Annotated in this window: 182 protein-coding genes and 22 pseudogenes (2 of these 204 cut by a window edge); 101 read left to right on the top strand and 103 right to left on the bottom strand. The window is 59.4% G+C overall.

The features are described 5' to 3' along the window. The 4 genes and pseudogenes from AB8B31_RS26565 to AB8B31_RS26550 all read left to right on the top strand — a co-directional run. A protein-coding gene (locus AB8B31_RS26565; RefSeq protein ID WP_027686797.1) for a GlxA family transcriptional regulator crosses the window boundary here: on the top strand, positions 1 to 445 show its 3' end. The gene continues 581 nt to the left of window position 1, outside the view; only the last 445 of its 1,026 coding nucleotides appear in the window; the start codon falls outside the window, past its left edge; the stop codon is at positions 443 to 445. A gap of 332 nt (positions 446 to 777) precedes the next feature. Next, the gene (rpsU, locus tag AB8B31_RS26560; RefSeq protein ID WP_018517427.1) at positions 778 to 1,017 is read left to right on the top strand and encodes a 30S ribosomal protein S21; all 240 of its coding nucleotides are present in this window, start codon (positions 778 to 780) and stop codon (positions 1,015 to 1,017) included. 132 nt (positions 1,018 to 1,149) lie between these two features. Then, a pseudogene (locus AB8B31_RS26555) lies at positions 1,150 to 1,365 on the top strand (AAA family ATPase); the annotation flags it as partial. A gap of 127 nt (positions 1,366 to 1,492) precedes the next feature. Beyond that, positions 1,493 to 1,636 (top strand): hypothetical protein, encoded by a 144-nt coding sequence (locus AB8B31_RS26550; RefSeq protein WP_165504952.1) that lies wholly within the window; start codon positions 1,493 to 1,495, stop codon positions 1,634 to 1,636. Positions 1,637 to 1,917: 281 nt separating this feature from the next. Here AB8B31_RS26550 and AB8B31_RS26545 read toward each other — a convergent pair whose 3' ends face one another. Beyond that, positions 1,918 to 2,310, bottom strand: coding sequence for a limonene-1,2-epoxide hydrolase family protein (locus AB8B31_RS26545; protein WP_131591463.1), 393 nt, complete (start codon positions 2,308 to 2,310; stop codon positions 1,918 to 1,920). 112 nt (positions 2,311 to 2,422) lie between these two features. Between AB8B31_RS26545 and AB8B31_RS26540 the strand changes: the two genes are divergently transcribed. From AB8B31_RS26540 to AB8B31_RS26505, 8 genes are all read left to right on the top strand, one after another. Beyond that, on the top strand, positions 2,423 to 3,337 hold the full coding sequence (locus tag AB8B31_RS26540) for a LysR family transcriptional regulator (protein ID WP_131591464.1): 915 nt from the start codon (positions 2,423 to 2,425) through the stop codon (positions 3,335 to 3,337). A gap of 413 nt (positions 3,338 to 3,750) precedes the next feature. Then, the gene (locus AB8B31_RS26535; RefSeq protein ID WP_131591465.1) at positions 3,751 to 5,100 is read left to right on the top strand and encodes an NfeD family protein; all 1,350 of its coding nucleotides are present in this window, start codon (positions 3,751 to 3,753) and stop codon (positions 5,098 to 5,100) included. Between the two features lie 28 nt (positions 5,101 to 5,128). Further along, positions 5,129 to 5,893 (top strand): slipin family protein, encoded by a 765-nt coding sequence (locus AB8B31_RS26530; protein ID WP_131591466.1) that lies wholly within the window; start codon positions 5,129 to 5,131, stop codon positions 5,891 to 5,893. Between the two features lie 209 nt (positions 5,894 to 6,102). After that, a complete protein-coding gene (locus tag AB8B31_RS26525; protein ID WP_027686802.1) occupies positions 6,103 to 6,369 on the top strand; it encodes a type II toxin-antitoxin system ParD family antitoxin in 267 nt (88 codons plus the stop codon). Then, a complete protein-coding gene (locus AB8B31_RS26520) occupies positions 6,366 to 6,662 on the top strand; it encodes a type II toxin-antitoxin system RelE/ParE family toxin (RefSeq protein WP_131591467.1) in 297 nt (98 codons plus the stop codon). Before AB8B31_RS26525 ends, AB8B31_RS26520 begins: the two co-directional genes overlap by 4 nt. 588 nt (positions 6,663 to 7,250) lie before the next feature. Next, on the top strand, positions 7,251 to 7,826 hold the full coding sequence (locus tag AB8B31_RS26515; protein WP_131591468.1) for a dihydrofolate reductase family protein: 576 nt from the start codon (positions 7,251 to 7,253) through the stop codon (positions 7,824 to 7,826). A 248-nt stretch (positions 7,827 to 8,074) separates the two neighbouring features. Then, a complete protein-coding gene (locus AB8B31_RS26510) occupies positions 8,075 to 8,353 on the top strand; it encodes a type II toxin-antitoxin system ParD family antitoxin (protein ID WP_131591469.1) in 279 nt (92 codons plus the stop codon). Positions 8,354 to 8,355: 2 nt separating this feature from the next. Beyond that, a complete protein-coding gene (locus AB8B31_RS26505) occupies positions 8,356 to 8,649 on the top strand; it encodes a type II toxin-antitoxin system RelE/ParE family toxin (RefSeq protein ID WP_131591470.1) in 294 nt (97 codons plus the stop codon). Between the two features lie 86 nt (positions 8,650 to 8,735). Here the strand turns inward: AB8B31_RS26505 and AB8B31_RS26500 are convergent, their stop codons facing one another. The 5 genes from AB8B31_RS26500 to AB8B31_RS26480 all read right to left on the bottom strand — a co-directional run bounded on the left by AB8B31_RS26500 (position 8,736) and on the right by AB8B31_RS26480 (position 12,452). Then, positions 8,736 to 9,737: an IS30 family transposase gene (locus tag AB8B31_RS26500; RefSeq protein WP_112903108.1), complete on the bottom strand. Its 1,002-nt coding sequence runs from the start codon at positions 9,735 to 9,737 to the stop codon at positions 8,736 to 8,738. A 267-nt stretch (positions 9,738 to 10,004) separates the two neighbouring features. Then, positions 10,005 to 10,304, bottom strand: a complete 300-nt coding sequence (locus tag AB8B31_RS26495) for a putative quinol monooxygenase (protein ID WP_131591287.1) — start codon at positions 10,302 to 10,304, stop codon at positions 10,005 to 10,007. 63 nt (positions 10,305 to 10,367) lie between these two features. Continuing rightward, positions 10,368 to 10,964, bottom strand: coding sequence for an isochorismatase family cysteine hydrolase (locus AB8B31_RS26490; protein ID WP_131591286.1), 597 nt, complete (start codon positions 10,962 to 10,964; stop codon positions 10,368 to 10,370). A gap of 25 nt (positions 10,965 to 10,989) precedes the next feature. Beyond that, positions 10,990 to 11,664: a glutathione S-transferase family protein gene (locus AB8B31_RS26485; RefSeq protein WP_131591285.1), complete on the bottom strand. Its 675-nt coding sequence runs from the start codon at positions 11,662 to 11,664 to the stop codon at positions 10,990 to 10,992. A gap of 29 nt (positions 11,665 to 11,693) precedes the next feature. Next, positions 11,694 to 12,452, bottom strand: coding sequence for an SDR family NAD(P)-dependent oxidoreductase (locus tag AB8B31_RS26480; RefSeq protein WP_131591284.1), 759 nt, complete (start codon positions 12,450 to 12,452; stop codon positions 11,694 to 11,696). 172 nt (positions 12,453 to 12,624) lie between these two features. Here AB8B31_RS26480 and AB8B31_RS26475 point away from each other — a divergent pair, with 172 nt between their 5' ends. Then, a complete protein-coding gene (locus tag AB8B31_RS26475) occupies positions 12,625 to 13,524 on the top strand; it encodes an AraC family transcriptional regulator (protein WP_131591283.1) in 900 nt (299 codons plus the stop codon). 487 nt (positions 13,525 to 14,011) lie between these two features. Here AB8B31_RS26475 and AB8B31_RS26470 read toward each other — a convergent pair. Then, positions 14,012 to 14,833: pseudogene (locus tag AB8B31_RS26470) on the bottom strand (OB-fold nucleic acid binding domain-containing protein); the annotation flags it as partial. A gap of 80 nt (positions 14,834 to 14,913) precedes the next feature. On the opposite strand from AB8B31_RS26470, the pseudogene AB8B31_RS26465 reads away from it, so the two are divergent. Together AB8B31_RS26465 and dnaE2 are read left to right on the top strand one after the other, a co-directional pair. Continuing rightward, a pseudogene (locus tag AB8B31_RS26465) lies at positions 14,914 to 15,165 on the top strand (damage-inducible mutagenesis protein); the annotation flags it as partial. Further along, positions 15,101 to 15,784 (top strand): annotated as a pseudogene (gene dnaE2, locus AB8B31_RS26460) (error-prone DNA polymerase); the annotation flags it as partial. The pseudogenes AB8B31_RS26465 and dnaE2, both read left to right, overlap by 65 nt. An 11-nt stretch (positions 15,785 to 15,795) precedes the next feature. Here the strand turns inward: dnaE2 and AB8B31_RS26455 are convergent. The 5 genes from AB8B31_RS26455 to AB8B31_RS26435 all read right to left on the bottom strand — a co-directional run bounded on the left by AB8B31_RS26455 (position 15,796) and on the right by AB8B31_RS26435 (position 22,546). Continuing rightward, on the bottom strand, positions 15,796 to 17,592 hold the full coding sequence (locus AB8B31_RS26455; protein WP_131591282.1) for an ABC transporter ATP-binding protein: 1,797 nt from the start codon (positions 17,590 to 17,592) through the stop codon (positions 15,796 to 15,798). Between the two features lie 8 nt (positions 17,593 to 17,600). Then, positions 17,601 to 18,290, bottom strand: coding sequence for a lasso peptide biosynthesis B2 protein (locus AB8B31_RS26450; RefSeq protein ID WP_131591281.1), 690 nt, complete (start codon positions 18,288 to 18,290; stop codon positions 17,601 to 17,603). A gap of 12 nt (positions 18,291 to 18,302) precedes the next feature. After that, a complete protein-coding gene (locus tag AB8B31_RS26445; RefSeq protein WP_131703374.1) occupies positions 18,303 to 19,868 on the bottom strand; it encodes an asparagine synthase-related protein in 1,566 nt (521 codons plus the stop codon). Between the two features lie 843 nt (positions 19,869 to 20,711). Further along, positions 20,712 to 21,449: an IS5 family transposase gene (locus AB8B31_RS26440; RefSeq protein ID WP_425375705.1), complete on the bottom strand. Its 738-nt coding sequence runs from the start codon at positions 21,447 to 21,449 to the stop codon at positions 20,712 to 20,714. A gap of 41 nt (positions 21,450 to 21,490) precedes the next feature. Then, positions 21,491 to 22,546 carry a Fic family protein gene (locus tag AB8B31_RS26435; protein WP_112907696.1) on the bottom strand — a complete coding sequence of 352 codons (1,056 nt, stop codon included), beginning with the start codon at positions 22,544 to 22,546 and terminating at the stop codon, positions 21,491 to 21,493. A gap of 163 nt (positions 22,547 to 22,709) precedes the next feature. Between AB8B31_RS26435 and AB8B31_RS26430 the strand changes: the two are divergent. Both AB8B31_RS26430 and AB8B31_RS26425 read left to right on the top strand, forming a co-directional pair. Continuing rightward, positions 22,710 to 23,588 (top strand): annotated as a pseudogene (locus tag AB8B31_RS26430) (IS5 family transposase); the annotation flags it as partial. Between the two features lie 101 nt (positions 23,589 to 23,689). After that, positions 23,690 to 23,935, top strand: a complete 246-nt coding sequence (locus AB8B31_RS26425) for a hypothetical protein (protein WP_131591278.1) — start codon at positions 23,690 to 23,692, stop codon at positions 23,933 to 23,935. A gap of 12 nt (positions 23,936 to 23,947) precedes the next feature. On the opposite strand, the gene AB8B31_RS26420 is transcribed toward AB8B31_RS26425, so the two are convergent. From AB8B31_RS26420 to AB8B31_RS26405, 4 genes are all read right to left on the bottom strand, one after another. After that, entirely contained in the window at positions 23,948 to 24,226 is a 279-nt protein-coding gene (locus tag AB8B31_RS26420) for a hypothetical protein (protein WP_131591277.1), read from the bottom strand. A gap of 9 nt (positions 24,227 to 24,235) precedes the next feature. Next, positions 24,236 to 24,535: a DUF982 domain-containing protein gene (locus AB8B31_RS26415; protein ID WP_131591276.1), complete on the bottom strand. Its 300-nt coding sequence runs from the start codon at positions 24,533 to 24,535 to the stop codon at positions 24,236 to 24,238. Between the two features lie 75 nt (positions 24,536 to 24,610). Next, a complete protein-coding gene (locus AB8B31_RS26410) occupies positions 24,611 to 25,075 on the bottom strand; it encodes an Hsp20 family protein (RefSeq protein WP_131591275.1) in 465 nt (154 codons plus the stop codon). Between the two features lie 309 nt (positions 25,076 to 25,384). After that, positions 25,385 to 26,278 (bottom strand): SDR family oxidoreductase, encoded by an 894-nt coding sequence (locus AB8B31_RS26405; protein WP_131591274.1) that lies wholly within the window; start codon positions 26,276 to 26,278, stop codon positions 25,385 to 25,387. A gap of 145 nt (positions 26,279 to 26,423) precedes the next feature. On the opposite strand from AB8B31_RS26405, the gene AB8B31_RS26400 reads away from it, so the two are divergent. Next, the gene (locus AB8B31_RS26400; RefSeq protein WP_131591273.1) at positions 26,424 to 26,744 is read left to right on the top strand and encodes a plasmid stabilization protein; all 321 of its coding nucleotides are present in this window, start codon (positions 26,424 to 26,426) and stop codon (positions 26,742 to 26,744) included. A 58-nt stretch (positions 26,745 to 26,802) separates the two neighbouring features. Then, positions 26,803 to 27,201: a PPC domain-containing DNA-binding protein gene (locus AB8B31_RS26395; RefSeq protein ID WP_131703344.1), complete on the top strand. Its 399-nt coding sequence runs from the start codon at positions 26,803 to 26,805 to the stop codon at positions 27,199 to 27,201. A 28-nt stretch (positions 27,202 to 27,229) separates the two neighbouring features. On the opposite strand, the gene AB8B31_RS26390 is transcribed toward AB8B31_RS26395, so the two are convergent. Then, entirely contained in the window at positions 27,230 to 28,303 is a 1,074-nt protein-coding gene (locus AB8B31_RS26390; protein WP_131591272.1) for a PAS domain S-box protein, read from the bottom strand. 278 nt (positions 28,304 to 28,581) lie between these two features. Then, entirely contained in the window at positions 28,582 to 29,481 is a 900-nt protein-coding gene (locus tag AB8B31_RS26385) for a LysR family transcriptional regulator (RefSeq protein WP_131591271.1), read from the bottom strand. Between the two features lie 120 nt (positions 29,482 to 29,601). Here AB8B31_RS26385 and AB8B31_RS26380 point away from each other — a divergent pair, with 120 nt between their 5' ends. The 6 genes from AB8B31_RS26380 to AB8B31_RS26355 all read left to right on the top strand — a co-directional run bounded on the left by AB8B31_RS26380 (position 29,602) and on the right by AB8B31_RS26355 (position 35,897). Then, positions 29,602 to 30,534, top strand: a complete 933-nt coding sequence (locus AB8B31_RS26380) for a VOC family protein (protein ID WP_131591270.1) — start codon at positions 29,602 to 29,604, stop codon at positions 30,532 to 30,534. 95 nt (positions 30,535 to 30,629) lie between these two features. After that, positions 30,630 to 31,319 carry a hydrolase gene (locus AB8B31_RS26375; protein WP_018517690.1) on the top strand — a complete coding sequence of 230 codons (690 nt, stop codon included), beginning with the start codon at positions 30,630 to 30,632 and terminating at the stop codon, positions 31,317 to 31,319. Between the two features lie 67 nt (positions 31,320 to 31,386). Beyond that, positions 31,387 to 31,677 carry a XapX domain-containing protein gene (locus AB8B31_RS26370; RefSeq protein ID WP_112908192.1) on the top strand — a complete coding sequence of 97 codons (291 nt, stop codon included), beginning with the start codon at positions 31,387 to 31,389 and terminating at the stop codon, positions 31,675 to 31,677. Further along, entirely contained in the window at positions 31,677 to 33,659 is a 1,983-nt protein-coding gene (locus AB8B31_RS26365; RefSeq protein ID WP_130654120.1) for an amidohydrolase, read from the top strand. Before AB8B31_RS26370 ends, AB8B31_RS26365 begins: the two co-directional genes overlap by 1 nt. 199 nt (positions 33,660 to 33,858) lie before the next feature. Then, on the top strand, positions 33,859 to 34,302 hold the full coding sequence (locus AB8B31_RS26360; RefSeq protein ID WP_113543135.1) for a DoxX family protein: 444 nt from the start codon (positions 33,859 to 33,861) through the stop codon (positions 34,300 to 34,302). Continuing rightward, on the top strand, positions 34,299 to 35,897 hold the full coding sequence (locus tag AB8B31_RS26355) for an MFS transporter (RefSeq protein ID WP_222319179.1): 1,599 nt from the start codon (positions 34,299 to 34,301) through the stop codon (positions 35,895 to 35,897). Before AB8B31_RS26360 ends, AB8B31_RS26355 begins: the two co-directional genes overlap by 4 nt. Before the next feature lie 25 nt (positions 35,898 to 35,922). Here the strand turns inward: AB8B31_RS26355 and AB8B31_RS26350 are convergent, their stop codons facing one another. Beyond that, complete coding sequence (locus tag AB8B31_RS26350; protein WP_439007573.1) at positions 35,923 to 36,081, bottom strand: hypothetical protein; 159 nt, start codon at positions 36,079 to 36,081, stop codon at positions 35,923 to 35,925. Positions 36,082 to 36,109: 28 nt separating this feature from the next. On the opposite strand from AB8B31_RS26350, the gene AB8B31_RS26345 reads away from it, so the two are divergent. Beyond that, a complete protein-coding gene (locus AB8B31_RS26345) occupies positions 36,110 to 36,946 on the top strand; it encodes an alpha/beta fold hydrolase (RefSeq protein ID WP_245504015.1) in 837 nt (278 codons plus the stop codon). A gap of 132 nt (positions 36,947 to 37,078) precedes the next feature. Here AB8B31_RS26345 and AB8B31_RS26340 read toward each other — a convergent pair whose 3' ends face one another. Next, on the bottom strand, positions 37,079 to 37,972 hold the full coding sequence (locus tag AB8B31_RS26340; RefSeq protein ID WP_131591290.1) for a helix-turn-helix transcriptional regulator: 894 nt from the start codon (positions 37,970 to 37,972) through the stop codon (positions 37,079 to 37,081). A 302-nt stretch (positions 37,973 to 38,274) separates the two neighbouring features. On the opposite strand from AB8B31_RS26340, the gene AB8B31_RS26335 reads away from it, so the two are divergent. Continuing rightward, on the top strand, positions 38,275 to 39,108 hold the full coding sequence (locus AB8B31_RS26335) for a helix-turn-helix domain-containing protein (RefSeq protein ID WP_131591289.1): 834 nt from the start codon (positions 38,275 to 38,277) through the stop codon (positions 39,106 to 39,108). Between the two features lie 98 nt (positions 39,109 to 39,206). Here the strand turns inward: AB8B31_RS26335 and AB8B31_RS26330 are convergent. Together AB8B31_RS26330 and AB8B31_RS26325 are read right to left on the bottom strand one after the other, a co-directional pair. Beyond that, positions 39,207 to 39,499: pseudogene (locus AB8B31_RS26330) on the bottom strand (type II toxin-antitoxin system RelE/ParE family toxin). Beyond that, the gene (locus AB8B31_RS26325) at positions 39,496 to 39,738 is read right to left on the bottom strand and encodes a type II toxin-antitoxin system ParD family antitoxin (RefSeq protein ID WP_028739446.1); all 243 of its coding nucleotides are present in this window, start codon (positions 39,736 to 39,738) and stop codon (positions 39,496 to 39,498) included. Before AB8B31_RS26325 ends, AB8B31_RS26330 begins: the two are co-directional and overlap by 4 nt. A gap of 101 nt (positions 39,739 to 39,839) precedes the next feature. Between AB8B31_RS26325 and AB8B31_RS26320 the strand changes: the two are divergent. After that, positions 39,840 to 40,601, top strand: a pseudogene (locus AB8B31_RS26320) (Tn3 family transposase); the annotation flags it as partial. 54 nt (positions 40,602 to 40,655) lie between these two features. Here AB8B31_RS26320 and AB8B31_RS26315 read toward each other — a convergent pair. The 5 genes and pseudogenes from AB8B31_RS26315 to AB8B31_RS26295 all read right to left on the bottom strand — a co-directional run. Beyond that, positions 40,656 to 40,754 (bottom strand): annotated as a pseudogene (locus tag AB8B31_RS26315) (IS5/IS1182 family transposase); the annotation flags it as partial. Positions 40,755 to 40,832: 78 nt separating this feature from the next. Beyond that, positions 40,833 to 41,033, bottom strand: coding sequence for a hypothetical protein (locus tag AB8B31_RS26310; protein ID WP_018444696.1), 201 nt, complete (start codon positions 41,031 to 41,033; stop codon positions 40,833 to 40,835). A 569-nt stretch (positions 41,034 to 41,602) separates the two neighbouring features. Beyond that, positions 41,603 to 42,286: pseudogene (locus tag AB8B31_RS26305) on the bottom strand (IS6 family transposase). 460 nt (positions 42,287 to 42,746) lie between these two features. After that, the gene (locus AB8B31_RS26300) at positions 42,747 to 43,445 is read right to left on the bottom strand and encodes a ribonuclease activity regulator RraA (protein ID WP_131591266.1); all 699 of its coding nucleotides are present in this window, start codon (positions 43,443 to 43,445) and stop codon (positions 42,747 to 42,749) included. A 37-nt stretch (positions 43,446 to 43,482) separates the two neighbouring features. Beyond that, positions 43,483 to 43,980, bottom strand: a pseudogene (locus AB8B31_RS26295) (SDR family oxidoreductase); the annotation flags it as partial. Positions 43,981 to 44,250: 270 nt separating this feature from the next. On the opposite strand from AB8B31_RS26295, the gene AB8B31_RS26290 reads away from it, so the two are divergent. Next, the gene (locus tag AB8B31_RS26290) at positions 44,251 to 44,631 is read left to right on the top strand and encodes a response regulator (RefSeq protein ID WP_131591265.1); all 381 of its coding nucleotides are present in this window, start codon (positions 44,251 to 44,253) and stop codon (positions 44,629 to 44,631) included. Between the two features lie 49 nt (positions 44,632 to 44,680). Here AB8B31_RS26290 and AB8B31_RS26285 read toward each other — a convergent pair whose 3' ends face one another. The 4 genes from AB8B31_RS26285 to AB8B31_RS26270 all read right to left on the bottom strand — a co-directional run bounded on the left by AB8B31_RS26285 (position 44,681) and on the right by AB8B31_RS26270 (position 53,827). Further along, positions 44,681 to 48,049, bottom strand: a complete 3,369-nt coding sequence (locus AB8B31_RS26285; RefSeq protein ID WP_131591264.1) for an AAA family ATPase — start codon at positions 48,047 to 48,049, stop codon at positions 44,681 to 44,683. Between the two features lie 327 nt (positions 48,050 to 48,376). Next, entirely contained in the window at positions 48,377 to 51,640 is a 3,264-nt protein-coding gene (locus AB8B31_RS26280; RefSeq protein ID WP_018517660.1) for an error-prone DNA polymerase, read from the bottom strand. Next, complete coding sequence (locus tag AB8B31_RS26275; RefSeq protein WP_131591263.1) at positions 51,637 to 53,148, bottom strand: Y-family DNA polymerase; 1,512 nt, start codon at positions 53,146 to 53,148, stop codon at positions 51,637 to 51,639. The genes AB8B31_RS26280 and AB8B31_RS26275 overlap by 4 nt, the downstream gene beginning before the upstream one ends. Then, positions 53,069 to 53,827 (bottom strand): ImuA family protein, encoded by a 759-nt coding sequence (locus tag AB8B31_RS26270; RefSeq protein WP_130719551.1) that lies wholly within the window; start codon positions 53,825 to 53,827, stop codon positions 53,069 to 53,071. Before AB8B31_RS26270 ends, AB8B31_RS26275 begins: the two co-directional genes overlap by 80 nt. A gap of 173 nt (positions 53,828 to 54,000) precedes the next feature. Between AB8B31_RS26270 and AB8B31_RS26265 the strand changes: the two genes are divergently transcribed. From AB8B31_RS26265 to dut, 3 genes are all read left to right on the top strand, one after another. Then, entirely contained in the window at positions 54,001 to 54,264 is a 264-nt protein-coding gene (locus tag AB8B31_RS26265; RefSeq protein WP_131703345.1) for a hypothetical protein, read from the top strand. Beyond that, on the top strand, positions 54,265 to 55,359 hold the full coding sequence (gene dinB / locus AB8B31_RS26260; RefSeq protein ID WP_018517656.1) for a DNA polymerase IV: 1,095 nt from the start codon (positions 54,265 to 54,267) through the stop codon (positions 55,357 to 55,359). Positions 55,360 to 55,420: 61 nt separating this feature from the next. Then, positions 55,421 to 56,236 (top strand): dUTP diphosphatase, encoded by an 816-nt coding sequence (gene dut / locus AB8B31_RS26255; protein WP_245504017.1) that lies wholly within the window; start codon positions 55,421 to 55,423, stop codon positions 56,234 to 56,236. Here dut and AB8B31_RS26250 read toward each other — a convergent pair. After that, positions 56,164 to 56,535 carry a COG4315 family predicted lipoprotein gene (locus AB8B31_RS26250; protein ID WP_131703342.1) on the bottom strand — a complete coding sequence of 124 codons (372 nt, stop codon included), beginning with the start codon at positions 56,533 to 56,535 and terminating at the stop codon, positions 56,164 to 56,166. The two genes, dut and AB8B31_RS26250, sit on opposite strands and share 73 nt — an antisense overlap. 285 nt (positions 56,536 to 56,820) lie before the next feature. Then, positions 56,821 to 57,294, bottom strand: a complete 474-nt coding sequence (locus tag AB8B31_RS26245) for a thermonuclease family protein (RefSeq protein WP_018517652.1) — start codon at positions 57,292 to 57,294, stop codon at positions 56,821 to 56,823. Between AB8B31_RS26245 and AB8B31_RS26240 the strand changes: the two genes are divergently transcribed. The 6 genes from AB8B31_RS26240 to AB8B31_RS26215 all read left to right on the top strand — a co-directional run bounded on the left by AB8B31_RS26240 (position 57,285) and on the right by AB8B31_RS26215 (position 62,865). Beyond that, positions 57,285 to 57,731: a hypothetical protein gene (locus tag AB8B31_RS26240; protein ID WP_162769133.1), complete on the top strand. Its 447-nt coding sequence runs from the start codon at positions 57,285 to 57,287 to the stop codon at positions 57,729 to 57,731. The two genes, AB8B31_RS26245 and AB8B31_RS26240, sit on opposite strands and share 10 nt — an antisense overlap. Positions 57,732 to 57,856: 125 nt before the next feature. Then, positions 57,857 to 58,759 (top strand): LysR family transcriptional regulator, encoded by a 903-nt coding sequence (locus tag AB8B31_RS26235; protein WP_131591261.1) that lies wholly within the window; start codon positions 57,857 to 57,859, stop codon positions 58,757 to 58,759. Between the two features lie 118 nt (positions 58,760 to 58,877). Further along, the gene (locus AB8B31_RS26230) at positions 58,878 to 59,774 is read left to right on the top strand and encodes an NAD-dependent epimerase/dehydratase family protein (RefSeq protein ID WP_018517650.1); all 897 of its coding nucleotides are present in this window, start codon (positions 58,878 to 58,880) and stop codon (positions 59,772 to 59,774) included. 54 nt (positions 59,775 to 59,828) lie between these two features. After that, the gene (locus AB8B31_RS26225; protein WP_439007572.1) at positions 59,829 to 60,797 is read left to right on the top strand and encodes an aldo/keto reductase; all 969 of its coding nucleotides are present in this window, start codon (positions 59,829 to 59,831) and stop codon (positions 60,795 to 60,797) included. A gap of 121 nt (positions 60,798 to 60,918) precedes the next feature. Further along, positions 60,919 to 61,743, top strand: a complete 825-nt coding sequence (locus tag AB8B31_RS26220) for an aldo/keto reductase (RefSeq protein ID WP_026242449.1) — start codon at positions 60,919 to 60,921, stop codon at positions 61,741 to 61,743. A 90-nt stretch (positions 61,744 to 61,833) separates the two neighbouring features. Continuing rightward, the gene (locus tag AB8B31_RS26215) at positions 61,834 to 62,865 is read left to right on the top strand and encodes an aldo/keto reductase (RefSeq protein ID WP_104891208.1); all 1,032 of its coding nucleotides are present in this window, start codon (positions 61,834 to 61,836) and stop codon (positions 62,863 to 62,865) included. Between the two features lie 254 nt (positions 62,866 to 63,119). On the opposite strand, the gene AB8B31_RS26210 is transcribed toward AB8B31_RS26215, so the two are convergent. From AB8B31_RS26210 to AB8B31_RS26200, 3 genes and pseudogenes are all read right to left on the bottom strand, one after another. Further along, the gene (locus tag AB8B31_RS26210; RefSeq protein WP_018517751.1) at positions 63,120 to 63,437 is read right to left on the bottom strand and encodes a hypothetical protein; all 318 of its coding nucleotides are present in this window, start codon (positions 63,435 to 63,437) and stop codon (positions 63,120 to 63,122) included. A gap of 4 nt (positions 63,438 to 63,441) precedes the next feature. Further along, positions 63,442 to 63,741, bottom strand: a complete 300-nt coding sequence (locus AB8B31_RS26205) for a DUF982 domain-containing protein (protein WP_018517752.1) — start codon at positions 63,739 to 63,741, stop codon at positions 63,442 to 63,444. Between the two features lie 74 nt (positions 63,742 to 63,815). Beyond that, a pseudogene (locus AB8B31_RS26200) lies at positions 63,816 to 64,206 on the bottom strand (Hsp20 family protein). Positions 64,207 to 64,358: 152 nt separating this feature from the next. On the opposite strand from AB8B31_RS26200, the gene AB8B31_RS26195 reads away from it, so the two are divergent. After that, positions 64,359 to 64,526, top strand: coding sequence for a DUF3606 domain-containing protein (locus AB8B31_RS26195; protein ID WP_080646164.1), 168 nt, complete (start codon positions 64,359 to 64,361; stop codon positions 64,524 to 64,526). Positions 64,527 to 64,710: 184 nt separating this feature from the next. Here the strand turns inward: AB8B31_RS26195 and AB8B31_RS26190 are convergent, their stop codons facing one another. The 5 genes from AB8B31_RS26190 to AB8B31_RS26170 form a co-directional block, all read right to left on the bottom strand. Further along, complete coding sequence (locus AB8B31_RS26190) at positions 64,711 to 65,700, bottom strand: DUF3618 domain-containing protein (RefSeq protein ID WP_131703341.1); 990 nt, start codon at positions 65,698 to 65,700, stop codon at positions 64,711 to 64,713. After that, complete coding sequence (locus tag AB8B31_RS26185) at positions 65,700 to 66,116, bottom strand: phage holin family protein (RefSeq protein ID WP_018517755.1); 417 nt, start codon at positions 66,114 to 66,116, stop codon at positions 65,700 to 65,702. Before AB8B31_RS26185 ends, AB8B31_RS26190 begins: the two co-directional genes overlap by 1 nt. Continuing rightward, positions 66,109 to 66,678, bottom strand: a complete 570-nt coding sequence (locus AB8B31_RS26180; protein ID WP_018517756.1) for a hypothetical protein — start codon at positions 66,676 to 66,678, stop codon at positions 66,109 to 66,111. Before AB8B31_RS26180 ends, AB8B31_RS26185 begins: the two co-directional genes overlap by 8 nt. A 930-nt stretch (positions 66,679 to 67,608) precedes the next feature. Then, positions 67,609 to 68,142, bottom strand: a complete 534-nt coding sequence (locus AB8B31_RS26175; RefSeq protein ID WP_018517758.1) for a hypothetical protein — start codon at positions 68,140 to 68,142, stop codon at positions 67,609 to 67,611. A gap of 86 nt (positions 68,143 to 68,228) precedes the next feature. After that, on the bottom strand, positions 68,229 to 69,095 hold the full coding sequence (locus tag AB8B31_RS26170; protein ID WP_131591259.1) for an MBL fold metallo-hydrolase: 867 nt from the start codon (positions 69,093 to 69,095) through the stop codon (positions 68,229 to 68,231). Between the two features lie 180 nt (positions 69,096 to 69,275). On the opposite strand from AB8B31_RS26170, the gene AB8B31_RS26165 reads away from it, so the two are divergent. Together AB8B31_RS26165 and AB8B31_RS26160 are read left to right on the top strand one after the other, a co-directional pair. Beyond that, complete coding sequence (locus AB8B31_RS26165; protein ID WP_245504018.1) at positions 69,276 to 69,815, top strand: ABC transporter substrate-binding protein; 540 nt, start codon at positions 69,276 to 69,278, stop codon at positions 69,813 to 69,815. Between the two features lie 149 nt (positions 69,816 to 69,964). Further along, positions 69,965 to 70,240: a WGR domain-containing protein gene (locus AB8B31_RS26160; RefSeq protein ID WP_245275464.1), complete on the top strand. Its 276-nt coding sequence runs from the start codon at positions 69,965 to 69,967 to the stop codon at positions 70,238 to 70,240. 18 nt (positions 70,241 to 70,258) lie between these two features. Here AB8B31_RS26160 and AB8B31_RS26155 read toward each other — a convergent pair whose 3' ends face one another. Beyond that, positions 70,259 to 70,849, bottom strand: coding sequence for an RES family NAD+ phosphorylase (locus tag AB8B31_RS26155; protein WP_245509786.1), 591 nt, complete (start codon positions 70,847 to 70,849; stop codon positions 70,259 to 70,261). Positions 70,850 to 70,853: 4 nt separating this feature from the next. After that, positions 70,854 to 71,570: an antitoxin Xre/MbcA/ParS-like domain-containing protein gene (locus tag AB8B31_RS26150; protein ID WP_018517762.1), complete on the bottom strand. Its 717-nt coding sequence runs from the start codon at positions 71,568 to 71,570 to the stop codon at positions 70,854 to 70,856. Positions 71,571 to 71,752: 182 nt separating this feature from the next. On the opposite strand from AB8B31_RS26150, the gene AB8B31_RS26145 reads away from it, so the two are divergent. After that, positions 71,753 to 72,736 carry an IS5 family transposase gene (locus AB8B31_RS26145; protein ID WP_131591256.1) on the top strand — a complete coding sequence of 328 codons (984 nt, stop codon included), beginning with the start codon at positions 71,753 to 71,755 and terminating at the stop codon, positions 72,734 to 72,736. Between the two features lie 271 nt (positions 72,737 to 73,007). On the opposite strand, the gene AB8B31_RS26140 is transcribed toward AB8B31_RS26145, so the two are convergent. From AB8B31_RS26140 to AB8B31_RS26095, 10 genes and pseudogenes are all read right to left on the bottom strand, one after another. Next, complete coding sequence (locus AB8B31_RS26140) at positions 73,008 to 73,301, bottom strand: type II toxin-antitoxin system RelE/ParE family toxin (protein WP_131702445.1); 294 nt, start codon at positions 73,299 to 73,301, stop codon at positions 73,008 to 73,010. Further along, positions 73,298 to 73,606 carry a type II toxin-antitoxin system RelB/DinJ family antitoxin gene (locus AB8B31_RS26135; RefSeq protein WP_062578764.1) on the bottom strand — a complete coding sequence of 103 codons (309 nt, stop codon included), beginning with the start codon at positions 73,604 to 73,606 and terminating at the stop codon, positions 73,298 to 73,300. The genes AB8B31_RS26140 and AB8B31_RS26135 overlap by 4 nt, the downstream gene beginning before the upstream one ends. 430 nt (positions 73,607 to 74,036) lie before the next feature. Beyond that, positions 74,037 to 74,378, bottom strand: a complete 342-nt coding sequence (locus AB8B31_RS26130) for a hypothetical protein (protein ID WP_155256961.1) — start codon at positions 74,376 to 74,378, stop codon at positions 74,037 to 74,039. Between the two features lie 135 nt (positions 74,379 to 74,513). Next, positions 74,514 to 75,038: pseudogene (locus AB8B31_RS26125) on the bottom strand (molecular chaperone HtpG); the annotation flags it as partial. Between the two features lie 165 nt (positions 75,039 to 75,203). Then, complete coding sequence (locus AB8B31_RS26120; protein ID WP_105008782.1) at positions 75,204 to 76,184, bottom strand: MBL fold metallo-hydrolase; 981 nt, start codon at positions 76,182 to 76,184, stop codon at positions 75,204 to 75,206. Positions 76,185 to 76,501: 317 nt separating this feature from the next. Next, entirely contained in the window at positions 76,502 to 77,545 is a 1,044-nt protein-coding gene (locus AB8B31_RS26115) for a LysR family transcriptional regulator (RefSeq protein ID WP_245457572.1), read from the bottom strand. A 75-nt stretch (positions 77,546 to 77,620) separates the two neighbouring features. After that, positions 77,621 to 79,990, bottom strand: coding sequence for a hypothetical protein (locus tag AB8B31_RS26110; protein WP_131702444.1), 2,370 nt, complete (start codon positions 79,988 to 79,990; stop codon positions 77,621 to 77,623). A 12-nt stretch (positions 79,991 to 80,002) separates the two neighbouring features. Then, on the bottom strand, positions 80,003 to 80,773 hold the full coding sequence (locus AB8B31_RS26105; protein WP_105008780.1) for an ABC transporter permease: 771 nt from the start codon (positions 80,771 to 80,773) through the stop codon (positions 80,003 to 80,005). Between the two features lie 10 nt (positions 80,774 to 80,783). Further along, positions 80,784 to 81,779: an ABC transporter substrate-binding protein gene (locus tag AB8B31_RS26100; RefSeq protein WP_027690879.1), complete on the bottom strand. Its 996-nt coding sequence runs from the start codon at positions 81,777 to 81,779 to the stop codon at positions 80,784 to 80,786. 12 nt (positions 81,780 to 81,791) lie between these two features. After that, positions 81,792 to 82,547, bottom strand: a complete 756-nt coding sequence (locus AB8B31_RS26095; protein WP_196236932.1) for an ABC transporter ATP-binding protein — start codon at positions 82,545 to 82,547, stop codon at positions 81,792 to 81,794. Between the two features lie 216 nt (positions 82,548 to 82,763). Here AB8B31_RS26095 and AB8B31_RS26090 point away from each other — a divergent pair, with 216 nt between their 5' ends. The 7 genes from AB8B31_RS26090 to AB8B31_RS26060 all read left to right on the top strand — a co-directional run bounded on the left by AB8B31_RS26090 (position 82,764) and on the right by AB8B31_RS26060 (position 90,006). After that, positions 82,764 to 83,486: a GntR family transcriptional regulator gene (locus tag AB8B31_RS26090; RefSeq protein ID WP_115156488.1), complete on the top strand. Its 723-nt coding sequence runs from the start codon at positions 82,764 to 82,766 to the stop codon at positions 83,484 to 83,486. Between the two features lie 195 nt (positions 83,487 to 83,681). Beyond that, positions 83,682 to 84,860: an acyl-CoA dehydrogenase family protein gene (locus AB8B31_RS26085; RefSeq protein ID WP_105008778.1), complete on the top strand. Its 1,179-nt coding sequence runs from the start codon at positions 83,682 to 83,684 to the stop codon at positions 84,858 to 84,860. A gap of 11 nt (positions 84,861 to 84,871) precedes the next feature. Beyond that, positions 84,872 to 86,227: an LLM class flavin-dependent oxidoreductase gene (locus AB8B31_RS26080; protein WP_105008777.1), complete on the top strand. Its 1,356-nt coding sequence runs from the start codon at positions 84,872 to 84,874 to the stop codon at positions 86,225 to 86,227. 10 nt (positions 86,228 to 86,237) lie between these two features. After that, positions 86,238 to 86,579 (top strand): DUF3088 domain-containing protein, encoded by a 342-nt coding sequence (locus AB8B31_RS26075; protein ID WP_131702443.1) that lies wholly within the window; start codon positions 86,238 to 86,240, stop codon positions 86,577 to 86,579. Between the two features lie 13 nt (positions 86,580 to 86,592). After that, a complete protein-coding gene (locus AB8B31_RS26070; protein ID WP_105008775.1) occupies positions 86,593 to 87,813 on the top strand; it encodes an acyl-CoA dehydrogenase family protein in 1,221 nt (406 codons plus the stop codon). Next, positions 87,810 to 89,135: an LLM class flavin-dependent oxidoreductase gene (locus tag AB8B31_RS26065; protein ID WP_105008774.1), complete on the top strand. Its 1,326-nt coding sequence runs from the start codon at positions 87,810 to 87,812 to the stop codon at positions 89,133 to 89,135. Before AB8B31_RS26070 ends, AB8B31_RS26065 begins: the two co-directional genes overlap by 4 nt. 22 nt (positions 89,136 to 89,157) lie before the next feature. Further along, the gene (locus AB8B31_RS26060) at positions 89,158 to 90,006 is read left to right on the top strand and encodes an NADPH-dependent oxidoreductase (RefSeq protein WP_105009191.1); all 849 of its coding nucleotides are present in this window, start codon (positions 89,158 to 89,160) and stop codon (positions 90,004 to 90,006) included. Between the two features lie 31 nt (positions 90,007 to 90,037). Here the strand turns inward: AB8B31_RS26060 and AB8B31_RS26055 are convergent, their stop codons facing one another. Next, a complete protein-coding gene (locus AB8B31_RS26055) occupies positions 90,038 to 91,048 on the bottom strand; it encodes a LysR substrate-binding domain-containing protein (protein WP_105008773.1) in 1,011 nt (336 codons plus the stop codon). A 299-nt stretch (positions 91,049 to 91,347) separates the two neighbouring features. Between AB8B31_RS26055 and AB8B31_RS26050 the strand changes: the two genes are divergently transcribed. Both AB8B31_RS26050 and AB8B31_RS26045 read left to right on the top strand, forming a co-directional pair. After that, complete coding sequence (locus tag AB8B31_RS26050; RefSeq protein WP_105008772.1) at positions 91,348 to 92,955, top strand: ABC transporter substrate-binding protein; 1,608 nt, start codon at positions 91,348 to 91,350, stop codon at positions 92,953 to 92,955. Between the two features lie 20 nt (positions 92,956 to 92,975). Beyond that, positions 92,976 to 94,595, top strand: a complete 1,620-nt coding sequence (locus AB8B31_RS26045; RefSeq protein WP_130719482.1) for an ABC transporter substrate-binding protein — start codon at positions 92,976 to 92,978, stop codon at positions 94,593 to 94,595. Positions 94,596 to 94,686: 91 nt separating this feature from the next. On the opposite strand, the gene AB8B31_RS26040 is transcribed toward AB8B31_RS26045, so the two are convergent. The 8 genes from AB8B31_RS26040 to AB8B31_RS26005 all read right to left on the bottom strand — a co-directional run bounded on the left by AB8B31_RS26040 (position 94,687) and on the right by AB8B31_RS26005 (position 103,590). Then, positions 94,687 to 96,099, bottom strand: a complete 1,413-nt coding sequence (locus tag AB8B31_RS26040) for an FAD/NAD(P)-binding protein (protein WP_105008770.1) — start codon at positions 96,097 to 96,099, stop codon at positions 94,687 to 94,689. A gap of 76 nt (positions 96,100 to 96,175) precedes the next feature. After that, positions 96,176 to 97,267 (bottom strand): LLM class flavin-dependent oxidoreductase, encoded by a 1,092-nt coding sequence (locus tag AB8B31_RS26035; protein WP_105008769.1) that lies wholly within the window; start codon positions 97,265 to 97,267, stop codon positions 96,176 to 96,178. A gap of 29 nt (positions 97,268 to 97,296) precedes the next feature. After that, positions 97,297 to 98,544 carry an acyl-CoA dehydrogenase family protein gene (locus tag AB8B31_RS26030; protein ID WP_105008768.1) on the bottom strand — a complete coding sequence of 416 codons (1,248 nt, stop codon included), beginning with the start codon at positions 98,542 to 98,544 and terminating at the stop codon, positions 97,297 to 97,299. Positions 98,545 to 98,617: 73 nt separating this feature from the next. Next, positions 98,618 to 99,676: an aldo/keto reductase gene (locus AB8B31_RS26025; RefSeq protein ID WP_105008767.1), complete on the bottom strand. Its 1,059-nt coding sequence runs from the start codon at positions 99,674 to 99,676 to the stop codon at positions 98,618 to 98,620. 12 nt (positions 99,677 to 99,688) lie between these two features. Continuing rightward, on the bottom strand, positions 99,689 to 100,624 hold the full coding sequence (locus AB8B31_RS26020; protein ID WP_105008766.1) for an ABC transporter ATP-binding protein: 936 nt from the start codon (positions 100,622 to 100,624) through the stop codon (positions 99,689 to 99,691). Continuing rightward, positions 100,602 to 101,597 carry an ABC transporter ATP-binding protein gene (locus AB8B31_RS26015; protein WP_105008765.1) on the bottom strand — a complete coding sequence of 332 codons (996 nt, stop codon included), beginning with the start codon at positions 101,595 to 101,597 and terminating at the stop codon, positions 100,602 to 100,604. Before AB8B31_RS26015 ends, AB8B31_RS26020 begins: the two co-directional genes overlap by 23 nt. Next, complete coding sequence (locus tag AB8B31_RS26010) at positions 101,597 to 102,604, bottom strand: ABC transporter permease (protein ID WP_105008764.1); 1,008 nt, start codon at positions 102,602 to 102,604, stop codon at positions 101,597 to 101,599. Before AB8B31_RS26010 ends, AB8B31_RS26015 begins: the two co-directional genes overlap by 1 nt. Next, positions 102,601 to 103,590 carry an ABC transporter permease gene (locus AB8B31_RS26005; RefSeq protein ID WP_115156489.1) on the bottom strand — a complete coding sequence of 330 codons (990 nt, stop codon included), beginning with the start codon at positions 103,588 to 103,590 and terminating at the stop codon, positions 102,601 to 102,603. Before AB8B31_RS26005 ends, AB8B31_RS26010 begins: the two co-directional genes overlap by 4 nt. A 280-nt stretch (positions 103,591 to 103,870) precedes the next feature. Between AB8B31_RS26005 and AB8B31_RS26000 the strand changes: the two genes are divergently transcribed. From AB8B31_RS26000 to AB8B31_RS25985, 4 genes are read left to right on the top strand one after another with little or no spacing between them, the layout of a single operon-like run. Then, positions 103,871 to 105,475, top strand: coding sequence for an ABC transporter substrate-binding protein (locus AB8B31_RS26000; protein ID WP_027690859.1), 1,605 nt, complete (start codon positions 103,871 to 103,873; stop codon positions 105,473 to 105,475). 32 nt (positions 105,476 to 105,507) lie between these two features. Then, positions 105,508 to 106,686, top strand: coding sequence for an LLM class flavin-dependent oxidoreductase (locus AB8B31_RS25995; RefSeq protein WP_027690858.1), 1,179 nt, complete (start codon positions 105,508 to 105,510; stop codon positions 106,684 to 106,686). A gap of 11 nt (positions 106,687 to 106,697) precedes the next feature. Beyond that, complete coding sequence (locus AB8B31_RS25990) at positions 106,698 to 107,735, top strand: ABC transporter substrate-binding protein (protein WP_115156490.1); 1,038 nt, start codon at positions 106,698 to 106,700, stop codon at positions 107,733 to 107,735. A 20-nt stretch (positions 107,736 to 107,755) separates the two neighbouring features. Beyond that, positions 107,756 to 108,916, top strand: a complete 1,161-nt coding sequence (locus tag AB8B31_RS25985) for an acyl-CoA dehydrogenase family protein (RefSeq protein ID WP_105008761.1) — start codon at positions 107,756 to 107,758, stop codon at positions 108,914 to 108,916. 95 nt (positions 108,917 to 109,011) lie between these two features. On the opposite strand, the gene AB8B31_RS25980 is transcribed toward AB8B31_RS25985, so the two are convergent. The 4 genes from AB8B31_RS25980 to AB8B31_RS25965 all read right to left on the bottom strand — a co-directional run bounded on the left by AB8B31_RS25980 (position 109,012) and on the right by AB8B31_RS25965 (position 114,268). Beyond that, positions 109,012 to 110,103 (bottom strand): rhodanese-like domain-containing protein, encoded by a 1,092-nt coding sequence (locus AB8B31_RS25980; RefSeq protein WP_115156491.1) that lies wholly within the window; start codon positions 110,101 to 110,103, stop codon positions 109,012 to 109,014. Between the two features lie 105 nt (positions 110,104 to 110,208). After that, positions 110,209 to 111,813 (bottom strand): ABC transporter substrate-binding protein, encoded by a 1,605-nt coding sequence (locus AB8B31_RS25975; protein WP_131702442.1) that lies wholly within the window; start codon positions 111,811 to 111,813, stop codon positions 110,209 to 110,211. A 188-nt stretch (positions 111,814 to 112,001) separates the two neighbouring features. Further along, entirely contained in the window at positions 112,002 to 112,937 is a 936-nt protein-coding gene (locus AB8B31_RS25970; protein ID WP_131606479.1) for an amidohydrolase family protein, read from the bottom strand. Next, positions 112,934 to 114,268, bottom strand: a complete 1,335-nt coding sequence (locus AB8B31_RS25965; RefSeq protein ID WP_131606477.1) for an NtaA/DmoA family FMN-dependent monooxygenase — start codon at positions 114,266 to 114,268, stop codon at positions 112,934 to 112,936. Before AB8B31_RS25965 ends, AB8B31_RS25970 begins: the two co-directional genes overlap by 4 nt. Before the next feature lie 408 nt (positions 114,269 to 114,676). On the opposite strand from AB8B31_RS25965, the gene AB8B31_RS25960 reads away from it, so the two are divergent. The 7 genes from AB8B31_RS25960 to AB8B31_RS25930 all read left to right on the top strand — a co-directional run bounded on the left by AB8B31_RS25960 (position 114,677) and on the right by AB8B31_RS25930 (position 119,449). Then, on the top strand, positions 114,677 to 114,874 hold the full coding sequence (locus AB8B31_RS25960; protein WP_131606475.1) for a hypothetical protein: 198 nt from the start codon (positions 114,677 to 114,679) through the stop codon (positions 114,872 to 114,874). A gap of 13 nt (positions 114,875 to 114,887) precedes the next feature. After that, on the top strand, positions 114,888 to 115,079 hold the full coding sequence (locus AB8B31_RS25955) for a hypothetical protein (RefSeq protein ID WP_027687159.1): 192 nt from the start codon (positions 114,888 to 114,890) through the stop codon (positions 115,077 to 115,079). 275 nt (positions 115,080 to 115,354) lie between these two features. Continuing rightward, positions 115,355 to 116,071, top strand: a complete 717-nt coding sequence (locus tag AB8B31_RS25950) for a hypothetical protein (protein ID WP_131606497.1) — start codon at positions 115,355 to 115,357, stop codon at positions 116,069 to 116,071. 173 nt (positions 116,072 to 116,244) lie between these two features. Beyond that, positions 116,245 to 116,367 (top strand): hypothetical protein, encoded by a 123-nt coding sequence (locus AB8B31_RS25945; protein WP_281040556.1) that lies wholly within the window; start codon positions 116,245 to 116,247, stop codon positions 116,365 to 116,367. A gap of 6 nt (positions 116,368 to 116,373) precedes the next feature. Continuing rightward, positions 116,374 to 116,925 carry an OsmC family protein gene (locus AB8B31_RS25940; RefSeq protein WP_131606473.1) on the top strand — a complete coding sequence of 184 codons (552 nt, stop codon included), beginning with the start codon at positions 116,374 to 116,376 and terminating at the stop codon, positions 116,923 to 116,925. Between the two features lie 244 nt (positions 116,926 to 117,169). Further along, positions 117,170 to 118,198 carry an NADP-dependent oxidoreductase gene (locus AB8B31_RS25935; protein ID WP_439007591.1) on the top strand — a complete coding sequence of 343 codons (1,029 nt, stop codon included), beginning with the start codon at positions 117,170 to 117,172 and terminating at the stop codon, positions 118,196 to 118,198. A 219-nt stretch (positions 118,199 to 118,417) separates the two neighbouring features. Further along, a complete protein-coding gene (locus tag AB8B31_RS25930) occupies positions 118,418 to 119,449 on the top strand; it encodes an isopenicillin N synthase family dioxygenase (protein ID WP_168326246.1) in 1,032 nt (343 codons plus the stop codon). 192 nt (positions 119,450 to 119,641) lie between these two features. Here the strand turns inward: AB8B31_RS25930 and AB8B31_RS25925 are convergent, their stop codons facing one another. The 6 genes from AB8B31_RS25925 to AB8B31_RS25900 form a co-directional block, all read right to left on the bottom strand. Continuing rightward, a complete protein-coding gene (locus AB8B31_RS25925; protein WP_439007571.1) occupies positions 119,642 to 121,369 on the bottom strand; it encodes a dipeptide ABC transporter ATP-binding protein in 1,728 nt (575 codons plus the stop codon). Continuing rightward, the gene (locus AB8B31_RS25920) at positions 121,366 to 122,244 is read right to left on the bottom strand and encodes an ABC transporter permease (protein ID WP_115156501.1); all 879 of its coding nucleotides are present in this window, start codon (positions 122,242 to 122,244) and stop codon (positions 121,366 to 121,368) included. The genes AB8B31_RS25925 and AB8B31_RS25920 overlap by 4 nt, the downstream gene beginning before the upstream one ends. Further along, entirely contained in the window at positions 122,241 to 123,170 is a 930-nt protein-coding gene (locus tag AB8B31_RS25915) for an ABC transporter permease (RefSeq protein WP_246796850.1), read from the bottom strand. The genes AB8B31_RS25920 and AB8B31_RS25915 overlap by 4 nt, the downstream gene beginning before the upstream one ends. Position 123,171: 1 nt before the next feature. Next, positions 123,172 to 124,812: an ABC transporter substrate-binding protein gene (locus tag AB8B31_RS25910; RefSeq protein ID WP_168326249.1), complete on the bottom strand. Its 1,641-nt coding sequence runs from the start codon at positions 124,810 to 124,812 to the stop codon at positions 123,172 to 123,174. Between the two features lie 333 nt (positions 124,813 to 125,145). Then, positions 125,146 to 126,459 (bottom strand): LLM class flavin-dependent oxidoreductase, encoded by a 1,314-nt coding sequence (locus tag AB8B31_RS25905; RefSeq protein ID WP_168326250.1) that lies wholly within the window; start codon positions 126,457 to 126,459, stop codon positions 125,146 to 125,148. Between the two features lie 17 nt (positions 126,460 to 126,476). Next, positions 126,477 to 126,938: a hypothetical protein gene (locus AB8B31_RS25900; protein WP_246796860.1), complete on the bottom strand. Its 462-nt coding sequence runs from the start codon at positions 126,936 to 126,938 to the stop codon at positions 126,477 to 126,479. A gap of 143 nt (positions 126,939 to 127,081) precedes the next feature. Between AB8B31_RS25900 and AB8B31_RS25895 the strand changes: the two genes are divergently transcribed. After that, positions 127,082 to 127,462, top strand: coding sequence for a hypothetical protein (locus AB8B31_RS25895; RefSeq protein ID WP_376767663.1), 381 nt, complete (start codon positions 127,082 to 127,084; stop codon positions 127,460 to 127,462). A 40-nt stretch (positions 127,463 to 127,502) separates the two neighbouring features. On the opposite strand, the gene AB8B31_RS25890 is transcribed toward AB8B31_RS25895, so the two are convergent. Continuing rightward, positions 127,503 to 128,129 carry a GNAT family N-acetyltransferase gene (locus tag AB8B31_RS25890; RefSeq protein ID WP_115156588.1) on the bottom strand — a complete coding sequence of 209 codons (627 nt, stop codon included), beginning with the start codon at positions 128,127 to 128,129 and terminating at the stop codon, positions 127,503 to 127,505. Positions 128,130 to 128,357: 228 nt separating this feature from the next. Between AB8B31_RS25890 and AB8B31_RS25885 the strand changes: the two genes are divergently transcribed. From AB8B31_RS25885 to AB8B31_RS25855, 7 genes are all read left to right on the top strand, one after another. Continuing rightward, positions 128,358 to 129,359, top strand: a complete 1,002-nt coding sequence (locus AB8B31_RS25885; protein ID WP_168326251.1) for an LLM class flavin-dependent oxidoreductase — start codon at positions 128,358 to 128,360, stop codon at positions 129,357 to 129,359. Positions 129,360 to 129,389: 30 nt separating this feature from the next. Beyond that, complete coding sequence (locus AB8B31_RS25880) at positions 129,390 to 131,027, top strand: ABC transporter substrate-binding protein (protein WP_168326252.1); 1,638 nt, start codon at positions 129,390 to 129,392, stop codon at positions 131,025 to 131,027. Between the two features lie 41 nt (positions 131,028 to 131,068). Next, positions 131,069 to 132,691: an ABC transporter substrate-binding protein gene (locus AB8B31_RS25875; protein WP_439007570.1), complete on the top strand. Its 1,623-nt coding sequence runs from the start codon at positions 131,069 to 131,071 to the stop codon at positions 132,689 to 132,691. 62 nt (positions 132,692 to 132,753) lie between these two features. After that, the gene (locus AB8B31_RS25870) at positions 132,754 to 133,770 is read left to right on the top strand and encodes an ABC transporter permease (protein ID WP_168326254.1); all 1,017 of its coding nucleotides are present in this window, start codon (positions 132,754 to 132,756) and stop codon (positions 133,768 to 133,770) included. Further along, positions 133,767 to 134,639 (top strand): ABC transporter permease, encoded by an 873-nt coding sequence (locus AB8B31_RS25865; protein WP_168326255.1) that lies wholly within the window; start codon positions 133,767 to 133,769, stop codon positions 134,637 to 134,639. Before AB8B31_RS25870 ends, AB8B31_RS25865 begins: the two co-directional genes overlap by 4 nt. Next, positions 134,636 to 136,300: a dipeptide ABC transporter ATP-binding protein gene (locus AB8B31_RS25860; RefSeq protein ID WP_205933490.1), complete on the top strand. Its 1,665-nt coding sequence runs from the start codon at positions 134,636 to 134,638 to the stop codon at positions 136,298 to 136,300. Before AB8B31_RS25865 ends, AB8B31_RS25860 begins: the two co-directional genes overlap by 4 nt. 68 nt (positions 136,301 to 136,368) lie before the next feature. Further along, positions 136,369 to 137,691 carry an NtaA/DmoA family FMN-dependent monooxygenase gene (locus tag AB8B31_RS25855; protein WP_439007569.1) on the top strand — a complete coding sequence of 441 codons (1,323 nt, stop codon included), beginning with the start codon at positions 136,369 to 136,371 and terminating at the stop codon, positions 137,689 to 137,691. Positions 137,692 to 137,922: 231 nt separating this feature from the next. On the opposite strand, the gene AB8B31_RS25850 is transcribed toward AB8B31_RS25855, so the two are convergent. From AB8B31_RS25850 to AB8B31_RS25830, 5 genes and pseudogenes are all read right to left on the bottom strand, one after another. After that, on the bottom strand, positions 137,923 to 138,726 hold the full coding sequence (locus tag AB8B31_RS25850; RefSeq protein ID WP_131606495.1) for a sulfite exporter TauE/SafE family protein: 804 nt from the start codon (positions 138,724 to 138,726) through the stop codon (positions 137,923 to 137,925). A gap of 397 nt (positions 138,727 to 139,123) precedes the next feature. Then, positions 139,124 to 139,507 (bottom strand): VOC family protein, encoded by a 384-nt coding sequence (locus AB8B31_RS25845; RefSeq protein WP_115156592.1) that lies wholly within the window; start codon positions 139,505 to 139,507, stop codon positions 139,124 to 139,126. Between the two features lie 17 nt (positions 139,508 to 139,524). After that, positions 139,525 to 140,322 carry a sulfurtransferase gene (locus AB8B31_RS25840; RefSeq protein ID WP_168326257.1) on the bottom strand — a complete coding sequence of 266 codons (798 nt, stop codon included), beginning with the start codon at positions 140,320 to 140,322 and terminating at the stop codon, positions 139,525 to 139,527. 12 nt (positions 140,323 to 140,334) lie between these two features. Then, a pseudogene (chrA, locus tag AB8B31_RS25835) lies at positions 140,335 to 141,524 on the bottom strand (chromate efflux transporter). A gap of 559 nt (positions 141,525 to 142,083) precedes the next feature. Next, positions 142,084 to 142,857, bottom strand: coding sequence for an SDR family oxidoreductase (locus AB8B31_RS25830; RefSeq protein WP_105008739.1), 774 nt, complete (start codon positions 142,855 to 142,857; stop codon positions 142,084 to 142,086). A gap of 90 nt (positions 142,858 to 142,947) precedes the next feature. Here AB8B31_RS25830 and AB8B31_RS25825 point away from each other — a divergent pair, with 90 nt between their 5' ends. Next, entirely contained in the window at positions 142,948 to 143,589 is a 642-nt protein-coding gene (locus AB8B31_RS25825; RefSeq protein ID WP_131703743.1) for a TetR/AcrR family transcriptional regulator, read from the top strand. Between the two features lie 264 nt (positions 143,590 to 143,853). Here the strand turns inward: AB8B31_RS25825 and AB8B31_RS25820 are convergent, their stop codons facing one another. Further along, positions 143,854 to 144,441, bottom strand: a complete 588-nt coding sequence (locus tag AB8B31_RS25820; protein WP_168326259.1) for a TetR/AcrR family transcriptional regulator — start codon at positions 144,439 to 144,441, stop codon at positions 143,854 to 143,856. A 77-nt stretch (positions 144,442 to 144,518) separates the two neighbouring features. Here AB8B31_RS25820 and AB8B31_RS25815 point away from each other — a divergent pair, with 77 nt between their 5' ends. Next, positions 144,519 to 144,899 (top strand): SDR family oxidoreductase, encoded by a 381-nt coding sequence (locus AB8B31_RS25815; protein WP_376767665.1) that lies wholly within the window; start codon positions 144,519 to 144,521, stop codon positions 144,897 to 144,899. A 107-nt stretch (positions 144,900 to 145,006) separates the two neighbouring features. On the opposite strand, the pseudogene AB8B31_RS25810 reads toward AB8B31_RS25815, so the two are convergent. The 14 genes and pseudogenes from AB8B31_RS25810 to AB8B31_RS25745 form a co-directional block, all read right to left on the bottom strand. Then, positions 145,007 to 145,084 (bottom strand): annotated as a pseudogene (locus AB8B31_RS25810) (NADP oxidoreductase); the annotation flags it as partial. A gap of 399 nt (positions 145,085 to 145,483) precedes the next feature. Next, positions 145,484 to 146,665: a Fic family protein gene (locus tag AB8B31_RS25805; protein ID WP_130767184.1), complete on the bottom strand. Its 1,182-nt coding sequence runs from the start codon at positions 146,663 to 146,665 to the stop codon at positions 145,484 to 145,486. 237 nt (positions 146,666 to 146,902) lie between these two features. Continuing rightward, on the bottom strand, positions 146,903 to 147,994 hold the full coding sequence (locus AB8B31_RS25800; protein ID WP_439007568.1) for an ABC transporter ATP-binding protein: 1,092 nt from the start codon (positions 147,992 to 147,994) through the stop codon (positions 146,903 to 146,905). 117 nt (positions 147,995 to 148,111) lie between these two features. Then, complete coding sequence (locus AB8B31_RS25795; protein ID WP_439007567.1) at positions 148,112 to 149,566, bottom strand: extracellular solute-binding protein; 1,455 nt, start codon at positions 149,564 to 149,566, stop codon at positions 148,112 to 148,114. A gap of 44 nt (positions 149,567 to 149,610) precedes the next feature. Beyond that, the gene (locus tag AB8B31_RS25790) at positions 149,611 to 150,639 is read right to left on the bottom strand and encodes a carbohydrate ABC transporter permease (RefSeq protein ID WP_439007566.1); all 1,029 of its coding nucleotides are present in this window, start codon (positions 150,637 to 150,639) and stop codon (positions 149,611 to 149,613) included. Continuing rightward, positions 150,636 to 151,511 (bottom strand): carbohydrate ABC transporter permease, encoded by an 876-nt coding sequence (locus tag AB8B31_RS25785; protein ID WP_439007565.1) that lies wholly within the window; start codon positions 151,509 to 151,511, stop codon positions 150,636 to 150,638. The genes AB8B31_RS25790 and AB8B31_RS25785 overlap by 4 nt, the downstream gene beginning before the upstream one ends. Continuing rightward, positions 151,508 to 151,675 (bottom strand): annotated as a pseudogene (locus AB8B31_RS25780) (PfkB family carbohydrate kinase); the annotation flags it as partial. The gene AB8B31_RS25785 and the pseudogene AB8B31_RS25780, both read right to left, overlap by 4 nt. A gap of 42 nt (positions 151,676 to 151,717) precedes the next feature. Then, entirely contained in the window at positions 151,718 to 152,173 is a 456-nt protein-coding gene (locus tag AB8B31_RS25775; protein ID WP_439007564.1) for an RbsD/FucU family protein, read from the bottom strand. 158 nt (positions 152,174 to 152,331) lie between these two features. Beyond that, a pseudogene (locus tag AB8B31_RS25770) lies at positions 152,332 to 152,406 on the bottom strand (transaldolase family protein); the annotation flags it as partial. A gap of 10 nt (positions 152,407 to 152,416) precedes the next feature. Then, positions 152,417 to 153,475: an ABC transporter permease gene (locus AB8B31_RS25765; RefSeq protein WP_020048067.1), complete on the bottom strand. Its 1,059-nt coding sequence runs from the start codon at positions 153,473 to 153,475 to the stop codon at positions 152,417 to 152,419. Positions 153,476 to 153,488: 13 nt separating this feature from the next. Beyond that, positions 153,489 to 154,478, bottom strand: a complete 990-nt coding sequence (locus AB8B31_RS25760) for an ABC transporter permease (RefSeq protein WP_020048066.1) — start codon at positions 154,476 to 154,478, stop codon at positions 153,489 to 153,491. Then, positions 154,471 to 155,955, bottom strand: a complete 1,485-nt coding sequence (locus tag AB8B31_RS25755; RefSeq protein ID WP_131631578.1) for a sugar ABC transporter ATP-binding protein — start codon at positions 155,953 to 155,955, stop codon at positions 154,471 to 154,473. The genes AB8B31_RS25760 and AB8B31_RS25755 overlap by 8 nt, the downstream gene beginning before the upstream one ends. 82 nt (positions 155,956 to 156,037) lie before the next feature. Then, the gene (locus tag AB8B31_RS25750; protein ID WP_011654711.1) at positions 156,038 to 157,036 is read right to left on the bottom strand and encodes a substrate-binding domain-containing protein; all 999 of its coding nucleotides are present in this window, start codon (positions 157,034 to 157,036) and stop codon (positions 156,038 to 156,040) included. Positions 157,037 to 157,114: 78 nt separating this feature from the next. Then, positions 157,115 to 157,960, bottom strand: coding sequence for a sugar phosphate isomerase/epimerase family protein (locus tag AB8B31_RS25745; protein ID WP_011654710.1), 846 nt, complete (start codon positions 157,958 to 157,960; stop codon positions 157,115 to 157,117). Positions 157,961 to 158,284: 324 nt separating this feature from the next. Between AB8B31_RS25745 and AB8B31_RS25740 the strand changes: the two genes are divergently transcribed. The 6 genes from AB8B31_RS25740 (at position 158,285) to AB8B31_RS25715 (ending at position 164,066) form a co-directional block, all read left to right on the top strand. Next, positions 158,285 to 160,750 (top strand): alpha-ketoacid dehydrogenase subunit alpha/beta, encoded by a 2,466-nt coding sequence (locus AB8B31_RS25740; RefSeq protein WP_018517314.1) that lies wholly within the window; start codon positions 158,285 to 158,287, stop codon positions 160,748 to 160,750. Between the two features lie 29 nt (positions 160,751 to 160,779). Next, positions 160,780 to 161,016: a lipoyl domain-containing protein gene (locus AB8B31_RS25735; RefSeq protein WP_011654708.1), complete on the top strand. Its 237-nt coding sequence runs from the start codon at positions 160,780 to 160,782 to the stop codon at positions 161,014 to 161,016. Beyond that, a complete protein-coding gene (locus AB8B31_RS25730; RefSeq protein WP_011654707.1) occupies positions 161,013 to 161,807 on the top strand; it encodes an alpha/beta fold hydrolase in 795 nt (264 codons plus the stop codon). The genes AB8B31_RS25735 and AB8B31_RS25730 overlap by 4 nt, the downstream gene beginning before the upstream one ends. 4 nt (positions 161,808 to 161,811) lie before the next feature. Continuing rightward, positions 161,812 to 162,768 carry a carbohydrate kinase family protein gene (locus AB8B31_RS25725; protein ID WP_439007563.1) on the top strand — a complete coding sequence of 319 codons (957 nt, stop codon included), beginning with the start codon at positions 161,812 to 161,814 and terminating at the stop codon, positions 162,766 to 162,768. A 181-nt stretch (positions 162,769 to 162,949) separates the two neighbouring features. Then, on the top strand, positions 162,950 to 163,933 hold the full coding sequence (locus AB8B31_RS25720; RefSeq protein WP_011654705.1) for a sugar-binding transcriptional regulator: 984 nt from the start codon (positions 162,950 to 162,952) through the stop codon (positions 163,931 to 163,933). After that, complete coding sequence (locus AB8B31_RS25715) at positions 163,926 to 164,066, top strand: hypothetical protein (RefSeq protein WP_439007562.1); 141 nt, start codon at positions 163,926 to 163,928, stop codon at positions 164,064 to 164,066. Before AB8B31_RS25720 ends, AB8B31_RS25715 begins: the two co-directional genes overlap by 8 nt. A gap of 520 nt (positions 164,067 to 164,586) precedes the next feature. On the opposite strand, the gene AB8B31_RS25710 is transcribed toward AB8B31_RS25715, so the two are convergent. The 3 genes from AB8B31_RS25710 to AB8B31_RS25700 all read right to left on the bottom strand — a co-directional run bounded on the left by AB8B31_RS25710 (position 164,587) and on the right by AB8B31_RS25700 (position 167,045). Next, complete coding sequence (locus AB8B31_RS25710) at positions 164,587 to 165,573, bottom strand: molybdopterin-dependent oxidoreductase (RefSeq protein WP_018517311.1); 987 nt, start codon at positions 165,571 to 165,573, stop codon at positions 164,587 to 164,589. A gap of 4 nt (positions 165,574 to 165,577) precedes the next feature. Further along, complete coding sequence (locus tag AB8B31_RS25705) at positions 165,578 to 166,597, bottom strand: carbon-nitrogen hydrolase family protein (protein ID WP_439007561.1); 1,020 nt, start codon at positions 166,595 to 166,597, stop codon at positions 165,578 to 165,580. A 64-nt stretch (positions 166,598 to 166,661) separates the two neighbouring features. Next, a complete protein-coding gene (locus AB8B31_RS25700) occupies positions 166,662 to 167,045 on the bottom strand; it encodes a RidA family protein (protein WP_439007590.1) in 384 nt (127 codons plus the stop codon). 179 nt (positions 167,046 to 167,224) lie between these two features. On the opposite strand from AB8B31_RS25700, the gene AB8B31_RS25695 reads away from it, so the two are divergent. The 12 genes and pseudogenes from AB8B31_RS25695 (at position 167,225) to AB8B31_RS25640 (ending at position 178,965) form a co-directional block, all read left to right on the top strand. Next, entirely contained in the window at positions 167,225 to 168,145 is a 921-nt protein-coding gene (locus AB8B31_RS25695) for a LysR family transcriptional regulator (RefSeq protein ID WP_018517308.1), read from the top strand. A 162-nt stretch (positions 168,146 to 168,307) separates the two neighbouring features. Continuing rightward, the gene (locus tag AB8B31_RS25690; RefSeq protein WP_011654699.1) at positions 168,308 to 169,513 is read left to right on the top strand and encodes an aminotransferase class V-fold PLP-dependent enzyme; all 1,206 of its coding nucleotides are present in this window, start codon (positions 168,308 to 168,310) and stop codon (positions 169,511 to 169,513) included. A 1,174-nt stretch (positions 169,514 to 170,687) separates the two neighbouring features. Then, a complete protein-coding gene (locus AB8B31_RS25685) occupies positions 170,688 to 171,749 on the top strand; it encodes a homoserine dehydrogenase (protein ID WP_011654697.1) in 1,062 nt (353 codons plus the stop codon). Continuing rightward, a complete protein-coding gene (locus AB8B31_RS25680; protein ID WP_032984729.1) occupies positions 171,746 to 173,164 on the top strand; it encodes an aldehyde dehydrogenase family protein in 1,419 nt (472 codons plus the stop codon). The genes AB8B31_RS25685 and AB8B31_RS25680 overlap by 4 nt, the downstream gene beginning before the upstream one ends. A gap of 45 nt (positions 173,165 to 173,209) precedes the next feature. After that, positions 173,210 to 173,362: pseudogene (locus AB8B31_RS25675) on the top strand (dihydrodipicolinate synthase family protein); the annotation flags it as partial. 6 nt (positions 173,363 to 173,368) lie between these two features. Then, a pseudogene (locus AB8B31_RS25670) lies at positions 173,369 to 174,262 on the top strand (lyase family protein); the annotation flags it as partial. Then, positions 174,246 to 175,052 carry a homoserine kinase gene (locus AB8B31_RS25665; protein WP_011654694.1) on the top strand — a complete coding sequence of 269 codons (807 nt, stop codon included), beginning with the start codon at positions 174,246 to 174,248 and terminating at the stop codon, positions 175,050 to 175,052. The pseudogene AB8B31_RS25670 and the gene AB8B31_RS25665, both read left to right, overlap by 17 nt. Then, complete coding sequence (locus AB8B31_RS25660) at positions 175,049 to 175,540, top strand: Lrp/AsnC family transcriptional regulator (RefSeq protein ID WP_439007560.1); 492 nt, start codon at positions 175,049 to 175,051, stop codon at positions 175,538 to 175,540. Before AB8B31_RS25665 ends, AB8B31_RS25660 begins: the two co-directional genes overlap by 4 nt. 487 nt (positions 175,541 to 176,027) lie before the next feature. Further along, a pseudogene (locus AB8B31_RS25655) lies at positions 176,028 to 176,245 on the top strand (IS110 family transposase); the annotation flags it as partial. Between the two features lie 433 nt (positions 176,246 to 176,678). Then, positions 176,679 to 177,620 carry an amino acid ABC transporter permease gene (locus tag AB8B31_RS25650; RefSeq protein ID WP_011654690.1) on the top strand — a complete coding sequence of 314 codons (942 nt, stop codon included), beginning with the start codon at positions 176,679 to 176,681 and terminating at the stop codon, positions 177,618 to 177,620. Next, complete coding sequence (locus tag AB8B31_RS25645) at positions 177,617 to 178,420, top strand: amino acid ABC transporter ATP-binding protein (RefSeq protein ID WP_011654689.1); 804 nt, start codon at positions 177,617 to 177,619, stop codon at positions 178,418 to 178,420. The genes AB8B31_RS25650 and AB8B31_RS25645 overlap by 4 nt, the downstream gene beginning before the upstream one ends. A 77-nt stretch (positions 178,421 to 178,497) precedes the next feature. Beyond that, entirely contained in the window at positions 178,498 to 178,965 is a 468-nt protein-coding gene (locus AB8B31_RS25640; RefSeq protein WP_026264766.1) for a RidA family protein, read from the top strand. A gap of 64 nt (positions 178,966 to 179,029) precedes the next feature. Here AB8B31_RS25640 and AB8B31_RS25635 read toward each other — a convergent pair whose 3' ends face one another. Further along, the gene (locus tag AB8B31_RS25635; protein WP_011654687.1) at positions 179,030 to 179,983 is read right to left on the bottom strand and encodes a LysR family transcriptional regulator; all 954 of its coding nucleotides are present in this window, start codon (positions 179,981 to 179,983) and stop codon (positions 179,030 to 179,032) included. Positions 179,984 to 180,148: 165 nt separating this feature from the next. Here AB8B31_RS25635 and AB8B31_RS25630 point away from each other — a divergent pair, with 165 nt between their 5' ends. Together AB8B31_RS25630 and AB8B31_RS25625 are read left to right on the top strand one after the other, a co-directional pair. Then, positions 180,149 to 180,988: an ABC transporter substrate-binding protein gene (locus AB8B31_RS25630; protein ID WP_011654686.1), complete on the top strand. Its 840-nt coding sequence runs from the start codon at positions 180,149 to 180,151 to the stop codon at positions 180,986 to 180,988. Positions 180,989 to 181,113: 125 nt separating this feature from the next. Further along, the gene (locus AB8B31_RS25625; protein ID WP_439007559.1) at positions 181,114 to 182,301 is read left to right on the top strand and encodes an aminotransferase class V-fold PLP-dependent enzyme; all 1,188 of its coding nucleotides are present in this window, start codon (positions 181,114 to 181,116) and stop codon (positions 182,299 to 182,301) included. A 114-nt stretch (positions 182,302 to 182,415) separates the two neighbouring features. On the opposite strand, the pseudogene AB8B31_RS25620 reads toward AB8B31_RS25625, so the two are convergent. The 3 genes and pseudogenes from AB8B31_RS25620 to AB8B31_RS25610 form a co-directional block, all read right to left on the bottom strand. Then, positions 182,416 to 183,138 (bottom strand): annotated as a pseudogene (locus tag AB8B31_RS25620) (PHP domain-containing protein); the annotation flags it as partial. Then, positions 183,135 to 184,646 (bottom strand): Y-family DNA polymerase, encoded by a 1,512-nt coding sequence (locus tag AB8B31_RS25615; RefSeq protein ID WP_439007558.1) that lies wholly within the window; start codon positions 184,644 to 184,646, stop codon positions 183,135 to 183,137. The gene AB8B31_RS25615 and the pseudogene AB8B31_RS25620, both read right to left, overlap by 4 nt. After that, positions 184,567 to 185,319 carry an ImuA family protein gene (locus AB8B31_RS25610; protein WP_439007557.1) on the bottom strand — a complete coding sequence of 251 codons (753 nt, stop codon included), beginning with the start codon at positions 185,317 to 185,319 and terminating at the stop codon, positions 184,567 to 184,569. Before AB8B31_RS25610 ends, AB8B31_RS25615 begins: the two co-directional genes overlap by 80 nt. A gap of 282 nt (positions 185,320 to 185,601) precedes the next feature. On the opposite strand from AB8B31_RS25610, the gene ligD reads away from it, so the two are divergent. The 9 genes and pseudogenes from ligD to AB8B31_RS25565 all read left to right on the top strand — a co-directional run bounded on the left by ligD (position 185,602) and on the right by AB8B31_RS25565 (position 223,011). After that, complete coding sequence (gene ligD / locus AB8B31_RS25605; protein WP_439007556.1) at positions 185,602 to 186,666, top strand: non-homologous end-joining DNA ligase; 1,065 nt, start codon at positions 185,602 to 185,604, stop codon at positions 186,664 to 186,666. Positions 186,667 to 186,729: 63 nt separating this feature from the next. Then, a pseudogene (locus AB8B31_RS25600) lies at positions 186,730 to 187,008 on the top strand (SOS response-associated peptidase); the annotation flags it as partial. Positions 187,009 to 187,511: 503 nt separating this feature from the next. Then, positions 187,512 to 187,709, top strand: a pseudogene (locus AB8B31_RS25595) (LEPR-XLL domain-containing protein); the annotation flags it as partial. A gap of 93 nt (positions 187,710 to 187,802) precedes the next feature. Next, positions 187,803 to 215,825: an Ig-like domain-containing protein gene (locus AB8B31_RS25590; RefSeq protein WP_439007589.1), complete on the top strand. Its 28,023-nt coding sequence runs from the start codon at positions 187,803 to 187,805 to the stop codon at positions 215,823 to 215,825. Then, positions 215,822 to 216,007 (top strand): DUF3467 domain-containing protein, encoded by a 186-nt coding sequence (locus AB8B31_RS25585; protein WP_439007555.1) that lies wholly within the window; start codon positions 215,822 to 215,824, stop codon positions 216,005 to 216,007. The genes AB8B31_RS25590 and AB8B31_RS25585 overlap by 4 nt, the downstream gene beginning before the upstream one ends. Continuing rightward, entirely contained in the window at positions 215,991 to 216,914 is a 924-nt protein-coding gene (locus tag AB8B31_RS25580) for an efflux RND transporter periplasmic adaptor subunit (RefSeq protein ID WP_439007554.1), read from the top strand. Before AB8B31_RS25585 ends, AB8B31_RS25580 begins: the two co-directional genes overlap by 17 nt. 71 nt (positions 216,915 to 216,985) lie before the next feature. Beyond that, positions 216,986 to 218,872 (top strand): HlyD family efflux transporter periplasmic adaptor subunit, encoded by a 1,887-nt coding sequence (locus AB8B31_RS25575; RefSeq protein WP_439007553.1) that lies wholly within the window; start codon positions 216,986 to 216,988, stop codon positions 218,870 to 218,872. A gap of 16 nt (positions 218,873 to 218,888) precedes the next feature. After that, positions 218,889 to 221,033 (top strand): PqqD family peptide modification chaperone, encoded by a 2,145-nt coding sequence (locus AB8B31_RS25570; protein WP_439007552.1) that lies wholly within the window; start codon positions 218,889 to 218,891, stop codon positions 221,031 to 221,033. Then, a complete protein-coding gene (locus AB8B31_RS25565; protein ID WP_439007551.1) occupies positions 221,026 to 223,011 on the top strand; it encodes a DEAD/DEAH box helicase in 1,986 nt (661 codons plus the stop codon). Before AB8B31_RS25570 ends, AB8B31_RS25565 begins: the two co-directional genes overlap by 8 nt. 313 nt (positions 223,012 to 223,324) lie before the next feature. Here AB8B31_RS25565 and AB8B31_RS25560 read toward each other — a convergent pair whose 3' ends face one another. The 3 genes from AB8B31_RS25560 to AB8B31_RS25550 form a co-directional block, all read right to left on the bottom strand. Beyond that, on the bottom strand, positions 223,325 to 225,649 hold the full coding sequence (locus AB8B31_RS25560) for a DUF262 domain-containing protein (RefSeq protein WP_439007550.1): 2,325 nt from the start codon (positions 225,647 to 225,649) through the stop codon (positions 223,325 to 223,327). Continuing rightward, positions 225,646 to 227,358: a DUF262 domain-containing protein gene (locus AB8B31_RS25555; RefSeq protein ID WP_439007549.1), complete on the bottom strand. Its 1,713-nt coding sequence runs from the start codon at positions 227,356 to 227,358 to the stop codon at positions 225,646 to 225,648. The genes AB8B31_RS25560 and AB8B31_RS25555 overlap by 4 nt, the downstream gene beginning before the upstream one ends. 519 nt (positions 227,359 to 227,877) lie before the next feature. Further along, positions 227,878 to 230,686: the 3' portion of a DUF499 domain-containing protein gene (locus AB8B31_RS25550; RefSeq protein ID WP_439007548.1), read on the bottom strand. It continues 500 nt past the right edge of the window; only the last 2,809 of its 3,309 coding nucleotides appear in the window; its start codon lies off the right edge, out of view — the gene reads right to left on this strand; it ends in the stop codon at positions 227,878 to 227,880.

The raw sequence follows: 230,686 nt of genomic DNA, 5'->3' as shown, positions 1-230,686 counted from the left end.
CGGACAATCGCAGTTCAGCGCCCATCTCGTCGGCCAGATGTCGGAAACGACGCTGATCCAAAAGGCGCAGGAATATGTGCTGGCAAACCTCGGCGCTTCGCTCGCTGTAGATGATCTGGCGCAGAAAATCGGCATGAGCAAACGCAATTTCGCCCGGGTGTTCCGCCGCGAGCTCGGCATGACGCCAGCGGATTTCGTCACGGCGGCGCGAACCGACGCTGCCCGCCGTCTGCTGGAGGATACCGCCCAGCCGCTGCAGAAGATCGCCGCCATGTGCGGCTTTAGCGACGTCAATGCGATGCGCCGCGCCTTTGCGCGAACGATCGGAGTGAGCCCTAACCACTATCGTGGCCGCTTTCAACGTTCCGCGCCTGCCGGTATCGAACGATCCAAGTATATGGTTTATGAGACCCGCCAGCCGCGCCGACAGGAGCTGCGATTGTAATGGACGTTCATGCCCTGATCCCCGAAAACTGAAGGGGGACTCAGGTCAGAGGAAAATCCCGGCGGATTCGGTTGTGATCTTGCATCCGAAACTTACGCAACGAGACCAATCACCGTTGGCGTTTCTCATGCGCAGCGGCCTGACAAAACCTAGCTCTTGAGAGGATATGAACTTCTGACCCGCCAATCGCGCGCAGAGCTTACTCTAGCCATTTGCGACCGTGCTCTTGAAAGCGGTTGCGACAGAGAATCTAGACAAACTGTCTTGCAAGGCTTGATCATCAATGTGCATAGATCTAATGAGGCGCGCGTCAGTGACCTTGGGAGTTTAGAATGCAAGTTATGGTACGTGACAATAACGTTGAGCAAGCGCTCCGTTTTTTGAAAAAGAAGTTGCAGCGCGAGGGCGTTTTCCGGGAGGCCAGACTTCGGGAGCGTTTTGAAAAACCCTCCGAAAAACGTGCTCGTGAAAAAGCCGAGGGTATCAGGCGTGTCCGCAAGCTGGCTCGCAAAAAACTTGAGCGGGAAAGCGGTATCTCGGTCCCCAAGAAGGCGAGAGCTTTCGCTCGCTAGCAGGGATCGGGCGACGAATTTTTCGTCTGTCGACGATAGGACTTTCTCGTGCCCGAGATGTCCTTTTCCTGAAGGCCATACGGGGTGTCCGACGACAAGCGGATAGCTTCGAGATCCGCGTTGGCAGCGAGCATGTCAGCAAATGATTCCACCGCAATTGTCCTGATCGTCGGGCCTCGCCGGGCGGGCAAAACCACGCTCGTGCGAAAGATGGATGATGAGAGCCACCGCTACATCACGCTGGACGACCAGACGGTCCTCGCCGCTGCGCAGTCCGATCCCGCCGGATTCGTCCGCGGTCTTGACCGGGCGATCATCGACGAAATCCAGCGCGCGCCCGAGCTGTTGCGTAACCGCTGTTCCGGCCCCACGTTGCCCTCGCCGTCCTAATCTGTGATCTTCTTTCCATGGACGAGCAATGGAAGTTTCTCCATGGAGACTACATCGGAGCTTCTCACAACCAGGAAGTCTGGACGTGAGCTTCAACGTAAGCGGCATCGGTTTAACGGCGCTGCGTAGCGTCGCACCTACAGCCGGGCTGTTTCTTGCGCAGAGCGCGAAAGTGTTTCCCTTTGTGAGGTCTTTTTCCCGAAGGATCGCGGCGAACATCTCGGGCTGATAGTCAATGATCAGCAGAGCCACCTGGTCGTGATTCCAAACGGCGTTTTGCGGAGACGCCTTCTGTGATTTGGAAACGCCCTTCGCGGCCGAAGTCGCTGCTGCCAGTTGCGGCAGGCCGCAAACGGCGACTCCAGCGGCCATCAGCGTTAGCACATCACGGCGAGCTATATCGGAGGGGTCATTCGTGTTCTCCTAGCGATGCGCGAGGGCGCACGGCCGCGCCCCGGGGCTGGAAAGGCCCGGCGGAGGGTGATGTGTTTATGGACTTGGCTCTGCTGCTTAGAGTTTGATCTGCGACAGCTGCCGGTCGAAATCACCTGCGTCGAAATAATCGCGCCACACGGTAATCTTCCCGTCAACCACCGTGATGGTCCCCATGACGGGGAGCGTAATGGTACCACCACTCTGGTGACGAAAGATGTCAACACGTTCGTTCAGGACGACGTTGCCGTCTGCCGCGATCGCTTTCACCTGCCAATCCAAGGTGAATGCGGTACCGATGCCGAACTCCTTGTGGAACTTCGCGACGGCGTCAGCGCCGACGATATTAGGGAGCGGGACGTTGTCGTAGACAACGTCGGAAGCGAGCATTGCCAAGGCCTCGTCGACGCGGTTGGCATTCCAGTGGCCGAAAAACGTCTCGGCGATCTCAATTGGTGTAGAGTCTGGCATTGATGTCTCCATTGCTTTCGGCGCTGCTGTTCATTTCGAATAAGCATCAAGAGGTCGCTTGAGAAGCCGATGAAACTCGATATGTTTTATCGGACTTTCCGATGGGGCTGGTATGAAAGACGTTTCGCTTGAGCGCCTAAGGGCATTTGTCGCCGTAGCGGAGCAGGGAGGCCTTTCAGCGGCCGGACGCTTCCTCGGCAAGGCGCAGTCGGCGGTCAGCGAGGCCGTCATAGCCACGGAGTCGCAACTTGGTTATGCCCTATTCCGGAAGAATGGTAGGCGCACCGAACTGACTGAACATGGCAGGGCATTGTTGCCGGACGCTAAGGCTGCGCTCGATGCAGCCGATGCGTTCAGAGCCAAGGCGGCGAACTTTCAGGGTCACATAGAAGCGGAACTTGCGTTCGCGGTGGATGTGATGCTGCCAACATCGAGACTGACAGCCGTCATAGACAGGTTCAGGCGGGAATTTCCCCATACCACTCTCTCGGTATATTCGGAGTCGCTCGGATCGACATTGCAAACCGTCTGGGACAGCCAGGCTTCGTTTGCGGTCATTGGCACCTTGCCCGACGCGCCCTCCGAATTCGTGACGACACCGCTTTGCGACATACCCATGTGTCTCGTCGTCGGAAGTAGCCATCCTCTTTCAATGGAACGAGAACCGATCACGCATTCGGCGTTAACTCAGCACAACCAGCTTATAATATCAGACAAGACTTCTCGATCAACTGGGCTATCTTTCGGGGTGTTTTCGCAGAAGGTCTGGCGGGTGGCCGACCTGGGCTCGAAACAGGAATTCCTGCGTGCTGGCCTCGGGTGGGGGTTGATGCCAGTCCATCTCGTCGAAGAGGATTTGAAGACAGGACGCCTCCGGAGACCTCGGACCGAAGTTGAGAATTCACCGGATGGGTGGAAGCCAATACCCCTGTCAATTGCTTTTAAGCGATCACGGCCGCCCGGGCAGGGTGGGAGGTGGATGATCGACAATCTCATAAGCGAGTTGGCGTTACCTATAACTGATTGACAAAACGCGAAAGCCCGAAGAACGAAATGGGAGATTGCCCTGTCACCTGCCAAATAGGCCGGCGCGACGGAGGCCGGGCCACCAAGGTCATGGCTGAGGATATGGAAGCGTTCAACACCTTCGGCGTCCATCGGTTCAATCATGTCCTGCGCCATCGTGCTCGGCTCTAACGGCCGAGCGGCTTTTTTTCGCTATCGGCGAACCCTCGGAGGTCCGAGACCTGCTCTGTCGCAGCGCTCGAACTGATCACATGCGGATGGGATTGTGCTGCGGGGGGCGCTTGCAATGTTTCTAGCCGCGCTTGACTGGCGCAGAGAAAAGACTTGTCTCTTACCGTTTCGCAGTTCTGCCATATATTTCAGAATATGAGAGTCCGGCGGACGATTGTGTGGCGTTTGGAGCTTTGGCGGTGGATGCCGTCAATCCTTGCTTTGCTGCTGACGTTCTTCTCGGCTTTGGGCCTGGCGACGCCCGCATCTGAAGCTGAGCGTGTCGCCATAGTCCTGAAGATGAACGGGGCGATTGGCCCGGCGACGGCCGACTATGTAAGACGCGGCCTTCAACGGGCCAATGAACGTGGCGCCAGCCTGGTTGTCCTGCAGATCGACACGCCCGGCGGTCTCGACACGTCGATGCGCGACATCATTCGTGCGATCCTTGCCTCCTCGATACCGGTCGCGAGTTTCGTTGCACCCAGCGGAGCACGAGCCGCCAGCGCCGGCACCTATATTCTTTACGCAAGCCATATCGCGGCAATGGCACCAGGCACCAATCTGGGTGCGGCGACGCCGATCGCACTTGGCGGCCGACCATCCGATGGTGACCGAAACGACAGCCCTGATACGACCGGCAAGCAGCGGCAAGTGCCGCGCGATGCCGGCGAGGCAAAGGCGATCAACGATGCGGTGGCCTATATCCGCGGTCTTGCGGAACTGCGTAATCGCAACGCCGACTGGGCGGAGCGCGCCGTGCGCGAGGCCGCGAGCCTTTCCTCCGCCGCAGCTCTGCGTGAGAAGGTCATAGATTTCTCGGCGGCCGATATAAACGATCTCCTCGCACAGGCGCAGGGCCGGGTCGTGCGGGTAGGTCAAACGGATGTCCGGCTCGAAACATCGGGTCTCATCGTCCAGGAACTTGAACCAGACTGGCGAACCCGCCTGCTTTCGGTGATCACCGATCCGAACATCGCGCTGATCTTGATGATGGTCGGTATCTACGGCCTGATCTTTGAGTTTCTGACGCCCGGGACGCTGGTGCCGGGAACGATCGGCGGCATCTGCCTGCTGCTTGGTCTCTATGCTTTGGCCTTGCTGCCGGTGAGTTTTGCGGGCCTCGGGCTGATTATTCTCGGCGTGGGTCTGACGGTGGCCGAGGCGCATTCGCCGTCCTTCGGCGCGCTCGGCGTCGGCGGCGGCATCGCACTGGTGCTCGGCGCTACCATCTTGTTCGACACGGACATACCCGGGCTTAAGGTTTCCTGGTCGGTGCTTGGCGCAATCGCCGTCGCCTGCCTCGCTCTTAGCCTTGTCATTGCCCGTCTCGCCTTCATCTCGCGCCGGCACGATGTCGTCACCGGCGGCGAGCAGATGATCGGAATTTCAGGCAGGGTCGACAGCTGGACGGGCATCTCGGGCTTCGTCATCGCTCATGGCGAACGCTGGAAGGCCATTTCAACTGAGCCGCTCGCCACCGGCGACCGTGTGAAAGTGACCGGCCGGGATGGGTTGACGCTCGAAGTGGTCCGCAGTTCGCAGGAGGCCTGACGGCCTTCAGAATGCAGGAGAAAAAGTCATGGGCATGTTTGCAGATCTCGCCTTCTATCTTGTGATCATCTTTATTCTGCTCGTCGTCGTCGCATCTGCGATCAAGATCCTGCGCGAATACGAACGCGGCGTGGTTTTCACGCTTGGCCGTTTCACCGGTGTCAAGGGGCCTGGCTTGATCCTGCTCATCCCCTATGTCCAGCAGATGATGCGGGTCGACCTGCGCACGCGGGTGCTCGACGTGCCCGGCCAGGATGTCATTTCGCATGACAATGTTTCGGTCCGCGTCAGCGCGGTGATCTATTTCAGGGTCGTCGATCCCGAGAGATCGACGATCCAGGTCGAAGACTTCATGATGGCGACGAGCCAGCTCGCCCAGACGACACTGCGCTCGGTGCTCGGCAAACATGACCTCGACGAGATGCTGGCGGAACGCGACAAGCTCAACATCGACATTCAGGAAATCCTCGACGCCCAGACCGATGCCTGGGGCATCAAGGTCGCCAATGTGGAGATCAAACATGTCGACATCAACGAATCGATGATCCGCGCAATTGCCCGGCAGGCGGAAGCCGAGCGCGAGCGGCGCGCCAAGATCATCAATGCCGAAGGCGAACAGCAGGCTGCAGCCAAACTGCTTGAAGCAGCCGAAATCCTCGCCAGGAAACCCGAGGCCATGCAACTTCGTTATTTGAGTACATTGAACGTCATCGCCGGCGAAAAGACCTCGACGATCATATTTCCTTTTCCGATGGAGTTCGGCAATTTGATGCCGCCCAAACCCGACCGATGACGACGCCTGCATTGTTTTTGCGGATGGAGCGATGGTCCTGCGGTCAAGGTGCTTCAGCCAGATTGCTGAGGTAGCAATGGCCGGCGCGGACAGCAGGAGAGAGAGAGAGAGAGAGAGAGAGAGAGAGAGAGAGAGAGAGAGAACGATCACGCTTGATAATAGTTGATAAACGACATATCTTGTCTCCATCAAAACCGATGGAGAGCAGAATGATTAGTGCCGATCTGGGAAAGCAGCTCGAAACCTATATCCAGCAACTTGTCGACACAGGTCGCTATGGCTCGAAAAGCGAAGTCCTCCGCGAAGGTGTTCGACTGGTTCAGGACCGGGAGACCCGGCTTGCCGCACTGGATGCTTCCATCATGCGCGGCATTGCCGATGCCGAGGCGGGCCGGACCAAGCCAGCGAGCGATGTCTTCGACCGGCTCGAGGCAAAGTACAGTGTGATGGCTGATCAGGCCGAAAAATCGGCATGATCCTTGAATTTTCCGACGAGGCGGAGAACGATCTTGAGCAGATTGCCGATTGCATCGCATGGGACAATCCACGCCGCGCCCTTTCATTCGTCCGGGAGCTCCGCAGCAATTGCGAAGACCTCGTCGACAGCCCCAACGGTTTCGCCCTCGTTCCCCGCTACGAGCACCATGGTATCCGCCGACGCGTTCATGGCAACTATCTGATCTTCTACCGCGTCGAGAACGCGAAGGTGATCATCGTCCATATCCTGCACGGCGCCACGGACTATGGCGCAATCCTGTTCGGCGAATAATTTAATGGGTAGATCCGGGGCGACCTCGCGCACTAAAGCCGAGCTAAGCGGCTACCCTCGTCTCAGTGTCATCGCGCGGATCAGCCATTCCACAGTCATGCAGTTGATGAGATAGGAACCGGCCCGCCTGCACCTTTGAAGGTTTCATGGTACGACGCCGACGCATATCGCTGGCTAATCGACGCGCCGGCCGATTATGGACCCAAGAAGACGCTCTACAGCCGGTACTTGCGATGGGCCAAAGGCGTGGGGGGACACCGCTGCGGTTCTTTTAACTGTTCGCATCACCTCGCAGGACCATCCGCTGATCTCGGACGAAGGTGCGCCCTATGTCGGATTACCTCTTCGACGATCCGACCCTAGCAGCGACCGGCTTCCCGGTCGCAAACGGCGAAGTCGATGGCCCCGTCCGCTCCGCCGCTCTTAGCCTCGACCCGCAGCATCCGGATCAACACCGTAAGCCCGAAATGGCCGAGGAGTTCGGACGCATCAAAAGGCCGCGACGAGTTATTCGTTGCTCCAGATGTAGATTTGACCGACACTCATACGTCTTGAAGGCGTAACCTCAACCGGTCACGGAGAACGCACATGACCAAGGTCGCTTTCAATATCAGCATGTCGCTCGACGGCTTTATTACCGCAGGAAGCCAGACCAGGGAGGAACCGCTCGGCAAGAACGGCGAATTTCTTCACGGATGGTTCTTCAACGGCGGTGCAGAGGGCGATGCATATGTGCAGCGCCTCACCAGCAATGTTGGCGCCGTGATCTGCGGGCGCAAATGCTATGACGACTCGATCCCATACTGGGACGAGAACGGGCCGACGGGGCCGTTAAAGCTGCCGCTTTTCGTCGTCACCCACCGGCCTTTACTCGCCTCGCACAGCACTGGAATCTATCACGCGGCTGGTTCAATTCCCGACGCGGTGAAGCAGGCGAAGTCGGCGGCCGGAGGCAAGGATGTGAGCCTCATGGGTGGAGCCGACGTCTTTCGCCAAGCACTGGCCGGCGGGCTTGTCGACGAAATCGAGTTGCATATCGTGCCGGTGCTCTTTGGTGCTGGGACTCGGCTGTTCGACACGATGCCCAATCAGATCACGCTTGAGCCCACCAGCATGCTCGACACGCCGCTCGCTCGGCATATCGCCTATCGCATTGTGAAGTAAGCGAACGCAACCAGCCATGTCTGATTACTAAAGCATTTGAAACAGATAGGTCTTGTAACAGCAAGGTCGTCGGTTCAAATCCCACGCCTTGAATAGATTCGAACCTACGACCACTGGTTGGCGACTGGGACGGAATGGATAATCAATCGGCTCCCGGCGTTGTGTGCTGCTTCGAATGAAATGGTCATGACTTGCGTACGGTACGCTAATCGCATACCATTCAGCAGTAAAATCGGAGGCTGGAAACTATGGCGACGGTCGAGAAAATTACGATTGCACTGACATCCGAAATGGCGGGCTTTGTGCGAAGCGCGGTCGATGCTGGCGAATATGCATCGACGAGTGAAGCCATCCGTGATGCCGTCCGCGAATGGAAGGAGCGACGAGATTTGCTCGGCTACACCGTCGAGGATCTGCGAGCGCTCGTACAGGAGGGCATCGAAAGCGGCCCAAGCTCCCGCACGACAATGGCAGAGGTAAAAGCTGCAGCGCTCGAGCGATTAAAATCTGCACGACACGAACGCTAACCATGCTTCCAATTATCCGAACCAATCGTGCGGACGAGGACCTGATCGAGATATGGTCCTACATAGCCATTGACAACATATCTGCGGCTGACCGTGTTCTTGACGCGATTGAAGCACGCTGGGACAATCTCGCCCGACACCCCTACTCGGGGGTTGCGCGCGACGATATCGCGCCAGGCATTCGGCATCTCGTTTCAGGTGAGTATCTGACTCTTTATCGGCTCAGTGGCAGGGCCATTGAAATCGTCCGCGTCCTGCACGGGCGCAGAAAGATTTCCTCCAAAGTGATTATATAACGGCGGGCTCGCGGTACCCCTCATATAAGATCTCGGATTGGAGAAGCTAACCCAAGTGCATCATGCCTGTTTTGCAGGATAGGGGATCACCTATCTTCGTGCAAATGCGCCATAAACACCTCGGTCGGCGTCTTGTATCCGAGGCATTTGCGCGGTTGATCGTTGATATGGCGCGTGAGGTGGAGAAGGTCGCTTTGCGACACAATTGCCAGATCTGCCGTGCCTGGCAGGAAGCGTCGAATGCGCTTGTTGGTGTTCTCGACTGTTCCTTTTTGCCAAGGCGCACTTGGGTCGCAAAACCAGCTGCAGGCACCGATCCCTTCTTCCAAAGCCCTGAACCCGGCAAACTCGGTCCCGCGATCAAATGTGAAGCTTTGACGCGCGAACGCCGGTAAAGGAGAAAACGCTCTGATGATCTTGTCCATGATTGGGCGCGAGTGCCGGCTCGGATTCTTGATGAGAACGGTATAGCGGCTCTTGCGCTCCACAAGGGAAGTGACATTGGCATGGCCAAGTGGACGTTCGAAGATGAGGAGGTCGCCCTCCCAATGCCCAAACTGCGATCTATCACCAATAAAATCAGGCCGTTGGGATATGTGGTGAGTGGCTGGAAACGCACCGTCGCGGGGCTTCCTGGAGCGCAATGGACGACGTTTGCGGCGCGCTTCGGGCAGATGGCGATAGAGGCCTAGCCCATACTCTTCCTTGCTGTAGATGAAGCGATAGATTGTCTCTTTGCAGACGCGAACAAGACTGAGCCCCTCCGACAACAGGCGCCCGGCGATCTGCTCTGGAGACCAGCGTGCCTCCAACTGGTTGATGATCTCCGTGCGTAAATTCGGGTGGCGCCGCAGCTTTCTCAGCCGGCGTCGCCGCTCCTTGGAGATATCGTGAGCAACCGTGCTGTAGTAGCCGTCGTAGTCCGGCAGTTCGCGATCACAAAACGTATTGCGCTTGATCTCGCGGTAAATCGTCGAGCGGTGACGGCCAAGCTGACGGGCCATCTCGTTGACTGGAACTTTTGCCGCCACCAGCTGATGTAGGCGTCGGCGATCGGCAAGGGTGATCTGCGTATAGCATCGAGACATGCCAAAATCTCCAAAGTGAAGCCATTGAAATTACTGGCATGTCGCACTTGGAAATAGAATGTACCGATTGCATGCGTTTTCAGGCGTAAGCATATTTATGGAACTCTTAAGTTAAGGTTACCTTCGTTCTATGCGAGAAATAGTCGTCCAAGTATTGGGCAACCACGCCCAGATGTAAGCGACGGTTCGGCAAACTCAACCGATGCGACTTTCGGGTAAGTCAGCTATGGGCTCGCCTCGGTAAAAGAGGCCCGGCCAACGCACCGGTCAGAGGCGGTGCGCGATGACCTCGAACACCTGCATGGCGGGCGGCCCGGCCAGAAAGGGCGCGGTCAGCGGTCGATTGGCCGCCATGTGCGGCGATGCGCGGTGCGCCTGAAGCGAGGCATCATCCTCGTAGATTTCAACGAGCGTGTAGCTGTCAGACAGAGTGGTCGACTTGAACAGTTCGTACAGGCGGCTGCCCGGTTCGTTGGCCTGTACCGCAGCCGCCTGAACGGCGAAGGCACGTTCGAATGCTGCACCGCTGTCAGGCGTGACTGCGAGTTCGACCATCAATCCAATCATCGTAGTGCCTCCGAAGCTTTGATAAACCAAGGCCCGACCCTGAAAGGGCCGGGCGGTGGTAGTTCACTCGTGCGACACGAATTCCTGCGTGGTGATAGCGTTGGCGTAGAAGGGTGCGATCTCCGCCACGAAGTCGTCCTTTTGCTTGCGGGTATAGCCGGCCGACGCGTCGTAGATGACGTTGGTGTGGTAGCCGAGGTCGTGGGCATTGCGCATCGAAGACTCGACGCACTGGCGCAGCGAAAAGCCCGACAGGTAGATCTCATTGATGCGGTTGTTGCGCAGGTAACCGTCGAGCGTGGTTCCGACGAAGACGCTGCTGCCGCCGGCGCGCTCGCGAACGACATGCTCGCCTTCCGCCGGCTCGAAGCCGGGGAAGAAATCGGCCTGCTCGCCCAGGAACGCGCCATGGTCGCGCGTCATCTTACGCAGGCCGTACTTGGCCTCGCCCAGCACCTTGAAGGTCGGCTCGAACTTCAGCGAGGCGTGGATCACGTGCAGGCCGCGACGGCGGGCCTCTTCGAGGATGATCTTCGAATTGGCGATCGCGGTGTCGACCTGCTCCCGGTCCTGAAACACCGGATAAATGCCGCCGGTCGGGGAGAGCCAGTCGTTGACATATTCGATCAGGATCAGCGCGCTATTGGATGGGTCGGTCATGGTATACTCCTTGGAATTCTGGTTGTTAAGCCGCGATCATCGCGCCTTGCTGGTGCAGGTGGTCGCGAAACAGGTCGGGATAGGTGTCGATCACGGCGTTCTTGACGCTGGGTCGCTCGGCAAGTGCCGCGCGCCACCCCGTGACACGTGGCAGGCCAGCGAAGATCGGGTCCGCCACTACCGGATCAATGATCCCGAAATAGCGGAACAGCGGTGCGTAGACCGCATCGACCAGACCAAAGTCCGGCCCGGCGAAATACGGGCCGTCGCCCAGTTCCGCTTCGATCTTGCTCAGCCGATCACGGAAGGCGGCCCGCTTGGCGTCGGCGGTCGCCATGTCCTTGGCGTGGAGGAACTGCCAGCCCTCCGTAAAGGTCTGGGTGGCGAACTCGATCCAGGCGCGATGCCGTGCACGCAGCAATGCATCGTCGGGGTACATCGCCGCGCCACCCTGCGTCTCGTTCAGATATTCGCAGATGACCACGCTTTCGAAGAGGATCGCCTCCTCACCGTTCAGCTGGCGCACCTTCAGCACCGGCACCTTGCCGGTCGGCGACAGGGCCAGAAACCAGTCAGGCTTGGCCGATAGTTCGACGTTGACCCGGTCGAACGCCACCCCCTTTTCGAGGAGGACGATCGCGGCACGCTGAACGAATGGGCACAGCGGGTGGCTGACGAGAGTGAGGCTTTGCTCGGTCATGACGGTGTCTCGATGTGCTGGAATGGAGATCAGAGCGACTGGCCGCCCGACACGTCAAACGTCGTGCCGTTGGCCCAACCGAGATCATCGGACAGGATTGCGGCGACCGCGCCACCGATGTCGTCGGGCTGGCCGACGCGGCCGAGCGCGATATTACCGGCAACAAAGTCGTTGATTTGCTTGTCGTCGCGCACCCGGCCGCCGGCGAAGTCGGTGGCGATGGCGCCCGGCGCGATCGCGTTGACGCGGATCTGGCGTGCGCCCAGTTCGACCGCCATGAACTTGGTCAGCGTCTGCATCGCCGCCTTGGCGGCGCCGTAGAGGCCGTAGCCTGCCATCGTCGTGCGAACAAAACCCGAGGACACGTTGAGGATGCGCCCGCCGTCGACGATCAGCGGCAGCAGCTTCTGGGTCAGAAACAGCGGCCCGCGCAGGTGCATGTCGACCATCTGGTCGAACTGCTCCTCGCTCGCCTCGGCAACCATTGCGTAGAGGCCCTCGCCGCCGTTGTTGACCAGATAATCGAACCGGTCGGTCCCAAAGGTCGTCCTAAGCGTGTCGGTGACAGCCTGCGCGAAGCAGGAAAAGCTTGCCGTATCGGTGATGTCGAGCGCCAGCATCGCCGCCGTTCCGCCCAGGGCTTCGATCTCGTCGACCAGCGTCTGGGCTTCTGCGGCGCTGTTTCGGTAGGTACCGATGACGCCCACACCACGCTTGGCGAGATGCAGCGCCATGCTGCGACCGAGGCCGCGGCTGGCACCAGTAATGAGTGCGATCTTCTGAGACATGGCTACATTCCTTGTGATTCTGATTATCGGATGGCACGCCGCTGGGGCGCCGCATTCGCTGCCAGTCAAATAGGCGATTGGTGAGTCCGACGCCCCGCCTAATGCTCTCAATTGCTTGCCTAATTGTCTCAAGCGCTTTGCAGATGGGAGAAATAATGTCATACTCCTTGGCATGACCGACAACCTACAGCCGCATCGCGATATCGCGCTCCGCCACGGGCGGACCGGAATGACCCTGACGCCGATCCCGCGCCTGGAAATCGGCGTAGGACAAACGACCTCGGGAACGTCACCGTGTCTCTACCGCTCGATGATCTGCTTCATTCTGCAGGGATCGAAAGAGGTGGCCATCCACGACGACCTCCTGCGCTACGACGCGTCTCAATATCTGGTCAGCGCACTCGATCTGCCTTTGAGCGGCCAGATCCATGACGCTGACGACGGCAGTCCTTATGTGGCGATTTCGTTAGTCCTTGATCCGGCACTTCTGGCCGAGGTCGCATCGACGATGCCGGCGGTGCGCGACGCGGACGCACCAGGCAGCGGCATCGCGATCAATCCGATGACTCCGCCGCTGCGCGACACGCTGCTGCGACTGCTGGCGTTGCTCGACACGCCTGCGGACATCCCGGCGCTCGCGCCGATGGCCGAACGCGAATTGCTTTATCGTCTCCTGCAAGGTCCGCAGGGGCGACTGTTGCGTCACATCGCCCGCCCAGAAGGCGCGATCGGCGGCATCCGCCGCGCGGTCGAATGGATCCGCGACCGCGGTAATACGCGGCTGCGGATCGAGGCTCTGTGCGAAGCTGCTGGCATGAGCCGTGCGAGCCTGCATCGCCACTTTCTCGCGCTAACTGGATTGAGCCCGATCCAGTATCAGAAGCAGATACGCCTTCAGGAGGCGCGCCAGTTGCTGCTCGCCGGCGACCATAGTGCCTCCGACGTCGCCTATGCGGTCGGCTATGAAAGCGCCTCTCAGTTCAGCCGCGAATATCTGCGGCAATTCGGGGCTCCGCCCGTCCGCGACGTTCGCCGGCTTAGGCAGTCGATCAGCGACCATACGATCAGTTAGATGGCTTCGTTGTTATTGAGCACAGGCTGTCGAGCGAATTTGGCGTTGTTCGCGCCATGGCTAGCTCAAACTGAGGTTGTAACAGTCGGGCGCAATACCCTCCGCAACGCGCAATACGCGAAGGTGAGATCGATAAGTCGCGCAAGAGTATGCAGGCGCATCTGGCCTGGGGACGTGCATTCACCCTCGATCCCAACGGGCGAATGGGAGGGGACTGGCAGCGATTAACGGTCGCTGCAGGCTGATCCTAAAACTGGCGAAGGCTGTAGATTGTGTCGTCCGCGAGAGGAAAGCTTGGACTGATCGGAGGAACGCGCTTCTGGCCGCCATCTTCATAACCGGGGCTAGAATTGTATTTCATGCAGGTTCTCCTAAGATGCCAAGCACCGTCAGTTCCTATTTCAGACACCGCGAATGTTAAACCGAACTAACGTGCGTACAAGAAAAGCTGCCAACTGCTGACTTTGATAAGAGCACGTTTCACGGGTCACAGAAAGCGACAGGACGAATTCGGCTTGACCGCCGGCGCCCGATCTCGCGAATCCGAACTTCCCGGCGACCCATGGGAAAACTCGTCGCCACGACCCGTCGGCAGTTTGAACTCCCCGTCACGATCCGCCAAGGCGGATAGGTCGCCCGACAGATCGAACAGTTGCTGGGCGATGAGGTGCACGACCTCCCCTTCCCACTGGATCCGGCCATTGATCGCCATCATGCTCGATCCGAGAACAACGTGCCGGCGCCGCTCGAAGAGCTTCGGCCAGACGACGACGTTCGCCGGACCAGTCTCGTCCTCGATCGTTAGAAACATCACGCCTTTTGCCGATCCGGGCATTTGACGGACAAGAACGAGGCCCGCGATCATCAACCAACGGCCATCTCCGGCCGACATGGCCTCTCCGCAGGTGACGATGCTTCGAGCGGCGAGGTCCTTGCGCAGGAAGGCGATCGGGTGCTCTCGCAGGGTCAGACCGGTATGGCTGTAGTCCTGGATGACGTTGTGCCCATCTGTCATCTGCTGGAGTGCGACGTCAGGCTCCTGCTGCTCGGCGATCGTCTTCATTTGGCGCTCGGCCGCAGCAGCAAAGAGTGGCAGCGGCTCATCGCGCAAAGCTTTGATCGCCCACAGCGCGTCTCGTCGCTGAAGTTCGAGCGATGGCAGGAAAGCATCGGCCTCCGCGAGTTCGACCAACGATGCTGCCGGAACGCTCGCGCGCCGCCACATGTCATCGACGCTATCGAAGAGCTGATCGGCACGGGCGGCCACGATGCGTGCCGCATCGACTGCGGCCAGTCCACGCACAAGTCGGCGGGAACATATAGAGAACATCCGCATTTTGATCGACATGATGTCGGCCGCCAACACGACCTTGAAGGGAGCCGTGAACGATGACTGCTGCCCGCGAACGGGTGATTTCCGACCTGCGCGAGCGCATCGCCTCGGTGGAGGGCGTGTCCGCCAGAAAGGCTGGCTGTCTTTCCTTCGGCGTGCCGGAAATCGATGCGGTCCTGCCAGGAGGTGGCCTTGCCTACGGCGCCCTGCATGAATTTGCCGGCGGCGGGGCGAGTACGGTGGATGGTGCAGCGGCAGCACTTTTTGCGGCGGGGATCGCAGACCGACCGGGCTGCCTATTCCCGGCTGACCCGTCTTATCACGCTCGGCAAGTCGCGCGGCGGCAAGAACAACTGCATCCTTCACTGGGACGACGTCATCGCCTATGCCGAAGGCATGATCGGCATCCTGGTGCCGGATCTGCCGGATGACGCCTGTGGGATCCAGCTGCGCAAGATGGCCGAGGTGTTTGGCGATCACGCCTATGTGTCGCTCTGTCTTCGTCGTCGCCAAAACGATCAGCTGCGGCTGCACGAGATTTCCAATCTTGCGGCCCGGTTCAAGGTGAAAACGGTCGTCACCAATGACGTCCTTTTCCATGAACCAGGCCGCCGGCAGTTGCAGGACATTGTCACCTGCATTCGCACCCGCACGACGATCGACGAGGTCGGCTTCGAGCGCGAGCGCCATGCCGATCGCTATCTGAAGCCACCGGAAGAAATGGAGCGCCTGTTTCCGCGCTACCGCGAGGCGCTAGCACGAACGGTGGAGATCGTCGCGAGAGCCAAGTTTTCGCTTGAGGAGCTCACCTATCAATATCCGGAGGAGGCGATCGTGCCGGGCAAGGACGCCCAGGCCTCGCTTGAGCATTATATCTGGCAATGCATTCCCGACCGCTATCCGGAAGGCCTGCCACCAGACGTTCTGCCGGCGCCTGATCAATAAGCAGCTTGATCCGCGGGACTTTGTCTCGCACCGCTTGATCGGATCGTGTCAGGGTCAAACTCTGAAGCGGTAGGCGCGGACTTTGTCAAATTGCCTTTTCCATCGAAAACGAAGATCTCATCGGCCACCTCGAAAACAGCTTCACGGTGGCTGGCGGCAATCACGGTCGGCACATAGGCCCGTATCGCAGCGATTATTTCGTGCTCGCTCTGTAGGTCGAGCGCGGAAGTCGGCTCATCCAGGACGATAATCTGCGGTCGTCTAAGGAGCGCTCGACCGATTGCGATTCTCTGACGCTGCCCCCCCGACAGTTCCTTCCCTTGCGTGCCAACGACCATATCCAGAATTGGCCCGGCGCTCACGTCTCTCAGCTCATCGAGTTTCAAGCGCGCAACCACGTCCTTCAGGTCGTGCTCACTAATCGACGCGCCGGCACCATAGGACAAATTCTCACGAAGAGTTCCGGAGAAAACCAGAGGATTTTGGGGCACGACGGCGACGTGTTCCAGGACCTTTTGAGAGCCGATCCGGGCAACGTCTAGGCCATTGAATTGGATTTGGCCTCCAGATGGCCGGATCAAGCCCAGCAGCGCATTCAGCAAGGTTGTTTTTCCGGAACCCGACGCGCCCGAGATTGCGTAGAACCTATCTGCACGGAACTCGAACGAAGCATCCTGAAGAATAACGCGGTCCTGTTGCCTGATATCAAGGTATTCACCCGCGAATCCTCGTGACAAACCATTGGCTTTCACATCCTCCTCCAAGAGGTCGGCGCTCTCCTTCGGCATGTCGAGATAACGGAACCCGCGGTCCAGAGCGATGTAACTGCGTTCGAGCTGGAGCAGCGACCCGACGATCATTGTGAACGGCCCGGTAATCTGGACGACATATCCGACGACCAATACATAGTCACCGACATTGCTCAAACTCGATTGCGTATAATAAACGGTGTAAAGCGTGAATATCAGCAGCACGGCGCCTACACAAACTGACTGGAACGCCAATAACCAGCCCATCTGCCTGTTGGAATTAATGATTGTGTCGACATTGTTTTTCTGAAGGATATTCAGCGAGTCGCGTTCTCGATCGTAGGCGTTGTTGATCTTGATGTCGTACAGTGCGTTCAACCGCTCGCTGAGATATCTTGAGATCGCGTTTTGCGCTTCGTACATGTTCGAGTGGATCGATCTCGTCTTCTTGGCGACCCAATAGGAGATCCAGAACAGCACGGCCATCGCCGCCGTAAATGTGGTCGCGAACAGTAAATCCATTACACCCCAAAGGATGCAGAATACGAAGGCCACCTGGAAGAGCACAGGAAGCAAAACCCAAAATATTGAATGGCTTATGAGGCTGAAACTGCTCTCGCTGCTCTTGATATCTGCTAGAACCCTTCCGCTATCGAGCGTAATCTGCTGTTCGTGCGGGAGTTGAACAATGTGCTGATAGATGCCGCGGTTGATTGCGGCATCGCATCGAGCCAGAACCGCTGCGGATAGCGTCCCCTTAAGAAACTCAAAGACTTTGGTGCTAGTCCAAACGACAGCATAAGCGCCGGCGGCAAGGAATACGAGGTAGGCGCCTCTTTCCTGCGGCGGCAGGCTCATAAGATTGATTGTCCATCGGAGCAGGTATGGAACAGCCATCCCGGCCGCGCTTAAGGCCAACGAGAACAAGGACACCAGGCCGAAATGTAACGGAAATCCATTGTACTCTTTTTTGACCAGGGTCAGAGCGCGCTGATAAGGTATCAGCCAATCGTTCTTGAATGTCTTAAGCAATCTGTTCATGTTCAACCTTATATGGCTAAAAGTGTTGGCATCCGGTGCGGAAGCGAAGGATCGTCGCCGATCACTTGACCCCCAACTTCAATCCACGCATGCGCCAGGAAGTCGTATCGCTGAACGCCGATCTTGAAATCGACGTTTACACGGGCGGAGAGCAGATACATTGATGCCGCCAGCGACGCTTCCAAGCATTGGTGTCTGAACGGAAGACACCTTGCGCAGAGGGCGACCATATCTGCGGCGATCTTGGCTTTTTCGATAGCATGGGCAGTCTGTACAACGTCTCTGGAAAGGGCGGTCTTTTTGAGCTGGCGCAGCTTCTGTAGAGCGCCGTGCAGGCCGTGCCTCTTCAGCATCCAATAGCTGCGAGCGATCGCGAATGCTATTGCCGGAAACGCCCTCAGTTCACGCTGGTCGCTTCGAAACCGCGAAGTGGACCTCCATTCATAGTTGTCGATGCCGAAATCGGCGCTGCTAACCGTCGATACGAATTGGTGGCCGCCGGTTCTTGCGTGAAGAAGCCCGCGGTTCAGAAACATCGCGGCGCCATCCGGATCGGATTCGCAATCGGCAAGTATCAGCGACAGCCGCTCGCTCCACTCCCTGTCCAAAACGACGTACCGGTCTCGCACCTCGTCCAGCAGTATGTACTCGTCGACCAGCAGCAGGTGATGTACGTGCTCTGCAAAACCAAATTGCATCCGGATGCCCAACTATTTATAGATTGAGAGCGCGAGGAGCTCTGCCGATATAATTCTCAAAAGCGCGCTGCTAAATCCGCCCACGCCGAGCGAACTTGTATCGATCATGTTAAGTATGGCCTGCTCTTCTAGGAAACCGGATCTGGCGAGAACTCCGTTCAGTATTAGATCGGCGATCCATTTTCTTTTGAGTTTTAGCGAACGTTGGAACGCGCTGGTTATTTGACCTTTGTCGCTTCTCAGGATCGCGGTGTCGTTGTATCTGCGAAGAAGCGACTCACGAAATGGAAGCCTCGTGTGTTTTTCGTTGAATAGCTCATGGACTGGAAAGCGAGAGCACGCCGCCAGAAATCTGCCCTCGGTGAAGGGGTGTCGAACACGAACACCATGTTGAGGCGTGATCGACAGAGAGTTTTCGTAAACGGCCCTGCGGATTGTCCGGATATGTTGTTCCTTGGCGGGTATCCGCTTGTTGCGGGAGCTTGTTTCTCCGCGTCCGATCGAAGAGATCATCTGGAGATCACGTTTGAAGGGCAACGGGTACCCGTTTGAATATTGCCTTCTCGCAACTGATCGGAAGAGGCTACCCAATATCTGCGGGAAACTTATCGAATATAGCCTCGAATATTCCCTGGCTTTCCTAAGCGCATATGCGATCCCATTTTGACCAAAAGCGTCAATGAGGACAGAGGATGGCAATGGGTCGAAGAACAGGTGATCTCCACCATGCCCGTTCAGGACGCAGATATCTTTCGCAGATGTTTTTTCCTTCAGGAGGTCGAACTTGTAATTTTGGAATTCCGCAAACGCCATGCTGGTCGACACACGCGGCGGTAATTCGACAGCGTTTGGAACGCTGAGCAAGAGACTGGGGTCTACCGTGATGACTTCCTGGCGAATGCCCAAGCGGCTGCATAGGTTTTGCGAATAATGCAGGTCCTGATGCGCGCTTCCATTTGGGTCATACCACGTGACAGCGAGAATGTTTTTGGGGTTCTTCACCGCCCTTGCGGCAAGTAAAATCGCGGTGGAGTCGGTGCCTCCGGAAAGCTGAACGATAGGCTGCTCTATATTGCGGATCAGGCTCTCAACGGTTGCCTCGAATGTTTCGGCGATATCGTCTCGCTGTTCAACGTCATCCGAAAAAGCATCTGCGGAATAGATAAGGCGGATATTGCCTCCGTCCGGATGTATCTCGACCGTCGAGCCGGCAGGCAAAGTGCTAACGTTTTCCAGCAGCGTTCCGAATTCGTACTCCACGACGCCTAAGCAATCTTTGAGCAGAGAATCGGCGCTGATTCCGGGCCTATGACGCGCCATGACGTCCGACAGAGAACTGTATATCGAGATACCGCCCTCATCGCTGTGGATGTACACCCTGGCATCGGAGCCGAAAGCATTCGTTATTACTATACGCTGATCGGTTACCCCTATGGACGCGCCGGTACTCTCGCCTTGGATATCAGCGGTATTAAATGCTAACGCGTCATCCTTTTTCGTGAAGGACAGCTTCTGCACTTGAAGCCGCCCGTCTCCGGCGCATATCCGCAGCGGCCCCATAAAACGTGATCTGTACATTGGCAGGAATCTCGTAGCGGATCGCCGTGGCGATGTAATTTCCGCCTGTATTCGGCGGTGTCCTAGTCCAGATGATGGACTTTCCGCTCACGCTAGAAGACCGGATGAGCGGAAAGCTACTTGCGTTACTAAGGAAGCAAATCAGAATCTAGGTCACCAGGTATTCGGGCACCATGGTACGAAGTAACCTTCGCCGCACCAATCGTCGTCCCCGGGGCCGGTAAGATCTCTGTAGACAGCATAGCTTCCTTCAACAATGGCGCCGCCGCCTTGCCCATTCGTGAAGCGTGACGCCGGCAGTTCCAGTATTTCCTGATTTAAACGTCTGGTAGATTGAATCGACATTTTCGTTCCTTGGACATCCGTGAACAATCGATGAGGCGAGCGACGAACTCCGGCCTCGGTGGTGGCAAACTGTGTCCGGCAGTTGCATTTTTATTGGTATTAAACCTGAATAAAATAATCAAGTTAATTTTATCCTCTCGCCATGAATTTTCGATCCGAAGTGACGCGCTCATCGACTACATGTTGACGCCGCGGGATGGCCGTGTTGCAGCGATCAGCTTTTTGACGTGATAGCCCTACCCTTTGGATTTTTCATGCAACGCGACTGAACTCGGGATGGCCAAGTTCAGTCATCCGGTTGAGAACTCGGACGCCGATTTTTGCTTCGGTCTTCTGATTGTCGAGGTTCCTGGCTTTGAGTTTCGGCCCAATGACCGTCTTCCATCGGCCCATTCTCGATTTCGGCGATATGCCGGTCGCGAACCGTCGGATTGAGCGCTGATTGAGAACTGGCAACGGCGGTCTTGGGAGGCGGTACGATCTCACCAAGGCGTGTCGTCAGAAGATCACGGGTCGCCGCGCCATCATAGGCGCCATCGGCGATAAACTTGCCGACCGGACCATCACAATCTGGCCCAGAAGATCTGACAGGGCTGTGGGATCACCGACATCGTCTGTGGTCAGATCGGAGCAGACAATCTCTCCGCTTACAAGATCGAGACCAAGGTGCAGTTTGCGCCATCTTTTGCGTTTCACCTTGATCTTGTGCTTGTTTTCCAGCCATTCGCCTTCACCAAAGACCTTCAGACCGGTGCTGTCCACCACCAGATGAACCGGCCTCCAGCAGGCCGTTCGCCGCCGCACTGGCGGCAAAGCCAGTCCCTTGCTCCGGCGCGACAGGGTGGAGAAATCCGGCACGGTAATTTCAACTCCCATCAGCGCCGCGATACTGCGCATCAGGCCTTGGGTTTGACGCAAAGGCAATTCGTAAACAACACGCACGGTCAGGCACATCGTAATCGCCAGGTCCGAGTATTTCGGCTGGCCGCCACGAGACGTCCGGCGCTGGGCCGACCATTGAGAAAGCGCCTCATCGCTCACCCAGACAGTCAAATCACCACGCTGGCGAAGGCTTTCATTATAAGCCGCCCAGTTCGTGACCTTAAACTTCTGCTTGGCTATCTTGTGCCTGCGGTCTTCATTGAACTTATGCGGCATCCAAATATCCTGGGACCAAAAACGGTCGCCTGGTATCAGATCCGCGCCGATCCACGCAACACGGCCCAGTTGGGCCATGGCTCCGATCCCGGCGCATCGGCGGACCAATCACTCCGGCTTCAAGTTAGGCCGTACCAGGTCCCGCGACCCGCTCCATGAAGGGTCAGATGCCCCTGCTCGGTCAACACCCGAAGATGATCCTTGACGGTGTTGCGGCTTGCGCCTGTGGCCTTGGCCGCGTCCATCACCGTAACGCGCCCGCGCTCACGCGCAAGTTCGAGGATCGAGACCGACAACTCCGGCAGGTCGCCCAGCAGGATACGTTCACGCTCGATCTTGCGCTCGAGTCGCTGCTTCTGGCGCTGCAGGCTCCGGAGGAAAAACTCGATCCACGGGTTCCAGTCCTGTTGATCTGTCCGGATCGTGCCCTGCGTTCGGCGAAGCGCGAGGTAATAGGCTTCCTTGTTCTGCTCGACAACGCTTTCGAGAGAGCTGTATGGCACGTAGGTATAACCCGCCCGAAGGAGCAGCAAAGTGGTCAAGGCTCGCGACAGGCGGCCATTGCCATCCTGGAAAGGATGGATTTCCAGAAAGACCACCACGAAGACAGCGACGATGAGCAGAGGGTGGAACGTCCCATCCTTCTCCTGGGCCTGTTGCCAGGACACCAGTTCCGACATCCGGCCTGGCGTATCAAAGGGGGATGCTGTCGCGAAGACGACGCCCAGGCTTCGTCCATCTTCGTCGAAGGCTTCGACGTTGTTGGCAAGGGTTTTCCAGTTTCCCCTGTGTCGCTCATCCTTAGTCGAGTGAGCGAGTAGATCGCGATGGAGTTGGCGGATGTGATTTTCGTCAAGCGGGATCGCGTCGAAGGCGGAGAAGATCGTTTCCATTACCTCGGCATAGCCTGCGACCTCCTGTTCGTCTCGGCTGGTGAACGAGCCGATACGGAGGTTCGAGAGCAGTCTTTCGACTTCTCGGTCGCTCAGTTTTGCGCCTTCGATACGGGTCGAAGAACCGATGCTTTCGATCGTCGCGACCCGGCGCAAGCTGGAGAGCCGATCTGGCGCGATACGACCGAGCGCTCGCCATGCGCCTTTGAATTCGTCGATCTCGGCGATCAACGACAGGATCTCAGGCGTGATACGCAATTTCGCGAGATCAAGGGCCGTCATCCATTATCCCATCCGTTTCCATCCGAATGGGATATGACATACTAGGCTCCATTTTTCCATCCATTTTCACCCAATAAGGAAGAACGGCGGAGAAAAGTCAGAGCGGGAGAGGCCCCGCTCGGTGGCGGGGCCTTCGCCGGATCTCAATCCCGGTTGGGGCGAGACGCCGGAAGCACTTATCGGTTGGGCCGCCCCACGTCGCAAGACGAGAGGGGGCCAGCCGCGTTACTCTGATCTGGCGATCGAAACCACTTTGATGCTGTGCATGGTATTCGGGTTGCGTTTGCGCCAGAGCGAAGGGCTTCTGAGTTCGGTGCTCGACATGATGGGATTGGGTTTGCCAGTGCCCGATCACACCACGCTGAGCCGACGGGCCAGAACTTGGAAGCCATCGGCCAGAAGCAACGACCAGCAGCATGTGGCGGATGGCCCCGTTCACGTTCTGGTCGACAGCACTGGACTGCAGATCTATGGCGCCGGCCAATGGCTGGAAGAAAAACATGGTGCAAAGTCCCGACGTGGCTGGCGAAAGCTGCACCTGGCTGTTGATGCCGACAGTGGCGAGATCATTGCACATAGTCTGACAAATCAGGAAGTCGGCGATGCCTCGCAGCTGGAGCCGTTACTGGATCAGATCGACGAAGAGATCGACCAGTTCACTGCCGATGGAGCTTATGATGGCACTCCCACCTATGACGCTGTCCTACTTCACAGCCCAGGCGCAAGGGTCGTCATTCCACCGCGCTCGAACGCTGTTAAACGGCCCAACGCCCAAGCATGCTGCCAGAGAGACGACCACATCGCCTCCATGCAGATAGATGGCCGGCTGACATGGCAGACATCCACCGGCTATGGCAAACGAGCTTTGGTTGAAACCGCGATGGGTCGATACAAGGGCGTCATCGGTCCGCGGCTACGTGCTCGTTCATTCCGTGCGCAGCAGACAGAAGCTACGATCGGCGTCACCATTCTTAACCGAATGCTTGCCTGTGGACGCCCGAAATCCGTTCGCTGCGAGACATCGGCGCCCGCAACGAAATAAGCGACCTATCAAAGACTAAATTCCGCATATTTGCCGATCCCCGCACCAACGCTCAAGCGCAGGCGTTTAGGGCCAGATAGACGTCCGGCGGAATGTTCGAAATGATCGCTTCGCTCTTGCCTGGAGCGAACGGGGTGGACCGGTGGTTTCCGAACCGGAAGCTGATGGTTTCGGTATGTCGCTCATGCAAGGTGAAATCAGTTACCGGCTTGGAGGCGTTGCGCCGAAAACAAAACAGCCTGCCGCGGGGGAGATGCGGCGAGCGCTTGGCACGATTACTTCGATGGGCAGCGTTCCTCGAACAGGCGATCAAGCGGCTCGCCAAATCGTCGAAGCAGGCCGCTTGAACGCGCGGTTCGTTAGATACCATAGCGCCGATCGAGTTCTTTCAGCGCGGACTGTACCTCATCGATCGAAATCGGCTCTGGCATTCCCGGCACCTGCCGGAGAGCCGGCATCGAATCGATAGCGTAAAAGTCGGAGGCCCAGGCCGCGAGGATCGTTCGCTTATCATCGACGGAAAGAGCCGGCGCTCTCACCACATCGATTGGCCGCCGAAGCTGCATACCCTGAAGTAAAACCGCCGGTCCCATCGCCATCGCGTTCCTGGCCGCCTGCTGCAACATGTCGTGCGTCATCTGACCACCTCACTGTACGTGTGGATCCCGGTCACGCCGCAGGCGTGAGACCGCGATCATATTGGTTTCCGGCGCCAGCAGATCGTGTTTCTCGGCGAAGGCCGCAAACAGGCCACACGCGGTTTCTACATCAATCTCGCCACGCAGTGCCGCACTGCAGGCCTTCAGCGCAATCGCATGCGCGCTGTCCCTGAGTGACGTCGGACACTCGGAAAGATGCCGGTAGGCATCCATGACGCTGCGAACCTCCGCTAGGTAGCCAAGGCCGACGAGAATGGAAACAGGCCGTCTAAACATATCGGGTTTCATCGCTCTCTCCTTCCCAACCCGGAATGTTGATGGGCGCCGTAGCCACGGCGCCCCTGTTCTGCGGTCAATGCGGGGTCAAGCCGCCTTCTGCGATTCGATCTGCGCGGGAGCGACTGCCCCAGCGCTCTGGATGGAGATCTTGCGCGGCTTCAACGCCTCCGGGATCTCACGCACCAAATCGATCGACAGGAGACCGTTGCTCAAGTCAGCTCCGTTCACCCTGACATGATCGGCGAGTTCGAACCGGTGCTCGAACGGCCGGCCGGCAATGCCGCGATGCAGGTAGCCGTCAGTGGCCGCTTCCTGCTTCTTGCCGGTGACCGTCAGTAGATTGGATTGGAAGGTAATGTCGAGTTCGTCCAGGGTGAAGCCCGCCACCGCGATCGAAATCCGGTAGCTGTCGTCACCGGTCTTGACGATGTCATAGGGCGGCCAGTCGCTGATCGACCGGGCGCGCTGGGCGTTTTCCAGAAGATTGAAAACCCGGTCGAAGCCAACGCTCGAACGATAGAGAGGTGCATAGTCGTAAGATGTTGCCATAGCCATATCCTCCTTGAAGCAACATGGGTACGGAAGCGCCGAAGACGGCGCTCCCAGCAAGGCCAGCCCTTCATTGAGCGGCTGGCGGCAATCGATTTGGTTTTTGAGAATTTCGGATTCAAGAGCTGCGGCAGAAAAAAATTGCTCGTTTTCGGCTTCTGCCACCCGCTCAAACCATTTCATAAACGGCCGCATTATCCTGAACTTCGGGCAAGCCTTTGTAGAAGGCGTGACGCAGAGCCGTCGTCGGTCCAGCCCCGGAGGCAATCAGCGTCGCCTGGACGATGACAACCTGTGAAGACGGTCCGCTCAAGCGACGCCCTTGCCGCCGGTGACACCATAGACCTCGCCGTTGATGAAGCTTGCTTCTGGCGATGCAAGCAGGACGAATACGGGAGCCAGCTCGACCGGCTGGCCGGGCCGGCCGAAGTCGCTATCCTTGCCGAAGTTCTTCACCTTCTCGTCTGGCTGCCCGCCACTCGGCTGGAGAACCGTCCAGACCGGTCCGGGTGCGACGACATTGGCGCGAATGCCACGCTCAATCAGCTGCTTGGCAAGGGCCTTCGTATAGGCGACGATGCCGGCCTTTGTCGTGGCATAGTCGAGCAAGATCGGCGATGGCTGATAAGCCTGGATTGAAGCGGTCGTTATCACCGCGGATCCCGGCGGCATATGAGGAACGGCGGCTTGTGCGATCCAGTGTAGCGCATAGAGATTGGTCTTCATCGTCTTGTCAAAATCCTCCGTCGACAGATCTTCGATCTTCTCGCGGTACTGCTGACGACCGGCATTGATGACGAGGATATCGAGACCGCCAAGACCGGAGACCGCCTTGTCGACCAGTTGCCTGCACCATGGCTCCTCCTTGATGTCGCCGGGTAGGGCGACGGCTTTGCGGCCCTCGGCTTCGATAAGTCCGATCACTTCCTTTGCATCTACCTCTTCATCCGGAAGATAGGCGATGGCGACATCGGCGCCCTCGCGCGCGAAAGCGATTGCCGCGGCACGGCCGATGCCCGAATCTCCGCCGGTGACGAGTGCCTTCCGGCCAGTGAGCTTCCCCGACCCGCGATAGCTCTCCTCGCCGTGATCCGGCGTGGGATCCATCTTGCGGGCGAGGCCAGGCGCCTGTTGCGGTTGGTTTGGGAAAGGCGGTGCTGGATAAATCGTGCGAGGATCGTTCAAGGAGGTCTTGTCGCTCATAATGACACCTAAGGTTTTTCGGAATTGCATGGCGAATGCATGTCCGCGAACGTCCGTTTCATCCCTTTGTTCCTATGAAGCCGTCGGCTCGGAACAAACTTTTTGCGTTGTCGTTCGTCCTGATTATCAACGAGGAGGAAATGTCATGCCCCGTGGTGACAAGTCCAAGTACACCGACAAGCAGGAACGCAAGGCAGACCACATCGCCGAAAGCTACGAAGACCGTGGCGTATCAGAGAAGGAAGCCGAGCGCCGAGCCTGGGCGACCGTCAATAAGGATGATGGCGGCGGCAAGAAGGCCGGCGGTTCCGGGCAAGGCAAGCATACCGGTCATCCGGCCGCCCACAAAGGCGGCGAGAAAGGCGGCAAGGCGGCAGCGTCACGATCGGCCGCAGACCGTTCGGCTTCGGCAAAGAAGGCGGCCGCGACGCGGAAGCGGAAAGCCGAGCATAGCGCCCATCATTGATCGGTTGGGTCCCGTGACGGAGCAGAAACGCTACATCCCAACACCTGACGGATTTCTGATGGTCTTGAGACAAGGAGACGACGTGCTTGCTCGCCTGGAAACGCTGATGGTCGATGAAGACATACCTTCGGCCATGCTTTCTGGCTTCGGGTTCGCTGGCCAAATCACCTTCGGCTTCTTCGATTTCGAAGCCCGCGAATACAAGCCGAAGAGCTACGAAAACCTTGAGGTGACCAACTTGACGGGCTCGCTTGCCTGGAAGGACGGAAAACCGCTGCCGCATCTGCACGCAACCGCCGGCAGCGCTTCCTTCGAAGCGGTCGGCGGTCACCTGTTGGCGCTCGAGGTCGGTCGCGGTTCGATGGAGCTCCATGTGATGATCCTGAGAGATCGGCTCGAACGGACCACCGACGCGTCGATTGGCGCCAACATCCTGCAACTCGAACCGGCCGGTTGAGACACGAGACTGGCTGCCCTGCCTCGTTTTAGTCGCCGATGGCGCCGCGGGGGACGAACAGTCGGATCGAGAGTCCGTTCGGCATCCAGTCGCGCGCGATATCGACCCCGAGACTCTGACTTATTATCTGCTCAAGCCGGCTTCCAAAACCGATCGAACGTGGCTCCAATGCAGCCTGCGGAGGACCGCTGCTCTCAAGCCAGACGATCTCCAGGATCTCACCCTTCATCGTCGCTGCTATCTCCAGCTTCCCCTCTTCAATGGACAGCGCACCATATTTCGCGGCATTGGTTGCGAATTCATGGAAGAGCAGCGCGAAGTTTGTAATTTTGGTGCCGCTGATGTCGATGTCATCTCCGATCAGTTGCCAACGATTGGCACCGTCCCGCTCATAAGGCGCGAGGATATTTGACAGAAGCTGAAAGAGGGTGGTCTCCGGAGCGCCGGTCGCGGTCTCACCGTTTAAACTCGGCAATGTCATCTCATGCGCCCGCGAGAGGGCCATCAACCTGTCCTTCATTCCCGCGGCTAGATCAGCAGTCGTCTTTGCCGTCCTTCCTGCAAGGGTGATGATGCTGCCGGTAATGGCAAACAGGTTTTTTACCCGGTGATGCATCTCGCGCAGCAGAAGTTCCTGACGCTCGGCGGCGCGCTTACGCTCTGATATGTCGCGGGCAATTTTCGATGCGCCGATGATCTTTCCGTTGCCGTCCCGAATAGGCGAGATGGTGAGAGAAATGTCGATCAGGCTACCATCTTTACGTCGTCGTATCGTCTCGAAGTGATCAACGCGCTCGCCGGCCTGAATGCGGGCGAGAATGGCAGGCTCCTCGTTCAGGCGATCGGGTGGAATGACGATCGTGATCGGGTTGCCGATAGCCTCGTCTGCCGTATAACCGAAAAGACGCTCAGCGCCCTTGTTCCAGGTCGTGATGACTCCGCTGAGGCTCTTGCTGACGATCGCATCGTCGGAGGATTCGACAATCGCCGCAAGAAAAGCTGCAGCATTATGTCCGTGCTGCGCAGCTTCTATGTCCGCCTCCAGCTGTCGTAAACGGAGCTGGGCCTGGTCCTCGTGCTGCTGGTTATCGGAAATCGACATTTACGCCCGTCAATCAATGCATTTTTCAAGAAATCGAGACGGCCGAGGCCGCTAATGCACCGCCGACCATATTCGCTAAACACGACCAACAACAGTCAGAATGATATTATGGGTCGCAAATCCGTATGACGCCTTCCGAACGCGAGATCGCTGGCGAAAATGCCTTCGCCTTGAAAGGATTCGAACTTGCGGCCCCTTGGTGGACAATAGAGCCAGTTGAAAAGCCAAGCCCGTCGGGTGCAGCAATATCCCTTTCGAAAACCTTTTAAAAACTCAGTTCATTCAATTACCGATATAAACGCCGGGATCTGTTGCTCGAAGAACTTCGAGAACGAGGCGATACGGGGCGGCAGCACCTGATACGGGGGGTAATACAGGGTCAACCATAAGTCTGGCGGCGCCCAGTCCCGCAGGACGTGGACGAGCCGTCCGGTCCTGAGGTGCTCGGCCACATGGAACTTGGGCAGCATGGCGACCCCGACGCCGTCGGCCGCCATCCTCGCCAACACCTCTCCGCTATTGGCGCTGAATGCCCGGCCCGCAGAAATCGTGGCGCTACCACTGCCGTCCGACAGCGTCCAGGTCTCCCGCTTGCTGTCACCGCTATAGGCCAGGCAATCGTCTGGAATGAGCTCGTTCGGATGCTTCATGTCGGAAAACCGGCTGCCTGGCGCTGCGACGAGGATACGGCGCACGACGCTGATCTTGCGCCAGATCGTGAACTTGTCCGAGGGTGCCGCGGAAATGCGGATTGCCAGATCATAGTCGTCATCGATGATGTCAACGAGTCCATCCGCAAGCGAGATCTCGAAGCTGATCTTCGGGTAGCGTTCCTTGAAGGCCGAGAGGATGGGCGGCAGGACCTGCTGGCCGAACCAGGTCGGCGCGCTGATTCGCAGGCGGCCATGATCGGCCTTGTGGGTATTCATCATGTCCTTGCGCGCGTTGTCCAACGCCTGCACCGCCGGCTGTATCTGGGCGGCGAAGATCGCGCCGTCGGTCGTCAGCGACACCTGGCGCGTGGTCCGCACGAAGAGTTGCACGCCCAGGTCTTCTTCCAGGGCCGCGATCGCCCGCGTGACGGCTGCCGGGGTCATGTCGAGCTCGCGTGCGACCTGCGCGAAGTTCCGTTTCTCGGCGGCCAGCAGAAAGGTTCGAAGCAGCTTGTAGTCGTTCATTGATTATTTCACCTGAGGCAATTCACTGACAATTATTATTGCAATTCCGACCGGTGATCAACGGGCGTAGGTTTTCAATCACACCAGACAAACCAACGCAGCCGCGGAAGGGCGAGCATTATGATCAAGGATATCAAGGGACTGCATCACATCACGTCGATGGCATCGGATGCCCGGCAGAACAACGCGTTCTTCACGGACACGCTTGGCCTGCGCCGCGTCAAGAAGACCGTGAATTTCGACGACCCCAACGTCTACCACCTCTATTACGGTGATGAGGCCGGCACCCCCGGCTCCGTCATGACCTACTTCCCTTTTCCCGACGTAATGCGCGGCCGCCCAGGCGTTGGCGAAGTCAGCGAAACACAGTTCGCAGTGCCTAAGGGCTCACTCTCCTTCTGGCAGGATCGCCTGTCGGCAAAAGGAGCCGTCAACCTGCTTACCGACACTGCCTTCGGCGCTGCCCGCCTCCTGTTCAACGGGCCGGACGGCGAAGGGTTTGCCCTTGTCGAAACGGAAAATGATGGCCGCAAGGCCTGGACTGGTGCCGGCATCGACGAAAGCGTTGGCATCCGCGGCTTCACCGGTGCTAAGTTCCGCCTGCATGACACCGCTGCCACGTCCGAACTGCTTGGGTTCATGGGCTACCAGCGCGCCGAAACGGATGGTGCCGTCACCCGCTTCATCATCCCCGGCGGCAATGGTGCGGATACAATCGACCTCGAGGTCCTTCCGAAAACACCTTTCGCAAGGCAGGGCGCAGGTTCGGTGCACCACATCGCTTTCGCCGTCGAGAACCGCGCAAAGCAGCTCGAAGTCCGCAAGGCCCTGATGGACACGGGTTACCAGGTAACACCTGTCATCGACCGTGATTATTTCTGGGCCATCTACTTCCGGACACCCGGCGGCGTCCTGTTCGAAATCGCCACGAACGAACCCGGTTTCGACCGCGATGAAGATACGGCGCACCTTGGCGAGGTTTTGAAGCTGCCGGCACGGTACGAGCCTTATCGTGACCAGATCGAGGCCGGGCTGGCACCGCTCGCCGCCTGACGTCGCTTTCCAACAATACGGCGGCATAACTTTCAAGACGTGCCGCCTTCCCTGCCCCATTACCTACCTTCAACTCAGTCAAAGGAAGATACGAGATGTCCAGCAAGCTTCAGGTCCTCACCCCGCAGAATAGTCAGATCATCTTCATCGACCAGCAGCCGCAGATGGCTTTCGGCGTTCAGTCGATCGACCGCCAGGTCTTGAAGAACAATGTCGTCGGTCTTGCCAAGGCCGCCAGGATTTTCAACATCCCGACCACAATCACCACCGTCGAGACCGACAGCTTCTCGGGCAACACGTTTCCGGAACTGCTCGCCGTCGTTCCCGAAAACGACATCCTTGAGCGCACATCGATGAACTCATGGGACGACCAGAACGTCCGCGACGCACTTGCCAAGCAGGCTGCCGATGGCCGCAAGAAGATTGTCGTCGCCGGCCTCTGGACCGAGGTCTGCAACACCACCTTCGCGCTCTCCTGCATGAACGATACCGACTACGAAATCTACATGGTTGCGGATGCTTCCGGCGGCACCTCCGTCGATGCGCACAAATATGCGATGGACCGCATGGTGCAGGCTGGCGTCGTTCCGGTCACCTGGCAGCAGGTCCTGCTCGAATGGCAGCGCGACTGGGCCCGCAAGGAAACCTACGACGCGGTCACGTCGCTGGTGAAGGAGCATTCCGGCGCTTACGGCATGGGCATCGATTATGCTGTTACGCATGTCCACGGTGGAGCCGAACGCGTCAAGCATGGCAAGCGGATCGGCCCGAACCCTGCCAAGTAAACCGTCAATCACTCCGGCCGGCTGCGTCCTGCCGGAGTGATTTTCTTTCACCACGCGAGGTTCCCCTATGAAACTCTATCTTCTTTCACTTGGTGCCGGCCTGCTGGTGGGCGTGATCTACAGCCTGCTCAATGTTCGCTCGCCTGCCCCGCCTGTCGTCGCGCTCATCGGGCTGCTCGGCATCCTTGTCGGCGAGCAGCTCGTGCCGCTGGCAAAGAGCATTTGGGCTCGCGAACCTGCCGCCGTCTCCTGGCTTCATCAGGTCAAGCCGCACATGTTCGGTCACCTTCCGAAGGGCGGGAAAAACGTGGTGGCGGTGAACCCACCCCATGTAGATTCAACATCGGGGAAAAGCTGATGACGACGCGCCGCACATTCCTGGGCGCAGCATCGAGCCTCGCCTTTTCAAACTTGTTTTCACCGGCCAATGCCGCCGATCCCAACAAGACCGGAGCCGCTTCCATGTACGCAGACATCGTTCTTCACAATGGATTGATCACGACGCTTGATCGCGCGAATCCGAACGCCACCGCAATCGCCGTCAAGGACGGCCTATTCATGGACGTGGGCACCGACCGGGACGTCATGGTGCTTGCCGGACCCGATACGAAGATCGTCGACCTCAAGGGCAAGCGTGTATTGCCTGGTCTGATCGACAACCACACGCACGTCGTGCGCGGTGGCCTGAACTTCAACATGGAGCTTCGCTGGGACGGCGTGCGGTCGCTCGCCGATGCGATGGACATGCTGAAACGACAGGTGGCGATCACGCCTGCTCCGCAATGGGTGCGTGTCGTCGGAGGCTTCAGCGAACACCAGTTCGCGGAAAAACGCCTGCCGACGATCGACGAGATCAATGCTATTGCACCGGATACGCCTGTCTTTCTGCTGCATCTCTATGACCGCGCACTGCTCAACGGTGCTGCCCTTCGTGCCGTCGGCTATACCAAGGACACGCCGAACCCTCCAGGCGGCGAGATTACCCGCGACGCCAACGGCAATCCGACGGGCCTTTTGCTTGCCAAGCCGAATGCGGGCATTCTCTATTCGACTTTGTCGAAAGGGCCCAAGCTTCCGTTCGAATATCAAGTCAATTCCACCCGCCACTTCATGAGGGAACTGAACCGGCTGGGCATCACCGGCGTTATCGATGCCGGCGGCGGTTTCCAGAATTACCCGGACGACTATGCGGTGATCCAGAAGCTCTCGGACGAGGACCAGCTTACAGTCCGTCTGGCCTACAATCTCTTCACGCAGAAGCCGAAGGAAGAGAAGCAGGATTTCCTTAACTGGACGCAGTCGGTCAAATACAAGCAGGGCAACGATTATTTCCGTCACAACGGCGCCGGCGAGATGCTGGTGTTTTCCGCCGCGGACTTCGAAGATTTTCGCCAGCCCCGCCCGGACATGCCGCCGGAAATGGAAGGAGAACTGGAGGACGTCGTTCGAGTCCTCGCTGAAAACCGCTGGCCCTGGCGGCTTCACGCCACCTATGACGAAACGATCAGCCGCTCGCTCGATGTGTTCGAGAAGGTCAACAAGGACATCCCGCTCGAGGGCCTGAACTGGTTCTTCGACCATGCAGAGACGATTTCCGATCGCTCGATCGACCGTATCGCAGCGCTCGGTGGCGGCATCGCCACGCAGCACCGCATGGCCTATCAGGGCGAATATTTCGTCGAGCGATACGGCCACGGCGTTGCAGAGGCGACACCGCCGATCAGGCGCATGCTCGATAAGGGCATCAACGTCTCCGCCGGTACCGATGCGACGCGCGTCGCCTCCTATAACCCCTGGGTCTCGCTGTCCTGGATGGTGACCGGCAAGACCGTCGGCGGCATGCAGCTCTATCCCCGCGCCAATTGCCTCGACCGTGAAACGGCGCTGCGCATGTGGACCGAGAAGGTCACTTGGTTCTCTAACGAGGAAGGCAAGAAGGGCCGCATCGAGAAGGGCCAGTTCGCCGATCTCGTCGTGCCGGATAGGGACTTCTTCACCTGCCCAGAGGATGAGATCTCGTTTCTGTCCTCGCAGTTGACCATGGTCGGCGGCAAGATCGTCTTCGGTGCGGGCGATTTCAAGTCACTCGACGAGAACGACGTGCCTCCCGCGATGCCGGACTGGTCTCCCGTGCGCACGTTCGGCGGCTACGCGGCATGGGGCGAACCGCAGGGCGCAGGCATGAACTCCTTGCGCCGTACCGCGATCTCGACGTGCGGTTGCGCCAGTTCCTGCAATGTCCATGGTCACGACCACGCCGGCGCCTGGACATCGAAGCTACCAATTGCCGATCTCAAGGGCTTCTTCGGCGCGCTTGGTTGTGCCTGCTGGGCCGTTTGACGCCGCACGGTATCGCGCCCGCATTGAGTGGGCAGCGGCCTCCGCTGCCCAATTTGCTCTATCAGATCGTTTATTGCGAAAAGCGCAATTAAATCGAAATAATTGATGCAATTGTTGGCGATAATCTTTCTGGCCAATATCGCTCCACCAACGGCAAACAAAGCCGCTTGTTTTGATCGACAACATGACAGGAGCAGACATGATTGATCATTTTTCGTCCAGCCGTCACCGGGGCTCTCCTCTTGCGCGGATCATCACTGCACCAGCGACACGGTTCGTCGCACTCCTCGCTCTCTGCGCGGCCTATATCCAGGGGCCGCTCACCAAGCTCTTCGATTTCCAGGGCGCAATCGCTGAAATGAACCATTTCGGTCTGTATCCGGCGGCATTCTTCGCGGTCGCCGTTATCACCTTCGAATTAGCGGCTTCGGCCATGGTGGTATCGGGGATCCTTCGCTGGGCAGGTGCGCTGGCGCTCGCCGGGTTCACACTCTTTGCTACCCTTATCGCCCTTCGTTTCTGGGAGCTGCCCCCGGGCATGGACCGCATGATGGCAACCAATGCCTTCTTCGAACATCTCGGGCTCGCTGGCGCTTTCATCATTGTCGCGACAATTGATCTGACCAAGGGAGCTGGCAAATGAGCACTACCAAATCCTCCGGGGGCAGCTTTGCTCCCCTTGCCCAGCCCGTCTTTGCAGTTCTTTGGGCTGCAACCGTCCTCGGAAATACCGGCAGCTTTATGCGCGATGTCGCCAGTTCCTGGCTGATGACCGATCTATCGGCGTCGCCGGCGGCCGTCGCGCTGGTGCAGGCGGCCGGAACCCTGCCGATCTTCCTCCTGGCGATACCTGCAGGCGTGCTCACCGATATTCTCGATCGCCGCAAATTCCTGATCGCCGTGCAGATCTTGCTCGCGTCGGTCAGCGTAAGCCTCATGATCCTGGCAAATACCGGCATGCTTTCGGTCAGTGCGCTGATCGGCCTGACCTTCCTTGGCGGCATCGGCGCCGCGTTGATGGGGCCGACCTGGCAGGCGATCGTGCCCGAACTGGTGAAGAGAGAAGACGTCAAGAGCGCCGTCGCGCTCAACTCGCTCGGCATCAATATCGCCCGGTCGATTGGGCCGGCTGCCGGCGGCCTGATCCTTGCTGCCTTCGGCGCGGGCGTCACCTATGGCGCGGATGTTGCGAGCTATTTCGTCGTCATCGCGGCGCTCGTCTGGTGGCCGCGGGCAAAGAACGCGAATGATGCGTTGGCGGAAGGCTTCTTCGGCGCGTTCCGTGCAGGCCTGCGCTACACCCGCGCCAGCAAGCCCTTGCATGTCGTACTTTTGCGCGCGGCGATCTTCTTTGCCTTCGCCAGTGCCATCTGGGCACTCCTGCCGCTCGTCGCCCGAGAATTGCTCGGCGGTGACGCAGGCTTCTACGGTATCCTGCTTGGCGCCGTTGGCGCCGGCGCGATCGGCGGCGCATTGCTCATGCCTAAACTGCGCGAACGTTTTAATGCCGATGGCCTGCTGCTCGGTGCCGCTGTTATCACAGCACTCGTCATGGGCGCTTTGTCGCTCGCGCCGCCGAAATGGGTCGCCATCATTGTTCTGCTCTTTCTCGGAGGCGCTTGGATCACTGCCCTGACCACATTGAATGGCGCAGCGCAGGCCGTGCTCCCGAACTGGGTCCGCGGTCGCGGACTGGCGGTCTATCTCACCGTCTTCAATGGTGCGATGACGGCAGGTAGCCTTGGCTGGGGTGCCGTTGGTGAAGCTGCTGGGGTGCCGGGAGCGCTGCTGATCGGCGCGGTGGGACTGCTCGTTGCAGGCTTCATCATGCATCGTTTAAAGCTGCCGGCCGGCGACGCGGATATGGTGCCGTCCAATCACTGGCCAGAACCCTTGGTCGCCGAGCCTGTCGCCCACGACCGCGGACCTGTTCTGATCCTCATCGAATACCATGTCGAAAAACATCATCGCACAGCCTTCCTGCATGCGCTGGATGAGATGTCCCACGAGCGGCGCCGGGACGGCGCCTACGGATGGGGGGTGACGGAAGACTCCGCCGATCCGCAAAAGATCGTCGAATGGTTCATGGTCGAATCCTGGGCAGAGCATCTTCGCCAGCACAAGCGGGTTTCAAATGCCGATGCTGATCTGCAAGGCCAGGTCCTCGCCTATCACTCAGGAACGGACAAGCCGGTCGTCCGGCATTTCCTCACAATCAACCGGCCGGGGGCCGCCTAGCAACGCGGGAGAGCGGCATCCCCCACTACCTTCGAATCATAGCCATCAAAGGATCACGGTACGCGACAATGACCGAGAATTTCCCTTCCATCACCCGCCGCAGCGCATTGCTTTCCGGCGCTGCCACCGCAGCCGCCATGGCACTCCCCACATCTTTCGGGTTTGCTGCCAACATTTCTTCCACCCCCACCTCAATCAAAGGAGACAATAGAATGGGCTACATCACCACCAAGGACGGCGTCGAAATCTTCTACAAGGATTGGGGTCCGAAGGATGCCCAGCCGATCGTCTTTCACCATGGCTGGCCGCTCTCGTCGGACGATTGGGACGCACAGATGCTGTTCTTTCTGTCGAAGGGTTACCGCGTTGTCGCCCACGACCGTCGTGGTCACGGTCGTTCGGCACAGGTTTCCGACGGACACGATATGGACCACTACGCTGCCGACGCCTTTGCTGTCGTCGAAGCGCTTGATCTGAAGAATGCCGTTCATATCGGCCATTCGACCGGCGGCGGAGAAGTTGCCCGCTACGTTGCAAAATATGGCCAGCCCGCTGGCCGCGTTGCCAAGGCCGTTCTGGTTTCCGCCGTCCCGCCGCTGATGCTCAAGACCGAGACAAATCCGGGCGGCTTGCCAATGGAAGTGTTCGATGGCATCCGCCAGGGCGTAGCTGAGAACCGCGCGCAGCTCTTCGTCGATTTTCCCACTGGTCCGTTCTATGGTTTCAACCGCCCTGACGCCAAGGTCTATCCGGGCGTTATCCAGAATTGGTGGCGGCAGGGCATGATGGGCAGTGCCAAGGCCCATTACGACGGGATCAAGGCCTTCTCCGAGACCGATCAGACGGAAGACCTGAAGGCAATCACTGTTCCGACGCTCGTTATGCACGGCGACGACGACCAGGTCGTGCCGATCGACAATGCCGGCAAGCTTTCCGTCAAACTGGTGCAGAACAGCACCCTGAAGGTCTATCAGGGTTATCCGCATGGCATGCTGACAACCCACGCCGATGTCCTGAACGCCGACCTCTTGGCATTTGTCCAGGCTTAATTGGACTGTCCGGGTGAGGCCGTTTCGGCCGCACCCGGATCCGGCCACACAAGCTCGACCAATATGGCCATCGCCGTGAGTTTTCTGTTCTGAAGCTTAGCTCAAGAGCAGTGCTGCGCGATTGTGTATCCGTCAGTGTCGGTTGCGCAAGCGCCAAGCCGCAGGAGGCACTCCCTCGGCCCTCGTGAAGGTTGCGACGAATTCATTTTCGTCAGGAAAGCCGCACTCTGCAGCGATCCGGGCAATAGTTTCACCGGTTCTGCTCAGTTGCGATTGGGCTCTGCTCATTCGATATGACGCGATCCATTCCGAAACTGACTGCCCGGTCGTGCTCAAAAATCCGGAACAGAGCTCATCGACTGAAAACCCGCACGCTTCGGCGATCTTATCGACCGGTGTGCCGCCTGATAGGTTCGCAGCTATGTACGCCTTGATGCGCTTTTCCTGCAGCAGAGACAGTTGACCGGTGCCCGAAAGGTGCTGGATGGGGGACCGCCCATAACGATGCGTAAGATGGGCGCTTAGCGCTAATCCGATATGAGGAAGCAGTGTGTCCCTGACTTCGTCCGGCATGTCGAACATCGGTATCAGTGCAGCGCCGATATTGCGGACCACCTGATCGTCAATCCCGCGGCAGGTTATGAGGTCATCAATACGCGGCTCGCCTGCTTCCTCAGCGAGCTCGATAAAAAGCGCGCTTGGGATATGAAACGCGAGTGCTTCGAAGCGGCCACGAACGGAAATTGCGGCGCCGTTCCTCAGACTGATAAGACACATAGAACCTCTGGAATAGGCCTTCAGAGGTGTCCGTGCACCGTCCGGGCGGACGTCACAATGATCAACGTCGACGAGATAAAGCATGACCAGAAAGGCGTCATCAGCCGGCAGGAGGATTGTATGTTCGCCATTGTCATAGGAGTGCTCGAGATGGACGACAGCGAGCTTTGCCTCGTAAAGAGGCCTGATTGCCAGCGCCCTTGCAGCACTAATCCCAAAACACGCCGCAATTCTCTCACTGACGGTCAACGCTTCACTCACATGTGTCTCGATCATCCTGGCTGGGGACTGTATAGCCGTCCCGACGAGATGCTGCGCTTCAAAGTTTCCTACACAGGTTTCAAACGGCAATATTGAACAAAAGGATCCTCGCGGGGCCGATTTAACAAATTGTCGTGTGGCAACTTAGCGTGGGAAAGCTACCAAGCCGGCATGTCCCGTGTTCGAGTGTCTAAAAATGAAAGAAGTGCGTCGTGGTCCAAGTTCTCCCCCTCCGCCACCAATCTTCCACTGGAAACTCGGCCGACGGGTTCGGGTGCTCGTTGAAGCAGTTGTCGATCAACCAAAGCCTATTTGGTTCAGACATCGATATCTTTCGGAAGGCGACAGTCAACACTAAACTCGATCAGGTTATGACACCGGCAAGCGATCGAGGTTTCGTCGTGGGGGTTTCCTCGCTCGGTGGCCACACGCGGCGCATCTTCCACGAACATCGTGCGAAAGCTCACGACTTTACCGAGAATTCGATCTATATTCGCGATCTCTCGGACGCCTACAAGGCGGATCTCGGCGGTCCTTTCGATTTCGTGCTGTTTGAAATTTCACCAGCGTCCCTCGGCAAGATTGCCGATGATGCTGAAATGCCCGGCGTGACGTCGCTGTCAGTTGAAACCGCATCAAAAGATATTGTGCTTGCCAATCTCGCTCGGGCGCTGATCCCGGCACTCGAAAAGCCAGACGAGGCCAATGCACTATTCGTCGAACAAATGACGACGGCCATCGGAACCTACCTGGTCCAGCGTTATGGCGGCCGGCCAACGGTAGCCTCTGATAGGTCGGGTAGCCTTTCGCGGACGCATGAGGATCTGGCGAAAAGTCTGCTTCTTGAGAACCTCGACGGCAACGTGTCAATTTCCGAAGTCGCGCAGATGTGCAATCTGTCGCGCGGCTATTTCATTCGCGCTTTTCGTGAGACGACCGGTATGACGCCCTATCAATGGGTTCTTCGTGAGCGAATAGACCGCGCCCGCAACCTCCTACGGACCTCAAAGACTCCGCTCGCCGAAGTGGCCATCGCCTGCGGCTTCGCGGACCAAAGCCATTTCACGCGCGTCTTTGCAGGTATCGTCGGCACCACGCCTGGCAATTGGCGGCGCAACACCTGATCCAGACGAATCCTCTTGGAAGATTCGTTCGAACCGGAAGCTCTTGACCCGATTCGAACCTGAGACACACCAAATCCCACAGCTCCATCCGAGGTGCGCTAAATTGATTCACTTGCCCAATCTTCATGCGCGTGGCGAATTCGTATTACAAAAATTGTCTCATCATCTTCGATCCGATAAACGATTAGATGCGCTTTGAAGGGATGAATTCTAACGGGCGGATCAATCTCATCCCGTTCGCGCCGATGCGTGGATTGACAGCTATCAGATCAAATAATGCGAAAAGTTCATTGTGGTATCGCTTTGCCTGGCCTGCCCCGAACATACGGACACCTTGCTCGGCGATCGCAATAATGTCCTCTTCCGCTTCGGCAGAAAGCTTAAAACTCATGACTTGCTGGCACGAGCCATCGCTTCAGCAAAGAGTTCATCCTTTGATCGGATGCCGACACCACTTTGGAGCCCGGCCTCGACGAAGCTTTGCATGGCGGCGATCTTATCGTTTCGCGTCTGGTCGCGTCGGATCAGGTCGCGCACGTAGTCGCTAGCATTCGAATATCGCCCGGTCCTGGCCTGGGCCTCCACCCAATCCTTCATCGGGCCTGGAAGAGATACGTTCATCGTGGCCATTGATAACCTCCACTTGAAGGCAACTTAGCCGATTTTGGCAAAGTTTGTCAAAAGCTCGAACGCTCCGATGAGATGCGGAACAGTTCATCTCGATAGCATCATTCGATCAGGACACGGTGCTCGACATCCAGGAACACTTTACTGACACGGGCGGTGCGAGTGATCACATCTTCGGGCTGTTCGCCCTGATCGGCAAGCGGTTCGCACCACGACTGCGCAATCTCAAAGATCGGAAGTTCCACACGTTCGAGAAGGGCGATGCATATCCGGCCCTGTCGAACCACATCGGGGCGCCGATCAACACCACTCTCATTCTCGACCATTGGGACGATCTGCTCCATCTCGCGGCGTCGATCACGACGCGGTCCGTGGTGCCGTCTACGATCGTGAAGAAGCTGTCCGCATCTCCAAAACAAAGCCATCTCGCAAGGGCGCTGCGAGAACTCGGCCGTATCGAGCGGTCGCTCTTCATGATCGAATGGTACTCAAGTCCGGCATTGCGGCGACGTTGCCAGGCGGGCCTCAACAAGGGCGAGGCCGCGCATAAGCTGAAGCGCGCTGTCTTTTTCCATGAGCGAGGAGAAATCCGTGACCGGTCGTTCGAAAGCCAGGCGTTCCGCGCCTCGGGGCTCAATCTCGTCGTCAGTGCGATCGTACATTGGAATACGGTCTATCTTGATCGCGCGGTTACAAAGCTAAAACGAGCGGGCCGAGGCGTTCCAGATACTCTGTTGAAACACATCTCGCCACTGAGTTGGGAACATATCAACCTGACAGGCATCTACACCTGGGATGCGGAACACCAGATGCACAACGGATTTCGGTCGCTCCGCCTTCCGGCTGGGCTGCGGCGCGCCGCATAGGTTCCCGGTCCGTTCGCCCTATCGTACGATTTCGCACCGCTCTTGTTCCGACCCCCGGTTGTTCGTGCGCGGGCCGCATTTGCCCTTCGTGCCGCCCGGCAAACAATCCTTGATCCGTTCCCACTGGCCATCCCGAAGCGCATCACAATCCACGGCCGATCTCCAAAAGTCAGCCTTGAATCTGATTTGCGCCTCCGGCGGAATCCCAAATCGTTAAATCGTCACCACGACCTAATTCGGTCGAAGCCTTTTGGTCGCAATCATCATGACGAGATCTTCGGAGGCATCTGCGAGCGCCAGTGCCAATTCCGCAGCCGACCATCCACGTTTCTGCAAACTGACGAGCATTTCCACCATCGCGACTTCGACTTCTCGTCTGCAGCTCGAAATCGGCTTCAATTCGATATGTTTCTCATCACATGCCGTGGTCATCGTAGCCTCCGCTCTGCCATATGAAAGGCAGCGTTAACAATTTCGACAATGGGTGGATATGGTAGGGGTTGCATGCAAGCCTCGAGCCATTACACATCGACACAGATTGCCTCGGCTGCGCGCAACCCCTCGCGCGCCATTATTTGCCGATGTCCGGCATCAGGAGCGTCTCGCATGAATCTGCACAATAGGTGGTGGAATTCTTCCCGGCGCCTGAGGGATGCACGCGGGATGAGTCCTGTTGCAAGCCAACGCTTGCGCAAAGCGCGCAAGAACAATCCTCCGATGGTTCACGACCTATCCTCCTATTTTTGCTTGTTTTGTTTTGAACATAAGTTGCCGGCGCCTCGAAACTACATTGCACCGGCAGCTGCGTATTTTGGAAGTTCCGAACTTCCTTCGGAATTAACCACTACTCATTTAGATATATGAACAGGACGCAATTGTCGTTATCGCCGCATCCTGAAAATTATCAATCCGTCCATTTATGCTCGCCAGGGAATATGATAGGTAGCGGTTTTGTCGCAAACTTTTTAAAAGGCCGCAGAAGCGGCCATCGCTGGACACAGTTATGCAGCGAGTGCGGCGAATTGCTGAAATGCCGATTGGCCACTGGTTGAAAATTGGCGCTTGCGGATCATGTGAGCCACCTCGATACCATCCAGTGTTGCTGACGCAGACTGAAAGGATTTGAACCCCTTCATGGGGCGGGTCAGCTTCTTGATAAACCGGTGGTCCTGCTCAATCGTGTTGTTGAGGTATTTGACCTGCCGGATCTCGATCAGCCAGAACCATCCATACAACAGCAGCCGCTAGTTGATGTTTTGCAATCCTGCCAGGTTCGCGCCGCTCTTGTCGATGACGACCTTTTCGGGCCAGCCATTGTTCTTAATCGTGCGGGCGAAGAACGCGCTGGCCGCGGCCTCATCGCGGTGCTCAGACAGCATGAAATCAAGGGTTTTGCCGAATTTGTCGACAGCCCGATAGAAATAGGTCCACTTGCCTTTGACCTGGATATAGGTCTCCTCCATCCGCCAGGAGCTGCTGGTTGCGGATTTGCGCCGCTGGGCCTGGCAGGCAATCAGGGGCGAGTATTTCACGACCCATCTGTTCAGCGTCGCGTGGTCAACGGTAACGCCGCGCTCGGCCATAATCTCTTCCAGATCACGATAGGAGACCGCATATCTCACGTAGAAAAATACCGCGTATAAAATCACGTCTTTCGGGTAATGACTGCCTTTGAAATCGACCATGATCGTGAAACTCAATCTGCCTGCTCATCTCAACCCCGGATCTACGCCTACAATACTGGTTGCAAACCCGGTGAAAAGTTTTGCGACAGAACCTTCAAAAGGAGCTTGAGAACGCTTCCTGCTTCGACCCCCGTCGAAATCGACTCCGGGGAGCCCCACGTTCTTTTGAACCGTACGACCGCTGTCTGACAAGCAACAGACGACTGCAGTCGGATAGACGTTTTCACCGTATGCAACATATCGCATGGTTAGAACCCTCCCCTGAACGCGGTGCCAGTTTCGGCGTCGGTGGCCCAACAAAGCGGCATCTCCGACGCGTAGCAAAAGGAGAGCCAGGAAGGCCGCGCAGATAAACACGATTTCCATTCTTCGACTTTCCTTACGTGTTCAGAGACGCCACGGTTGGGGCGCGAACCTTGGCGTCTCCAGGGATCCGAAATGGGTTACCGGGCCCTCATCATTAGGCGTTGCTCTTCTTCCACTCTTCGTAGCGCGCCTTGTTTTCGGCATTCGCGGGGTATAGCCCCGGCAACGCCGCACCCTTGTTGACTTCCTGCATAATCCAGCCTTCGAGACGCTCCTGCTCGGTAGCGGCGTCGAGAATGTCGTCGATCATAGCAGCCGGGATGACAACGGCACCGTCGTTGTCGATGACGATGACGTCGTTAGGGAACACGGCTACGCCGCCGCAGCCAACGGGCTGGTCCCAGTCGACGAACGTCAGGCCAGCCACGGACGGAGGAGCGGCCGCGCCGGAACACCAAACAGGAAGGTTCGTACCGAGTACGCCGTCGAGATCGCGTACCACGCCGTCCGTAACGAGCGCCGCTACGTTCCGCTTAGCCATACGCGCGCAGAGGATGTCGCCGAAAATGCCGGCGTCCTTGATGCCCATGGCGTCGACAACCGCGATGCATCCTTCCGGCATCGCTTCGATAGCGGCGCGGGTGGACTTCGGGGAAGACCAGGATTCCGGGGTAGCTAGGTCTTCGCGGGCCGGGACAAAGCGAAGAGTGAACGCACGGCCGACGATGCGACCCTGACCCGGCTTGATGGGCATGGCTCCACGCATCCAGACATTGCGCAAGCCCTTCTTTAAAAGGATGGTCGTGAGCGTAGCGGTGGTGACTGTCGCGAGGGTGGATTTGATTTTCTGCATCGGTTGCCATTGGCATTACCTCTCGTTTTTTTCGTTATCAGATACTGGCAATCATGCCGCCGTCGATGCGGACGATACTTCCGGTGATGAAAGAGGCGCGGTCGCTTGCCAGGAAGGCTACCGTGTCTCCGTATTCTTTCGGCTTGCCGTAGCGTCCCACCGGGATGGTCGCGGTGCTTTCGGCAGCAACGTCCTCGACTGAACGTCCTTCCCGCTTCGCCTTCTGCTCATCGAGGAAGGTGATCCGTGGAGTTGCTATGCGGCCTGGCAATACGATATTGGCCGTAATGCCTGCGCCGCCGACTTCCTTAGCCAGCGTCTTTGACCAGCAGACGAGCGTGCTGCGCAACGCATTGGAAAGCCCAAGGTTCGGGATCGGCGACACGACCCCCGACGATGTCGACGTGATGACGCGCCCCCAGCCCGATGACTTCATTCCGGGGAGAACGCGATCCGTCAGCGCGATTACCGAGAGGACCATGGACTGGAAGAATTTCGACCACTGCTCAGGTGCCTGACCCGAAACCGGGGTCGGCGAGGACGTCGACCGCGACGAAGCGAATGAGCGCTTCATCCTCCACTACCGGGACTGCCTTCTGCATGGAGCCGCCTCTCCTACCTCTGTAACGGACATGATTCAGCGACAACGAAAGTCAACGACGGATAGATAAGAAAATGCTAAATAAAGCAGTGGATACCCACGAAGTTTTGATTGACGGCCACTCCGAACGGACTTTCGGACTTCAGTCGGAAGTGACAGGCACGGGCGTTTTCGATACTCTTGCGCTGCCCCAGAAGGAGAAATATGCCTACGATCCTCATCCTTGAAGACGAACCTTTCATCGCGCTCGATATCGAAACGGTTCTGGAGGGATGTGGCCAGCGCAGCTTCGTAACGCTCTCGACCGGTTCGGGCGCCGTTTCCTGGCTGAAGGAAAACTCGCCGTCCGCCGCAATCGTCGACCCTCGCCTCTCGGACGGCGTCTGCACTGCCGTCGCGCGGCATCTCGTCGATTACGACATCCCGTTCATTGTCTATTCGGGCGAGACCGAATCCGTTTCCGAGCTGGAACCCGCGTTCGCAGAAGGTCAACTTCTGATGAAGCCGGCCTCGCCTGAGCAGCTTGTGGAAGCCGTCGAGACGGCCTTGTATGGATGCGACCCTCGGCGTAAGTCCGGGACATAACGACACGTTATCTCTGGACGCTGGAACGTGAAGGCCGGTCAGCAAGTGTTCAGGTGCTCAATTTACTACCTCCGCAGCTCTCAACGACCGCTCGAGCATCCTGAAGTTCGAGCGTCCCGTGCCCGTTAGAGGGACAGCCGAGGAGCGGGATGAGCAGCTCGCAGGCCTGTGCTCTAAGACCCTGTGCTCGCCAAAGCCGGGCCAAACTCACCGCCGAGCGCAGTTCCCACATCTTCGCATCCTGCATGCGAGCGACGTCGAGCGCACGGCGGAAGCACGCCTCGATTTCGGCAGGATCGCACTCTGAGCTCGATGATATGAGTTCGCCCTTGAGCCGATGCAGCTCCGCCTCGCACCAGCGGTTGCCAGTGCGTGCGACAATGGTAAGCGCCTCGTCAATCAAGGTGCTACCCTCGGCAAAACGATCAGCCTTTCCGTGCGCCTCCGCGAGTAAGCCCATCGCCCAAGGCGCCGTCATTCCTGATCCGATCGCCTGCATCCCAGCCAACCCGTCTCGCAGCCGCTCGATGCCTTCCGCGATCAGGCCCCGCTCCGCCAGCACCCACCCCTGCAGGAAGACTCCCTGAGTGTGCCAGAATGGAAATTCGTGTTCGGCCGCGAACGCCAACGCCAACTCCGCCGCCTCTTGCGCCTTGGCGATGTCGCGTCGATGCACCTGCAAAATCGCCGCCCATGTCAGTACATATGCACGGCTGAACAAATGCCTGAGGCTCGCGGTCATGGCGAGCGCCTCGTCCATCAGCTCCAGCGCCCGGTCATCGTGGCCGAGATACCACAGCGCCATGCCGCCACGGCACAGGCAGATCGGTCCTCCATCCTGTCCATAGAGCGCTAGATGGGCCTGGTGCTGGGCGATGTCGTATTGGCTGATCCCGTGCTCGAAGTGCTTCCATGCCGAGGCGAATTCGCCACGCCAGGAGCAGGTAATGCCCAAAGCATAGGACGCTTCCACCACGAGCACAGGATCCGAGATCTGCTGCGCTAACCTCAGAAGCCGTTCGCCAAGGTCCCGCGCCGCGGAAAGCTCGGACCGCACCGCATGATGAATCGTGAGACCCAGGAGCACCGGGAACAGCCTGGGCGTTTCCTGGATCCGCTCCGCCAGGTTGAGAGCACGGCTGTAGACACGCTCGACCTCCGGGTGGCCATAGCCCTTTGCGGCGGTAAGAACTCGTCCCATGGTGATCAACAACGTCAGCTCAAGCTCGAGTTGCTCCGGATTCTCGGGCATCTGCGCGAGCAGGTCGAGTGCCTTGGCCAAATGGCCGACGGCCTCGGTATTCGCCGCCCGCTCGTTTGCGTGTTCGGCGGCCCGATGCCAGAACACGACGGCTTGCGGCAGCTCTCCTGCCTCCGTCAGATGATAGGCCAGGAGCTCCGGCTGAGCGGACACGACATGTGGGGCGAGTTCTTCGAAGACCTGCGCAATACGGTGATGTAGTTCCCGGCGGCGACTCTTGAGGAGCGACTGATATGCAGTATCTCGGACGAGCGCGTGCTTGAAGCTGTAGACCGCGTTAGGGGGGCTTCCGCGCCGAAAAACTAGCTCAGTAGCAACCAGTTGATCAAGGCTTCTTTGCAGCTCATGCTCATCGAGCACTGCTAACGCGGCAATCAGCTCATAGGAGAACTCGCGCCCAATGCAGGCGCCGATCTGGGCCACCACCTTGGCCCTACCGAGGCGGTCGAGGCGGGCCATCAGCGAGTCGTATAGCGTTATCGGGATCGCCATCGGCGGCATATGTGCAGCCAGTCCAAACTGATCGCCGGCCACTCCCAAGAGACCAGATTCGAGCATGGTTTTGGTCAACTCCTCAAGGTACAGCGGTACGCCATCGGTGTTGGCCAGGATGTAATCGAGCACTCCGGCAGGCAGTGCCTTTCCGCCGGTCAGCCGTTCGACCAGCGATTGCGCGTGCACCCGGTCGAGGCGATTCAGGACCACCTTTGTCACGTGCGGGTAACTACGCCAAGGCGGGACGAACTCGGGCCTGTGGGTAATGACCAGCAGCACCGGGAGCTGCCGGATGTGGTTCACGAACAAGCCGAACAACTCAAGGCTACTCGCGTCCAGCCAATGAGCATCCTCAAGCACCAGGAGCACCGGCTGCTTCGCAGCCAATCTGCCAAGCTGGGCGATGAGCACGTCGAAGGTTCGCTTCTTACGCTGTCGGGGCGCGAGATCCAGTATTGGACAGCGGCCAGGGCCTGGAATTCCGAGAAGCTCGGCCAACAATGGGAGCGCTTCGCTCACCTCACCCACCTGTTCCGCGATCAGCGCCTGGAGTTTGGCGAGCTTCAAGACCGATGAATCCTCGCGTTCAAATCCTGCTTCCTGTTCGAGCGGGCCAATCACCGGACGAAGCGCGCTGTTGATGTGGTATGGCGAGGCGAAGTAACGGCGCAACCCGTGTGGTTCTCGAAGGAGACGCTCGCGAAGGGCCAGGGCGAGACGCGACTTGCCGATTCCGGCCTCACCTTCGAGCAGGACGACCTGACCTTCCTTGGCCTTGGCCTTAGTCCAGCGATCGACCAACAATGCGAGTTCCGGGTCACGGCCGACCAAGGGCAGCACGGTCGCGTGACCGGCCTCGAAACGGTCGTCGCTACGCACTTCGCCGAGCACCCGAAACGCTTCAATCGCCCCGGAAAAACCTTTGATCGGCCGCAGTCCGATGCTTTCCAGCTTGAACTGGCCCCGCAGCAGTGCGCGCGTTGCTTCAGCAATGACCACTGTGCCGGATCCGGCCAACTCCAGTAGACGGGCCGCCAGGTTCGGCGTTTCACCTACAACGCTGCATTCCTCGGCCTCGCCGGTGCCGATGATGTCACCCACCACGACTAGGCCGGTGGCGATTCCGATCCGAACAGCCAGGTGCTCGCCTGCCGCATCCAGCCGGTCGACGGCCTCAATGACCGCGAGGCCGGCCCTCACGGCCCGCTCGGCATCTTCCTCGTGGGCCTGGGGATAGCCGAAGTATACGAGGACGCCGTCGCCCATATACTTGGCAACAAAACCGTCGTACCGGCCGACGATCTCGGTGGCGCAAGCACGGTATGCAACGATCGACTGCCGTAGGTCTTCTGGATCGAGGCGAGCTGAGAGTGCTGTCGATCCAACGAGATCGCAAAACATCACCGTAAGCTGTCGCCGTTCCGCCTCGCTGCGGATCGGTGACACGGAGGGACGTAGTGCCGCCGTGAGCGGCGGCGACTGCTGAGCCAGAGTCGCGGCCGCCCTGAGAAAACGCTTGCGGTCACCAAGGGACAGTCCGAGCTCCTTGAGGTCGGCATCGGTGAGATCGTCGACGACATCGAGATCGATGCCGTTCTTCACGAAGGCTTGGCGATACCGCTTAAGCCTGATGCTGGCGAGCCAGTCTCCGATGTCGGACATGATCTAGGATCCTCTGACATGGTCGAATTCGGATTGCTCCTGAGACGCTTTCCCACCGGGCCGAGGATATCCAGCTTACACCTATCGCCCTGAGCAGTCACCCACGGCTGGCACGTGGAACGGCTGCAATGCGTCAAAGGCGGCCGACGCAACCGGTTCGCACGAGGAACATCCGCGTTGCTATGAACGCGGATGTTGGAGGAAAAGCATCGCTTGGGATGCAAGCCCGCGCTGAGCGCCGGATAACGCTTACTTCGCTATTGGGCGCACAGTTGCCATTTAAAAGCCGTGCTCGGTTGAGCGGTAGGCCGCAAGTGGTACATTCCTTTAATGGAAGTTCCGGCTCTTCACCTTGAGCTGATCAATATGAAGATCTGGAATGAAGATGTCCCTCGGCTTTGCGGCGGCCACGCTGTCCCGCGAATCCGGCGTTCCGGGCGAGCCGTGCACGAACTCGTCTCCCCTGCCGGTCGGCAGCCGGAACTCGGCGTCGCGGTCGGCCAGCCCGGATAGATCGCCGGACAGATCGAATACCTGCTGGGCCACGAGATGGACGACGTCGCCTTCACGCTGAATTCTCCCATTGATGGCTATCATCGATGCCCCGAGGACGACGCGACGGCGCTGCTCGAAGAGCTTGGGCCAGACAACGACGTTAGCCGGACCGGTCTCGTCCTCGATCGTCATGAAGATGACGCCCTTGGCGCTGCCAGGTCTCTGCCGGACGAGAACAAGGCCGGCGGTCATCAACCAGCGACCATCGCGCGCGTTCATAGCTTGCGCGCAGGTGACGATCCGGCGCTCCGTCAGGGCCTTCCGAAGGAATGCGACAGGATGATCGCGTAGCGTCAGCCCGATATGACTGTAGTCCTGGACCACGTTGTGCCCCTCGGTCATTTGACGGAGAGCGACCTCGGGTTCCTGTTGCTCGGCGACCGCCCTCGCCTCACGTTCTGAGGCGGCTGCAAAGAGCGGAAGCGGTTCGTCACGCAGGCCCTTGATCGCCCACAAGGCGTCGCGTCGCTGAAGTCCCAGCGACGGCAGGAAGGCGTCGGCCTCGGCGAGCTCGACCAGAGAAGCCGCCGGAACCCCGGACCGTCGCCACATGTCATCGATGCTTTCGAACGGCTGATCCATGCGAGCAGCCACGACACGCGCGGTATCGGCGGCGGCAAGGCCGCGCACCATGCGCATCCCGAGGCGGACTGCGTGACTGTCAGCATTGCCGATGCGCTCAAGCGTGCAGTCCCACCGGGAATTGTTGATGCAGACGGGTCGAATCTCAACCCCGTGGTTCCGGGCGCAGCCGACAATTTGGGCCGGCGCGTAAAATCCCATCGGCTGCGAGTTCAGCAGCGCCGCGCAGAAGACGTCAGGGTGGTGGCATTTCACATAGTTGGAGGCATAGGCGATCAAGGCGAACGACGCCGCATGGGATTCCGGGAATCCATAGCTGCCGAATCCTTCGAGCTGGCTGAAGGTCTTCTCGGCAAACTCGGCCGTGTAGCCGTTCCTGATCATGCCTGAGACGAGCTTGTCCTTGAAGCGCGAGACGCCGCCAGTGAACTTGAAGGTCGCCATCGATTTTCGAAGCTGGTCGGCTTCGCCGCCGGTGAACCCGGCGCAGACCATCGCGACCTTCATGGCAGACTCCTGGAAGAGCGGAACGCCGAGAGTCTTGCCGAGAACGGCTTCGAGCTCCGGCGTCGGATAGACGACCGGCTCCTTGCCCTCCCGGCGACGGAGATAAGGATGCACCATATCGCCCTGGATCGGACCAGGTCGCACGATTGCGACCTGTATGACCAAATCATAAAATGTCCGTGGCTTGAGCCGGGGCAGCATCGCCATTTGTGCTCGGGACTCGATCTGGAACGTCCCCAAAGTGTCTGCATTCCGGATCATTGCATACGTCGGCGGGTCCTCCTGAGGGATCTTCGCGAGATCAAGGTGCTCGTCCTTGTGTTCTCGGATGAGAGCGAAGGTCTTCGCCATGCAGGTCAGCATGCCGAGCGCCAGAATGTCGACCTTCATGAATTTGAGCGCCTCGACATCGTCCTTGTCCCACTCAATCACTTGCCGGTCGACCATTGCGGCGGGTTCGATCGGGACGAGATCGTCGAGGCGGTCGTGCGTCAGGACGAAGCCGCCTGGATGCTGTCCCAGATGCCGAGGAGCGCCCATGAGCTGCTGTGCAAGCTTGAGGGTCAACGCCAGACGGCGGTCTTCCGGGTTCAAGCCCTGATCGCGAAGACTGCGGTCGCTGACCAGCTCTTCCGACCACGCCCACATGCCCGAGGACAAGGCTTTAATGAGGTCCTCGGGCAAGCCGAGCGCCTTGCCGACGTCTCGGATGGCGCCCTTGGCCCTGTAGCGTGTGACGGTGGAGCAGAGTGCGGCCTTGTCCTTCCCGTAGGTCTTGTAGATCCATTGGATGACCTCCTCGCGGCGTTCGTGCTCGAAATCAACGTCGATGTCCGGCGGCTCGTCGCGCTCCTGGGAGACGAAGCGTTCGAACAGGAGATCGTTGGTCGAAGGGTCGATGCTGGTAATGCCAAGGATATAGCAGACGGCCGAATTCGCCGCCGACCCCCGCCCCTGGCAGAGGATGCCTTGCGACCGGGCAAAGCGGACGATCGAAAAAACAGTCAGGAAGTATGGGGCGTATTTCATCGTCCGGATGAGATCGAGTTCGTGACGGACGATTTTGAGAACCTCCGGCGGCAAGCCTTCCGGATAGCGGTTGGGCACGCATTCCCAGACATAGTGCTCGAGGGATTCCTGTGGGGTCTTGTCTGGGAGGATCGCCTCCTCGGGATACTGGTAGGTCAGTTCCTCCAGGGAGAACCTGCATCGCTCGACGATCTCCATCGTCCGGGCCAGCGCCTCGGGGTAGCGTGGAAACAGTCTCTCCATCTCTTCCGGCGGTTTGAGGAACCGGTCGGCATGACGCTCGCGCTCGAAACCGACGGTGTCGATGATCGTGTTGTGACGGATGCAGGTGACGACGTCCTGAAGCTGCCGTCTGCCCGGTTCGTGGAACAGGACGTCATTGGTGACAACCGTCTTCACACGGTGCTTGACGGCCATGTTCGACAACGCGTGAAGCCTTACCTGGTCGTTCGGACGACGCCGGAGACAGAGCGAGACGTATGCCCCATCTGCGAAGACCTCGGCCATCTTGCGAAGTTGGATGGCGCAGACATCGTCTGGGAGGTCGGGCACGAGGATACCGAGGAGCCCTTCGGAATAGAGGGCGACGTCCTCGAGGTTCAGGATGCAGTTCGCCTTGCCGCCCCTGCCCTTGCCGAGCGTCAGCAAGCGGGTCAGGCGCGAATATGCGGCGCGATCCGTGGGATAGACGAGGATCGACATGCCGTCCTGCAGATCGAGTCGACAGCCCACGACGAGGCGGACGCCCGTCGCGCGGGATGCTTCCAGCGCTCTGACGATGCCTGCCAGAGAGTTTCGGTCGACCACGCCGAGAGCTTCGATGCCGAGTTCCCTGGCGGTCGCGAAGAGCTCGTCGGCCGAGGACGCGCCACGAAGGAAGCTAAAGTGCGTCGTGACCTGGAGCTCGGCGTATCTCATCCGAATATCCCGTGCATGAACCATTTATGGGAGCCCGTTTCGGGATCGATGCCGTCGCCGGAGCGAAAGATCCAATATCGTTCGCCGATCTCGTTTTCGACGACGAAGTAGTCGCGCACCGCCTCGAATTCGCTGTCGCGCATCCACCATTCGCCGAAGACGCGTTCCGGCCCATCCGCACGCTTCACCCGATGGCGCTTGCCGCGCCACGTGATGCTGGCAGGCGGATGATCCGGCAGCAGAGCTATCGCCTCGATCGGATCCGGACGCGCAAACAGCCGCACAGGCCGCCGCCAATGGTGGACCCAACCCTCCGTCACTTCCTCGCCGACGGCGGCGATCCGCTGGACGCTACGCTCCGGAACGTCGGATGCGACTGGCGCGACCCGGAAGACGCGCTGGCCTCGATTGCCGAAGACGTCGATCAGCGGGGTGATGTCGGCGTCCTCGTCGTCGATAAGAGATGAGGTCTTCTGCTTCTCCTCGAGCGGTTCCGACATCACCGCGACGAGGGTCAGCTTTTCGATTCCGAACCCCGGTTCGATCTTTTCCGTCCGGTCACGGAACAGTTTCGTCAGCCAGGCGACATCTCGCACGGGCTTGGCGGTTCCCGCTCTGATCGCTTGGCGAGTACCGTCGACCTTCTCGACGATGAGATCGGTCCGACGGACGCCAAGACCCCTCCGCTGGAGTTCGGCGACGAGTTGAACAACCAGCCGTCCGACGTACTTGTTGATCGTCTCCGGCGCACCGATCGGTTCGGCGAACGCCCGGCTGACCTCGACGAGTTCCGGGCTACGGATGGGATCTATTGGTTCGAAGACGCGACCGAACATCTGGTCGAGACGGCGACCCACTTCCGGTCCGAAGCGAAGCGCCAAGGGAGCGCGCGGCGTTGCCGAAAGCTCCCCTATTGTCCGAAAGCCTAGCGTGCGCAGATCACTCACGATCTTCTCGGGCAGCCGAAGCAGCGAGATCGGAAGGCGCTCGACGGCCCGGATAGTCTCCCCACTCGGGACGATGACGGTTTCCCGGTTGATGGCACGGGCGCATGCGTGGGCGGCACCCCACGTGTCCGCTATGGCGACCCGTGTTGTCAGGCCCTTGGCGCGGAAGCGGTTGGCGATGCTCGTCAACATGCGCTCCTCGCCACCCTGTAGATGGTCCGCGCCCTCCGTATCCATGACGATGCCATTCGGCGGGTCGATGGCGACGATCGGCGAATACTGGCTCAACGCCCACATGGTGATGCGCTCGAGCGCCGCTGCATCGGCGGCGGGATCGGCGTCGATCATACGGAGACCCTGGAAGAGCGCCTGCGCCTTGGCGGCCGGAATGCCCACATGGAGGCCGACCTTCCTGGCCGCGGCGTCGGCGGCCGACACCCAGCGCTTGGAGCCGCTCTTCGAAATGACGGCGATCGCCTCCTCAACCGGAATGACGGGATCGGCCCGCCTGATCCTGTCCGTAGGGAGATCGGGAAAAAAAATCGATACGACCCTCGGCATCGCAGGCCCCCACTTCGAACTCAGCGCATTCGCCCGCTTTCACCCTCATCAGCTCCAGAAGCCACCTCGCCCGCCCGACGCCCGGAACTGGCAGCTCCTCGCTGGGGATGACGCTCACCCTCCAGCGCGTGGTCGACGCCGTCGGCTGGCCGAAGTCGCTGGCTTCGGTCTGCCGTCTCCATCGCCGCACCACGAGCGCCATCGTGCCGGTTTTCTCGGCTGCGAGTTGCAGCCGCCGGGACGCCGCCATCGGCAGCCGGACGATCTCGCCGATCACCGCCCCGAGGCCGCCGTATGAAAGGCCCTCCTCCATATTGGCAAGGACGTCTTCCTCCTTGTCGGACTCGACAAAGACGACCCGGTTCGGATGAAGACCCGCCTGCGCCAGGGCCGGGAAGAACAAGTCGGGACGTGTCAGGCACCAGACGACCTTGCCTTTGGTGCGAGCGGCTATCCCGGCCACGAACAGGGCGGCCGCCGCCCCGTCGACGGTGCCGGTCCCGCCGCCGGCGCACTCGTGCAGCGCCCCATAGGCCAATCCACCACCCGGAAGCCGCTCGTCGATCTGCGCTACACCGAAAGGCAAAACGCCACGGTTGCGCCGACGGGCGCTTTCCAGGTGCGCGATCTGCTCGCGCAGGCCGTCGAGGACGGCGTTTGGGGCGGCGGCTGAGTTCATGATCTCCTTCGACGGCAACCCGTTTTCAGCTTGAGAAACAGTAATATGTTCTGTATTTGTTCTTATAGAGTAAATGAGTCAATGCGCATGTGACCCGCTGAAGTTGAGCACGGGTGCAAGGCAGAAAAATCGCCAGCGGATTCAATCGGATGGTGGGAAAGGAATATTTTCGGATGCGCCGAATGCGGGTTGTGGACGATGCGCCCCCTAGACTGAAAGATCATAAAGTCCCGGTGGTCGAACTCATCTGCCGGGTCTGCGATCGCCATTGTGCACATGAGCGCAAACTGTTGGTGAAAGCGTTTGGCGCAAGCGTCACCTTCGCGGAAATCCGCCGGCGCATGGCCATGGGCTGCGAGCGGATGCAGACGCCCCACGGTGACAAGTGTGGGGCGCACTTCCCATGTTTGAGTCATGGTCTCGCTGATGGAGGCTAGATGATAACAGGCGAAGACAACCGCGAACGGCCGCGCAAGATTGTGCATGTCGACATGGACGCCTTCTACGCATCGGTCGAGCAGCGCGACAATCCGGAGCTGCGTGGCCTGCCGGTTGCCGTCGGCAGTCCTGCTGCCCGCGGCGTGGTGGCGGCCGCCAGTTATGAGGCCAGAAGGTTCGGCGTCCATTCCGCCATGCCCTCGGTGACTGCGCAGCGGAAATGCCCGGACCTCATCTTCGTCAAGCCACGCTTCGACGTCTACAAAGCCGTGTCGTTGCAGATCCGAACGATCTTCGCCGAATACACGCCGATGATCGAGCCGTTGTCGCTTGACGAGGCTTATCTGGACGTCACCGAAAACCTCAAAGGGATGGAGATTGCCACCGAGATCGCGGAGGAGATCCGCGCCAGGATCAAGGCGGCGACAGGACTGACCGCATCCGCCGGTATTTCCTACAACAAGTTCCTCGCAAAGATGGCATCCGACCAGAACAAGCCGGATGGCCAGTTCGTCATCACGCCGAAGAATGGTCCGGCCTTCGTCGAGCGCCTGCCCATCAAGAAGTTTCATGGCGTCGGACCGGCGACGGCCGAGAAGATGCATCGGCTCGGGATCGAAACGGGAGCAGACCTGAAGGAGAAAACACTCGACTTCCTCGTCGAACATTTCGGGAAGTCAGGACCCTATTTCTACGGGATTGCTCGCGGAATCGACGATCGTCAGGTCAAGCCGGACCGAGTGCGGAAATCAGTCGGCGCCGAAGACACATTCGCTGAGGACATCCATTCCTACGAACCCGCGCGCGAAGGGCTTCAGCCGCTGGTCGAGAAAGTCTGGGGATACTGCGAGGCCAATGAGATCGGCGCCAAGACGGTGACGCTCAAGGTCAAATATGCCGACTTCAGCCAAATCACCCGCAGCAAGACCGCTCCGGGACCCCTGTCGGCGATCACTGATCTCGAGGAGTTGGTCGACCTGCTTCTCATGCCGCTCTTCCCGCCGCAAAAAGGGGTCCGTCTGCTCGGCGTGTCGCTGTCTTCGTTGGAACGGCGGAGGCTTGAATCGACGCCGCAGTTGCGGCTGGCACTTTAGTTAGACACTTGCCGAATTTTTCCTGTCGGTGCCCATCGTGGCATAATTGTCGAGCCCATTGATGTGCGGTGACTTCCGACCGGAGAAGAGCACACCGGATAGGTCCCGTGTCAAAGTTCTGCTGTTGACCGATCGAGCCAGACTTCCAGAGTATCAGACCTCTGGGCCAGCCGGGGCGGACGTCTTCGCTGCCTTCGATGGCCCCGCCATCGAGCTGGCGCCAGGAACCCGCGAGGTCAGCACAACCGGGATCGCGCTCGAGTTGCCTTTGGGCGGGGAAGCTCAGATCCGATCTCGCTCGGGGTTGCCGGCGGAACATGGAATCATAGTCCTGAACTCACCCGGCCCGATCGACAGCGACTACCGGGGCGAGCTCAAGGTGATCCTATTCAACACTTCCAACGCGCCCTTCAGCGGTTCCGGTGACCGCATTGCTCAGTTGGTCATTGCCCCTTTCGTGCAGGCGGAGTTTCAATCTTTGCCGGAGATTTCGGAGGCACCTCGCGGAGGCAGGGGCCTCGGCAGCACGGGGATTATGATATCGCTTTCGATGGCACCAATGATCGCTTTCGGTACATTGCGGTCATTGAAATACGGATCGCGCAGTCAGCCACCAATCGCCAGGCGGATTTTAATGAGACGCTTGCAATCGTTGTTGCACAATTCAGTCGATCACATGATTGCCAGCGGTCATCGGACAGGCCGGGTTTGTCGGCGAAGCCACAGAGAGATAGGTCGTTCCAGAAGTTGGTCTTGGGTTTCAGGGCGATCCAACGACCGCCCATTCGAACCGTCCCCGGTGAGCTATTTGGCCACGTGCCACACTCCTCCAACGCCATCGCCGTTGGCTTCACCGGCTTTCTTATCCTCGACATAAGTGTAAAGCGGCTTAACCTCATAGGCCCACATCTCTTTGCCATCCGCAGCTTTGACTAGAGACCATTCGCCTTCCGCCTTGGCCTTGGCTCCAGCGTGGAACGCCGGCCACTTCTTCAGGCAATCGCTATCGCAGTTGGATTTGCCTTTCGTATCTTTGTCGAAGGTGTAAAGCACCATGCCTTTTTCAGTGCCCAGGACCTTGCCCATTTTCGTCTCGACCATCTTGGCCGGCTCGGCCGCAAAAGCAGACCCGGTTAAAGCAGTTAACGCACCTATCGCGATCAATATCGTTCTCATGATTTTTCTCCCATTCGGCAGTGCCGGCGGAATGCCAGCAGTACCCGATCTAACTGGCAAAAACGCCCAACTATGAAAGCGGTTCCGCTCATGGAGGACGACACGACATACCACTGGTCAATTTTGTTCCCGTGGAATGCGTGAGTGTATGTCCGGCCTGCGCCCTCTACCTCAGCCGCGGACGCCCTCCCGCGCAGCGGGTTCGTTCAATGGCCCCAAATCGGCCCCACTCTGCGCGCGGCGGATGTCTCCTACTGACGCGGATTCATCCGCGAATCCCGCACATCAGCAGGCCGACCGCCGCTTTAGTCGGGCTGCTCTCGCCTTGCACGGAACCTCGAAGGTTCCACGCCAGATGCCCAAGTCAGCAGTTTGGGCGGCTACCTGATCGTCCTGAAATGCTCCCTTGGAATATCTAGGCCAGTCTATGGCCCAGCCCTGCCTCACCAGCCAGGAATTCACGCTCTGCCCATCTGCCCTGAAGCAATCGGCAACAACGCGCTGATATCTGTCCTTGCCATGGCCCACGCAGCGGATCGGGCGCGATTTCGAAAGAAACTCGTCGAGTGCGAACGCGGCATCCTTGCCGCAGCGGTATGGCCTCCCTGCCGCGTCGCGACAGGCCTGCCAGCTTTCCGGAGCATCGATCCCATTCAGCCGGATCCGCTGCCCGGCGATCTCAATCGTGTCACCGTCGATGACCGACGCTCGGCCGATAAGCTGATCTGCTCCGGCAATCGAGTTGTCCAATGGATTCATTAGTGACTTCAGTAAGAGACGCGATGATTGGAGGAAGATGGAACTGCGGCCAGAAACACGGCAAAAACCTGACCTTGGCCGTCCTCAAGCCACACAACTCCGAGCAGCTCAGGCAGATCGAGCGTCAGATGATCGCGATCGAAAAGGAGATCATGCTGATCATTAAGGACGATCCCGACCTCGCGGGGCGCTTCGACATCATTGTCTCGATCCCGGGCGTGTCTGTAGTCACCGCCTTCGCGCTCCTGATCGACATGCCCGAACTCGGCACGCTCGATCAAGGGCAGGCAGCCTTGCTCACCGGCCTGGACCCGTCGCACGGCAGTCCGGGGCATGGACCGGCCGTCCCTTCAGGGCGCTCCGACATCAGGTCGTGGAGCGCCCTCACGTTTTCGATACCATTGCCGGAGATTGAAAGGCACTATGATACGGGGTAATTCTGTGATCGGCAGTGGAGAATCCGAGCCGGCAAACCAGCATCCGAGTGCTGAGTTGCACCAAACGAGCCAGAGCCTTTAAGACCGGTTGCGAAGTATCGCCGAACTAGCCTCCTGAGATCAACATGCAGTTCAAGCGCAATGAAATTCACGAGCTGTCGATCTTTCTCGCGATAGTCCAGTACCGTAGTTTTCGGAAAGCGGCGGATCACCTAGAGGTAACGGCTTCCGCCCTGAGCCACAGCATGAAGGCGCTTGAGCAAAGGCTGGGCGTTCGCCTCCTTAATCGAACCAGCCGCAGCGTTGCGCCAACCGCCGCCGGAACGGCGCTTGCCGAGAAGATTTCTGCCGGGCTCGAGCTTATCAACTCCGGCTTGGAGGACTTGAACGGGCACTATCAAGCTGGCGCCGGCAGCATTCGCATCAATGTTCTCAAAGATGCCGCCGTACTGCTTTTGCGGCCAGCCATCCCGGTGTTCCAGCAGCGCTTCCCCAATGTCGAACTTGAGGTCGCCGTAGATGACCAGTTCGTCGATGTCACCGCGGACGGCTTCGATGCCGGTATCCGGTACAGCGGCACCATTCCGGAAGACATGATCGCAGTTCCTCTCACTGCTCCTTTAAAATGGGTCGCGGTCGGTGCCCCCGACTATCTGAGGAACCACGGCCGCCCCGTGATGCCGGAGGATCTCAATTCCCACCGCTGCATCCGGATACGGACGGGCCGCGGCCAGATCTACAAGTGGGAATTTGAACGCGGCGACGACCGGCGCGAGATCGACGTTCCCGGACCACTGATCTCGGGCGAAACCGATCTTGCCATCAATGCGGCGCTCGAAGGCGCCGGGCTGTGCTATTGCCTGGAAAGGCTTGCAAGCCCCTATGTCTCGGCAGGGCGCCTGGAGGTCGTTCTTCCGAAGTGGGCGTCAATAGGCCCGCCGTTTTCGATGTATTATTCCAGCAGGCGGCAGCTTCCCTTCGGCGTCGAGGCCCTGATCAAGATCGTCCGCAGCCTCAACGGATTGTAGCGGCCAATTCCGATCGATGAATCAAACTCATCGGCTCAGTGATTTTCAGTCTATTGATTCATCGCTTTCCCACGTTGTACCGCTTTTTTCGAACCTTCGTGGAGAAGCGAGCAATCACATGAGCAAGCGGATCGTATTTACCGGCGGAAGCGGCAAGGCCGGCCGTCATGCCGTTCCATATCTGGTCAACAAGGGTCACAAGGTCCGCAATCTCGACCTCGTTCCTTTGAACTGCCCCGGCGTGCAGACGCTGATCACCGATCTGACCGACAGCGGCCAGACCTTCAACGCTCTGTCGATGCATTTCAGCGGCAAGGATCTGCAGACGGCAGGCGGACCAGCCAAGGTCGATGCCGTCGTGCATTTCGCAGCAATACCGAGCCTTCTCCTCAAGCCCGACAACCAGACCTTCGCGGTCAATGCGATCTCGACCTACAACGTCATCGAAGCCGCGGTGAAGCTCGGTATTCAGAAGGTGATCATCGCGTCGAGCGAGACGACCTATGGCGTCTGTTTTGCCGAGGGCGACAAGGATTTCCATTCCTACCCGCTCGAGGAAGACTATGACACCGACCCGATGGACAGCTACGGCCTCTCCAAGGTCGTGAACGAAAAGACGGCCCGCGCCTTTGCGATGCGTAGCGGCATCGACATCTACGCCTTGCGGATCGCCAACGTCATCGAGCCGCATGAATACGACCGTTTTCCCGGTTTTCTCGCCGATCCGGCATCGCGCAAGCGGAACGCCTGGAGCTATATCGATGCCCGCGATCTCGGGCAGATCGTCGACCTTTGCCTGCAGGCCGACGGCCTCGGCTTCCAGGTTTTCAACGCCGTCAACGACACTATCACGGCGGCGGAGCCGACACGTGATTTCCTCGCCAGATGGGCGCCGAACACGCCCATCGTTCGAGAGCTCGGCGAATTCGAAGCGCCTCTCTCAAACCGGAAGATTCGTGAGGTTCTCGGTTTCAAGGAAGAACACAACTGGCGGAAATACGTGGCCGGCCTGTGATCTCGCAACCGCGCATCTGTCAGGACTGACAATCATCAACTCGGAGGAAAGATCATGAAGACCGTGAGACTTGGTAAAACCGGGCTTGAAATCAGCCGCATCTGCTTTGGCTGCATGTCCTTTGGCAAGCAGACTGACGAACGCCCATGGGTTCTCGGGCTCGATGAGGCGCGGCCGTTGTACAAGCGCGCCTGGGACGCCGGCATCAATTTCTTCGACACGGCCAATGTCTACGCGCAGGGCACCAGCGAAGAGATAACTGGCGCCTTGCTGAAGGAACTGGCGCCCCGCCAGGAAACTGTGCTCGCGACCAAAGTATTCGGCCGCATGCGTCCCGGCCCGAACGGCCAGGGCCTGTCCCGCGCCGCGATCCTTACTGAGATCGACAACAGCCTGCGCCGCCTCGGCACCGACTATGTCGATCTCTACCAGATCCACCGCTTCGACCCATTCACTCCTGTTGAAGAAACGATGGAGGCCCTGAATGACCTCGTGCGCGCCGGCAAGGCCCGCTATATCGGCGCATCCTCTATGTGGGCCTGGCAGTTTTCCAAGCTCCAGCATGCCGCCGAGCTCAACGGCTGGACAAAGTTCGTCTCGATGCAGAACCAGGTGAGCCTCACCTATCGCGAGGAAGAACGCGAAATGCTGCCGCTCTGCGCCGATCAAGGCATTGCCGTATTGCCGTGGAGCCCGCTTGCCGGCGGCAAGCTGACCCGTCCCTGGGGTACCGAGACCAAGCGCGCCACCACCGACCGCTACAACAAGAGCATGTATGAGAAGACCGGCGACCGGGACATCGTCGACGCCGTCGAAGCCGTCGCCAAGGCGCGCAGCACCTCCATGGCGCAGGTCGCGATGGCCTGGGTTCTGCAGAAGCCGGTCGTAACCTCACCGATCGTCGGCGTCAGCAAGATGAGCCATCTTGAAGATGCGATCGCCGCGGTCGAGCTCGAACTCACCGGCGATGACATCAAGACGCTCGAAGCCCCTTACAAGCCGCTGCATGTGGGCGGCTTCTGACTACAGCGCCGCGCGTCTTTCAAGACGCGCAAAGGACGCTGTAACATTTTGAAACTGCTGCATACTTTTATCCTTAAATCGAATCCGATTTAAGGAATTATGCAGATGCAAGGAAGAGAACGTGACGAAAGAACCAATGGTCGCCGGCATCCCGCAGATGGGTTATGGCACATGGAACCGCTCGGCCGATGAAGCCCATCAGGGCGTCATCTGGGCGCTTGAAGCCGGCTGCCGCCACATCGACACCGCCCAGGGCTATGGCAACGAGCAGGATGTCGCCCGCGGCATCAAGGACGCCGGCGTGGCGCGCAGCGAAATCTTCATCACCACGAAGGTGAAGCCCGATAATTACGGCCCCGGCGCCGTTATGCCATCGGTCAGGGAAAGCCTGGAAAAGCTCCGCGTCGACCAGGTCGACCTGTTGCTCCTGCACTGGCCGTCGCCGCACAATAAATATCCGCTCGCCGACTATCTCGGCCAGTTCGCCGAGGTTTTCGATGCCGGCCTTGCCAGGCAGATCGGCGTTTCGAACTTTACCAGGGCACTGATCGACGAAAGCATCCGCCTGCTCGGCAGCCGCACGATCACCACCAACCAGGTGGAGTGCCACGTCTATATGCAGAACCGGCCGATCATCGACTATTGCCAAAAGCTCGGCATAGCCGTCACGGCCTATTCACCGCTCGCGCGCGGCGCCGTCGTCGGCGACCCGGTTCTTGAAGAGATCGGCAAGGCCCGCAGCGCCACCAGCGACCAGGTCGCGCTGGCCTTCCTGATCGCCAAGGGGCATGTCGTGATCCCGTCTTCCAGCAAGAGGGACCGCATCATGCAGAATTTCGAAGCCCGCAAGATCACGCTGACGCCGGCCGAGATCAAACGGATCGAAGGCCTCGAGAAGGGCATGCGACTGGTAAACGGCGATTGGTGCCCCGTTTGGGACGTGTGAAGGCAGTTCGCTGCTCCTTCTTTCACCGCCGTCGACATCGAAATGACAGCCGCCCTTGATGCCGCGGTTGTGTTCAAAGTGGAGATGAATATGGACTATCGCAAGCTCGGTCCCAGCGGGACCGTCGTCACCGCCTATTGCCTCGGCACCATGACCTTCGGCGCGGAGGCCGATGAGGCCGCCTCGCACAAGCTGCTCGACGATTATTTCGCCTGGGGCGGCAATTTCATCGATACCGCCGATGTCTACAGCGCCGGCAAGTCTGAAGAGATCATCGGACGCTGGCTGAAGGCGCGCCCGACCGAGGCCCGCCAGGCGATCGTTGCCACCAAGGGGCGCTTTCCGATGGGCAACGGACCCAACGATATCGGCTTGTCGCGCCGGCATCTCGGTCAGGCGCTCGACGATTCGCTCCGCCGTCTCGGCCTCGAGCAGATCGACCTCTACCAGATGCATGCCTGGGATGCGCTGACGCCGATCGAAGAGACGCTGCGCTTCCTCGACGATGCGGTTTCCTCCGGCAAGATCGGCTATTACGGCTTTTCCAATTATGTCGGCTGGCACATCGCCAAGGCCTCGGAGATCGCCAAGGCGCGGGGTTATACCCGTCCGGTGACGCTGCAGCCGCAATATAACCTGCTGGTGCGCGACATCGAGCTCGAGATTGTCGCAGCCTGCCAGGATGCCGGCATGGGCCTGCTGCCATGGTCGCCGCTCGGCGGCGGCTGGCTGACCGGCAAATACAAGCGCGACGAAATGCCGACGGGCGCCACCCGCCTCGGTGAAAACCCCAATCGCGGCGGTGAATCCTATGCGCCGCGCAATGCGCTGGAGCGAACCTGGGCGATCATCGGCGTCGTCGAGGAAATCGCCAAGGCGCATGGCGTTAGCATGGCGCAGGTAGCGCTCGCCTGGACGGCGGCGCAGCCGGCGATCACCTCAGTCATCCTCGGCGCCCGCACGCCGGAACAGCTCGCCGACAATCTCGGCGCCATGAAACTCAAGCTCTCCGACGACGACATGGCGAGGCTCAATGAGGTGAGCGCGCCTCAGCCTTTCGACTACCCCTACGGCAAGGGCGGTATCAATCAGCGCCACCGCAAGATCGAGGGCGGGCGGTAGTTCGTGGACTGGGACGGTGGCCGAGCCGCCGGTCCGGTTCGCCTCAGCGTAGGACATGGTAACGATTGACGTCGAGCTGAGGCTTGACCTGTCATGCGCTACCCCAGGTTCGGACGCAACCAGTGTTAAGGGGCTCAATGGCAACAGCTCCGCCGCGACAAGACACACCATGATAAAAGTAATCGAAGAGACGGCGCTCCATTTGGCCACCGCATAAGCCGGACAGCGCTCGCTTGAACAGGCGATCAAACGGCTCACCAAGGTGGTGAAATAGGCCGCTTGAGAGTGCGGTCTGTCAGATACCAGCGCCGATCGAGTTCTTTGAGGGCAGACTGTACCTCATCGATTGAAACAGGTTCCGGCGTTCCAGGAAGCCGGCGCTTCGCCGGCTTCGAATCAACAGCGTAAAAGTCCGACGCCCAGGCCGCGAGGATCGCGTGCTTGTCATCGACGGAAAGGGCCGGCGCTTTCACCACGTCCATTGGGCGCTGAAGCTGCATGCCCTGAACCAGAACGGCTGGCCCCATCGCCATCGCGTTGCTGGCAGCCTGATGCAGCATGTTGTGCATCATCGGTCTACCTTATCGCACGGCGAATCTCGCGTCGAAGGCGAGACGCGGCGATCACATCGGGTTCCGGCGTGAGAAGATCATGCTTCCCGGCAAAGGCGGCAAACAGGCCGCGCGCGGTTTCCGCTTCGATTTCGCCGCGCAACGCGGCACTGCATGCCTTGAGTGCGATCGAATGTGCGGCGTCTCGCATTGACGCCGGCCATTCGACGAGATGTCGGTAGGCGTCCATCACGCTGCGAACCTCTGCCGGAAAGCCGAGACCGACAAGAATGGAAACAGGCTGTCTGAACATATCGGGTTTCATCGCTCTCTCCTTCCCAACCCGGAATGTTGACGGGCGCCGTCGTCACGGCGCCCATGTACTGCGGACAATATAGCTCAAGCCGCCTTCTGCGCTTCGATCTGCGTCGGAGCAGCAGAGGTCAAAGCAGGAGCGCTCTGGATGGAGATCTGGCGCGGCTTCAGTGCCTCCGGGAACCGGTGTTCGAACGGACGGCCGGCAATGCCGCGATGCAGATAGCCCCGCGGATGTCTCCTGCTTCTTGCCGGTGACAGTCAGCAGATTGGACTGGAAGGTGATATCCAAATCGTCCTGCGCGAAACCTGCCACCGCGATCGAGATCCGATAGGTGTCACCGGTCTTGACGATGTCATAGGGCGGCCAGTCGCTGATCGAACGGGCGCGCTGGGCGTTTTCCAGCAGGTTGAAGACCCGATCGAAGCCGATGCTCGAGCGGAACAGCGGTGCATAGTCATAAGATGTTGCCATAGCCATATCCTCCTTGAAGCAACATGGGGTACGGAAACTCCGAAAGACCGTCGTGGGCGGCGACAAAGCCCTGTCGGCAGTGTTAGCCGGTGCCAGAACCTCATGATTCATCAGTCGTTTAGGATGAGCAACCCATTAGGAGGAACTTTCCGATGGCACCAGCAGAGGCCCTCCCAAGACGGATCCCGTGTCGCGGGAGGACAGTATTACGAGGTCCGATACGAAGCGGAAGGGGAGGGCTCTCGAAGACGAAGGTGAAGGCGGCTGTTAAGAAGGTCGGCAACAGTCGCGCGAAGGTTGAAACAAGCCTGAAGAAGTAGGCGCGCGGAGCCAAACCGGAGCCCCTATCGCCTCGTTATCCGGGTCTTCCGAGATGCAGCGGGCCGAGGTCGCCTTTATCACAACGACGGCAAGGGCAATGCCGATCGTGGACGGCAGAAATGCCTTCACTGCGACCGCGACGGCGTTTCGTCTGTAATCACATAACTTGTCTCCTCGCACTCCTCAATTCGATGGGGTGCGATCATTGCCTTGAGCACCCGCCTTGAACGCATCGACCTCCGTGATCAGGCGATCCTTAACCGCGTCGTGGGCATCTGACGCGACCGATGCGGCCTTTTCGTAGACCTCCGAGGCGACCTCTTTGCTTTGGTCGACAACATCCAATGCCTCGGCGGTGAGCCGCTCTTTCGTGAAATCGGCGGCCTCACCGAGAAATTCGTCTTCGGTGTCGGTGTGTGGCAACGCCGCGCCGATAGCCGCGCCCACCGCAAAAGCTAATGCACCGCCGACCAGCGGCTGATCGCGAAACTGGGTAAGGATCGTCTGATTGAGTTTGGTGGTTTGTTCCTGGAGGCTTGTCGCCGCCGAAGAAGATCGGTCAGACACCGAGCCGGCAACTGCACTTGCGGCGTCTTTTGCCTGCTCCCATCTCTCCGCTGCCCAGCCCGTTGCCGCGTCGAACATCGCACCCACCTCGTCGCTGATCTGATCGATCTGCCTGCCACTGGCATCTACAAACCCTCGATAGGTCTTGCCAGCTTCGTCGACGAAGTGACCAGCACGGCGTCCCGTTTCATCGGTCAGCGCTTTCAGCCTCTTGCCGGAGCTGTCCGCGAAATGGCTGTACCGCATCCCGTTTTCGATCTCGGGAGGGCCAAGACGGCGGACCGTTCCGTTCACCGGGTACAGCGGATACTCAGTCGCGGTCCGGAAACTGGTGGACACATCTGAAGAGGAGCTCCCCTTCGCCATTAGCCAGGCGAGGCTCACCCCCATCAAGGCGACAGGCAGGGGATTTTCCTTGAGGGCTTTGCCGAGGTTGCTGACATACTCTCCCCCGCCACTGCTCTTTGCATAGGCCAAGACCTCATCGATCAACTGGCCTGGCGACATTCGCTCCTGAATGGCGTCGATGCGATCTCCGATCCGCCGGCGATCTTGATCGATCTCCTGCTGAAGGTCAGCAGATGTTCTTCCAACTGTCGTTTCCATCAGATCTTCTCCTTGACAACATTGGCATCACGGCGAAGCGAGGTCGCGGTTCGATCCAATTTCAAGTTGCTTCCACGAAGTGCGGCCAGACCACGGGAAACCAACGCCCACGCGATGACTGCGATCACGACGCCGACGATTAGGGACGCGAGGGCACTGGCACTTGTCTCTGTAAAACCCTCGGTCACCAGGAACGCCGCAAGCCCTCCAACGAGGGCGCCCAACAGGACGCCGACAGCGCCAATCGCCAGGACAAGCCCGAAAACAAGCACTTCGACACCGCTAAGCACCTGCGAGAACTTTTCGGACGCCTCGGTCTTGGCGAGATCGATTTCCTTGCGAAGCAGCCCCGTGACATCGGCCACGAGACCGCCAACGAGCTCTGAGAGAGGGGTACTATCGACAGACTTAACCATTGATTTCTCCTCCCGTCGCCGAAGACCCCGAGCGTCCAACTGCAACGGTTTGGCCAATCGCTTCCGTGGGCGATCGCTTGGCGGAGGCAGTCAAAAACCTGCTTGCACTCAAGCCCGCAAGTGCCGCAATTCCAAGAAATGCTAGCGGTTGCTTGCGGCCGAATTCCTCGGCCATCACCGCGATTTCGCCGAGGTCCTTGCCTTCCATTCGTTTGGCCGCGGTCTGGACGCTTCGTCCGATCTGCCTGGCATACCGTCCGATCTCTGGCTGGTCGGATGCCTCCAGTTCCGCGCCGACCATCTCAAGCGCCGTCGCGATGCCGCCAACCTGGCGGGCTGCGAAGTAGGTTTGCTCGGAAATAGCCTCGTTGACCTTTTCGACGGCGGTATCGGCGCCTTCCTTTATGGTGACTCTGGCCGCGGTGACATCATCGGCCAACTTAGATTTCAAGTCCGCAAGTGAAGGCTCCGCCTGCGGGGGCGCAGGCGCTCTTGGAGATGGCGTGGATGTTTGCGATGACGGCTTTGGCGGGCCATTTAATTCTGTGAATTCGCTTGGCACTGTAGCCTCCCATGGCTTAACAAAAGCGGCTCTGGCCGCAATCCTAAACCTCGACTGGAGGCCTTTGTTCCCAGTCCTGAGCGCTGTCGCTCTTTTTGACATTTGACGTCTCCGGCGAGGGCGCGAAGAGCGTTCCAGGCCCTGATGCCGGCGTACCGATCAACCCGCGGGCGGGAAGCCCGTCGACCGCCGGCGCCTGGCAAGACACGGCGGAGTCATGCTCGAGGCTCCAAGCGCCATGCCGAGGAAGTGCTACTCGTCTGAACACTTTGGCGATGCGGCCATTGCCTAGCAGGAGCTGCGAGATCCTCGACCGAGTATGCCTGCCGGTATCGAGCCGTCCCGTCGATCTCGACGTGGAGCGGACGCACCGGAACCGGAATGTGAGAGCTGCCCATACGCATGACTCCTGAGTGCTTCGAATCAGTACATGGGAAGTGATTCGCATCGTGCTGAACACGTCGCGTGGCTCTCTCGATACAAATACAACAAAGACATAACATGATCCCGGCGCCGGCTTTGTCGGCACCCTAGAGTTAAGCTCTCGAGTTGGTTGGGCGCGGCATCCTGCTCGTCATATGCTTCTTTCGTGGCTTGGGCGCCGCTCAATCATGAGATAGCTGCACGATCCCAAACGCGCGATATCAATGACCAAATCGGTGAATCGGAGGATGTCCGTGGCACCGTCGAAGACGCAAGGTCGGCCGGCGCCAAAGGCCTGCAAACAGGAACCATGGTGTGCTAGCGAGTGGTTCACCTGCCTCTCGTCGGTCCGGGCCGGCCACGTCAGCCGTTATCATCTGCCAAAGCGCGGTACCATGTGTGACTCCTGTAGTTGCTGGAGGTCGCCCTCGATCCTCGTCGGAGGAGGATATTCGACGAAGATAGCCGTGGCATTGGTCCCGTGATCGAACTTAACACAACGGCTTATTATCCTCGGTTGCCGTCCCTTGATGCCGGGCTCGGCGGCACGGGCAGTATGATTTCCGACGCGACCTTCCAATCCTTCGCGATCTTCTTCCAGGTGATGATCATCAGGAACGGCTTGGGGGTTCCGTCCTGCCCGGCATAGGACACGGTGATTTCCATCGGCGCGTAGGATTCCGCGACATCCGGGGTCAACGCGACCACCTTGAGCTTGGAGAGATCGGGTGTCAGCACGACAGGGCCAGAGGCGGCTATGTCGTGCAGTTTATGATCGATCGCGTTGTTTCCCCAGAAGCCTGCCCAATTGCCTTCGGAGGGAACGGCGCTCTTCGCCACCAGAAGAGCGGATGGCGATTGCCAGAACATTGCGTGCAGACCCTTAATGTCATGCTTGTTCGCCAGCTCCATGAGCTCGCCGAAACGGGATTGGATCGTGCCGATGGTGCGAGCGTCCAGCGGGTTCTTGTCGGCTGCCGAGGCTACGGTCGCGACAGCGGTCGCTAATGCGACGGTAGCGGCAAAGAGCATTTTCTGCATTGTCTATTCTCTTTTCGAAATGGAGCAGTTGGAGGTGTTCGAATCGCAAAGAGGGACCGGCGACGACGACCGGCTGGTCTTCGGCTTCAAGCCTGCCTCTTGGCGACGTTTGCGGCCCCCCAGAGCGAGCCGACGTTGACCCGATTGGGATAGAGCTGCAGCATGGCGTCGTAGAGTTCGCGCGCGGTCGTGGTCACCTCGTTCAGGCGATTGAAGTCGCGGATATACTGTCGTGTCTCGCCAATGATGCGCGGGTCGTCAGGATTTTCCGGGACCTTGTGCCCTGCGATCACCGCCCGAGGGGCAAGGGCTTCGAGCTTGTCCAGCGCGGAAATCCATTCGAGCCGGCTCTCGGTCGTGGTTTCCCCGAGATAGAGGTGAATGCCGTTGTAGACGACGTCGCCGCCGACAATCAGCCCCGCCGACGGGACATACAGGCTTGTCGACACCGCCGTATCGGTGCGCCCCGCGTTCACTGCCACAAGCTTGTGCCCTTCCAGCTCCAGCTCATTGTTTTCCAAGGGTTCGGCCGCAAACAGCCGGTCGGGGATCTGGCCCGGAAAGAGCCTGCGCCAGAAGTTCTCGACCGAGGCCGGTGACAAATGCTCGTGCATGGCCTCCACCACGGCCGGCGTCGCGACGGCTCTGGCGTTCGGAAAGCGATCGAGGAGCGGCGCTAGCCCGAAGAAGTGATCGCCATGCCCGTGCGTAATGTAGATGGCCGTCAGGTTCTTGCCGCTGGCGGCAACCCAATCCGACAACGTCTGTGTCTGTTCGGTGGTGAGGAAGGTGTCGACCAGGACCGCGTCGCGTTTGCCGTAGATCAGCGTCGATGAATTCGCCACCCACATCAGATCTTCGTGGCCGGGAGGAACGTCGCGGCTGAGCCCTGGGCGCTTGATGTTGAGTGTATTCCATGAAAGTCCGTTATTGGACGTTGTGTTCGTGGTCATGATCGTTCCTATGATTTGAGAAGCGTAATTGTTGGTTCGACTTGAGCGGAAATAGGCGGAGCACCTATGCGCCAGGCACGGTGAGATGCTCGCGAAATCAAGTCGCTCAAGGACTTCACAAGCAGCGACAAGATCGCACTTCCCGGCATCAAGACGTCGCTTGCCGCCGTCGTGCTGCAAATGATTGTCGCAAAGGAGTTCGGCGAAGAAAACTATGCGAAACTCGATCCTCTCACCGTAAGCCTTCCTCATCCCGAAGCGCTCGCCGCTCTGGTGAGCAGGAAAACCGAAATCAACGCCCACTTCACGTCGCCTCCCTTCCAGTATATCGAAGCCAAGTCGCCGAATGTCCATCGGGTGCTGAGCTCGACGGATTATCTCGGCAACATTACGCTCGACGTCACCTTCGCACCGAAGAAGTTCGTCGATGCCAACCCCAAGATGACGCAGGCTTTCATCGATGCCCTCGATGAAGCCAACGACCTGATTGCCAAGGACAAAAAGAAGGCGGCGGAAATTTTCTCCAGCAGCTCCAAGGTCAAGGTTGAGCCGGCGGATGCGCAGGAGATGATCGAGGACAAGGACGCGAAGTTCGATACGACGCCAAACGGAGTGATGAATTTCGCCGACTTCATGCACCGCGCCAGCCTGATCAAGACCGTTCCAAGCAAGTGGAGCGATATGTTCGTTCCGCAGCTTGCGGATCGCAAGGGCAGCTAAGTTCCTCCCAGCGAGGGTCGAGGCATTCCGATGTCTTGGCCCCTCGTAAATATTCCGACGTCAGTCACAGCGTCTGACAGATGCAGATATGCATCACGAAAATGAATCGAAAGTGGCTTTTCGATTCAGAACTGTCGTTGGACCATAGCGTGAACATCAACGATCATTGGGTATGGGTATTCACCACTACCAGCTTGATCGATGCAAGCCGGAACATGGCCCGATATTACTCGCTTTCGATCCAGCAAACCCTGTTCGGAGGGACGGCGGTCGTGCGAACATGGGGACGGATCGGTAAGGCAGGCAGGGAGATGACAGAACTCTTCGGCACGGAAAGGGATGCGATCTCGCGTTTTCTCGAATTGGCACGGCACAAAAGAAAAAGAAACTATACGCCAGCAAGAAATTGTGGAAACACCGGCTGAAGAGAGTGAGGATGGCTGTCATGGAGAGCGGGCACTCCGGACCGAGACACCAATTTCCTTCAGCGCGGGGACCAGACCTGGGTGTCGGAGAAGCTCGATTGCCGGCGTCGTCGCAAGCTTGCGCGTCACCGCACGGTCGTAGACCGCAAGGCAATGCGCGCCTGTCAACCGCGATGCGTATAATAACCCATCGGCATCGAAGGCCCCGTAGACGGCCTCGCTCAGCGCCTGCCCATCGCTGTGGGCTTTCGCACGGGCAGCATCGGTGCTGACCCCGAGCTTCAGGAGGCCGGTGGTTCTCAGATCGAGGACCGTCAAGGGATCGACCGCGGAAACCTCGGCAATCGCCCAGTCTTCGAACTCTGTTTCATCAAGCACCCGGTCGGCGCTCCCCTCGAAGCGGTCGCGCACGATTGTTTCCGCAATCGCCGTCGACAGATCCTGTGCGATGTAGGCCAGGCGAAATCGCCTGTGAGGGCTGGAAAAGCGGCTATTGCCAAAGCCCATGCCGAGTGGCGTCGCCATGTGGTTACGTGGCAAAACGCGCAGCCAGGCATTCGGCCGAAACGCTAGCGCGAGATCGGCAACTGTTGTGGGATCGAGTCGCACGGTTTCAGCCGAAATCACGCTCGGCCGCAGCAAGGACCTCGTCCAGACGGCTGCTTTTCAAGAGATCCAGCGGCGAGCCGCCGATATCGGGCTTTGTCCGGATCAACCACTGCCATGCAACACGGGGATTGCGGATGATCCGTGTCACTTGGGCCATGCCCTCTACCGGGCGTCCATCGACGAACTGTGCCAATGGAAAGACATGCTTGCGCTCACCCTTCAGCAGGCCAATCACCGCGCCACGCCGCTGCCAGTCGTGCAGGGTCGACCGTTTCGTGCCAAATGTCTTTTCGATCTCGGCCGGCCCCGCGACAGGACCGGCCCAGTCTTCGAGACGCGTCGGCTCTGCAAAAGCTGCAAGTCTGCGCCTTCCTTCATCGAGATCGATAGGTGCTGGAAGGCCGGAGCCGTGACTGACCTCGACGGACTTGCCAACCGCAAGCGGTGCGAGGCGAACGTCCGCTTCCGCGACGAGACCAGCGACCGCGACCGCGACAGCTTGCGCCAGCTCGCGTTCGTCGGCAACGATCCGGCGTTGCTGGTCGGCGGCTAGACGTGCGGTCGCTGCGGTGACTGCGGCAACGACACGCCCCGTCGCGGCAAGTGCCGTCTTGGAAAGACGTGGATTATGACGGGCGAGGACCTCGACGACATCGGCAATGGCCGCCGGGTTTAAGCCGGACAGGGAGGTTGCTGACGATTTCCTGACGGATGTAACCATGTTCCTGCTCCTATCATCTGCGACGATAAATAGTACAGATTGTCCGGAATGTCTAGATTGCATGACACATTACAACGTGGCAGATAGGTCCGCGGCGGCCATCGCAAGGCTTTCACGGCCGTGTTGCGTGGATCGGCGCGGATCTGATACCAGGCGACCGTTTTTGGTCCCAGGATATTTGGATGCCGCATAAGTTCAATGAAGACCGCAGGCACAAGATAGCCAAGCAGAAGTTTAAGGTCACGAACTGGGCGGCTTATAATGAAAGCCTTCGCCAGCGTGGTGATTTGACTGTCTGGGTGAGCGATGAGGCGCTTTCTCAATGGTCGGCCCAGCGCCGGACGTCTCGTGGCGGCCAGCCGAAATACTCGGACCTGGCGATTACGATGTGCCTGACCGTGCGTGTTGTTTACGAATTGCCTTTGCGTCAAACCCAAGGCCTGATGCGCAGTATCGCGGCGCTGATGGGAGTTGAAATTACCGTGCCGGATTTCTCCACCCTGTCGCGCCGGAGCAAGGGACTGGCTTTGCCGCCAGTGCGGCGGCGAACGGCCTGCTGGAGGCCGGTTCATCTGGTGGTGGACAGCACCGGTCTGAAGGTCTTTGGTGAAGGCGAATGGTTGGAAAACAAGCACAAGATCAAGGTGAAACGCAAAAGATGGCGCAAACTGCACCTTGGTCTCGATCTTGTAAGCGGAGAGATTGTCTGCTCCGATCTGACCACAGACGATGTCGGTGATCCCACAGCCCTGTCAGATCTTCTGGGCCAGATTGATGGTCCGGTCGGCAAGTTTATCGCCGATGGCGCCTATGATGGCGCGGCGACCCGTGATCTTCTGACGACACGCCTTGGTGAGATCGTCGAGGTCATTATCCCGCCTCCCAAGACCGCCGTTGCCAGTTCTCAATCAGCGCTCAATCCGACGGTTCGCGACCGGCATATCGCCAAAATCGAGACCAAGGGCGGCCGGATGGCCTGGCAGAAATCCACCGGCTACAATCAGCGCAGCCGGGTAGAGACCCAAATGGGCCGATGGAAGACGGTCATTGGGCCGAAACTCAAAGCCAGGAACCTCGACAATCAGAAGACCGAAGCAAAAATCGGCGTCCGAGTTCTCAACCGGATGACTGAACTTGGCCATCCCGAGTTCAGTCGCGTTGCATGAAAAATCCAAAGGGTAGGGCTATCACGTCAAAAAGCTGATCGCTGCAACACGGCCCGTTTGACAGCACCACCAAAAATCGTGTTTTCGCAAGACTGCAAGAGCTTGCCAAGCGAGCGGGGAAGTAGCGGGCAATTGCTGGGCGCGCCTAAAAGTTGCAACTCGGGGGCGAGCCAGCCTGTCCACGTTCTGGGCTGCGTGCATGCGGTTCGCACGATCGCCTTGAAACAGTTCGAACCAACAACCCTTTGATTCTCAGCATTGAGAGCAAAGCCTAGCTCGTTTGCAAAGAGTCTGGCCATTCCTGCGCGCCATGGAGGACGCGAAGAATGCGGACCGCTGTTTCGGTAATTGCATACGCCGCGACGTACGGCGTGCCGTTAATTACCAGTTCGCGGGTGCCAGCAATTCTGCCAACACGACCGCTCGCGGGAAAATCTACCAACCGACGGACGGCAGCAACGATCCGTTCATCGACCAGAATGGCGGCTGAGGGATTTTCTGCTTCAATGTATGTGAAGATGGCATCGCGATCCGATAGCGCGAACGCCGACCAGGTAAGCTTCACGATTTGCGAGCACCCGCGTTAAGGCGGGCTGCCGCTCGACGTTCAGCAAAATGTGCCTCGACTTCATCATCCGAAACGTCCGGTCGAGTATCGTTCAGGGCTTCAAGTACCTTGGTGCGAAACCAAGCGTCATGGGCCTCACTGCCTGAAAGAAGCTCCAGCGGCAGCGCACCCTCATTGGCCGTCCGGGTGAGTAAGATCCGAACCGCGTCCGATACCGTAAGCCCCATATTTCCAAGCACTGCGGAGGCACGATCCCGAACCTCGGCATCAATACGAGTTTGTACCAGTGCATTTGCAGCCATAGCTATCTCCACATTTCGGTGGAATGATAATGCAAATGAATGACAAATGCCATAGCGCTTTAGACCGCCGTTTCTTTTAGTTGCTCTTGAATGTATCTGAACTGACGAGCGTAATCTCAATCGTGTAAGATAACGCTTATTTATGGAACTCATGTCATTCGTGGCGGTGATTGATGCTTCGTGTCAGCACAGGGCGTCCGCGACTCGAAGCGAAATCTCCCGGACACCCAGACGCCGTAGGCTGGCGAACTGGCGCCCAGCCGTCCGGCGGACACGGCACGTTTCGACTTCCTATGTGACGGGATTCTCATCGAGGCGTGCCCGCGGCGGCCGTCGCCCTATCTGGCTATTAGAAGGGCACTGAAACAATGCGAGCGCCGGCCTCCAAGCGCAACAGTTTAATAAAACTCTGCTAACTTACGCTTAAGTTTTAGTTAAAATGCGATTCACTGTGTTTGCAGATGATGAGCGACGTTTTCGGCAGCTGACGCGTTAACACGAGATGCAACAGATTTACCGCCAATGGCAGCTCTCCTCCCAGAACGCGACGAGCTACCGCGCCAAATTCATCCTGGCGACGGAGATCCTGAAATCCGATATGTCTTCTCGTGAAATCCGCCGAGCTGCCCGCCGTGTCGTTCGTGCGCTTGAAGCCGTCATCGATCTTCCTATTGCCGGCGCTGATGTACTGAGGACGGCGCGGGAGCACTTTGGAGCATTGACAGAACTCCTCGCAGCCATCGAACCCCAGCCAGCCGGTGATGATGCGCATTGTCCCGAGCCGCGAGGGCCGCGACAGCAAGCTAATGTAACCCTTAGCCATAGGGGCCGGGAAGGCTCGGCTCCTGACATGGAGCCGAGCGAGATCGCCACGTCGAGTGGTAAGCAAAGTGTGAACAGGCTAACCCTACGACCGAACTGACCTCTCGAAAACCCTCGCCAGCCGTTGCGCGAATTCTCGGGGATCTTGTGGCCGTTCGCCGTCGAGGATGCGCGTTTGGTCGAGCAATAGGAACGTTGCGTCCTCTTGATAAGAGGCATCGTCCTCTACGGCCGCGATGGCTTTAATCACGGGATGCGCCAAGTTGATTTCGAGGATCGGTTTGGTGGCTCCCTGGAGACGACCTGCGTTTTGCAGGATCTTTTCCATCTGCCTGTCGTAGCCGTCCACCGGCGCAACTAGGCAGACCGCGCTCTCTGTCAAGCGGTCGGGATGCCCGAACATAGGCGCCTTGACGGCCGGTTTTTCTCTTGCGAAGCCAATAAATGTCGCCAAACCGGCGCTGTCCTGCTCCGGCGGCGTTTGATTGTCGGGCCTTGGATATTGCGCCAGATCCACAGTTCCCTGCGTGATCGATTTGAACGCCTTTCCTTCGAATTCCGGCGCGTTCACCACCCAGAAGCTATCGACCGAGTCAGTTAGCAGCAGGACACCCGATCGAGCATGACAAGCCGCTTCAGATAGAAGAGCACCAGCTCGCCCCAATGCCCGAGGATTACATGGAGGTTCGGATAGGCGCACCGCCCCGGTTCGTTCACTGGCCTGGCAAGGCTCAAGCCTTTGAATCCAATCGGGGGCGGCACGTTTCGTCAGGCTCTATTGGCCGGCGCGGTTGCGATATTCGACCGGATGCCAGGAGAACGAGTCCGGGCCTTCAGCACGAATGTAGCCGACGCCAGGGAAGGGAAGATGCGGCGCGGCGACGAGTTCGCGTCGCGCGGCAAAATCTGAGAAGGTTTCCTTCCGCACGGCCGCGGCGTCCCGTGGATTGACGTCGTAGACGATTGTTACATTCGGATCGGGAAACTGGACCGCTGCGACATGGATCACATCACCGATGAAAGTCATGGATCGGCCCTTGCTCGTGACGGTGAAGAAGGCGCTGCCTGGCGTGTGGCCTGGATGTAAGGAGGTCGCGATGCCGGGCAAGATCGTGTCGCCGTCGCCGAATGTCTTCGCCTTCCCCAGCTTTTCATAGACACCAATCGTCTTGGCCGCCTCGTCGAAATACTGATCCGCATAGCCTGTCTTCCGGGCATTGGAGGGATCGAGGAAGAATTTCAGGTCCGGAGCGCTCACATGGACCGTGGCGTTGGGGAATGCGGGTCGACCGTTGCGCACCAGGCCGCCCGTATGGTCCGTGTGAATATGCGTGATGAGAACGTCCGTCACGTCACCGGCCTTCACGCCGACGCCGGAAAGGCTGTCGAGGAGCTTGCCGCCATTCCCCGGTCCGAAGAGGTCGCCGGAGCCGGTGTCGACAAGGATGGTGCGCGTCCCGTCCTGGATCAGAAAGGCGTTGATCGATGCCTCGACGGGGTTTGCGAGGAATTCCTTGTCGAGGAGATCGTCGGTATGGGCGTGGGATGTTCCGATCAGGAGCTTATAGAGATCCTGCGGGACGGTGCCATCCGAAAGGGCTGTGATCCGCAAATCACCAAAAGGAAAGGAGTAGCCGTCGGTGACCTGCTGGTAGCTCGCCGTCGCCGGTGCGTTGTCGACTGCGAAGGCGGGTGCAGAACCCGCGGTCAGAAGGACCACGGCGGTCGAGAAGAGTAGGGTTCTTGCAGTTGTCATGTTCTTTCATTCCTGCTTTTTTGGACGTTGAAACCCGTCGCCGGACAGATGGCGGCGAGGAGCGACAAAGAGTGAGCGAGTGGCCTGGAATGCGGGCCGGAAACGTCAGTGGCGAGAAGACAAGCTGGCTTGCGACCGCTCATCTGATGCTTGAACTGAATGACGCTGGACGATGTCGATCGGCTCGACGTCTAAAGCGAGATCCAGCTCTCGGCGGCCGTTCTTGCGGCCGACCCAAAAGTGCCATTCTCCGACGTCGAGGACCAATCGCAATGGATCATGTGACCTATCGCTTTGCCTGATGGCTGCATTCCGCCTCAGGCCTTGTCAAGCGCCGCTTCAGCCACCATGGACCGCAGCCAGCGATGCGCGGGGTCCGCCGCCATCTTCGGATGCCAGAAGTATTTCAATGCGAACCTGCCGAGGGCGAGTGGTGGTTCGAAAAGGTCAAGGCTGTGGGTGAAGCGTTGGAGCAACCGCCTCGGCAGCGTGCACAGGCAGTCGGTCGTCGCCACGAGGAGAGGAGCGAGCGCATAACTTTGAACGGACACCGTCACTCTGCGGCTTCGACCGTGCTCAGCCAGGGCTCCGTCAATAATCCCCGAAAACATGCCCCCGTTTGACGAAATCAACAGATGGTCAAGCGAACAGAATTCATCGAGGGACAACGGTCCGGTTCCGCGGGGATGACCGATCCGCTGGGCGGTTACCAGTTCGTCGTCGAACAGGCTGCGGCCAATCAGATCCTGGGGCGCATCATCCGGTGCGCCGATGTAGAGATCGAGGTCGCCATGCTCCAACAGCTCGCCGATCCTGCTCCTGTCGGGAAAGATGAACGCGATCCTGAGGCCGGGCGCCCGATCATGAATAAGAGGAAGCAGGTCGGGAGCGAGGATTGCCGCAGGATTGTCCGAAGCTGCGATCCTGAATGTGCGATCGCTCGATGCGGGATCGAAGAGATGGGCCCTCTGCGCGAATTGCTTCAAGCGCTCGAGAAGTTGCTCCAATTCCGGCTTCATTGCCAGGGCATGCGGCGTCGCCGTTACGCCCCGTCCAGTCGACGCCGGAAGAAACAGCGGGTCATTGAGGATCTGCCGAAGCTTGTTCAACCGACCGGACAAGGCAGATTGGGTAATATTTAGCCTTGCGGCCGCATGCGTGACGTTTTCGTCGCGCAGCAGCGCGTCGAGCGTGAGCAAAAGATTGATTTCCAGATCGCCCACACGATGCGCCAAGTCCAACGTCCTGATTTTGATCCGACCAATGTCAAAGTAACGGATTCCGCAGCGTTTTTCCAAGGCGAAGTCAAAGCCAGTCCGGCTGGCGACCGTATTGGGTACCAGGACGCCTTCTCCAGGCATCGGCCGTTTGGCAGCATTTCACGTTCCGATAGTGGAAGCCAGTCACCACCTTCCGGATTGTAGCTTATGCTCATTTCAAGCTGTCATGAACAGCGGTGACGTCCAAATGCGGGATTGATCCCTCTGTCTCGCTGTCAGGAAAAGAGGGTGTTCGCGGCCCTGGCTCAATTTTAGTCCCGACAGCGGTATCTCGCCTGAGAGATCGCGTGGAAGGGGACGATCGGTGACACGCTCCAACAGAAGTCTAAGCTCGACGCCCGGAAGATCGACCGAGATGGAGCCCTTTGCGATCAGCTCGTTTCCGCATGCCTCTAGCAACACCTCGGGAGCATGGACATGTGGCGGCGGCTGAAGCGGATCGCCGATCTTGCTGTAGCCGTGCAGCTTAGCGGCGACGACGATGCGCGCGTCGCGCAGCTTCGAAAGCTTGACTTCGATTCCGTCGACGTCGCCATGTGTTGCCGTCCTGAAGCTGAGAGTGCCTAACCCAGTGCGCCAAACGCTTTGTTCGGGATGATCGAAGCCGATGCCGCGCACATCCAGAAGCGCTGCACCGGTAACAGCCACCTCGCCGCTCCAATAGGCCGCGCGATAGCGATCCTTTATTCGCGCGCCGCCGAAACGGATCCGCATACTGCGCTCGCTGAAGCCAGCTTCGGCATGCAGATCGCGTTGCCACACCATCTGGTCGCCGTCGAAAAGCTGAACTTCCTCCCAGCCGGCGTGGCCGAGCAGGCGGTAAGAGAGCGGCTCATTGGGCTGGGCATCAAACACCTCGCCCATGAAATGTTTGCCTTGGGACAGAACCGCAAAACTCCGTTCACCAGTCGTGGCAAAAGTGCGCCTCGCCCGAAGTGCAGCGCCAACGCCAGCACGGTCGAAACCGTCGGCGATGACGCCGGTGAGTCCCCCACGTGCACCGAAGGTTCCGGTGGCCGGCGCACCACCGCCGCATCGGCCCTGATGTTCGTCGCTGGCGGCGGAAGCGCCAACTCTGTGTCCGCGAGCTAGAGCTTCGGCGTAGAGCCAATGAAATTGTCCCCAGGCGGAGCCAATTTCGATGAGGCGTTCCAGCTCCGGATGGTTCCAGTCCAGAATGCAGCGCCGGCCACCCACATGCGGGATCATCAAATGGCCTTCCGGATCATCCTCATAGGCTCCATAGAGCCGGTCAACCGGCCATATCCCAGGACGGATCGCTCCCGCCGTCGTCTCATTCCATTCGAAAGAGCGAAGTGAGCGCCCCTGCTCGTCGAACGGAAACCGGGGCTTACCGTCGCGCAGGAAGACGACGTTTCGGTCACCACCGGCAGCGGAGTTGCCGCACCATTCGGTGCCTGGATAGCAGACGAAGCGGCCGGGCTCGTTGAGTTCGTGGATGGTCTTGACGGCCGCGTCCCAGTTCGTCTCGGTGATGTTGAAATCGTTGACGGTGTAGCCCACCACGTCAAGTCCGGCGATGTCGCGCCCATAGGTGAGATTATAGGTGGCATCATTGGTGCCAACGGTGTCGTCGGAATGAACGTGCAGATCGGCATAGAGAGGGCGCAAGGCTCCCTCTTCGCTCTGGACATAAGCGACGCCCGGGGCAACGCCGGGTTCGTCATTCAGCCATGCTTCCAATTTCCACTCGCCGGCAGCAGCGAAGGAAAGGGCGGAAATCCGCGCAAATGTCCAGCCTTCCGTGGCGAAGGCCACCAGCTCCGTTCGTTGCCCGCCATCCGGGGCAGTAATGACGAGCGCACCATGCAGGTCGCGGTCCTGGCAAGTGTTTCCCCATATATCGTCGACGCGCACGATAGCGTCGAAGAAGTGACCGCTGCCAACCAGCCGCGGCGCGATGACCTGAAGGGCATGCGGCTGCCCGGCCGCGATCTCCAATTTGCAGTCGCCTGGCACCTCCGCAAATTTTGAGCTGCCCAGCGGGTCGACGAACAGCCGGAAACGGAACACTTTCTCCACGAAAGTCTGCACACGTGTGCCGGCGCCGCCCTGCCGCCGATCGCCCAGACGGATGACGATCCTGTCGCCGGGGTTGAGATAGCCGTCGACGACGTCGATGATGACCGCCTTCTGGAAGGGACGTTCGTGTCCCTTTTGATCGAAACGCACCTTCAGTGCTTGAACGGTACCTGGGCTTTGCCCCGAAACCAGAGGACCGGCGTGGTATTCGGCGGAAATATAGTTGGCGCCCGTCGGCTCCGTTGTCTGGAACAGCGCCCAGTCGGAATAGAACTTGAAGGCAAGCTTCAGCCACGCTCCGTCTGCGAGACCGACAGCTCCGACCTCATAAACGAGCTCCAATTCGGTCCACTCGCCCGCCGTCAGCGTCTGCCTCTGACAGCTTAGACGGCCGAGGAAGGGCAGAGTATCGAAATGATCGGCAAGGCCCATCGGAGAATGGGCGCTGGCTTGAATCGTCTTGTCTGGCAAAATCTTTGTCATGGGGAACGTCCGTTATTGTCCGCGCCAGCCTTCGTAGCGGCGCTCTATCCGTCGAAACACGAGGCTCTCCATCAGCCACGCGGTAACTCCTATCAGCGCGATGCCGAGAAGCACCTGCGCCGAATTGCCAACCTGCCCGCCCATGGCGACCATCCAGCCGATACCTTGAGATGCGCCGATCATCTCGGCTGCAACAAGCGCCCGCCACGCTTGGGCAAAACCGATGCGCAAGGCGGCAGTGAGGAACGGGAGAGAGGCGGGAAGATATACATGGGCCAGCAATTGCAGCCTTTTGGCACCCAGCATGCGCGCTGCACGCACCTCGCCGCTGCTGATGGAAAGCACGCCTTCCTGAATCGTCTGGGCCATCGGAAAGGCCGATGCGATGAATATGACGACGGCAATGGAGAGATATCCAAGGCCGAAGAAGATCAGCGACAACGGCGCCCAGGCGATCGGAGGGATGGCCATGAAGAGACCGAGCAGCGGCTGGACGAATTCGCGAAACGGCCGCCAAAGTCCGGCAGACACGCCGATGAGCACAGCGGCCACGACGGCCGCGCCGAAGCCGCCGAATTCGCGCAACAAGCTCGCCATGACCTGGCGACCCAACTCGCCCGACCGGATCCAGCGAACCCCCTCGGCCGCGACGTCCCACGGCTGCGGCAGCACATAGGAGGGAACGCGGCTTGCCGCGATGCTCCACACGACAAGGAGGAACGGAAGCGCTGCCCAGCGCCAGGACGGTTGCGGAAAACGCAGCCGCGCTGCCAACTTTTTCATCGATCGGATCTCATCGCTGAGCGGCCGCTTTTGCGGCGAAGCTGTCGTCAATGATGTCGTCGACATTCAAGCGCTTTTCGAGAAAGCCGAGGGCCACCGAGTAGTCGATGAGCCGCTGGATGAAGGCACGATCGGACGGCTCGATTTCCGCCGACCACCCAAGGCGCTTCCTCGCCTCCGTGACGATCGCTTCCGGCGGAACGATACGTCCGTCCGCGGCCGTCAGGGATTCCAGCTTAAAGCTCCGGGCGATGATCCTGTCGGCCTCTTCGGGATGCTCACGCAGAAACGCAATGGCCTTCGAATTCGCTCGCAACAATTTCACGAGATCGTCCGGGCGTTCCTTCAGCGTCTTGGCAGGCGCTGCTATGACGTACCAGGGATAGCCGGGCAAAGCTCCGTTCACGTCGAAGACGACGCGACCTGTACCGCGGAGCACCGATTGGCTGATGAAGGGCTCCCACAAAAAGGCTGCATCGACGACGCCGGTATCGAGGGCAGCGTTCATGTTACCCACGGGCATTTGCGACAGCGCAAGATCTGCGTCCGGGCTGAGGCCGGCGGCCTCTTTGAGAACGTAGCCACGCAGCAGCACGTCCATGCCGCTGCCCCTGTTGACGCCGGCAAGCCTCTTGCCCTTGAGATCGGAAAGGGCGTGGATCGGACCGTCAGTCTTCGCGATTACCGCTGCCTGACCATAGTTGACCTTGGCGATGATTTTCGCCTCAAGACCGCGCGCCGCCCATTGATAGACCGGGGGCGCACCGATATAGGCCACATCGATTTCGCCTCCAGCCACCCCCTGCTGGATGACGGGACCATCGCCGAAACCCTTGAGCTCGACGTTCAACCCCTCGTCGCGAAAATAACCTTTCTCCTCGGCGATCAGGGCAGGTGCATTCGCCATAGCCTGGACCCAGCCAATGCGAAGCGGCCGCGGGTCCTCGGCATGGGCAGGCAAAGCGGCTGCAAGGGCGAGAAGAACTGCAGGTAGAATGTGTTTCATCGGATGCTCCCTTCAGGTAACGGGTTGATTGCTGATCATGACTTTGGCAATTTCCTCCGAGAGCTGTTCGCGAAGTTGCGCGAATAAAGGATTGGCTCTCGTGCCGCGCTGATCGCGAGGACGCGGCAGGTCGATCGCCACTTCAGCGGTGATGCCCGTCGGCGGTAGCCCAAGGACGAGAACCCTGTCGGCAAGATAGATCGCTTCGTCGATGTCATGGGTGATGAACAGTACGGTCTTCCCCAAGCCCGACCAGATGCGCAGCAATTCGTCATTAAGGGATGCGCGCGTCAGGGCGTCGAGCGCTGCGAAGGGTTCGTCCATGAGCAGGAGGCGCGGCTCGAGCGCCAGTGAGCGCGCCAGCGCAACCCGTTGACGCTGGCCGCCCGACAATCGGTGAGGTGGCTCATGTGCCTGCTCTTCCAGACCGACAAGTCGAAGAAAATTAAGCGCGACGGCTCTCTGCTCCTGCGCAGATCCACGGCGATTCATGCGCAGGCCAAAGCGAACATTTTCCAGGGCACTCAACCAAGGGAAGAGGTTTGGCGACTGAAATACATATCCGAGGACCGGATGCTCCGGGACAACAGCCACACCGTCTATGGTGATATGCCCAGATTGCGGGCGCAGGAAGCCCGAGAGAAGATTAAGGAGCGTCGACTTGCCACAACCGGACGGACCCAGGATCGCCACGAATTCTCCCGGCCGAGCCTTCAGCGAAAACCGTTCGAACACGGCGCGTCGGCTTTCGGGATAGGCGAAAGCCATGCGGTCCACCGAGAAGGCGGCACCGGATGAAACCTGCCTTGGGATAACTGGAGATGCCATGTTGCGTTAGGACGACCCTGGATTGGAGTTGTCCCAATTTCTAATACATTATAATACAGGTCATCAACGTGAAGAGTTCCCCTTGTGTGGCAGCAAAAGGGAACGCTATTCCAAAGCTTCGCTGCTTCGTGGTGTTTTCGACCCTATGGAAAATAGATGAGTCTCATACGCAATAACCCGGTGGCCATGTACCAGCAGATCGCCGATCGGCTTCGTGCCGAGATCACCGAAGGCGCCTATGAGCCGTCCGGACGGCTCCCGTCGGAATCGCAAATTATGGCACGCTTCACAGTCAGTCGCGTCACCGTGCGGCTGGCGCTCCAACAGCTCGATAGAGATGGGTTGATTGAACGCCGGAAAGGCAAAGGCACTTTCGTGGCCGGCAAGCAGGTGCGCCATCAAATTGATACACTGCGTAGCTTTCATGAATCGCTGAAAGTCCAGGGCTTCGATGCTACGATGCGGATTGTCGAGTTGACCGCAATTGAAACACCGTCTGCTTTCATCCCGCTGTTCGGAACGACATGCGCACTTCTGGAACGGCTTCATGTGGTGAACGACGAGCCGATTGCATTGGGCCGAAGCTTCTTGCCGGCATTCATGTCGGAGCTGGAGCGAGAGATCGCCGAACAGCAACCAACTTATGCACTACTGAAAGACAAAGCCGGCGCCGACATTGTCTCCGCTGAGATTGCGATCGGGGCGCGTGCTGTTTCGCCTCGGATAACGTCGCTGATCGGAGCGGCTGAACATGCGGTCCTGCTTGTGCTGGAACGGAGCTCCTATTTCGAAACGGGCGCTTGCGCCGAAAAGTCTGAATTTTTTATTCGACCAGAGCGGTACCAATTTGTCCTCGGCAGTCGAATGCCCGACCGCTGAGTGTTCGAGTACTTGCTCTTGGCAGGACTCGACCATCGAGCCGACGTCAATGGCAACTCGCGTGCCACGTCGCGACCTGGCGCGAGAAAGAATCTCTTGCCGTGAACTCAAATAGATATTGCTGGACTTGAACCGACATTCGCCGAACCTTTGAGCCCGAAGCGCTGCCACATGGCGGAGAGGTATGGGGCTGAAATGTCTTTCGAACGCAATGTAACGGATCCCTTCATTGCCAGGGCCATCGAGCTAAAGACGATTTTTCATCAAGACGCGGTCAAGCGCGACAAGCAGGGTGGCAGGCCGGTTGAGCAGATCCGGCTTCTCAAAGAAAGCGGCTTGCCGTCGGCCCAGATCCCGGTCGGCTACGGCGGACGGGGAGCCTCCTGGCTGTCGATCCTGCGTGTCGTGCGAGAATTTGCCCGCACCGACGGCTCGCTGGCCCATCTCTACGGCTATCATCATCTTCCCCTCAACCTCGTGCTTTTTCGTGGCTCGAGCGCGCAGAAAGACCACTGGCTGCGCGCGTCAGCCGCCGGAAATCTGATGTGGGGCAACTCCGGCAATGCGATGTCGAAAACCTCGTCGGGCCGGCGCACCGACACCGGCTGGGTCGTGAACGGCTCGCGCCCGTTTTCCTCCGGATCCCACATTGCGGACTACATCCAGGTGTCATGGGAAAATCCGGAGGGAGAGCGGCTGACTGCTGCTGTTCCGGCTGACCGGGCCGGCATCGTGATCGAAGACGACTGGGATGGTATCGGCCAGCGCCAGACAGGCAGCGGCACCGTCAGCTTCAAAGATCTGGAGATCCTCGACGAAGAGCTGATCAGTTCGCCGCAGGTCCCTTTGACGCCCTATACCTCGCTGACGTCGCTGCTACAACAGAGCGTCCTTCTCAATGTCTTCGTCGGTAGCGCCCAAGGCGCTCTGGACGAAGGCAGGGAATATAGCTCGACCCTGTCGCGTCCCTGGATCTATTCCGGCGTCGAAAAACACACCGACGATCCGTGGATCAAACGGCAATATGGCGAACTCTACATCAAGACGCTCGCCGCGACCGAACTCGCAGACAAGGCTGCCCGCAGCCTCGACGAAGCCTTCAACCAGGGGCCCGGTCTGACTGCCGGTGATCGGGGTGCTGCGGCAATCGACATCGCGACAGCCAACGTCTACGCGGGCGAGGCCGGCCTGGCAGTTTCAAGTGAAATTTTTGAGGTCATGGGCGCGCGTTCGGCAACCAATGCCAACGGTTTCGACCGCTTTTGGCGCAATGTCCGCACCCACACTCTCCATAATCCAGCTGAATATAAAAAGCGGACGATCGGCACCTGGCTCCTTTCGGGCGAATTCCCGGTGCCGGCAATGTACCGCTGAAGGGACATCTCATGGGTAGACGTAAAGATAAGATCAAGCTTGGCGCATTCCTGCTGTTTACCGGCCATCACGTTGCGGCATGGCGTCATCCGCAGGCTTCGGTCGGAACCGATTTCGAGGACTATTTCGAACTCGCCAAGCTTGCCGAAGCGGCAAAGTTCGACGCGATATTCTTCGCTGACGGCGTGGCCGCTCGGCTGAAGGATGTCGAAGCCGCAAGCCGGAAAGCGCATAGCGGCGTCTACCCCTTTGAGCCGATCACGCTCCTGTCTGCCCTATCAAGCGTCACGAGCAACATCGGCCTGATTGCCACGGCCTCGACCAGTTTCTCCGACCCGTACAACCTTGCCCGCCAGTTCGGATCGCTCGACCGGTTGAGCGGCGGCCGCGCCGGCTGGAACCTGGTGACGTCGTCAGACCCGGAGGCCGCCTATAATTTCGGTCATGAGGCGCAGATCCTGCATGCCGACCGCTACGATCGGGCCGAGGAATTCGCCGACGTGGTGCTCGGTCTCTGGGACAGCTGGGATGACGATGCCTTTATCCGTGATCGGGAAAGTGGCCGCTATTTCGATCCGGTAAGGCTGCACAGGCTCAACCACAAGGGGCGGCACTTCAAGGTGCGCGGCCCGCTGAACATTCCGCGTTCGCCGCAAGGACGCCCCGTCCTGGTTCAGGCGGGCGCATCGGGGCCGGGCAAAGAGCTTGCCGCCCGCACCGCAGAAGCGATTTTCGCCGCGCACATCACGCTTGATGAGGCCAAGACCTTTTATGCCGACGTCAAAGGAAAGCTCGGCACATACGGCCGCTCCCCCGACGATCTCAAGATCTTGCCCGGCATCTTTCCCGTCGTCGGCCGCAGCGAGACGGAAGCTCAGGAGAAGTTCGAAGCACTGCAGGAGCTGATCCAGCCGCAGGTTGGCCTCAACTTGTTGTCACAGCTGAGCGGCGTTGACCTTAGCCCCTATCCGCTCGACGGGCCGATCCCGTCCGATCTGCCGGTAACCAACGCCGGCAAGAGCCGCCAGGAACTGGTGCTCGATCTCGCCCGCCGGGAAAACCTCACCATCCGCCAACTCTATCTGCGGATCGCCGGCGCCCGTGGACACTGGCAGGTCGTCGGTACGCCGTCTCAGATCGCGGACGTGATGGAAGAGCGCTTCGAAAACTACGGTGCGGATGGGTTCAACATCATGGCGCCGATGATGCCGGGCGGCCTTGCCGATTTCATTGAACTCGTCGTGCCGGAGCTGCGCCGCCGCGGCCTCTTCCGCACCGAGTACGAGGGTACGACACTTCGAGAAAATCTCGGCCTCAAGCGTCCAGTCAATCGCTTTGCCGTCAACAATGCGGCAGCCGCGGAATAGGACAAGATCAATGGCGCGTGACAAACTCTACCTGATCGAGCCTGGCTTTTCAGATCCGAAACATCCCGGCATCACCTTTGTCTGCCCTCATTGCAACGCGATCGAAGGGCTGCTTGCCAGTTTTCCGCAGCTTGCAGCAACGATCGATGTCGAGCGGGTACCCTTCCCTCGTCCGCGTCGCAAAGTCATCGAAGAGGTCGGTGAAGAGAACCAGTCCTTGCCGGTCTTCATTCTTGCCGAGGCAGCCCCGCCTGATGCGGGCGATTGGAACGGCAAGCGTTTTGTCAACACGATCGATCGCATTCTCGAGCTGCTTTCCGAGCGGCACGGCTTTCCGCGCCTGCACAAATGAGGAGTGACGAGCCATGACCGTAAAACCCGCTAGCTTCGAACGACCCACCCCCTCGCCTGAGCTTTTCGAGCCGGACAGAACGAACCCCCATATCGCCAAGGCGACGGAGCTGCGCGATATTTTCGCAAGGGATGCGATCGAGCGAGACCAAACCGGCGGCAGACCGGAAGAACAGATCCGGCTGTTGAAGGAAAGCGGACTGGTCAACCTGCTGATCCCTGAGGAATTCGGCGGCATCGGCGAGCGTTACTCGACGGCGATGCGGATCGTTCGCGAGTTCGCCAAGGCCGACGGATCGCTCGGACATCTGTTCGGATACCATTTCAGCCCCTTGCAAAATGCGATCAACTCCGGACCAGACGCTCACGCCCGCGACCTTCTCCGTCGTTCGGCGGCAGGACGCTGGTTCTGGGGCAATACCAGCAACAGCTTTTCGAAAAGCCTTTTCGGGCGGCGCGAAGCGGATGGGGTTGTCCTCAACGGGTTCAGGCCGTTCGCCTCGGGGTCGCATGTGGCCGATTATCTGCTGGTTGCCTGGGAGGACGAAGAGACCAACGCGCGCAGCATCGCTTATATCCCGCCCACACGCGCAGGTGTCACCATCGCCAACGACTGGGACGGCATCGGACAGAGGCAGACGGGAAGTGGCCGGGTCTTTTACAAGGACGTGAAAATCCACGCCGATGAGATCGTGCCCGAGCGGCCGCGCGATCCGATCGCGCTGCTTGCGCCGCTGCAGCAGCAAAGCGTGCTGTTGAACGTCTTCATCGGCAGCGCCCAGGGAGCGTTTATCGCCGCGCGGGACTACACTGTTTCCAGATCGCGCCCTTGGATTTTTTCCGGTGTCGAGCGTCATCAGGACGATCCCTGGATCAAACGCCAGTACGGCGAACTCTGGATCAAGGTCCAGGCGGCAACCGCGCTTGCCGACCGCGCCCTGACAGCGGTCGATGCGGTCTATGAAAAAGGACAGGATCTGACGGAGGCCGACCGGGGGACGGCCGCGATCGCCGTCGCCTCGGCGAATGTCCTTGCGGGTCGCGTCGCGCTCGAAGTGACCAGCGAGATCTTCGAGGTCATGGGAGCGCGCTCGGCCGTCCGCCCCTACGGCCTCGACCGCTTCTGGCGCAACGTCCGCATTCACACGCTGCACAATCCGGCAGAGTATAAGACCCGCAATGTCGGGACATGGTTTCTGACGGGCGAATATCCCGAGCCTGGGATCTTTCAATGAGCCGGCGCGATCTTCATCTCAACATCAACATCCTGCATTCCGGCTTCTCCCCCGCCGCCTGGCGGATGGAGGGCAGCGATCCGCGCGCTTCATTCGACGTCAACCACTACATCAATGTCGCCAGGATCGCCGAAAGCGGCACTTTCGACGCGGTCTTCCTCGCCGACCAGGCGGCGATCTCGGACCGGGTGGACTTCCGGCCATTGACGTCGCTGGAGCCGACCATCGTACTGGCCCTGGTCGCGGCCCATACGGAGCGGATCGGTCTGATCGCCACGGCGTCGACGACATACAACGAACCCTACAATCTCGCGCGGCGGTTCGCGACGCTCGATCATGCAAGCGGGGGGCGGGCCGGGTGGAACATCGTCACCAGCGCGGACCTGTCTCAAAGCCGCAATTTCGGACTGGAAAAACCGGTCGCCCACGGCAGCCGCTATGAGCGCGCCGGCGAATTCGCCGAAATCGTCAAGGCCCTCTGGGACAGCTGGGAAGAGGATGCTTTTGTCGGCGACGTCGCGACGGGGCGTTTTGTCGATCCGGCAAAGGTCCATGCCATCGCCCATCGCGGAAAGCACTTTTCCGTCCATGGGCCGCACAACATCCCGCGCCCCCCGCAGGGCCACCCGGTCCTTGTCCAGGCCGGCGGCTCCGATGACGGAAGGGAACTTGCCGCCGAACACGCCGAAGCCGTTTTTTCCGCCTCGCAATCCTTCGAGGAAGCCCTGGAGTACGCTGCCGACCTCAGGCGGCGCGCCAGCCGCTTCGGCCGGCCGGCGGACGGCATCCTGGTCCTGGCCGGCCTTGCAACGATCATCGCCAGCACCGAGGGAGAGGCGCGCCGCCGCCAGGAGGAGCTCCGCGAACTGATCCCACTGGAATACAGCCTGTCGCGCCTTGCAGGGGTGTTGCAGCTCGATCCGAGAGGCCTCGATCTCGATGCGCCGCTTCCGGAAGATATTCCGCTCCCGCCGGACGGCGGCCATACTTTCTTCCGGGCGACACTGGCGCTTGCGCGGCGCGAGCGTCTGACCGTGCGCGGCCTCATCCGGGCACTCAACGGCGGCACTGGCCATCGTACCATCGTCGGCACGCCGAAGGATGTCGCCGACGATATCGAGCGGTGGTTCAGCGCGGGGGCCGCTGACGGTTTCAATCTCATGCCGGATGTGCTGCCCCACGGCCTGGAGGTCTTTGTTGACGAGGTCGTGCCGATCCTGCGTCAACGCGGCCTTTTCCGGCGGCAATATACCGGCAGGACATTGCGCGAGCATCTTGGTCTCGCCCGTCCGGCCAACCCTTATGCCGCAGCGGCGGAATGACGAGATCAACAAGGAGAATGAGATGACCCCTTCCGTAGCGACCAAGACAGATGAGAGCGATCGCCTGAGGGAGCTTGGCGGAGAGCGCTATCGCAATGACCAACGCCTGGGCAGACGCTGGAATGAGACGGTCGATACCATCCTCAGTCATCGGAGTGTACGCCACTATCTGCCCACCCCGGTGCCATACGAAACGGTCGAACTTGCTATTGCCGCCGCCCAGTCGGCGCCGAGTTCATCCAATCTGCAGGCCTGGAGCGTGGTCGCCGTCGAGGATGCGGATCGCCGCAGCCGACTGAATGCCGTTGCCGGCAATCAGCGGCAGATCGCGCAGGCGCCGCTCCTGCTCATCTGGCTCGCCGATCTGGCCCGCCCGCGCGCAATCGCGACAGAGCGCGGCTCGACGGCAGAGGGTCTCGACTATGTCGAGAGCTTCCTTCTCGGCGTCATCGACGCAGCTCTTGCTGCGCAAAATGCCGTCGTCGCCTTTGAATCGCTCGGGCTCGGGACATGCTACATCGGTGCGATCCGCAACGATCCGGAGACCGTCTCCCGTGAACTCGGCCTGCCGGACGGCGTCTTCCCGGTGTTCGGCCTCACGGTCGGCTTTCCCGATCCGGCGGTGCCTGCAGGTGTAAAGCCGCGCCTGCCGCAGACCACGGTGCTGCATCGCGAGAGCTATGACGGCGAGCTGCCGCAGGAAGATCTTGCCGGTTATAATCGTGTGCTCCAAAGCTTCCAGAGCGAGCAGGCAATGCCTCTGGTAGACTGGACCGACCAGGTGAGCAGCCGCATCGCTACGGTCGAATCCCTCAAGGGACGTCATGTCCTCGTTGATGTCGCGCGCAGGCTGGGCTTCAAACTGAAGTGAAGACGGATCGGCCCCGGCTTGACGCAGGCTCTTATTCGGCCGCGATCATGCCGAGCGCCGGACGGATGCTGCCCATCGCGATCGCATCGATCGTCTGCGAGGCGCGCGCCTCAGTAAGCAGCCAATTACGAAACAGATCAACGCGCATAAGCCGAGATTTGTGCTGCGTTGTCGCAAAGAAATAGGAAAAGCTCACCGGCTGCGGCGCTCCAAAAGGACTGACGAGCCGGCCGGACCGGATTTCGGCTTCAGCAAGCCTTATCTTGCCAAGGCCAAGCCCCTGCCCCGCCATTGCCGCATCGAGCACGAGCGAGGATTGATTGAGGTGAAAGCCGCCCTGCGACAGCCGATACGAAAGCCCCTCTGCGCGCAACCAGCTGTGCCAATCGGGACAGGAGTGGTCGTGTTCGGCACCCTCCTCGTGCAACAACGGCACCCCCTCGATCGCTTCCGCCCCTTTCCAGAGATCGTGGCGATCGGCGAATTCGCGACTACAGACCGGCAACACCGCTTCGGACAAGAGATAGTCGACGGCGAGGCCGGAATAGGCTCCGCTGCCGTAGCGGATGACGCAATCGGCATCGCCCGCATCGAGATCCGTCAGCTGTGTCGAGGCATCGACGAGGATTTGCAGGCCGGGCGCTGCACGACGCAAAGCATCGAGCCGTGGAATCAGCCATTTGCTGGCGAAGGAAGGAGCGACGGACACACGGATCGGCTGTTCGTGGTCGCTCGTGACGAACTGCGTCATCGCCGACAGCACGGCATCGAAGGCGGCCGTGAGACCAGGGACCAATGCCAGGCCCGCTGGCGTCAGCTGCAGTTGGCCGCGCGCACGATGAAACAGCGACTGACCGAGATAATCTTCCAGCAGCCTGATCTGCTGACCGACGGCGGCTGAAGTGACGTGCAGCTCTTCTGCTGCGCGGATGAAATTCAGATGCCGCGCCGTCGCAACAAAGGCGCGCAACGACGTCAGCGGCGGAAGCCGCGCGAGCGTCGGCTGGATGACTGTCTTGCGAGATTGGACGGAGGTGTTCATGAGGCGATTGCACCACAAACAGGCCCGGCTAGACGAGCATCCGCTTTGCGCGAGGCCTGCAGGCGTGGACATTTTCTTCTCCCTAAGCCGCTCAGATGAGGAGCAAAAACTAAAACCCGCGAATTGTCTATATAAACACTAGACTATAGGCGCGTGCGTGCCGGCGGCTCGCGAGCGAACGCAAGCTTTTCTTTCGGTCACTGGCAGAAAAACATTCTTCGCGATTTGGCTTTTCCCGCCCGATGATGGTCGCGAAAAAGCATTGCCCGAAAGGGTTCGTTCCGGATCAAGGGGTATGAATGGACATTCGCCGACGTCAGCTTAACCAGATTCTCGCTTTGAGCGCGGTCGGTGCCATCCTGCCCTTCAGGGATTTTGCGCAAGCCGCACAACCCGTCGCGGGCGGAACGCTCAACCTTCTCGTCCAGCCCGAGCCACCAACGCTGGTCACGCTTGCCCATACGGCAGGCCCGACAACCCGTGTCAGCGGCAAGGTCACCGAAGGCCTGCTCGCCTATGGCCTCGATTTCAAGCCGATCCCACAGCTCGCCACTGAATGGCATGTCAGCGACGACGGGTTGGAATACAGCTTCAAGCTGCGAGAGGGCGTCAAGTGGCATGACGGGAGAGATTTTACGTCCGAGGACGTGGCTTTTTCGATCCTGGCGCTCAAGGAGGTCCATCCGCGCGGTCGTGCCACCTTTTCCAGTGTGAAGGAGGTTGTGACCCCCGATCCGTATACGGCGATCATCCGGCTTTCGAAGCCCGCGCCATACCTGATCGGCGCATTGCAGGCGAGCGAGTCGCCGATCGTGCCCAAACATGTCTATGACGGCACGAAAGACTTCGCCGCCCATTCGAACGGCCGCGCGCCGATCGGAACCGGGCCGTTCATCTTCCGGGAATGGGCCGTCGGCAGTCACATCATTCTCGATCGCAATCCTGATTACTGGGACAAAGGGAAGCCCTATCTCGATCGTATCGTCATCAAGTTCATTCCCGATGCGAGCGCCAGGCTCGCGGCACTGGAGACCGGCGAGGTCGACATCGCACCCGACACGCCCGTCTCGCTCAGCGAAATCGATCGTTTGAAGGCGTCGGCGACGCTTGCCGTGGACGACCGCGGCAACGACTATTCACCGACCGTCTACCGCATCGAGTTCAATCTCGCCAACGACTACTTCAAACATGACAAGGTCCGCCAGGCGGTAGCCCACGCGATCGACCGGCAGAAGATTGCGGATATCGCCTTCTACGGCTACGCCGTTCCGGCCCCAAGCCCGATCAGCCCTTTCCTCAAGGCCTTCTACAATCCCGACGTGCCGGTCTATGCTTATGATCCCGCCAAAGCGGAAGAACTTCTTGACGAGGCCGGCTTTCCGCGAGGGGCCGACGGCATCCGTTTCGAGGTGCCGCACGACGTCATGCCCTATGGCGATACCTACACGCGGATCGGCAACTATCTGCGCGACGCGCTGTCGAAAATCGGCGTCAAGGTCAGCCTGCGCGGTCAAGACGTGCCGACATGGCTGAAACGCGTCTATACCGATCGCGATTTCGCCTTCGTCACCAATGGTATGGGCAACACCTTCGATCCGACGATCGGCGTCCAGCGCCTCTATTGGTCGAAGAACTTCAAGAAGGGCGTGCCCTTCTCCAACGGCTCCGGCTACAGCAATCCGGAAATCGATGCGATCTTCGAACAGGCGGCGGTCGAGAATGATCACGCCAAACGCGTCGAACTCTTCAACCGCATGCAGGTGATCATCGCCCGTGACCTGCCCGACATCACGCTGGTCTCCTTCCGGCAGCTGACGATCTTCAACAGGAAGGTGCAGGACCATACGGTCGTCGCAGACGGCCTCTCCGGCAGCCTTTCCTCCACCTACATCCTCAAGAACGCCTGACGCTGACAAGGAATGGTCCGATGAGCATCAATCGACGCCGGTTCAACCAATTGCTGCTGTTGTCGACGGCCGGCACGCTTCTGCCGTCCTTCGCCGCCAGAGCAAATGACCAGTCGCCACGGAGTGGCGGAACACTCAATTTCATCGTCGAGCCGGAGCCGCCGACAATCCTTGCGCTGGCGCATACGGCAGGCGGCACCCAAAAGATCAGTCCCAAGATCACCGAGGGACTTCTGACCTATGATTTCGATCTGACGCCTAAGCCGCAGCTTGCGACCGAATGGTCGATCGCCGATGACGGGCTCAGCTACACCTTCAAGCTTCGTCCGAATGTCAAATGGCACGATGGCAAGCCTTTTACCGCAGACGACGTCGCCTATTCCATCGAGCTCCTGAAACAGGTCCACCCACGAGGCCGGGGAACTTTTGCCAATGTCACGAAAGTCGAGACGCCGGATCCTCTGACGGCGATCATCCGCCTTTCCAAACCGGCACCCTATCTGTTGCGCGCGCTTTATGCAGCAGAATCGCCGATCGTGCCGAAGCATGTCTACGACAATGTCGCGATCGCCGACGTGCCGGTCAATCCGAACGGCAGCGCACCGATCGGAACCGGCCCCTTCGTCTTCAAGGAGTGGGTGCGTGGTTCGCATATCATTCTGGAGCGCAATCCCGATTACTGGGATGCCGGCAAGCCCTATCTCGATCAGATCGCCATCCGTTTCGTGCCGGACGGCGCGGCGCGCGCGGCCGGATTCGAAACCGGTGAGTTCGACCTTGGCGGCGACAATCCAATACCGCTCAGCGATCTCGAGCGGATCAAGGCGTTGCCGAACATCGGCGTCGATTCCCGCGGATACGAAACCAAGGGTGACCTGACCCAGCTGATCTTCAATCTCGACAACGAGTATCTGAAGGACGTCAAAGTCAGACGCGCGATTGCCCACGCCATCGATCTCGACGTCATCTTGAACACCGTCTGGTATGGCTACGGCCATATTTCTCCGACACCGATCAGCGTCTTCCTGCCGCGCTACTACGATCCCTCGATCAAGCCCTATGCCTTCGACCTCAAGGCTGCCGAACAACTGCTCGATGAGGCCGGCTACAAGCGCGGCGCAGACGGCATCCGCTTCAAGCTGCGGCTGACTCACAATTCCTACAATGAGGGTTTCAAGCGCGTCATTGAATATCTGAAGCAGAACCTGGCACGCATCGGCATTGCCGGAACGATCGATTCCTATGATTTCTCGACCTATATCCAGAAGGTCTACAAGGAGCGCGTCTTCGACGTGACGGCCGAGTACCTCGGCAACCAGTTCGATCCGACGCTCGGCGTGCAGCGCGTCTACTGGTCGAAGAATTTCAAACTCGGCCTGCCCTTCTCCAATGCCAGCCACTATGCCAATCCCGAGGTCGATCGCCTTCTGGAAACGGCGTCGGTCGAAATCGACGAGGACAAGCGCAAGCAGGAATTCAACGCGTTCCAGAAGATCATCGCTGACGAAGTTCCGGTCGTGAACCTCATCGCGCTCGAGAACGTCACTGTCTTTAACAAACGCGTGAAGAACCACACGATCGGCGCCGAAGGTGTCCAGGCGAATTTCGCCGAGGTCTATATCAAGGACGGGCAAGGCTGAGTGGGCAATGGCGGCCGGCTTGCAAGGATAAGGGGCGCATCGGCGATGCGCCCCTTCCTTTGTCAGGTTTTCTCCTTGTCCGACGGCGCCGTCAGGATGCGGCTCGGGCAGGCGTGAATTTCAGCAGGATACGATCCGCAAGCGCGATCGCTTGCGCTCGCTGTTCCGTGATCGAGCTCGACTCCCAGGCAACGCCGCGCAGCGGATGGCCAATGGCGCTGAGATTGCGGTGGATCTGTCCCTCCTCATCGATGAGATCCCCCTCGGGCGTGGCGTCGATGCCAAAGCCGGTGGTATGGGGGCGCACTTCGCCGCTCGCAAGCAGCTGGCGTATGAAGGGATCGGAGATGCGCCGCCAGTCGTGCAACTGGTGACCGCGGCAATCGATGACGCCATCGAACACGTGTCTTTCGATGCCGGTCCGCGTTTTCAGTTTAGCGGCGATGCCCTTCTTGTCGACGGCCAGATCGATGAGCCGCGCCACGCCGTGAGACAGGCGACCTTGCGAAAGAACCCTCTCGACGATCAGGTTGCTCTCCGGAGCGGAGCGATGCGCCGTCACATCCCAGAAGGCTCGGAGGTGCCGGGCAAAGCGCAGCCTTTCCAAGTCCTCCGCCTTTTGCCAGAGAGACAGGATGTGCGGGCGGATGGCAAGCGGCAGGCCTTGCCAGTCACCGCCGCTCGCCGCGATCGCACGTCGTTCGGTCTTAACAAGCGAAAGCAGAGACCGGGCGGTCGAGGGCAGCGGTTTGTCGGCAAGGAAGTCTCGTGCGGCCGCGACGTCCCGCCTGCCTTCGACGAACAGGCCGCGCCGCGATATCACTCTGTAGTGGCCATGGAACCCTCTTGCCTCCATGCTCGCAACGGCGTCGACCATCGAAAGGCTCGCGCCGATGAGCAGGATTTCTTCACAGTCCTTCAGCCTGTCGAGTGCTGCCGCATCCCAGGGATTGACGGCAAAGCGCGGATGGCCGGCAACCTCATGCGTCGGTGGATCCGGCGCAAAAACGCCGAGCGCCAGCACCGCCTCGTCCGCTTCCACGACAAGGCCGTCGCTCGTCGAAACCTGGATCCGATGCGGGGTGGACGACAAAGTTGACGCCGAGGCGCGAATATGGCGCAGGCTCGATCCGAACCGGGCCTCGCCGACGGCACGCTTCAGCTCGTCGCGCACATAGGTTCCGTAAAGGTAACGCGGCGGACTGCTCGAGCCGATATTCTCCGGCGGCTGCCAGCCATTGGCGGCGGGCTTTTCTGAAAGCCATCGGGACAGATGCCCGGGATCATCGACGTAGAGCGAGAAATTGTCGGCCGGTCCGTTTACCAGATGAGCGGGCTCGGTCGTGCTGTAGGCGACACCGCGACCGAGCTCTTCCCGCCGTTCGATGATGGTGATGGCGAGCGGCACTGCCGTTCGATCGAGGAGGTTGAGCGCCGTCAACGCCCCCGCAAAGCCGCCGCCGACGATAATAATGGAATGGTGAGGACGATGGTCTATGCGCATGAAAACTCCTTCCCGCCGGCGGCAGGGGATCAGATTGGAATATGAAAGCTGCGGATGGCGATCGTTGCCTGGCCAATTACTCCGCCGCGACAGCACGCGCCTGGCGTGCCGCGATGCCCGCTTTGACCGGCGGCGCGACATCGCGCCCGTAGGCGACGGTATCCTCGGTCGGATAAAACCCGCGCATCAGGAAGTTGGAAACGCCGGCGTCGTAATAGTCGAGGATCGCCTCGGCGACCTGGTCTGGCGTGCCGACGAGGGCCGTTGAATTGCCGCCCGCTCCGCTTGCCGCGGCAACCTCCGTCCAGAGCCGCTTGTCGAGAACCTTGCCGCGCGTTGCGGCTTCGCGAAGCCGCAACGAACCCACATTGGACGGCAGTTTTTCGCCATTGCCGCCCGGCCGCGCGACCGATTTGACCCGCTCGAGAATGGCGTCAGCCCTTTCCCATGCCTTATCCTCGGTCTCGGCAACGACAATGCGGAAGGCGAGCGTGAAGCGGATGTCATCGGCCCGGCCGAACGGCGCTGCCGCTTCCCGCACCTTGCCGATCGTCTCACGCACGCCGTCCAGCGGCTCGCCCCAGAGCGCATAGATATCGGCGTGCTTTCCCGCCACCTTGAAGGCTGCCTCCGACGAGCCGCCGAAAGAGATCGGGATGCGCGTGCCGTGGACCGGCTTGACCTGCGAAAACGCGCCTTTGAATTTGTAGAACTCACCCTCGTGGTCGAAAGGCGCCTCGTTTTCCCAGACCTTCTTGAGCACGGTCAGATATTCGTCGGTGCGCTCGTAGCGTCGGTCGTGATCGAGAAAATCGCCGTCGCGTTGCTGGTCGGCGTCGGAGCCGCCGGTAATGATATGGACCCAGAGACGGCCGTCGGAAAACTGATCGAGCGTCGCAAGCTGACGGGCAGCCAGTGTCGGCGCCATGAAGCCGGTGCGGTGAGCCAGAAGCGCCCCGATGCGGCTGGTGTGGGAAAAGACATGCGCCGCGATCTGGTTGTTGTCAGGCCAGGTCGAGAATGCACCGATCAGCAACCGGTCTATGCCGGCTCCTTCGGCCGCCCGGGCATGTCTCAGGATATAGTCCTTGTCAATAACGGACCCCTGCGGTGGCACGATATCCGAACCTTCGCGGTTCGAGACATGCCCGATGAATTCCGAAGTCATGAAACAGCCTTTCCCACGAGACGACGGGGCTAGAAGACCCTGCCTTCCTCCAAATGTGTCGTCGTTCCGTTGATGTAATAATCGCCGACCACGCGCGCCTTGTGCAGCAGCGGATTGTGGTTCAGAACCGTGCGGATATTGCGCCAGTGCCGGTCGAGATTGAGATGACGGGACGTGGCCGAACCGCCGCCAAGTTCGAAGACGTTGGTGGCCGCCGCAAGGGCGATCTGCGAGGCGACGATTTGCGTGCGTGCCGTCGTCAAAGCACTTTCGATCAGCGCCGCCTCCAGCCTGTCCGGATCTCCAGCACCGAAGGCCTCGACTGAGCGGTCGAGCGCACGGGCGCTCTCGCGGATCAGCGTGTCGACAGCAAACGAGCCGGCGGCGATCTCGCCCAATATCTTCTGAACGAACGGATCGGCATTGGCGGTTTCGGCCGCACTATGGGCGGCGGAACGCGCCTGCCGCCGCACGTAGTCGGTACCTTCGGCCACGGCGCCTCGGACGGCGCCGGCCATGCAAGCGGCGAGATGGAGCTGGCGCAGCGTCGAGGTGTGGCGCCCGACCAGCGTATTGAGGCCGCGCGTGGAGATTTCGTGCGGCAGCACTTCGACATCCTCGAGCAACACGCCGCCGCTTGCCGTCAGCCGCTGGCCCATCCCATCCCAGTCGTCGAGGATGGTGATGCCCCTCCGGTCGACCGGCAGGAGAAGGCTGACCAGCTGATCCTCGTCATTCCTGGCGCTGAAGGAGGCAAAGTCGGAAAAGGCGGTTCCCGTCGCGTACCACTTGCGGCCGTTGAGCCGGAAGCTTTCGCCTGACTTCGTCAGTCGTGTCGTTACTTCGCCCGGCCGTTTGGTGCCCTGCTCGGTGTGCGCACCGCCAAAGAGCTTGCCGGCAAGCACACGTCCGAGCTGGGTGCGGTCGATGGCCGAATTCGGGTTGAGAAGCAGGCTTTCGGTGAAATTGAAGTGGCTGCGCAGTGCGTGGGCGACATTCGAGTCGGCCGCGCCAAGCGTCATGATCGTCTCAATGTAGTCGACGACGGAGCCCCCCGGTCCGCCGAGCGCGACTGGAATGCGCAGCGCCCCGAGCCCTGCCTCCTTGAACCGACGAAAGGCCTCGAACGGCAGCTCGCGCTCGAGATCGCGCTTTGCCGCTTCTCTGGCAATTTCGGCCGCAAGCTCCGGCACCTTGGCGAGCAGTGCGGCAAGGTCGGTTGCAACAGATGCGGACCCGGCGACTGGCGACAGGGCAGAAGGGGCGGTGTTCGGCATGCGGTGGAAACCTTCTCAGCACCAATTGGAAAGGACCGGCTGGATCCGCGATCTGCGGGTCCAGCCGGGGTTGTCAGGCGACGGCGCGTGTCAATGGCACCACATTGTCGGCGCCCGATGCCGGGCTGCGCGGCACGCGGCCTTCGACCGGGTGGCTCGGATCGTTGAAACCGGGCGTCGAGGGGTGGCCGGTCGCGACCAGCCGATCGACCAGGGCTTCGTCCTCGGCATCGAGCTTGACGCCGAGGGCCTTGACGTAGCTGTCCCAGTGTTCTTCGGTGCGCGGACCGGTGATGGCTGCTGAGATCAGCCTGTTGTTCAGCACCCAAGCCAATGCGAATTCGGTCGGGTTGATGCCCCTGCGGGTCGCGTGTGCTGCGATCTCTTTGGCGATGGCAATCGATTCCGGTCGCCATTCGGTCTCGAGAATACGCTTGTCGCCGCGGCCGGCACGGGTATCGGCGGCCGGTTCTTTGCCAGGCTCGTATTTGCCGGTCAGCACCCCGCGGGCGAGCGGTGAATAGGAGACCACGCCAAGACCGTAATAATGCGCTGCGGGAAGCTGCTCGGCCTCGGCCGTGCGGTTGACGATATTGTAGAGCGGCTGGCTTGCCACCGGACGATCGATGCCGAGCTGATCGGCAAGATGCGAGATCTCGGCGATGCGCCAGCCGCGAAAGTTGGAAACGCCGAAATAACGCAGCTTGCCGGCGCGAATGAGGTCGGCGATGGCACGCAGCGGCTCTTCCAGTGGTGCGTCGAAGACGGCGCGGTGGAAATAGAGAATGTCGATATAGTCGGTGTTGAGGCGGCGCAGCGAATTCTCGACCGTCTCGATTACCCACTTGCGCGAATGGCCGCCAAGGTTTGGCCCCTTGGTGTGGGAATTGACGAACTTTGTCGCCAGTACCCAGTGATCGCGATGCGCCTTGATGCCGCGCCCGACCACCTCTTCCGACTTGCCGTCGTGATAGACGTCGGCGGTATCGATGAAGTTGATCCCCTGTTCGCGCGCCTTGTCGATGATGCGGAAGGCGATGTCATCCGGTGTCGGCCCACCAAACATCATCGTTCCCAAGCTGAGCGGCGAGACTTTCAGCGCGCTGCGTCCGAGGTAGCGATAATCGACCATTTCATTCTCCATTCATTGAGCGTGGTGACAGGCAACGGCGTGGCCGTCGGCGAGTTGGCGAAACGTTGGGTCCTCGGTCCGGCAGATGTCGGTGGCAAGCGGACAACGGGTGTGGAAACGACAGCCGGCCGGCGGATTGTGCGGGCTCGGCAGATCGCCGGTGATGGGAGCCGCCTGCTTGCGGCGGCTCGGGTCGGGAACGGCGGCAAGCAGCGCCTGCGTATAGGGGTGCTTTGCACCGCGCCAGAGATCGCTCGTCGACGCACTTTCAACGATGCGGCCGAGATACATGACGAGGACGCGATCGGCGAAGTAGCGAACGACCGACAGGTCGTGGGAAATGAAGAGGTAGGAAAGCGAGAGTTCGGTCTTCATCTCGACGAGCAGATTGAGGATCTGCGCCTGGATGGAGAGATCGAGCGCCGAAACCGGCTCGTCACAGATCACCAGCTGCGGCTGCAGGATCAGCGCGCGGGCGATGCCGATGCGCTGGCGCTGGCCGCCGGAGAATTCATGCGGGAAGCGATCAAGCGCATCAGCGGGCAGGCCGACATGCTCTGCCATCTGGGCGGCGATTGCTTCGCGCCGCTTGCGGCCGCTGACGCCATGGACAGCGAGCGGCGCCGTCAGGATCGTGCGGATCGTCTGGCGCGGATTGAGCGAGGCGAAGGGATCCTGGAAGATCATTTGAACGCTGCGGCGAATTAACTGCAATTCCTTCGCCGACATCGCCGTGACGTCACGTCCTTGAAAACGGACGCGGCCGGACGAAGGCGTGACGAGGCGCATCAAGGACTTGCCGAGCGTCGACTTGCCGCAGCCGGATTCACCGACCAATGCCACCGTTTCGCCCTCGGCAATCTCAAGCGATACGCCGTCGACGGCTCTCACCGTACCGGCGGCCCCGGGATAATGGGTCGAGAGACTATCGACCGACAGGAGCGACATGGGCTACCTCCGAAAGGACCGGAACATAGGGGCAGGCGACCTGCCGCTCGGCGGAAACCGACAGCAGTTCCGGTACCGCCAAACCACAGGCCGGCCGGGCGACGGGACAGCGCGGGCGGAAGGAACAGCCTTTTTCGCCTGATGCCGAGACGATCGAACCCGGGATTTCGGAAAGCGGACCATCGCTGTAGTGATAGTCGGCCTTCAGTCGCGGAGAGGCGGCAAGCAGCCCGCGGGTGTAAGGATGGTACGGCGCGTCGAACACGGGGCCTGGAAAGCCTTCCTCGATTTTACGTCCGGCATACATGACGACGACACGATCGGCCCATTGCGCCACGATGCCGAGGTCGTGGGTGATGAGGATGACGGCCATGTTCAGTTTGACGCGGAGATTGTCGAGCAGCTGCAGCACTTGCGCCTGGATCGTGACGTCGAGCGCGGTCGTTGCTTCATCGGCAATCAGGAGCTTCGGATTGCAGGCAACGGCAATCGCAATCATCACCCGCTGGCGCATGCCGCCGGAGAGCTGGTGAGGATAGTCATCGATGCGCCTGGCAGGTTCCGGGATACTGACAAGCTCCAGAAGTTCGATCGCCCTGGCGCGGGCATGCCGGCGGCTGAGATCCTCATGGATGCGCAGCACCTCGACGATCTGATCGCCGATTGTCAGCACCGGATTGAGCGATGTCATCGGTTCCTGAAAGATCATTGCGATGTCGCGACCACGAATGCGCCGCAGGTCCCGCTCGCGAAGCGACAGCAGGTCGTGGCCGTCGAAGGCGATTTGACCGCCAGCCCGCGCCTGCCTCGGCAAAAGCCCCATCAGCGCCAATGCCGTGAGGGACTTTCCCGATCCGGATTCGCCGACGATCGCCAGCATCTCGCCGGGATTGGCGGTGAAGCTTACGCCCTTGACGGGTTCGGCCGAGGGAAAGCGAACGGAAAGGTCGCGAACGTCAAGCAAGGCTGCCATCAGCGCTCCTCCGAAAAACGCGGGTTGAGCGCGTCATTGAGGCCGTCGCCGATCAGGTTGAGGGCAAGCACGGTGAAGACGATCGCCAGGCCTGGCAGGGCCGTGAGATACCAAGCGGTGCGGATCACGTCGCGGCCGGCGCCGATCATCGAACCCCAGGAGACGCGATTGGGATCGCCAAGTCCCATGAACGAGAGCGCCGACTCCATCAAGATTGCGCTGGCCACCATGACTGACGATGTGACGATCAGCGGCGGCAGGGCGTTGGGCAGGATTTCCCGAAAGATGATGCGCGCATGGCCAAAGCCGAGGCTGCGCGCGGCAAGCACGTAATCCTTCTCCCGGATCGCGCGGAATTCGGCCCGGGTCAGGCGTGCAACGGTCGGCCAGCTGACGAGGGCGATGGCCACCGTCACCGTTCCGGTGGTCGGCTGAGCGATGGCGACCAGCACGACGAGCAGGACGAAGCTCGGAATAGTCTGGAAGATCTCGACCAACTTGACGAGGATGTCGTCCACCAATCCGCCGAAATAGCCAGCGGCCGCACCGATCAATATCCCGGCCGAAAGCCCGAGCAGTGTCGCGGCGATGCCGACCGTCAGCGAGATGCGGGCCCCATGCAGGATTCCGGCAAGCACGTCACGGCCCATCGAATCCGTACCGAGTGGATAAGCTGCATCCTGGCCTGGCCAGAGAAACGGTCTCGCCACCATTTCCATCGGATCGCCGGGATAGATCAGCGAAGCGAGAAGTGCCGACACGGCAACGACGAGCAGGAAAGCAACGCCGAACAATGCATTCGGATTGGACAGAAAAACCTTGAACTCGCGGCGCAAGCCACGCCAGGCCGTGCCGTGAACGGCGGAAGCGCGCACATCCGGTGCGTGGACGTGAGTCCAGCGCGGTTGGGCTGCCGGTTGGGTTGCGGGGCGTGCGGCCTCTGCCCTTGCCGGCGGCGCGAGATCGATCGTCTCTGCCGCATAGGTTCCAAGTTTATGGCTGTTCATCGACTTGCTCCAATTCGCGGATCGATCCAGGCCTGCAGAAGATCGACAGCCGCATTGGCGACGATCACCATGAAGGACGAAAGCAGCAGGATACCGAGGAGAACGCTGAAGTCGCGCGCCATGACGGCCTCGAAGGCAAGTCGGCCGAGACCCGGCCAGCTATAGACCGTTTCGACGACGACGGCGCCGCCGAGCATGCCGCCGAAGTGCATGCCGGCCATCGTGGTGATCGGGATCAGCGCGTTTCGCAGAATATGGCGTGTGGTCAGGAAAAATGGCGAGACGCCCTTGGCGCGGGCCGTGCGAACGAAATCCTGCGACTTCACTTCCAGCATGGCAGCGCGTGTCAGGCGTGCATAGATGGCCAGATAGAAGAGGGCCAGCGATGTTGCCGGCAGTACCATGTAGCGGGCACGGTCGAGGAGCGCAGGCAGTCCGGTCAGCCGTGAGCCGATGGTGCTATCCCCGCCGCTCGGCAGCCAGCCGAGCTTGACCGAGAACAGCAGGATCAGCATCAGCCCTATCCAGAAGCCTGGGATGGAATAGAAAAGCAGCGAGACGATCGAGATTGCGCGATCGGCAACCCGGCCGGAGAATGTCGCCATCAGCGACCCAAGCAGGAGGCCGACAATGATGGCGATCGCGAGCGCCGCCAGCATCAGCATCAGCGTGCCCGGCAAACGCTGACCGATGAGATCGGCGACCGGCATTCCATAGCGCGGCGAAAAGCCGAGGCTGAAATGCGCGAGATTGTTGAGGTAGTTGGCCAGTTGAACGAGAATCGGATTGTCGAGCCCGAAACGTTCACGCAGTGCGGCCATGGTCTCGACCGTCGCAGATCCCGACTCCGCCGCCATGACATCTGCGGCATCGCCAGGCGCGAGCTTCAGCAGAAAGAAATTCAGGACGACAATGCCCAGCATCGTCGGAACGGCCTGGAGGATCGTCTTTCTGATGGTGCGGCCGAGCCGCCCGTAAGTTGGCATTGTTTTTCCTCGCCGCTTGAGAAGATTTCGGCTTTGCGATGCAATAGTAGTTGACTAAATCGGTGGGTTTTGTCAAATCCGTATTGGTAAATATTTCCAACTTGCCTGCAATTAACGGCGCATCTTGGAATTATTTACTGTCTATAAGTCTCTTTTCGGAATCAAAGATCAAGGATGCTTTCCGGCCGGGTAAAAAACTCTACGAGAGGGCCTGTCGTTGGAAAGTCGAAACAGCAAGGGCCGCCCGGCATCACGCGGCCCGCAGACGAGGGTTGAACCTATGGCAGTATTTCCGGCATCCACGCGCCGCAGCTTTCTCCTGGCTTCCGTCGCACTCGGCGTGACCGCGACAGCCCGCATCCCAGCCCTCGCAGCACCTGCGCGCGGCGGCACGGCAACACTGCTGCTTTCGGCAGAACCGCCGGTGCTGACGACCATCGCCAACACGGCCTTCAATTCGGTCTATGTTTCGCCGAAAGTCATCGAAGGACTGCTGACCTATGACTTCGATCTCAATCCGAAGCCGCTTCTGGCCAAGGAATGGTCGGTCAGCCAGGACGGGCTGGCCTATACCTTCAAGCTGCGCGACGGCGTGAAGTGGCACGACGGCCAGCCGTTCACATCGGCCGATGTCGCCTTCTCCATCAAGACGCTGAAGGAAGTTCACCCGCGCGGCCGCAACACTTTCCTCAATCTGGTGGACGTCCAGACCCCCGATCCGCTGACGGCAGTGTTGACGCTATCCAAGCCGGCGCCCTATTTGATCACGGCGCTTGCGGCGTCCGAAACGCCTATCGTGCCGCGTCACATCTACGAGGGCACCAAGGTGGCCGAAAACCCGGCAAATCTTGCGCCGATCGGCACCGGGGCCTTCAAGTTCAAGGAATGGATCCGCGGCAGCCATATCGTCTACGAGCGTAATTCCGACTATTGGGATCAGCCGCGCCCCTATCTCGATCAGCTTATCGTCCGTTTCATTCCCGATGCAGCAGCACGCTCGATCGCGATTGAGACCGGTGAGATCGATCTTGCGCCCTCCACACCCGTGCCGCTCAGCGACCTGGAACGCTTCAAGTCCCTCCCCGATATCGCTTTCGAGCCGCGCGGTTATCAGTATGCCAATGGTATCAGCCGCATCGAATTCAATCTCGAGCGTCCGTTCTTCAAGGATATCCGCGTGCGGCAGGCCTTTGCCCACGTCATCGATCGGAAAGTCATCCTCAACACCATCAACTACGGCTATGGCAGCGCCATTCCCGGCCCGATCAGTCCCAACCTGACGAAATGGTACGATCCGGATCTGAAAACCTATCCGATCGATCTAGCGGCAGCCGAAAAGCTGCTTGATGAGGCGGGTTACCCGCGCGGCAGCGACGGCATTCGCGCGCGCATCAATCTCGATTATGTGCCGAGCGGAGAAAGCTACCCCCGTGGCTCCGAATATATCCGCCAGGCGCTCGCCAAGGTCGGTATCGACGCGACGGTGCGCAGCCAGGATTTCGCCACCTATACCAAGCGTATCTATACCGATCGCGACTTCGACTTCGCTTTCGAGGGAATGAGCAACCTCTTCGATCCGACCGTCGGCGTACAGCGCCTCTATTGGAGCAAGAACTTCAAGCCCGGCGTTCCCTTCTCGAACGGTTCGGCCTACAGCAATCCCAAGGTCGACGCGCTGCTGGAAGCCGCGGCAATCGAGGTCGATCCGAACAAGCGCGTCGAACAGTGGCGCGAGATCCAGCGGATCCTCGTCGAAGACCTGCCTGCGATCGATATCGTCAGCCAGCCGGAGTTGACCATCTACAACAAGCGCATCGCCGATCACACGGTCGGCGGCGAAGGGGTCTCCAGCAGCCTCGCCTACGCCTATGTGGCAGCATCCTGAGCGACGAGCCAACGATCAAGCGGAGGACAACCATGTCCGTTCAACATCTTCCCGGCTCCATCGTCGGTCTGCCGAAATTCGCCGCCCCGACCGATTTTCCTGAGAGCCCGCTGTCGCAGGCTCTCAAACAGCCGGTTCTTCTCGGTCTCTTCCTGCCGATCCAGGCGGGCGGCTGGACGCAGTCGACGCTCGAACGCTCGACGGACTGGCGGTTCGACTACAACAAGGCCCTTACTCTCAGAGCAGAGGAACTGGGCTTCGATCTTGTCTTTGCCCTGTCGCAATGGCTGCCGAAGGGCGGCTATGGCGGCGTCTTCGACGGCCAGGCGCTCGACAGCTTCGTCTCCACGGCGGCACTTGCGGGCCTGACCAAGAAGATCATGCTGATCTCGACCATGCACGTTCTTTACGGCCCCTGGCATCCCCTGCATCTGGCAAAGTTCGGCGCGACGCTCGACCACATCACCGGCGGGCGCTGGGGTATCAACGTCGTCACCGGCCATCGCGCGGTCGAACACGAGATGTTCGGCTGGCCGCGCATCGAACACGACAAGCGCTACGAACTTGCGGCCGAATTCCTCGAAGTCGTCCAGCGTCTCTGGAGCGACACCGAGAACTTCTCCTTCGAAGGCGAAAGCAGCTGGAAACTTGGCGGCGGCTTCGTGACGCCGAAACCGAATTTCGGCCGTCCGATCCTCGTCAACGCCACCGGTTCGGATGCCGGCATTGCCTTTGCCGGGCGCTACTCCGACATCGTCTTCATCACCAGTCCGACGGGTGCCGACATCGACAGCGCGCTGCAGTCGCTGCCGGCACACACCAAAAGGGTCAAGGACGCTGCGACCGATGTCGGGCGCACCGTGCGCACGCTGCTCAATCCGATGGTCATCTGCCGTCCGACCGAGAAGGAGGCATGGGCCTTCGCTGACCGCATCGTCGCGCATGCCGACCAGCGCTCGCCACAGGGTTTCCAGTCATTGAATTCCGACGCGCAAGCGTGGAAGGGCCGCGATCCGCAGGACGCCTATCGTTTTGTCGGCGGCAATATCAGGGTGATTGGATCGCCCGAGAGCGTCGTCGACCAATTCGTCAAGCTGAAGGCAGCCGGCGTCGACGGTTTGCAACTCAGCTTCTTCGATTTCCGCGACGATCTCGAATTCTTCGGCAGCGAGGTGCTGCCGCTGATGAAACAGGCGGGGCTGCGCCACTGAAAGGGACGATCATGACGAGCAATGCCATTTCGGAAATCTGGTATACCCGCTGCCCGGTGCCGACGCCCGTCGGGCTTGCCGCACAGCTCGGCTATCTCGAGGAGAACTTCCGCAAGGAAGGCGTGACGCTGAGATCGATCATCGACTCGCCCGATCGCAGCATCCGCCAGAGCCATTTCAACCACACGCTCGACTGGTCATTCCGCCATGGCGGCAACGTGCCCCCGATCCGCGCCCGATCGGAAGGCCGCAAAACCCGACTGGTGGGCATTACCTGGACGGATGAGTTCCAGGCGATCATCACGCTGCCGCAGACCGGCATCAAGAGCACTAGGGATCTCAAAGGCCGCCGCTTCGGCATCGCCCGCCGCCCGGAGGGCATTGTCGACTTCATGCGGGCGACCGCGCTGAAGGGCCTCATCTCCGCTCTTTCGCTTGAAGGGCTGGAGCTTGCAGACGTCGAGGTCGTCGACATCGCGCTTGCCGATTCCGTCCTTGCGAGCCAGGAGGGCCCTTCTCTCTTCGGGTTGAAGCGCCGGCAGGCATATGGCGAGGAAATCGCTTCGCTCATTCGCGGCGAGGTGGATGCGATCTACGTCAAGGGAACGGCGGGCATTAACGTTGCCAATCTGGTCGGCGCCGTTCAGGTCGCCGAATTCGGCTTCCATCCCGATCCGAAGATCCGCATCAATTCCGGCTCACCTCGTGTGCTGACCGTGGACGAGCTGCTTGCCGAAGAACGTCCCGATCTGGTTCACCGGCTGCTGGAATCGATCTTCAAGGCCAGCGCCTGGGCTGAAGCGCATCCGGAAGAGACACGTCGTTTCGTCGCCCGCGAAGCCGGCGCGACCGAAGAACAGGTGCTCGCCGCCAATGGTGCGGAGGTTCACCGCCACCTCGGCCTCGGTCTGCAGCCCGAACTGGTCGAGGCCGTCAGCCACTACAAGGATTTCCTGCGCGATTTCGGCTTCCTCGCTGCCGACTTCGATGTTGCCGAGTGGGTCGATCGCCGTCATCTCGAAGCTTTCGCCAAGCGCGCCGTAGCCTGAGAAGAAAGGCGTGTAAGACCATGTTGCAGGAAGCAATCGATCCCGTCGGCAAGGCGCGGCGGCTGGCCATCGACTTTGCCGAGCGCGCGGCCCATTTCGATGCGACGGGGGAGTTTCCCTTCGAAAACTTCACCCATCTCTACGAGGCCGGTCTGCTCGGCCTCGTGACGGCCAGAGAACATGGTGGCCATGGCGGCGGTCTGGTCGAAGCACAGGCCGTCATCAGCGAGATCGCTCGTGGCGAACCCTCGACCGCACTGGTGCTCGCCATGCACTACAACAGTCACTACAGCCTGCGCCGCTTCGGAAACTGGCCGAACCATCTGGCACAGCGGGTCTTGTCGGCAAATCGTCTCGGGCCTGCCCTCATCAACGCCGCTCAGGCCGAACCTCGCATCGGCTCGCCCGCCCATGGAGCGCTTCCCGAAACGGTCGCCAGGCGCGACGGCGACACTTGGCGGATCACCGGTCGCAAGACTTACGTCACGGGTATTCCGATCTTGAGATGGGTATCGCTGCTGGCGCTCACCGATGAGCCGGAGCCACGTCTGGCGTCCTTCCTCGTCCCGACCGACAGTCCCGGCCTGCAGATAGAAAAAACCTGGAACGCGGCCGGCATGCATGCGACGGCCAGCGACGACATCATTCTTGACGATGTCGTCATCCCATTTTCAGATGTGATCGAGGCGCAGCCCGCATCGGAACCGATACGGCGTGAAGAGCATGCGACGGCCTTCTTCTTTTCGCTGATCGGCGCCGTCTATCACGGCGTTGCCTTGTCCGCGCGCGACCGGGTGTTGTCCTTTGCCGCCCGCCATACGCCGGCAAGCCTCGGCGCGCCGATTGCGACGGTGCCCCGCATCCAGGACGGACTGGGCGAGATCGAAGTCCGGCTCGCGACCAGCGCCAGACTGCTCAGATCGCTCGGCGAAGATGTCGATGCCGGCAGGGCCGTCGGCATGGATGGCATGAACGTTCGCCATGTCGTCATCGACAATAGCGTCGCCGTAACGAGCCTGGCCCTCGACCTGGCCGGCAATCCCGGTCTGAACCGCGACTTCCAGCTCGAACGCCAGCATCGCGATGCCATGACCGCCCGCTCGCATGCGCCACAGAACCATATGATCAGAACGATCGCCGCAAAGAATGCCCTTGCACGTTTGGCGGCGACGGGGATCTGACGAAGGCTGGGGATTGCGGCGGTTTCAGCCGTTCGCATGGTTCCCAGCGAACCGCTGCGGAGACCTCGCTTTTGCAAGCTCCCCTGAATTTCACATCAAGCAACTGCGCTCAGCTGCTGAGCCGAGAAATCAACCAGCAATATTGCGATTTCGAAGCCACGGCGCTGAAGCCAATGCGCAACGGTGCGCGCCCGCACCCCAAGCGGGTCGTCGATGAGGACGACGCGCGCACCGCGAACGGCGATGGTGCGGTAGGCGACGCCGAGCAACTGGCCGCCCTCCGACGAAAGCGTCCCGTCGAGATGGCTCTTCTCGAACTCCTCGGGCGTGCGCACATCAAGAAGATAGGTCGTTCGGCCGGGATCGTGCGCCCACTTGCGGGCGGTGGCGACATCGATCTCGGGAAAACGGTCATCGGCGCTCAGTGTCTGGAGATGCGCGCGCGCGAAATCGAGCGCCGCTGGGCTTGCCTCGCCGTAGACACGGCTCCTGCCGGTTTCGAGTTCCAGGCCGGCGCCGGTCCAGGCCTTCGTCCCGTCATGCAGATAGGAGACCTGATTGGCGACCTTCGCGTCGATCAGCGTCTGGGCGCCGAGGATTGCGCGCGGCAAGCCGGCGCAGGAGACGACGACCTTGGTCTTATCCGACGGCACGACGTCCTTGAAGCGCAATAGCAACTCCGCACCCGGCACGCTGACCGCGTCGGGGACATGATCGCGACTGAATTCGGCAACAGTGCGCGTATCGATGACGACGACGTCTTCACCGGCATCGCGCAAGCGCTTCAATTCTTCAACCGAGATGACCGGCGTGTTCCTTTCGTCTCGCACTGCAAGCGAAAAATCGACGCCTGGCGTGTCGAATGTCGGAAGGGAAGCCTCTGCTTTCGCCGTCCAGGCGGGAATGCCGCCATCGAGCGCGAAGACATTCGCCCATCCTGCTTTCCCCAGATTTTCGGCAAGCAGGATAGCGGCGCCATCGCCTCCATCGACAAGAACGGTGCGCACGACGGTGCGCGGGACGAAGCGGCCGATCTCGCTTTCCACAAGTTCGGCCGGCAAATTGGTGGCGAAGAGAGGCGACGCATAGCCGACAGCTGCCGGGTCTCTGATGTCGAACACCGCCAGCTCCTCACCGTCTGCGAGCCAGTTGCGGAATGTGTCTCGGGAGATTGTCTTCTGGGTCACGCTGGACCTCCATCACGCATTGATGTTGATCTTTGAAAGATATTGGGGCGGGTGGAGAGACGTGGACGACGTCTCTCCACCCGCGTCATCGCATGGTCACCAGCATCAGCTCTCCGGGCTGAGCCATATCTGGCCGAAGCTGTTGTTGATGCCCTGCGCACCCGGCGCGAAGTTCCTGACCTTTTTGCTTGCAATGATCTGCGAGCCGGCCGCGACCAGATCGACGGAGACAACATCCTCGTGAATGATGCGTTGGAACTGATACCAGAGGTCGCGTCGCTTCGCCTCATCGGGCTCGACTGCCGCCGCTTCAAGAAGCCGGTCCACCTCGGGATTGACGTAGTGGCTGGCGTTGGAGAAGACGAGGCCGATCTTGAAGTTCTTCGACCAGTAGGCGCGCTGGACGCCGAGGCTCGGATCGAAGGTGTTCGAAAGAGATTCGATGACCAGATCCCATGCGCGGTCGGTGTAAACGGTCTTGAGGTAGGTCGCGAGATCGAACTTGAGGATCTCCGCCTCGATACCGACGACGGCGAGGGATTGCTTGATGAAGTCGGCGTAAGAAGGCGTGAGGAAAGAGTTATAGGCGAGGCGAAGCTTGAAACGGCTGCCGTTAGCGCCTCTGGGATAGCCAGCTTCATCCAGCAGTTTTTCCGCGAGTTTCGGATCTGGCGTCCGGGCCTTGATGCTCGGATCATACCATTTCGGCAATGCGGTGCTGACTGGGCTGGGCGAAACGGCGCCATAGCCATACAGCGCAATATCCAGCAATTTCTGCAGATCGATGGCATGGGCGATTGCCAGCCGAACCTCGCGCTTGGTGAGAATCTCGTTCTCATAGTTGAAGAACAGCTGCTGCTGCGGGCCGGAATAGGCGTAGGTCGTCGTATCCACGACCAGGTTTGGATTGGCCTTCAGGCGTTCTATGTCCGACAGGGGCACCGGGTTGGCGCCGATGTCGATTTCACCGGTTTCGAGCGCGGCAGCGCGAGCCGAGGGATCGAGGATGACGCGAAGGACGACCCGGTCGAGATAGGGCTTGCCTTCGTCCCAATAGTTCGGATTGCGGTCGAAGATCAGATGACTGCCCGGCACCCACTCCTTGAGGATGAACGGTCCGGTTCCGATCGTCTGCGCAAGCTTGGGCTGTTCCTCCGGCTTGAAGGTTTCATAGACATGCTTCGGTACGATCGGCGATTCCGAACTGCTGAGTGCCGTGATCAGATAAGGCGCGGGTTTGGAGAGGACGACAATCGCCGTATGCGGATCGGGCGTCTCGACCGCGGTCACGTTCTGATAGGTGATGCGGCCGCGGGGATGGGCTTCCTTCAACCGAAGAATCGAAAAGGCCACGTCGGCAGCGGTGAAGTCTGCGCTGTCATGCCATTTCACGCCCTCGCGGAGTTTGAAGGTATAGCGCAGCTGATCGTCGCTGACCGACCATTCCGTCGCCAACAGCGGGATCGGATTGAGGTCGTAGTCGAAATCGAACAGGCCCTCATTGATCTTCGGTCCGATCGCCTGACCGGTGCCCGATGACGTGTTGATGGCGATCAGTGCGCTCGGGTCGGGATAATAGGCCCAATTGAGCGTACCACCCCTGACCGGTGTTTCAGCGGCCGCTTCAGCAAAACGAGGCATGCCGGCGATCGCGAGGCCCGCCCCGCTTGCAAGTAGCAACTGATTGAACTGGCGACGATTGATCGACATAGGCTGCTCCGAAAGCACAAACACGGCAGGCCGCGGACGGAGCCCCATGCCCCGCTGTCCGGATGATCCCTGTACAGCCCTCTAACTCAAAGGCAGATTTTCTATCGTTCTTTGAAAGCAAAGCTTGTCAGCGTTTCGAGCCTGTCTCCGGATCGCTGCAACGATCGAGCATCTGCCGAACCGTCGATCTACCGGTCGGCGCGGCCGAGAAGCCGTCGCGCATTGCCGCCGGCAATAAGCGCCTGCGCCGCCGCGTCGAGGCCGGCCCTCTTGAAACTCCTGCCCAGGGATTGTTGCGAAAGCGATGGCAGGATCGGCCAGTCGGTTCCGGCAAGCACTCTGTCGGGACCGAAGAATTCCGCGAGAATGGCGATGATCGAGGGATCGTCACCCATCGTATCGAAATAGATATTCGGCCTACGGCCCTCGGCGCGGTTCTGCCGGGAGTAACGGCCGCCGCGTGATGCCTGCACGATGGCGCCGAGGCCAAGGGTCGCGAAAACGAAATCGAGGTCGGGAAATTCGTCCAGCAGGCCGCTCTCCAACACCGACAGGAAGGCGACGCCGTTCATCAGCCCACGGCCAAGGGAGTTACCAAGCTTGCCGGCGCCTGCGATCAGAATATCCGCCTGCGGTGCGTTGACCGGATGCACAAAGACCGGTCGTTTGAACCTGGCTGCGACCGCAAGTGTCGGCCGCACACTGGCGTCGCCCAGGAATTTGCCGTCACGGGAAGAATCGATGACGAGGCCTGACAGGCCGAGTTCGCCAAGCGCTCGCTCTGCCTCGCGCGCAGCGATCTCGCCTGAAAAAGGATCGACGGTCGCCAATGCCGCAAGGTGCCCAGGATTGGCCTTAACCAGTCCGGCCAGCCAATCGTTGACATTGGAGATCACCTCGGCATCGATCGATCCCGCAACGCCGAACAGGCTTTCAACCGTCGTGCTCAACACCGCAAGCGATACACCCGCCGCCTCGAATTCGTCGAGCAGCGCGGCCGGATCGACGACCTTCCTCAGGCTATCGTCGGAAAGCCCGGAGGAAAGGCGCCTGGCGCCATCAAGGCCCCATTCTCGCGGCCAGAGGTGAGTATGAATATCGACGATGTCCAATCTGCCGCTCATGCGCTGCCGCTTTCCTTGAGATAACGATCTGATGATGATGCTTCCTGCGTCAGCCCGAAGCGCTCCCGCAGGCTTCCACTCTCATAATGCCGCGGGAATATGCCGGCATCCTGCAGGCGTGGGACTACCTGTTCGACGAAGTCAGAGAGATCGTCGGGTAGGACCGGAGCCTGGATGTTGAAACCGTCGACGATGCCAGAACGCCACCAGGCGATAATGTCGGCCGCGACATCGTCAGCCGTGCCGGCCACGAGCCTGTGGCCTCCCTCCACGCGCCGAACGAATTGCCTCGGCGTGATACGCTCGTGGCGCGCAAGTTCGGCCAGAGCCTGCGAGAAACCTGCCGGGCGCTGCTGATCGGCCGTCGTCTTAAAGAGATCGCCGGAGACCGGCGCATCGGGATCAAGCGCGCCATAGTCGATCCCGGCATCCCTGGCGAAGCGCCGCAACAGCCCCTCCTCGCTGCCTGTGCCCGACACCGCCTCGTGCCGCTCCAACGCCTCTTCCCGGCTGCGCCCGATAATCGGAACCAGTCCGGGAACAACCCGCAAAGAGCCGACGTCACGCCCCTTCGCGATGGCCCGCTTATGGAGCTCGTCACGAAAGGCGCGAGCCGCCGATAGCGACAGCAGCGAGCAGTAAATGATCTCGCCATAGGCGGCAGCAAAATCGAGCCCCGGCCCGGAGGCTCCCGCCTGGCCGATGAGGGCGCGCCCCTGCCGGTCGCGAGGCACGTTGAGCGGCCCGGCGACATTGTAGAATTCGCCCCTGTGCCCGATCGGACGGGCAAAATCCGGATCCCAAAGCCCAGCCTGTGGATCGGCTGGCCGACGCAGTTCCCAGCTATCCAGCAACGCACCGATCACCGACATGAATTCATGTGCCTGCCTGTAGCGCGCCTCGCGCGGCGGCAAAGGTGCAGAGCCATAATTCGCCGCGACGGCAGGGTTGAAGGACGAGACGATATTACAGATGACGCGGCCGCCAGAAATGTGATCGAGGGTCGCCAGCCGGCGCGCCAGATCGTAGGGCGCGCTGTAGGTGGAGGAAACCGTAATCTCGAAGCCGATATCCGGCACGGCAACAGCAAGCGCCGTCGACAGGGTTAGCGGTTCGAAGCTGTGCAGCGGCCGCTGCGCAGGATCGGCGCCGAGCGCCGGATGGTCTGAAAAGAACACCGCATCAAGAGTGCCGGCATGGGCAATCCTGGTCGTGCGCAGATAATGGTCGAACTCCGCGAAGACGAGTGGCGAACCGCCGACATGGCGCCAGGAATCGGCAAGATATCCGGTACTGTTGATACCAGCCGTAAGGATAAGTCGCTTTTGCATGAATAACGTGTCCGCCTGCGCTGCCTTGCTCGGGACTACGGTGCTGCGCGTCTTTTTGGACGTACAGAGGATTCTGCACACTATGAATTATGCAGTCGCCGCGGCCCGTTCAGTTATCCTTAGGATGTGGCTGGCCTGAAGGCAGAATTTCTTTTGCGTTGGAAAAGAATAATTTGTTTGCTGATGCTGATGCCGTCGGACATCAAGGCCCGGGTGCCACTTGGACCCATGCCCGAAAGCCGCCACGCTCTCAAATTAGAAATATTTTCTCAAATTACAGGGAGAAGTTGGCATCGATGGGAATGGTCTCCCGTATTTCCTTCTTATATAGTCTATAAAATTAATAGACTATAACGTGCCTCCGCCGAGTGCACTTCGCAAGAGGGCCGATTTTATCGGATGATCGCAATGGCCAAACAGGTGATCGAATACGCCGGCGTTCCGGTCGGTATCGTCGTTCCAGACAAGGACCTGCTGAAGTTCATCGCCGTGAAGTTTCATGTTCATGACCTCGACGGCCAGCACTTTGCCTCGCCGTCGGACGTGCTGCGGGCAATCCACAAACTGATGTCGACATCAAACGCTGGCGTTCATCGCGCCGCCTAATCGGAGAGACACCATGGGCAGGCTCCGCCAATTCTTCCGGCTGTCCGCACTACGCGACGATCTTGAAACGAGGTTGCTCGCTCGAGAGTATCGCTCCCTGCTCCTCGACGACCATTTCGAAGACGGCACGGACAAGGAACTCCAATCGAAATGCGCCGAGCTCACTATCGAAATCTCTTCGCGCCGGTATCGGCACTGCCATTGAAAGAGCTTCTGGCTCCTCACACCATGGCAGGAACAGCGCCGTCAGCCCTCAACAGGTGATCTTCAACATCGTCATCGACAACAAAACATTGCAACGTTCAACCAGGACTACAAGGCATGCAAAGCAGATTTTTCGCCCAAAGAGCCGTCGTGTTGCGAACCACATTGAGAGCAGCCGTTCTGGCTGCCATCATCCCGTTTGCATTCCAGAATACGGCGTTGGCGAGCCAAAAGGTGCTTCTGTCCTACGAGGCGACGCCCTCCGCGGGTTTTCATCTGCCGCGGCTTTCTCAGGCCAGTTATGATGATCGAGCGGCATTTTCAGCCGAAGTGCTAAAAGAGATCGTGCCGAAGATCATAACAGCCAATGGCATCGACCCTGCGACCTTGGAGACAGAGGTGACGCCCGGCGGGTATCTCCTCAAAACCAATGCGTCACTTCAGACCGAGGGGGATCTTGACGACACCGCGGCTGATCGGCTTGCCGGCTCCCTGGGCTACGTCTTCCGCCAACATAGCGTCCTTGCCTCTCGCCTCAACGACACAACAGGTAAGACGGGCTTTGTTGTCGTGCGGTTTCACCAAGACAGCCTTAACGCCACCGTCGCGCAGAAATTCTTCGAGGCAGCAGACGCAACGGAAAAGGGCTTGGGCGGCGGATACACCGCGTTTGGAGATGAACAGATCTTCCTCAACGTGACGAACTCCGAAGGAAAGCCTTATAGCGGCCTTGATGACGCAACCTTCCAAGACGGCCTGAAACGCGCTGCCGCATCCTTTGGTGATCCCGCACTGGAAGTGTATTCTTCTGGCAAGGCAACCGCACGCTTTATTGGGAATGATTGGGAGACGTCGAAGAGAGGCGAGGACTATCAAAGTCTGCTCGGCGGACCGGACGGTGAGTTGGTGAAAAAGCTCGACGAGATCAGTAAAGACTATGCATCCCTCGTCGCAAAGACAGCTGAAAGCAAGGGCTGGAACCGAGATGAATGAGGGCGTGTGCGAGGCGCCCACGCACAAACGGCTTGATGGTGGAGCCGGCTGTTTCGGGCAAGCGGACAAAATTAGAAAATTTTGTCTATCGATTTTATGGATTAAACCGTTCCATAGCCCTGTCTATTTTAACAATGAGATTTTCGAACGCCCCGCGGATGCTGGGGACGACCATGCAGCTTTATATCCGCGAGGTGCTTGCCGCGCTTATTGCCTCGCCTGGATCCGTCTCTGGCGAAGAAACGACCATCCGCTTCGGCCATCCCGGCATCGGTCTTGACAACAGGGAATATTAGCAAGCGATGACAACTTTGAATGAATATCTCCGACAGAAGCGCGAAGCACTAGTCGATCGGCGGGCGCGAGTCAGAAAAGGCGAACTGGGCACGGTCACATTGAAGGCCAGTGCAAGCGCAGAGGGCCGCAGCGGCGTACGTCGTATCCGAATACGGGATTTTCAGGTCATTTCCGACAGCCCGCCCGATTTCGCCGGCTACAATCTGGGTCCGTCGTCTCCAGAACTGCTGCTCGGCGCGCTTTCGAGCTGCCTGACCCATACCTTTCTGATCCATGCTTCCGATCGGGGCGTGCCGCTTGAGTCGCTGCATGCCGAAGTCTCCGCCACGATCGATCCGCGTGCAGGTGCAGAAGGATTTGAAGACATTCCCGTCTATCCCCAGGACATCACCTACCTGGTCACCCTGGTATCTCCCGCAAGCACCGCGGACATCGCCAGACTGCAGGCGACCGTGGAAAAGATCTGTCCAATCCTCAATCTGCTGAAACGCGGAAACGAGGTGCGCGGGCAGTTGGATCACCAGCAGCCTGGCCATCAGACAACGAGCGCCGACTGATGACCGTATAGTCATGCGTCAGCACGTGTTCTCGACTTCGTTTCGTGTGGGGAACCGTCGGAGGTCGGTTGCTGCATAATTCCTTAAATTGGTATCGGTTGAAGGATAAAATCATGCGGCCATTCAAAATGCGCCCGTGGTACGGCGACAAGCGGTGCTCCGGTAGAACCCAGATGGCGAGCGCTCAGTTTGCTTGAAGCAAATTCCTGAGACACCAAGGAAAAATCCGAAGAGAAGAACACCCATGGCTAGTCAACCCGTTACCACCCGCATCGTCCTTGCATCGCGCCCATCCGGAAAGCCGGTGGCTGCGAATTTCCGGCTCGAGCAGGAGACGGTTCGGGATCTCGCCGAGGGCGAGATTCTTCTCCAGACGCTTTATCTTTCCCTTGATCCCTACATGCGGGGCCGCATGGACGATGCCAAGTCCTATGCCAAGCCGGTCGAAATCGGCGGTGTGATGGAAGGGGGCACGGTTGCGCAGGTCGCGCGCAGCCGCAACACGGCGTTCAAGGCGGGGGATATCGTCCTCTCGCATTCCGGCTGGCAGAGCTATGCGATTTCAGATGGTAGGGGCTTGCAGAAGCTAGATCCGCAAACCGCACCGATCACGACAGCGCTCGGCATTCTTGGAATGCCCGGCTTCACGGCCTATGCCGGCCTTCGCAATATCGGCAAACCCAAAGCCGGGGAAACACTTGTGGTCGCAGCAGCGAGCGGCGCGGTTGGCTCGGCAGTTGGGCAGATGGCAAAGATTTACGGTGCGCGTGTTGTCGGAATTGCAGGCGGGTCCAAGAAATGTGACCACTTACGCCAGGAGCTCGGCTTCGATGTCGCGATAGACCATCATTCGAGCGAATTTCCGGCACAACTTGCAGCCGCCTGTCCGAACGGAATCGATATCTATTTCGAGAATGTTGGTGGCCACGTCTGGAGCGCGGTGTTTCCATTGCTGAACGACTTCGCGCGCATACCGGTCTGCGGGCTCATCGCGCATTACAACGAAGGGTCCTCTGTCTTGAGTGGACATGATCAGCTTCCTGCGGTGATGCGTGCCATCCTGCGGAAAAGCCTCACCATACGAGGCTTCATACAGCGCGAATTTGCCGACCAGCGTCCTGACTTCTATCATCAGGCCGGAGCGTGGATCTCTGAAGGGCGGCTCAAGTACAAAGAAGATATCGTCGACGGACTTGAAAACGCTCCGGACGCATTCCTTGGCCTTCTGGAAGGGAAAAATTTCGGAAAGCTGATCGTGCGTGTCGCGCCCTGAACATAGCCTTGGCGTTATCTATTGCTGGCGCAGTTCTTTTTGCTCGCTGCCGGGACAGAACAAAAAAAGCGAATCCCGGAGAAGCTGATGCGGGAGCACGTACGCTCTAGGAAGAAGATGACGACTGCGGAATTGTCCGCAAGGGTAAGGCGGATGCCCATCTTCAAGATCTGAGCTCACCATTTCCGGCGTAATAATTTCATCAAGAAGGATAATGCCGTGGCCGCTGCAACAAGGACGCTTCCGATACTCGACCTCGGGCGTTTTGCATCCGCTCATCCGGAACGAGAGCAGGCGCTCGCGGAGCTTCGCGACGTCAGCCGGACGCTCGGATTTTTCTATCTCACCGGACACGGTATTCCGCAGCGACGGATTGACGATCTGACCGAACTCGCGCGCCGCTTCTTCTCGTTGCCGGAAGAGCAGAAGCTGGAAATCGAGATGCGCAAGTCGCCGCATTTTCGCGGCTATAACAGGGCTGGCTTCGAATATACGCGCGGCAAGCAGGATTGGCGTGAGCAGGTTGATTTTGGTCCCGAGCGCCAGAGGCTGGAGATCGGCCCGGGCGATCCTCCATGGAAGCGACTGTTTGGCCCGAACCAATTCCCCTCGGCGCTTCCGCAAATGCGCGCAGCCGTGCTCGAATGGATCGAAGAGGTGACCGGTGTGGGCCTCAAGGTCCTCCAGGCATTTTCCGAGGCGCTTGGCCAGAGCCCGGATGTCTTCGCGCCGATCTATGCCAATGGTCCGAACCAGCTTCTGAAGATCGTGCGGTATCCCGGTCGCGATCAAACGCAAAGCGACCAGGGCGTGGGCGCCCACAAGGATGGCGGCTTCGTCACCATCCTGTTGCAGGACGTCATCGGCGGCCTGCAGGTCGATGACGGCGAAGCCGGCTGGATCGACGCGCTGCCCATCCGCGGCACCTTTGTCGTCAATGTCGGCGAGCTGCTGGAACTCGCCTCCAACGGTTACCTCAAGGCCAATATCCATCGCGTCGTCACCCCGCCGGCCGGCGGTGACAGGCTATCCATTCCGTTCTTCCTCGGCGCGAACCTGGCTGCGACCATCCCTGTTCTCGATTTACCGCCGGCGCTTCTTGCAGAGGTGCGGGGCGTGACGCAGGATCCGCTCAATCCTTTGTTCCGCGAGGTGGGCCGAAACGTGCTGAAATCGCGCCTGCGCTCGCATCCTGACGTGGCGCGGGAGCATCACGCGGACCTTTTGGACGGGCAAGCAAGACAGAATTGACCACCCTGCGTTCACCAAAGGACGCCGGGATCGACACATCTGGCGCGGGGCCGCCCATGAAACTGAGCATGTCTTCGATCATAACCGTGATCCTGCTTGCGGCCATGTTCGGCCTCGTCGCGCTCAATCCCTTTGGAAGGAATATCGTCGTCCATCAGGACCAGGGTGCGGCATTCTCGGCAAACTGAACTGCTATTCGGCGAACTTGCCTTCGGTTTGAGGAGCCCGGAAATGCGCCTGATGCGCCGCCAAATTCGGGACGGAAGCGATCAGCGAGCGGGTATAGGGGTGCTGCGGATGGTTGAACACCTGCTCCACCGATCCGCTTTCGACGATCACCCCATCCTTCATGACGGCGATCCGGTGGCTCATATGCTGCACGACACCCAGATCATGCGAGATGAACATCATTGAAAGCGCCAGCCGCTGCTGAAGATCGGCCAGCAGATCCAATACCTGCGCCTGCGTTGTCACATCCAGCGCGGAAACCGGCTCGTCGCAGATCAAAAGCTTCGGTTGTGCTGCCAGGGCCTGGGCAATGGAGACACGTTGGCGCTGCCCGCCGGAAAGCGCGGTCGGGCGGCGGGCGAGCAATTCCGGCGCGAGGCCGACCATCTCGATCAGCTCCGCCACCTTCCGCCGGCGTGCCGCCTTGTCGAGGCTGCCGAGCAGCCATAGCGGCTGCTCTATGATGCGCTCGACGGTAAAGCGTGGATCAAATGAACCCAAAGGATCCTGACTGATCGTCTGGATGCCGGCTCGTACCGGCCGGCGGGCGGCTTCGGTCAGCGCACTCCAGGGGCGCCCGTCGAAAAGCACGTCGCCGCTATCCGGCCTACGCAGCGCCAGGGCGATCTTGCCGAGCGTCGTCTTGCCGGAGCCGGATTCGCCGACAATGCCCAGCGTTTCTCCGGGACCAATCTTTAGTGACACGTTCCTGACCGCTTCCAGGAGGCTTCCATCGGGGCGCTTGAAACTGACAGAGGCATTGCGGACCTGCAGCAGAGGCTCTCCGTCCACCGGGGTGCGGTTATAGGTTGGTGCGGCATCGGGCGCGCTTAGGCGCCGGCCGCGCGTGGCGCCGGTCGGGACCGCAGCCAGCAGGCGGCGGGTATAGGCGTGCTGGGGAGCGGACAGCACGTCTTGCACCGGGCCGGATTCAACGAGACGGCCATTCTGCATAACCGCGACGCGGTCAGCCAGTTGCGCCGCAACGGCGAGATCATGGGTGATCAGAAGAACGCCGAAGCCGGCACTCGCGAGACCCTTGAAGAGCGATAGAACCTGCTGTTGGACGGTCGCGTCGAGCGCCGTGGTCGGTTCGTCGGCGATCAGCAAACGCGGCTCGCCCGCGAGCGCCGATGCGATGAGGGCCCGCTGCCGGAGCCCTCCGGAAAGCTCATGCGGATATTGGGCAGCGCGGATCTCCGGCTCGGCAACGCCGACGCGTGTCAGCAGTTCACCAACGCGCGCGGCCACCTGCGATCGCGCCACGAGCCGATGCGCGAGCAACGGCTCGGCAATCTCGCGCCCGACCATACGCAGCGGGTCAAGGGAAACCAGGGCGTCTTGCAGCACGAAACCGATCTCGCGCCCGCGGATCTCCCGCCAGGCCTTCTGCGACTGCCGCAGCAGATCCAGCGGCCGGCCATCATGTCCCTCCAGCACCATTCTGCGGGCCTGGACATGCGCATGTGCACCAGCAAGGCCGACCAGCGCGCGCGCCGTCACCGATTTTCCCGATCCGGATTCGCCGACAAGCGCGAGGATCTCGCCCGGCGCGATCCGCAAGGAAAGATCCGAAACAGCCTCGACGACGCCCTGTGGCGTATCGAAGGCGACATGCAGCCCGTCGATCTCGAGCAGCGGTGGGCCGGACGAGGCGAAGGCGGGCGGGCTCGGACCGGGTCGTATGTTCATCGGGCATCACCCCGTGCCAGAAGCGTCTGCAATCGCCTGGCGACAAGGGTGATCGAAATCACCGAGACCGCGACCACGGTGGCCGGCAGCAGACTTGTCCAGGGGGCAATATCGATGAAATTGCGGCCGTTCGCCAAGAGCGCTCCCCATTCGGCGGCAGGCGGTACGACACCAAGGCCGAGAAAACTCAGGGCCGAGGCGGTCAGCACCGAGGCGCCAACGCCGATCGTCGCGAGGATGACCAGCGGCCGGACGGCATTCGGCACGATATGCTCGATAATGATCGTCCAGGGATGTTCACCAAGCGCCACGGCATGCTCGACATAGCCGGAAAGCTTGACCTGCAAGACTTGCGAGCGGATCAGGCGGGCGTAACCGGCGATCGAGGACAGGCCGACGGCCAGCAGGGTGTTGAGGGGGCCGCGCCCGAGCACGGCGATCACCAGCAGCGCCAGCAGAATTTCCGGAAACGCCAGAAGAATGTCGATCACGCGGATCAGAAGCCGGCTTATCGGCTTCGGCGACAGGGCTGCAGCCGTCCCCAGAATGACGCCGCCGAAACAGGCGATCACCGTGGCCCCGATCCCGATCGTCAGCGACTGCGATGTTCCGTAGACGATGCGAGAAAAGAGATCGCGTCCCAGTTCATCGGTTCCAAACCAGTGAATGCCGCTTGGCGCTTCCAAGATGGCATTGGTGTCGATCGCGTCCGGATCGAACGCCGTAAACCATTGCGGCATCCAGACGGCGAAGGCGAGGACGATGACCGCGGCAAGGGGCAGCAGCAGCCCCGGCGCGAGCCAGGGATGCCTGCGACGAGAACCGGCAGCCGTGCGGCCTCGCAGCACCGTATCGAACAATTCCGTACTGCTCATGCTGCACTCCTTCGCAGGCGCGGATCGATCAGCAGATAGAGCGCATCGACCAGAAGGTTGATGATGACGAAGACGAAGGCGGACAGCATCACCAGCCCAAGGACGAGCGGCATGTCGCGGGTCTTGATGGCTTGAAGGGTAATCTGCCCGATGCCCGAGCGGCCGAACACGGTCTCGGTGAGGATCGAGCCGCCGAGCGTGCTTGCAAACAGCGTTCCCGTCAAAGTCGAAGCGGCAAGAGCCGCATGGCGCAGGCCGTGCCGTAACCGGAGCGCCGTCTCGCCGACGCCACGCGTGCGAACCGTCAGCGAAAAGGGCTGAAGCAGCGCCTCCTCCAGTCCGTCCCGCAGCACCTGGGTCAGCAGCGCCGCCAGCGGCAGGCTGAGCGCAGTGGCCGGCAGGACCAGCGCGGAAAATCCGGCATTGCCGGTCACCGGAAACCATTGCAGCCGAAAACTGAAGACCGACAGCAGCACGATGCCGATCCAGTAGACGGGCGTACTGAGCAGGACCAGCTCGATTCCGGAGACGGCAATAGCGATCCCCCTGCGCCGCCCGGCGGTCGCCAGAGCAATACTCAACGACAGGATCAAGGCGATAAAAATCGCAGTGCCGGCGAGCTGCAATGTCGGCCCCGCCGCCTCGTAGATGAGCTCCGTAACCGGCTGGCGATATTGGTAGCTTTCACCGAAATCGCCGGTCAGTGCGTTGAGCACGTAGCGCGCATATTGCACGTAGAGCGGCTGATCCAGTCCGTATTGTTGTGTCAGCACGGCGCGCTCAGCCGCATCGACCACATTCTCGCCGCCCGACAGCACCGAGACGGGATCGCCGGGAATGAGCTTTACGGCAACAAAGGCAATCGTTGCCGCGCCCCAGAGCACCGCAACGACAACACCGAGCCGCTTCAGCCCGGCCCGGATCATATTACGGCTCGAGCCAGGCATCATAGAAAAGCGGCTTTGCGTTTGTTGCCCAGCTGAGGCCGTGAAGCTTCTTCGACGCCCCGAGCTGGTATGCTGCCACAAAGAGCGGCACCGCATAGGCCTGTCCGACGATTTCCGACTGGATCTCGCCATAGAGCCGCTTCCGTTCCGCATCGCTTTCCCCGATGGCCTTGCTCAGTTTCTCATCGAGGCTGTTGACGCGGACGTAATCGGATCCGTTCGGCGGCATATAGGTCGAATGGAACACGGTGCGCAGTATGTCCGGCTCCGCACGCACATAGTAGAAGGAGACCAGATCGTAGTCGTTGCTGTTGGCCCGGGCGGTGTAGCCGCCGGCGTCGACCGGATCGAGCTGGAAATCGAAGCCGGCCTGGCGGACCTGATATTGCACCGCTTGCGCAAGCGTCACGTTCGATGCGCCGACGGACGCGCTGTCATAGACATAATGCACGGTCAGGCGGCGGCCTTCCTTCGTGCGAAATCCCTCGGCATCCTTTTTCGTCCAACCGGCCTCGTCGAGCAGCTTGTTCGCCTTGGCGAGATCGAAGCCCCATGCGCCGGCCACACCGCCATCGTAATAGAGCGTCGACGGCCCAAGAATATTGTCGGCCGGCTTGAGCGTGCCGAGATAGGCTGCCTTTACTGCCGCCGCCCCGTTCACGGCGCTCTGGAAGGCTTGGCGGACCTTGGCGTCCTGGAAAGGTTCCTTGGAGGTGTTGAGGAAATAGGAAGTGTTGACGCCGGGATTCTCCCTGGTCACGACCTGGAGCTTCTCATCGCCCTGCACGGAGCGGTAATTGGCAGGCGGTACTTCGTCGATCGCCTGAACCTGGCCGCTTGCCAGGGCACCGAGGCGGACCGATGATTCCGGCAGATATTTGAAGTCGATCCCGTTGAAATGGGCCGGGCCGGCATGTTTGGCATAACCCGGTCCCCAATTGTAGTCGGCGCGGCGCGTGAGTTTGCTGCCGCTGCCTTTGACGAAGCTTTCGAGAATATAGGGACCGGAGCCGACGACGGTATTGGTCGTGCTCGTCGCCTTCTGCAGATAGGTCGGTGACTGGATTCCGAGATAAGGCAGGCTCAGCCCCTGAAGCAACGGCGCGAAAGGCTTCTTGTAGTGAATAATGAGCGTGCCGGCATCGATCGCCTCGATCTTGTCGATCGGACCGAGCAACGATTTTGCGTAGCTCGACGTCGTCTTCGGATCCAGGATCCGCTCGAAATTGTACTTGACCGCGGCGGCATCGAGAGGCGTGCCGTCGCTGAAGGTCACGCCCTGCTTGAGATGAAACGTATAGACCGTGTTGTCGCCGTTGATCTCCCAGCGCTCGGCCAGCCACGGCGTAAAACTATTGTCCTCGGCTTGCCCGACGAGGGAATCGACGAGGTTTCGAGTGATGACGGCGGTGATCGAGCTGCCGGTAATCGAAGGATCTATGATCGCCGTGTCCGTGGCGAGCCCGACGGTCAACGTGCCGCCTTCCACCGGCTTTGCGCTCTCGGCCGCATGCGCCTGTGGGCCTGCAAATGCCAGAAGGGAAAATGCCAGAAGGGGAAATGTCAGCGCAAAGGCAATGGGATGTCGCCTCGGAAATGGTCTGAAAGTCTTTACGGTCATATCTAGTCCCGGAGTTGGTGATGCTTCAGGTCTGGCCCGGCGGCTGTTCATGCGTCGATGAACAATCAGCGCGTTAGCATTTATTGTCTATAAAATTTATAGACTAAAGGCATTCTGGTCCATTTGAGCCTGCGGATGAAAAAATCCGTTCCGCAAAAATCTTGTCAACGGCCACTGGAAAAGCGGCTTCTTCACCGACGCCGTGGTCAAAATGTGAAACGAAGGCCGTCGGTTTGAGCGGCGATTGAAATCGTCACAGTCGTCACCTCGTCGGCGCATGCGTCCTTGCTTGCTCATTGGCGCCCGCTGGAACGTGAGACAAGGGCCAAGGCCCTAAACGGCGGCGGCAAGATTCGGCGTTGAATATTGCACAGCCCGATCCGGCAGCCCAAGGTTGGAACGCAGCGTGCCCTCCACGTAGTCGGTCAGGTAGACCCCTCTTTCCTGGAGGATCGGCACGACCCGTTCGACGAATTCGTCGAAGCCGCCAGGCGTCAGGTGCGGTGCGAAGACAAACCCGTCGGCAGCCTTTGCCTGCACATAGCGGTTGATCTCGGTTGCGATCTCGTCCGGCGTGCCGACGAAATGCTGGCGGCCGGTGACGCGAATGATCAACTGGCGAATACTGAGCTTGTCGCGCTCGGCCAGCTCACGCCATGAACGCGCCATTTCCAGCCTGCCGGCGACGTCCTGATTGTTGGCGCGTCCTTGTGCCAACCGCGTCTCGGAAATATCCGGCTCGATATCCGGCAAAGGTCCGTCCGGATCGTAGTTCGAAAGATCCCGGTTCCAGACCTGCTCCAGAAACACGATCGCATTCCTTGGGCTGACCTGCTGAAGACGGATTGCTCTCAGCTTCTCCTGGGCATCCGCCTGCGTGTCGCCGATCACGAAATTGGCGCCGGGCAGGATCTTCAGCGCATCCGGGCTTCGGCCGTATTTCGTCAGACGACGCTTCACATCGGCATAAAAGGCCTGCCCGGCTTCGAGCGAGCCGTGGCGGGAATAGATCAGGTCGGCATGGCTGGCAGCAAGCTCCCGCCCCTGGTCGGAATCTCCCGCCTGCGCGATCACCGGAGCGCCTTGCGGAAGGGAAGACAATGCGGATTGCCCGGCAATGTTGAAATGTCTGGAACTAGCAGCGAAATCACCATCGGTCCACAGCTGGCGTGCGGCTTCGATGAATTCGCGGGCACGTTCGTAGCGCTCCTGGTGCGGCAGGTGATCGCCGCGACGGAAATTCGCGCCGGTAAATGCGCCCGGCGAGGTCACGACATTCCAGCCGGCGCGTCCGCCGGACAGAATATCGAGCGTCGCCAGTTGCCGTGCGAGCGGATAGGGTTCGTTGAAGGTCGTGGTCAGGGTGCCGATCAGCCCGACATGATCGGTGATCGATGCAAGCGCCGTCAAAATCGCCAGCGTATTGGGGCGACCGGCGACGTCAAGCTCGTGGAAGCGGCCACCCTGCTCGCGGACCCGCAGACCCTCCGCCAGAAAGATGAAGTCAAATTTTCCGCGCTCCACGGTTTCGGCAAAATGCCGGAACGACGAAAACTCGATCTGGCTTCCGGCCGCCGGATCGCTCCAGACTGTGAAGTTGTTGACGCCGGGAAACTGGGCTCCCAGGATAACCTGCTTTTTGGTCATGGGATGGTCCTTTCCGCTCATGCAGCAGAGGTGTAGCGATTGACGGCGGCGGGCAGGCCGAAGCGCTCTCGAAGCGTCCCGCTTCCCGGCTTTCGCAAGAGCGACGCGCCTTCTAGCGCCGGAAGGAGCTCATTGACGAGGTGATCGAGTTGCCTTTTCGGATCGCGCACGATCACACGGACGCCATTGGCGCCGGAGGTCGCAATCCGGCCGACCTCAGCGACGAAGTCGGTGACGGAAGCCGCTGCAGCATCGATGTCGAGATCGACAAAGAAGGCTTGTGCTTTCGGGCCATCTGGAAGACCGCGCAGATCGGAGCCGATGAAGACGACATCGGCCGTAGCCGATGCGTCGTCGCCCTCGATCTGGACGGCGGCCACGACCGGCTGGCCCTGCGGCGGACGCGGTGTGATCGACGGTCCGAGGACTTTAAACCCCGCGCTCTGGAAATTGATGTAGTGAAGTTTGGCGCCGTCCAAAAAGCGAAAGCTCTCCCGGTCGCGGATGATGGCGTCTTCCTCCCAGCTGTCCCACAGGCGGCGGATGACATCGATCCCGTCCTTGCATCCTGTTCCAGCGCCGGCCCGTCTGTCGTCGGAAAACCGCTAAGTGCGCCGATCGCTTGCTCTGCCTGCAGAACACGATTGCCGCGAAGCTGCTGGGCGAAAAGACCGGCCCGGCCCTCGCTCACATAGTCCAGGGTCGCGACTGCGGTCGAAACGTGGAAAGGCTCCAGATAGTTGATTGGAGCGCCGGCGAGGATACCGATTTTGCGGCTGCGCGGCGCCAGCCAGTTGGCAAGCAGAATGGCATCCAGTCCGTCGCCGCCGGCTGCGGCGAAACTGTCCTCCAAAGTGATGAATTCGACCACGTCGTCGAGACGAGAAATCAAGGTTCGCCAAAAGTCGCGCTGGAAGATGTGGCTGCCCTGCGGGTATGCGGCGGCATCAACGCCGATGCCGACTTGAAGTCCATTTGGAAGCGTCATGATCTGTTCCGTTGAAATGGTGAATGGTCATCCGTGCGGGTCGCAAGGCGCATCGTCATGCGGCGGAGGCGTCGTGGCTCGACAGCCGGTCCCTGATCTTCGCTTCCTGTCCTGTTTTCAGCGCCGTGACCCGCGCAGTCGCCTCTTCGAACGAGGCTGCGGGCGGGTAGATCGGTGTTGTCCCCACCTGCCCGGCCTTTTGACCGATATGCTTTTCGAAAGGCAGGGAACGATAGAGCGAGGGATCGGCTGACGTATCGAAGAGCGGGCGGTAGCCGAGCGACAGATAAAGGGCGACTGCTTCGGGCTGGCGGAACCCGGTCGAAAGATAGGATCTGGTGTAACCAAGCTGGGCAGCGCTTTCCTCCAGCGCCAGAACAATAGCGCGGGCCAGTCCCTGACGCCGCAAATTCGGATGTGTCCAGATCCGCTTCATTTCGGCAGTCTCATCGTCATGGCTCATGAAGGCGCCGCCGGCAACGGTTTCGCCATCCCGCTGCAGCAGCAAGAAATCGCCCAGCGGATGGGAAAACAGCGAAACGGGGTAACGGAAGATTTCCGCGCGCGCCCCGCCGGGGCGGCTCGCTGCTCCATATCTCCCGTCATATTCGCTGACCAAGCCGTCGATCAGGGGCTGGGCCGCAGGCTCCAGCAGTGACGATCGGACAACTATATCAGTCATGAACACGCCTCCGATGAAGGTCTGACCGCGTTCCGGATGCGGTTTCAAGAAAATGCCCTGAAGCTCATCCGGCGCACCTAACATCGTCAGCATGCCTGATCGGCGGATCGGTTTGCACGGCATGATTGTTGCGTTTGCCGCCGAATATTAAAAGATCATTGCTCGATTTAATAGTTCACTAAAAATATAGATTACATGTTTTAATCGACCGGTCGGGTCGGAGCAGATATGTCATACGCCCTCAGCTTTCTCGATAAAAGTCCAATCCACGGCCCGGAAGGGGCAACGGCGGCGCTGCAGCGCAGTTTGAATCTGGTCAAAAGGGCCGAGGATCTGGGCTATCGGCGGTTTTGGGTCGCGGAGCATCATAACTCGCCCAACCTCGCAAGCTCGTCGCCGGAGGTGTTGATCGCCTTCCTTCTCGCCCGCACAAGCCGCATCCACATCGGCTCCGGCGGCGTCATGCTGCAGCATTACAGTGCCTACAAGGTTGCAGAAAATTTCAACCTGCTTTCCGCTCTCGCGCCGGGCCGGGTCGATCTCGGCGTCGGCAAGGCACCCGGCGGCCTGCCGCTGTCGACACGCGCCCTGCAGCAGGCCTACGACCCGGAACGCAAACCGTCCTTCGCCGCGCAACTGGCCGAACTGGACGGTTTCCTCAGCCACGGAGACGTCGGCCAATCACAGACTGAAAGTCCTCTCGCCTTTCCCGTGCCGGATCAGCCGCCCGGTCGTTTTCTGCTCGGCGCAAGCGCGCAGAGCGCAACATTAGCGGCCAGCCTCGGATGGAGCTTCGTCTATGCGGCCCATATCCACGGTGATGCCACTGCGATCACCGAAGCATTGTCGGCTTACCGGACCGCAGGCGGTACGTCAGCGCTGTTGGCCGTCAGCGTCATCACCGCGGAAACGAATTCGCGTGCCGAAAGCCTCGGCGGTGAGACGCGCCGGTTCCGGGTCGAGGTCGAAGGCGCCCAGGCGGTAAATGTCGGCAGCGAAGAGCAGGCGCTCGAATATGTGCGCCAGTCGGGCAAGACGCAATACCAGATCGAGGAGCGAAGCCCGCGCCTCATTCGCGGCACACCGTCGAAGGTCCACGTCGAACTGCAGCAACTGCACGAAACCTATGGCGTCGACGAATTCATCATCGACTGCCCGCTGTCGGATGGCGCGCAGCGCCTGAAAACGATCGAACTCCTGGCCGATGGGCGCACAGCCATCGCTGCCTGACCATCGGACAACAAAATTGGGGCCATCACCGTGGTAACAAGACGAGATTTTCTAACAGGCACCGGCATTGCGGCACTCTCCCTGACGGCTGGATTGCGGCTTTCCCAGGCGCAGGCCAAGGACCTACCGGCCAGCGGCGGCTCGCTGAGCTGGGGCGTGGAAACGGAACCGAGCACGCTCAATCCGCACCTGAACGGCCAGGCAAAGGCGAAGCTGATCCTGCGAAATGCCTATGAAACACTGCTGGCCCGCACGCCGGATGGCGGATACGTGCCGTGGCTGGCGAAAAGCTATTCGGTCTCCGACGATGGCAAGACCTACACTTTCGCCCTTCGCGACGATGTGACCTTCAGTGACGGCGAAAAGCTCGACGCGGCCGCGGTGGCGCTCAACTTCACCAAGCTGAAAGAGCCGACCTATTCCGGCAGCATCAGTGCCGGTCACGTTTCGCATGTTTCCGAAGCGGTTGCGGTGGATTCCCACACGGTCGTGCTGAAGCTGGCCGCCGTCTATTCGCCCTTCCTCGACGGTGCCTCCGGCATAGAAATCCTGTCGCCGAAATCATTTTCGTCGTCGCAGCTGAAGTCGGGCGGCCCGGAAATCGCAGGCACCGGTCCCTTCATTCTCGACAGCTACATCAAGGGTCAGGAAATCCGCTTCAAGAAAAACCCGACCTATAATTGGGCTCCTGATAACGCTGCCCATCAGGGGCCTGCCTATCTCGACGAAGTCATCTACCGTTTCCTGCCGGAGTCGGCTGTGCGAACGGGCGCTCTAACCTCCGGACAGGTGCATGTCATCGAAGGCATAGGGGGCAATGACGCCGGCTTGTTCAAGGATAATCCGGACTTCACCTATCAAAGCGCGATCAATACCGGCACGCCCTACACGCTCTTCCTGAATGTGACGATCGGCCCGACCACCGACGTCAGGGTGCGCAAGGCGGTGTTGGCGGCCATCGACGTGGAGCGGGTGATCGCCTCGGTCTATCGCGGCGAACGCAAGCGCGCCTGGGGCATTCTCACGCCTGCCGACACGGACTTCTACGACAAGAGCATCGAGGGCCGCTACGGCTTCGATGCTGGGCTCGCCAACAGCCTTCTCGACGAGGCGGGCTGGACTGCAAAGGACGCCGACGGTTTTCGCACGAAGGACGGCAAACGGCTGACCATCGAAATCGTGCAGTCCCAGGCGACACTGCGTGACCAGCGCGACATTCTGCTCCAGGCCGTCCAGGCACAAGCCCGCCAGAACGCGGGTATCGATCTTGCCTTGCAATATGTCGATGCCGGGACCTATGCGAACCGTCAGAAGGACGGGCAGTACGGCATCATACCCAATTCGACCACGACCCAGGAAAACGGGGTCACCATCTATTTCCATTATCTGCCGCGCAATAAGGGCGGATCGATCAACTACAGCCGAACGGAAGCGGCTGAAATTTCCGCCTGGCTTGATGAAGCGGCCTCGACGCTCGATGCCAGGAAACGCTTCGAGATCTACGCGCAACTGCAGCGCTTTGCGCTGCTCGATCAAGCGCTGGGCCTGCCGCTCTATGTGCCGGACGACCAGATTGCCGCCTCCATCGCGGTGAAGGGCGTCGGCTTCCGGCCGTTCAAGCGGCTTCCCGAAAACGCATACGACATCTGGCTGCAGCAGCCGGCATGAGCCGACCTCCGTCGGCTTTCAAAAGGGAGACGAAATTCGAAATGCCTATCCGCAGACAATTCCTGACCGTGACCGCAGCCGTTCTTGCGGCCTCCATGCTCCCGGGTCTTTCCGTTGCGCAGGATGCCAAGCCTGTCAGCGGCGGCAAGCTGACATGGGGCGTCGAAACGGAGCCCGCCACGCTCAATCCGCAACTGAACGGCCAGGACAAGACCAAGCTCCTTCTGCGCAACGCCTATGAATCGCTGCTCGCCCGAACGGCCGACGGTGGATATGTTCCGTGGCTGGCAACCGAGTACAAGATTTCCGAGGACGGCAAGACCTATACGTTCAAGCTGCGCAACGACGTCACCTTCACCGACGGCCAGAAACTGAACGCTCAAGCCGTCGTGACGAATTTCACCAAGCTCAAGGACGCGGCCTATTCCGGCAGCGTCAGCGCCGGCCCGGTCTCGCGTATCGAGGAAGTAAAGGCCGTGGACGATGACACGGTCTCTTTCACGCTCAAGCGGGTCTATGCCCCCTTCCTCGACTATGTCGCCAGCTTGGAAATCCTGTCTCCGGCCGCTTTTGCATCTTCGCAGCTGAAGTCCGGCGGACCTGAAATCGCCGGCACTGGACCTTTCATCCTGAAGCGTTACGCCAAGGGCCAGGAAATCCAGTTTGTCAAAAACCCCTCATATCACTGGGCGCCGAAAAATGCTGCCCATCAGGGGCCGGCCTATCTCGACGACGTGACCTATCGTTTTCTGCCGGAATCCTCGGTGCGGGCAGGGGCGCTCACCTCCGGCCAGGTGGACGTGATCGAAGGCATATCCGGCAACGATGCGGCGCTGTTTAAGGAAAATGCCGATTTCAGCTATCAAACCGCATTGAACACCGGCACGCCCTATTCGCTCTTCCTGAACGTCACCTGGGGTCCCACCCAGGATATCGCCGTGCGAAAGGCGCTCGTCGCGTCCATCGATGTGGATGCCGTGCTGACAGCGGTCTATCGCGGCGAGCGCACCAGGGCCTGGGGCATTACCTCCCCTATCGATCCGCAGTTCTACGACAAGAGCATCGAAAAGACCTACGGCGCCGATGCGAAGCTTGCCAACCGCCTCCTGGACGAAGCAGGCTGGACGACGCGCGATGCGGAAGGTTTCCGCTCGAAGGACGGCAAGCGACTGACCATCGAGGTCGTTCAGGCTCAGGCCACGGTGCGCGACCAGCGCGACGTGTTGCTGCAGGCACTGCAGGCGCAGGCACGCCAGAACGCGGGCATCGATCTCGCCATCGTCTTCGTGGATGCGGGGACCTATACGGACCGGCGCAAAACCGGCCAATTTGGCTCGATCGCCAATTCCAACACGCCGACTGACGCCATCGACATCGAATATCACTACCTGCCCCTGGATAAGGGCGGCACCATCAACTACAGCCGCGCGGCCGCGCCTGAGCTGTTGCAATGGCTGAACGAGGCCGCCTCGACCCTCGATAACAAGAAGCGCTTCGAACTCTATGCGGGCCTCCAGCGCTTTGCCATTGTCGACCAGGCTTACGCCCTGCCGCTTTACGAGCCTGAGGATCAGGTGGCGGCAGCGGATTATGTGAAGGGCATCACCTTCCGTCCCTTCAAGCAACTGCCCGAAAGCGCCTACGACATCTGGCGCAGTGAATAACTCCGTCCCGTCAACGCAACCCTGCGGCCGTGGCCGCAGGGTGAATGCAGGAGTGACAGACAATGACTGCCGAAAACACGACGGCCTTGGGCGAAGCGCCTGCCGCCTTTCTCTCACGGCGGCGCCGGCTGAATCGCAACAGCCTGGGGTCGCAGATCCTGGCCCGGTTCGGCTCCGCCATTCTGGTTCTGTGGGCGGCGGTGAGCCTGAGCTTCATCAGTCTTCAGCTCGCCCCCGGTGATATTGTCAGCCTCCTGATCGGTGAACAGTTGCGAACACCGGAGGTGGAGGCCGCCATCCGTGCCGAGTGGGGTTTGGATGAGCCGCTGCTGGCGCAATATCTCTCCTATCTCACGCGTATCCTGCATGGCGATTTCGGGCGCTCCTACATCCTGCAGACCGATGTTTCCGGCCTGGTCCTGTCGCAAATGCTGCCGACATTGAAACTGACGGCGGCGGCACTCGTGGTTGCGGTGGTATTTGCGGTGGCCAGCGCCGTCATCACCGCCGGCAAGCGCCTGCCTCGCAGTATCGCCGGCGGGCTCGAGCTCATTCTGATCTCCACGCCGTCCTTCTGGCTCGGCATCCTGCTGCTGTTCGTCTTCTCTTTCACGCTGAAGCTTTTTCCTGTCTCCGGCGACAGAGACTTTTCGGCACTGGTGCTGCCCGCCCTGTCGCTCGGCCTGTCTCTCGGCGCCGTCATCGGTCAGGTCCTGCGTGAGGGGTTGGAGCGGGCTCTGGAAGAACCGTTCGCCCTGACCGTTCGAAGCTGGGGTGTCGGCGACCTCGTTCTGCGGCTGCGGCATGGCCTGCGTCACGCCGCTTTGCCCGCTGTCACGCTGACGGGCTGGCTGATCGGTAACCTGCTGTCCGGTGCTGTGATCACCGAGGCAGTGTTCGGCCGGCCGGGCCTTGGGCGCATCACGGTCAACGCCGTTCTGGCGCACGACCTGCCGGTCGTGCTGGCGGTCGCCGTACTCTCCGCATTCATCTACGTCGTGCTGAGCACGCTGGTCGATGTGCTCTATCTGCTGCTCGACCCTCGCCTGCGCAACGACGCCAGGGAGGCCGGCCGATGAGTATTTCCTCCACAGTGCCGGAGCAAGAGAGGGGTAGAACTGTCCGGCTCCTCCGTGGGGCCCTGTCGAGACCCGGCGTTGTCGTGTCGTCGCTTTTCCTGTTGCTGGTGGCGATTGCAACCGTCTGGCCGCATGTGCTGACCGCCGCCGATCCGATAGCGGCCGATCCCTTGCAGGCGCAGCTGCCACCCTCCGTCGACCACTGGTTCGGCACGGATCATCTCGGCAGGGATGTCCTTTCCCGCGTCGTGCATGGAACCCGCTATTCCATTTTGATCGGTGTAAGCGCCGTCGCCATCGCCGCTGTCATCGGCTCGCTGCTCGGCCTTCTCTCAGGCCTCGCCCGCGGTCTCATCGATGAAGCGATTTCACGTTTCCTGGACGTCGTTTCGTCCTTCCCGGATCTGCTCCTTGCGCTGGTGCTGATCTCGTTCACCGGTCCAGGCACGGTCAATCTTATCTTCGCGCTCGGTGTCGCATCGGTGCCCCGTTTCGCACGGGTGGTGCGTGCCCAGACATTCGTGATCTCCAAAAGCGGCTATGTCGAGCAGGCGAGAACATTCGGACTGACGCCGCGCGTGCTGGTTATCCGCCATATCCTGCCGCATGCGATAGCCCAGGTTCCCATCCTGGCGACGATCGGTCTCGGCACGACGATCATCCAGGCCGCCGGCCTGAGTTTTCTCGGCATGGGGCCGCAGCCTCCGGCGCCCGAGTGGGGCGCGATGCTGGCCGAAGCCCGCAATTACCTTCGCGTCGCCTGGTGGATCGGGGTGTGGCCCGGTCTCGCCATCACGCTGACAGTCATTGCCATCAGCGTTCTCGGAAAACGTTGGCAACTCGCCTTCGAAGGCAGGAGGCAATTATGACCCCCGTCGTTCACATCAACAATCTCACGATCGGCTTTCCGCAGAACCAACGTCCCAATGCCGTCGTCCATGGCATCGACCTGACGATCAACAAGGGCGAGACCGTTGCTCTGGTCGGAGAGTCCGGTTCCGGCAAATCCGTGACGGCCCGTTCGCTCATCGGCCTTTCCGGCGTCGGCGCCAATGTGCGTGCCGACCGGTTCGACATCGATGGTGAAAGCGTCCTCAATTTCGGCGAAAGGGACTGGCGACGCCTGCGTGGCGAAAAGATCGGCTTTGTTCTTCAGGATGCGCTCGTGTCGCTCGATCCGCTGCGGCGGATTTCCCAGCAATTGTCGGATGCCTTCGGCAGACGCGGCTTCTTCGCCCGCCCGGATGTCGGCCGGGACAGCCATGCGCTGCTGCGCTCGGTCGGCATCCCCGACCCGGAAAGGCGCTTGCCGCAATATCCGCATCAGCTGTCCGGTGGGTTGCGCCAACGCGCCCTCATCGCCACGGCGATTGCCAGGCAGCCATCGCTGCTGATTGCCGATGAGCCGACAACGGCGCTCGACACCACCGTACAAAAGCAAATCCTTGATCTCTTGGCCGAGCGCCGGAGGGCCGGTCACACGCTTCTGCTGATCAGCCACGATCTGGCTGTGGTTTCGCGCCTGGCCGACCGCGTGCTGGTGATGCACAATGGCAGGATCGTCGAGGACGGACCGCCGGGCAGGATCCTGAGTAATCCGGAACATCCTTACACGAGACAATTGCTCGATGCGGTGCCGTCAGCGGGATCGCGGGGTTTTCGTCTGTCTCCTTCCGGCCAGCCAGATTCCCAACAACAGATTGCGCGTGTGCCTGCCGCACCAGCCGAGCGGTTACGCATCCCGCTGCCGGCCAAACATATCGACCAGGAGAACCGCGTCCTGTCGTCCCACAATCTCTTCAAGCGTTATGGGGGAGCCGGCGGCGCATTTGCCGTCAACGACGTGTCGTTCGACCTCGCCGCCGGTGAAGCGCTGGGGATCGTCGGCGAATCCGGTTCCGGTAAGACCACCGTTGCGAAAATAGTCCTCGGTCTGGTCGAGCCGGACGACGGCGCGGTGTTCATCGACGGCGAGCAGTGGAGCAATATCCCGGAGGCTCGACGTCGCTCGCGGCGCGCCAGCATGCAATTGATCGCCCAGGACGCCCTCAGTTCCTTCGACCCGCGCTACACGGTCGAAAAAATCGTCGGCGAGAGCCTCGACTCCGTCGGCACCTTCGGTGCGTCCCGCCGCGAACGCGTGCTCGAAGTGCTGGATGCCGTCCGCCTGGGTTCGGCCTATCTCAACCGTCATCCGCGGGAACTTTCCGGCGGCCAGCGCCAGCGGGTGGCAATTGCCCGCGCCTTCGCGCCGCGACCGCGGCTTCTGGTGGCGGACGAACCGGTCAGCGCGCTCGACGTTTCGGTGCAGGCACAGGTTCTCGATCTGCTCGCCGAACTACAGGCCGCGTCCGGTACGGCACTTCTCTTCATCTCCCATGATCTCGGTGTCGTCAATCATCTCACCGATCGCGTGCTGGTGATGAAGGACGGCCGGATCGTCGAGGCGGGGGGCGTCGAGCACGTCTTTTCCGCACCGCAGCACAGCTATACACGTGCCCTCCTGGAGGCGGTCCCGGCTCTGGCCTAACCGGCGCTTGCAAGAACATCCGGCAAGAGTTTGCCGGAGACACGAATTCAATCTGCGAGACATCTGTCATGACCCCTACCCGCAAACGTCGCCTGAAGACCCTGACCGGCGCAAGCAGCGTCATCTCCGCATCGAATGACACCGAGCCATCGGCGGGTGCCAGGCGCGCCGTCGAACTTGCCCGCAAAGCCGAGGCCGAGAAGATCACCGGCCTCTTCACCGCCGATCTTCTGCATATCGACCCGGCCGGCCTTGCCGGCACGGCCGGCATACAGGAGCCGATCATTGCTCTTGCGGCGCTCAGCCAGGCGACATCGCAGATCGGCCTGATCGCCACCGTCTCGACCACCTTCCATCACCCCTACAATCTGGCGCGCCAGATCGGCACGCTGGATCACGCCAGCGGCGGCCGCACCGGTTGGAACGCGGTGACCTCCTCCGTCGGCGAAGAGAATTTCGGAGAGACGCTACCGAGCCCGGAAGAACGCTACGAGCGCGCCGCCGAATTCATCGAGGTCGTCAACGCGCTTTATGATGCCAATGAACGGGACGCAGCCCAGCGCAAGGGTTCCGGAGCCGTCGGCATCGACCCGGCCAAGTTCCACCGCATCGACTATCGCGGCAAGCACTTCAGTGTCGCAGGCCCCTTGAACGTGCCGCCCTTGCCGCAGCGCCGCCCGGTCCAGTTTCAGGCCGGACAGTCCGAAGCCGGGGTGACGGTGGGCGCGCGCTACGCAGAGGTCGTCTACACCTCACAGCCCAAGCTCGAGGACGCCATTGCCTTCGCGACCGATTTACGCCGTCGCGCAGTGAGTTTCGGTCGTGGAAGCGATCTGCCCTTCATCATGAATTCCTTCCACGCGGTGATCGGCGAGTCCGACGCCGACGTGGCGCGGCGCCTGAAGGAAAAACACGAGCGCATTGACTACGAGCAGGGTCGCTTGAAGCTTGCCGACATGCTGGGCGGCGATCTCGATCTCTCCGGTCTGCCGCTGGACAGGCCACTACCGGAGACATTGCTGCCGGAGGTGACCAGCATCAACCGCAGGCGCGGGAGAGTGGAGATCTTTCGTCGCTACGCGCGCCAGGGACTGACGCTGCGCGAACTGATCATTCAGGCGCAAGAGACCGGCCATTGGTCGGTTGCCGGCACGCCGGAACAGCTGGTGGATGCGATCGAAGAGCGCGTCATTGCCGGCGTTCTCGATGTCTTGTCGCTGCATGGCTTCGGCAATCCCGACCAGGAGGATCTGCTGGTAAACGGTCTGCTTCCTGAACTCCGGCGCCGTCAACTGATCGACACCGATTATGTCGGAGAGGATTTCCGCTCCAATCTGGAGCTGCCGCCGCTTGCGTCACCGACCGCCATTCAGGCATCGCAAACAGGCTGACGGCAAGTCGTTCCCGGCTTGAGACGTAGAGAGCTTTCACAAGTCGCCAAAGGCTTTGACGACGCGCCGCGCTCGAATACATAGGCAACCACGCGGGCAGCTAGGGGGACGGAATAGGCTCATGCTTGGGCAAGCATAGCGAGCGGCCGCTAGGATGATCCGGGGCTCGACCTATGGTTTGGATGCCGAAACAGCGTGATGAAATTATGAACCGTCCGTTCCGCCCATCGCCTAATGTCGCCACACCTTCAACGCCGAAACCAGGAGAATGATTGCCAATGCCGGCAGCAACACCGCATTGGGAACGATGCCAAGCAGCAGCCCGCCAATAAACGTACCGACGATCGATCCAGCAGCCATTATGAGCAGGAAAGCCTTGTTGCGGCCGACGACGGAGAAGCTCTGGTCGCGACTGTAGCGGGTGAAGCCGACCAGCATGGTTGGCAGGCTCACCGCGAGCGAGAGACTACCGGCGAGCTTGATATCCGCGCCGAACAGAAGCACCAGCGTCGGGATCAGAAGTTCGCCCCCCGCGACGCCAAGCAGCGCGGCGACGATGCCAATGATGAAGCCCGCAATAACGCCGGCAACGAGCTGGGAGACGCCCGTCAATAGAGGTCGGCCGGCTGAGGCGTCGTGCCCAAGCATCAGAACGATCGCGATCGCCGCGAGCATGATGGCGATGACCTTGTAGAGCGTCTCTGACTGAAGTTTGGTCGCCCGGCCTGCGCCGAACCAAGCGCCGATCAGGCTCCCCGCGAGGAGGTTGAGAACGATCGGCCAGTTATCGGCTATAGCGCCGAAGGGCACGCTACCAGCCCGGAAGGGGAGCGCGGTCGCGACGACGACGAGGCTCATGGCCTTGTTGAGGATGACTGCCTCTAGGGCTGCAAAATTGAAGAACCCGATCAAGATCGGAAGGCGGAACTCGGCGCCTCCCAGGCCGATGAGACCTCCGAGGGCACCAATAATGGCTCCTCCACCGAAAGCAGCAGCAGGATGACGGGGAAGTGGTGTGTTGGCGGTGTCAGTCATGGGCGATATGTATGCATAAATATCACGCAGCAGGACAGTCGGTATGGCAGATGGAAACGCAGAAAATTGTCGATGGTGGCACGCTCTCGTGAATGCCGGCTTACCGGCGAACCCCACAGGCGAACTCGCCACCTCGCCCCTTGGCAGGCTGAACGCAAAATCGCGATCGATGACGCCGCAAAAATCGTCCGAGCGTGCGACAAGGGAGGAACATCGAGTGCAACCAGTTCCTAACTTCCAGTCCGTGCAGTGATTACAGCATCGGCGATTTCCACAAACCCGGCACCACCAGGGCCTTCCGTGATCCAGCTGGGTGGCTTCGGTTATTTGCCTTAACGTCAATCGATAAGCGGCCCTACGCGCGGAAGCGCCACTGAGAGGTGACATTTGGTCGGGACTACTTCTGTGGCGGCTCGAACAACTCGATTGGATTACCAGCCGGATCATCGACCAGAATCTGCTTTCCACCCATGCCGGTCACGATCTCGTTGCGAAAACGAATTCCCGCCGACCGTAGGCGGGCGACTTCGACGTCAAGGTTCGTGACCTCAAGCTGAATCCGATTCCAGCCGCCAGGCGCGGGCTTGCGGCCATCCGGCATCGGTTGAGACGCTCCGCCCGGCCCCGTCGTCCCGTTCACAAGCAGGCGCAAATCTCCCCGTACCAGGATCGCGAAGCTCGGAGCAGGATGGGCGGCGATGGAAAAGCCGAGATGCGTTGCATAGAACGCCATTGCTGCATCCACGTCGTCCACGATATAACGTACGCTGACAGTCGCCATGTTGGCTTCCAAGTCATTCAGTCTCGAACAATCAGGCAGCTTTCGTCTTTCGCCCAGTCGGCAAAACTGAGATAGTAGGCGCGGACATCCTCATATCCGGCCCGGGCGACGGCAGCGGCCGCGAGCGCCGCTCGGCCACCGCCATCGCAATGCGTGACGACATGGTCGCCTTGCTGGAACCCGGCAGCGGTCAGAAGCTCGCGCAAGTCTTCGGCAGGCTTCACGAGGCCACTGTCGAGCAAATCGGAATGCGGAAGCAAGCGTGCGCCTGGGAGATGACCGCCGCGAGCGTTGCGCCGAAGGTCCTCGCCAGCGAACTCGTCCTTGGTCCTCGCGTCGAAAATCCGAACATCCCTGTCAAGCTCGGCCGCCAGTGACTTCCGGTCTACCAACCCGACCGGTCCCGACCCTGGTTGCGCCCTGAACGTTGCCGTGCCGGCAGGCCTCTCGGCGGTCGCCAGCAGGTCCTCATGCCCACGGATCGCGGGCCATCCACCGTTCAAAATCAAAGTTCTTGCGCCAAAATATTGGAGGATAAACCATACCCGTGCCGCTTCGGTCATCCGGCCATCATCATAAACGACGTTGGGCATTTGACCATCCACGCCGAGCGTGGCGATTGCACGTTCCCAATAGTCAACGTTTTCGAAGGACGTCTCGCCAGTCTTCGCCGCCGCCTCCCACACCTCGATAGGCACGCGGACGGCGCTGGCCGGATGATCGCCCTCAAACGCGGCCAGCTCGCGCACGTCGAGCAGACGGAAGCCCCCTAAGGACGGAAGTGCGATTGGCTCGATGACAGGGTCGTGCGACATCGGGATTCCTTCTCAGATGCTCAAAATTGTGCCGGATAAAGCTAACAAAACGACTACGATCCATGGAGGCGACTTCCAGACGGCCAGAAGGAGGAAGCCCGCAAGCGCAAGCGCAAAATCGTACGACGTCAGGACAGCGCTTGTCCAGACGGGGTTGTAGAGGGCCGCGCCGAGAATGCAGACAACAGCCGCGTTCGCCCCCCGCACTGCAGCCTGGGCAGCTTTGGAGCGGAGTCCGTCCCAGAACGGCAACACGCCATAGACCAGCAACATGCCCGGCAGTAGCAACCCCACCAGCGCCACCTCCGCACCGACAACGCCATTTGGCGAAGGTCCCATCACCGCGCCGAGATAGGCGGCGAACGTGAAAAGCGGACCCGACACTGCTTGCGCGACGCCGTAACCCGCCAGGAATTCCTCGTTACTGCCCCATCAGTGCGTAACGACTTCTGCTTGAAGCAAAGGAAGCACCACATGCCCGCCGCCGAAGACAAATGCGCCCGACCGGTAAAAAGCGTCGAACAGAGCGAGACCTTGAGAATGGGTTGCACTGACGACAAGCGGGGGCAGCAGGAGAAGTAATGCGAAAAGAATGAGTGCCACGCCGCCGCCCCGCCGGGAGACAGGGAAGTTTAGTTGTCCGGAAATCGGTGTCGCGTCAGCACTGCACAGCCACAGGCCCGCGCACGCTCCAATGCCGATGGCCGTGACCTGCCCAAAAGAACCGGTGAAGACCACAACGATAGCAATCGCGGCAAGCGCGATGCCTGCACGCACTCGATCTGGTGTGAGCGTTCGGGCCATTCCCCAAATGGCTTGGGCGACGACCGCGACAGCGACCAGTTTCAGGCCATGGAGAAAACTTTCGGCAAGAGGACCTTTGAACGCGGCTGCACCAAGCGCGAAAGCAACTAGGATAATGGCCGACGGCATGGTGAAGGCGAGCCAGGCGGCAAAGCCTCCGCCGCCGCCCCGCAAAACTCCTAGGGCAAAGCCAACCTGGCTCGACGCCGGTCCGGGAAGGAATTGGCAGAGCGCCACTAGGTCCGCATACCCCTTTTCGTCGATCCATTGTCTTCGAACGACCAGTTCGTCACGGAAGTAACCGAGATGCGCGATTAGGCCCCGAACGAGATGAGGCCGAGTTTCAGGAACACTCGGAAGACTTCGAAGGGAGAACCCTGGTCTGCATGATCATCCACTGGCCCAAAAAATCCCTCGTACTCAGTCCCGCAAGACGTCGCGGCAACTCGGTTTGCATAGAGCGTAATGCCCGAGGCCTGAGAATAGGTTCTCACCATGCCGGGCAATGACGGAAAATATGATGGGGGATTTTGAGTCAACCCTGATCGAGCGTGTGGGCAGATTAAAGGTCTTAGGATGCATGACAATGTCACTTAGGCACCAACTGCCCAAGCTTCTGACAATACGGTTGCCCGCGTGATCAAACTCGTCGAGGAGGCCCAGGAGTCGAAGGCTCCGACCGAGCGATCATCGACTGCTTATCGAAATAATGCGCCGGGCGTCGTTGCGGTCGCCGTTCTGCCGCGCTCGTGGCCGATGGCAACTGGTCCGCGTGGCTCTCTGGCCCGCTAACCTCGCAGGTAGGCGCCCGCCGAGTGGATGAATGCAAGATCGCGCTCGCGAGCGCGATCTTGTCTCATTGGTGACGGGGAACCGGACCTCAACCGGCACTTCGTCAAGCATTCATCCTCTGCAGCGATTTGAATGGCTGCACACATAGCGGAGGCTCGGGGTTGATCAGATCCGGGCGCCACCCGTCGCATCAATCATCTGGCCCGTCGTCCAACGCGCATCGTTCGATGCAAGAAAAGCGATGACGTCGGCGACGTCCTCCGCCTGTCCTACACGTGAGAAGACCGAGAGGGCTTCGGCGCCGGCGCGCGCGTCCGGCGATGCCAGCCATTCGGCATTCATGTCCGTCTCCGTCACACCCGGCAGCACGGCATTGACCGTAATCCCGCGAGCTGCAAATTCAGGTGCCAGCGCCAGTGTCAATGTCTCCAGCGCCCCCTTGGAGGCCGCATAGGCGGGATGCGTCGGCGCCGCGATCCGCGTAAATCCAGTCGAGACATTGATGATGCGACCATTATCGCGAATGTGGTCGGCCACTGCCTGGATCAGAAAGAACGGCGCTTTATAGTTGATCGTCATGACCTCGTCGAAAGCAGCTTCGCTCGTCTGCTTCAGCGGCAGTGCCGGCGCGATGCCCGCATTGTTCACTAGAGTATCGAGAGCTGACGAGCCCGTCTCGGTACGCGCGGCTTCGCTGAACTGCGCCCAGAGGCTGTCGGCCGCCTCCTTGCCCTGTCTGAGATCGGCCTTCACGGCGACGGCCTTGACACCAAGTGCCTCGATATCGCGTACGGTGGCATTGGCCGCATCCACGTTGGCCGTGTAGTGCACGCCAATTAGCTCCGCACCCTCCTTCGCAAACGCAAGAGCAACCGCCCGGCCGATACCGCGCGAACTTCCGGTGATGAGAGCTATCTTGTTTGCTAGTCTCTGGGACATGGGAACACTCCGTTGATAAATTAAATAGGGATCCCTATAATAAGAGGCTTAAGCCACCTGTCAACGACATTAATAGGGATCGCTATTTTAATGGAGAGTCCAGTCCGTAAACGAGGAAGGCCGCGCGTGCTCGATCGCGACGTCGGGCTCGACATCGCGGTGCGCTTGTTCTGGGAACGTGGCTACGAAGGGACCTCGACCGCTGATCTCACGAAGGCCATGGGTATCAATCCGCCGACCCTCTATTCGATGTTCGGCTCAAAGGAAGAGTTATACCGTCAGGCGCTCGACTTCAGCATCGCCCGTGAAACCAGCCGCCGGTTGGAAATCTTAGCATCAGACCTCCCTGTATACGAAGCCCTGACCCTCTTCCTTTACGACATCGCAGACGGTGATACGCAACCGGACAAGCCGCGAGGTTGCATGGTCTCGACCGCCGTCCTGCAGCATGCCGAAGAAAACGCATCCGTCGCGCAAATGACAGCGGCCCTGCGCGAGGCGTCGGTGCAGACCCTTAAAGCTCGCTTCGACCGTGCCGTCGAGGAAGGCGAGTTGCCGCCCCAGACCGATACCGATACGCTCGCTCGCTTCTACGGGGCTATTATCCAGGGCATGTCTGCACAGGCCTGCGATGGCGCCTGCAATGCGCGGCTGAAGCGGCTGATCGATCTCGCACTCACGGCCTGGCCTGGGAGCGCAGCCCCTAGAGCGGTTCGGCGTGGAGACACGTGAACCGCGTCGGATCGTGCTTACGCGCACCTTGCGTCTTCCACGTTGAGGTGGATTCGGTGTAAGCACCCTTTCTAGGTCCCTCGACGGCGGCAATCCGAACAGTCGCGCATATTCCCGCTGAACTGGTTCGGGCTTTTATATCCCACGTCATAAGAGATCGAAGTCGCGGAAAAGCATTGTACGGGGAACTTTGCCCACCCAGCAACCGAGGCCATCAAGAGCAGCCTAATTGAGCAATGAGATTGCAGCCTTGGGCAGTGCGAATTAGCCGACTCGATGGATCCGTAATACCTCTTCAATGACCTCTTCCAGTTCCCCGCGCGTGGCACCATCTCGGGCTTGGACAGACATGCCCTGAAGCACGACGACCAGAAAGCGGGCGAGGGATTTCGAACGGTCCGGATCGAGCCATCGGCCTAATGCTTCAGAAATCGCTTCCCGCATCGCGTCTCGGCGCTTCGACACGGCCAGCGCAAGGGAAGCGTGTTCTTCGGCGCATTGGAGCGTGCCGCTTGATACCATACATCCTCTTTCTCCCTCAGGATCGGTCACGGCATCAGCGCCTTGACGCAAGATCGCCGCCACAACTTCATCCTGTGTCGATGCTGCATCTAGGTTGAGAAGCGCGCCCGGAATTCCGGCATATCGGTCCAGAGCCTCACGATATAGCTCAGCCTTGCTCCCGAACGCAGCATAAAGACTCGGCGGCGCAATCCCGATCGCGGCCGTCAGGTCATTGAGCGATACGCCTTCATAGCCGTGCCGCCAGAACAGCCGCATGGCGATGTCGATCGCCTCTTCACGGTTGAATGTACGAGGCCCGCCGCGCCGCCTTTTGATCTGCTTATCCATTCGCGCAACCGGATGGCCTTGCTGAGCATCTGCTTGATTTGGATCCACGCGGCTATCTCGAGCGCGTCCTGGCCAGGATGACAGAGGGGCGTGATTTCCTGGAGCAGGAGGCCACTGATGCCTATCACGAGGCGTTCGGCCGACGGAGCGTACGACACGCCATCGTCGAAGACTATCGATCGGCATTGCAGGAGGATCTGGAACATGATCGGGCTGCTCGCAGGGAAGGTCGCAAACTTCGCTGCCCTGTTCTCGTATCCTGGCCTCAAGGAAATAGACAATCCGACGGTAGGAGTCCGATCGAAGTCTGGAGACAGTGGGCAGACGACGTCACCGGGGGAGCAACATCTGGTGGTCATCTTGAGGTCGCGGCTGCGGTTCTGTTCCTTGCAAGCGACGAGAGCAGTTTCACGACAGGTGCGGAACTTGTCGTTGACGGGGGTATGGCTCAGGTTTGACGACTGCCTTCGACGGCGCCGGGAACGAGACCTAATCTAAATTGAGTAGGCAGGGTGGCTGGCGCCCCGTTCTTCCCGATCGGTGATGCAGCCATCTCCAAGGTCACAATCGTCGCTGCAATGCCGTTGCGGGCCAGTGCCCGTGCGAAGGCAGCGCCGATGTTTTCCGCCGCAGTGATACCAATACTTGTCTTCTTCCTTTTGGGTTTTCATGTGCGGAAGCGAGATTTATGCGGACTGACCGCCATCGACGTTCAGAGTGGCGCCGGTGATGTAGCCGGTCGTCCCCGGCCGACAAGGAATGCGACCGCCGCCGCGAAATCCTCCGGCTGCCCATAGCGACCGAGCGCGGCAAGGTTTTCAGCATTTCTGCGAACTGCCCGTCTTTAGGGTTCATCTCGATCTATTACGCGAACCGAACCTGCTTCCCCTGAAGGCCCGTGTGCTCGTCGACTTTATCGCCAAGCTGTTTCAGCGGGAGAGAGATGCCGCCAAGCGGTTCGCTGCAAGTCTCGGGTAAGGCGCGGCTCGCTTGCCTTCGCCTTGATGGGACTCGAACCGCAGACCGGTGAATTGGTTGGTTTTCAAACTGCTGCGGGAAGAGGATCGGTGCCTTCACTAAGGATCGCGAGATACCGTCTATAGCTGAAAACGCGACCACGCTTGCGGCCGGTCACCTCCTCAACTATGCCGAACCGCTCCAGATCGGTGAGTGCCGCATTGACGGTAGGGGCCGATAGGCCCGTCTTTTGAACAAGCTGATTTGCCGTCAGGAACGGATTTTGCTGAAAAAGATCATGGATGCGAAGCGCTGAACCGGCTCGGTCGCTTTCAGTTGTGATGCGCTCGCGGTCTTCCTTGAACACCTCGACGATCCGAGTGGCGGCGTCAAATGCCTGGTTTGCGGTGTCGGCGACGCCGGTAAGGAAGAAGTCGAGCCAACCTTCCCAACTGCCGTGTTCGCGGACCTCCTGGAGCAGTCGATAGTATTCCGTTCGATGGGTCTTCAGGTAAAGACTTAGATACAGTAGTGGCTTACGCAGAACCCCGTTCATGCAAAGGTAGAGCGTGACTAGCAAGCGGCCGATACGACCGTTGCCATCCAGGAATGGATGGATCGTTTCGAACTGGACGTGCAGAAGGCCGGCCTTGATGAGTGCGGGCAGCCGCGACCGATCTTCATGCATGAAACCTTCGAGCGCATCCAAGCAGGTGTCCATCTCCGTGACAGGCGGCGGCACGAAGAGCGCATTGCCAGGTCGTGTCCCCCCGATCCAATTCTGCGAGCGCCGGAATTCGCCGGGATTCTTGGTACCCCCGCGCCCACTTTGCAGCAATCGCGCGTGCATTTCACGGATCAGGCGTAGGGACATTGGCAGAGATTCCAGTCGTTCCAAACCATACATCATGGCATCGACGTAGTTCGAAACTTCGCGGATATCATCGATAGGTTGTCCCGCCTGCGCTTCCGTCTCAAAACGCAGAAGATCGGAGAGCGTTGACTGTGTTCCTTCGATCTGCGAGGAAAGAACAGCTTCCTTCCTGACATACATGTAAAGAAAGAGCTCCTGACGAGGGAGCAGCATCGTGATACCATCTAGCCGTCCGAGAGCTCGCTCCGCCAAGCTAAGACGCTCCAGAAGTGAAAGCACATCAATGGCAGGCATAGGCGGCAATGGCGGAGGTACGAATGCCCGCACGGTTTCGCCAGCAACTGCTGTTTCGACAAAGCGGCCGGACCGCTGATTTAGCTCGGAATCAGACATGCGCTGATTATGATTTTCAGCTACTATTTAAGCAAGTGGGCCTTGGCTTAAATAACTAAGCAGCTAAGGTAAGCGCTCTTAAATAAGCGTACGCCCCAGTCGAGCGCCTTGAAAGGATGCGACCCGAAGACCTCATCATCGGTTGGAGTTGGATAACCCATATTTATGGAACTGCAGCTTTGAGAGAAAAAGATGGCGATGTCACCAGACCTGGCTGAACGGTGACACCCCGCAGGTTCAGCGCCTTAGAGCCTCACCAGTACTTTTCAAGAAGAAATGCATCTTTTCCGGATCGATCGGAACATCGAACGTGTCTTCGGGTCTGATCCTGGATGAGGCATGAATCTGAGCGGTAAACGCGCTCGCACCAGCTTTCCCGATGGCAAGCGTGTGCGGGCCGAGAGGTTCGATATCGGCGACGTGCACACGAATCGTCGGAAAGGTGGGGTCCGCGGTCATGGTGTGCTCAGGCCGAATACCGAGAACGATGGCCTTGCCAATGCCCTCCGAAAGGTGCTCCACGATGTCTGCTGGAACGGGAATGGCGACATCGTCTTCCGCCCGGAAGACAACGCCGCCGTCGCTGGCCTCCAGCCGCCCTTCGACGAAATTCATACTGGGGGCGCCGATAAAGGCCGCAACGAACAGATTTTTGGGAGATTCATACAGCGTGATCGGGTCTGCCGCCTGTTCGATACGTCCCTGGTTCATGACCACGACGCGATCGGCCATGGTCATCGCCTCGACCTGATCATGGGTCACATAGACGATCGTTGTTTGCAGACGGCGATGCAGCAGCTTGATCTCGGTGCGCATTTCGATACGCAGTTTGGCGTCCAGGTTGGATAGCGGTTCGTCGAACAGAAAGACATCCGGCTGACGCACGATCGCCCGGCCGATGGCGACGCGCTGACGTTGACCGCCAGAAAGCGCGCTCGGTTTGCGGTTTAGATAAGCACCGAGATTGAGAATGCGCGCGGCATTCCCAACGGCGGTGTCGATGTCCTCTTTCGGCGTTCCACGCACCTTCATGCCGTAGCCAATGTTTTCGGCGACCGTCATATGCGGATAGAGGGCATAATTCTGAAACACCATCGAGCAATTGCGCAGACCCGGGCGCAACGCAGTAACCTCTCGCTCGCCGATGCGGATTTCTCCGGACGTCGCCTGTTCCAGCCCCGCGATCATTCGCAGCGTGGTTGTCTTCCCACAACCGGAAGGCCCGACGAGAACCACGAATTCCTTGTCGGCAATCACCAGATCGAGCGGAGGAATGACCGCAACGCTACCGAAGGACTTGGTGACCTGATCCAAACGCACCTGGGACATGCTGTAACCTTTTCATCAGAATTCCATCGCCTGCCGTAAGCGGCGATGGTTCCTTCTTCTTTCAACGGTGTCTGATCCCATCCCGGCACCGCCGGGACGGGACGTGTCGAGGATGGATTACTTCGCAGGCAGGCCCATCGACGAGCGATAGGCTGCCAGTTGCTTGTCGCGGCCAAACTCGTCCGTCAGCTTGTTCCATCCGGCAGCCACGGTATCCAGCGCCTGCTGCGGCGTCACTTCTCCAGCCAATGCCTTGGAAAGCTCGATCTCAAGAATTTCCGTATAGGAGAAATAGCCCGGCAGGCGCATGTCGAGCGCCGTGTTCTTGGCGGTCACCGCGTCCTTCTGGCTTCCAAGATATTCCTTTGCCTCACGCTCGGTGAATATCTTCGACCACAACTCCGTATTTGTCGTGTGCGATAGACGGTAAGGATTGACGCCTGTGCCGCCGGTGATCGCCGCCTGACCAGAAACTGCCGGGCTCGTCAGGAATTGGATATAGTTCCAGGCGGCCTCCTGGTTCTTGGAAGACGACGGTACGGCTGCCTGCCAACCGCCGAAGGCCATGAAAGAGGTCTGGATGACGTTGTCGAACTTGTCCCACTTCTTGGTCTTGTAGTTCCAGATTTCGTCCGATCCCGGCAGTGATGCCGAGCCCACGCTACCTGCAACCTTCGACTGTTTCGGGTCGGCGGCAATGACGCCGGTATCGCCCCAGCCGATCGACTCGGCGACCTGGCCACCGGCAAAGGCCGCGTTCACTTCGCCGAACGAGAAGTTCAGCGCATTTGGCGGCGCCAGCTTCGAAGCGCGAATATATTCCTCCAGGCCGCGCACCCAGCCCGGATTGTTGACCTGCGCATCCATCGTGTCAGGATCGAAGAACATGCCGCCGGGATTGTCGGGATGGCTGGTGTATCCCGCTACGTGACTGAACAGGAACCAGAATTGCTGGCCACCACGTCGAAAGGCTTCCGCCGTGCCCCAGAGGCCCTTGTCCGGCTGCTGGAAGAATTCAGCGATGTCGAGATACTGCTTCCATGTCTTAGGCGGGGCCAGATCGTAGCCATACTTCGCCTTGAAGGCGCTCTGGTTTTCCGCGTTTTCAAACAGATCAATGCGGTAGGTATAGGTATGGGCGTCACCGTCCATGGTCTGCGACAGGACCTTGCCGTTCCAGACCATCAGTTGCTCGCGGTAAACCGGCGCGATGTCTTCCCAGTCGGCACCGGATTGCATCGCCTTGGGCATTTCCGAGAGAAAATCGGTGAAGTCCGGTGCCCAGGCCGGCGCAAAGGCGACCACGTCGAACGTGTCTTCGCCCGAGGTCAACGAGGTTACGATTTTCGGATAGAGTTCCGACCACGGAAATTCGACGACATTCACCTTGCCGCAGGTCTTTTCTTCCCAGCCCTTGGCCGCGAGTTGTAGCGCAGAGGCGATATAGGGGCCTGTCTGCGTCGTAGCGGTGAGCGTGACACCGGTGTAGTCCGGTTCGCACGCGAGCGCGGATGTGACGCCCGCCGCAGCAAGTAGTCCTGCGGCCGTTGAACTCAATAGCAATCTTCTCATGTTTTCCTCCCCGGAATTGAACAATGACTAGGCTTGTCGAACGGTCACTTTATTGCTCCTAAAAGCAGGCCAGACCGCATCAGCCTGCTCAAAATGCCCGCCATGACGACCATGGGTATGATCGCGACCAGGGCGGCTGCCGATATCGACCACCACTCGTCGCCGCGCTGGCTGTTTTGCCCGGCGACGAGAATGGGAAGGGTTTGCCATTTGGAACTGGTCAGGAAGAGTGCGAACAGGAACTCGTTCCAGACGAAGGCGAGCGTGATCATAAATGTCGCGATCAGGCCCGGCTTGGACATGGGCAGGACGATACCGAAGAAAATTCTCCACGACGGCACATTGTCGACCATCGCCGCCTCTTCGACTTCAACCGGCAGTGCCGCAAAGAAATCGCGCATCAGCCAGATCACGATCGGCAGCGAGAAGGCGACATAGGCGAAGGTGAGCCCGGTATAGGTGTCCACCAGCTTGAACCCCAACTTGCCCATTTCCGTGTACATCAGGAACAAGGCAAAGGCGGCGACGATCGGCGGAAACATGCGCTGGCTGACAAACCAGAAGACGATATCTTCATTGCCGAGGAGCGGCCCTGGAAGCTTCATTCGGCTGGAGCCGATGGCGAGCGCAAGCGCTGCAACAAAGGCAAAGATCAGCGAAATAGCCTGCCCGTAGCCCAGCACATGACGGCCGAGAAGATATCCGCCAAAGGCAACAACGACGAAAATTATGCCGGACAGCAGCTTGACCTCGAAGGTGAAGCGCACCAGCGCATAGGCTGCCATCGATCCGATGAAGGTGGCCAGCACCGATGCGGAAAGCCCGATGATCGTCGAGGCGATGAAGGTGTTGTAGAACTGGCCACGCGCGCCCGACAAAAGCTCGCTCCAGGCTGTCAGCGTCGGGTCGAAGTCGACAAATGGAATATAGGTTGGCCCGCCGACGACGCCAAGCGGCGACTTGAACGAGGTGATCGCGACCCAGTAAAGCGGAAAGAAGGTGAAGGCCAGCCACAGCAGGCAGCCTGCGAGCGCCCACCAGCGACCGGGTCCTTTGAGGTCACGCACACTCATTTGTGCTTCTCCAGATAGGGCTTCAGGATGGCGAGATAGACGAGCCCGATCACGGTGATGACGATCAGGAACAGGAAGGAGAGGGCGGAGGTGTAGCCGAGGTTGAACTTCTTGAAGCCTTCCTGATACGCGAACAAGGTGAGCGTTTCGGTCGAAATGCCGGGCCCTCCGCCTGTCATGACGAACACCGTGTCGATGATCTTGTAGCTCTCGATGAGGCGGATGAAGACCACAGCCACCGAAATCGGCAGCATCATCGGGAAAGTGATCCCCCAGAACTGTTGCCACGGACTGGCATTTTCAAGCGCGGCAGCCTCGTAGACGTCCTCCGGCAGGGTTTGCAGCCCGGCAAGAAGCATCAGGATGACGAAGGGTGTCCACTGCCACACTTCGACGGAAATGATGGCGCCGATAGCCCATCTGGTCTGAGTCAGAAACGGCAGATTGGGAAAGCCGAAGGCGGTCATCAACTCATTGAGCGGGCCCATCGTCGGGTTGAGGATCTGGCGGGCAATGAGTGCAACGGCAACGGGCGCCACCAGCATTGGCACCAGGAAGCTGACCCGGAACAAACCTTCGGCAGGCACCCGACGGCTGAGCGCCAGCGCCACGGAAAAACCGATGACATATTGCAGCGTCACCGCGACAAAAGCGATGATCGTCGTCGTCCAGGCGACATTCCAGAAGCGCGGATTCTGAAGCAGTTCCGTATAGTTGCCGAAGCCGACGAAACGCGCGGGGATCGGCGGCACGAGCCGCAGGCTCATGAAGCTGGTGGTCAGCGAATAGATCAGCGGGAAGATCGAGATCACCAGCACGATCAGCAGCGCCGGCCAGATGAAGAAGTGTTTGATCGGATCGTTGCGGGTCATGCAGCGCCTCCTTTCTGGAGAAGCGCCTCGATTTCCTCGATCGTCGGCATGGCGGGCGCGGTACCCCGGCGCGTCACCGCAATACCGGCGGTCGCGCAGCCGAAACGCACGGCCTCGACCGAACTAGCGCCCCGCGAGAGCGCTGCCGAGAAGCCGCCGACGAAAATCCCGAGGATCGAAACACCCACCTTCATTATCGTTTCCCCTCAAACGGTTTCCGGCGGAATGACGCCTTTGGTGAAGAGGAAGCAGCCGTAGAAGCGGTTTTCGCCCGTGGTGATGACGCAATAGGCCTTTTTTGCCTCCTCATAGAAGGCGAAACGCTCGATGCCATACATCGGCGCCGGCTTGCCCTCGGCGCCGTCGATAACGGCCTGGACTTCCTGCTGCACTGGAGGGATCTCGTCCGGCGCGCCCATGATTTCCATTCGCCCGGCGGACGGCTGCAGCGGCGTATCCAGCGGCATTACCGAAAGAATAGCGTTGATGGCGCGGGCAGCAGACACATTGTCTATCCGCAACAGCTTGCCGAGCACCGTTTGCCGGGCAATGGAATCCGAAGGAAAATTGGTGTCGGAAACGACGACCGTGTCGCCATGCCCCATGGATTGGAGCGCGTGCAGCACGTCCGCATTTAGAGCCGGATCGATATTTTTCAGCATGAAAATCCTCCCTTAGTTGCACCATTTCGCAGCACCTCGTGCCGCAAAACAGAGCCCATAATCGCAGCTCCGTTACAGCTCTGCGATTCCCTCAAATTCCGTCGATCTCGCCTGCCGGTGCGGTTCTCCCCCCGCCCGCATGACCAGAGTTGGAGCCCTTAATCTCCGTAGGGGATCCAGATATTCTTCACATCCACAGCGCGGCGAAGGTATAGCGCGCCTTCGGCGGAGGCCGCGAACAGATCAGGGTTTTTCGGACACGGCGCTCTTTGCTCTCCAGAATTCGAAGAGGTGCAACCGATCGAATATGCCTGTGCCTGAGCGGAGCGCGGAAACGCCGATCAGAAGTGCCCCCCAGATGGCAATTGTCAGGAACTGGCTAAAGTTCATCAAATTGAACACGGAGGAGATCAACTGCAAGAGCAGCAACGCAGCAAACAACCCTGATACTTTTCCGGTGCCGCCATATGGATTGATGCCCCCCAGAACCGCCGCCAGGATGCTGATGAGAAGGAAGCTCTCGCCATAGGACGCGTTGGCAGAATTGAATCGGGCCATCATTACAAGCCCGCCGCATCCTGCAAGCGCGCCCGATAAGGCATACGTCAAAAGCAAAACTCGTTTGACATGTATGCCCGAGAACTGGGCAGCTTTCTCGTTGGCGCCGACAAGGTAGACCTTCTGACCGAAGGATGATCGCCGAAGAACCACCGACACGAACACGCAAAGGGCAACAAACAGCAGGAACGCAAGCGGTACGCCCAGATAGGTTCCATTTCCAATCGCAACGATTGGATCTGGAAAGCCTGACAAGACGTTTCCACGCGTCAGTCCAATGGCAAGACCTTTGCAGGCGATCATGGTCCCCAGTGTGGCCAGAATGGGGGATACACCGAGATAGGCGATGATGAAGCCGTTCAACAGGCCTATCAGAATTGCGACGGCGAGGCCCGCGGCAACCGCGCCTACTTGCCAGGTGAGCCAAAGCACACTTCCAGCATCGCCCCACGGAATTGTGAACTGCAACACCGACGCTATCGTCAAAGCGCAGAGATTGGCCGTCGAAATGATCGACAAATTCAGCCCGCCGGAAAGGAGCGCAAGCATCATCGCAAGACCAAGAATGCCAAGTTCCGGGGTCTGAAACGCTATCGACTGAAATGTTCCCACACTCAGCAGCCGATCGCCGAGAATGAGGCCAAACACCGCCAGAACGGCCATGAAAATGGAAGCAAGCGTCATCGTTGTGGCGTTCTCTCGAACGAAACGGGATATGAGAGATCGATTGGCGGACGGCTTCATGGTAATTTCCTCCCTAGGACGCGAGTCCAGCATGCCGACGCCGCTGAGACAGCGCAGTCGCCGAGACCGCAAGCAGAATAACGCAGCCGACAAAGAACTGATTCCAGTATGAGGACACGCCAAGCAATATCAGTCCGTTCTGCAAAATTGCGATGAGCATCACGCCGAGTACGGCGCCAAACACGGAGCCGTTGCCACCGGCCAGACTCGCGCCGCCAAGAACGACAGCCGCAAGCACTTCGAGTTCCTTGCCGATGAGCGTCGTCGGCGTAACCGATTGGGCCAGCTGGGCTTGCGATATTGATGCGATCGCAGCCATGAACCCCATATAACCGTAGACAAGGCACCTCAGGCCGAAGACATGAAAACCAAGGCGTTCGGCGGCTATCTCATTCCCCCCCATGGCATATATTTGACGACCGATGTTTGTCTTGTTGAGCAAGACCCAGGTCATAAAGAATGCGACCACTAGCAACAGCGCCTGGAAATTGATCGCATAAGGAAATCCATTACTGTCGGTGAATTCGAACCACCAGATCCCTTCGCGGAAATAGCTGGGAAGCGAGGTGATATAGTCGCCGCGGGTGATATATATTAGCAATCCATAAAAAATATTGAGAGTGGATATAGTCACAATAACCGAAGAGATGCGAACCTTATGAATAATAGCCGCATTGAATAGCCCACATAGTATACCAGTGCAGCAGGCGACAAGGAACACTCCGAACCACCCAATTGGATAGGTCTTGGCAATCATGAGAGCCACATATTGAGCGACGCTGGCTATGGCAGTAAAGGAGATGTCGATCCCACCGAACACCAAGACCACAAGCAGACCGGCTGCAAGAATGCCTGCAAACGAAGTGGAGGTGAGAAGGTCGAAAAGGTTTTGCAGCGTCAGAAAACTGTCCGTCGCTGCCGTGAGGAACATGGACAATACGATGACGACCGCAAGCAGCCAAAATTCGTGACTTCGTGTCCAGCGTTGAATTGTCTTAGGCATAGATTTCCTCCTGCAGATTTCTCTCGGTCGACGAAAGCGGATGCACTTCGCTGACGAGCCTGCCTTGCCGCATGACCAGGACACGATGGGTGTGGTAGAAGACCTCCTGGGCTTCGTCGGAGATGAGCAGTACCCCGACGCCTTCTGCCGCCAATCGGTGCACTATCTCATAGATTCCGTCCTTGGCCTTGATGTCCACGCCGACGGTTGGGCTATCGAGTATCAGCACGCGGGGTTTTGTGGCCATCCACTTGCCCAACACTACCCGTTGCTGGTTGCCTCCTGACAGAGTTCCGACGGGATTTTCGAGGTCGGACACTTTCGTGTTCAGGCGAACGATCCATTCATCGGCTGCGGCTACACGTTTGGCGGGGTTGATGAGGCCGAATTTGCCGGCCAAGCTGTCGAGGACCGTCGCGAGGATGTTTGCAGAAATGGGCTGCCCCAGCGCCAGGCCGAGCATCAACCTGTCTTCCGGGACGTAAGCCACACCGCTGGCTATTGCGACACGATTGGAGCTGGCTATCAGCGGCTTTCCGGAGACTTCAATCGTGCCGCGGGACGGTGGATTCATACCGAAGATGCTGAGTGCGAGTTCTGTCCGTCCGGAGCCCAAAAGCCCGGTAAGGCCGACGATCTCTCCTTTGCGAATGTCGAAGCTGATATCCTCGTAGTGGCCTGGTCGAGTCAGGTTTCGAACCGCCAGCACAACCTCCGCAGCCTCGCCTCCGGGCCGCGGAGGCGCATAGTGGAACTCATGACCGGTCATCAAGGTCTCGAGCCGCCGTGAAGTGATCTCGCTGGCATCGAAGGTCCCCACCTTACCGCCGTCACGCAGAACCGTTACGCGCTCGGCTATCTCCATTACTTCATCGAGACGGTGGGATACGAACACCGTGCAAATGTCTCTGCTCTTAAGGTCGTTGACGACACGCAGCAGAGAATCCACCTCATGCCGGGTCAACGAGGCGGTGGGCTCGTCCATGATGACCAGCTTTGCGTCGGCGGCCATGGCGCGGCAAATCGCAACTAGTTGCCGGTTTGCGATAGAGAGGTCCGACACCATCGTCTCCAGGTCGAGATTGACGTTGATGCGGGCCATGGCTTTCGCCGCAATGTCATTTATGCGGTTCCAATTCGCGAGCCGAGGCAAGCCCATGTGGCTGCCGATGGCGATGTTCTCCGCCACGGACATATTGGGGAAGAGGGAGAGATCCTGATAGATAACCTGGATGCCACTCTTGGTGGAAAGAATGGGGTCCAAACGAGCATGTTCGCGACCCTCCAGAACGATGCTACCACCTGGATCGGGCGCCTGCACGCCAGCAATAATCTTGATCAGGGTGGATTTGCCCGAACCATTTTCGCCAACAAGACAGTGAACTTCGCCGGCCTCCAGCGACAGATCGACATCTCGAAGCGCACGAACTCCGCCGAAATGCTTGGAGACATGGGTCAATTCAAGGAATGTGGTCATAGTGGGCTTTACCCTTAGTCGCTGCCATCTGTCCTGCCGCAGGCGAGCGAGCACCCGCCTGCGGTATTTCCTGCAAGGACGGCTACAGACCTTGGGCGATCAGGCCATCCACGGTTTCTTTGTTGATGTGGGTGATCTTGTCGACCTTGATGAGCTTTCCGGGAACATCCACCGTAGCCTTGCCGAGGCCGGGAACATCCATCCCGTCCTCGATTTTCGTTCCGTCGAGGACCAATCTGGCGACGGCAACCATCGCAGAGCCAGCTTCTCTCGGGTTCCACATGAAACCTTCCCGAATGACGCCGTCCATGATCAGGTCCTTGGCCTGCGACGGCAGCACCGTGCCTATGACGGCAACCCGCTTGCTCAGGTGCTTTTCCTTCACGGCGTTGCCGGCGGCGATCGGACCGTTCGAGCCAAACGCGAGAATACCCTTGAGCTTCGGATAGGCCTTCAGCACGTCGATGGTCGTGCGGTAGGCGCTGTCGATTTCGTCGGCGCCAGGGAAGCGATCGGCCACGAGGTTCATCTTGGGATAATGTGCCTTTTGATAGGCGATGGCCGCGTCGGCCCACTTGTTGTGCAGCGGGGTAGTCAGGGTGCCGACATAGACGACATAGTCCCCTTCCTCGCCCATTTCCTTGGCGAGGCTCTGCATTTGAACTTCGCCGAACTTGGTCGAGTCAATGAGTTCGACGTCCCAGTCGCGGCCCTCCTGTTCCGGCCCCTCGTGGACAATAACCTTGATGCCTGCCGCCTGAGCCCGCTTGAGCACAGGCTCGCACGCCTTGACGTCCAGGGGCACAAGGCCGATCACGTCCACCTTTTTGGCGATCAGATCTTCCAGCAGCTTGACCTGCTGAGCCGGGTCGATGTTTGCCGGACCGGTCATGGAAACGTCGATGTTGAATTGCTTCCCTGCCTCCTGCAGGCCGCGCTCAAGGGCACCGAAGTACGGGATGCCGGCAATCTTGACAACAGTCACCATGACTGGGTCGGCCGCCATCGCGAGGTTTGGCGTGGCAATCAGCCATGCCACGCCTGCGGCCAAAGAAAACTTCAAAATGTCACGACGTTTCATGCTCTTCTCCTCCTGTGAGCGTTGTAGACTCTAGATTTTCGGAATTGCGTCTGCGGTCCGTCGCCGCCAGCTGTCGCCTCAGAGGCCGTAGCGTGTCGCCAAGCCGCGCAAATACGGCAGCCCTTGATCAAGTACAGCGCCAGCATTGGGCGCGGCCGGCCGCCACATGCAGAGTGCCGCAGCAAGCTGTGGCGGTACCGAGACAAAGCTCTCAATGACAAGATCGCCATCGAATCCGGTGTCGCGCAATGTCCGGAAGACCAGTTCCCAATCTACGGTACCGGTGCCTGGGACACCGCGATGACTTTCGGAAAGGTGGATATAGGGAGAGCGTCCCGCGGCCTGGCGGATGCCGTCGTCGAAACCACTCTCCTCTACGTTCATGTGATAGGTGTCGAGGTGGACGAAGGTATTCGGTTCATCGATTTGCTCAAGCAGCCATATTCCTTGCGCGGCCGTATTGAGAATGTGGGTGTCGAAGCGTGTGCAAGGTTCGACACCGAACGTCATGCCGAGTCCAGCAGCGCGCCGGGCTACCGGCTTCAGTGCCCGAACCACCGCTTCGTACTCGCTACTTGTTGGGGGAACACCGGTCTTGTAGCCGAGCGCCGAGTAGGTGACGCCAGTCAGCATGGAGCACCCAATGTGGTGAGCGGCGTCGAGAACTTGAAACAGATATTGCGTACAGGCTTCCGGAGCCAGGTGAGCCATCTTGTCTTCGGGCAGGCAAAGCGACGCGGTTGCCTGAAGACCATGATCTCGGATTATCGACTTTGCGTGATCCAGATCGATTTTGGCCGGCTCGAACAAAGGGATCTCGATTATTTCCAGCCCGTATCGCGCCGCCTCAGGGATAGCGGCGTTGGCCGCCTCTGTCGTCCACTCGGGCGCCCACAGACTGAAGTGCATTCCAAATTTTGCCATTGCATTTATCCTCCCGTAATCCGCTGCAGAGCCAACGAGAACGCTGGACCAGACAGCGTCAGCGCGACATTTCTTCACCGCTGATCATTATGGGAATAGTCATCGAAAAATTTGCAAAGGTCAACACAAATATATCTTGTGAAACACATTTGTTTACAGGCTCCAACACCATGCCACGCCACAAATTGCCGTTCCGTCGCATTTGTACGATCATCGCTTAAAAGAACCTAACACAAAAATCTTTCTTGAAATACATTTGTTGTGACGATATATGTCTAGTGGCTAAGGGGATTGTGACCCCGGCAAATCCCATCGGAGGTCAGAATGCCCAAGGAAATCCACATCGACCCCAGGACCTTCAAGGTGCGCAGTACGTTGAAAGCACCCTCAATTCCTATCCACGCGTACGATGAGAATATCGAGGCGGAACGTGCCCGGTATGGCGACGAAGGATTGCTGCAAATTCTGCGCGATATGATTATCATACGCGAATTTGAGACGATTTTGGCTTCGCTAAAGGGAAAGGGAGCATATTGCGGCATTGAGTTTAACTACAAAGGGCCGGCTCACCTTTCGATCGGGCAAGAGGCTGCTGCCGTCGGAGCGGCAGCCTCACTCGAGCCGCATGACCATATTTTCGGCAGTCATCGCAGCCATGGCGAGTTCATCGCGAAGGGCCTTTCTGCGATCCGAAAGCTCCCGGATGATGCCTTGCGTCTGATTATGGAGAGCCATGAGCGTGGTACGCTTCTCAGGACCGTGGAGACCTCTCTGCAGGGTCCGAAAACAAGCGAGACCGCGGAGAATTTTCTACTGCTCGGCCTGCTTTCAGAGATCTTCATGCGCTCAACCGGTTTCAACCGAGGCATGGGCGGGTCGATGCATGCCTTCTTCCCGCCTTTTGGGACTTATCCGAACAACGCAATTGTCGGCGCGTCCGCCGGAATAGCCACGGGGGCCGCATTGCGAAAGAAGCTTGCGGGGGCCAGCGGCATCACTGTGGCCAACGCGGGCGATGGCTCTACTGGCTGCGGGCCCGTCTGGGAAGCTATGAATTTCGCCGCTATGGCACAATTCGAGACGCTGTGGGCAGATGCTTTCAAAGGAGGTTTGCCGGTCCTGTTTTTCTTCACCAACAACTTTTATGCGATGGGCGGTCAGACCATCGGTGAAACAATGGGATGGGACCGCCTGTCTCGCATAGGGCTGGCGGTCAACCAGCAAGCCATACACGCGGAAACCGTCGACGGAACAAATCCGCTCGCCGTTGCTGACGCCGTCGCACGCAAGCGCGAGCTTTTGGTTCAAGGCCGCGGGCCCGCCTTGCTGGACGTAGAATGTTACCGCAGCTCGGGTCATTCAACGACAGATATCAACTCATATCGGACGAAGGACGAGATGCAGGCGTGGGAACAGCACGATCCTATCATTCTGTTCTCCAATCGCCTTCAGGAGGCCGGGATTGTGACCGCTGGCCAGGTCGCCGAACTGCGCGAACAGACAACGGATCGCATGCGCTCGATTACTGCGATCGCGGTCGATCCGGCACTTACTCCTCCCGTTGATATTCATGCAGATCCAACGCTGATCGGCAAGCTCATGTTCTCGAACACCAACATAGAGCTGCCCTCGCAAGAAGTTTCGCTCCTCAAGCCTGTCGACGAGGTGAGCCGGATCCGTCAGGACGCGAAGAAAAGTCGATACGGCTTTGCCGAGGACGGAGCCAAGCTGTCACCCATGCGGGCTATCACATTGCGTGACGCGTTGTTCGAGTCCGTCTTGCACCACATGACGCACGACGGCAGTCTTGTCGCCTATGGGGAAGAATGCCGGGAATGGGGTGGCGCATTCGGCGTTTACCGGGGGCTTGCCGAAATCCTACCGCATGATCGGTTGTTCAATTCACCGATCTCCGAAGCTGCGATCGTTGCGACGGCGGTCGGCTTTGCGCTCGAGGGCGGCCGCGCGCTGGTGGAACTGATGTATGGCGACTTTCTAGGCCGGGCGGGCGACGAAGTCTTCAATCAGATGGCAAAATGGCAATCGATGTCCGGAGGTGAGCTGAAGGTTCCCGTCGTTTTGCGTTGCTCGATCGGTTCGAAGTACGGCGCCCAGCATAGTCAAGACTGGACGGCATTATGCGCCCATATTCCAGGCCTCAAAGTTGTATATCCGGCAACGCCGTATGATGCGAAAGGCCTGTTGGCTTCCGCATTGTCAGGCAACGATCCGGTGGTTTTCTTTGAAAGCCAGCGCCTCTACGACACCGTGGAAGAGTTCCGCAATGAAGGCGTGCCGACCGGCTACTACCAACTTCCCATTGGTGAACCCGATTGTAAGCGCGCTGGAGAAGACGTCACAATTCTGACGGTGGGACCTTCGCTTTACTCCGCGCTCGCTGCTGCTGAAGAACTCGAAAGCACCTTCGGCATCTCGGTCGAAGTGATTGATGCGCGTTCGCTTGTTCCATTTAACTATGAACCCGTGCTTGCCTCGATAAGGAAAACCGGACGCATCGTACTGGTATCGGAGGCCTCGGAGCGCGGCAGCTTCCTGATGACGCTCGCCGCAAACATTACGCGATTCGGCTATGAAACTCTTCACGCCGCGCCTCGTGTAATCGGCTCTCCGAATTGGATCGTGCCCGGCGCTGAGATGGAATCAACCTACTTTCCCCAGAAAGATGACATCATTGATGTCATCACCAGCGAGTTGTTTCCAGGCCAGCGCAGCAACCGCCGCAGCATACGTGACTGGGACGATCGGGAACTTGCCCGTCTCGGTCTGTGAACCAACACATTTTTGAGCGAGGAACACATATGGATATCCCGATCATCATGCCGAATCTCGGAAACGAAATCGACGAGGCCCAGATCGACGAGTGGTTCAAGACGGAAGGCGACATGGTCACCGAAGGTGAACAACTCGTCCTGATCACGACACCCAAGGTCACCATGGAAATCGAAGCCCCAGCGACAGGCATTCTGAAGAAAATCCTGATTCCCGCAGACGAGCTTGCGGCAGTGGGCTCCACGCTTGGGATCATCGAGACATGACAAACGCGACCGCAAACTTACCGCTTCCAGTCTTCCGCTTGGGTGGGTCGGGGCCGAACCTTCTGCTTCTCCACGGGTTCGGAGCTGATCGAATGAGCTGGATAGCCAATCAGGACGCGCTCATGCAGTCGTTTGCGGTTTTTAGCTGCGACCTGCCTGCGCATGGCGGTCAACCGCCTGGCAGGAATGGCATGAAAATCTCGGAGATGGCCGATGAACTGATTGACGCACTCGCGCGACAGAACGATCGCTTTGTAGTGGTGGGGCATTCACTGGGCGGCGCAATCGCCATCGAACTGGCAGCCCGCCGACCGGATTTGGTCGCCGGCCTTGGCCTGATCGCACCGGCTGGTCTGGGCAAAGAGGTCGGTCGAGAATTTCTGAGCGAACTGCCTGAACTTAACGAGTTGGGCTCTGCGTTGGCGCTACTTCAGCGTTTGGTCTCGCGCCCGCGCCTGATAACGCCACCGATCGCTCAACGGCTCCTCGATCACCTGGAACGACCGGGCATTCGTGCCGCTCTTAGAGCCCTGGCTTCGGAGTTAAGCCATGTCGAGACCTCGATTGAACCCCATGTGGCCTCCATAGCCGTCAGCAGAGTTCCGCGGATCGTCATTTGGGGAGAGGAAGACACGATAAATCCGATCGACCGTCCGAGACTGTCGAGGTTCAACGCTCAAGTGCTTACTCTGCCGGATACCGGGCATCTTCCTCACGTTGAGGCAAGCAGAGCCGTAAGCCGGCATCTTTGTGAATTTCTGAAGAGTGCCGTATTGGAATTGGGGGGATGAGTTCATGATCGTTGTCTGCGGTGATGCCTTGATTGACTTCTTGCCGGTCGCGCTCCCGGAAGGTGGCAGTGGCTACATCCCTGTCTGTGGTGGATCCTGCTGCAACATCGCGACAGCGATTGGCAGGTTAGGCGGGAAAGTCGGATTCATGGGAGGGCTGTCCGAGGATTTTTTTGGCGCCATGCTGGTTCAGCAATTCAACGAAGCGGGGATTGATCTTCGCTATGCAACCCGCCTGCCTTTCGACACGACGTTGGCTTTTGTGCGTCTGGGCGACGACGAGCCTGAGTACGCGTTCTATGACAGCGGCAGTGCGGCACGGCACTGGACGCTGAAAGGGGCACCATCTTTGGGCACCGAGGTTGACGTCCTGCACATCGGTTCGGTCACGTTGATTCACCCCCCTGTCTCGAGCGCTTGCGAGTCGCTGTTCGAGAACGAACAGGGTAAGCGCGTGCTCTCAATCGATCCAAACTGCCGGCCCGGTCTGGCGCAGGATCCAGAGGCATATCGCCAGCGTCTCAATCGCCTCTGCGGTATGGCTGATATCGTAAAGCTGTCGGTGACGGATCTCGGATTCATGCAGCCGGGTGTTGGGCCGCATTCAGCAGCGGAGAGTTGGCTTTCAAACCGGGCCAAGATCGTCCTCGTCAGCCGGGGTGCGGGCGGCGCAACGGTTTATCTTGCGGGTGGCAGAGTCGTTGAAGTTCCAGCACACCCTGCAAGGGTTGTTGATACCGTTGGAGCCGGAGACGCACTCATTGCAGGCTTTCTCACCCATCTCCAGCAGAGCGGCGACTTGCATAGCGATAGCATCGGTGCCTTGACGGGTGACCGGGCTCGCAAAGCTCTCGAGTTTGCCGCACATGTTGCAAGTCTTGCCTGCGAGCACCGCGGAAGTGACCCGCCGTGGCGCAGAGAAATCATCGTGGCTGGATACGACGAGAGCAGTCAAATGTGACGCCAAGCACCGCAAGCTATTGCGGAGGTTAGCCGCGCCAGTTAAGGGTGAATCGCCACGTCTAGAGATGCTTTACTCGAAGATCTGCGAACGGATTCGGGCGCCGTTCGCATCGTGGGCGCAACGATTATCCAAGTTGGTAGAATTATGGGCTGCCGACACTTTCGGAGGGGCGGATTGGATGACAAAACTGACAAGGATGCCCCCCACCAGCTTGCTGGACGCTGAAAGCCTCAGGTTGAAGGCAGCTTTTCTTTATTACAATCAGAAACTTACCCAAAACGAAGTCGCCGCAAAACTGGGGGTCAGCCGCAGCACAATCGTTAAGCTCCTCGATGAGGCGCTGAAGCGGGGCGAAATCCAGATTTGGGTGAAGCAGGCCGCAAGCGAGTTGGAGCTGGCATCTGAGCTGGAAGCCGCGCTCAATCTCGACGAAGTGATCGTCACGCCGCCGGCGAAAGATGTCGACGGAACGGCCCGGGCCGTTGGGCAAGCGCTGGGTCAGTTTCTTTCCGACACCATTCCCAACAACGCGACGATCGGGGTTGGCTGGGGACGAACACTCAGTGCCGCGCTTTCGAGTTTTCGCCCGCTGCGGCGCGAAGGGGTAAAAATTGTGTCTCTGCTTGGAGGTACAGTGGAAGCCCAGCATGAAAACCCGATCGATTTTACCTGGCAGCTCGCCAATCAACTCGGGGCGCAATGTTTTCTTTTGATGGCGCCGCTGCTGGTTGACTCTCCCGACACCAAAGAACGCCTAATCGAAAAGTGCGGCTTGAATCGGATCATGAAGCTGTCCGCCGATCTGGACATTGCACTGGTGAGCGTCGGCGATATCGGCACCCATTCAACATCGCTGTCGGTCGCATCTCTTGCGCCAGAGGAGTTGGAGACGCTCATCGGCAAGGGAGCAATGTGCGATGTTCTGTGCAATTTTCTTGATCGAGACGGCCGCACGGTGGACCATCCGGTAAACGATCGGGTGATGTCAGTCGATCTCGATACAGTGAGACGCGCACGGCACGTGGTTATCGCATCGGGGGGAGAACAACGAGCCGCCGCAATCTTGGCAGCTATCAGGCGAATCGGCTGCAATACTTTGGTGACTGATGAAAGCGCTGCGCGTCAGATGCTCAGCTTGCTCAGAAGTCCGAGGGTTGATTGATAATTTTCGTCGCCGTTTTTTCCAGTTCGCCGCCAAGAACGACGGCTGGGCCGAATCGCTCCAAAACCACAGTGACGGCGTGGCCGACCCTATGGGCTTCCGGATGGCCGAGCTGCCGAGGGCCGTGCGCTGATGTCCTGCACCCCGGACCAGAACGCACTGGGCCTGGCGCTGCCGTGCGCCTCGGGGATCGAGGGTTATCTTAAAGGAAAAGCAGGAAAACAATGTCCCCATCCTGGCGCCGGGCGAGATCTGGTCCGCGGCCTGTAGGTTCGGCTGCCTCTCGGCCGACTTGGCCCAAACACTGAACGACAAGATGATGCGTGCTTCGATCGCTTAGGAGTCGAAGTGGGTTCGGCACTCCGCCCGCATGAAAAGCGATCTTTCTGAAGCAGGACTCAACGAGCCGGAACGCACTTCTCCTAAATGTTCATGTGGACCTTAGTTTTTCGTGCCTGGGCTCGCTTGAGAACGGGTCGCAGCGCTAACCCAGAAGGCGTGCCGATTTCCAATCGCCAAGCTTGCAATCGTGGGTGCGATGAGGAGTTGGACAACCGAAGAGATCTCTCCGCGATAAATGGCGAGATCGGCATCGGTTGCATCGGAAAAATCGTGGTGCCGTGTCACCTCCTGATTGCTGTAGAAGCGGGGCACTAGAAATCAACTTGAACTTGAACCGAGTGCACCGCGTTTCTCGCATCAGATACCGGCTGTTCTTCCCCAAGCTCGTTTTTGCAGCGACATAACAGGAGGTGGGGGCCTGGCTCCGGCGACCAAGTCAACTCGAACCGCTGCCAACTTCTTCCCTCGCGCGGCCCTACTGAGGCAGTCCGCCATGAGCCTCCACCGTCCACGCTGACCTCGACGCTAGAGATCTGGCGATCTCCCCAAGCCCAGCCCCATATTTTCGTTGGCATGTCCGCTGACAGCAGATCATTTGGGGACGGCGATACGATAACGGACTCCGGGGTCACGTCCCAAACCGGCTTCGTTCCCGACGCGGTGGGGTCATTATAGAACCGCGTCGTATAGGCGCCGCTTGCGCGCCGGTTCGCGGCCGTGATGGAACCAACCCACTTTACGGAATTCGTGCCATACCAACCCGGCACAACCAGTCGAACCGGACCTCCACGCTCCGGAGTGAGCGGCCGGCCGTTGATCTCAAGTGCAAGAAGAACCTCTTCCGCGAGTGCTTTCTCGATAGGCAGGTCTTTTTGATAGGCTTCTTCAATTTCGGCGTATTCGCCCCACTCGAGGCCGGAAGTCCATACATATGACGCATCGGTGCTGATCTTTGCACGTTCCAGAACAAGCGACAGCGGCACGCCTTTCCAAACCACATTTCCGATCCTGCGCCTGGCGACTGTCGGGGCAAGCGGACTTCCAGCGCATTCGTGAAATGACATGTACTCGCGCTGAGGCATCGCTTGAAGATCCGAGAGACGCAACCTCGTTGGAGTGCCCACGAGGCCATCGACATCCAGATGCCAATGGTCGGGGTCGATGTTCAGAAACCCCATATGCGTGACCAGAAAAAGATCGTCCTCCGGGGTGATCCAGGAGTTAAGGGCATGAACCCCTTCTGCCGGACCTTGAAAGGAGAAACCCTTCTTTATCATGTGCATACCCGTCCGCGTCATCGCCTTACTCCTCTAGGGCCGGTGCATCGAGGCGGGTTCCATTTTCCTCCCGGCCTTCTTGGAACCGGATCGGTTTGCGGCGTGTCCGATTGACAGTGACGTCGAATATATCAAAGCGGTTGTAACCAGCAACGACGTCGTGAAATCGTTTCGGTTCAACACACTCGTCCAGATCGATATGGGCATAGCCGATACCTTCATCAATCATTTCGTCACCAAATGGCGCTCCAGTCGGTCCGAGGAAAAAGCTGCTGGCCCGCGGACTGGCATCTATGATCGCTGCGATCGCAGGATCATCCAAAGCAATAGATCTGCGTGCGCTTTCATCCAACCGACCGGCGACAACGATGCCGAAGCACTTGGCCTCGAAACAATGGGCTGAGGCCCGAATGCGGTTGGCCGCCCTGTTATCGTAGTTATCGCTCTCCGTTGGAACACGAGTGGGCCAGATCGGCGGATAGCTACTTATATGAACCTGTTCGGCCTGCGTCATCAGACTGTAGCGCGCGAGTGGATTTGTGTTTTCCCCGCAGATGAGACCGCCGATACGGCCTATTCTTGTATTTGCGACGACCAGACCCGCGCCATCGCCCGGATCCCAAACCAGTTTCTCGAAAAACGTTGCGACCAGCTTCCGATGATGGATGAGGATTTCGCCTGTATCGGAAATCAAGACATTGCTATTCCACAGTCCTCCAACACTTGCCGGGTTGCGCTCGGAGAAACCGATTGAAACGAATACACTGTTATCGGACGCAGCTTTGCGCACACGCTCAATTTCTGGCCCATCCACATATACCGAGGCGTTCAGGAAGCGTTTGAAATGTCCGTGCGATTGAATGGGTGGGTAAAGTGCCGCCCAGACGGGAAACCCGGGAAGAAAGCTCTCTGAAAAAACCACAAGTGATGCGCCATTTCGAGCAGCCTCTGCAATTACCGAACAAGCTTTCTCCGCGCTCGCCACCGGATCAAGACAAACCGGGGCGACATGAGCAGCGGCGGCTTTGAAATTCATGTTTCCCATCGACATTCCTCTACTCATGAAGTTTTGGCGACTAGCCATTTCGACAAGCTCGCCAATGACCGGGTCACGATTGCCGTTTTGCCGTTAGACCGATTTCAATGCGTGCACCCAGCGGCAAGCTGGCGCAGCCGATTGTGGTGCGGGCAGGATAGGGCGATGAAAAACGTGTGGCGTAAATCTCATTCATCTGACCAAAGTCGTCCATGTCGGTGAGATAAACGTTGACGGATACGACATCATCCGACCCCAAGCCTGCTGCTTCAAGAACTTCAAACAGATTATCGAAACACTGGCGTGTCTGATCGGCGACGGTTCCGTCGACAAGGTTGCCGGTGCTGGAATCGAGCGGCGTCTGGCCCGAGCAAAATAACAGGTCGCCGGCCCATGTCGCGTGCGAATATGGTCCTACTGCCGCAGCGTTCGAAGCATTCACAGTTCGTCTAGACATGGTTTCTCCCAAGGCAGGTTAAGCAGCGCGACCTGCTGGCGACCAGCATATCCGCAAGTGGTTTGCGTCATGATATGCTGCATGTTCGCCTTTGCAGCCCGCTCGAAACTATCAAAACGAATTTGTGCGCCAACCCGAATTGGATGCACTACTCTGTGCAAAAATAGACGGAGGGTCGCATGGCGACTGCAATCGATCATCTTGACTGGGACGATCTCAAACTTTTCCTCATCGTCGTACGGTGCAAGAGCGTGACCGGAGCCGCCCGGGAACTGAAAGTCAGCCACTCCACTGTTTCCCGTCGGCTTGCTCGCCTGGAATACACGGTTGGCGGCGCACTCGTCGAAAGGACCAGGGATGGACTTCTGCTGACCCCAGCCGGGCTTGTTACGATGCGGCGAGCGGAGGAAATCGAGAATGGGGTGAATGCGCTTCGCAGCGACGTGAGCAATCGAGACGAGGTACGCGGTACGGTCAGATTAGCCACCATGGAGGGCATCGCAACGCTTTATCTCTCCGAGCGCCTCGTTGAACTCAGTAGTCGGTACCCTGATCTTGACATCGAGCTTGTGACATCGCCGCAAACCGTTCGGGTCGCTCGCCGGGAGGCAGATCTTTTCCTAAGCTTCTTCAAGCCACATGGAACTGCTCTCGACAGTCAGCTGATCGGACGCTTCAAGACTGGCCTATTCGCTTCGCAGGCCTATCTGGAACGCAATGGCGTTCCCTCTCAAGCGGCGGATCTTCGCGAGCACCGCTTTGTCGGCTATATCGAAGAGCTAGTTCAGCTCGAAAGCGTTCTATGGCTAGAGGAACTCGTACCCGCCCCAACGATGGCGTTCAGCTCAAACAGCATGATGTCGCAGATGTTCGCGGCGTCTGCGGGCGCAGGAATTGTAGCGCTTCCTGAATTCGCACGCAGTCTGAAACTCGGGCTCATTCCAGTGCTTGAAGAGTTGAGCGGCGAACGTGAGATCTGGATGTCGGCACATCAGGACCTAGCTTATCTGCCGAGAGTGAGAGCCGTAAAGCAGTTCGTGAAAGCGCTGGTTCGTCGGGACGAACAACGCCTTCTGGGAAACGTACCCTGGTCACGGTGAAAGGCGCACGTTGCTGCCCGCCGAGCAGGCTGGCCTGTTAACTGGCGCCGGGTCACGCCACGCCGTTCAAATCTGCACAGTAGGTTGCAAAAGTATCGGCTTCCGCCGCAGTTTTGATTGCGTCAACAAGATGGGTGGCTAGATTAAAGGAAGGAACTCCTCATGTCGCAAATCAACCGCGACGCCCGCAAGGCTTTGGACCTTCCTCGCCTGCGTGCTGATACTCCCGGCACAAGAAACAGAAACCACCTCAACAATGCTGGGGCGGCGCTGATGCCGAGTCCGGTGATTGACGCAGTGATTGGGTACCTGAGCCGGGAGGGCGAAATCGGTGGCTACGAGGCAGCAGCGGAGGCCAACTCGCTGTTGGAGGGAGCCTATGACAGCTTGGCCACTTTCGTAAACTGCGCTCGCGACGAGATAGCGATAGCTGAAAACGCGACGATCGCCTGGCAGCGCGCCTTCTATTCCCTTTCTTTTGGACCTGGAGACAGGATTCTGACGGCAAGTGCCGAATTTGCGGCCAACTACGTGGCCTTTCTGCAGGTTGCCAAGCGCACCGGCGTATCGATCGAAGTCATTCCGAATGACGCCTCTGGCGTCCTTGATCCGGACGCGCTGACGAAAATGATTGATGAGCGCGTTCGATTGATAGCGGTCACTTGGATCCCGACGAACGGCGGGCTTATCAATCCAGCAGCAGCGATCGGTCGAATAGCGCGAGACAACGGCATTCTCTATCTGCTCGACGCCTGCCAAGCTGCGGGTCAAACGCCGATCGATGTGAATGCTCTCGGCTGCGACATCCTCACCGCTACCGGCAGGAAGTTTCTCCGTGCGCCGCGGGGAACGGGTTTCATGTACATGCGAAAATCAGTTCTGGAGAAGATCGAGCCAGCGATGATCGATCTCTACGGCGCGCCCTGGACCGCACCCGATCGATACGAGTTGCGACCTGATGCCAGGCGTTTTGAAACGTGGGAAAAGAACTGTTCGGTTCGTCTCGGCTTGCGGGCAGCAGTGGATTACGCGCTCGAAATAGGGCTCGAAAACATCGAAGCGCGCTGCAGTCACCTTTCTTCAAGGCTTCGGGAAGGTCTGAGGGGGATGCGTGCCGTATCCGTACATGATCTTGGGGCGCCGCTCGCGTCCATCATCTCATTCACCGTTAACGGCTGGGATTCGCCAGCCGTCATGGCCTATCTGGCTGGCAAGGGAATCAACGTCTCGGTTTCCCCGCCCTCTAGTACACCCGTGGACGCGTATACGCGACAACTCCCGCCGGTGGTGCGAGCTTCCCCACATTATTACAATTCGGAGGAGGAAATTGAGGCATTCCTAGAGGCAATTGCTGGTATTGCCGCGTAACTGATCGGCGCGACTGGATCAACTGGATACCAATAATGCCATTTTGTTCGGCTATTGGTGAGGCTTCTTCGCGGGAACACGGGCAACGTCCCATCTAGGCGGCGAGCAGACTTCATCGTCGTTTTGTTCATCCTGGCCTTAAAAGAGTGCCTCTGGCGCCACCCACACCGGCTTCGGGGGTACATGTCGGAGAAGTGGCAGTTCGCGACTTCAGGGTTGGTGGTGGCGTCGTAATGTATCGCGCGAGAAAGATAGCAGGCAAGCGAATATCATCACTTCCACCGTGATATTTAAAATTTACGAGTTCAGAAAGGGCCGCAGCGTCGCAGGGTCCACACTCGCCTGATCGCTAGTCAGAGCTCTGTCAACGGCGATTAAATCGCACTCGTCGCGCTCGTTCCGATCAATCTTTCTAGCCCTTGTCTCCGCCCCTTGACCTGTAAAGGCGTTCAGGAAGTCTGCGTCGAAGCCGAATAAGACCCCGCCAATGTTGTAGCACGGGTGAGTTCTCGGCCGCGTCCGCCGAGGTTTACGCCTTTCTCGATATCGATCGCAGGAAAGTCCGGTTTCAGAAACGCCGCTGCAGGTGATGTAGGAGATCTACCCAGCGTCCACCAACGGCAGCAACAAATGTGCATCAGCGCTGGTCTCGCATAGCCGTGCCGCGGAATCCTGCTGCTTCCACTGGCTTACGCTAATGATGGTCGGAAAGTCAGGGCCAACCGCCTCATCGATGGCGGCGACGGCCACGCTTGGAAAGCGTGGCCGCTGGGTCGAGGAGATGGCCACGCGCACCGCGGCTTGCCCGGACTCATCAAGTCCGGATGGCTTTCTACCGGCAATTCAAGTTCCCAGTCCGTTTAGCGAACCGAACATACAACGCAAATTTGCGGCCCCATTTGGTCGCCTGCATCGTGTACGGCATTGCCGGCTCCAATTACAGCCGGCGAGATCGTGCCTGCTCGGAACGACGATCCTTGGAGAACAAGCATCACCTATGCGTCTGGCAGACGGCGCTTTGATCGTGTCCGGGATGCCCGTGATGAAACTCTCAAGGACCTGACCAGCGCGGCAGCAAATTGAGCAAAGTGCGCTGCCCTTTGGCTCGTTTGCCACGTTCCGGTGGATCGTTTCGCATCCTATGATTACGCCATAAACTTCACGGAGGATCGTTATGACAATTTACAATATCGCTCTGATCGGATTTGGCGGCGTCAATCGCGCCCTGACTGAACTCATCGCCGCCAAGAACCAGCTCTGGGAACGCGACCTTGGCTTCCGCCTGAATATTGTCGCTGTGAGCGACCTCTATTTGGGTTCGGTAATCTCGCCAAATGGTCTTGATGCAAAAACTCTGGTCGACGCGAAGTTCGAAAAGGGTGGCTTCGGACAACTTTCGGGTGGAAGTGCTGAAGCTGACAACGAGACCATCATCAAGACGGCGCCGGCAGACATCGTAGTCGAGGCAACGTACACCAATCCCAAGGATGGCGAACCCGCCGTCTCGCATTGCAGGTGGGCACTTGAGACCGGCAAACACGTGGTAACCACCAACAAAGGCCCTGTAGCCATCGCTGCCCCAGCGCTCAAGGCGTTCGCAAAAACCAACGGCGTGCGCTTCGAGTACGAAGGCGCCGTGATGAGCGGCACACCTGTTATTCGCATGGCGGAAAGAACCCTTGCCGGCGCCGAATTGAAGGGCTTCGAGGGGATCCTCAACGGCACATCCAACTTCGTCCTCGGTCGCATGGAAAGCGGTCTGGATTTCGCCTCCGCCGTCAAGGAAGCACAGAAACTCGGTTATGCCGAAGCCGACCCGACCGCAGATGTGGAAGGTTTCGACGTTCGTCTGAAGGTTGTCATCCTGGCAAACGAACTGCTTGGCGCGAATCTCAAGCCTGAGGATATAAGCTGCAAGGGCGTCTCCGGTCTTTCACTCTCCGACATCGAGGAAGCCGCCAAGGCAAACAGCCGCTGGAAGCTCATCGGGGCTGCGGTCCGCAATGACGACGGCAGTGTGACCGGCAGTGTTTCCCCCAAACGGCTTGGCCTCGATCATCCGCTGGCAGGCGTCAACGGCGCCACTAATGCAGTCTCACTCGACACCGAACTGCTGGGCGCCGTGACGATCACCGGACCTGGCGCTGGCCGCATCGAAACTGCATATGCTCTTCTTTCCGATATCGTCGCCATTCATTCCGCGGGCGCTTCTTCCACCGCTAAGGAAGCTGCATGATGCACAACCTTGCACTCACCCAAGCGACAGGCCTCGAAGAAATTGCCGTCACCAGCCCCTTCGACGGTACGCTGGTCGGAACAGTTGTGGAGACCTGTGCTGCAAGCGTGGATGCGCTCCTTGAGCGAGCCAGGCGCGGCGCGCAGATTGCCAGAACCCTGCCCCGTCACAAGCGGTCGGCGATCCTTGAAACGGCCGCAGCAGCAATCGAGGCCTCGCGGGAGGAGTTCGCGCTCCTGATCGCCAAAGAGGCGGGCAAGACGATTACGCAGGCCCGCAAAGAGACAATCCGGTGCGTCAATACGCTCAAGCTGTCCGCCGACGAGGCCAAACGCAATGCGGGCGAAGTCATCCCGTTCGATGCTTACGCGGGCTCGGAGTCTCGCCAGGGTTGGTATACGAGAGAACCGCTGGGGATTATTGCTGCCATCACGCCCTACAACGACCCACTCAACCTCGTTGCCCACAAACTCGGTCCCGCGATTGCCGGTGGCAACGCAGTGCTTTTGAAGCCGTCCGAGTTTACCCCACTCTCTGCCGTCAAGCTCGTCGAGGTCATGATCGAAAGCGGTCTACCTGAAGAGATTATAACGGTTGCGATCGGTGGCCCTGAGCTTGGAAAGGCTCTTGTTGCGGCGAGAGACGTTCGCATGATCTCGTTTACTGGCGGCTTTGCCACCGGTGAAGCGATTGCCAAGACCGCGGGCCTCAAAAAACTTGCCATGGATCTCGGCGGCAATGCGCCTGTCATCGTTATGGAAAATTGCAACTTCGATGCGGCCGTCGAGGCCTGCGTATCCGGAGCCTACTGGGCGGCCGGTCAGAACTGCATTGGCACGCAGCGAATTCTGATCCAGCGGCCGATCTATCAGCAATTCAAGGCAAAATTCGTCGCAGATACCAAGAAGCTCAAGACTGGCAATCCCTTGGATGCCGATACCGATGTCGGCCCGTTGATCTCCGAAAAGGCTGTCAGCAGAGCGATCGCAATGGTCGAACGGGCGCTCGCTGCCGGCGCGACATTGCTTTGCGGCCATAGGCCAGCCGGCAATCTCTACCCGCCGACCGTCCTGGAGGATGTTCCGATATCCTGCGACGTGTGGGGCGAAGAAGTATTCGCGCCGATCGTCATTCTTCAGCCCTTCGATGGATTGGCTGATGCAATCGGTCTTGCAAACGGCCCTGACTACAGCCTTCACGCCGCCATTTTTACCAATGACCTCGAAGCGGCGCTCGAAACTGCAAGCAAGATCGAGGCCGGTGGCGTCATGGTCAACGACTCCTCCGACTACCGGTTCGATGCAATGCCGTTTGGCGGCTTCAAATATGGCAGCATGGGCCGCGAGGGTGTGCGGTTTGCCTATGAGGACATGACCCAGCCGAAGGTCGTGTGCATCAACCGGTTGAAGCCTTAACAGCTCTTTCCACGCTCAATGCCATCAGCAATGTCGGGGTAAACAATGTTCAAGGGTTCTATCACTGCGCCTGTCACGCCATTTGCTGATGGCCATGTGGATGAGGGCGCGCTGCGCGATCTCATCGAATGGCAGATCGACGAAGGGTCCTTCGGCCTTGTTCCGTGCGGAACGACGGGGGAAAGTCCGACGCTCAGTCATGCCGCGAGTTCTGTGAAAGTCGGCCGGACACAGTTGCAAGACGCTGCGCCCGTGACCGCGGGGAAGGAATTCGAAGCGTTTGCTGAATTCATTGACGAGGATATCGTTCAAGTCCAGTACGCCTCTAAGCTTCTTAAGGAGATAAACCTCTGCGGTTCGGCGAGCGGCACGGCAATAAACGTACCCTCAGGCTTCGCGCAGGCGGTATGCGATCACCTGTCCCAGAAATCCGGCTACCGGTTAATTCCGGCCCGCAACTTCATCGAAGCCACATCGGACACGGGCGGGTTCGTCTCCTTCGTGCTTGAAGGCATTGCCTTCAACCTGACGAAGATTTGCAACGACCTTCGGCTGTTGAGTAGCGGTCCCCGTGGCGGTCTAGGAGAGATCCGCTTGCCGCCGGTCCAAGCCGGCTCGTCGATCATGCCTGGCAAGGGCAATCCCTTCATCCCGGAGATGATGAACCAGATTAGCTTTCAGGTTATCGGCAATGATCTTACGGTGACGCTCGCCGCCAGTGCCGGTCAACTGCAGCTGAACGCGATGGAGCCGGTCATCGTTTTGAATATCCTGCAGTCGATGCGCATGCTAACCAGAGGCATGGTGATCTTAATGGAACGCTGCATCGATGGCATCGAAGTTGACGTCGATCGTTGCCAGGCGTTGCTCGACCAATCTATCGTTCTTGCTAAGCCGCTGGCGAAGTTGATCGGATACAGCAAAGCGGCAGATCTAACCAAAAAGGCGCTGGTCGAAAAGAGAAACTTACGAGATGTTGTCGAAGAAGAAAGAGGTCTGACGGAAAGCCAGGTTCATCAGATTTATGGAGATACCGCGGAGTTTGCGAATTTCTCAAGAAGTGGTTGGACGGAGGGGAAAGATGGCCGTTTTCACTGAAATATCCGACGAAGACCGAAACTCGATAGCCGCAGCCTACGGTATGACATCGTTGTCGTCGGTGATCGGTATTGCCGACGGTGACAGGGAAACGACCTATCTTTTCCGGACAGCGGGCGGTGAATTCATCGTCACGCTTTTCGAAAACGGCGCCGAGCCGCTGGATCTGGAACGCGCGTTCGCAACGATGGAGAAGCTGAACAACAGGGGTATTCCATGTCCTAAACCGACGCGGACGGTTGATGGCGACGCCACCTTCCAGGCCGCCGGTCGCCTTGTTGCCATCGTGAGCTTTGTAGCGGGATCATCGACAAACAATCCAACGCCAGAAAAGAGCGAAAATCTCGGCCGCCTCATGGCGCGGATCCACGTGATCCTGCAAGGGGGCCGAAAACATTCTCTGGATGAGCTGCCAACGGGTGCCCTGCATGGAGCCCTGGTACCTTCCAATGTCTTCTTCCTCGGAGAGAACGTCAGCGGTGTGATTAACTTCCGGCTCCGGCACGATGACGTGCTGATTTCTGAGATTGCGGACGTTCTCATTAGCTGGGCGAGCCAGCCGGCTGGAGAGCTGGACGAACAGAAAGCCCGGGCCATCTTGGCAGGCTATGAGAGTGTAAGACAGCTGACTGAGGCGGAAAAGAAAGCACTTCCCGCGTTCGTCCTCGCATCCGCCGCCAGACACTATGCTAGCAAAAAGGAAAAGATTTATATGCTTGAGGCGGCTGTACGCGCATTTGAATCTTCGGGATTTGGCCAAGTTGCCCGGCAACCGGCCTGTCGGGCATGAGATATCTTCTCGACCGCATCGACGAACAAATCCTAAGCGCGCTGCGGACCAACGCACGGGCCTCTCACGCTGAGCTATCGAGCAAGGTCAATCTGTCCCGTAATGCTGTTCGCGTTCGGATAGAACGGCTAGAACGCGAGGGCTTCATCAAGGGTTACACGATCGTCACTGGGGATGGCGGAGACGATAGCCCGATCACCACCGCATTGATGTTTGTCTACCGCCAGGACCGTATGAGGGGTGGCGAGATCATCCAAGCTCTGCGGACAATTCCCGAGGTCGTCGCTTGCGATGTGATGACGGGCGATTTCGATCTCGTCGTCAGAGTGGAATCTCCGCGAGCCGATCGAATTCGCCAGATCTGGCAGCTGATATCCGAGCTCCCGGGCGTACGGGACACCCTTACGGCATTCGCTCTTTCCTCCGTTGTGCGGAGGGATGAGGTTCGCCGCGGCCAAAATCCGGCAGCTTCCAATGAGCCTTTATGAGCCCTGTTAAGAAACTGCGAAACATGCGTGCACCGACCAATGCAGTCGAACTTCTACCGAACGGCCGAGATCGGCGCATGTGAAAGCGCATTGTACCCGGCATCAGATCGTATGGATGCCGCGACCCCGCCGGTTTTCTGACCCGGCGTTTCCACTCAACGATGTGGGGAAACGCCTCCAGTGGCAATCGCGGAGGACCTTTTTTCCGGCTACGTCAATATGTGAGAGATGGGTTGAGGGCTGACGGGAGCAAGGGTGTTTGCCGCGGGCGGTGGTCTATACGACGCGGCCGCCTGCGAGATCGACGTGTGGAACCGGCAGGCCGCGCCAACAACCAGTCGCAGATCGGTCTACCATCACGACGGGACTCCGAGAAGTCGATAAGAGGAAGCACGAGAAGTCGATAAGAGGAAGCACCAGAAGGCCGCAGCGGAAAATACAAGTCTCCTTCGACAGCGCCTCATGGACGTGAACGAGCCGCCTTGACGATAAGATTGATGGTGAGGCCTGCTCCGAGCACTGCTTGCGTTCAAGCGCGGCGAGCCACGTGTATGCGCAATGGTCAAAACGCCGGGCCCAGACGATGAAGATCGGAGTCGCATTTGCGGGGAAGTGTTGATTGCGGAACGGGTAAGGCATGTCAATCGCGCAAGGGTCTGCTCTTCGCCCCAGGGCGTCACTGGCTATCAGCCGCTTCGCAAGGATTGCGGGTTGCACAAAGTTCGGGACGGCGATTTCACTAAGTCGCGGACAAAAGTCGCGTCAGATTTAGATCGATTTTTCGTGAGCACCGATCTGGCAATTTGTCCTCGTATTTTGAGCGAGGACATGATGCCCAGACGGAATCCCTGAATCGTAACGAACCCGCAAGACGCGGCGTCGCAGCTTTTTCGCCCGTTTTAAGGGCGAGCCCCTTGCCTTTGAGGATTGGCCTGCGGGTGGTCCCGCCACGTTTCTAATCCTCATGCACCGCGTGCATTTTCACGATGCGAATTATTAATTTGATTGAATGCACCGTCGGGCCTCACAACGAAGGGAGGCGAGATCAAAATTTTCGAGACGTGGGTGACCGCGCTAATCGGGGGACAACCCAGATATCGGGAACTGAATGTGCCCATCTAGTCAAGCGGAGGCGAGTATGACTGGTAGTCAATCCACAAGGAGATCGGCCGACAAGATCGACCCGGAACAACTGACCATCGTTCCACTGCGACACCCTTGGAGGTGGGTGGCCGTCGCCTTGGTCTTAGTGTCGGTCGCCGGCATGATCAGGTCAGCAATTTCCAATCCCGAGTTTCAGTGGCCCATCGTCGCGCAATATCTGTTCAACCCACTCATACTCGATGGTCTTTGGCAAACCGTTCTAATCACAGCGGTCGTGATGGCCCTAGCCACTCTCGGGGGAACCATCGCCGCATTGATGATGCTGTCTCCGAGCAAGCTGCTTTCTGTGCCCGCTGCGGCCTTCGTCTGGTTCTTCCGAGGCACTCCAGCTCTCGTCCAGTTGATCATCTGGTACAATCTGTCGATCGTCGTCAAAGATATCACGCTTTGGCTGCCGGGGGTCGGCACAGTGTATTCGGTGTCTACAAATGACATCATGACCCCACTGGTCTCGGCCATCGTCGCACTCTCGCTTCATGAAGCGGGATATATGGCCGAAATCGTCAGGAGCGGATTGAAGTCGGTCAACAAGGGCCAGTACGAGGCGTCGGCATGTCTTGGGATGAATCCTAGCCTGGCGCTGAGGAGGATTGTCCTTCCCCAAGCGATGAGAATAATCATTCCGCCGACCGGAAACGAGACGATCAACCTTCTCAAGACGACCTCTCTGGTCAGTATCATCGCTGTGGGCGATCTGCTGTACTCGGCCCAGTCCATCTATGCCCGGACGTTCGAGACCATCCCTCTGCTCCTTGTTGTGTCTTTCTGGTACCTCGCCGTAGTCTCGATCATGTCTGGCGGTCAGTTCTACCTGGAAAAACATTTCAGCCGCGACGAGCATCGCATCAATCCCGGAATCACGAGGGCAATACTCGGGAACCTGGCCAAGATCGGTCGGAAGGAGGCGCTGGCATGACTGCACCCGGCACACATCACGAGCGCTTCGGGATCGCATCTACGACGATGGTACATGCCAAAGGCATCCGCAAATCCTACGGCCATCTCGAGGTGCTCAAAGGCGTGGACCTCACGGTGCCGTCCGGCTCGGTCGCTTGCATCATCGGCCCTTCAGGATCGGGAAAGAGCACATTCCTGCGCTGCATCAATCACCTCGAGGAAATCAATGGCGGGTTGATGCTCGTCGACGGAGACTTCGTTGGCTATCGCCTAGAAGGCAACAAACTCTACGAACTGCCGCCGAGCGCGATATGCCAGCGCAGGGCCGAGATCGGAATGGTTTTCCAGCAGTTCAACTTGTTTCCTCACATGACCGTGATCGAAAATCTTATGGAGGCTCCTTTACGCGTGAAGCGGGAGCCGGTTGCGCAGGCGACGGCAAAGGCGATTGAACTTCTCAAACGGGTGGGCCTTGCCGAAAAGAGGGACGCTTACCCGAGGCAGTTGTCGGGCGGCCAGCAACAGCGCGTGGCTATCGCACGGGCGCTCGCGATGAACCCAAAGGTCTTGCTTTTTGACGAGCCGACATCCGCACTCGATCCAGAGCTCGTGGGCGAGGTGCTCGAGGTGATGAAGAGTCTGGCGCGCGAGGGAATAACCATGGTAGTCGTGACGCATGAAATCGGGTTCGCCCGCGAGGTTGCCGATCAGCTTATTTTCATGGACGGCGGGCTTGTCGTCGAATCCGGCAACCCGCGAGAGATGATTGCCAACCCGCAGTCTCCCCGAACACGTGAGTTTTTGGCGCGCGTCCTCTGACGCGCGGAAAAACTCCCGGACCGCCCTCCGAAATTCATCTATCCACAGCCACAGAAGCTGAAGGACAGGACTTGCCAATGAACTCTTCTTTCGAGCAGCGCATCATAGAACTGGCCATCGATCTCCCGAAACCGCCCGGATCGGTCGCGAACTACGTCGCGACTCATCAAGTCGGGAACCTCCTGTTCATTTCAGGGCAGCTTTGCGTGTCTCCCGGCGGCACACTCGTGGCGTTGGGATCGCTCGGGGAAAACGTCTCTGTCGAAGACGGAATACGAGCTGCTCGGGCCGCTGCGATCAATGTCATAGCTCAAGCTAGAGCCAGCCTTGGAAGCCTGGACAAGATCAAGAGGGTCGTTCGACTGGGTGGGTTCATCGCTGCGACGTCTGCGTTTTCCGAGCACGCTCGCGTCATGAACGGTGCCTCGGACGTCATCGTTGAGATTTTCGGCGAGCAAGGGCGGCACGCGCGGAGCACCGTCGGGGTTTCTTCCCTGCCATTGCAGGCCGCAGTCGAGGTCGAAGCCCTGTTCGAGCTAGACTGACAAATGCCTGCATGCCCCCTTCGGCGGTTTGTCGCAAACGCGGCTTTTCAGACCGCAGGCGCGTTCAAAGCTCCAGTCGTTCATAGACGCCTTGTTTGAGCGTCCTCTGCCTGTCAGACACGTCTTTGATCAGGTTCCGGAACCACACATGCCCGGGGTCTAGTTCATTCGATCTATCGAAGATTAACGAAATAGTGACATCGGGAAGTTCGAGCGGCGGAGGAACGATCGCTGTCTCGCTTTCTTCAGAGAGTGCCAGCAACACGCCGTCACCGAACGCCGAAATCAGCTCCGTGCCTTTAATGACCCATGGAGCAACGAGATAGTGCGGTATCGTTGCAACCACTTTTCGATGAAGGCCGAGCTTCTGCAAGGTTATGTCCGCGACGCCGGCTGCGATGCCGTCCGCGGATATCTGAAGGTGCGGCGACGCGAGGTAACGATCCAGCGACATGTCGGCCATCGCCGGATTTCCAGTCCATCCAGCACAAACCATCCGATCCCTCGAAAGCTCCACGACCTCGAAGTGCTCGGCATCGAGCTTGGGGTTGCCAAGCACCGCGCATTCCACTTCGCGGTTCTTCAACGATCCGAGTGCGTCGGGTTCCCTGGCGTGGACCACATTCAACGAAGCATTGGGCGCGAGCATCGAGAAATTCTCGATCAGTTCGGGCAAGTAGGTGACGGCCGTATAGTCCGAAAGGCCAATCCGAAAATTTCTAGAGGTGGTCGTCGGATCGAAATTGAGGTGTCGGTCCACCGCCACCCGAATTTCGTGCAGGGCCTGGGAAATGACCTCCGCCAATTCTTTCGCCCGTGCGGTCGGCTCCATGATCCCCGCTTCTCGGGTGAAGAGGTCGTCTTTAAACACGTCGCGAAGCCTGCCCAGTGAATGGCTTATGGCTGACTGGGTGCGCCCAAGTCTGTCTGCAGCCCTGGTCACACTCCGCTCCCGCATGAGGACGTCGAAGGTCCTTAGGAGGTTGAGATCGATTTGGTTCAAAGAGAACTCGGCCATATCGGGACCCTCGGGTGCTTTTGCTCGCCGTCAAAAGATATCGGCGGTCCGCAGAAGATCATGAACGCAGCTCATATTGTCAATGCATCTTTTCAATTCGATTCACTGTCCAGGATGTGCTTCCTTACCCGTGCTAAACGCCAACGTCCAAAAAAGGGGATCATCATGAAAGCCACGCATCTGGGTATTTTCGTCGCCCTCACGCTTGCGCAGAACGCCATCGGAGCGGAGGTTCCGGTCACGGAATCCGTCAAGTCGTCCGGTACGCTCACAATCGCAAATGGGCTCGATTACGCACCATTTGAGTTCGTCGATGCAAACGGCCAGCCGGCTGGCCTGGACGTGGATTTGGCGCACGAGGCGGCGAAGCTCATCACGGCTAAACTCGACCTTCAGCGCATACCTTTCGCTTCTCAAATTCCTTCGCTCTCGGCCGGAAGGGTCAAGGTAGCGTGGGCGACGTTCACGGTGAAGGAAGATCGCTTGAAGCAGGTCGACTTCGTCACGTTCCTCCAGTCAGGAACCGTGGCGATGGTTCTCCCTGACAAAAAAGACTCCATCTCGGATGCGAAGAGCCTGTGCGGCAAGCGGGTGGCTGTCCAGACCGGATCGGCGGCCGATTTCACCACGGACAAGCTGAGCGAGGACTGCGCGAAATCCAACCTGCCCAAGATCGACAAGGTCATCTATCCCGAGCAGAAAGACACGATCCAGGCGGTGCTGACAGGTCGGGCCGACGCTCGTTTCGACGACTCCACCGCAGCTGGATATTACGAGCAGACCAGCAATGGAAAGCTCGTCGTTGCTCCGGGAGTCTACGATGTCCTACCTTTAGGCGTCGCCGTCCAGAAAGGCGACAAGGCCTCAGCTGAAATGATGCAGGCAATTTTTCAGGAACTCATCGCCAACGGCAAGTACGAGACCGTCCTCGACAAGTATGGCATGTCGCTCGCGGCGGTCAAAAAATCCCGTATCATCACCTCTGTCGATCAGATTGCCGAATAAGCCCCTTACGAGCGGATGAGCGCCATCCGCTCGCTTTCACCCTCGCTTTGGCTTGTTTGCCGTGACCAAATTCACGAGCGACGGGAGCAGACGGAAACTGCGCCATTTTTTCACCGAGATCATGTATGAACGCACACGCTTCAACGAGGCACCAGACCTATCTGAACGCGGCCGAACTCGCAGTCATCCGCAGCCAATACCCGATCGTCAAAGAATGCATCTATTGGAACAACGCCGCTGTTTCCCCTATATCGATCGGCGTGCGGGATGCGATCGCCCGGCAGGCGACACTCCATGCCACGGACACGTCCGGGATCATGGTGGCAAGCGCGCCGACATGCGACAAAGGACGCAGCCTTGCCGCCAAACTTGTTGGCTCGACTGCGGAACGGATTGCCTACATCCAGAACACCTCGCATGGCCTGTCGCTCGTCGCCTTGGGAATCGACTGGAAGCCTGGTGACAACCTGGTGGTTCCTGAGCTCGAATTTCCCTCAAACTTTCTCATTTGGGAGACGCTTTCCCAGCAAGGTGTGGAAATCCGCACGATGAAGGCGCGCAACGGAGCGCTTGCTCCAGATGATCTTCGTTTCCTGGTCGACAGCAGGACGAAACTGGTCGCAGTGAGCCATGTTCAGTTCTACAGCGGTTTCCGGGTCGATCTCGCCGGATTCTCGCAAATCTGCGCCGATCACGACGCATTGTTGGTCGTCGACGGCACGCAGTCGGTCGGGGTGCTGAGCGTGGACATGGAGGGCGAAGGCGTAGATGTCCTCGTTGTGAGCGCGCATAAATGGATGCTCGGACCAGTCGGAATCGGCTTCGCCGCGTTCTCCGAAAGGGCTTTCGAACGCATCAAGCCGCGCATCGTCGGTTGGTTGAGTGTGAACGACGCCTTCGCCTTTCATCGCGTTCTCGATTTTCTTCCAGACGCCAAGCGGTTCGAACCAGGCACCGAGAACGGCGCAGGCATCTTCGGATTGGCCAAGAGGCTTGAAGAGATCGATTCCATCGGCATGGAGAAGATCGAGAGTTATGTTATGGAACTCGGAGCGCGAATTCGGACGCAGGCTAAATCCGCAGGGTACGAAATCATGAGTGATTGGCCGGAAGAATCCCAGTCGGGCATCATCCTGCTGAAGAATCCAAAGATGGCCACCAGCGTCCTGTTTGCAGACTTAGATGCTGCCGACGTGAAATGCAGCGTCAGGAACGACGCCGTCCGTTTTTCGCCTCACTACTACAGCAATGAGGATGAGCTTGCGCTGGTCTCAGAGGTATTACGCGGAGCAGCGTCCCGAGCCAATGCGTAACACGCCACTCGCTCGAAGGCGGCACTTTGATAGTGCGCATGCTGCATTTGTCGCATTCCGGCCAAATTCCGGTGATCCTGGACAGCAAGGAACGGTGTCAATACAAAGGCCACCGATAGTTGGCGCGAGGGCGTGCCGGTACCGCCGAAACAACCGCTCCATTTCTTCCGGCGGCTTCAGATAGCGGTCGGCGTGGCGCTCGCGCTCGAAGCCGACCTCGTCGATTGTGGTGCGGGTGCGAATGCAGGTGACGATGTCCTGCAACTGCCGGCGACCTGGTTCGTGGAAGAGGATGTCATTGGTGACGACCGTCTTCACCTTGAACCGCGCTGCAAGATTGGAAATCTCATGCAGCCGCAGCTGATCGTTCTGCCGACGCCGCAGACAAAGCGACACATAGGCGCGGTCGCCAAAAAGCTCGGCCATCTTGCGCAGCTGGATCGCGCAGACGTCATCCGGCAGATCCGGCACCAGGACGCCGATCATGCCGTCGTTGTAGGCGATGACATCGTCCCAGTGCAGGATGCAGTTGTTCTTGCCGCCGCGCGACTTACCGAGCGTGATCAGCCGGGTGAGCCTGGAATAGGCAGCGCGATCGGTCGGATAGACCAGCAACGACATGCCGTCTTGCAGATCGAGCCGGCAACCGACAACGAGACGTAATCCCGTGGCGCGCGATGCTTCAAGCGCCCGAACGATTCCCGCAAGCGAATTGCGGTCGACAACTCCGATGGCTTCGATGCCAAGAGCCTTGGCGGTATCGAACAGTTCCTGCGCCGAGCTTGCGCCGCGCAGGAAGGAAAAATGGGTCGTGACCTGCAGCTCGGCATAACTCATGCGAAGATCCCATGGCAGAACCAGCGGTGGCTTCCGGTTTCGGGATCGATGCCATCACCTGAGCGAAACACCCAAAGACGCTCGCCGGCCTCGTCTTCGATGACGAAGTAGTCCCGCACCGCCTCCATCTCTGCGTCACGCTGCCACCACTCGCCAAAAATCCTCTCAGGCCCATCGGCTCGCTTGACCTTCCGGCGCCTTCCGCGCCAGGTAATCGAGACCGGCGGGCGGTCCGGCAGCAAGGCGATGGCCTCGATCAGTTCGGGACGGGCCAGCAGCCGCACCGGCCGGCGCCAATGGCTGACCCAGGTGACCTCGACCGGGTCGGCCGCGGCGCTGATGCGTTGAACGGAGCGCTCTGGCACGTCGGAGGCAACCGGTGCCACCCGATAGACGCGCTGGCCGCGATTGCCGTAGATATCGATCAGCGGCGTCACGTCCTTCACTTCCTCCTCGACCAGCGAGGAGGATTTCTGGCGCTCCTCCAGCGGCTCGACTATCACCGCAACCAGGTTGAGCTTCTCGATCCCGAAGCCGGGTTCGATCTTTTCCGTCCGGTCGCGAAACAGCTTCGTCAGCCACCCGACATCGCGCACCGGCTTCACCGTGCCGGCACGGATCGCCTGCCGTGTTCCGTCAACCTTCTCGACGATCAGGTCGGCGCGCCGAACACCAAGGCCGCGTTTCTGCAGTTCCTCGATCAGTTGTACGACCAGCCGGCCGACATATTTGTTGATGGTTTCGGCAGCACCGATCGGCTCGGCGAAGGCTCTGGAGACCTCGATCGTTTCGGCGGTGCGGATCGGATCGATTGGTTCGGGAACCCGGCCGAACATCTGGTCGAGCCGCCGGCCAATCTCCGGACCGAAACGAAGCGTCAGCGGCGCGCGCGGCATGTTGGCCAATTCGCCGATCGTCTGGAAGCCAAGCGTGCGCAGATCGCTGACAACCTTTCCCGGAAGGCGCAGCAACGATATCGGCAGCTTTTCGACGGCGCGGACGGTCTCACCTGAAGGCACGATGACCGTTTCGCGGCTGATGACACGGGCGCAGGCGTGGGCTGCACCCCAGGTGTCGGCGATCGCGACACGGGGAGTGAGTTTTTTTGCCAGGAACTGATTGGCGATCTTCGTCACCATCGGCAGCTCGCCGCCTTGCAGATGGTCGGCACCCTCGGTATCCATGACGATCCCGTCGACCCCATCGACTGCGACGATCGGAGAATAGAGCGTCAGCGCCCAAAGGGTAATGCGTTCGAGTGCTGCGGCATCCTTTACAGGATCCGCATCGACCAGCATCAGGCCGCGGAACAGCGCCTGTGCTTTGGCGGCCGGCATGCCGACATGCACGCCGGCCTTTCGGGCGGCCGCGTCGGCCGCCGATACCCAGCGTTTCGAGCCGCTCCTGGCGATCACGGCGATCGCCTGTTCAGGCGGAATTGACGGATCGGCGCGACGAATACGATCCGTCGGCAGATCCGGAAGATAGATCGAGACGACCCTTGTCATCGCACGCCCTCACGAGAAACTCAGCACATTCACCCGCTTTCACGCGCATCAATTCCAGCAACCACTGGGCCCTTCCCACACCCGGCACTGGCAATTCCTCCGACGGCATGACGCTCACCCGCCATCGCGTGGTCGACGCCGTCGGCTGTCCGAAATCGTTGGCCTCCGTCTGCCGACGCCATCGCCGGACGGCGAGCGCCATCGTGCCCGTTCGCTCGGCCACCAGCTGCAGCCGGCGCGAGCTGACCATCGGCAGGCGAACGAGTTCACCGACGACCGCGCCGAGCCCACCGAAGGACAGCCCCTCCTCCATGTTGGCGAGCACATCTTCTTCCTTGTCGGACTCGACGAAGATCACCCTGTCAGCATGCAGTCCGACCTGGGCGAGTGCAGGAAAGAAGAGATCGGGACGCGTCAGGCACCAGACAACGGGACCTTTGGTGCGGGCAGCTATCCCCGCCGCAAAAAGCGCTGCCGCCGCGCCATCAACCGTGCCCGACCCGCCGCCGGCAAATTCGTGCAGGGCACCATAGGCCAAACCACCGCCCGGCAGGACCGCATCGATTTCCGGCACGCCGAAGGACAGACAGCCAGCCTTTCTGGCTGACACGCCCTCCAGCGAGGCGATGCGCTCGCGCAGGTCGGTAATCACCCGTTCACGGGCAGCAGTCATCGTTCACGGCTCCCTTCAAGGTCGTGTTGGCGGCCGACATCATGTCGATCAAAATGCGGATGTTCCCTTTCTGTTCCGACCAAATAAAAGAGTCAAGCAACCGGAGGATTGGGAATATTATCCTGAACATTAGGAATCAACAGAATACCCATGGGAATCAGCGCAATAGAAGCCTGCGAATTTTTTTCCGAGCATTCGCGAGCGCTACTCCCTTTGTGTGAATTGCGGGGACAAGTCGGTATCGTCACAGTGTCTTTAAGATTTTTCTGCTGAACTGGGGTGATGAAGAAGCCTCCGAGATCAAAACCCCTCCTTCATGACGCCGAGGCCCCGATCCGTTCCCGGCCGCGCAGGAAGCGCAATCCAGCCCAACCCCAGCTGCTCTTCGATCCCATGCCTGAGCGCGTCGAACCCGCGCTAGCGCAACTGAAGGCTCATCCCCCAAAAGGAGACGAGTGGAGCTGGGAGCTGAAATGGGATGGCTATCGCCTTGCGGTCCATATCGAGCCGCAAGGGATCCGGATCCTCACCCGCGGCGGCCATGACTGGACGCATCGGTTTCCGGCCATAGAGCAGGCCGCCCGAGCACTCGGGCCGGCGACGATGATCATCGATGGCGAAGCCGTCGTGCTCGACGAAGAGGGCCGGCCGGATTTCGGTCTGCTGCAGCAATCGCTTGGCGCATCCGGCAAACAAGCTGGCAACCGTGCCTCCGACGCCGTCCTTTACGCTTTCGATCTTATCTATCTGGACGGGCACGATCTGCGCGGTGTCGAATACCGTTCGCGCCGACACCTTCTCGAGGACACGTTGAACGGGCCAAAGAATGATCAAGTCGGCGCCATCAGGCTATCGGAAACACTCGATGGCGAACCAGTTGTCCTGCTTGAGCATGTCTGCCGCCTCGGGCTGGAAGGCATCGTCGGCAAGCACCTCGATCGGCCCTATCGTTCCGGCCGAACCGGAGATTGGGTGAAAGTCAAATGCGTCCAGAGCGAGGCCTTCTTCATCGTCGGTTATGAGAGGTCGGCGACCTTCGCTGCTGGCTTCGGCTCGTTGATTCTGGCTGCGTATCGTGGTGATGAGCTCGTCCACATCGGAAGCGTCGGCACGGGATTCAGGCAAGCCGAGGTCATCAGGTTGCGGAAGATGCTGGACACGCTGCGATGGAAGCGAAAGCAGCCGCCCCTGTCCTATTCCGGAAGCGCCGATATTGTCTGGGTCGAACCGACCTTGATCGCCGAGATCGAGTTTCGCGCCTGGACGGCGGACGGGAAACTCCGTCATCCGTCGTACAAAGGCTTGCGAGAACGCCAGGACAATGCCGAGGTCTTTCGGCTCGACTAGCGAAACCGCCGCCATGCGCTAGATTGTCCGTCATTCGAGCTGAAGCGGAGTAGATGGCTTGCAATGTGCAACCTTTATCGCATGGAAGACAGGGACTGGGTCGCAAAATGGGCCGAAAGCCTGATTAACCTGATGCCCGCCTACCAGATGAACCCCGATCAGATGGGGCCAATCGTCCGGAACACCGCCGACGGGAAGACGCAGCTGGTCCATGCGCGCTGGGGACTGCCCTCCCCGCGCTTCGCGCTTGAGAAGGCGGCCAAAATCAAGGCCGAGAAACTTGCTGCCAAGGGCAAGGCTTTCGATCTCGAGGAGCTGATCCGCATGCACTTGGATGCGGGCGCCTTGGGATGAAGCCAGGGATTTGGCCTGACGCGCTGATCATTTTCTCGCGTGAACCGCACCACTTTTCGGGGGCCATCCATAGAGCTTCAGCGGTGGCTTGTTGTCTTTGCGTCATCGTCGCCAGAAGTTAGGGAGCTTTCGCTATCCTGACAAACACGTAAATTCCACCGGCAAACTGCGCCAGTCCGCTTGCTGTGGTCATTGCCTGCACTACCCCGTCAATCGGCGGCGCTCTGGTTGGCAAATTTCCACAGAACGATGATCGTGAACGCAAGCGAGAAGGCGAACTCAAGTCTGCCGCAGAGCAGTCGAACATTTTCGCGCATCCAATAAAGCGTTACTCCGGATGCTGCCATAACTTATGGTTGCGCTGTTCGCGTCAGAAGGTAGCGCTGCCTACCACTAGTACCTCTAAAGGTGAAATTTATATATCTAGAATATACGGTAACGTAATTTTGAGCCGGAGTGGTTGTATCGATCTCATTGCGCGGGGGGCGTAAATGAATATTGCAACTCGCCTTAAACGTTTGGGCACCAGTTGTTCGGGGCACGCCATGTCGTCAGCCTCCAACTCGCCCTCATCGAAAGAAAACAATAGAAAGAAAAACGATGCAGCAGAGCCACGCGAAACTGCGGGCATCATATTCGAAAGTCTTGAGCCACGACTGCTTCTTTCGGCCGATTTTTTGCCAGTCCATGGGTCGATAGACACCCCCGGTGAGACCGACAAATTCACGTTCCACCTAGCTGAACACGCACAGCTCTACTTCGACTCTCTAGAAAATAGTGATTTGACGTGGAGCTTGACGGGCCCGAGCGGTTCCGAAGGAACAGACCGTCCGTTCATCGACTCGGAGGCTTCCGCCTCTCGTTCCACACTACTCGATCTTGTTGCCGGAGATTATACTTTAACCGTCGGTGGATCGGCCGACGCCACCGGCTCCTACGATTTCCGCCTGCTCGATCTTGCCGCCGCAAATCCGATCACGTCGGGCCAACTGGTCGAGGGCAATCTTGCGACCGGCCGCGAGACCCTGCTCTACCGTTTCGATGCTGCCGCCGGAGAGCGCTTCTTCTTCGACTGGAGGAATGGCACAAACGCCGCCAACTGGCGCCTCATCGACCCCTTCGGCAAAGACGTCTGGTCGCAAGGCTTCGGCGATCGCGACGTCGAGACGCTCGCCCTGTCGGGAACCTATACGCTTGCCGTCGAAGGCTATGTCTCCAATCCCGACAGTCCCCTCGACGTCACCTTCGCCATCCAAAAGGTCACCGATACAACGAAGCCGATGGCGATCGGTGCCCCGGCAGGCGGCGAGATCACCCATGCCGGTCAGCAGAACCGCTTCACCTTCTCCCTTGCAGCCGCTGGCCGCTTCTATTTCGACAGCCTGACAAACGATCCGAACCTGCAATGGCGCCTCATCGGCCCGCGCGGTGTGGAGATCGACGCCCGTCCCTTCACCAATTCGGACGCCGCCAGCCTTTCCGGCAGCCCGGTGCTCGAACTCTTGGCCGGCGCCTACACGCTCACCGTTGACGGCTACAACGACGCCACCGGCTCCTACGATTTCCGCCTGCTCGATCTTGCCGCCGCAAATCCGATTATCCGGGGCGAGCAGGTTCCTGGGACGCTCGCCTCGGGAAACGAGACAGCGATCTACAGCTTCAGCGCTCAAGCCGGCGACCAGATCCTGCTCAATCGACAGGTCCTCACCGCCGGCAGTCCGTACTGGCGATTGATCGACCCCTATGGCGGCCAGGTCTATGGTGGCTTTTTCAATGATAGCCCGACACTCACCCTTCCTCTAACCGGCGTCTATACCCTTCTTTTCGAAGGGCAGGTCGATGCCACCGGGGCGATGCAATATACATTCAACGTCACCTCGCAAGGCCATGTCGAGCTGCCGGCGCCGACCGGCGCAGACATCGTCCTGGGTGAGACCAAACAAGGGGAGATCACCGCAGAGGGCGAACAGGACGACTATGTCTTCAACATCACCCAGCCAAAACAAATCCTCTTCGATACCCTGAGCAACACGCCTGACCTGCTCTGGGATCTTGTTGGTCCGCAGGGCGAGGTGGTCTCCTCCCGCTCCTTCGCCAATTCCGATGCATGGACGATTGGAAGTGATGCCACCCTCCTGCTCAAGGTACCGGGCATCTATCGATTGCGGGTGCAGGGCAATGGCCCCTCGGTTGGCTCCTACGCGTTCCGCCTGCTCGATCTTGCCGCCGCAAATCCGATCACGTCGGGCCAGCTGGTCGAGGGCAATCTTGCGACCGGCCGCGAGACCCTGCTCTACCGTTTCGATGCTGCCGCCGGCGAGCGCTTCTACTTCGACTGGCGGGACGGCACCGGCTCCATCAACTGGCGCCTCATCGATCCCTTCGGCAAAGAGGTCTGGTCGCAAGGCTTCGGCGATCGCGACGTCGAGACGCTCGCCCTGTCGGGAACCTATACGCTTGCCGTCGAAGGCTATGTCTCCAATCCCGACAGTCCCCTCGACGTCACCTTCGCCATCCAGAAGGTCACCGATACAACGAAGCCGATGGCGATCGGTGCCCCGGCAGGCGGCGAGATCACCCATGCCGGTCAGCAGAACCGCTTCACCTTCTCCCTTGCAGCCGCTGGCCGCTTCTATTTCGACAGCCTGACAAACGATCCGAACCTGCAATGGCGCCTCATCGGCCCGCGCGGTGTGGAGATCGACGCCCGTCCCTTCACCAATTCGGACGCCGCCAGCCTTTCCGGCAGCCCGGTGCTCGAACTCTTGGCCGGATCCTACACGCTCATCGTCGACGGCTACAACGACGCCACCGGCTCCTACGATTTCCGCCTGCTCGATCTTGCCGCCGCAAATCCGATCACGTCGGGCCAACTGGTCGATGGCAATCTTGCGACCGGCCGCGAGACCCTGCTCTACCGTTTCGATGCTGCCGCCGGAGAGCGCTTCTTCTTCGACTGGAGGAATGGCACAAACGCCGCCAACTGGCGCCTCATCGACCCCTTTGGCAAAGACGTCTGGTCGCAAGGCTTCGGCGATCGCGACGTCGAGACGCTCGCCCTGTCGGGAACCTATACGCTTGCCGTCGAAGGCTATGTCTCCAATCCCGACAGTCCCCTCGACGTCACCTTCGCCATCCAAAAGGTCACCGATACGGCGCCTGCTCCCATTCCTTCATCAGGAGACGGCCCCGGCGCGGACCTCGTCGTTGACGATATCGGGGTCAATCCGCCTACGGGTTGGCGTCCAGGTGATACGGTCAATCTCACCTGGACCGTCCGCAACACCGGCAATCTGCCCACCGGAAACGCTTGGGCAGATCAGATCCGCATTCGCAATCTCTCCACAGGACAAACTGTCCTTGTCGAAAATGTCGCGTCCGAGAGCCAGGCCGGCCTTGCGGCCGGTGCCAGCCAGACGCGCCATCACAGCCTGACATGGCCCTCCGGATTGGCAAGCGCTGGCGAGTTTTCCTTCGAGATCACGGCGGATGCCGGCAACCAGGTTGCCGAGACCAATTCGACCGGAACGGCCGAAGCCAACAACTTGGCGCAGCTGACGATCGCATCGGCGCCGGACCTCAGGATTGCCGATCTCCGTGTCATCACCACGGATGTCGAGGCCGGCGGTACGGTCACGATCGAATGGAAGGATATAAACAGCGGCGCGCTCGCGGTGACGACAGGCTGGTATACGCAGATTGCTGTGGTCAATGCCGCGACCGGCGAGACGGTGTCGACGACTTTTGCATATTACGATCCGGCCGCGGTGGGGAATGGCCCGCTGGCAAGCGGACAGAGCCGACTGCGCAGCCAGAGCATACAACTTCCGCACGGCTCAAAGGGCGCCGGCACGCTCGTCATCACTGTCACGGCGGATCGTAATCAGGATGGTAGCGGCGGTATCATCGAAGCAGCCGATGGGGTCAACGCGGAGTCAAATAACAACGCTTTCGTGGAAGTGTTGTCGCAGTCGAGGTTCTATCCCGACCTCGCGGTCACCAACCTTTCGGCCCCCGCCATCGGGATCGGAGGGCAAGAGATCGAGGTGGAATGGACCGTTGCCAACAAGGGACCGGTCGCCACGGGCGCGACGGCCTGGAAGGACACGGTCATCCTCAGCCGCGATGCGATATGGGGAAATAACGATGACATCGTAATCGCAAGCTTTGACAGGGCGGGAGGACTCGCTCCCGAGGGAGAATATTCGCGCAAGGAGACGATCGCGCTTCCTTCACGCCTCGACGGCGGCTACCTGCTGACCGTGCGCACTGACGCCGCAGGCGCGAACATCGAACCTGACACGCTAAGCAACAATACTGGCGTTCCCGTTTCGATTGATTTGCAGTCCCCTGCATCGGATCTCGTCGTCGAGGCGGTATCCGCCCCGGTTACCGGTCGCAGCGGCGAATTGATCGATATCTCGTGGAGAGTGCGCAACCAGGGCGAAAATGCCACCGATGTGACGGCCTGGACCGACCGGATCATCTTGTCGGCCAACGACACACTCGATGCTTCCGATCGTATCCTCGCCAATGTAGCCCATACCGGCGCAATCGCCAAAGACGGCACCTATGCAGGACGGGCGAGCGTGCGCCTGCCCGACGGCCTCCAGGGAAGTTTCTTTCTGTTCGTCGTCACGGACGCGCAGGCGCAAGTCTATGAACGCCAGGCGACCGAAAACAATATTGGCCGATCGCTATCGACGATTGCCGTGTCGTCAACGCCGGTGGCCGACCTCGCCGTGACAAGCGTCAGCGCGCCGGCAGCGGGCGTGCCCGGCGAGCGGCAGAGGATCGAATGGACGGTCCGCAACGATGGTGAAGGCGACGCCCGCTCGCCATGGACCGACCAGGTCTATCTCTCCAAGACCGGAACCTTGTCGGACGCCATCTTGATTGGCGAACTGCGGCGCAATTTCGATCTCGCCCGCGGCGCAAGCTACACCGCAGCGATCGAGGCGACCCTTCCCGATGCCACAGATGGCGGCTATCGCATTCTGGTCGTCGCGGACGCTGGGCACGAGGTCTACGAGATCGAGAGGGAGGACAACAATGCGGGCAGCTCCGCATTCACGCTCACCCATCCTGACCTTGTTGTTTCAAACGTTCAGGCCCCAGCCGCGATCGTTTCGGGAAGCATGATCCAGGTCCGCTGGAATGTGCGCAACGCCGGCACTGGACCGGCACTCGGCAATTGGACCGACACTCTCTACCTCTCCACTGGCGAGACCTTGAATGCGGATGCGATCAAGCTTGCCGAGATAAGCCATGCCGGCGGGCTGGGCATCTCGCAGCAGTATGACGGTGAAGCCACAGTCCTGGTGCCGCTTTCCGCTGCAGGCACCTACCGACTGGTGGTGGTCACGGATCTGCAGAATCTCGTGCGTGAACCCGAGGCCGAGAGCAATAACAGCGCGAGCAGCCCGCTCAGTGTCACGCTCGCGCCATTTGCCGACCTTTCGGTCAGCAATGTCACGGCGCCCACCCTGACAGTCGGTGATCCGGCGCGCATCACGGTCGGTTGGACGGTCACCAACCGCGGTACAGGCATCGGGCAGAGGCTGTCCTGGCATGACGCGATCATCGCGTCGCAGGATGATATTCTCGGCAACAGCGATGATGTGGTTCTGGCCGAGTTTGCGCATGACGGAGCTCTTGCGGTCGGTGATCACTATGACCGCAGCGAGGTGATCGTCCTGCCGGGCGACCTGTCGCAACGCTATACGCTCTTCGTGCGCACCGACGCCCGCTCAGCGGTGTTCGAGAACGGATCGGAAGCCGACAATGCGGCCACGCCGGGACATCCCGTCGACATCGTGCCCATTCCCTATGCCGACCTGACCGTCACGGGCGTGGAAGTTGAGCCCACGGCAACGAGCGGAGGCAGGCTCAAGGTGAGCTGGACTGTCAAGAACCAGGGCATCGGCGTCACGGACAATGACCAGTGGGTCGACACGATCACATTGATTGATAATACGGGCAACGAGATCGCCGAGGCACGCTTCGTCCATCTCGGTGTCCTTGCGAAGGATGCCAGCTACCCGAGGTCGGCGGAGATCGTCCTGCCGAACGGGCTTTCGGGCCCTTACAGGGTCGTTGCCCGGACGGGCGGTGTCTACGAGTTCGTCTACACCGCAAACAACGAGAAGACATCCAATATTGTCGATATCGCGCTTTCTCCGAGCCCAGACCTGACGATTACCGAGATCAAGGTCCCGGAACTCGCTGTCGAAGGCGACATGATCGACATCTCCTGGACGGTTTCCAATACTGGCCCAGGGGTGGCAAAGGGGACCTGGAGCGACCGCATCGTGCTACGTCCGCTGTCGGCCGCAGACCTGCCCGACATCCAGGTCGGAACCTTTGCCTATAGCGGTGAACTTGGCTCGGGTCAGTCCTACACACGGACAGAGCGTTTCCGCCTCCCGGACAAGATCGAAGGCAGCTACCGCGCCTTCATCGTGACCAACGCGCTGGTCCCCACTGCCGACGATGCGACCATCCCCGAGCCGACATATTTCCTCTACGAAAACGGCGCGGCTGCGACGAACAACAGCACGGGCGACGATGGCACCATAAGGGTTCAGCTCAAGCCGAGGGCCGACCTGCAGGTGGATGCTGCGATCGTTCCAGCGCGCGTGCCGGCGGGGGCAACAGCCTCCATTCAATTCACGATCATCAACCAGGGGACCGTGCCGACGGCGGGCCGGTGGAAGGATCAGGTCTATCTATCCCTGGATAACAAGATCGACGCCGGCGACATGCTGGTTGGCACCTACGACAATGGGCTGGCGCTTGATCCGGGCGGCCGCTACACGACAAGCACAGGACCGATCGAAATCCCGATCCGTTTCCGGCGCGACGCTTATCTGATCGTCCGCACCGATGCGACGGACCAGGTCGAGGAATATCCGAACGACGCAAACAACGAGCGCGCCTTTGCGTTTTTTGTCGAACCAAAGCCACTTTCGGACCTCGTGACAGGTGGCGTTGTCGCTCCGGTCCAGGCCGTCGCCGGTTCGGAAATCGAGGTGCGATTCACAGTCACCAACAATGGCTCGGCAACGACCGACAAGGCCAGCTGGTTCGATACGGTTTGGCTGACCAAGGATCGCACCCGCCCGAACCCGTCGAAGAATGGCGGCATCCTGCTGGGCACAGTGGCGCATACGGGCGCGCTGCCCGTCGGGCAAGGCTACGATCAGATCATCAAGGTCAAGCTCCCCGATGATCTTGCATCCGGCCTCTACTTCATCACGCCCTGGAGCGATGCCTACGACGTTGTCCTCGAGGACACGCTCGCCAACAACACCAATCCCGACGATCCCTTCGAATTCGACAACAACAATTACAAGGCACGCCAGATCCAGGTCTTCGGCCCCGAGACGGTTGCGAAGCGGCCCGACCTCAAAGTGATATCGCTCGAAGGACCGGCGCAGATCGATGCCGGCGGCCAGTATACCGTCAAATGGACGGTCGGGAACGCCGGTCCGGGCGATACCGGCGAAGTGAGCTGGAGCGAGCGGGTCTGGATTTCGGACCGCCCGACGCTCGGCGAGACGGGCGCCAAGGAATGGCTGCTGGAAACGTTCGAGCGCAGCGGAGGACTGGCGGTCGGCGCAACGGCAACGTCCGAACGCACCTACAATCTGTCTCCCGCCATCCAGGGCATGTATCTGATCGTCGACGTCGATGCCCGTTATCCCGACGGCACCGGCCGCATCGCAGAGACGAACGAACTCAACAACAGCGCCGTCACCTCCTCAAAGATCACGCGCAATCCAGCCGATCTGAAGGTCACGCGGATCGAAGTGCCGGCAGAGAATTTCTCAGGAGAGAAGACGACCATCAAATGGACCGTCATGAATGAGGGTGCAGATGTCTGGCCGGACACCGCCTATTGGATCGATTCCGTCTGGTTTTCGCGCGATCCGGTCTGGAACCCGAACCTCCAGAATGGCTCCGGCGCCAATACACCGCCGCGCGCAGAGTTACTGACGACCTATGTCCACAGCAACGTAAGCGGGTTGCGTTCGGGTGCAAGCTACAGTGAAAGTGCGGAGGTTGTCCTGCCGCCCGGCACAGAGGGACCCTACTATATCTATGTGTTGACCGATGCGACGCCCGCAGGAACAGCCGTCAGTCAAGAGTTCGATGAGGCAAAGGCCGGTGATGACCAGGTGCGGCGCCATTATCTCGAATCAGTGTTCGAAGGGACTAATAATACCAATAACATTGCGCGGCAGGACATTGCCGTCACCTATCGCGAACCGGACCTGAAGGTCAGCAACCTCTTTATCCCTGCTTCGGCGATCTCAGGCGCTACGATCAGAATTTCCTGGCAGGTCGAAAATGCCGGGACGCGGGAAACCCGGCAGGGTGAATGGATCGATCGTGTTTTCCTGTCACGCGACGGCTCGCTCGACACCGGTGACTACGAGCTGGGCTCGTTCGCGCGGAGAGGCAAGCTTAGCATCGGCGCCAGTTACAGCGCGTTCCTGGACGTTAACCTGCCGGAGTTCATCGAGGGCAGTTTCCACATCATCGTCGAAACCGACGCCCGGTCCGCGCAGGCTTTTTCACTCGCGTTTCCAAGCACGATCGCACCCGACCTGCCAGGCCTCATGCCGGTCGGCGGGTCCGTCCCCGAGTTTCAGGGCGAAGGCAATAACGCCACCGGAAAGCCGCTCCTGATCGATCTTCGAGACCCGCCCGACCTGACGGTCTCAGCGGTTTCAGCTCCTGAACATGTCACCGTCGGACAGGCCTTCACGGTGACGTTCACGGTCGAAAACGCCGGTCGGGGTGACGTGCGCGCCTCCCAGAGTCAATGGTCGGACCTCGTCTATCTCTCCCGCGACCAGCATCTGGACCTGGAGAGCGATCTCTTCATCGCAGCTTTCGACCATTCCGGCGGCCTTCCTGCCGGCCAGCACTATACGCTCTCGAAAGAGCTCAAGGCACCGGCCGGTCTCGAGGGCCCATATTATGTGTTTGTCGTCACCGATCCGACGAGCGCCACGGGTCGAAGCGCGGTATTCGAGGGCAAGCTTGAAACCAACAATGCAAGGGCCAGTGCCCAGCCGGTCATCTTCGAGCTGCCGCCGCCATCGGATCTGGTCGTCGACAGCAATGTCGCGACACCGTCGGCCGCGAAGGCGGGAGACGCACTGGCGATCAGCTGGAGCGTTCGCAACCAGGGCTCCAATCCGGCGCAAGGATCCTGGACGGACGCCGTCTATCTGTCCGAGGATGGGGCATGGGATATCAACGACCGGCTTCTCGGGCGCGTGACGTTCACGGGATCGCTTCTAACGAACGATACCTATACGTCGAGCCTCACGGCTGCATTGCCCGCAAGCAAGGTCGGGCAATACCGGCTGATCGTCCGCACGGACATCTACAACGAACTCTATGAAGGGCCCTTCAACGCGGCCGCCGAAAAGAACAACACCGCACCCTCCCTCAATGCATTGTCCGTCACCGTTGATGAAATGCATGTCGGCGTGCCTTTGCAGACGACGCTCAGCACAGATCAGGTGCGCGTCTTCCGCGTCGTCGTTCCGCAAGGAGAAACCCTGAAGGTCCGATTGACCGGATCCGATCCTAACGCGTCGAACGAACTGTTCATTCGCTACGGCGACGTGCCGACCGGCAGCCTCTTCGATGCCATGTACCAGGATCCGTTGCGTGCCGACCAGACGGCAGTCATCGCGTCGACCAAAGCCGGCGAATACTATGTCGTGGTTCGTGGCCATAGCGAGCCGCAGAATGACACGGCGGTCACGCTGCTCGCCGAGATCGCACCCTTCGCGATCAGCCGCGTCGAGGTCGACAGAGGCGGTGACAGCCGCTGGGTCACCTTTGACGTCTACGGCGCCAAATTCTCGAAGGACGCCATCGTAAAATTGGTTCGGCCCGGCATCGCCGAATTCGAACCCGCGCGCTATGAGATCATCGATTCAACCCATATCAGGGCGACCTTCGATTTCACCGCCGCTCCACATGGGCTTTACGACGTCAAGGTCATCAATCCTGACGGATCAACGGCGATCGAGCCCTATCGCTATCTGATCGAGCGGGCTCTCGAGCCAGATGTCACCATCGGGCTCGGTGGGCCCCGCGTGCTGCTAGCAGGCGATACAGGGACCTATGGAATCTCGTTCCAGTCACTGACCAATGTCGACACCCCCTATGTGTACTTCACCTATGGCATTCCGGAACTGCAGACGAACGCCGTTATATACAATCTTCCCTATGTGACGTTCCAGACCAACCTGCGCGGCGGCACCCAGCCCGCCGATGGTGAGGACGTGCCGTGGGCAAACCTGGAGTCGCAGGCCAACGTCACGGGCACGACCCTGGCGCCAGGCTATGTCTACAACATGCCGGCCGGCTCCTTCACCGGTCTCAGCTTCAATGTGGCGACCTATCCGGGATTGCGCGAGATGCATGATCGCGCCTGGGACGCCTTTAAGGAGCGGGTCTATAGCGCAATGCCCGAGTTGCAAGGGAAGCTCGACGCCGGTCCCCATACCCTCGATATTCTGTATCAGGGGCTCTACGACCTCTACATGAAGCTTGGCGCCATTCCGGACGAATGCCGGGAGTTTTTCATCCCCTTCCAGTTCAACGTCGTGGCCGCGGCAACACCAATGACACGCGACGAGTTCATAGCGCAGCAGAAGCATGATGCGGCGGACCTTAGAACGAAGATCCTTGCCGATCGAACCGCCAATGCGGCCCTGCTCAATCTCGCTGGCGACGCAAAGGCGTGGGAGACCGGTTATCTTGCGGCGCTCGAGCTTGCCGGCATACTGCGTCCAGTAGACCAGGCTCCGCCGATCGTCCAGGATCCGACCGTCCAGAGCCTGCTGTCGCTCTTGTCCACCGGCGTTCTGTTTGGCGCGGCCGGCAACGAAATCCGCAGCGACGGCAACCTGGTCTCGTTTTTCGAGCAGATCCACACATGGTACGGCGACGAGCCTGGCACGCTTGCCGCGATCGACCATTGGGATAAGCGTGAGAACGATTGTTACACGCTCGAAATCCCGGTCCCGGCGCTGTCGAACTATTCCGACTTCGACCTTGGCCTTTCGCAAAGGACCTATTTCGAAAACTTCAATGTCTTCGTGCCCTGGATTCGCTTCGACCAGCGAGGAGCAGGCGGTAGCACGATCGCCTTGCCGGACTTCGGCTCGGTGGCCGGTTCGAACGAACTCACACCGCTTGATTTTTCCCGCTATTACCAGCAGGCGGCAGCCGTCGGCGAACTGGCGACCATTGTCGGCCCGCAAGGGGTCGGCGACAAGCAGTTTCTGCCTGCGGACGTGGCCCTTCCCTATTCGATCCGCTTCGAAAATCCGCAGAACGCCGCGGCCCATCCCGGCGAGATTACCATCGTCACCAAACTCGATCCCAATCTCGATCCCTACTCGTTCCGTCTCGGCGACCTGAAGATCGGCGATATCAGCGTCCATATCCCGGACAACCGGTCCCTTTTCCAGGGAGATTTCGACTTCACCCGTTCGAAGGGTTTCATCCTGCGGGTGTCCGCAGGCATCGATATTGGCGCTGCGACGGCGAAATGGGTGCTGCAGGCGATCGACCCCGAAACCGGAGAGGTGATCCAGGATATGTCGCGCGGGCTCCTGCCCGCCAACAATGCGCAGGGCGCGGGACTGGGCTCGGTCAGCTATTCTGTCCGCCCCAAGGACGACCTGGCCACCGGCACGACGATTGCGGCCCAGGCCCGGGTTCTGTTCAACACGATGGCGCCGCAGGAGACGGTGAAGCTTGTCCAGACCCTGGATGCCGCCGGCCCACAGACGGCGCTGACGGCAAAGCTCATCCAAGGAGCCAATTACGAGGTGCGCTGGAGCGCAAGTGACGAGGCCGGCGGGTCCGGCGTCAAGCACGTCACCGTCTATGTCGCTGAAGATGGCGGGGACTTCCAGATCTGGCAGCGCCAGACAACGGGGTCGTTCGCGATTTTCCAGGGGCGCGAGGGCCACGCTTACGAGTTCCTGGCGCTCGCAACCGACAATGCCGGCAATACCGAAAAGCCGCCTCTTGGCGTGCTGGCACCCGACGACGGGTCCGGACCCGACCTTGGTGCTCTGCCTGACGTCGGGAACACAAGCGAGGATCTCGGCGAAGCGCCGGCACCGTCCCCGACCCCGTCGACGAACCCGCTCTTCCTCGAGGCCCAGCAGGCCATTCCGGCGCCGGCGCCGATTGCAAATCCCTCCGAATTCGGGACAGCAATCCGGCCCTTCAGTGCGCAGGTCTTTGCATCGAACATCCCCCAGAGCCACGCCGGCATAGGCGCGCTCGCCATCGTCGTTGCCCCGGACGGCAGCATCTTTGCAAGCGGGGGCGCAAATCGGGGCTCTATCTACAAGTTCAGCCGCACGGGGGGCGAGGCCGGGCAGCCGATTGCAATCCTCAATGAACCGGTCTTCGACCTCGCCTTCGATGAAGAGGGCCAGCTCTGGGCAACGACTGGCGGCGGCGCGCTGCTGCTCCTCGATGCTTCGACGGGAGCCATCCAGGCTCGCTTCGGCGACGGCATCACCCAGGCACTGGCAATCGACCCGGCGACCGGCAAGATCTATGTCTCGTCGGGACGCGGGATCGAAATCTTCGATCCCGTCAAGCACACGTTCACGGCGTTCAGCGCGGTGCGTGTCGACGATCTCGCCTTCGGGCCGGACGGCAAGCTTTGGGGCACCACCTGGCCAGACCGCGGCGACGTCGTTACTTTCAATCAGAAGGGACGCGCCACCCGGATCCTGTCTCTTTCAACCGAAGTGGATTCGATTGCCTTTGGCAAGACGGGAACGACGCTCGAAGGGCTTCTGTTCATTTCGAACAATCTCGCCGACGGCCAGACATCCGGTTCGAGGCTGATTGCGGTCGATCTGGCCACGTTGCAGCAGGTCACGATCGCGTTGAACGGCAGCTGGGGCGAGACAGTCGCCACCACCTCCGACGGCCGGATTCTCGTCGCCCAATCCCAGCAGATCGACGTCATCAGCCCGATCGTCGCGCCCAAAGTGGTGTTCACGAACCCGGCGGACGGCTCTGCTGTCCCCCTGCCCTTTGCGGAGATTGCGGTCACCTTCGACCAGGACATGTTGTCAGGAGACGGCACGGACGCCGGTTCCGTCCTCAATCTTGCCAACTATACTTTGACGAAAGCGCTGGGCGGCACCGTCGTGATCAAGAGTGCAGGCTACGATGTCGCCACACGCACCGTTCATCTCTCGATCAACCCTCTCGACTTCGGGGATTACGCGCTGAGCGTCGGCGCGCACGTCAAGAGCATTCAAGGTAGCGAACTCGGCACCGCCTTCGAAAGCGAGTTCACCGCCATCAGCGACCTGTCGGCACTGCTGTCGATCGAGTTTGGTACGGTCAGATCCAGCCGGGCTGACGGCACGGTCTCCTACGACGTCAGGATCACCAATATCAGTGATGCGGACATCCTGGCGCCGCTCACGCTCGTCCTTGATCCATCGCAATATTTCCAGGGCCAGCCGATCGGCGCGTCGCTCCAGGCCGGCGGGCTCTGGTTCATCAATCTCGGCGAGGCCTTGACGAATGGGCGCCTGCCGCCCGGCGCGTCGACCACGATCCAGACGGTCACGATCGGCAACGCCCAGCTGCAGCATCTGTCGATCGGGCATGGCGTCTTTGCGGTGCCCGCCGCCAACCGCGCCCCAATCATCTCCTCGGTACCAGTGACGACAGCGACCGCCGGTCAGGCCTATTCCTATCAACTGGCAGCAGCCGATCCCGATGCAAATCCCTTCACCTATCTGCTCCTCGACGGACCGGACGGAATGAGCCTAGACAGTGCCGGCCTGCTGACCTGGTCGCCAACGGCAGCCAGCCCCGCCCAGGTCAGCGTCGTGCTGCGCGCCTATGACAATCGCGGCAGCTATGCAACGCAGGCCTTTGCGATCCTGGTCGCCGGCGGCAATGAGACGCCGGTCGTCCAGGAACTTCCGGCCGAAATCCGCCTGCGTGAAGGCGAGGCTTTTGCGCTGGCTCTGAACGCATTTGATCCGGATGGTGACGGCCTGCATTATTTTGCCGACCGGCTCCCTCCGGGCGCGGTGCTGAATGCCGAGACAGGCCTTTTGCAATGGACGCCGGGCTGGAACCAGGCCGGCACCTATGACGGCGTGGTCTTCGGCGTGACCGATGGCGTCAATACCGTCTTGCGCAGTTTCACACTGCTGGTCGAGCCGGGCAACCAGGCGCCGACCTTCGCTCCGGTCGTCGACCGCACTATGCGCGAAGGCGATCCGATCCGCATTCGCCTGCGTGCCGACGATGCAGAGGGCGACGCGCTGACCTTCTCCAGCGCCCTTCTCCCTGGCGGCGCCTTCCTCGATCCGGCGACCGGCGCCTTCGAATGGACGCCGAGCTTCACGCAGGCCGGCACCTATATCATACCCTTCAGCGTCAGCGACGGGACGAACACCACCGAGATCACCACGACCTTTACCGTTGTCAATGCCAATGGAGCCCCCGTCTTCGACGAGCTCGGACCGTTCCGCCTGCTCGAAAATCAACCGCTGGCCTTCCGCGCCTTCGCCTTCGATCCGGACAATCCGGGATTCGTGCCGCAGGATCGCAAGACCGACGGCAGCCTGACGCCTCTCGACGGAGCCGCACCGACCGTCAGCTACGCCATCGAGGGTCTGCCGCAAGGCGCAAGCTTCGATGCGGTGACCGGTCTCTTCAGCTGGACACCCGGTTATGCCCAGGCCGGGCGCTACACCTTACGCCTGACGGCGACCGACAGCGGTGACGGCCTGGCGCCGGCTATCTCCGTGCGCAATATCATTGTCGATGTCGTCAATGCCAATCGTGCACCGGTCGTGCCGACGCCGGTCAACCAGAGCGTCAATCGCGGCGATATTCTCGAAATCCCGATCGACGTATCGGACCCCGACGGAGACCCGTTGACCTGGTCGGTCTATCTCAGCCGCCAGCCGACGGCAGGCGGACTGGCAGTCGATACGACCCCGGTGGAACTGACGACAGCCGGAGGCCTGGCAACCTTCGTCAAGACCGCGGCAAACCACGGTGTCATCCGCTTTACGCCCGGCGACCACGACCGCGGCAACTATCTCGTCACTATTCGGGCAACCGACGACGGCGGCGTCGAGGGCAAGGCCGATATCCGAACAACAGTGGCAAGTTTCATAACCTCCGTCGTCGCACCCAACGAGAGACCATTGTTCGACGTCATCGGCGACAAGGTCGCCGTCGCCGGCCAGACGCTCAGCTTCGTCATCAGGGCGCGCGATCCCGATCAGGCGGGCCTTATCTTCTCGGGCACCAACATGCCTGCCGGCATGTCGATCACGCCGCTTGCCACCTATGGCACGGCCAGGGTCGACTGGACGCCGTCGGCCGGCGACATCGGCGAACGCACAGTCACGTTCCGGATCACCGACGACGGCAATGGCGGCGCCTATGCGCCACTGTTTGATGAGCAGGCGATCCGGCTCGTCGTGCGCAGCGCCAATGCCGCCCCCGTGCTGCTGCCCGTCGGGAGCCAATCACTGACCGAAGGCAGCGCCTTCAGCCTGCAACTCAAGGCCATCGATCCAGACAATGACGCGATCACCTTCTCCGTGACCAACCTGCCGGGCGGAGCATCGTTCGACGCCAAGACAGGCCTCCTGTTATGGACCCCGAACTATCTTGCCGCCGGTGACTATGCGGGGATTGTGATCACCGCCTCCGACGGCAACAAATCGAGTTCGGAGACGATCACGTTCAAGGTCGAAAACGTCAATCGTGCGCCTGAACTGGTGCCAATGTTCCCGCAGGCCGGCCGCGAAGGCGCCGAGATGGCGTTTTCAATTCTGTCGGGCGATATCGACCAGGATCCGGCTGTCTATTCCGTCCTGTCTCCCCTGCCGCAAGGCGCCCGCTTCGATCGCAAGACCGGCAAGTTCACCTGGACGCCGGGTTACAGCCAGGCCGGAGACTACACGATCCGCTTCGGCGCCACCGACCCGTCGGGCGCGCTTTCGACCCTTGATCTCGAGATCAGCATTGCAGACACTAACCGCCCGCCGGTGCTCAAGGTCTCCGACCACCAGGTCGTGCTCGGCAGCGAACTCGTCTTCCATCTTTCGGGTTCCGATCCAGACAGCCAGAACACGCTGACCTATGCCGCGTCCGGTCTCCCCGAAGGCGCAACCCTCAATGCGGCGACCGGCGAGATCCGCTGGACGCCGGGACCCGGCCAGGCCGGCGACTATCTCGTGCTTGCAAGCCTGTCCGACGGGCAGACGAGCGTGATGGAGCCGGTTGTCCTGCGCGCAACGACGATGCCAGACCTGCCTCGTATCGTCATCGAACAGACGCCGAGCTTCCCGGCCGTTCCGGGCCAGGACATCCTCGTGCATGTGATCGCCACCGGATTTGCCGACATCACCAAGCTCGAGCTGCGTCACAACGGACAATTGCTCGCGATCGACAGCCAGGGGCGTGCGCGTATCACGGCAGGCCTGCCCGGGCAGAGCGAGATCGTCGCAACCGCAACCGATGCCGACGGCCTCGTTGGGACCCGCACGTCCATTCTCCGAGTGCGCGATCCGGCTGACATGGTTGCGCCCCAGGTTTCGTTCGGCGCCACGATCGCCGGCAAGCGGTTTGACAGCAAGGCAGATATTCTCGGTTCCATCGTCGATACGAACCTCGACAGCTGGCGCCTCGAGATCGCAGAATTCGGGACCGCCAACTGGCGAAGCATCGCGGATGGAAGCGGCCCGCTTGCCAATTCCGCGCTTGCCCAGCTCGATCCTGCACAGTTTTCAAATGGCACCTACAGCCTGAGGCTCACCGCGGTCGACATCGCCGGCCGCACAGCGCGCGTCGAAACGCAGATCGAAATCAACAGCGTCAAACCGTTGCCCCGAGCCGAGACCGACCTCACCATCACGCTGTCCGGCCACCAGGTCGCGCTGACGCGCGTCTATGATCCGCTGGGACGCAACGAGGCCGGCAGTTTCGGGAATGGCTGGCATCTCGCACTGAAGGACGTGCGCGTCGATACCGACGTGGCGCCTGCAAGCCAGCAGAGTCCCGGTCCTGCCGCCGCGTTCCGCAACGGAACGCGCGTCTATGTCACGCTGCCGACCGGCGAACGCGTGGGCTTCACCTTCGAGGCCGAGGAGCATCGCATCCCCGGCCTCACATATTATACGCCATCCTTCCGCGCCGATGCCGGCGTGGCTTTTAGCCTGCGGGTGGCTAACAGCGAACTCTCGCGCGTCGGTGACCGCTTCTATGATTTGGCAAGCGGGCGGCCCTTCAACCCATCCGGACTCGACGGTCGCGACGACTTCGAACTCACCGGCCCCGACGGAACGGTCTACGCCGTCGATGGTGCCGCCGGCGTGACCTCGATCGAGTTCGCGGATAGCGTGCGACTGAACGTCGCCGATAGCGGCATCTTTGCCGCCGACGGCCAGGGCATCGCCTTCACCGGCGGCGAACACGGCATTACGCGTGCGGTCACGACCGACGGGCGCTCGTTCGCCTATCTTTACGATGGCGAGGGCAACCTGACGCTCGTCCGTGACCTGATCGGGGCGACGTCGAGAACCTATGGCTACAATGCCGATCATCGGCTTGTGCTGATAGGCGGCACCGGCACCCCCGGCGTCGTGATCGACGCATCAGGAACGTCCCTTCCCGTCACCGCCGACCTCGGTGTTGCGACCGGCTATCTTGCCGGCGCCCATTCCGGCGTTCTCGCGCCAGGCGGCACCGACCGTCTGACCTTCAACATCCGTCCGTCCGAACTCGATGCGACCGACGGCGGCTCCCTCTATCTCGGCGTCCTCCTGAAACCGAGCGCCGGCGGCGGAGCTGCATTCGCCCTGCCGGAGCTGCAGGGGGCCACTTTGGTCGCCAGCCGCACCGATGCCGCCGGCGCCTTCGCGCTCTACAAGATCGACCAGGCCGGCCTCAAACTTCTCAGCATCCGCGGTGCGAATGCCCAGAGCGCGGGTGCCTACACCCTGGAACTCTTCGTTGCCGGCGATGCCAACCGCGACGGCAAGGTCGACGGAACCGATGCCGCCCTCGCCTTCGCAGCCAAGGGGACGACGGCCGGACAGGCAGGCTATGTCGCGAGCGCCGACGCCAACCAGGACGGCAGGATCGACAGCGCCGATACCCAGCTGCTCTTTCAGAATCTCGGATACCGCCCGAACCAGCGTCCGCTTGTCATCGCCGGCAGTTTCAAAACGCACGAGGATCTCGAACTTGTCGCTTCCGTCGGCAATCTCATCGACGATCCAGAGAATGATGCGACTTTCGTGCGCTTGCTCGGCGCAACACACGGCACGGCCCATATGGCCTCGGATGGGAAGTCAATCCTCTTTACGCCAGAGACAGGTTTTGCAGGCCAGGCAAGCTTCACCATTGTTGCCGACGACGGCTATCAAAGCTCGGCCCCTGTCACGATTGCTATCAATGTGTCGGATGCCGCGCTACTGAAACTCGCCTTCCAGGCACCCCAGCCCCGCATAAACGTCGGCGAGCGTTTGGCACTGCAATGGCTGGGTGACTTCGCCGATGAAACAGGCGTACTACTGCCCGCGTCGTATCTGAACGTGTTCACGACCAGTCCGACCGCAGGTGTCTTGAACGGCTCTCTGGTCGGCAAGGCTAGCGGCTCTGGGACGATCGTAGCATCGCGAAGCGGACTGACGGCAGCAACAGCCTATATGGTCGGAAGTGTTGAGACCTATGACGACTACCTGCTATCTTCGTTCGGCGCCGACATCTATCCGGACTCAGTAACGCTCTCAGCGAACGGCGGTACTAGGCAGATCAAGCTGTTCACTGACCCGCAAGACGCAAGCTCAAATGTCGCCGCTGCAACGCATGGTACCCGCTATTTCGTCGACAAGCCCGGCATCGTCGAGGTTTCGGCCGATGGTCTCATACGGGCCCTTGCTGCCGGCGAGGTTACCATCACCGCAACCTACAAGATGGCAGAAGCCAAGATCTCCGTCAAAGTCATGGCGGCACAAGTTGGGGCGACCTTGGTTGGGCACGAAGGCGCTGTGATCGAGAGTACAGAGGGGCATCAGATTGCAATTGCATCCGGGTCACTCAATCGCGAGATAACTGTAGCGCTTTCTGGAATTTCCCGCCAAAGCCTGCCTATTCCTGTCCTGCCCCAGGATCAGGGCTATGATTTCGGTGCCGCATTTGTCCTGGACATGCAGGGTGCGGTCTTGAATGAACCGGCTCAGCTTGCGATCCCGACCGGGCTGGCAGCAGGGCGCGAGGTTCGGTTTTATCGGTTGACGGACTTTGCAACCGCGCAGGGCGTCCAGCAGGGCTGGCTTGAGGTCGATAGTGGGTTTGTTGACGAGAACGGTTTCGCTCGTACCGCGTCTCCGATCTGGAGCGGCATCGAATTCGGCGGTACCTACATGGCCGCCGCAATTGATCCTACAATGATAGGTACGGTTGTGGCCGACCTCGGCGCCTCGTTCGGCGTTGTTCAGCAATACATCTATACGCAGGTTGGCGACGTTCTGGTCGGAGCCGCTGGCAAACTGGTGCCAATTTCACTATCGAGCGGCAACAAGGCAATCACGGCCGCCGCACGAGCACTGGACGGAAACCTGATTACGACGACAATTAATGTGCAAGTGGTTCCGGGGGCAGTCAACACCGTAGGCACCAACTTCAACATCGACATCGATCCGGATGACGACTTCTATCATACTCCTACCATTACCTCTGCACGCGTCGAACTCGCGGACAAGGGAAATGGAATGGAGTCCTGGCTGGTTCTAAAAGGGGATCGCTTCGTCTGGAATGAGCCGGGCGCTCCGGAACTTGCCGGTGCATCACTCGACCATCTTCGGGTACTCTTCGGCTATGCCGATGAACTGGAAGTGCGCGACATCATTCTGGGCAGAGAGGCTGAAGAATTCATCTCGATCAGCGAAGGCATGCTGGTCCGTCCGACGCGGATGGAGAACGGCGAACTCTGGGTGCGGGTCCCGCCAACCATGGCTCTGGGTTCAACGCCATTCCAGGTGGCCCGCCTCAATTATGTGCTCACGAATGAGGAACTCACCGGACCTCGCTCGAGCTACGCGCAAGACAGCGGTTTGTCGGGCTCCTTCTGGGACGCAACGACTGTCTATTCGGATTGGCAGCTTCTTGAGCCCCAGGTCCAGAATGTCTTCGTCGCTGTGCCAGGTGGTACGTACGAAAATGGCACCGCGGATCAGTTGGCCGTCATTCGTCCGACGGGCGAAGGAGACAACGTTCTTCCACAATTGATTGCTCGAATCCCGCTCGGTCGTCTCGATGATAGCGGAAAGCCCATCGCCGGAAACAATGTGATGCCGAATCGGGTCGCAATCACGGGCGACAACGCCCGCGCCTATGTCACGCTACGCAGCGGTGGTATCGCGGTTGTCGATACGATGCAATTGCGTCAGATAGACGTGCTTCCCGACAATCCATCGAAGCCGTCCACCGATGGCGTTAACTCCATCACGCTCGTCAACGCACCCGGGGCCGCACCGTGGGATATCGCCATCGATCCAACGGACAGATGGGCTTATGTGAGCGATATGAATCGCGGAGCGATCTATGTCATCGACATTGATCCCAGGTCAGCGACCTACAACCAGCATGTAGGGACCATCGTCGTCGAAGACGTCAGCAGCGAAACTGGAAGTGGCATTCAGCATTTTGGGCTGCGGGACCTCAAGCTCACCCCGGATGGGCGTCAGCTCGTGGTCGCCGCTCCGAACCGCTTTCTGACTGGCACCAGTACCGCAACAGCGCCAGGTAAGCTGGTCATAGTGGACTTGCCCGATGTGGCAGCTCTCGTCGCAGCGGCCGGTGAGGTCGGTCGCGTCTTCTCGCAGGGACGATACACCGAGCTAAGCGCGCCGGGTCTCCAGGAGCTGTTTGCGGTCCGAACGGTGAGTGGACCAAATGGGGAGCAGCTTATTGCAGTGACGAACCGGTCCTCTGACGGCACCGGCCTGGTGCTTTTGAAGAAGGATGGAAACATCTGGAAGCTTCAGGGGCAGGTTCCAATCACCCTCGAGTCACCGTTCGCTCCGGACAATGCCGATAGTTTCGACGTCAACAATGCGAGCGATGTCGTCTTCACCAGCGATCTTCGCTACGGCTTCGTCTACGGCTACAATCGCTTTATTCAAGGCGACCCATCCCACGATCCGGACGCCAATCCTCTTGAGCCCGCCGGCAGCAACATCGGTATCATTCGCGATCCCTTTGCCCTCTTTCCGACCATGACAGGGCCTAAGGGACTGGTAGCCGCAACGCGAATGATCCCCTACTCTTTCGGCAGCAGCGTTGCGCTGTCGGCCGACGGCAAGTATCTGTACGGAACCTATACAGGCAACGGTGCGGTTCTGGGCTTCGATGTCCCGGCACTCTTAGCGCAACTCGAACAGTCCCTGAAAAGCCCCGTCGGGGGCCGCTTGCCGACCTATAACTGGGCAATAGACGACCTGGAGCCAACCGCTGTCCTATTTGACCCATTTACTGGTGTGCGGACCGGCGTGAACACGCAGATAGATACAAGGGCGGATCTCGCCGTGTGGTCCGGCGTGCTGCGCGCCTCCGCGTCGGACAGCAAAAACGGGCCGATCCTGCTGGGCGGGACGCCGAAAGGAATGGCAATTCAGGATTGGGCGCTTTTTACGTCGGCTTGGAATAGAATTGATTTCACCGATATCCAAAGCTTGACGCCCTCCCAGCGAACCGCAATTCAGCGCGGCGCTGATCTGTATAACTGGCAGGACGGCAACGACGAGGTTACAATCTCTCTGGAGCCCATTAATGCGGGCGGAATGTTCAACTTTTCCAACACCATCGACGGCGGAAATGGCTACGACACGTTAATACTTCCAGGATCACCGGATGATTACAAAATAAACGTCGAATATGGAGAAACCTGGAATGACACGCTGACTACCATTGTAAAATCAGCGACGTCAAATCGACCTGAAGTAAAAATTCAAACAAAGAATATTGAAAAAATTGCTTACAGCGAGCCGTTACAAACTATCATTGCTCTTCCGGACGGAATTGACTCCGAACTTTCCAGACTATTGGTTGAAAGTTATGGGCCTGCGCGGGATAAATTCGCTCCTCGAGATCCTTTAGCCACTGAAGCGACAGAAGACGAACTCGAAAAGCTGGTTCTCGGACCGGCAAGAAATGCTGTCGTTCGCGGCTGGCATGCGGTTTCCGCAGCGGAGCTTGGGCTCCTGCCTGCTGATTACGGCATTGGCAATATAAGATATTCACTCGTCGGCGGGCATTATCAGGCTGCTTTTCGCTCGGATCTCGAAAATAGCCAGCAGCTTGACTCGTATTTGGGGACGAGACTTGAAGAGCAAGTTCCCGAGGCAAATGCACTTTTGCTGGGTGGAAACATCAATGGCACTGAAACTCTCGCAATTGTCTTCCGTGGCTCAGATCAAACGAGCGACTTTCTTGACTACCTTGATTTCAAGACTCACTACGAAAAATTTGAACCACTAGTATCGGCCATTAAGAAATATTTGAATGACAACCCTGATGTGAACATTTTGGTAGCAGGACATAGCTTGGGCGCAGCTATGGTTCACTACCTGCTTAGTGATCTTCCAAGCTCAATGTACAACGTTATGGCAATTTCTATTGGCTCTCCTGGCGCCGAAATAAACACTAGAGATAATCGCATAACGACAATAAACCACAAATTGGACCCTGTTCCATTTTTAGGACTTCTGTCACCAATTGCGTCAAACGTCGTTGGCCATGACGATCCAAGCGTATATTTGCTAAAGAGTGCCCTGTCTTCAGCAGGACATGAGGGGATAATTCCATTCCTCATGCCAAAGTTCAATTTTACTACCAAGATAACGATCGATGCCGACCTCGGACTTATCGACTACCCGAAATCAATCTTTGGTCCTCAACACAACGAGACGTACTATCTGCAAGATATAGTCAAAATATCTTCATTCGCGATGGACGCCAACAGCCACAGCCCCTTCTCAACAAGCTCCTTCGGCAAATCATTAAAAGAAGGACAGATATACTCTGGAGATTCTATTGATATTACCACTTCCTCAAAAATAAAATTTCAGTCTGGATTTGCGTTTGGAGATCAGAATAACAACACAATATCTCTTGAAAGCTTAGGACTTTCGCCCCCCACTCTTCCCCTCGGATCACCAATTGTGATCGATGGCGGAGGAGGAAGCGATATACTGAACGTTATCGCGGCTCCGAACAATGTTGGTGCGGTGGCGAGAAGGGAGACGGCAGATGGATGGGAGATAGTCTATTTTGGATGGACTTGGGCATCTGTCTACAACGTAGAAAAATTTCTCCTGAACGGGGAATATGAGATACCCGTGTTGGAAACAGCACTACGTGCGGAGCTTTCACCCGATTTGACTCTACCGGATGTTTCGACTGAAGCTCCCGATGCCTCCGATAACGTAGCGACCGCAATAGATACCTGGGAATACACCGGCTATCTCAGCGCCGATTCAGCTTTACGCCCTTCTATTGTAAGGGATCTTCTTCCCGGCCGCCTTGCCCAAACATCAGGCAACTCCATAACCTTCGACACCAATGCCGCTAGCCTCGGCTGGTTCGTCGATCCGACCCCCGAGGACAACAGCGAGTTCGAGGCAACAGCTGATCCAAACCTCTTCCTCGCCAAACCCGGCACTGAAGCAGCCAAGCACATCGATCTGCTGACCGTCGCCATTCATGAGATCGGTCACGTCCTCGGCCTCGGCCACTCGTCGGCACCCGACAGCGTGATGGGAGCAACCCTTCCGGTCGGCGTCAGGCGCCTCCCGTCGGCTGCTGACATCGCGGCACTAAAAGCTGCTCTCACTGCAGCTCCAGAAGCGGTCGCAAATGCGATCGAGGCCGAATATCACCTCAGTGCGCTTCTCGCCGAGCTGGTTGGCCCAGCCAACACGGAACCCAAAGCCCTTGTCAACGGGTCGTTCGCCGAAGCTGATGCTCCCTCGCCTGATTTCGGCTGGACGCTAACCGGCTCGGCTGCGATCCAGTCGGGCGCTTTGACCCTGACGGAGGGCGATCGCGCGGGAGCGCGGGCGACACAGGAATTCACTGTCCCCCAGAGCGCACGGGCAATACGCTTTACCTTGAAAAGCGCTAGTTTCACCGCAAACCAGGCCAACCCTGGCGACTCCTTTGAGTTTGCTCTGATCGGCGCCGATGGAAAACCCATTTCGGCCAACAGCCTCTCGAAGAGCGATGCGAGCCTCAACATCCAGTCTGACGGGACCGTCTTTGCCTCCTCGCGCATTCGTTTGACCGGCGTTGACCAGAATGGTCGAGTGCCTGCCGACGGCCCCGTCACGGTCGAGTTCGACCTCACGGGAATCGCGACAGACACCCCCCTGAAACTCTACTTCGACCTGATCGGTTTCGGGACGGTCGCCAGTGAGATCGTTATTGACGACGTCGAGTTCGTCACTGGCAACGCCCCGGAAAACCACTCCCCTGTTGCGACAGACGACGCGGCTACCGTGGCTGAAGATAGCAGTATCGCGATCCCGGTTCTTGTCAACGACACGGATGCAGACGGCAACAGCCTGACGCCGTTGCTCGTCACAGGGCCGGCGAATGGGACACTGACACTGGGTGCAGGCGGCACCTTCACCTATGTGCCAAAGGACAATTTCTTCGGCGCCGACAGCTTCACCTATCGGGTCAGCGACGGGATTGCCGTGAGCAACGTCGCAACCGTGACGCTGACCGTCACGCCGGTCAACGATGCGCCGCTCGCCGAAGATGTGAGCGCACATGCGATGGAGGACGGCCCGGCGGTAATCGTGGCGCCAGTCTTCACCGATATCGATGCGGGTGATGTCCACACTCTCAGCCTTGGTACAGCCAGCACGAAGGGCAGCGTCTCCCTCAACGCTGACGGCACCTTCACCTATGATCCGAACGAAGCCTTCGAAACGCTCAAGATGGGCGCCGTCGCCACCGACAGCTTCCACTATACGGTCACCGACCAAGGCGGCCTCTCCTCGACCCGAGTGGTGACGATCGCGATAACCGGGCAGAATGACTCGCCGCTCGCGGTCAACGATGTCGCGGAGATTGATGAGGATAGTATTCTCTCGGTCACCCTGCCGGACAGTGTGCTTGCCAATGATCTCGACGTCGATACCGGCGACGGCAAGGCCGTCGTCGCCGTCAACGGCATTGCCGTTGCAGTCGGCCAGCCGGTCACGCTGACCTCGGGCGCCAGGCTGACCCTGAACGCCGACGGCACCTTTGCCTATGATTCCAATGATGCTTTCGAGGTCCTCGACGACGGCCAGTCCGCAATCGACAGCTTCGCCTATACGATGGCTGATGCCGCCGGTGCCCAATCGACGGCACGGGTCACGATCACGATCCGCGGCCGCAACGACGCGCCGGTTGCAGTCGACGATGCGGCAATGGTCGCCAGGAACGGATCGAAGGCCATTGCCATCCTCGCCAACGATAGCGACGCCGAAGGTTCGGCGCTCGCAGTCACGATAATGAGCGCCCCCGCCTCGGGAACGGTGATCGTCAATCCGGATGGCACCGTAACCTATGCCGCATCCGCGAATTTCACAGGAAGCGACAGTTTCTCCTACCGCGTCAGCGACGGAACGGCTGTCAGCAACATTGCGACCGTCCGCATCGAAGTCACGTCGACAAACGGCGCGCCGGTCGTTGTGGCTGCGATCGCCGACCAGGCCTCGCCGGAAGACACCGCGTGGACCTTCGCCCTTCCTGCGTCTGTATTCAGCGACCCGGACGGCGATGCTCTCAGCTTTGCGGCATCGCTTTCAAATGGAGACCCGCTCCCGGCCTGGCTTTCATTTGACCCCGTTACCAGGGCCTTCTCGGGCACGCCGCCCCTCAATTTCAACGGGTTCCTGGACATCAGGGTGACGGCAAGCGACGGCGAGTTCTCAGCCTTCGACGAATTCAGGCTCACTATCACACCGGTGAACGACGCGCCCGTCGCGCAGGCTCTCTCCGGCGAGGTATCGGAAGACGGCCCACCCGTCCTGGTGACGCCCTCCTATTCCGATGTCGATCCCGGCGAGAGCCTCGTCGTCAACATCGATACGACTGGAACGAAAGGAATGGTCACGCTGAATGCCGACGGGACCTTCGGCTATGACCCGAACCGTGCCTTCGAACATCTTGCAGAGGGTGCAAAGGCACAGGATGTCTTCAGATACACCGTCCGCGATGCCGTAGGTGCCGCCTCCACCGCAATGGTGACGGTAACGATCAACGGCCGCAACGATGCTCCTCAAGCCGCCGATGACGGTGCTTCGACGGACCAGAACACCGCCCTCGCAGTGTCGGCCCAAAACGGGGTTCTCTCCAATGACAAGGACCCCGACGACGGCGATGCGCTGAACGTCGTTGCCGTCGACGGTTCCGGCCAGGCCGTCGGCCAGACGATCGTCCTGGTCTCGGGTGCGCGGCTGAAAATGGCAGCCGATGGCAGCTATACCTACGATCCGAATGGCGCCTTTGCCGCCCTTGCCGCCGGCGGAATCGCGACCGACAGCTTCACCTATTCGGTCAAGGATCGTTCCAGCACGATGTCGACCGCACGCGTGACGATCACGATCAAGGGGCTGAACGACGGGCCGATATTCGGGCCCCTTCCAGACCTCAGCGTCAAGGAGGGCGATACGATTGCCTTCATGCCGACAGTGAGCGACCCCGACCATGGAGAGAGGTTCGCCTATTCGCTGGTTACCGGGCCGGACGGCGCCACGGTCGACGCCGTGACTGGCGCATTCCGCTGGGCGGCGCGCGACGGCAACGCCACCCATGCCGTCACGCTTCGGGTTATCGACTCGAAGGGCGCGGCCAGTGAGAAAAGCTTCTCCATCCAAGTCGCCGACGTCGCGCCCGTTATCACGATTGCGGGCCCGGCCCGCGCGATCGTGGGTGAGCAGTATACGATCGCGCTTGCCGCATCTGATCCCGGGCAAGACACGATCCGTTCCTGGACGATCGACTGGGGTGACGGCCTCATCGAAACGCTGAATGAAAGCCCGTCCAATGCGACGCATGTCTATCGCAGGGCCGGCACCTTCTCCGTTGGCGCCAGTGTCGTCAACGAAGACGGAACGTTCAAGGCGCCAACGGTGCTGAAGGTCACGACAGAGGCGGACTGGCTGGTGGTCGAACGCTTCACGCCGACCATCTCCGGGTTTGAGGTGCGCTTCAACCATGCCTTCGACCTGTCGACGTTCAACCTCTATCCCGGAGAAGGCAAGACGCTTGGTCCCGCCGATGTTCAGTTGATCGGGCAAAGGTCCGGGACCATCGATGGCTCCATCGTCGTCGATGCGGACGGCGCGGGCTTTGTTTTCATCCAGACCGGCGGCCTGGATTACTCCTGCGACCCATCCGGGCCATTGCAGGAAGATTGCTATCGCGTCGTGTTGCGCAGCGGCGCCAACGCTTTGCACGACGGCTACGGCAACCTCGACGGCAATCATGACGGTACGCCCGGCGACAATTTCATCGCTACCTTCGAAGTCAAGCGGGAAAAGGCGACCGGCTTCATCAGCCTCAGCGACTTCATGCGCGGTCCGGGTCAGATCATCGACATCCTGGGACGCAAAATGGGCCTCCCGGTCACGTTCAGCAGTGTCGGCGGCGTGAAATCCCTCGTTTTCGCGATCGACTACGATCCGGCGCTGTTGACGATCACCGGTGCCACCTCTGGAACCGACCTGCCGAAGGGCTCGAAACTTACTTTTAGCGACCAGCCAAAGGCGGATGGAACGAGGCAGGCCCGTGTCACGATCTCGACGACAAAGGCTCTCAAGAGCGGTTCGCTTGAGATCGTCTCGCTGACGGCCTACGTGCCGGTCACAGCCTTCTACGGAGAAGCGCAGCTCCTGCATGTGACGGTCGAAAGCGTCAACAGCTCGCAGGGCAAGGTGATTGGCGACGACGCACTGCAAGTCGTAGGCTATATCGGCGACGCAAACAGGGATGCGACCTACACCAAAGCCGACGTGAAGCTCATCTCGGGCGAAGCAGCAAACCGAGGGCGCGGATTTGCCGCCTGGCCATTGATCAATCCGCTGACCATCGCCGATTTCGATCTCAGCGGGACGATCACGAAATCCGATGCGACTACGCTGCAGCTGGAGATCGATGGCTGTGATCAGCGCGAGATTCCGGCAATCCCCGGCAAAGTGAAGGTGCAGTTTCCGAGCGTCGACACAATACGACTGACATCCCTGGAACAGCGCTCCGTTCGAGACGATGTTTCAGCCAAGATTCCTGCACCCGCAGTGCCAGATGCCAGCCCATCGGGGCAACTCAGTGCGGTCGAGATCGTCGCTTCAACACCCCCGCAACAATTAGCTGCGACCGTCGGCACCGAGGTCAGTTCTGCCATCAAGGCGGCATCGCCGCATACCGACGAGCTTTCGCTCCCGGATGCCGCAGGCGCGATGCCCGGCTGGAGCCTGTTTGGCGGCGGAGGCTCGCCCTCTTCAGACGCAGGTGGCCCGCAAATCAAGCTGAATGCGCCGATGTCGGCACCAGCACCCGGAAGCACGCCGCCCGTGGCAGATCCGAAATGGGCCTTTCCTTTCGTTGTGAACGCGCTTGCGGCTCACAATCCGAACGCGGGGATCAGAATTGCGTCGACCTCGGAACAGGACAGGAGGCGAATATGAACAGTCTGGCGAAGAACCCGACACCTTTCGGGACAAATCACAATTGGGATCGTCCCCGGCGGGATCTCGAAATCGAGCTGCACCACCGGATCGTCTTGAGCCCGTTCGCCGCAAAGCGCCTCAGGGACCTCATGACGAAACTCATCGACGAGCACGAGAGGCGCTATGGAGAATTGCACTAGATACAGATCTTCGCGCATTTCCGGCTTGGCGATGGCGGCATCGCTGGCGCTGCCCGCCGTTAGTGTTGTACCAGACCCAGCTCTGGCGCAGGACGAAGCGCCCTTCAACGCGTCGTGTCTCATCGAGGCGAGTGCGCAGGCCAAGCTCGGCGCCTCGGTATCGGGACTTGTCAAAAACGTCTATGTTGACCGCGGCAGCCATGTGAAAACCGGTCAGATCGTTGCCGAGCTTGATGCCGACGTCGAGCGCGCAGCGCTTGCTGTCGCCCGTGCCCGCGCCGAAAACGACCACGAAATCCGCTCCACCACGTCCCGGCTCGAATTTCTCTCCAGGAAGACACAACGCCTGACCCGGCTTGCCAAGGCAGCCGCAGCGCCGGAGGAGAGCCGTGACGAAACCGATACGGATCTTAAGCTTTCGGTGCAGGCGGTGCGCGAGGCCGAACTTAACCTCCAAATGGCGCAACTTGAGGCCGCGCGGTCCGAAACGCTTGTCGAGCAGCGCATCATTCGCAGCCCCTTCGACGGGATTGTCGTTGAACGGTCGCTATCGCCTGGCGAGTATCTTCACGATCAGGCGCATGTCCTCAGCATTCTTCGCGTGGATCCACTTTACGTGGAAGTCTATCTGCCGCTGGAGCACTTCGGCCACGTGCAGCTCGGCGATCTCGCTGAGGTAACTCCGAAGGAAGTGGCTGGACAGTTCGTTGCCAGCGTCTTGCTGGTCGACCCCTTCATCGATGCAGCGAGCGCGACCTTCGGCGTCAGGTTGAAGCTCGACAACCCCGATGGGAAGATACCGGCCGGACTTCAATGCACCGTGAAGTTTCATGCCCGCCCTGCCGCCGAGGGGTCGGAGGGCAATGGCGCCGCCTATGTCAATGTGATGCGAGAAACGATGGAATGACAGGTGCGTAATTTCATACAGCCGCCCCTTAAGTCGGGCGCACTCAATGGCATGCAGGTGTGAGAGTAGCGATGGATTCCGTCGAGCAAGCCGAAACAAACACCGCGCGGAAACGTGCACCAGACTTCAGCGTCGGGGCAACCTCAGACAACGCTGCGCTTTGGGCGTCGTTTGCGACCGCCGACAGTATAGGAGCGTTCTGTTCATCCTGGCTTGCCCTGCAATGCAGTCAGATCCCCTTCAGCAGCACCGGACTTCTGCTTCTCCAAAGCCCTGACGGGTCCTATGGGCCGGCTGCGATCTGGCCTGATGCCGAAAGCGATGTTACCTATCTGACACCGGGAGCGGAAAAAGCGGTCTGCGACGGTCGCGGCGTTGTCCGCTCTATCCTGGCAAGCACCGGCGCAGCCGCGCGCATTCACGTCGCCTTTCCAATCGCCGTCCAAGGGAGTGTCATCGGCGTTGTTGCCGTCGATATCGCCTCCAATGCCGGGCTTGATCTGCAGGCAGTGTTTCGCCAATTGCAGTGGGGTTCAGGATGGCTCGAGGCCGCCCTACGGCGCCGGCAAAATTCCGGCGATGCATCGAACCTCGCTCGCGCAAACGCGGCTCTCGATCTGCTCGCGGTCACAGAGGAACACACAAGACTGCAGGTGGCGGCGACCGCGCTGGTCAACGAACTCGCCGCACGTTACGACTGCGAGCGCGTTTCGCTCGGTTTCCATGAACGCCGCGGGATGCGGCTGCGGGCAATGTCGCATTCGGCCTGGTTTCAGCGGAAGGCCGAACTGATCGGCCGGATTGAGAGCGCAATGGATGAGGCCTTCGATCAACGGCAGTCCACATCCTACCCGTTGATACCGGGAACCCAAAAGCGGATCGCAATTGCTCACAAGGATCTTGTCGCGCCCGGTCCGATCGGTAGTGCTCTCTCGGTCCCCTTTTCCGGAAACAACGGTGTCGCCGGTATCATAACGCTCGAGCGTCGAACGCCAGAACCCTTCGACATCGAAACGCTTCAGACCCTTGAACTCCTGGGGTCGCTCGCCGGCCCAATCCTCGAACTCCAGCGCAATGCCGAACGTCTGCTGACGGGTCGAGCGATCGCAAATGCGCGCTCCGGCCTTGCCGCCGTCTTCGGTCCGCGCCGTCCCGCGGTCAAGCTCGCGGTGCTTGCCTCACTGTGCGTCATTGTGTTCCTGTCATTTGCCAAAAGCGAATTTCGGGTATCCGGTAAAGCGGTTCTCGAAGGCTCGGTGCAACGGGCAGCGGTTGTGCCGTTCGATGGATTCCTGGCGCAGGCGCTTGTTCGTCCCGGCGATCTTGTTCGCAAGGGGGAGACCCTGGCGGTCCTTGAGGACCGCGACCTCATGCTCGAACGGACGCGATGGGAAATCGAGGTTCGAAAGCTCCAGCAGAAATATCGTGACGCACAATCCCAGCACGACCGATTGACCATGCAGCTCCTTCAAGCGCAGATCGACCAGGCCGAGGCGCAGAGAGCGCTAGCCGCCGACAAACTTTCCAGGAGCAGGATTGGCGCTGCCATCGACGGTTTTGTCGTCAGCGGCGACCTCAGCCAGATGCTCGGGGCGCCCGTGCAGCAGGGAAAGGTTCTTTTCGAAGTGGCTCCCCTCAATTCCTACCGGGTGGTTTTGCATGTCGACGAGGAGGACATCCGGCACGTCAGCCTCGGCCAGCAAGGGCAGCTCGCCCTCACCGGTGCGGCCGGTCAGACCGTGCCGTTCCGTGTCTCTCGGTTGACCTCGGTTGCCGCGGCCGAAGAAGGCCGAAATTTTTTCCGTGTCGAGGCAGACCTTCTCGAAAACGACCTGCCGCTGCGACCGGGCATGGAAGGGATTGGCAAGATCGGTATCGGCCAACGATCGCTTCTGTGGGTCACCACGCGCAGTCTGATCGAGCGGACCAGGCTGTTCGTCTGGTCCTGGATCCCTTGAACGCAGCGAGGTTATCATGGTGGAACCCTTCCTCAGCCAGAGTTGGTACAGATTGTGCAATCTCAGGCCGCGGCTGCGACCCCACGTGCTTATCCATCGCCATCGCTTCCGCGGCAGCGTCTGGTACGTTCTCCAGGATGCGGCAAGCGGCAAATCCCACCGTTTCACGCCGATCGCCTATTATTTCATAGCAAGCCTCGACGGCCGCCTTTCGGTCGATGCTGTCTGGAACGAAATGGCCGAAACCTTCGGTGATGAGGCACCAAGCCAGGACGACGTCATCCGGTTGCTGACGCAGCTTCACTCAGCCGACCTTCTGCGCCTCGACACCCAGCCGGACGCCCTGGAATTGTTCGACCGTTATTCGCGGCAGAGCCAGTCGCTTCTGAAGCGCAATCTTAAGAGCCCGCTGTCGATAACCCTGCCCCTTTGGGATCCCGACTTCTTTTTGAAGCGCATGCTTCCGCTCTTTCGTCCGCTGTTCAGCCGGACCTGCCTATTCCTCTGGCTCGCAACAATCGCACCGGCGATCTATCTTGCGACACTCCACGCCAAAGAACTGGCTGGAAACCTATCCGACCGCGTCTTTGCGGCCGAAGGATTGCTCCTCATTGCGCTGGTCTATCCTATCGTCAAGCTGCTGCACGAATTCGGACATGGTCTTGCAACAAAGGCATTCGGCGGCGAAGTGCATCAGATGGGCCTGATGTTTCTAGTCTTTTTTCCGGTTCCTTATGTCGATGCGTCCGCTTCGGCAGGCTTCCGCAGCAAATACCAGCGTGCGGCCGTCGCCGGGGCAGGAATCATCGTCGAGACATTCCTGGCAGCCTGTGGCCTCTACCTGTGGCTGGCCGTGGAGGCCGGCCCGGTGCGTGCTGTCGCCTTCGACGTGATGCTGGTGTCCGGCCTGTCGACGGTGCTGGTGAACGGAAATCCGCTTCTCAAGTTCGATGGATATTTTGTGCTGATTGATCTCATCGAGATGCCCAATCTTGCCCCCCGATCGACCAAATACTGGGCAAGCCTGATCGAGCGCCGGGTGTTCGGCGTGGAGAAGAAGAGCGACCCTTTAAGTTTCGGGGAGCATGTCTGGCTGCTCGTGTTTGCACCGGCCTCCTACGTCTACCGGATGATCGTTCTCTTCGGGATATCGCTTTTCGTCGCGACCCATTATCTTGTTATCGGGATCCTGCTGGCGCTGTGGGGGCTTTTCTCCGGCATCGCGATGCCGGCCGCAAAGATGCTGTGGCATGTCGTTGCAAGTCCTCAGCTGCGCCGCCACCGCGTCAGGGCCGTTGGGATCACCTCTCTGGCGCTTGCGGCTGTCGCCGGTCCCGTCCTGCTCGTTCCCCTTCCTCTCAACACCCTGTCCCAGGGGACGATCTGGCTCCCGGAGGAGGCCTATGTGCGAGCGGGAGCGGATGGCTTCCTCGAGAAGGTTGCCGCGCCGGCGGGATCGCATGTCGAAAAAGGTGCGCCACTGTTTCAATCCTCGGACCCTGTTCTCACCATGCAGCTATCGATCCTCGAGGCCCGCGTTCGAGAACTCGGCACGCAATTCCAAGCCGAGTGGCTTACGAACCGAGCGCAAGCCGAGGTGACGTCCAGGGAGTTTGAAGAGGCGAGCGCCGAGCTCAAACGTTCAAGAGAGCGATCAAGACGTCTGATCGCCCACAGTGCAACCGCAGGGACCTTCGTTGTCGACCGTATCAGCGATTTGCCGGAGCGTTATTTTCGGGAGGGAGACGTGCTGGGTTATGTAACGCCAGCACACGGACAAACAGTCCGCGTCGTGGTTTCCCAGGACGACATCGACCTCGTCAGAAAACGGCTCGTGCGGGTCAGCGTGCGCATTCCGGGACAAGCTGAGATCTCACTGCCGGCAAAGATCCTGCATGAAGCACCCGCAGCCATCGACCATCTCCCGAGCAAGGCCCTCGCGTCGGTCGGCGGCGGGCCGATTACCACCGATCCACGTGATACCGAAGGACTGAAATCCCTCAGGCGCTGGTTCCAGATCGATCTGGATATTTCAGAAAGTCCCGCCCCTCCGGTATTCGGAAGCCGGGTCTACGTGCGGTTCGAACACGAATGGGAACCGGCGGCCACGCAGATCGCGCGCCGCGTCCGGCAACTGTTCCTGGCTCAGCTCCATGCTTGACGAACTCGTTCATCCCTGGAAGCTCAGCGACCTCAAGATGATGCCGTTTCCCGAGAGGCGAGCTCCGACGGCCGGGGCAATTGACAGCATCCTGGCGCGGTTTCAGGCTACATTGAAAAGACGATCGACAGCGACACTGGCCAGCCTTGGCCCCTTTCTGGAAAGGATCGAACGGCACGCTACCCAATTACAAGACATGGACGAGACCGACTATGCGCTAATCTCCGACGAGGTTCGCCGACAGTTCTTACACACAGGACTGACCGCCGAGAATATCGCACGCTCATTCGCACTCGTGAGAGAGACGTCCTGTCGCCTGCTTGGCATGAGACATCATCCAGTCCAGTTGGTCGCCGGCTACATGCTCCTGCAGGGCAGGCTTGCCGAGATGAATACCGGCGAAGGCAAAACTCTAACGGCCCTGCTGCCAGCAGCGACCGCAGCCCTCGCCAGGGTGCCGGTTCATATCGTGACGGTAAACGATTATCTTGCCAAGCGGGACGCCGACCACCTCAAACCGGTCTATGACAGGCTCGGGGTCTCCGTCGGCCTGGTCGAGCACGGTCAGGATCCAGCCACTCGACGGGCTGCCTACGCATGCGACGTCGTCTACTGTACGAACAAGGAACTGGCGTTCGACTATCTGCGCGACACGATCGCGCTGCGTGGAAAAAGGAGCAAGGCGCGCGTCCTGCTCGATCAAACGATCGGCGACATTCGTGATCGTCCGCAATTGTACCTCCGCGGCCTTCACTTTGCGATCGTCGACGAGGCCGACAGCGTTCTTGTCGACGAAGCCCGAACGCCCCTCATCATTTCCCGCGAACTTGAAGATCCCGTCGGCGCCGAAACCTACCGCGCAGCCATTGACGTTGCGAAGGATCTGCAGGCCGCAGACCATTATCGCTTGTCGACGCGAGACAAGACCATTCACCTGACGCCGCTCGGTCGTAAGATCGTGGCCGATGCGTCATCGCCCACCGGAGGCTTATGGGCGGCGCGACGGGCTCGTCTCGAACTCGTCGAACAGGCCCTCTCTGCCCTTCATCTGTTCAAACGGGATGTGCACTACATCGTTGTCGACGGCAAGGTGCAGATCGTCGACGAATATACAGGGCGCGTCATGGCGGACCGCTCCTGGGAGCGTGGCTTGCATCAGTTGATTGAAACCAAGGAAGACTGCAAACCGTCGGGACGTCGTGAAACCCTCGCACAGATAACCTATCAAAGGTTCTTCCGGCGTTATCTTTGGCTGGCAGGCATGACGGGCACAGCTGCGGAAATCGCAACCGAACTGGACGAGGTCTACGACCTGAAATTCATCAGGATTCCGACGCATCGCCCAGTGCGGCGCGAAGACCTTGGCGCCCGTCTTTGCGTCACGACCGGTGAAAAATGGAGACATGTCGCCCGCCGCGTGCGCGAAGTCAGCGAAAGCGGCCGCCCCGTGCTCATCGGCACGCGTTCCGTAGAAGCGTCCGAAGCACTCAGCATTGTCCTGAGAGCGCAGGGGCTTCAGCACACGGTCCTGAACGCGCGGCAAGATGCCGGTGAAGCCGCTATCGTCACCGCCGCTGGAAGTGCTGGAAGTGTAACAGTGGCAACAAACATGGCCGGAAGGGGAACCGACATCAAGCTTTCCGCTGACGTCGTCAAGCGCGGCGGCCTGCATGTGATACTGACGGAGTACCACGAGTCCGGCCGGATCGATCGCCAGCTGTTCGGCAGATGTGCCCGTCAGGGCGACCCTGGGAGTTTCGAGGCAATCGTTTCGCTCGACGACGAGTTGTTTCGTTGCTATGCGAGTCACATCTTGCCGTTCAGTACCATCTGGCCATTCAATGCCTTTCTCTGCCATGTGATGCGAAGATTCGGTCAACATATGATGGAACGAAATCACCTCTGGATACGAAGGCAAAGCGTCAAACAAGACACCAAGCTTGATACGGCCTTGGCTTTCGCAGGCAAGGCAGACTGACACACGAACTTTCTTTCTCGCATTCCGGGTCACAAACACCAGTTAATCGCGGGCTTTCTCAACAGCGCATGGCGCTTGAAGCAGGATTGAGCGCGTCGATTTCTAGGATCGAGAGTGTCTCTGTTGCAAGATCCCTGAGCTCCCGAGAATTTTTGTCGCACCGAATCCGACCCAGAAGTGCCCGACTTGAGAGATAGGTGACGTTTTGTACCGGAGACATGGGTAACACTTTCCGTAGAAGCCATTAACGCTGGTGTCCCAAAGGTCGCGCCGCTCGTACAGACACCTCGTCGTTGCGGCTGTCGCACCGAGTCTAGTCTTCGCCTTTGACTATTTCTCTGACTAAATCGGCGGCCATCACAACGCGGTCCTTTCTGTCGAACACGATACCAGCGATAGTGGATTGACGAACGTTCAGACTCCCGTCGCCGTCAACACCGTGTCCGTCCAAGATCGCCTGGATCCTCGACTTACGACCGGATTTGATCTCGAAACCCTCTTGAGTAACCCGCACAAAGTGCCGATTGTTAGACGAGTAAAGACTCCAGCGACTATCCGCTTCATACCCGGCATAACCGTAATGCCAGACCGAAAAGTATTTATCTTGCGGCACTCCAGCCAGTTCCAGCACCGCGCGGACGTAAGGGTCGGAGTAGTAACTGCTCAGCCGCGTTTGCTCCATCATACAGAGGTCGAAGCCCATCTCGTAGCTCGACGAAATGAAGATACCGCTCTTCCCCGAGCGCATAGCCGCGTACTTGGTCATATAGTACCGCCAGTCGTATTTCTTCGACGCCGCAGCCTCCCGCAGATAATCCTCTGCGATCTTTCGAAGGGTAGCTTCGATGTCGACGAGGCCTTCGTCGTGAATTGTGTCTAACAGCTTCATAAGCGTGGTCTTGGTGTTATCGACCCCCGGTCTGCTCCGCGCCACGAATAGGTCGCGCCAGACGCTCGGAAGCGATGGACTTGCGAATTGAAAACGGTCGCCAGCGATCTTTTGCGAGTAATCACCGCACGCCAGAAGTGCTCGCGCTATCTCCTCGTACGACGTTTTTCCCGCGAAAAGAGCGTCGAACGAGCGAGCGCGTCGAATGAACACCCGCTCGTCTACATTCAAGTCGAACATTGCGAGATTGCCGCGAAGAAGATCGTGGTCCTCGAGCCGGTACATTGCCTCGCCCAGTTTGACCGATCGGTTCGCCGACAGAAAAGACGCTTTTGCCACTTCTTCCTCAACCTGTGCTCGGTTGAAGCTCTTGAGCGCCGCCAGATCTCCGCTGACAATATAGGCAGAGACTTCGTCGAGAAGTGCGCGGAAAATCTCGACGCGGATTTCGTTTTGAGACCCAAAGATGACGTTCCGCAGGCAACGCATCCTCACGCTTATTTCGTCCCGCGAAGGCCTGAAATCGGCGACGATGTACTCAATGACTGCATGAAGCAGGAGAGTTCTCGGCAAGCTGAAGGCGCGGTTGCGCCCCTGGTTAAGCCCGTAGCTTCTGCAGCAATCGTTGAGGAGATTGACGTCGCCGAAGATGGTGACGCTGCCCGCCCTGTGTTCGTCGCTCGCGAATAGCGCTCGAAACCACCTATCGATATCCGCCATGGTCGTTGCGAAAGCGAACTCCGCATGGAGGCCGTCCAGTACCGAGAACAGGCAATTCTGGGCAGCAAGCGCGACTTCCGTTTCGGGACCCCCATAGGTCGCCTTGGCAATGGCTTCCAGACCCTCGTCCGCAGGACGGGCGTCAAGGCCATGACGCCAAATCGTGATGTCTGTAATGAACCTAAAAAGGCGCAGGAACTCTTCATCGGCATTGTCGTTCTCACCTCGAAAAGGCCAGATCAGATCCGCCCAGTCCTGATCGATCTTCCTCGTGAACTCCGAATAGTGGCCGCTTTGCTCGCCAGTCGCAGGCAACGCTTCCTCGAACTCTTTCAACACCTGCTCGAATTGCGCCTTGAAGTGCTCGAATTCCGTGAGCGGCTTCCCGCGCGAATTCATTTTGATGTAGAGCTCGTCGGTAAGTCCCATCTCCTCGAGCGAGAGGATTTCGAACGTGATGCTCGGGTTGGCCTCGGACGTCAGGCCGTTCCACGCAACATGGCAGGCTTCGTCACCGACCTCGGCGAACAGGGCCTGGATGTCGTCGAGTACCACCAGCATAGATTGAATCGTGGGATCCTTCCTCCACGAACCGGCGAACCAATGCTGGTCCTGAAGCCATTCAGAGATCGGACCGGCGTTCAGTACGGGGTTGATCGATGCGAGCTTCGCGCAAAAGTCGCGTGACGAAAAGCGTGTGTGATAGGTAAATTGCTTGATGAAATTCCGTTCTTCATTAGAGACACGACAGCGGACCGCCAAATACCAATGCAACAGGTACAGCGACGTCAGCCGCTGTTGCCCGTCAAGCGGAATGAAGCGCCCTTCCTTGGTATCTCCGTACACGAAGTCCAAGCTGATTTCTTCATCACCCGTCAGCGCGTGCTTGAGTACATCAAGGAAGGATTGTCGTATCCGCTTGACCTCGATGGTCTGCCGTCCCTGAGCGAAGTCTCGCTGGATTATCGGAATTTCAATCGTCGCGATATCCGAAGAACGAAGCATATTTCGGAACGAGCTTTTCGTCATTGTGCACCAACCAGATATTGTCCTACGCCCCGATCCTTCGAGATCAACGCCTCCAAGTAACTTTGCCGATCGTCCCGGCTCCACAAGTGCATTTGTTCGCTTCCCGCGTCGACGTAATACTTCAGAAAAACCTGCCTCGTGCATATCGGTATGAACGCGCCTTTGCGATCATGATCGACAACTTTCAATCTTTTCACGGCGAATGCTCGGTTGCCGAGACTGCTATTGATGGACCTGGAAAGAAGAGCGAGGTTGGCGATTCCGTGAATCGAGTCGTCATCACCCTCCGGGCTGAGCAGAGCGGTCACCCTCCGAGAAAGCCTCGTGAACCTGCTTTCGGTCAGTTGTGTGGACAGAGCCTTCTCCACTTCCGAGATCACTTCTTTTCTTTCGGAATCTAGAATTAGTTCGTCAAGGCGCACCTTCTCCAACGCCGCCTTGCCATCCACTAGCCAATGACGCCATTCCTCGGCCGTAGTCAGCAATTCAGCATTCTGAGCGTGAATGTGTTCCAGAGACCACTTCTCGCTCTTGTGGGCATGAAAAGGATATCGCTCGGTCGAATGCTTGAGGCGCCTTACGGTCTCGACGTTGAACAGGAGCAGCACATTCTCGCATTTCCGGGAACCGGTTTCATAGTTCAACTCCATGATGTCTGCCGGGGTAAGCCCGATCGAACGGGTTATCAACTGATCGACGGCGCGCCCGAAGGCCGACTTCGTCTCCTCCAATTCCGAAAGATCCAGCAGCTGGCGCAGGGAAGTCCCGGTGGTTATCAGATAGCCCAGCTTGTGATAGAGATTGCGGTCCTCATACCATTCTCGGAGGACTTGGTAGCACTGGACGATCGCCTCCCACACGCTCGATGAGCTCGCCTCGGCTCGCCCGTCCAACGCGTTCTTGAAATGCAGGAACGTAAAGAAGCGGTCTTTTTCATCTGGCCGGCGTTTCGCCATGAGATCGAACAGGAGTTCGATACGAGTCGGATAGGCCGCACCATCGCTATTGCTAAGAAAAGCCCAGAACTCCGGTTGCTGAAGGTCCTGTTCAATAGCGTCCCATTGCGACCCGATTTCTACACGCCGCTGAAAATTGTGGGCGTCAAGATCCTTGGAAAGCAGCAGCGCCTTGACCAATTCTGCATTGGTAAGGGGAATACGCCCGACGTTCAGGCGAATGAAGAGCGTGGTCGCATCGATGTTGTCTGGTTCGTACCAGATGACGTAAACCAAGTTTTCGAGATAATCTAGGACCTTGAACGCGATGAGTTTAGAAGACATCCCCACGCGAGCGGCCGTCTCCGCGAACCAGGCCCTGATGCACTCGTAGGCTTCGTGCATATGGTAGAAATCAATGTTGTCGTTCATGCGCTCCGCATCGAGACACCGCAGATATTCCTGGCTGGCTGGCCGCGTTTCGTACATGAGGGAAAACCGGTGACCGGACTCCAACCCGACTTCAGTGTTGAGATAGCCGTAGATCAGATAAAGCGTTGTGAGACGTTGCTGGCCGTCGATCAGCTCATAGGCTCCTTCGCTAGCACGCCGTTTCACCACTACGGGCTGCAGGCAGTAGTTGTCGGCCGGTGCGCGGCTGCCATCAGCGTAAATGTCGCTCAGCAGAGCGTCAACTTCGTGGTCCCCCCAGCGGTAACCTCGTTGATAGGCAGGAACAAAAAAATTGCCTGCGATCCCGTCTTTTCCTCCCACTCTCTGGAGCCGTGGGCTTCGTACGTTGGTTTGAGAAACTTCGTATAAGTTGACTAGCACTGAAAACCTCGGGCGGCATGAGCTCGATTCGAGCGACCGCGTAACCATAAAGGTCCGACGACTTTTTTCAATCTCAGGTTAAGCAGGTTCGCACGACGCAAGAGCGTCGCCAATGCGCGCAGTTGCGAAGATCGAACGTTCAATTGGTTCCAGTCACCAGCTGCTTCGGCAAAAATTGTTCGTACTTTAATCGTTTGGTCACCATCGGAAACCAAGGTAGATTCAACCGCTGCTTTGCATGAAGGGTCTCGCCATGGCGATGAAGTACCTGTGTATCGGGACACCATTGGTGTCGCCCAGCAGCCGAAGCTATGGCCGCTCGGCAGCCGATAAGGCAGACACGATATGGGTGATCGTACCTGCCTTTGGATTTTGCCTACGAAGGTGGACCTCTTGGCCGCGTACAACCGCACCTCCCTAGTAATGAGATCACGGTTGTTTCAAACGAGACCCTTTTGCCTAGCTCACGACCTTGTCGATAAAACCAAGCGTCGTCGCGTTCTCCAAGAGAGTGCGAACTTTGGCGCGATCCAAACCGCCGGGCACTTCGGCGTCAATTTCCAGCTTCAATGAGACGTCACTGCCCGCCATCGTTGTCAACTGCTCGACGATAGCCTCAACGATCTGGTGAATCTCCCTAGCAGGTCTTTCTGCCGAGATCATCACAGTGCCAATGAATCTCGTCGGCAGCTTTTCAGGAGTCGGCGCTGCCGGGCCGCCAGCGCCGGTGGTCGACCCGCCCGTCCATGGCTCACTTGTCTGACCGTGAATGTCGTCATCAATTCCGGCTGATACCGCGGGCTTCGGGACAACAAGCTTACTAAGCGCAACATCGGGTTTGATGATGACGCTGTCACTATCGATTACGACGGGAACATTGCCCGCCTTCTCAATGGCCAGACCGTGATAGGTTTGCGTGGTCTCATCCCAACGCTCAGCGTAGGCGAAGGGCCCAGGCAGCATCCCCGAGATTGCTACCTGAACGGCCCTTGTTAATACCTGCTGGTTTTGCAGCCTGGGCAGGTAGGTGTAACGGTTCAGGTATTCCGACAGATCCTTGAGGGAAAGATGCGATTTGCCATTCCAGATGTATTTCTGGAGTTCGCGGTCCAGGCGCGTTGGGCCAAGCTCCGGCAACAATCCTTCATCGCTGACCAGCTTCTTGCTCGCGCGGGCCAGCAATCCGTCCTGCGCCGGTATCTTCGCAGAGGTCCATGTAAGGTCGGCTTGCGCGCTCTCCTGGACAGGATAGAGCAGATAGCACCACGCTTCCTTCATGCGGGTCCTGAGGGTTTCATTCGCCTCGGCCAGCTTCGACTTGGCCAAAGCGCTGTCGCTTTGCGTAAGGTTAAGACGGTCGATTTCCCGCACGATCTCCGCCCAGGCTAGGGATGACCGCGTAGCCGATTTGAGGTTATCCAGCTGGCGCTGCTCTGCCGCGAGGAACACGAGCATGTTCCTGTAGACGCGCGGTGTGCTGCCGCGCTGCATCAGGATGTCCTTGGCCTCTGTGTGCGCCTCCGAGCCATCGCGCCCAGTGTGGGGGTGCGCGACGCCAAGGACGACCGCTCGGACCCCTCCGCGTTCATCAGGAACGTCTGATGAGCTGCTGGGCGCAATCTGGACAGCATCAAAAAACCCTCGATCTCCCAGCCCGTTAATGTAGCTAACCAGAGCCTTGTCGATTTCCATCAACACGAGCGCTTCTTCGAACTGGCCGGCGCGATCGGCGGCTATTCGATTGAGGCTGGCCGACATCGAGTACCAGTAGCGGCCGAGGTCACTGTGCATGAACTTGGCCTGATTGGTCAGCCGTCTGAGGGCGTCACCAAAGATGGCCGGACGCTCTCCAGGCTGCACCACTCCCAGATTGATCTGCTTGTCGTCGAGTCCCTTGTTTTCCTGTCCGTGGGTCGGCGCGGTCCCCATGAATACGGCGCGAGCAACTCTGCGCGTCGCCGAATAGCGATTGAGGTTCGGCGCAGACTGATCGACCTTATAAGGTGTCGATGTGATGCCATCGACATCCCCCGCAATGATCGATTGCCAGCTTGTGTCGAGGTAGTGGAGGAGCTCAGGCTCCACGCGCGCGGAGCTGATCGCAACGCTGCCGGGCATGATCATGACCGAAGGGTCGTTCCCCATCCAAAGTTCGTGGATGACCTGGGCCATCAGGCGCAAGACGCCGCGAGTACGCTGGAATTTTTCCAATGAACCCCAGCTTGTATACAGCTGATCGAACAGTTCGGGGTGGATCGGATAGGCCTTCTCCAGCTTCCGGCGATAGTCCTCATCCGCGCATCCCTGCGGGAAGTCGTTTGAGTTTTCCCGATAAAGCTTGGCATATTGCTTCAGCGTGTTGTCGCGGTGATGAAACTTGTCGCCGGCGATTTCCTTGAAGAGGCGGCGACGGACGATTTCATAACTTTCTTCCTGCGAGGCCGGACGCCACGACGACTCGACGCGACTGAAAGTCTGCTTCAGACGAGCCAGCGCCTCATGCCCGCCTTCACCGCCGACCTCGATCTGCGATGCCGGCAGCGAGGCGACCAGAAGCGTGCCGGGGCTGGCCTTAACTGCTTCGGTGAGAGCCTGAACGAAGGACAGGTTGGCGTCGAAAGAGCCAGAAGGCAGGCCGTCAACCTTGTAGATTTGCCGGAGATAGGCAACCCATTCGTCGATCAGGATGAGGCATGGCGAGCATTTCTTAAAGATCGCTTCGAGCAAGTTCGAGCCCGGCGCGATGCCGCGCGCATCGTTCTCGGCGACCATGTCGAAGAGTTCCGCTCCCCCAAGTTGCCATGCCAACTCGCCCCATGTCGTTCGGATCGTCCTGCCGCCTTCGAGGCTGATGACGTCCTGGGGACCGCGCGACGTGCCCACGAGCACCGCGCGATTTATCTTCGTGGGTACGGTCAGGCCGTTGCGCGACAGGAGCTGGTCAAGTCCCGGCAGGTCGCCTACCGGCGTGCCGCTCACCATGTGGTAGAGCGCCAGCATGGAGTGCGTCTTGCCGCCTCCGAAATTGGTCTGCAATTCGACAACCGGGTCGCCACCGGCGCCGGAAAGCCGCTTGGCGGCGCCGACCAATAGATTGCTCAGACCTTCTGTCAGATAGGTGCGCGCAAAAAACTCACGCGGATTGCGATACTCGGACGGGGCGCTGCCGTTGTGCACCTTGGCAAGGTCGGCGGCAAATTCGGCCTGCTGAAACCCGCCTGTCGCCACGTCCTGGTGCGGCTCCACGACCTCGCGCCAGGGCATCAGC

The sequence above is a fragment of the Rhizobium sp. 62_C5_N11_2 genome (assembly GCF_051811185.1).
Classification (GTDB): Bacteria; Pseudomonadota; Alphaproteobacteria; order Rhizobiales; family Rhizobiaceae; genus Rhizobium; species Rhizobium leguminosarum.
Note: the sequence above shows the minus strand (reverse complement) of the source record. Positions and strands in the feature narration are given on the sequence as shown.

Coding starts and splice junctions, on each gene's coding strand:
- AB8B31_RS25580 (WP_439007554.1), top strand. CDS start 215,991: ATGGAGAATTGCACTAGATACAGATCTTCGCGCATTTCCGGCTTGGCG.
- AB8B31_RS26390 (WP_131591272.1), bottom strand. CDS start 28,303: ATGTCGATTTCCGATAACCAGCAGCACGAGGACCAGGCCCAGCTCCGT.
- AB8B31_RS26170 (WP_131591259.1), bottom strand. CDS start 69,095: ATGACCACGAACACAACGTCCAATAACGGACTTTCATGGAATACACTC.
- AB8B31_RS26355 (WP_222319179.1), top strand. CDS start 34,299: ATGAGCACTACCAAATCCTCCGGGGGCAGCTTTGCTCCCCTTGCCCAG.
- AB8B31_RS26520 (WP_131591467.1), top strand. CDS start 6,366: ATGATCCTTGAATTTTCCGACGAGGCGGAGAACGATCTTGAGCAGATT.
- AB8B31_RS25665 (WP_011654694.1), top strand. CDS start 174,246: ATGGCCGTTTTCACTGAAATATCCGACGAAGACCGAAACTCGATAGCC.
- AB8B31_RS25760 (WP_020048066.1), bottom strand. CDS start 154,478: ATGCCTAAGACAATTCAACGCTGGACACGAAGTCACGAATTTTGGCTG.
- AB8B31_RS25575 (WP_439007553.1), top strand. CDS start 216,986: ATGGATTCCGTCGAGCAAGCCGAAACAAACACCGCGCGGAAACGTGCA.
- AB8B31_RS26210 (WP_018517751.1), bottom strand. CDS start 63,437: ATGATGCACAACATGCTGCATCAGGCTGCCAGCAACGCGATGGCGATG.
- AB8B31_RS26225 (WP_439007572.1), top strand. CDS start 59,829: ATGAAGACCGTGAGACTTGGTAAAACCGGGCTTGAAATCAGCCGCATC.
- AB8B31_RS25825 (WP_131703743.1), top strand. CDS start 142,948: ATGGAGAGTCCAGTCCGTAAACGAGGAAGGCCGCGCGTGCTCGATCGC.
- AB8B31_RS26530 (WP_131591466.1), top strand. CDS start 5,129: ATGGGCATGTTTGCAGATCTCGCCTTCTATCTTGTGATCATCTTTATT.
- AB8B31_RS25905 (WP_168326250.1), bottom strand. CDS start 126,459: ATGACCAAAAAGCAGGTTATCCTGGGAGCCCAGTTTCCCGGCGTCAAC.
- AB8B31_RS26205 (WP_018517752.1), bottom strand. CDS start 63,741: ATGAAACCCGATATGTTCAGACAGCCTGTTTCCATTCTTGTCGGTCTC.
- AB8B31_RS26120 (WP_105008782.1), bottom strand. CDS start 76,184: ATGACAACTGCAAGAACCCTACTCTTCTCGACCGCCGTGGTCCTTCTG.
- AB8B31_RS26490 (WP_131591286.1), bottom strand. CDS start 10,964: ATGACCGACCCATCCAATAGCGCGCTGATCCTGATCGAATATGTCAAC.
- AB8B31_RS26395 (WP_131703344.1), top strand. CDS start 26,803: ATGGTCTTGAGACAAGGAGACGACGTGCTTGCTCGCCTGGAAACGCTG.
- AB8B31_RS25865 (WP_168326255.1), top strand. CDS start 133,767: ATGAGTATTTCCTCCACAGTGCCGGAGCAAGAGAGGGGTAGAACTGTC.
- AB8B31_RS25565 (WP_439007551.1), top strand. CDS start 221,026: ATGCTTGACGAACTCGTTCATCCCTGGAAGCTCAGCGACCTCAAGATG.
- AB8B31_RS25630 (WP_011654686.1), top strand. CDS start 180,149: ATGAAAGCCACGCATCTGGGTATTTTCGTCGCCCTCACGCTTGCGCAG.
- AB8B31_RS26195 (WP_080646164.1), top strand. CDS start 64,359: ATGGCACCAGCAGAGGCCCTCCCAAGACGGATCCCGTGTCGCGGGAGG.
- AB8B31_RS26240 (WP_162769133.1), top strand. CDS start 57,285: ATGGATTCATTAGTGACTTCAGTAAGAGACGCGATGATTGGAGGAAGA.
- AB8B31_RS26380 (WP_131591270.1), top strand. CDS start 29,602: ATGATCAAGGATATCAAGGGACTGCATCACATCACGTCGATGGCATCG.
- AB8B31_RS25660 (WP_439007560.1), top strand. CDS start 175,049: ATGAGATATCTTCTCGACCGCATCGACGAACAAATCCTAAGCGCGCTG.
- AB8B31_RS26135 (WP_062578764.1), bottom strand. CDS start 73,606: ATGGCTGCAAATGCACTGGTACAAACTCGTATTGATGCCGAGGTTCGG.
- AB8B31_RS26115 (WP_245457572.1), bottom strand. CDS start 77,545: ATGCCTGGAGAAGGCGTCCTGGTACCCAATACGGTCGCCAGCCGGACT.
- AB8B31_RS25795 (WP_439007567.1), bottom strand. CDS start 149,566: ATGAGAAGATTGCTATTGAGTTCAACGGCCGCAGGACTACTTGCTGCG.
- AB8B31_RS25765 (WP_020048067.1), bottom strand. CDS start 153,475: ATGAAGCCGTCCGCCAATCGATCTCTCATATCCCGTTTCGTTCGAGAG.
- AB8B31_RS25885 (WP_168326251.1), top strand. CDS start 128,358: ATGTCATACGCCCTCAGCTTTCTCGATAAAAGTCCAATCCACGGCCCG.
- AB8B31_RS26035 (WP_105008769.1), bottom strand. CDS start 97,267: ATGACTTCGGAATTCATCGGGCATGTCTCGAACCGCGAAGGTTCGGAT.
- AB8B31_RS25725 (WP_439007563.1), top strand. CDS start 161,812: ATGATCGTTGTCTGCGGTGATGCCTTGATTGACTTCTTGCCGGTCGCG.
- AB8B31_RS26435 (WP_112907696.1), bottom strand. CDS start 22,546: ATGACGGCCCTTGATCTCGCGAAATTGCGTATCACGCCTGAGATCCTG.
- AB8B31_RS26495 (WP_131591287.1), bottom strand. CDS start 10,304: ATGATTGGATTGATGGTCGAACTCGCAGTCACGCCTGACAGCGGTGCA.
- AB8B31_RS26425 (WP_131591278.1), top strand. CDS start 23,690: ATGATCGCTTCGCTCTTGCCTGGAGCGAACGGGGTGGACCGGTGGTTT.
- AB8B31_RS25845 (WP_115156592.1), bottom strand. CDS start 139,507: ATGGCGACTGTCAGCGTACGTTATATCGTGGACGACGTGGATGCAGCA.
- AB8B31_RS26275 (WP_131591263.1), bottom strand. CDS start 53,148: ATGCCGAGGGTCGTATCGATTTTTTTTCCCGATCTCCCTACGGACAGG.
- AB8B31_RS25740 (WP_018517314.1), top strand. CDS start 158,285: ATGCCCAAGGAAATCCACATCGACCCCAGGACCTTCAAGGTGCGCAGT.
- AB8B31_RS26055 (WP_105008773.1), bottom strand. CDS start 91,048: ATGAACACCTCCGTCCAATCTCGCAAGACAGTCATCCAGCCGACGCTC.
- AB8B31_RS26505 (WP_131591470.1), top strand. CDS start 8,356: ATGCTTCCAATTATCCGAACCAATCGTGCGGACGAGGACCTGATCGAG.
- AB8B31_RS26360 (WP_113543135.1), top strand. CDS start 33,859: ATGATTGATCATTTTTCGTCCAGCCGTCACCGGGGCTCTCCTCTTGCG.
- AB8B31_RS25840 (WP_168326257.1), bottom strand. CDS start 140,322: ATGTCGCACGACCCTGTCATCGAGCCAATCGCACTTCCGTCCTTAGGG.
- AB8B31_RS26450 (WP_131591281.1), bottom strand. CDS start 18,290: ATGCAATTTGGTTTTGCAGAGCACGTACATCACCTGCTGCTGGTCGAC.
- AB8B31_RS25820 (WP_168326259.1), bottom strand. CDS start 144,441: ATGGATAAGCAGATCAAAAGGCGGCGCGGCGGGCCTCGTACATTCAAC.
- AB8B31_RS26375 (WP_018517690.1), top strand. CDS start 30,630: ATGTCCAGCAAGCTTCAGGTCCTCACCCCGCAGAATAGTCAGATCATC.
- AB8B31_RS26420 (WP_131591277.1), bottom strand. CDS start 24,226: ATGACGCACGACATGTTGCAGCAGGCGGCCAGGAACGCGATGGCGATG.
- AB8B31_RS25615 (WP_439007558.1), bottom strand. CDS start 184,646: ATGACAAGGGTCGTCTCGATCTATCTTCCGGATCTGCCGACGGATCGT.
- AB8B31_RS26045 (WP_130719482.1), top strand. CDS start 92,976: ATGAGCATCAATCGACGCCGGTTCAACCAATTGCTGCTGTTGTCGACG.
- AB8B31_RS26290 (WP_131591265.1), top strand. CDS start 44,251: ATGCCTACGATCCTCATCCTTGAAGACGAACCTTTCATCGCGCTCGAT.
- AB8B31_RS26185 (WP_018517755.1), bottom strand. CDS start 66,116: ATGGTTAAGTCTGTCGATAGTACCCCTCTCTCAGAGCTCGTTGGCGGT.
- AB8B31_RS26070 (WP_105008775.1), top strand. CDS start 86,593: ATGACCGTAAAACCCGCTAGCTTCGAACGACCCACCCCCTCGCCTGAG.
- AB8B31_RS26010 (WP_105008764.1), bottom strand. CDS start 102,604: ATGAACAGCCATAAACTTGGAACCTATGCGGCAGAGACGATCGATCTC.
- AB8B31_RS26050 (WP_105008772.1), top strand. CDS start 91,348: ATGGACATTCGCCGACGTCAGCTTAACCAGATTCTCGCTTTGAGCGCG.
- AB8B31_RS25755 (WP_131631578.1), bottom strand. CDS start 155,955: ATGACCACATTCCTTGAATTGACCCATGTCTCCAAGCATTTCGGCGGA.
- AB8B31_RS26515 (WP_131591468.1), top strand. CDS start 7,251: ATGACCAAGGTCGCTTTCAATATCAGCATGTCGCTCGACGGCTTTATT.
- AB8B31_RS25560 (WP_439007550.1), bottom strand. CDS start 225,649: ATGACGAAAAGCTCGTTCCGAAATATGCTTCGTTCTTCGGATATCGCG.
- AB8B31_RS26535 (WP_131591465.1), top strand. CDS start 3,751: ATGCCGTCAATCCTTGCTTTGCTGCTGACGTTCTTCTCGGCTTTGGGC.
- AB8B31_RS26445 (WP_131703374.1), bottom strand. CDS start 19,868: ATGTACAGATCACGTTTTATGGGGCCGCTGCGGATATGCGCCGGAGAC.
- AB8B31_RS25875 (WP_439007570.1), top strand. CDS start 131,069: ATGCCTATCCGCAGACAATTCCTGACCGTGACCGCAGCCGTTCTTGCG.
- AB8B31_RS26075 (WP_131702443.1), top strand. CDS start 86,238: ATGGCGCGTGACAAACTCTACCTGATCGAGCCTGGCTTTTCAGATCCG.
- AB8B31_RS26230 (WP_018517650.1), top strand. CDS start 58,878: ATGAGCAAGCGGATCGTATTTACCGGCGGAAGCGGCAAGGCCGGCCGT.
- AB8B31_RS25890 (WP_115156588.1), bottom strand. CDS start 128,129: ATGACTGATATAGTTGTCCGATCGTCACTGCTGGAGCCTGCGGCCCAG.
- AB8B31_RS25730 (WP_011654707.1), top strand. CDS start 161,013: ATGACAAACGCGACCGCAAACTTACCGCTTCCAGTCTTCCGCTTGGGT.
- AB8B31_RS25695 (WP_018517308.1), top strand. CDS start 167,225: ATGGCGACTGCAATCGATCATCTTGACTGGGACGATCTCAAACTTTTC.
- AB8B31_RS25710 (WP_018517311.1), bottom strand. CDS start 165,573: ATGACGCGGACGGGTATGCACATGATAAAGAAGGGTTTCTCCTTTCAA.
- AB8B31_RS25815 (WP_376767665.1), top strand. CDS start 144,519: ATGACAGAGGGGCGTGATTTCCTGGAGCAGGAGGCCACTGATGCCTAT.
- AB8B31_RS26480 (WP_131591284.1), bottom strand. CDS start 12,452: ATGTCTCAGAAGATCGCACTCATTACTGGTGCCAGCCGCGGCCTCGGT.
- AB8B31_RS26005 (WP_115156489.1), bottom strand. CDS start 103,590: ATGCCAACTTACGGGCGGCTCGGCCGCACCATCAGAAAGACGATCCTC.
- AB8B31_RS26405 (WP_131591274.1), bottom strand. CDS start 26,278: ATGAGCGACAAGACCTCCTTGAACGATCCTCGCACGATTTATCCAGCA.
- AB8B31_RS25800 (WP_439007568.1), bottom strand. CDS start 147,994: ATGTCCCAGGTGCGTTTGGATCAGGTCACCAAGTCCTTCGGTAGCGTT.
- AB8B31_RS25690 (WP_011654699.1), top strand. CDS start 168,308: ATGTCGCAAATCAACCGCGACGCCCGCAAGGCTTTGGACCTTCCTCGC.
- AB8B31_RS25790 (WP_439007566.1), bottom strand. CDS start 150,639: ATGAGTGTGCGTGACCTCAAAGGACCCGGTCGCTGGTGGGCGCTCGCA.
- rpsU (WP_018517427.1), top strand. CDS start 778: ATGCAAGTTATGGTACGTGACAATAACGTTGAGCAAGCGCTCCGTTTT.
- AB8B31_RS26285 (WP_131591264.1), bottom strand. CDS start 48,049: ATGTCCGACATCGGAGACTGGCTCGCCAGCATCAGGCTTAAGCGGTAT.
- AB8B31_RS26190 (WP_131703341.1), bottom strand. CDS start 65,700: ATGGAAACGACAGTTGGAAGAACATCTGCTGACCTTCAGCAGGAGATC.
- AB8B31_RS25635 (WP_011654687.1), bottom strand. CDS start 179,983: ATGGCCGAGTTCTCTTTGAACCAAATCGATCTCAACCTCCTAAGGACC.
- AB8B31_RS25685 (WP_011654697.1), top strand. CDS start 170,688: ATGACAATTTACAATATCGCTCTGATCGGATTTGGCGGCGTCAATCGC.
- AB8B31_RS26400 (WP_131591273.1), top strand. CDS start 26,424: ATGCCCCGTGGTGACAAGTCCAAGTACACCGACAAGCAGGAACGCAAG.
- AB8B31_RS25785 (WP_439007565.1), bottom strand. CDS start 151,511: ATGACCCGCAACGATCCGATCAAACACTTCTTCATCTGGCCGGCGCTG.
- AB8B31_RS25910 (WP_168326249.1), bottom strand. CDS start 124,812: ATGACCGTAAAGACTTTCAGACCATTTCCGAGGCGACATCCCATTGCC.
- AB8B31_RS25955 (WP_027687159.1), top strand. CDS start 114,888: ATGGGCAGGCTCCGCCAATTCTTCCGGCTGTCCGCACTACGCGACGAT.
- AB8B31_RS25645 (WP_011654689.1), top strand. CDS start 177,617: ATGACTGCACCCGGCACACATCACGAGCGCTTCGGGATCGCATCTACG.
- AB8B31_RS26095 (WP_196236932.1), bottom strand. CDS start 82,547: ATGGCTTTCGCCTATCCCGAAAGCCGACGCGCCGTGTTCGAACGGTTT.
- AB8B31_RS26080 (WP_105008777.1), top strand. CDS start 84,872: ATGGGTAGACGTAAAGATAAGATCAAGCTTGGCGCATTCCTGCTGTTT.
- AB8B31_RS25915 (WP_246796850.1), bottom strand. CDS start 123,170: ATGATCCGGGCCGGGCTGAAGCGGCTCGGTGTTGTCGTTGCGGTGCTC.
- AB8B31_RS26525 (WP_027686802.1), top strand. CDS start 6,103: ATGATTAGTGCCGATCTGGGAAAGCAGCTCGAAACCTATATCCAGCAA.
- AB8B31_RS26175 (WP_018517758.1), bottom strand. CDS start 68,142: ATGCAGAAAATGCTCTTTGCCGCTACCGTCGCATTAGCGACCGCTGTC.
- AB8B31_RS26540 (WP_131591464.1), top strand. CDS start 2,423: ATGAAAGACGTTTCGCTTGAGCGCCTAAGGGCATTTGTCGCCGTAGCG.
- AB8B31_RS26485 (WP_131591285.1), bottom strand. CDS start 11,664: ATGACCGAGCAAAGCCTCACTCTCGTCAGCCACCCGCTGTGCCCATTC.
- AB8B31_RS26280 (WP_018517660.1), bottom strand. CDS start 51,640: ATGAGATACGCCGAGCTCCAGGTCACGACGCACTTTAGCTTCCTTCGT.
- AB8B31_RS25610 (WP_439007557.1), bottom strand. CDS start 185,319: ATGACTGCTGCCCGTGAACGGGTGATTACCGACCTGCGCGAGCGCATC.
- AB8B31_RS26440 (WP_425375705.1), bottom strand. CDS start 21,449: ATGGCCCAACTGGGCCGTGTTGCGTGGATCGGCGCGGATCTGATACCA.
- AB8B31_RS26410 (WP_131591275.1), bottom strand. CDS start 25,075: ATGGCAACATCTTACGACTATGCACCTCTCTATCGTTCGAGCGTTGGC.
- AB8B31_RS26060 (WP_105009191.1), top strand. CDS start 89,158: ATGACCCCTTCCGTAGCGACCAAGACAGATGAGAGCGATCGCCTGAGG.
- AB8B31_RS25855 (WP_439007569.1), top strand. CDS start 136,369: ATGACCCCTACCCGCAAACGTCGCCTGAAGACCCTGACCGGCGCAAGC.
- AB8B31_RS26475 (WP_131591283.1), top strand. CDS start 12,625: ATGACCGACAACCTACAGCCGCATCGCGATATCGCGCTCCGCCACGGG.
- AB8B31_RS25700 (WP_439007590.1), bottom strand. CDS start 167,045: ATGTCTAGACGAACTGTGAATGCTTCGAACGCTGCGGCAGTAGGACCA.
- AB8B31_RS25940 (WP_131606473.1), top strand. CDS start 116,374: ATGACAACTTTGAATGAATATCTCCGACAGAAGCGCGAAGCACTAGTC.
- AB8B31_RS26215 (WP_104891208.1), top strand. CDS start 61,834: ATGGACTATCGCAAGCTCGGTCCCAGCGGGACCGTCGTCACCGCCTAT.
- AB8B31_RS25570 (WP_439007552.1), top strand. CDS start 218,889: ATGGTGGAACCCTTCCTCAGCCAGAGTTGGTACAGATTGTGCAATCTC.
- AB8B31_RS26300 (WP_131591266.1), bottom strand. CDS start 43,445: ATGCAGAAAATCAAATCCACCCTCGCGACAGTCACCACCGCTACGCTC.
- dut (WP_245504017.1), top strand. CDS start 55,421: ATGTGCGGTGACTTCCGACCGGAGAAGAGCACACCGGATAGGTCCCGT.
- AB8B31_RS26030 (WP_105008768.1), bottom strand. CDS start 98,544: ATGCCGAACACCGCCCCTTCTGCCCTGTCGCCAGTCGCCGGGTCCGCA.
- AB8B31_RS26165 (WP_245504018.1), top strand. CDS start 69,276: ATGATTGTCGCAAAGGAGTTCGGCGAAGAAAACTATGCGAAACTCGAT.
- AB8B31_RS26150 (WP_018517762.1), bottom strand. CDS start 71,570: ATGGTTACATCCGTCAGGAAATCGTCAGCAACCTCCCTGTCCGGCTTA.
- AB8B31_RS26500 (WP_112903108.1), bottom strand. CDS start 9,737: ATGTCTCGATGCTATACGCAGATCACCCTTGCCGATCGCCGACGCCTA.
- AB8B31_RS26040 (WP_105008770.1), bottom strand. CDS start 96,099: ATGCGCATAGACCATCGTCCTCACCATTCCATTATTATCGTCGGCGGC.
- AB8B31_RS25850 (WP_131606495.1), bottom strand. CDS start 138,726: ATGACTGACACCGCCAACACACCACTTCCCCGTCATCCTGCTGCTGCT.
- AB8B31_RS26015 (WP_105008765.1), bottom strand. CDS start 101,597: ATGGCAGCCTTGCTTGACGTTCGCGACCTTTCCGTTCGCTTTCCCTCG.
- AB8B31_RS26545 (WP_131591463.1), bottom strand. CDS start 2,310: ATGCCAGACTCTACACCAATTGAGATCGCCGAGACGTTTTTCGGCCAC.
- AB8B31_RS26245 (WP_018517652.1), bottom strand. CDS start 57,294: ATGAATCCATTGGACAACTCGATTGCCGGAGCAGATCAGCTTATCGGC.
- AB8B31_RS26370 (WP_112908192.1), top strand. CDS start 31,387: ATGAAACTCTATCTTCTTTCACTTGGTGCCGGCCTGCTGGTGGGCGTG.
- AB8B31_RS26385 (WP_131591271.1), bottom strand. CDS start 29,481: ATGAACGACTACAAGCTGCTTCGAACCTTTCTGCTGGCCGCCGAGAAA.
- AB8B31_RS25680 (WP_032984729.1), top strand. CDS start 171,746: ATGATGCACAACCTTGCACTCACCCAAGCGACAGGCCTCGAAGAAATT.
- dinB (WP_018517656.1), top strand. CDS start 54,265: ATGATAACAGGCGAAGACAACCGCGAACGGCCGCGCAAGATTGTGCAT.
- AB8B31_RS25860 (WP_205933490.1), top strand. CDS start 134,636: ATGACCCCCGTCGTTCACATCAACAATCTCACGATCGGCTTTCCGCAG.
- AB8B31_RS25985 (WP_105008761.1), top strand. CDS start 107,756: ATGTTGCAGGAAGCAATCGATCCCGTCGGCAAGGCGCGGCGGCTGGCC.
- AB8B31_RS25990 (WP_115156490.1), top strand. CDS start 106,698: ATGACGAGCAATGCCATTTCGGAAATCTGGTATACCCGCTGCCCGGTG.
- AB8B31_RS25920 (WP_115156501.1), bottom strand. CDS start 122,244: ATGAGCAGTACGGAATTGTTCGATACGGTGCTGCGAGGCCGCACGGCT.
- AB8B31_RS26100 (WP_027690879.1), bottom strand. CDS start 81,779: ATGAAACACATTCTACCTGCAGTTCTTCTCGCCCTTGCAGCCGCTTTG.
- AB8B31_RS25805 (WP_130767184.1), bottom strand. CDS start 146,665: ATGTCTGATTCCGAGCTAAATCAGCGGTCCGGCCGCTTTGTCGAAACA.
- AB8B31_RS26325 (WP_028739446.1), bottom strand. CDS start 39,738: ATGGCCACGATGAACGTATCTCTTCCAGGCCCGATGAAGGATTGGGTG.
- AB8B31_RS26270 (WP_130719551.1), bottom strand. CDS start 53,827: ATGAACTCAGCCGCCGCCCCAAACGCCGTCCTCGACGGCCTGCGCGAG.
- AB8B31_RS26105 (WP_105008780.1), bottom strand. CDS start 80,773: ATGAAAAAGTTGGCAGCGCGGCTGCGTTTTCCGCAACCGTCCTGGCGC.
- AB8B31_RS25735 (WP_011654708.1), top strand. CDS start 160,780: ATGGATATCCCGATCATCATGCCGAATCTCGGAAACGAAATCGACGAG.
- AB8B31_RS26510 (WP_131591469.1), top strand. CDS start 8,075: ATGGCGACGGTCGAGAAAATTACGATTGCACTGACATCCGAAATGGCG.
- AB8B31_RS26025 (WP_105008767.1), bottom strand. CDS start 99,676: ATGGTCGATTATCGCTACCTCGGACGCAGCGCGCTGAAAGTCTCGCCG.
- AB8B31_RS26065 (WP_105008774.1), top strand. CDS start 87,810: ATGAGCCGGCGCGATCTTCATCTCAACATCAACATCCTGCATTCCGGC.
- AB8B31_RS25995 (WP_027690858.1), top strand. CDS start 105,508: ATGTCCGTTCAACATCTTCCCGGCTCCATCGTCGGTCTGCCGAAATTC.
- AB8B31_RS25960 (WP_131606475.1), top strand. CDS start 114,677: ATGGCCAAACAGGTGATCGAATACGCCGGCGTTCCGGTCGGTATCGTC.
- AB8B31_RS25585 (WP_439007555.1), top strand. CDS start 215,822: ATGAACAGTCTGGCGAAGAACCCGACACCTTTCGGGACAAATCACAAT.
- AB8B31_RS25945 (WP_281040556.1), top strand. CDS start 116,245: ATGCAGCTTTATATCCGCGAGGTGCTTGCCGCGCTTATTGCCTCGCCT.
- AB8B31_RS25720 (WP_011654705.1), top strand. CDS start 162,950: ATGACAAAACTGACAAGGATGCCCCCCACCAGCTTGCTGGACGCTGAA.
- AB8B31_RS25625 (WP_439007559.1), top strand. CDS start 181,114: ATGAACGCACACGCTTCAACGAGGCACCAGACCTATCTGAACGCGGCC.
- AB8B31_RS26310 (WP_018444696.1), bottom strand. CDS start 41,033: ATGACCACGGCATGTGATGAGAAACATATCGAATTGAAGCCGATTTCG.
- AB8B31_RS26455 (WP_131591282.1), bottom strand. CDS start 17,592: ATGAACAGATTGCTTAAGACATTCAAGAACGATTGGCTGATACCTTAT.
- AB8B31_RS25830 (WP_105008739.1), bottom strand. CDS start 142,857: ATGTCCCAGAGACTAGCAAACAAGATAGCTCTCATCACCGGAAGTTCG.
- AB8B31_RS26110 (WP_131702444.1), bottom strand. CDS start 79,990: ATGACAAAGATTTTGCCAGACAAGACGATTCAAGCCAGCGCCCATTCT.
- AB8B31_RS26130 (WP_155256961.1), bottom strand. CDS start 74,378: ATGCGCATCATCACCGGCTGGCTGGGGTTCGATGGCTGCGAGGAGTTC.
- AB8B31_RS26345 (WP_245504015.1), top strand. CDS start 36,110: ATGGGCTACATCACCACCAAGGACGGCGTCGAAATCTTCTACAAGGAT.
- AB8B31_RS26000 (WP_027690859.1), top strand. CDS start 103,871: ATGGCAGTATTTCCGGCATCCACGCGCCGCAGCTTTCTCCTGGCTTCC.
- AB8B31_RS25965 (WP_131606477.1), bottom strand. CDS start 114,268: ATGCAAAAGCGACTTATCCTTACGGCTGGTATCAACAGTACCGGATAT.
- AB8B31_RS25970 (WP_131606479.1), bottom strand. CDS start 112,937: ATGAGCGGCAGATTGGACATCGTCGATATTCATACTCACCTCTGGCCG.
- AB8B31_RS26365 (WP_130654120.1), top strand. CDS start 31,677: ATGACGACGCGCCGCACATTCCTGGGCGCAGCATCGAGCCTCGCCTTT.
- ligD (WP_439007556.1), top strand. CDS start 185,602: ATGAAGAAGCCTCCGAGATCAAAACCCCTCCTTCATGACGCCGAGGCC.
- AB8B31_RS25705 (WP_439007561.1), bottom strand. CDS start 166,597: ATGGGAAACATGAATTTCAAAGCCGCCGCTGCTCATGTCGCCCCGGTT.
- AB8B31_RS26085 (WP_105008778.1), top strand. CDS start 83,682: ATGTCTTTCGAACGCAATGTAACGGATCCCTTCATTGCCAGGGCCATC.
- AB8B31_RS25975 (WP_131702442.1), bottom strand. CDS start 111,813: ATGTCGATCAATCGTCGCCAGTTCAATCAGTTGCTACTTGCAAGCGGG.
- AB8B31_RS25925 (WP_439007571.1), bottom strand. CDS start 121,369: ATGAACATACGACCCGGTCCGAGCCCGCCCGCCTTCGCCTCGTCCGGC.
- AB8B31_RS25745 (WP_011654710.1), bottom strand. CDS start 157,960: ATGGCAAAATTTGGAATGCACTTCAGTCTGTGGGCGCCCGAGTGGACG.
- AB8B31_RS26145 (WP_131591256.1), top strand. CDS start 71,753: ATGCCGCATAAGTTCAATGAAGACCGCAGGCACAAGATAGCCAAGCAG.
- AB8B31_RS26265 (WP_131703345.1), top strand. CDS start 54,001: ATGCGCCGAATGCGGGTTGTGGACGATGCGCCCCCTAGACTGAAAGAT.
- AB8B31_RS25750 (WP_011654711.1), bottom strand. CDS start 157,036: ATGAAACGTCGTGACATTTTGAAGTTTTCTTTGGCCGCAGGCGTGGCA.
- AB8B31_RS26235 (WP_131591261.1), top strand. CDS start 57,857: ATGCAGTTCAAGCGCAATGAAATTCACGAGCTGTCGATCTTTCTCGCG.
- AB8B31_RS25935 (WP_439007591.1), top strand. CDS start 117,170: ATGGCTAGTCAACCCGTTACCACCCGCATCGTCCTTGCATCGCGCCCA.
- AB8B31_RS25650 (WP_011654690.1), top strand. CDS start 176,679: ATGACTGGTAGTCAATCCACAAGGAGATCGGCCGACAAGATCGACCCG.
- AB8B31_RS25870 (WP_168326254.1), top strand. CDS start 132,754: ATGACTGCCGAAAACACGACGGCCTTGGGCGAAGCGCCTGCCGCCTTT.
- AB8B31_RS26250 (WP_131703342.1), bottom strand. CDS start 56,535: ATGAGAACGATATTGATCGCGATAGGTGCGTTAACTGCTTTAACCGGG.
- AB8B31_RS26415 (WP_131591276.1), bottom strand. CDS start 24,535: ATGAAACCCGATATGTTTAGACGGCCTGTTTCCATTCTCGTCGGCCTT.
- AB8B31_RS25775 (WP_439007564.1), bottom strand. CDS start 152,173: ATGCTGAAAAATATCGATCCGGCTCTAAATGCGGACGTGCTGCACGCG.
- AB8B31_RS25640 (WP_026264766.1), top strand. CDS start 178,498: ATGAACTCTTCTTTCGAGCAGCGCATCATAGAACTGGCCATCGATCTC.
- AB8B31_RS26090 (WP_115156488.1), top strand. CDS start 82,764: ATGAGTCTCATACGCAATAACCCGGTGGCCATGTACCAGCAGATCGCC.
- AB8B31_RS26020 (WP_105008766.1), bottom strand. CDS start 100,624: ATGTCGCTCCTGTCGGTCGATAGTCTCTCGACCCATTATCCCGGGGCC.